Annotated in this window: 200 protein-coding genes, 1 tRNA gene and 3 pseudogenes (1 of these 204 only partly in view); 87 read left to right on the forward strand and 117 right to left on the reverse strand. The window is 65.5% G+C overall.

All coding sequences use genetic code 11. The features are described 5' to 3' along the window. The 13 genes from OEJ36_RS08390 to OEJ36_RS08450 all read right to left on the reverse strand — a co-directional run. On the reverse strand, positions 1-1465 hold the 5' portion of the coding sequence (locus OEJ36_RS08390) for an aldehyde dehydrogenase (protein WP_263401104.1). It extends 20 nt beyond the left edge of the window; only the first 1465 of its 1485 coding nucleotides appear in the window; its start codon is at positions 1463-1465; its stop codon lies off the left edge, out of view. Between the two features lie 10 nt (positions 1466-1475). Next, on the reverse strand, positions 1476-2279 hold the full coding sequence (locus OEJ36_RS08395) for an aspartate dehydrogenase (protein ID WP_263401105.1): 804 nt from the start codon (positions 2277-2279) through the stop codon (positions 1476-1478). Between the two features lie 10 nt (positions 2280-2289). Further along, positions 2290-3972, reverse strand: a complete 1683-nt coding sequence (locus OEJ36_RS08400; RefSeq protein WP_263401106.1) for a thiamine pyrophosphate-binding protein — start codon at positions 3970-3972, stop codon at positions 2290-2292. Further along, positions 3965-4762, reverse strand: coding sequence for an SDR family oxidoreductase (locus tag OEJ36_RS08405; RefSeq protein WP_263401107.1), 798 nt, complete (start codon positions 4760-4762; stop codon positions 3965-3967). Before OEJ36_RS08405 ends, OEJ36_RS08400 begins: the two co-directional genes overlap by 8 nt. Beyond that, on the reverse strand, positions 4749-5582 hold the full coding sequence (locus OEJ36_RS08410) for an IclR family transcriptional regulator (protein WP_263401108.1): 834 nt from the start codon (positions 5580-5582) through the stop codon (positions 4749-4751). The genes OEJ36_RS08405 and OEJ36_RS08410 overlap by 14 nt, the downstream gene beginning before the upstream one ends. Further along, positions 5569-6444, reverse strand: coding sequence for an alpha/beta fold hydrolase (locus tag OEJ36_RS08415; protein ID WP_263401109.1), 876 nt, complete (start codon positions 6442-6444; stop codon positions 5569-5571). The genes OEJ36_RS08410 and OEJ36_RS08415 overlap by 14 nt, the downstream gene beginning before the upstream one ends. 7 nt (positions 6445-6451) lie before the next feature. After that, positions 6452-6982, reverse strand: a complete 531-nt coding sequence (locus OEJ36_RS08420; RefSeq protein WP_263401110.1) for a cupin domain-containing protein — start codon at positions 6980-6982, stop codon at positions 6452-6454. 13 nt (positions 6983-6995) lie between these two features. Next, positions 6996-7757, reverse strand: a complete 762-nt coding sequence (locus OEJ36_RS08425; RefSeq protein WP_263401111.1) for an SDR family oxidoreductase — start codon at positions 7755-7757, stop codon at positions 6996-6998. 5 nt (positions 7758-7762) lie between these two features. Next, entirely contained in the window at positions 7763-8539 is a 777-nt protein-coding gene (locus tag OEJ36_RS08430) for an ABC transporter permease (protein ID WP_263401112.1), read from the reverse strand. 9 nt (positions 8540-8548) lie between these two features. Continuing rightward, positions 8549-9544: an ABC transporter substrate-binding protein gene (locus tag OEJ36_RS08435; RefSeq protein ID WP_263401113.1), complete on the reverse strand. Its 996-nt coding sequence runs from the start codon at positions 9542-9544 to the stop codon at positions 8549-8551. A 31-nt stretch (positions 9545-9575) separates the two neighbouring features. Continuing rightward, on the reverse strand, positions 9576-10427 hold the full coding sequence (locus OEJ36_RS08440) for an ABC transporter ATP-binding protein (protein ID WP_263401114.1): 852 nt from the start codon (positions 10425-10427) through the stop codon (positions 9576-9578). A gap of 532 nt (positions 10428-10959) precedes the next feature. Continuing rightward, positions 10960-11640, reverse strand: coding sequence for an NUDIX hydrolase (locus tag OEJ36_RS08445; protein WP_263401115.1), 681 nt, complete (start codon positions 11638-11640; stop codon positions 10960-10962). Continuing rightward, on the reverse strand, positions 11637-12242 hold the full coding sequence (locus OEJ36_RS08450; protein WP_263401116.1) for an adenylyltransferase/cytidyltransferase family protein: 606 nt from the start codon (positions 12240-12242) through the stop codon (positions 11637-11639). The genes OEJ36_RS08445 and OEJ36_RS08450 overlap by 4 nt, the downstream gene beginning before the upstream one ends. 47 nt (positions 12243-12289) lie before the next feature. On the opposite strand from OEJ36_RS08450, the gene OEJ36_RS08455 reads away from it, so the two are divergent. The 3 genes from OEJ36_RS08455 to nadE are packed head-to-tail and all read left to right on the forward strand — an operon-like array spanning position 12290 to position 15030. Further along, positions 12290-12979: a nicotinamidase gene (locus tag OEJ36_RS08455; RefSeq protein ID WP_411860980.1), complete on the forward strand. Its 690-nt coding sequence runs from the start codon at positions 12290-12292 to the stop codon at positions 12977-12979. A 2-nt stretch (positions 12980-12981) separates the two neighbouring features. After that, on the forward strand, positions 12982-14187 hold the full coding sequence (gene pncB / locus OEJ36_RS08460) for a nicotinate phosphoribosyltransferase (protein ID WP_043242809.1): 1206 nt from the start codon (positions 12982-12984) through the stop codon (positions 14185-14187). 15 nt (positions 14188-14202) lie between these two features. Continuing rightward, a complete protein-coding gene (gene nadE / locus OEJ36_RS08465) occupies positions 14203-15030 on the forward strand; it encodes an ammonia-dependent NAD(+) synthetase (protein WP_263401117.1) in 828 nt (275 codons plus the stop codon). 4 nt (positions 15031-15034) lie between these two features. On the opposite strand, the gene OEJ36_RS08470 is transcribed toward nadE, so the two are convergent. From OEJ36_RS08470 to dcd, 3 genes are all read right to left on the reverse strand, one after another. After that, positions 15035-15238: a hypothetical protein gene (locus tag OEJ36_RS08470; protein WP_021219189.1), complete on the reverse strand. Its 204-nt coding sequence runs from the start codon at positions 15236-15238 to the stop codon at positions 15035-15037. Between the two features lie 124 nt (positions 15239-15362). Next, complete coding sequence (locus OEJ36_RS08475) at positions 15363-15911, reverse strand: hypothetical protein (RefSeq protein WP_263401118.1); 549 nt, start codon at positions 15909-15911, stop codon at positions 15363-15365. A gap of 76 nt (positions 15912-15987) precedes the next feature. Further along, the gene (gene dcd, locus OEJ36_RS08480) at positions 15988-16554 is read right to left on the reverse strand and encodes a dCTP deaminase (protein ID WP_043242812.1); all 567 of its coding nucleotides are present in this window, start codon (positions 16552-16554) and stop codon (positions 15988-15990) included. Between the two features lie 174 nt (positions 16555-16728). Between dcd and OEJ36_RS08485 the strand changes: the two genes are divergently transcribed. Together OEJ36_RS08485 and OEJ36_RS08490 are read left to right on the forward strand one after the other, a co-directional pair. Next, on the forward strand, positions 16729-17478 hold the full coding sequence (locus OEJ36_RS08485) for a glycine-rich domain-containing protein (RefSeq protein WP_263401119.1): 750 nt from the start codon (positions 16729-16731) through the stop codon (positions 17476-17478). A gap of 82 nt (positions 17479-17560) precedes the next feature. Next, positions 17561-18052 carry a rod shape-determining protein gene (locus tag OEJ36_RS08490; protein ID WP_263401120.1) on the forward strand — a complete coding sequence of 164 codons (492 nt, stop codon included), beginning with the start codon at positions 17561-17563 and terminating at the stop codon, positions 18050-18052. A 39-nt stretch (positions 18053-18091) separates the two neighbouring features. Here the strand turns inward: OEJ36_RS08490 and apbC are convergent, their stop codons facing one another. Beyond that, positions 18092-19183: an iron-sulfur cluster carrier protein ApbC gene (gene apbC / locus OEJ36_RS08495; RefSeq protein WP_263401121.1), complete on the reverse strand. Its 1092-nt coding sequence runs from the start codon at positions 19181-19183 to the stop codon at positions 18092-18094. A 132-nt stretch (positions 19184-19315) separates the two neighbouring features. Here apbC and metG point away from each other — a divergent pair, with 132 nt between their 5' ends. The 9 genes from metG (at position 19316) to OEJ36_RS08540 (ending at position 27373) form a co-directional block, all read left to right on the forward strand. Then, complete coding sequence (gene metG / locus OEJ36_RS08500; protein ID WP_263401122.1) at positions 19316-21352, forward strand: methionine--tRNA ligase; 2037 nt, start codon at positions 19316-19318, stop codon at positions 21350-21352. A 101-nt stretch (positions 21353-21453) separates the two neighbouring features. Continuing rightward, complete coding sequence (locus tag OEJ36_RS08505) at positions 21454-22257, forward strand: DUF4349 domain-containing protein (protein ID WP_411860982.1); 804 nt, start codon at positions 21454-21456, stop codon at positions 22255-22257. Between the two features lie 101 nt (positions 22258-22358). Then, the gene (locus tag OEJ36_RS08510) at positions 22359-22910 is read left to right on the forward strand and encodes an Rnf-Nqr domain containing protein (protein WP_043242816.1); all 552 of its coding nucleotides are present in this window, start codon (positions 22359-22361) and stop codon (positions 22908-22910) included. Further along, entirely contained in the window at positions 22907-24292 is a 1386-nt protein-coding gene (gene rsxB / locus OEJ36_RS08515; RefSeq protein WP_263401124.1) for an electron transport complex subunit RsxB, read from the forward strand. The genes OEJ36_RS08510 and rsxB overlap by 4 nt, the downstream gene beginning before the upstream one ends. After that, a complete protein-coding gene (locus OEJ36_RS08520) occupies positions 24289-25290 on the forward strand; it encodes an RnfABCDGE type electron transport complex subunit D (RefSeq protein ID WP_263401125.1) in 1002 nt (333 codons plus the stop codon). The genes rsxB and OEJ36_RS08520 overlap by 4 nt, the downstream gene beginning before the upstream one ends. Further along, entirely contained in the window at positions 25287-25889 is a 603-nt protein-coding gene (locus OEJ36_RS08525) for an RnfABCDGE type electron transport complex subunit G (protein WP_263401126.1), read from the forward strand. The genes OEJ36_RS08520 and OEJ36_RS08525 overlap by 4 nt, the downstream gene beginning before the upstream one ends. Next, positions 25886-26431, forward strand: a complete 546-nt coding sequence (locus tag OEJ36_RS08530) for an Rnf-Nqr domain containing protein (protein WP_263401127.1) — start codon at positions 25886-25888, stop codon at positions 26429-26431. The genes OEJ36_RS08525 and OEJ36_RS08530 overlap by 4 nt, the downstream gene beginning before the upstream one ends. Positions 26432-26447: 16 nt before the next feature. Next, positions 26448-27086: an endonuclease III gene (nth, locus tag OEJ36_RS08535; protein WP_263401128.1), complete on the forward strand. Its 639-nt coding sequence runs from the start codon at positions 26448-26450 to the stop codon at positions 27084-27086. A 107-nt stretch (positions 27087-27193) separates the two neighbouring features. Continuing rightward, a complete protein-coding gene (locus OEJ36_RS08540) occupies positions 27194-27373 on the forward strand; it encodes a PA3496 family putative envelope integrity protein (protein WP_263401129.1) in 180 nt (59 codons plus the stop codon). Positions 27374-27499: 126 nt separating this feature from the next. On the opposite strand, the gene gloA is transcribed toward OEJ36_RS08540, so the two are convergent. The 3 genes from gloA to OEJ36_RS08555 form a co-directional block, all read right to left on the reverse strand. Next, positions 27500-27892, reverse strand: coding sequence for a lactoylglutathione lyase (gene gloA / locus OEJ36_RS08545; RefSeq protein ID WP_263401130.1), 393 nt, complete (start codon positions 27890-27892; stop codon positions 27500-27502). Positions 27893-28014: 122 nt separating this feature from the next. Further along, positions 28015-29232, reverse strand: coding sequence for an argininosuccinate synthase (locus OEJ36_RS08550; RefSeq protein ID WP_263401131.1), 1218 nt, complete (start codon positions 29230-29232; stop codon positions 28015-28017). A gap of 127 nt (positions 29233-29359) precedes the next feature. Then, the gene (locus tag OEJ36_RS08555) at positions 29360-30301 is read right to left on the reverse strand and encodes a flagellar protein MotY (RefSeq protein ID WP_411860983.1); all 942 of its coding nucleotides are present in this window, start codon (positions 30299-30301) and stop codon (positions 29360-29362) included. A 228-nt stretch (positions 30302-30529) separates the two neighbouring features. Between OEJ36_RS08555 and pyrC the strand changes: the two genes are divergently transcribed. The 4 genes from pyrC to bfr all read left to right on the forward strand — a co-directional run bounded on the left by pyrC (position 30530) and on the right by bfr (position 33405). Beyond that, complete coding sequence (gene pyrC / locus OEJ36_RS08560) at positions 30530-31576, forward strand: dihydroorotase (protein WP_263401132.1); 1047 nt, start codon at positions 30530-30532, stop codon at positions 31574-31576. Continuing rightward, entirely contained in the window at positions 31573-32247 is a 675-nt protein-coding gene (gene rnt / locus OEJ36_RS08565) for a ribonuclease T (protein WP_021222780.1), read from the forward strand. The genes pyrC and rnt overlap by 4 nt, the downstream gene beginning before the upstream one ends. Before the next feature lie 270 nt (positions 32248-32517). After that, positions 32518-32736 carry a bacterioferritin-associated ferredoxin gene (locus OEJ36_RS08570; RefSeq protein ID WP_021222781.1) on the forward strand — a complete coding sequence of 73 codons (219 nt, stop codon included), beginning with the start codon at positions 32518-32520 and terminating at the stop codon, positions 32734-32736. A gap of 198 nt (positions 32737-32934) precedes the next feature. Beyond that, entirely contained in the window at positions 32935-33405 is a 471-nt protein-coding gene (bfr, locus tag OEJ36_RS08575; protein ID WP_263401133.1) for a bacterioferritin, read from the forward strand. A gap of 61 nt (positions 33406-33466) precedes the next feature. On the opposite strand, the gene grxD is transcribed toward bfr, so the two are convergent. After that, positions 33467-33799 (reverse strand): Grx4 family monothiol glutaredoxin, encoded by a 333-nt coding sequence (gene grxD / locus OEJ36_RS08580; protein WP_031289067.1) that lies wholly within the window; start codon positions 33797-33799, stop codon positions 33467-33469. A 95-nt stretch (positions 33800-33894) separates the two neighbouring features. Further along, positions 33895-36003: a molybdopterin oxidoreductase family protein gene (locus OEJ36_RS08585; RefSeq protein WP_263401134.1), complete on the reverse strand. Its 2109-nt coding sequence runs from the start codon at positions 36001-36003 to the stop codon at positions 33895-33897. A gap of 429 nt (positions 36004-36432) precedes the next feature. On the opposite strand from OEJ36_RS08585, the gene OEJ36_RS08590 reads away from it, so the two are divergent. Beyond that, positions 36433-37119 (forward strand): SOS response-associated peptidase, encoded by a 687-nt coding sequence (locus OEJ36_RS08590; protein WP_263401135.1) that lies wholly within the window; start codon positions 36433-36435, stop codon positions 37117-37119. Here OEJ36_RS08590 and OEJ36_RS08595 read toward each other — a convergent pair. After that, positions 37116-37352 carry a hypothetical protein gene (locus tag OEJ36_RS08595; RefSeq protein ID WP_263401136.1) on the reverse strand — a complete coding sequence of 79 codons (237 nt, stop codon included), beginning with the start codon at positions 37350-37352 and terminating at the stop codon, positions 37116-37118. The two genes, OEJ36_RS08590 and OEJ36_RS08595, sit on opposite strands and share 4 nt — an antisense overlap. A gap of 135 nt (positions 37353-37487) precedes the next feature. Between OEJ36_RS08595 and OEJ36_RS08600 the strand changes: the two genes are divergently transcribed. Both OEJ36_RS08600 and OEJ36_RS08605 read left to right on the forward strand, forming a co-directional pair. Then, positions 37488-38192 (forward strand): hypothetical protein, encoded by a 705-nt coding sequence (locus OEJ36_RS08600; RefSeq protein ID WP_263401137.1) that lies wholly within the window; start codon positions 37488-37490, stop codon positions 38190-38192. A gap of 76 nt (positions 38193-38268) precedes the next feature. Further along, positions 38269-39120 carry a DUF2971 domain-containing protein gene (locus tag OEJ36_RS08605; RefSeq protein WP_263401138.1) on the forward strand — a complete coding sequence of 284 codons (852 nt, stop codon included), beginning with the start codon at positions 38269-38271 and terminating at the stop codon, positions 39118-39120. 17 nt (positions 39121-39137) lie between these two features. Here the strand turns inward: OEJ36_RS08605 and OEJ36_RS08610 are convergent, their stop codons facing one another. From OEJ36_RS08610 to OEJ36_RS08835, 46 genes are all read right to left on the reverse strand, one after another. Beyond that, positions 39138-39413 (reverse strand): hypothetical protein, encoded by a 276-nt coding sequence (locus OEJ36_RS08610; protein WP_263401139.1) that lies wholly within the window; start codon positions 39411-39413, stop codon positions 39138-39140. Next, complete coding sequence (locus tag OEJ36_RS08615; protein ID WP_263401140.1) at positions 39410-39775, reverse strand: hypothetical protein; 366 nt, start codon at positions 39773-39775, stop codon at positions 39410-39412. Before OEJ36_RS08615 ends, OEJ36_RS08610 begins: the two co-directional genes overlap by 4 nt. Further along, positions 39772-40080 carry a DUF6527 family protein gene (locus OEJ36_RS08620; RefSeq protein WP_263401141.1) on the reverse strand — a complete coding sequence of 103 codons (309 nt, stop codon included), beginning with the start codon at positions 40078-40080 and terminating at the stop codon, positions 39772-39774. The genes OEJ36_RS08615 and OEJ36_RS08620 overlap by 4 nt, the downstream gene beginning before the upstream one ends. Continuing rightward, positions 40077-40724, reverse strand: a complete 648-nt coding sequence (locus tag OEJ36_RS08625) for a glycoside hydrolase family 19 protein (RefSeq protein WP_263401142.1) — start codon at positions 40722-40724, stop codon at positions 40077-40079. Before OEJ36_RS08625 ends, OEJ36_RS08620 begins: the two co-directional genes overlap by 4 nt. Positions 40725-41157: 433 nt before the next feature. After that, positions 41158-41910: a hypothetical protein gene (locus OEJ36_RS08630; protein ID WP_263401143.1), complete on the reverse strand. Its 753-nt coding sequence runs from the start codon at positions 41908-41910 to the stop codon at positions 41158-41160. Continuing rightward, positions 41910-42632, reverse strand: coding sequence for a head decoration protein (locus tag OEJ36_RS08635; RefSeq protein WP_263401144.1), 723 nt, complete (start codon positions 42630-42632; stop codon positions 41910-41912). Before OEJ36_RS08635 ends, OEJ36_RS08630 begins: the two co-directional genes overlap by 1 nt. A gap of 9 nt (positions 42633-42641) precedes the next feature. Continuing rightward, positions 42642-42965, reverse strand: a complete 324-nt coding sequence (locus tag OEJ36_RS08640) for a hypothetical protein (RefSeq protein WP_263401145.1) — start codon at positions 42963-42965, stop codon at positions 42642-42644. Beyond that, positions 42958-43473: a hypothetical protein gene (locus tag OEJ36_RS08645; protein WP_263401146.1), complete on the reverse strand. Its 516-nt coding sequence runs from the start codon at positions 43471-43473 to the stop codon at positions 42958-42960. The genes OEJ36_RS08640 and OEJ36_RS08645 overlap by 8 nt, the downstream gene beginning before the upstream one ends. A 97-nt stretch (positions 43474-43570) precedes the next feature. Continuing rightward, on the reverse strand, positions 43571-44530 hold the full coding sequence (locus OEJ36_RS08650; RefSeq protein ID WP_263401147.1) for a hypothetical protein: 960 nt from the start codon (positions 44528-44530) through the stop codon (positions 43571-43573). Positions 44531-44537: 7 nt separating this feature from the next. Beyond that, on the reverse strand, positions 44538-45749 hold the full coding sequence (locus tag OEJ36_RS08655) for a hypothetical protein (RefSeq protein ID WP_263401148.1): 1212 nt from the start codon (positions 45747-45749) through the stop codon (positions 44538-44540). 185 nt (positions 45750-45934) lie between these two features. Next, positions 45935-46087, reverse strand: a complete 153-nt coding sequence (locus tag OEJ36_RS08660) for a hypothetical protein (protein ID WP_263401149.1) — start codon at positions 46085-46087, stop codon at positions 45935-45937. 360 nt (positions 46088-46447) lie between these two features. Beyond that, entirely contained in the window at positions 46448-48202 is a 1755-nt protein-coding gene (locus tag OEJ36_RS08665) for a hypothetical protein (protein ID WP_263401150.1), read from the reverse strand. Continuing rightward, entirely contained in the window at positions 48202-48711 is a 510-nt protein-coding gene (locus tag OEJ36_RS08670; protein ID WP_263401151.1) for a hypothetical protein, read from the reverse strand. Before OEJ36_RS08670 ends, OEJ36_RS08665 begins: the two co-directional genes overlap by 1 nt. Further along, positions 48711-50774 (reverse strand): hypothetical protein, encoded by a 2064-nt coding sequence (locus OEJ36_RS08675; RefSeq protein ID WP_263401152.1) that lies wholly within the window; start codon positions 50772-50774, stop codon positions 48711-48713. The genes OEJ36_RS08670 and OEJ36_RS08675 overlap by 1 nt, the downstream gene beginning before the upstream one ends. Positions 50775-50949: 175 nt before the next feature. Next, positions 50950-51312, reverse strand: coding sequence for a hypothetical protein (locus OEJ36_RS08680; protein ID WP_263401153.1), 363 nt, complete (start codon positions 51310-51312; stop codon positions 50950-50952). Between the two features lie 53 nt (positions 51313-51365). Further along, positions 51366-51791, reverse strand: coding sequence for a DUF4124 domain-containing protein (locus tag OEJ36_RS08685; RefSeq protein ID WP_263401154.1), 426 nt, complete (start codon positions 51789-51791; stop codon positions 51366-51368). 71 nt (positions 51792-51862) lie between these two features. Continuing rightward, entirely contained in the window at positions 51863-52639 is a 777-nt protein-coding gene (locus tag OEJ36_RS08690; RefSeq protein ID WP_263401155.1) for a hypothetical protein, read from the reverse strand. Between the two features lie 21 nt (positions 52640-52660). Next, on the reverse strand, positions 52661-53098 hold the full coding sequence (locus OEJ36_RS08695; RefSeq protein WP_263401156.1) for a hypothetical protein: 438 nt from the start codon (positions 53096-53098) through the stop codon (positions 52661-52663). Continuing rightward, the gene (locus tag OEJ36_RS08700; RefSeq protein WP_263401157.1) at positions 53095-53700 is read right to left on the reverse strand and encodes a hypothetical protein; all 606 of its coding nucleotides are present in this window, start codon (positions 53698-53700) and stop codon (positions 53095-53097) included. The genes OEJ36_RS08695 and OEJ36_RS08700 overlap by 4 nt, the downstream gene beginning before the upstream one ends. 2 nt (positions 53701-53702) lie before the next feature. After that, positions 53703-54257 (reverse strand): hypothetical protein, encoded by a 555-nt coding sequence (locus OEJ36_RS08705; protein ID WP_263401158.1) that lies wholly within the window; start codon positions 54255-54257, stop codon positions 53703-53705. Then, positions 54254-54562: a head-tail connector protein gene (locus OEJ36_RS08710; RefSeq protein WP_263401159.1), complete on the reverse strand. Its 309-nt coding sequence runs from the start codon at positions 54560-54562 to the stop codon at positions 54254-54256. Before OEJ36_RS08710 ends, OEJ36_RS08705 begins: the two co-directional genes overlap by 4 nt. Positions 54563-54569: 7 nt before the next feature. Then, positions 54570-55184 carry a class I SAM-dependent methyltransferase gene (locus OEJ36_RS08715; RefSeq protein ID WP_263401161.1) on the reverse strand — a complete coding sequence of 205 codons (615 nt, stop codon included), beginning with the start codon at positions 55182-55184 and terminating at the stop codon, positions 54570-54572. Then, positions 55135-55956 carry a hypothetical protein gene (locus tag OEJ36_RS08720; protein WP_411860984.1) on the reverse strand — a complete coding sequence of 274 codons (822 nt, stop codon included), beginning with the start codon at positions 55954-55956 and terminating at the stop codon, positions 55135-55137. The genes OEJ36_RS08715 and OEJ36_RS08720 overlap by 50 nt, the downstream gene beginning before the upstream one ends. Before the next feature lie 8 nt (positions 55957-55964). Continuing rightward, on the reverse strand, positions 55965-56309 hold the full coding sequence (locus OEJ36_RS08725; protein WP_263401163.1) for a hypothetical protein: 345 nt from the start codon (positions 56307-56309) through the stop codon (positions 55965-55967). Positions 56310-56398: 89 nt separating this feature from the next. Beyond that, positions 56399-56674, reverse strand: a complete 276-nt coding sequence (locus tag OEJ36_RS08730) for a hypothetical protein (protein ID WP_263401164.1) — start codon at positions 56672-56674, stop codon at positions 56399-56401. 46 nt (positions 56675-56720) lie between these two features. Further along, positions 56721-57902, reverse strand: a complete 1182-nt coding sequence (locus OEJ36_RS08735; RefSeq protein WP_263401165.1) for a phage major capsid protein — start codon at positions 57900-57902, stop codon at positions 56721-56723. 2 nt (positions 57903-57904) lie between these two features. Next, positions 57905-58789: a head maturation protease, ClpP-related gene (locus OEJ36_RS08740; protein WP_263401166.1), complete on the reverse strand. Its 885-nt coding sequence runs from the start codon at positions 58787-58789 to the stop codon at positions 57905-57907. A gap of 4 nt (positions 58790-58793) precedes the next feature. Then, positions 58794-60107 (reverse strand): phage portal protein, encoded by a 1314-nt coding sequence (locus tag OEJ36_RS08745; RefSeq protein ID WP_263401167.1) that lies wholly within the window; start codon positions 60105-60107, stop codon positions 58794-58796. Further along, positions 60100-60264 carry a hypothetical protein gene (locus tag OEJ36_RS08750; RefSeq protein ID WP_263401168.1) on the reverse strand — a complete coding sequence of 55 codons (165 nt, stop codon included), beginning with the start codon at positions 60262-60264 and terminating at the stop codon, positions 60100-60102. Before OEJ36_RS08750 ends, OEJ36_RS08745 begins: the two co-directional genes overlap by 8 nt. Further along, positions 60261-61994 (reverse strand): terminase large subunit, encoded by a 1734-nt coding sequence (locus OEJ36_RS08755; RefSeq protein WP_263401169.1) that lies wholly within the window; start codon positions 61992-61994, stop codon positions 60261-60263. Before OEJ36_RS08755 ends, OEJ36_RS08750 begins: the two co-directional genes overlap by 4 nt. 12 nt (positions 61995-62006) lie before the next feature. Next, positions 62007-62486, reverse strand: coding sequence for a phage terminase small subunit P27 family (locus OEJ36_RS08760; protein ID WP_263401170.1), 480 nt, complete (start codon positions 62484-62486; stop codon positions 62007-62009). A gap of 133 nt (positions 62487-62619) precedes the next feature. Then, entirely contained in the window at positions 62620-63033 is a 414-nt protein-coding gene (locus OEJ36_RS08765; RefSeq protein ID WP_263401171.1) for an HNH endonuclease signature motif containing protein, read from the reverse strand. Positions 63034-63036: 3 nt separating this feature from the next. Next, positions 63037-63357, reverse strand: coding sequence for a phage holin family protein (locus tag OEJ36_RS08770; RefSeq protein WP_263401172.1), 321 nt, complete (start codon positions 63355-63357; stop codon positions 63037-63039). Further along, entirely contained in the window at positions 63350-63736 is a 387-nt protein-coding gene (locus OEJ36_RS08775) for a phage holin family protein (protein ID WP_263401173.1), read from the reverse strand. Before OEJ36_RS08775 ends, OEJ36_RS08770 begins: the two co-directional genes overlap by 8 nt. Positions 63737-63945: 209 nt before the next feature. Continuing rightward, on the reverse strand, positions 63946-64692 hold the full coding sequence (locus OEJ36_RS08780; RefSeq protein WP_263401174.1) for a hypothetical protein: 747 nt from the start codon (positions 64690-64692) through the stop codon (positions 63946-63948). A 12-nt stretch (positions 64693-64704) separates the two neighbouring features. Continuing rightward, entirely contained in the window at positions 64705-65049 is a 345-nt protein-coding gene (locus tag OEJ36_RS08785; protein ID WP_263401289.1) for an endodeoxyribonuclease RusA, read from the reverse strand. 10 nt (positions 65050-65059) lie between these two features. After that, complete coding sequence (locus OEJ36_RS08790) at positions 65060-65320, reverse strand: hypothetical protein (protein ID WP_263401175.1); 261 nt, start codon at positions 65318-65320, stop codon at positions 65060-65062. Positions 65321-65376: 56 nt separating this feature from the next. Next, positions 65377-66354: a tyrosine-type recombinase/integrase gene (locus tag OEJ36_RS08795; RefSeq protein WP_263401176.1), complete on the reverse strand. Its 978-nt coding sequence runs from the start codon at positions 66352-66354 to the stop codon at positions 65377-65379. Beyond that, the gene (locus OEJ36_RS08800) at positions 66351-66581 is read right to left on the reverse strand and encodes a hypothetical protein (RefSeq protein ID WP_263401177.1); all 231 of its coding nucleotides are present in this window, start codon (positions 66579-66581) and stop codon (positions 66351-66353) included. The genes OEJ36_RS08795 and OEJ36_RS08800 overlap by 4 nt, the downstream gene beginning before the upstream one ends. After that, the gene (locus OEJ36_RS08805) at positions 66578-66796 is read right to left on the reverse strand and encodes a hypothetical protein (protein WP_263401178.1); all 219 of its coding nucleotides are present in this window, start codon (positions 66794-66796) and stop codon (positions 66578-66580) included. Before OEJ36_RS08805 ends, OEJ36_RS08800 begins: the two co-directional genes overlap by 4 nt. Continuing rightward, positions 66793-67314, reverse strand: a complete 522-nt coding sequence (locus tag OEJ36_RS08810) for a hypothetical protein (protein WP_263401179.1) — start codon at positions 67312-67314, stop codon at positions 66793-66795. Before OEJ36_RS08810 ends, OEJ36_RS08805 begins: the two co-directional genes overlap by 4 nt. Next, positions 67311-67982, reverse strand: a complete 672-nt coding sequence (locus OEJ36_RS08815) for a replication protein P (RefSeq protein WP_263401180.1) — start codon at positions 67980-67982, stop codon at positions 67311-67313. Before OEJ36_RS08815 ends, OEJ36_RS08810 begins: the two co-directional genes overlap by 4 nt. Further along, on the reverse strand, positions 67979-68872 hold the full coding sequence (locus OEJ36_RS08820; protein ID WP_263401181.1) for a helix-turn-helix domain-containing protein: 894 nt from the start codon (positions 68870-68872) through the stop codon (positions 67979-67981). The genes OEJ36_RS08815 and OEJ36_RS08820 overlap by 4 nt, the downstream gene beginning before the upstream one ends. Then, positions 68869-69564 carry a phage regulatory protein/antirepressor Ant gene (locus OEJ36_RS08825; RefSeq protein ID WP_263401182.1) on the reverse strand — a complete coding sequence of 232 codons (696 nt, stop codon included), beginning with the start codon at positions 69562-69564 and terminating at the stop codon, positions 68869-68871. Before OEJ36_RS08825 ends, OEJ36_RS08820 begins: the two co-directional genes overlap by 4 nt. Positions 69565-69618: 54 nt before the next feature. Next, the gene (locus tag OEJ36_RS08830) at positions 69619-70041 is read right to left on the reverse strand and encodes a phage regulatory CII family protein (protein ID WP_263401183.1); all 423 of its coding nucleotides are present in this window, start codon (positions 70039-70041) and stop codon (positions 69619-69621) included. Positions 70042-70127: 86 nt separating this feature from the next. Further along, on the reverse strand, positions 70128-70313 hold the full coding sequence (locus tag OEJ36_RS08835) for a helix-turn-helix domain-containing protein (protein ID WP_263401184.1): 186 nt from the start codon (positions 70311-70313) through the stop codon (positions 70128-70130). 11 nt (positions 70314-70324) lie between these two features. On the opposite strand from OEJ36_RS08835, the gene OEJ36_RS08840 reads away from it, so the two are divergent. Next, entirely contained in the window at positions 70325-71257 is a 933-nt protein-coding gene (locus tag OEJ36_RS08840) for an XRE family transcriptional regulator (protein WP_263401185.1), read from the forward strand. A gap of 96 nt (positions 71258-71353) precedes the next feature. Continuing rightward, entirely contained in the window at positions 71354-71764 is a 411-nt protein-coding gene (locus OEJ36_RS30605) for a DUF4124 domain-containing protein (RefSeq protein ID WP_411860985.1), read from the forward strand. An 89-nt stretch (positions 71765-71853) separates the two neighbouring features. On the opposite strand, the gene OEJ36_RS08845 is transcribed toward OEJ36_RS30605, so the two are convergent. Continuing rightward, on the reverse strand, positions 71854-72186 hold the full coding sequence (locus OEJ36_RS08845) for a DUF1654 domain-containing protein (RefSeq protein ID WP_263401186.1): 333 nt from the start codon (positions 72184-72186) through the stop codon (positions 71854-71856). Positions 72187-72898: 712 nt separating this feature from the next. Here OEJ36_RS08845 and OEJ36_RS08850 point away from each other — a divergent pair. The 13 genes and pseudogenes from OEJ36_RS08850 to OEJ36_RS08910 all read left to right on the forward strand — a co-directional run. Further along, a pseudogene (locus OEJ36_RS08850) lies at positions 72899-73693 on the forward strand (TAXI family TRAP transporter solute-binding subunit); the annotation flags it as partial. A 1-nt stretch (position 73694) separates the two neighbouring features. Continuing rightward, on the forward strand, positions 73695-73853 hold the full coding sequence (locus OEJ36_RS08855) for a hypothetical protein (protein WP_263401187.1): 159 nt from the start codon (positions 73695-73697) through the stop codon (positions 73851-73853). Between the two features lie 44 nt (positions 73854-73897). Then, positions 73898-74104 (forward strand): hypothetical protein, encoded by a 207-nt coding sequence (locus tag OEJ36_RS08860; RefSeq protein WP_263401188.1) that lies wholly within the window; start codon positions 73898-73900, stop codon positions 74102-74104. A gap of 90 nt (positions 74105-74194) precedes the next feature. Then, positions 74195-74443, forward strand: coding sequence for a hypothetical protein (locus OEJ36_RS08865; protein WP_263401189.1), 249 nt, complete (start codon positions 74195-74197; stop codon positions 74441-74443). A 207-nt stretch (positions 74444-74650) separates the two neighbouring features. Next, entirely contained in the window at positions 74651-74869 is a 219-nt protein-coding gene (locus OEJ36_RS08870; protein ID WP_263401190.1) for a hypothetical protein, read from the forward strand. Between the two features lie 41 nt (positions 74870-74910). Then, positions 74911-75204, forward strand: coding sequence for a hypothetical protein (locus OEJ36_RS08875; protein WP_263401191.1), 294 nt, complete (start codon positions 74911-74913; stop codon positions 75202-75204). Positions 75205-75536: 332 nt separating this feature from the next. Beyond that, positions 75537-76322 (forward strand): hypothetical protein, encoded by a 786-nt coding sequence (locus OEJ36_RS08880; RefSeq protein ID WP_263401192.1) that lies wholly within the window; start codon positions 75537-75539, stop codon positions 76320-76322. Between the two features lie 125 nt (positions 76323-76447). Further along, the gene (locus OEJ36_RS08885; protein ID WP_263401193.1) at positions 76448-76702 is read left to right on the forward strand and encodes a hypothetical protein; all 255 of its coding nucleotides are present in this window, start codon (positions 76448-76450) and stop codon (positions 76700-76702) included. Next, a complete protein-coding gene (locus OEJ36_RS08890; protein WP_263401194.1) occupies positions 76686-76931 on the forward strand; it encodes a hypothetical protein in 246 nt (81 codons plus the stop codon). The genes OEJ36_RS08885 and OEJ36_RS08890 overlap by 17 nt, the downstream gene beginning before the upstream one ends. Further along, entirely contained in the window at positions 76932-77111 is a 180-nt protein-coding gene (gene csrA, locus OEJ36_RS08895; protein ID WP_263401195.1) for a carbon storage regulator CsrA, read from the forward strand. After that, the gene (locus tag OEJ36_RS08900) at positions 77104-77250 is read left to right on the forward strand and encodes a hypothetical protein (RefSeq protein ID WP_263401196.1); all 147 of its coding nucleotides are present in this window, start codon (positions 77104-77106) and stop codon (positions 77248-77250) included. The genes csrA and OEJ36_RS08900 overlap by 8 nt, the downstream gene beginning before the upstream one ends. Before the next feature lie 2 nt (positions 77251-77252). Then, complete coding sequence (locus tag OEJ36_RS08905) at positions 77253-77768, forward strand: hypothetical protein (protein WP_263401197.1); 516 nt, start codon at positions 77253-77255, stop codon at positions 77766-77768. After that, on the forward strand, positions 77740-78015 hold the full coding sequence (locus OEJ36_RS08910) for a hypothetical protein (protein WP_263401198.1): 276 nt from the start codon (positions 77740-77742) through the stop codon (positions 78013-78015). Before OEJ36_RS08905 ends, OEJ36_RS08910 begins: the two co-directional genes overlap by 29 nt. On the opposite strand, the gene OEJ36_RS08915 is transcribed toward OEJ36_RS08910, so the two are convergent. Beyond that, complete coding sequence (locus OEJ36_RS08915) at positions 77993-78877, reverse strand: hypothetical protein (RefSeq protein ID WP_263401199.1); 885 nt, start codon at positions 78875-78877, stop codon at positions 77993-77995. The genes OEJ36_RS08910 and OEJ36_RS08915 overlap by 23 nt on opposite strands. 90 nt (positions 78878-78967) lie before the next feature. Here OEJ36_RS08915 and OEJ36_RS08920 point away from each other — a divergent pair, with 90 nt between their 5' ends. Together OEJ36_RS08920 and OEJ36_RS08925 are read left to right on the forward strand one after the other, a co-directional pair. Beyond that, on the forward strand, positions 78968-81514 hold the full coding sequence (locus OEJ36_RS08920) for a DNA methyltransferase (RefSeq protein WP_263401200.1): 2547 nt from the start codon (positions 78968-78970) through the stop codon (positions 81512-81514). Continuing rightward, entirely contained in the window at positions 81511-83460 is a 1950-nt protein-coding gene (locus OEJ36_RS08925; protein ID WP_263401201.1) for a DNA cytosine methyltransferase, read from the forward strand. Before OEJ36_RS08920 ends, OEJ36_RS08925 begins: the two co-directional genes overlap by 4 nt. A 65-nt stretch (positions 83461-83525) precedes the next feature. On the opposite strand, the gene OEJ36_RS08930 is transcribed toward OEJ36_RS08925, so the two are convergent. Continuing rightward, positions 83526-83933, reverse strand: coding sequence for a hypothetical protein (locus tag OEJ36_RS08930; RefSeq protein ID WP_263401202.1), 408 nt, complete (start codon positions 83931-83933; stop codon positions 83526-83528). A 137-nt stretch (positions 83934-84070) separates the two neighbouring features. On the opposite strand from OEJ36_RS08930, the gene OEJ36_RS08935 reads away from it, so the two are divergent. Both OEJ36_RS08935 and OEJ36_RS08940 read left to right on the forward strand, forming a co-directional pair. After that, the gene (locus OEJ36_RS08935; RefSeq protein ID WP_263401203.1) at positions 84071-84433 is read left to right on the forward strand and encodes a hypothetical protein; all 363 of its coding nucleotides are present in this window, start codon (positions 84071-84073) and stop codon (positions 84431-84433) included. After that, positions 84430-86190, forward strand: a complete 1761-nt coding sequence (locus OEJ36_RS08940; protein ID WP_263401204.1) for a DEAD/DEAH box helicase — start codon at positions 84430-84432, stop codon at positions 86188-86190. Before OEJ36_RS08935 ends, OEJ36_RS08940 begins: the two co-directional genes overlap by 4 nt. Positions 86191-86195: 5 nt before the next feature. On the opposite strand, the gene OEJ36_RS08945 is transcribed toward OEJ36_RS08940, so the two are convergent. After that, the gene (locus OEJ36_RS08945) at positions 86196-86423 is read right to left on the reverse strand and encodes a hypothetical protein (RefSeq protein ID WP_263401205.1); all 228 of its coding nucleotides are present in this window, start codon (positions 86421-86423) and stop codon (positions 86196-86198) included. Between the two features lie 89 nt (positions 86424-86512). Here OEJ36_RS08945 and OEJ36_RS08950 point away from each other — a divergent pair, with 89 nt between their 5' ends. The 14 genes from OEJ36_RS08950 to OEJ36_RS09015 all read left to right on the forward strand — a co-directional run bounded on the left by OEJ36_RS08950 (position 86513) and on the right by OEJ36_RS09015 (position 95450). Continuing rightward, positions 86513-86839: a hypothetical protein gene (locus OEJ36_RS08950; RefSeq protein WP_263401206.1), complete on the forward strand. Its 327-nt coding sequence runs from the start codon at positions 86513-86515 to the stop codon at positions 86837-86839. A gap of 140 nt (positions 86840-86979) precedes the next feature. Next, positions 86980-87306 (forward strand): DUF4406 domain-containing protein, encoded by a 327-nt coding sequence (locus OEJ36_RS08955; protein WP_263401207.1) that lies wholly within the window; start codon positions 86980-86982, stop codon positions 87304-87306. Next, positions 87303-87554, forward strand: coding sequence for a hypothetical protein (locus OEJ36_RS08960; RefSeq protein ID WP_263401208.1), 252 nt, complete (start codon positions 87303-87305; stop codon positions 87552-87554). Before OEJ36_RS08955 ends, OEJ36_RS08960 begins: the two co-directional genes overlap by 4 nt. Further along, entirely contained in the window at positions 87547-88182 is a 636-nt protein-coding gene (locus OEJ36_RS08965) for a hypothetical protein (RefSeq protein WP_263401209.1), read from the forward strand. The genes OEJ36_RS08960 and OEJ36_RS08965 overlap by 8 nt, the downstream gene beginning before the upstream one ends. Next, positions 88179-88391, forward strand: a complete 213-nt coding sequence (locus tag OEJ36_RS08970) for a hypothetical protein (RefSeq protein ID WP_263401210.1) — start codon at positions 88179-88181, stop codon at positions 88389-88391. The genes OEJ36_RS08965 and OEJ36_RS08970 overlap by 4 nt, the downstream gene beginning before the upstream one ends. Continuing rightward, on the forward strand, positions 88388-89752 hold the full coding sequence (locus tag OEJ36_RS08975; RefSeq protein WP_263401211.1) for a hypothetical protein: 1365 nt from the start codon (positions 88388-88390) through the stop codon (positions 89750-89752). Before OEJ36_RS08970 ends, OEJ36_RS08975 begins: the two co-directional genes overlap by 4 nt. Before the next feature lie 181 nt (positions 89753-89933). Next, a complete protein-coding gene (locus tag OEJ36_RS08980; RefSeq protein ID WP_263401212.1) occupies positions 89934-90728 on the forward strand; it encodes a hypothetical protein in 795 nt (264 codons plus the stop codon). Further along, entirely contained in the window at positions 90728-90928 is a 201-nt protein-coding gene (locus tag OEJ36_RS08985; RefSeq protein WP_263401213.1) for a hypothetical protein, read from the forward strand. Before OEJ36_RS08980 ends, OEJ36_RS08985 begins: the two co-directional genes overlap by 1 nt. Before the next feature lie 50 nt (positions 90929-90978). After that, positions 90979-91311: a DUF4406 domain-containing protein gene (locus tag OEJ36_RS08990; RefSeq protein ID WP_263401214.1), complete on the forward strand. Its 333-nt coding sequence runs from the start codon at positions 90979-90981 to the stop codon at positions 91309-91311. Further along, on the forward strand, positions 91308-91691 hold the full coding sequence (locus tag OEJ36_RS08995) for a hypothetical protein (RefSeq protein WP_263401215.1): 384 nt from the start codon (positions 91308-91310) through the stop codon (positions 91689-91691). The genes OEJ36_RS08990 and OEJ36_RS08995 overlap by 4 nt, the downstream gene beginning before the upstream one ends. Continuing rightward, a complete protein-coding gene (locus OEJ36_RS09000; protein WP_263401216.1) occupies positions 91684-91836 on the forward strand; it encodes a hypothetical protein in 153 nt (50 codons plus the stop codon). Before OEJ36_RS08995 ends, OEJ36_RS09000 begins: the two co-directional genes overlap by 8 nt. Positions 91837-92074: 238 nt before the next feature. After that, positions 92075-93247, forward strand: coding sequence for a site-specific integrase (locus OEJ36_RS09005; protein ID WP_263401217.1), 1173 nt, complete (start codon positions 92075-92077; stop codon positions 93245-93247). Between the two features lie 179 nt (positions 93248-93426). Next, positions 93427-94344 carry an ornithine carbamoyltransferase gene (gene argF, locus OEJ36_RS09010; protein ID WP_263401218.1) on the forward strand — a complete coding sequence of 306 codons (918 nt, stop codon included), beginning with the start codon at positions 93427-93429 and terminating at the stop codon, positions 94342-94344. Next, complete coding sequence (locus OEJ36_RS09015; protein WP_263401219.1) at positions 94341-95450, forward strand: ABC transporter ATP-binding protein; 1110 nt, start codon at positions 94341-94343, stop codon at positions 95448-95450. The genes argF and OEJ36_RS09015 overlap by 4 nt, the downstream gene beginning before the upstream one ends. On the opposite strand, the gene OEJ36_RS09020 is transcribed toward OEJ36_RS09015, so the two are convergent. The 4 genes from OEJ36_RS09020 to ybaK form a co-directional block, all read right to left on the reverse strand. Then, positions 95432-96502, reverse strand: coding sequence for a sensor domain-containing diguanylate cyclase (locus OEJ36_RS09020; protein ID WP_263401220.1), 1071 nt, complete (start codon positions 96500-96502; stop codon positions 95432-95434). The genes OEJ36_RS09015 and OEJ36_RS09020 overlap by 19 nt on opposite strands. 67 nt (positions 96503-96569) lie before the next feature. Beyond that, positions 96570-97361: a substrate-binding periplasmic protein gene (locus tag OEJ36_RS09025; protein WP_263401221.1), complete on the reverse strand. Its 792-nt coding sequence runs from the start codon at positions 97359-97361 to the stop codon at positions 96570-96572. A 39-nt stretch (positions 97362-97400) separates the two neighbouring features. Further along, positions 97401-98897: a glycerol kinase GlpK gene (gene glpK, locus OEJ36_RS09030; protein ID WP_021222790.1), complete on the reverse strand. Its 1497-nt coding sequence runs from the start codon at positions 98895-98897 to the stop codon at positions 97401-97403. 29 nt (positions 98898-98926) lie between these two features. Next, a complete protein-coding gene (gene ybaK, locus OEJ36_RS09035; protein ID WP_021222791.1) occupies positions 98927-99397 on the reverse strand; it encodes a Cys-tRNA(Pro) deacylase in 471 nt (156 codons plus the stop codon). 106 nt (positions 99398-99503) lie between these two features. On the opposite strand from ybaK, the gene OEJ36_RS09040 reads away from it, so the two are divergent. Both OEJ36_RS09040 and glpD read left to right on the forward strand, forming a co-directional pair. Then, positions 99504-100262 carry a DeoR/GlpR family DNA-binding transcription regulator gene (locus tag OEJ36_RS09040; protein ID WP_263401222.1) on the forward strand — a complete coding sequence of 253 codons (759 nt, stop codon included), beginning with the start codon at positions 99504-99506 and terminating at the stop codon, positions 100260-100262. A 138-nt stretch (positions 100263-100400) separates the two neighbouring features. After that, the gene (gene glpD / locus OEJ36_RS09045) at positions 100401-101927 is read left to right on the forward strand and encodes a glycerol-3-phosphate dehydrogenase (protein ID WP_263401223.1); all 1527 of its coding nucleotides are present in this window, start codon (positions 100401-100403) and stop codon (positions 101925-101927) included. Positions 101928-102144: 217 nt separating this feature from the next. Here the strand turns inward: glpD and OEJ36_RS09050 are convergent, their stop codons facing one another. Further along, complete coding sequence (locus tag OEJ36_RS09050) at positions 102145-103137, reverse strand: alpha/beta fold hydrolase (RefSeq protein ID WP_263401224.1); 993 nt, start codon at positions 103135-103137, stop codon at positions 102145-102147. A gap of 374 nt (positions 103138-103511) precedes the next feature. On the opposite strand from OEJ36_RS09050, the gene glyA reads away from it, so the two are divergent. Further along, positions 103512-104768, forward strand: a complete 1257-nt coding sequence (glyA, locus tag OEJ36_RS09055) for a serine hydroxymethyltransferase (protein ID WP_263401225.1) — start codon at positions 103512-103514, stop codon at positions 104766-104768. A 56-nt stretch (positions 104769-104824) separates the two neighbouring features. On the opposite strand, the gene metE is transcribed toward glyA, so the two are convergent. Next, positions 104825-107113: a 5-methyltetrahydropteroyltriglutamate--homocysteine S-methyltransferase gene (metE, locus tag OEJ36_RS09060; protein ID WP_263401226.1), complete on the reverse strand. Its 2289-nt coding sequence runs from the start codon at positions 107111-107113 to the stop codon at positions 104825-104827. A gap of 109 nt (positions 107114-107222) precedes the next feature. On the opposite strand from metE, the gene metR reads away from it, so the two are divergent. Continuing rightward, a complete protein-coding gene (gene metR, locus OEJ36_RS09065) occupies positions 107223-108140 on the forward strand; it encodes a transcriptional regulator MetR (protein WP_263401227.1) in 918 nt (305 codons plus the stop codon). A gap of 126 nt (positions 108141-108266) precedes the next feature. Here the strand turns inward: metR and OEJ36_RS09070 are convergent, their stop codons facing one another. From OEJ36_RS09070 to OEJ36_RS09080, 3 genes are all read right to left on the reverse strand, one after another. Further along, entirely contained in the window at positions 108267-109349 is a 1083-nt protein-coding gene (locus OEJ36_RS09070) for a bifunctional transcriptional activator/DNA repair enzyme AdaA (RefSeq protein WP_263401228.1), read from the reverse strand. Between the two features lie 128 nt (positions 109350-109477). Beyond that, positions 109478-110800 carry an APC family permease gene (locus OEJ36_RS09075; RefSeq protein ID WP_263401229.1) on the reverse strand — a complete coding sequence of 441 codons (1323 nt, stop codon included), beginning with the start codon at positions 110798-110800 and terminating at the stop codon, positions 109478-109480. Positions 110801-110914: 114 nt separating this feature from the next. After that, positions 110915-111730, reverse strand: a complete 816-nt coding sequence (locus OEJ36_RS09080) for a carbon-nitrogen hydrolase family protein (protein WP_263401230.1) — start codon at positions 111728-111730, stop codon at positions 110915-110917. A 151-nt stretch (positions 111731-111881) separates the two neighbouring features. On the opposite strand from OEJ36_RS09080, the gene OEJ36_RS09085 reads away from it, so the two are divergent. Continuing rightward, on the forward strand, positions 111882-112670 hold the full coding sequence (locus tag OEJ36_RS09085; RefSeq protein ID WP_263401231.1) for a helix-turn-helix transcriptional regulator: 789 nt from the start codon (positions 111882-111884) through the stop codon (positions 112668-112670). Positions 112671-112841: 171 nt separating this feature from the next. Here OEJ36_RS09085 and OEJ36_RS09090 read toward each other — a convergent pair whose 3' ends face one another. The 4 genes from OEJ36_RS09090 to OEJ36_RS09110 all read right to left on the reverse strand — a co-directional run bounded on the left by OEJ36_RS09090 (position 112842) and on the right by OEJ36_RS09110 (position 117714). After that, positions 112842-114152 carry an NAD(P)/FAD-dependent oxidoreductase gene (locus OEJ36_RS09090; RefSeq protein WP_263401232.1) on the reverse strand — a complete coding sequence of 437 codons (1311 nt, stop codon included), beginning with the start codon at positions 114150-114152 and terminating at the stop codon, positions 112842-112844. A 110-nt stretch (positions 114153-114262) separates the two neighbouring features. Then, positions 114263-115627, reverse strand: a complete 1365-nt coding sequence (locus OEJ36_RS09095) for a glutamine synthetase family protein (protein WP_263401233.1) — start codon at positions 115625-115627, stop codon at positions 114263-114265. A gap of 589 nt (positions 115628-116216) precedes the next feature. Beyond that, complete coding sequence (locus OEJ36_RS09105) at positions 116217-116753, reverse strand: hypothetical protein (protein ID WP_043246146.1); 537 nt, start codon at positions 116751-116753, stop codon at positions 116217-116219. A gap of 67 nt (positions 116754-116820) precedes the next feature. Then, positions 116821-117714 carry a LysR family transcriptional regulator gene (locus OEJ36_RS09110; RefSeq protein WP_263401235.1) on the reverse strand — a complete coding sequence of 298 codons (894 nt, stop codon included), beginning with the start codon at positions 117712-117714 and terminating at the stop codon, positions 116821-116823. A gap of 88 nt (positions 117715-117802) precedes the next feature. Here OEJ36_RS09110 and OEJ36_RS09115 point away from each other — a divergent pair, with 88 nt between their 5' ends. Continuing rightward, positions 117803-118732: a DMT family transporter gene (locus tag OEJ36_RS09115; protein WP_263401236.1), complete on the forward strand. Its 930-nt coding sequence runs from the start codon at positions 117803-117805 to the stop codon at positions 118730-118732. 115 nt (positions 118733-118847) lie between these two features. Here OEJ36_RS09115 and pcsA read toward each other — a convergent pair whose 3' ends face one another. Continuing rightward, complete coding sequence (gene pcsA / locus OEJ36_RS09120) at positions 118848-119570, reverse strand: phosphatidylcholine synthase (protein WP_021216986.1); 723 nt, start codon at positions 119568-119570, stop codon at positions 118848-118850. A 317-nt stretch (positions 119571-119887) separates the two neighbouring features. Here pcsA and OEJ36_RS09125 point away from each other — a divergent pair, with 317 nt between their 5' ends. From OEJ36_RS09125 to OEJ36_RS09145, 5 genes are all read left to right on the forward strand, one after another. Then, complete coding sequence (locus tag OEJ36_RS09125) at positions 119888-120094, forward strand: cysteine-rich CWC family protein (protein ID WP_263401237.1); 207 nt, start codon at positions 119888-119890, stop codon at positions 120092-120094. After that, positions 120094-120786 carry a pseudouridine synthase gene (locus tag OEJ36_RS09130; protein ID WP_263401238.1) on the forward strand — a complete coding sequence of 231 codons (693 nt, stop codon included), beginning with the start codon at positions 120094-120096 and terminating at the stop codon, positions 120784-120786. Before OEJ36_RS09125 ends, OEJ36_RS09130 begins: the two co-directional genes overlap by 1 nt. A 489-nt stretch (positions 120787-121275) precedes the next feature. Continuing rightward, positions 121276-122160 (forward strand): alpha/beta fold hydrolase, encoded by an 885-nt coding sequence (locus OEJ36_RS09135; protein ID WP_263401239.1) that lies wholly within the window; start codon positions 121276-121278, stop codon positions 122158-122160. Positions 122161-122283: 123 nt separating this feature from the next. After that, a tRNA-Gly gene (locus tag OEJ36_RS09140) sits at positions 122284-122357 on the forward strand. A gap of 193 nt (positions 122358-122550) precedes the next feature. Continuing rightward, entirely contained in the window at positions 122551-122748 is a 198-nt protein-coding gene (locus OEJ36_RS09145) for a hypothetical protein (protein ID WP_263401240.1), read from the forward strand. Positions 122749-122837: 89 nt separating this feature from the next. Here the strand turns inward: OEJ36_RS09145 and OEJ36_RS09150 are convergent, their stop codons facing one another. Together OEJ36_RS09150 and OEJ36_RS09155 are read right to left on the reverse strand one after the other, a co-directional pair. After that, a complete protein-coding gene (locus tag OEJ36_RS09150; protein WP_263401241.1) occupies positions 122838-124562 on the reverse strand; it encodes a diguanylate cyclase domain-containing protein in 1725 nt (574 codons plus the stop codon). A 2-nt stretch (positions 124563-124564) separates the two neighbouring features. Further along, a complete protein-coding gene (locus OEJ36_RS09155) occupies positions 124565-125599 on the reverse strand; it encodes a PotD/PotF family extracellular solute-binding protein (RefSeq protein WP_263401242.1) in 1035 nt (344 codons plus the stop codon). 566 nt (positions 125600-126165) lie between these two features. Here OEJ36_RS09155 and OEJ36_RS09160 point away from each other — a divergent pair. Together OEJ36_RS09160 and OEJ36_RS09165 are read left to right on the forward strand one after the other, a co-directional pair. After that, entirely contained in the window at positions 126166-127875 is a 1710-nt protein-coding gene (locus OEJ36_RS09160; RefSeq protein WP_263401243.1) for an amidase, read from the forward strand. Positions 127876-127998: 123 nt separating this feature from the next. Beyond that, a complete protein-coding gene (locus OEJ36_RS09165) occupies positions 127999-128907 on the forward strand; it encodes an ADP-ribosylglycohydrolase family protein (protein WP_263401244.1) in 909 nt (302 codons plus the stop codon). Here OEJ36_RS09165 and OEJ36_RS09170 read toward each other — a convergent pair. Further along, complete coding sequence (locus OEJ36_RS09170; RefSeq protein WP_263401245.1) at positions 128904-129281, reverse strand: hypothetical protein; 378 nt, start codon at positions 129279-129281, stop codon at positions 128904-128906. The genes OEJ36_RS09165 and OEJ36_RS09170 overlap by 4 nt on opposite strands. Before the next feature lie 35 nt (positions 129282-129316). Continuing rightward, positions 129317-129592: a hypothetical protein gene (locus OEJ36_RS09175; protein WP_263401246.1), complete on the reverse strand. Its 276-nt coding sequence runs from the start codon at positions 129590-129592 to the stop codon at positions 129317-129319. Positions 129593-129818: 226 nt separating this feature from the next. Here OEJ36_RS09175 and OEJ36_RS09180 point away from each other — a divergent pair, with 226 nt between their 5' ends. Next, positions 129819-130232: a hypothetical protein gene (locus tag OEJ36_RS09180; protein WP_263401247.1), complete on the forward strand. Its 414-nt coding sequence runs from the start codon at positions 129819-129821 to the stop codon at positions 130230-130232. Positions 130233-130324: 92 nt separating this feature from the next. Here the strand turns inward: OEJ36_RS09180 and OEJ36_RS09185 are convergent, their stop codons facing one another. The 3 genes from OEJ36_RS09185 to OEJ36_RS09195 form a co-directional block, all read right to left on the reverse strand. Beyond that, positions 130325-130639, reverse strand: coding sequence for a hypothetical protein (locus tag OEJ36_RS09185; RefSeq protein ID WP_263401248.1), 315 nt, complete (start codon positions 130637-130639; stop codon positions 130325-130327). A gap of 201 nt (positions 130640-130840) precedes the next feature. Beyond that, positions 130841-131209, reverse strand: coding sequence for a hypothetical protein (locus tag OEJ36_RS09190; RefSeq protein ID WP_263401249.1), 369 nt, complete (start codon positions 131207-131209; stop codon positions 130841-130843). 35 nt (positions 131210-131244) lie between these two features. Further along, positions 131245-131679 (reverse strand): MerR family transcriptional regulator, encoded by a 435-nt coding sequence (locus OEJ36_RS09195; RefSeq protein ID WP_263401250.1) that lies wholly within the window; start codon positions 131677-131679, stop codon positions 131245-131247. 122 nt (positions 131680-131801) lie between these two features. Between OEJ36_RS09195 and OEJ36_RS09200 the strand changes: the two genes are divergently transcribed. Next, positions 131802-133034, forward strand: a complete 1233-nt coding sequence (locus tag OEJ36_RS09200) for an NADH:flavin oxidoreductase/NADH oxidase family protein (RefSeq protein ID WP_263401251.1) — start codon at positions 131802-131804, stop codon at positions 133032-133034. Between the two features lie 196 nt (positions 133035-133230). Here OEJ36_RS09200 and OEJ36_RS09205 read toward each other — a convergent pair whose 3' ends face one another. From OEJ36_RS09205 to gstA, 9 genes are all read right to left on the reverse strand, one after another. Next, complete coding sequence (locus tag OEJ36_RS09205) at positions 133231-133515, reverse strand: helix-turn-helix domain-containing protein (protein WP_263401252.1); 285 nt, start codon at positions 133513-133515, stop codon at positions 133231-133233. Next, positions 133508-133822, reverse strand: coding sequence for a type II toxin-antitoxin system RelE/ParE family toxin (locus tag OEJ36_RS09210; RefSeq protein WP_263401253.1), 315 nt, complete (start codon positions 133820-133822; stop codon positions 133508-133510). Before OEJ36_RS09210 ends, OEJ36_RS09205 begins: the two co-directional genes overlap by 8 nt. Before the next feature lie 110 nt (positions 133823-133932). Then, the gene (locus tag OEJ36_RS09215; RefSeq protein ID WP_263401254.1) at positions 133933-134493 is read right to left on the reverse strand and encodes a biliverdin-producing heme oxygenase; all 561 of its coding nucleotides are present in this window, start codon (positions 134491-134493) and stop codon (positions 133933-133935) included. Next, positions 134490-136877 (reverse strand): response regulator, encoded by a 2388-nt coding sequence (locus OEJ36_RS09220; RefSeq protein ID WP_263401255.1) that lies wholly within the window; start codon positions 136875-136877, stop codon positions 134490-134492. Before OEJ36_RS09220 ends, OEJ36_RS09215 begins: the two co-directional genes overlap by 4 nt. A 61-nt stretch (positions 136878-136938) precedes the next feature. Further along, the gene (locus OEJ36_RS09225; protein ID WP_021218753.1) at positions 136939-137400 is read right to left on the reverse strand and encodes a response regulator; all 462 of its coding nucleotides are present in this window, start codon (positions 137398-137400) and stop codon (positions 136939-136941) included. A 9-nt stretch (positions 137401-137409) separates the two neighbouring features. Then, positions 137410-139674: an ATP-binding protein gene (locus OEJ36_RS09230; RefSeq protein WP_263401256.1), complete on the reverse strand. Its 2265-nt coding sequence runs from the start codon at positions 139672-139674 to the stop codon at positions 137410-137412. A 235-nt stretch (positions 139675-139909) separates the two neighbouring features. Further along, a complete protein-coding gene (locus OEJ36_RS09235) occupies positions 139910-140269 on the reverse strand; it encodes a DUF3509 domain-containing protein (RefSeq protein WP_263401257.1) in 360 nt (119 codons plus the stop codon). 266 nt (positions 140270-140535) lie between these two features. Continuing rightward, the gene (locus OEJ36_RS09240) at positions 140536-141564 is read right to left on the reverse strand and encodes an AraC family transcriptional regulator (protein ID WP_263401258.1); all 1029 of its coding nucleotides are present in this window, start codon (positions 141562-141564) and stop codon (positions 140536-140538) included. Between the two features lie 72 nt (positions 141565-141636). Continuing rightward, entirely contained in the window at positions 141637-142239 is a 603-nt protein-coding gene (gene gstA / locus OEJ36_RS09245; protein ID WP_263401259.1) for a glutathione transferase GstA, read from the reverse strand. A 123-nt stretch (positions 142240-142362) separates the two neighbouring features. On the opposite strand from gstA, the gene OEJ36_RS09250 reads away from it, so the two are divergent. Next, positions 142363-142725 carry a winged helix-turn-helix transcriptional regulator gene (locus OEJ36_RS09250; RefSeq protein WP_263401260.1) on the forward strand — a complete coding sequence of 121 codons (363 nt, stop codon included), beginning with the start codon at positions 142363-142365 and terminating at the stop codon, positions 142723-142725. Positions 142726-142925: 200 nt separating this feature from the next. Here OEJ36_RS09250 and OEJ36_RS09255 read toward each other — a convergent pair whose 3' ends face one another. Beyond that, positions 142926-143957: an ABC transporter substrate-binding protein gene (locus OEJ36_RS09255; RefSeq protein WP_263401261.1), complete on the reverse strand. Its 1032-nt coding sequence runs from the start codon at positions 143955-143957 to the stop codon at positions 142926-142928. A gap of 367 nt (positions 143958-144324) precedes the next feature. On the opposite strand from OEJ36_RS09255, the gene OEJ36_RS09260 reads away from it, so the two are divergent. Together OEJ36_RS09260 and OEJ36_RS09265 are read left to right on the forward strand one after the other, a co-directional pair. Further along, on the forward strand, positions 144325-145356 hold the full coding sequence (locus OEJ36_RS09260; protein WP_263401262.1) for a pyridoxamine 5'-phosphate oxidase family protein: 1032 nt from the start codon (positions 144325-144327) through the stop codon (positions 145354-145356). Between the two features lie 246 nt (positions 145357-145602). Next, positions 145603-146475 (forward strand): helix-turn-helix transcriptional regulator, encoded by an 873-nt coding sequence (locus tag OEJ36_RS09265; RefSeq protein ID WP_263401290.1) that lies wholly within the window; start codon positions 145603-145605, stop codon positions 146473-146475. A 72-nt stretch (positions 146476-146547) separates the two neighbouring features. On the opposite strand, the gene OEJ36_RS09270 is transcribed toward OEJ36_RS09265, so the two are convergent. The 3 genes and pseudogenes from OEJ36_RS09270 to OEJ36_RS09280 all read right to left on the reverse strand — a co-directional run bounded on the left by OEJ36_RS09270 (position 146548) and on the right by OEJ36_RS09280 (position 151219). Further along, positions 146548-147408 carry a nitrilase family protein gene (locus tag OEJ36_RS09270; RefSeq protein WP_263401263.1) on the reverse strand — a complete coding sequence of 287 codons (861 nt, stop codon included), beginning with the start codon at positions 147406-147408 and terminating at the stop codon, positions 146548-146550. Further along, positions 147405-148833, reverse strand: a pseudogene (locus OEJ36_RS09275) (purine-cytosine permease family protein). The gene OEJ36_RS09270 and the pseudogene OEJ36_RS09275 overlap by 4 nt, the downstream one beginning before the upstream one ends. 274 nt (positions 148834-149107) lie before the next feature. Further along, on the reverse strand, positions 149108-151219 hold the full coding sequence (locus OEJ36_RS09280; RefSeq protein WP_263401264.1) for a hypothetical protein: 2112 nt from the start codon (positions 151217-151219) through the stop codon (positions 149108-149110). A gap of 262 nt (positions 151220-151481) precedes the next feature. Between OEJ36_RS09280 and OEJ36_RS09285 the strand changes: the two genes are divergently transcribed. Then, positions 151482-152072: a hypothetical protein gene (locus tag OEJ36_RS09285; protein ID WP_263401265.1), complete on the forward strand. Its 591-nt coding sequence runs from the start codon at positions 151482-151484 to the stop codon at positions 152070-152072. 60 nt (positions 152073-152132) lie between these two features. Continuing rightward, positions 152133-152479: pseudogene (locus tag OEJ36_RS09290) on the forward strand (DUF1883 domain-containing protein). Between the two features lie 498 nt (positions 152480-152977). Here OEJ36_RS09290 and OEJ36_RS09295 read toward each other — a convergent pair. The 4 genes from OEJ36_RS09295 to OEJ36_RS09310 are packed head-to-tail and all read right to left on the reverse strand — an operon-like array spanning position 152978 to position 157208. After that, positions 152978-154105, reverse strand: coding sequence for an agmatine/peptidylarginine deiminase (locus OEJ36_RS09295; RefSeq protein WP_263401266.1), 1128 nt, complete (start codon positions 154103-154105; stop codon positions 152978-152980). Positions 154106-154142: 37 nt separating this feature from the next. Next, complete coding sequence (locus OEJ36_RS09300) at positions 154143-155237, reverse strand: extracellular solute-binding protein (protein ID WP_263401267.1); 1095 nt, start codon at positions 155235-155237, stop codon at positions 154143-154145. Positions 155238-155239: 2 nt separating this feature from the next. After that, complete coding sequence (gene aguB / locus OEJ36_RS09305; RefSeq protein WP_263401268.1) at positions 155240-156151, reverse strand: N-carbamoylputrescine amidase; 912 nt, start codon at positions 156149-156151, stop codon at positions 155240-155242. 1 nt (position 156152) lies between these two features. Next, positions 156153-157208 (reverse strand): agmatine/peptidylarginine deiminase, encoded by a 1056-nt coding sequence (locus OEJ36_RS09310; RefSeq protein WP_263401269.1) that lies wholly within the window; start codon positions 157206-157208, stop codon positions 156153-156155. Between the two features lie 134 nt (positions 157209-157342). Here OEJ36_RS09310 and OEJ36_RS09315 point away from each other — a divergent pair, with 134 nt between their 5' ends. The 4 genes from OEJ36_RS09315 (at position 157343) to OEJ36_RS09330 (ending at position 160475) form a co-directional block, all read left to right on the forward strand. Further along, a complete protein-coding gene (locus tag OEJ36_RS09315) occupies positions 157343-158218 on the forward strand; it encodes a LysR substrate-binding domain-containing protein (RefSeq protein ID WP_263401270.1) in 876 nt (291 codons plus the stop codon). A gap of 225 nt (positions 158219-158443) precedes the next feature. Then, positions 158444-159622 (forward strand): PepSY-associated TM helix domain-containing protein, encoded by a 1179-nt coding sequence (locus OEJ36_RS09320; protein ID WP_263401271.1) that lies wholly within the window; start codon positions 158444-158446, stop codon positions 159620-159622. After that, a complete protein-coding gene (locus tag OEJ36_RS09325; RefSeq protein ID WP_263401272.1) occupies positions 159619-160158 on the forward strand; it encodes a thiamine pyrophosphate-binding protein in 540 nt (179 codons plus the stop codon). The genes OEJ36_RS09320 and OEJ36_RS09325 overlap by 4 nt, the downstream gene beginning before the upstream one ends. Beyond that, the gene (locus OEJ36_RS09330) at positions 160155-160475 is read left to right on the forward strand and encodes a hypothetical protein (RefSeq protein ID WP_263401273.1); all 321 of its coding nucleotides are present in this window, start codon (positions 160155-160157) and stop codon (positions 160473-160475) included. The genes OEJ36_RS09325 and OEJ36_RS09330 overlap by 4 nt, the downstream gene beginning before the upstream one ends. 276 nt (positions 160476-160751) lie before the next feature. On the opposite strand, the gene OEJ36_RS09335 is transcribed toward OEJ36_RS09330, so the two are convergent. The 3 genes from OEJ36_RS09335 to OEJ36_RS09345 all read right to left on the reverse strand — a co-directional run bounded on the left by OEJ36_RS09335 (position 160752) and on the right by OEJ36_RS09345 (position 164959). Continuing rightward, complete coding sequence (locus OEJ36_RS09335; protein ID WP_263401274.1) at positions 160752-163184, reverse strand: TonB-dependent siderophore receptor; 2433 nt, start codon at positions 163182-163184, stop codon at positions 160752-160754. A gap of 291 nt (positions 163185-163475) precedes the next feature. Continuing rightward, positions 163476-164450, reverse strand: coding sequence for a FecR family protein (locus OEJ36_RS09340; RefSeq protein ID WP_263401275.1), 975 nt, complete (start codon positions 164448-164450; stop codon positions 163476-163478). Beyond that, the gene (locus tag OEJ36_RS09345; RefSeq protein ID WP_263401276.1) at positions 164447-164959 is read right to left on the reverse strand and encodes a sigma-70 family RNA polymerase sigma factor; all 513 of its coding nucleotides are present in this window, start codon (positions 164957-164959) and stop codon (positions 164447-164449) included. Before OEJ36_RS09345 ends, OEJ36_RS09340 begins: the two co-directional genes overlap by 4 nt. 203 nt (positions 164960-165162) lie before the next feature. Between OEJ36_RS09345 and OEJ36_RS09350 the strand changes: the two genes are divergently transcribed. The 5 genes from OEJ36_RS09350 to OEJ36_RS09370 all read left to right on the forward strand — a co-directional run bounded on the left by OEJ36_RS09350 (position 165163) and on the right by OEJ36_RS09370 (position 168037). Next, positions 165163-165912 (forward strand): tetratricopeptide repeat protein, encoded by a 750-nt coding sequence (locus tag OEJ36_RS09350; RefSeq protein ID WP_263401277.1) that lies wholly within the window; start codon positions 165163-165165, stop codon positions 165910-165912. Positions 165913-166021: 109 nt separating this feature from the next. Continuing rightward, positions 166022-166144: a hypothetical protein gene (locus OEJ36_RS09355; protein WP_263401278.1), complete on the forward strand. Its 123-nt coding sequence runs from the start codon at positions 166022-166024 to the stop codon at positions 166142-166144. A 107-nt stretch (positions 166145-166251) separates the two neighbouring features. Beyond that, a complete protein-coding gene (locus OEJ36_RS09360) occupies positions 166252-166608 on the forward strand; it encodes a CidA/LrgA family protein (protein ID WP_263401279.1) in 357 nt (118 codons plus the stop codon). Continuing rightward, positions 166605-167303 carry an LrgB family protein gene (locus OEJ36_RS09365; RefSeq protein WP_263401280.1) on the forward strand — a complete coding sequence of 233 codons (699 nt, stop codon included), beginning with the start codon at positions 166605-166607 and terminating at the stop codon, positions 167301-167303. Before OEJ36_RS09360 ends, OEJ36_RS09365 begins: the two co-directional genes overlap by 4 nt. Positions 167304-167749: 446 nt before the next feature. Then, positions 167750-168037, forward strand: a complete 288-nt coding sequence (locus OEJ36_RS09370; RefSeq protein ID WP_043242556.1) for a HigA family addiction module antitoxin — start codon at positions 167750-167752, stop codon at positions 168035-168037. Positions 168038-168106: 69 nt separating this feature from the next. On the opposite strand, the gene pbpG is transcribed toward OEJ36_RS09370, so the two are convergent. From pbpG to OEJ36_RS09385, 3 genes are all read right to left on the reverse strand, one after another. Further along, positions 168107-169039, reverse strand: a complete 933-nt coding sequence (gene pbpG, locus OEJ36_RS09375; protein ID WP_263401281.1) for a D-alanyl-D-alanine endopeptidase — start codon at positions 169037-169039, stop codon at positions 168107-168109. Positions 169040-169433: 394 nt separating this feature from the next. Beyond that, complete coding sequence (locus OEJ36_RS09380; protein WP_021218035.1) at positions 169434-169778, reverse strand: hypothetical protein; 345 nt, start codon at positions 169776-169778, stop codon at positions 169434-169436. 173 nt (positions 169779-169951) lie between these two features. Beyond that, positions 169952-170602: a TetR/AcrR family transcriptional regulator gene (locus OEJ36_RS09385; RefSeq protein WP_263401282.1), complete on the reverse strand. Its 651-nt coding sequence runs from the start codon at positions 170600-170602 to the stop codon at positions 169952-169954. Positions 170603-170713: 111 nt separating this feature from the next. On the opposite strand from OEJ36_RS09385, the gene OEJ36_RS09390 reads away from it, so the two are divergent. The 4 genes from OEJ36_RS09390 to OEJ36_RS09405 all read left to right on the forward strand — a co-directional run bounded on the left by OEJ36_RS09390 (position 170714) and on the right by OEJ36_RS09405 (position 173304). Then, entirely contained in the window at positions 170714-171607 is an 894-nt protein-coding gene (locus OEJ36_RS09390) for an NAD(P)/FAD-dependent oxidoreductase (RefSeq protein WP_263401283.1), read from the forward strand. A 21-nt stretch (positions 171608-171628) separates the two neighbouring features. Then, positions 171629-172102, forward strand: a complete 474-nt coding sequence (locus OEJ36_RS09395) for a methyltransferase family protein (RefSeq protein WP_263401284.1) — start codon at positions 171629-171631, stop codon at positions 172100-172102. 486 nt (positions 172103-172588) lie between these two features. Further along, positions 172589-173056 carry a Bro-N domain-containing protein gene (locus OEJ36_RS09400; protein WP_263401285.1) on the forward strand — a complete coding sequence of 156 codons (468 nt, stop codon included), beginning with the start codon at positions 172589-172591 and terminating at the stop codon, positions 173054-173056. Beyond that, a complete protein-coding gene (locus tag OEJ36_RS09405; RefSeq protein ID WP_043242540.1) occupies positions 173053-173304 on the forward strand; it encodes a hypothetical protein in 252 nt (83 codons plus the stop codon). The genes OEJ36_RS09400 and OEJ36_RS09405 overlap by 4 nt, the downstream gene beginning before the upstream one ends. Positions 173305-173597 lie beyond the last annotated feature (293 nt).

The following is a 173597-nucleotide window of genomic DNA, read 5'->3' on the forward strand; positions in this document are numbered from 1 at the left end:
CCAGCGGCTGTTCGTTCAGGCCCCAGTAGAGGCTCTTCTGCTCCATGTACTGGAGGATTCCCAGGCGACCCTTCTCGCGGCCCAGGCCACTGTCGCGCCAGCCGCCGAAAGGCGTGGAGATGGAGAACTGCTTGTAGGTGTTGATCCACACGGTGCCGGCCTGCACCGCCCGCCCGAGCCTCCAGGCACGCTGGAAATCGCGTGTCCAGATGCCGGCGGCCAGGGCGTAGCAGCTGTCGTTGGCGTCCTCGATCAACGCGTCCTCGCTGTCGAAGGGCATGGCCACCAGCACCGGGCCGAAGACCTCCTCCTGGCAAAGGCGCGCGGCGTTGCCCAGGCCCTCGATCAGGGTCGGGGGGTAGAAATAGCCGCGCTCGAAGGCCGCGCCCTGGAGGCGCGCGCCGCCGGTGCGCAGGCGACCGCCCTCCTCCAGACCCAGTTGCACGTATCGCTCGACCGACTCGCGATGGCGTGCGGTGATCAGCGGGCCCATCTGGGTTCGCTCGTCCGCCGGGTCGCCCACCCGCAGGGCCGCTGCACCGGCTGTCAGGCGCTCCATGAAGTCCGCGTACAGCTCACGGGCGACGAACAGCCGCGAGCCGGCGATGCAGGACTCGCCGCTGGAGCTGAAGATGCCGTAGAGCACCCCAGCCACGGCGTGGTCCAGATCGGCATCGGCCAGGACCATGGTGGGCGACTTGCCGCCCAGCTCCATGGACACCGGCATCATCTTGTCGGCAGCGATGCGGGCAATGTGCTTGCCGGTGCGGGTGCCGCCGGTGAAGGACACGCGCTTGACCAGCGGATGCCGGGTCAGCGCGTCGCCGATCACCGAGCCCTTGCCCGGCAGCACGCTGACCAGGCCGGGCGGCAGGCCTGCATCGATGCAGATGCGGGCCAGCGCCAGGGCCGCCAGCGGTGTGACCTCCGCCGGCTTGAGCACCACCGCGTTGCCGGCGGCCAGCGCCGGCGCCAGTTTCTGCGCCTCGGAGGCGATGGGCGAGTTCCAGGGGGTGATGGCGGCCACCACGCCCATGGGTTCGTAGACGCTCAGGGTGACGAAGTCGCCCCGGGAGGGGGTGATGGTTTCCTCCAGGGTTTCGCAGGCAGCAGCGAAGAACTGGAAGGTGGCCGCCGCGCTGGCCACCAGGTTGCGTGTTTCCCGAATCGGCTTGCCGTTGTCCAGGCGCTGAAGCTGGGCCAGGGCCTCGCTGCGCTCGCGGATCAGCGCCGCGATGCGGTAGAGCACCGCCGCGCGCTCATGGGGCTTGCGCTGGGCCCAGCCGCTTTCGCAAAAGGCCCGGTCGGCGCCGACGATGGCCGCCTCCACGTCTTCCAGGCTGGCGGCATGGAGCCGGGCGATGGCTTCGCCGGTGGCCGGGTAGAGGCTGTGGTAGAGGTCGCCACCGCCCTGGCGCCAGTGGCCGGCGATGCAGATGGGTTGGATCGGGTCGAGGTCAATCACGGTCGTCGTCCTAGATCGAAATCACATGGGCGTGGTTGCCCAGCGCGCGTACCACGCTGAACACGGTGAGCGCCGAAGTCTTGGGGTTGGCCGCCAGGGGCTTGCCGCGCAGGGTCAGCTCGAAGCCACCGAACGCACCGCTGGCTTCCACCTGGTGCACGTTCTCGCAGCTGTCGGGATCGGCGATCAGGCGAACCTGGGTACGGTCGAGGCCAAGACCGGCCAGAGACAGGGTGGCGGCGACATTGGCGTTTTTCGGGTACAACCGCGCCGCCTCGCGGGCGCTGCCCTCGAAGATCACCCGTGCTGCCTCCAGGCGCTCCAGGTCGCAGACCTCCTCGCCCGCCGTACCGAGCCAGGCACGAGCCGGCTTGCGCCCGGTGTAGCGCACCGACTCCAGGCCGCCGAGCTTGGCGGCCGACAAGGCATCGATGCCGCCGATGGCGCCCGGTAGCAGTTCGATGCGAGTGCGCCCGGCTTCGGCGGCAGCTTCCAGGCGCTCCACCAGGCCCGGCTCGGACAGCGCACCGACCGACACCACCAGGCAGGGAATGCCCCGGGCCAGTGCCGGCAGCACGTGCTCTTCGATGGCCCGGTGCCCTGCGCACTCCACCAGCAGGTCGGGGCGAGCGCCGGCTTGCAGTTCGGTGAGCACCCGGGGCGGTTTGCGCAGGCCTGCCAGGCGCTGGCGAACCAGCCCCTGGGACGCCTGCGGGACTATTACCGCATCGACGCACAGCTGCGGGTCGCTCTCCAGCAGTTCCAGGACACCGACGCCGATGGCGCCGCAACCGATCATGGCGATATGCAACATGGCTTCTGCCTCAGACGGCGGCCTTGATGGCCTTGGCTTGGTTGACCGGCGGGCCGGCGAAGAGGGTCTTGAAGCGCCCCACCGCGAGCATGTCCACCTCGAGCAGGAAGGGGCCGGGCTCGGCCAGGGCGTCGCCCAGCACGCGGCTGAAGTCCTTCAGGTCGCTGACCCTGGCGTGGCGCAGGCCAAGGGAGGCCGACAGCTGGGCGTAGTCCGGCGTGTGCAGGTCGACGTAGCAGCGACGGCCACCGTAGGCGGCATCCTGGATGTTGCGGATCACCCCGTAGCCCTGGTCGTTCATCAGCACGACGACCATGTCGGCACGCTCCTGCACGGCGGTGGCCAGCTCACCCAGGTTGAGGATGAAACCGCCGTCGCCAGCCAGCACGAAGGTCTTGCGCCCCGGTGCCGTCGCCGCTGCACCCACGGCTGCGCCGATGCCCATGGCCAAGCCCTGGCCGATGCCACCGCCGAGAGCATGGACGCCAGCGCGCGGGCTGAAGATCTTCAGGTGGCGGTTGCCCCAGGTGCTGTTGGAAACGGTGACATCGCGGACCCAGTTGAAGTCGCTGCCGGCCAGGGCCTGCAACTGTTCGACCAGCGAGGCGTAGGGGCCCAGGCCATCCACCAGCTGGGCGCGGGCCTGGTTCCGCGCGGCCGCCAGGTCGGCAGCGAAGGCCGGGTCCACCGCCAGGCGACCGTCGAGGCGGTCCGCCAGGCCCTTGAGGACCCGCTCGGCGTCGCCACAGACGAAGAAGTCGCTGGGGTAGCCGCGGCCTTCCGCCGTGGCATCGGCGTCGGCGCGGTAGAGCGGGCGGGGCAGCCCGAGTTCGTACTTGAGGGTTTCGTTGCCACGCAGGCGCGAACCGACCACCAGCATGGCATCGCAGCCTTGGTAGAACTGCTCCACGGCTGGGTTCAGGTTGAAGGCGCCGAGGGATCGCTCGTCATCCTCCGCGACGATGCCGCGCCCCTGGGTGCTGGTGACCACGCCCACACCCAGGTCCAGCAGGCGCCTGACCTGGGCACCGGCATGGCGGGCGCCTCCGCCCAGCCAGAGCATCGGGCGCCTGGCCCTGGCAAAGCGCTTGGCCATCTCATCCAGCGCCTGCTCGGCTGGCTCGACCACCGGCACCGACAGCGGCGAGAGGTCCGCCGGCATGTCGATCAATGCCGACTGGATGTCGATGGGGATTTCTACGCTCACCGGGCCAGCGGGCGCGGCCAGGGCGGTCTGCACGGCCAGTTTGATGGTGCTGATGGCGGTGCCGGCGCTGCGCACGCGGAAGGCTTTCTTGGAGATGGCCCCGAGCATGGTCAACTGGTCCGGCGCCTCATGGATGTAGCCCAGGCCCTGGTCCAGATAGGGTGTTTCGATCTGCCCGGTGAGGTGCAGGAGCGGCGTGCCGGCGGTGAGGGCCTCGACCATCGCTCCGGCAGCGTTGCCGGCGGCGGTGCCGGTGCTGGTCAGGCACACGCCCAAGCTGCCGGTGGTGCGGGCATAGGCGTCGGCCATATTGGCGGCCCCGGCTTCGCCACGGGCCATGACGAAGCGGATGTTCCCCCGGGCGGCGATGGCATCGAGGATCGGCATGTTATGGATGGAAATCACCCCGAACGCGGCCTTGACGTCGCACTGCTCGAGGAAGGCGACGATGGCGGCGCCGACGGTGATCTGGTTTTCATTACGCATGACGGGACAAACCTCCGGAAACATCGATGTGACTGCCCGTCGTGTAGGCCGACAGGGGAGACGCGAGGAAAACGATGGCGCGAGCCGCTTCGATCGGCTTGCCCAGGCGCCCGAGGGGGATCTGCTTGTGTTGCGCCAGCTCGCTGCACCAGTTGGCCCAATCCTGGCCGCGGTTCTCGCGGGCCTCGAAGCGGCGACGCCACTGCCCGGACTCCACCAGGCCGATGAGGATGCCGTTGACCCGGATGCCCGCAGGGGCGAACTCGGCGGCCATGGAACGCACCAGGTTCCGGACCCCGGCGCGAGCGGCGCTGGTCGCCACCATGTGCGGCTCGGGCTGGCTCGCCAGCAGCGAGTTGACGCAGACGATGGCGGCATCCGGCTGGCCCTGCAGCTGCGGCAGGAAGGCGCGCACCGGGTGGATGATGGAGAAGAACTTGAGGTGCAGTTCTTCGGTCCAGGCGGCGTCGGTGGTGTCGGCGAAGGTGGAGACGCGGCCCTGGCCGGCGTTGTTCACCAGGATGCTGGCGGGGCCCAGCGCTCGCTGGCTGGCCTCGGCGAAGACAGCCACCTGAGCGGCGTCGAGCACATCGCAGGGCCGGACGAACAACCGCGCCTCGGGGAAGCGCTGGCGCAGGTCGCTTTCAGCGTTCTGCAGGCGCTCACGGTTACGGCCACAAAAGGCCACGGCGGCGCCGGCTTCCAGCAGCAACTCGACGGTGGCCAGGCCGATACCGGACGAGCCGCCGGTGACTACCGCCACGGCGCTGGAAAGGTCAAACCCGTTCATGCTGCTTGCTCCGGAAGAGGGAGGTCACCTTGTCGTGGCCCTCCGGGGTGTGGTCGAGCAGGTGGGAAAGTTCGTCGGCGTGATGGCGCACGCTGCTCACCAGGCCGTCGAGAAGAGCGGGGTCGATGCGCCCCGAGGGGATGGTCGCGCCGACGGCGGCCATCACCCGGCCGCTGTGGTCGCGCACCGGCGCAGCCACGGTGGAGATGGTCGCCTCGAAGAAACCCTCGCCCTGGACGAAGCCACGCAGGCGGTCGGCCTGCACCAGGTCGAACAGCTCCAGCACGGTCCCTGGAGTGTTCGGCGAGAAGCGCTCCAGTCGCTCTTCCGGGTACAGCTCGTGCAACTCGTCGAAGGACAGGTCCTGCAGCAGGATGCGGCCGAGCACCGTGGCGTGGGCCGGCAGGCGAGTGCCCACGTTGACGGTGCTGGTGAGCAGCGTGGACGGCGAGACCTTGGCCACGTAGACGATGGAGCGGCCATCGCGGACCACCAGGTTGCAGGGATAGCGGACTTCGTCGCAGAGCCGGTTAAGCAGCGGCTGCCCCAGCTCGGTGAGTTCCAGCGAGGCCAGGTACTCGAAGCCCAGGCGCAGCACGGCCATGCCGAGACGGTATTCATTGCCGTTGCGGTTGACGAAGCCCATGGCCTCCAGCGTGGCCAGCAGCCGGAAGAGGGTCGAGCGCGGCAGTTTCAGGCGCCGGGCCAGCTCGGGGGCGGTGAGGATGCGGCTTTTCCGGCTGAACTCGCAGAGCAGCAGCAGGCCGCGCTCCAGGCCGGGCACGATGTACCTGTCGTGCGGGTCGTCAGGCTTTTCCACAGGCGGCTCCTTCAACGATGAGACGATGCGCGTGGCCAATGCGTCCTGCGACCACCTCGGGTTGTTCGATGGCGCAGGCATGGCCGGCCCCGGGAATCAGCGAGAACGGCGCACCCAGTGTCCGGGCAAGGACGCCGCAGGCTTCGGGCGCGGTGATGACGTCGTCTTCGCCGCAATGCACCTCGCAGGGCATCGACGGCAGGCCCTGGCCCAGCAGGTCGTCACCGCAGAGCAACTCCACCGCCTGGCGATAGCCTTCCGGGTTCAGCCGGGCCATGTTCCAGCGCACCCAGGCCTGGGCGTCCTCGCTGGGGTTGCGCCCCAGCAGGCGGCCGGAGCGCTCGCAGGCCATGCCGTCGATGCCGAGCCGTTCGAGGCTGTCCAGGCGCTGCTGCCGCACTTGCCTTCCAGCCTCCCGCAGGGGCTCGGCGCCATAGCCACGGGCCGGGCTGAACAACACCAGCCGGGCCACGCGCCGGGCGCCGCTGCTGGCCGCATAGGCAGTGGCCATCAAGGCTCCGAGGGAGTGCCCCACCAGCAGGCACCGCTGGATATCCAGGGCCTCCAGCAGCCCATCCAGGCGGTTGGCGTAATCCAGCGCCCGTGGCCGTGCCTCGGGCAGTGGCGTGGACCGGCCATAGCCGGGGGCATCCCAGGCGATCACGCGGTGGTCCCCGGCCAGGCGCTGGGCGCAATGCAGCCAGGACGCCGCACCAGAACCGATGCCATGCAGGAGCACCACCACCGGGCCCTGGCCGCACTCGCGGATGGCCACCCGTGCCCCCTCGGCGACGGTCACCAGCCGCTCCGGGAAGCACTGTTGCAAGCGGGTCGTGGGGATGAGTGGCTGCGCCATGTCCATCACGACCTCAGCGCCTGATGCTCGCCAGAGGGTGCTCCGGCGGGTAGGTCGGGGTGATGGGCTTCTTCGCACCGAGCATCACGCACATCAGCGCGTCTTCATCGCCGATGTTGATCTCTTCGCGGTACACGCCCGGCGGCACGGAAATCACGTCGCGGTCGGTGAGGATGGTCTCGAAGCGCTCGCCGTCCTTCTCCAGAACGACCTTGAGCGTGCCGCGCAGGACGAAGAAGACTTCCTCGACATCGATGTGCAGGTGCGGCGGGCCCTCGTGGCCGGCCGGGATCACCATGGTGGAGAAGGTGAAGTGCTCGGACGGGATGGTGTTCGCGTCACGGCCCACCCCGGTGCCGCCGGTGCCGATGTAGCGCATCTGCGCCCGGCGGAACTTGGGGTCGTGATCAGCCTGGAACTTCAGCGCATCCCAGTCGTACTGGCGGGTGGCATAGCGGGCGATACGGCTGCTGCACCACTCCTCGAAGCTGGCGCCTTCGGGGCGGTCCCAGGATTTGGGTGAACGCGGGGTAGGGTCGGTCATGGATGCCTCCTGATCAGGGCATGACGAACCCGCCGTTGACCGGCAGGGTTTGTCCAGTGATGAAGCGGGAAAGGTCGGACAGGGCGAACAGCACGGCACCGCAGACGTCTTCGGGCACCTGGCCGCGCGGGATGGCGCGCTGGTCGCGGTACAGCTGGTGGCGGGCGGCGGGTACGTACTGGGTGGCCTCCACCTCCACCAGCCCGGGAGCGATGGCATTGACGGTGATGCCATCGCCGCCCAGCTCGCGGGCCAGGCTGCGGGTCATGGCGATCACCGCGCCCTTGCTGGCGGTGTAGGCCAGCAGGTTGGGCGCGCCCCAGAGCGGCGTGTCGGAAGCCAGGTTGACCACCGCACCGCAACCGCTCCGGCGCAGGGCCGGCAGGCAGGCGCGGGTCATCAGCCAGGTGCCGCGCACGTTCACCTGCAGCACGCGGTCGAACGTTTCGATCTCCAGCGCCTCGCAGGGCGTGCCGCCGGAGTTGGTGACGGAGGCGTTGTTGACCAGGCCGTCGAGGCCACCCAGGCGCTCCACGGTGGCGGCCACGCAGCGCTCGATGGCCGGCGGATCGGCCAGGTCCAGGGGCAGGCCGTGGACGTCGAACCCCTGGGCCGCCAGCGCCTCGGCCGAACGCTGCACGCGCTCCTCGAGGATGTCGGCGATCACCACCCGGGCACCGGCGCGAGCCACTGCCTCGGCGAAGGCCAGGCCCAGGCCGCGGGCACCGCCGGTGATCAGTACGCGACGCTCTTGCAACAGGGTGTTCAGGCTCATGGCGTTCACACCGTGCTCAGGTTGGCTTTGGGCAGGTAGTGCAACACTCGCTTCTCGGCCCAGACCACCGCGCCATAGGCCAGCACGCCGATCAGGGTGAGCATGACGATGGCGACGAAGACCCCGGCGGTGTTGCCCTGGCCCTCGGAATCCACCAGCAGGAAACCGAGGCCCTTGTTGCCCCCCACCAGTTCCCCGACGGTGACGCCGATGACCGCCAGGGTGGAGGCGATGCGCAGGCCGGAGAACAGCGGGGCCATGGCAGAGGGGAATTCCACGAGGCGGAAGATCTGCCAGCGGCTGGCGCTCATGGAGCGGACCAGGTTGATCATGTCCGGGTCGACGGTGCGGATGGCCGAGAGCACGTTGATCATCACCGGGAAGAACACGATCAGCACGGCGATGAGGATCTTCGGGTACACGGTGTAGCCGAGCCACATCACGAACAGCGGGGCGAAGGCCACCTTCGGCGCGATCTGCAACGCCAGGATGTAGGGCGAGAGCATCGCCTCGGTGGTGGGCGACAGGCCCAGGGAGACGCCGATCGCCACCCCGAGCAAGGCACCCAGGCCGAAGCCGACGATGATCTCCAGGGTGGTGATGGCGGTGTGTTCGAGGAGGCCGGCGTAACGCCACATGGCCACGCCCTCCTCCATCACCCGGCTCAGCCGGGGCAAGACGAACTCGGGCATGCCGAGCAGGCCGGGGCCCCATTGCCAGGCGGCGAGGAACAGGGCCAGCAGCACGACGCTGCCAAGCATGGGTTTGTTCAGGCTGTTCATCGGGGCACCTCAGGGCTGGGTGGCCGGGTCGTCGGATTCGACGAAGCGGTTGGTGTAGAGCGCGTCCAACGGGGTTGCACGGCCGACGATGCCTTCGCTGACGTAGAAGGTGCGCACGCTGTCCATGCGCTGGGGGTCGATGCGCCCGAGGGGCTTCTGGTTGGCGTAGACATGCTCGACGTAGAGGCGCAGGACCTTCTCCAGGCTGGCCTCCCTGCCCCGGTAGCCGGGCACCGCCTCGACGAAGGTGGCGGCGGCCCGCCTGGGGTCATCGATGATGTCGCGCATGCCCATGAGGGTGGCCTTGACCACCCCGGCGACCACGTCCGGCTGCTTCTCGATGGCATCGTCGGAGGCGAGGATGGCCTGGGCCATGCTCTCGAAGACTTCGCCAGCCGGCATCAGCTTGACCGCGAGGCCGGCCTCCTCGGCATTCACCACCCAGTCCGGTACGCCGGCCATGGCCTGGGACCGGCCGGTGGAGAACAGCTGCCAGACACCGGACGGACCGGCCGCCTGGATCTCGACATCGGACTTGGCCAGGCCCGCTTTGCGCATGGAAGCCAGCAGCGCGTAGTAAGTGGTGTCGGAGTAGGACATCACGGTCAGGGTCCGGCCCTTCAGGTCCTTGACGCTATCGATGCCCGCCTGGGCGTTGGTGGCGATCAGGGTCACACCACGGCCCCCCAGCATCGCGACCGCCTTTACCGGCACGCCATTGGCGCGGACGATGATCGGGGTATCACCGATGGCGCCGCCCAACAGGGCATTGCCGGCACCGATCTGCTTGGCCACATCCACACCGCCCTTGCCGGCGACGAAGGTGACCTTGAGGCCCTGCTGGAGGTAGTAGCCCTTGTGCTGGGCGATGATCCAGGGCGCGAAGGCCGGTAAGTTCGGCGGCGCCGGCAGCAGGTAGGTGATCTCCCTGGGCGCGGCCTGCACGAGGAGGCTGGCGCCGAGGGCGGCGTAGAAGAACATGGCACGGGTCAGTTTCCTGAACATCTGCAACTCCACTCGAAGAGATGGAACGGGCTCAGTGCAACTCGGCGCTCTCGCCGACCTTCAACAGCGTCATCAGGCGCCCGACCAGGGGGCCGATCTCCGGGAGCTTGCGGCGTTCGAGGGGGTTTTCCCGCAGGGGCAGGCTCACCTCGATCTCCTCGATGATGGCGCCCGGGCGGGCGCTCATGACCAGGATGCGGTCGGACAGCGCAATGGCTTCAACGAGGTCGTGGGTGATGAGCAGGGCCGTCTTGCGCTGCTCGTGGAGCATCTGCGCCAGGTCCTGCTGGAGGATCATCTTGGTCTGGGCGTCCAGGGCGGAAAAAGGCTCGTCGAGGAACAGCACCTGGGGGTCGGTGACCAGGGTGCGGGCCAGGGCGGCCCGCTGGCGCATGCCCCCTGACAGCTGGAACGGGTAGTGGTCACCGAAACCGTCCAGGTGGCACTTCTGCAGCATCTGTTCGGCAGCAGCGCGGCGCTCACGGGCCGGGCGCCCCTCGATCTCCAGCCCCAGTTCGATGTTGCGACGGATGCTGCGCCAGGGCATCAGCAGGTCTTTCTGCAACATGAAGGAGACACGCCGTACCGGGCCCGTCACCCGCTCGCCACCGACGAACACTTCGCCCTCGGTGGGCATGTACAGGCCGGAGCCCATGTTCAGCAGGGTGCTCTTGCCGCAGCCGGACGGCCCGATGATGGATACGACCTCGCCACGCTTGAGACTGAGATCCAGGCCACTCACGGCGACAGTGGGGTCCGCTTTGCCCTTGCCTGGAAAGTGCTTGGTAACACCTCGGAATTCGATCTCGGCACGGACCTCTGCGGTTTTGGGCGTTGCTGGCAAATATTCAACACTGCGGACATTCAACGCGGTGGCTCTCATTTAATTCTGGCCTCACATCCGTTTCATATAAGAAACATCGTTTCTCCTATGAGACTCTGCAGAAGCCATGCCACTAAACAAGCGCAATAAAATCCGTGAACGTTTCGCTTATTGAACCTTCAAAATCAATTAGTTATAAAAAATCAAACCAGACCGCTAGAAAAACTTCTGATTAACAAGAAGGAACTAGCTGAAATTGCAAAATGAAACTTCCTACAAATATAAAAACCCAATAGAGCGCTTTTGATTGTTACTGCTTCGTTCGGTAACAAGCGTTGCCACCCTACCCACTGAGTAAGTTTCATATATAAAACAGATGCACATATCACTGGTAGTTCAGCTGCGGATAGTTGCTCGTGCCGTTACGACGGCCCCTAACTTCCCCCTTATATAAAGAGGTCGCAGATCGAATCGGCACAGGGTCTTGAATGCTGGGATGAGGATGAGACCTCGAGGGAAGGGAAAGGGAAAAGACACCGCAGCCCCCGGAGAGACAGCAGAGCGTCCCCCGGGAGCCGGGCGAGGCCGGCCGTCAGGACAACACGCTGCGGTCGAAGGTGAACACGCCGCCTTCCGCCGGGCAGTGCTCCAGCACCTTCTGCGGCCGGCCCATCTTCGGGTGGTTCTGCTCGCCGGTATCCAGCACCCAGCCCTGCCCCTTCATTTTCTCCAGGCGCCCGCGCAGGGTGGTGTGCTGCACCGCCTGGCCGAGGCAGGCCTGGAAGGCGCCCAGGGCTTCGGTGACGGTGAAGCGTCGGGGCAGCAGGTGCAGCGGCAGCGAGGTGTAGACCGATTTGCCGGCCAGGCGCTCCCGGGCCTGCTGCACCAACTGGTCGTGGTCGAAGGGCAGCCCGCTGGCTGCCTCCAGCGGCAGGAAGCGCAGGTCGGCGTCACTCAGTTGCGTTTCCGGCTCCAGCAGGGCGAGGTAGAAGGTCGACAGCGACCAGCCGCGCGGGTCCCGCCGGGCATTGCCCACGGTGGCCACCTGCTCCAGATGCTGCGGGCGCACCCGCGCCTTCTCCGCCAGGGCACGGGTGGCGGCGGCGTCCAGGTCGGGGTCGTCGCAGCGGCCGTTGACCAGCACGCCCGGCAGCGCCCACTCCCCCTCGAAGGGCCCCTGGGCCCGGCGGATCAGCAGCAGCTCCAGCCCCTGGGCTTCGTTCAGGCGCAGCGCGACGATGTCGACGCTGGCCAGTACCTGTGCAGAACTCATTGCAGCTCCCTATAGATATCCAGTTCCCCCTGCACTTCCGGCAGGCACCAGGCCGGCGGCAACGCCAGGCCCTCGCGCAGGTGCAGGCGAATGGCCGAACTGTGCAGCAGCAGCGTCTCGTCCGCCACCAGCAGGCCGAAGCGCTCGCGCAGTTCCGCGCCACGATGGAAGCCCGCCACCTGGGGCAGGTTGTCCTCGCCTATGACCAGGGCGATGTCCTCCGGCGCTACACCGTACTCACCCGCCAGTGCCTGCAACAGGTCGTAGCTGTACACCGCCGCCGCGCCCGGGGCCAGCCGCGCCTCGATGGCGTCGCAACGCACCCGCGCCGGGTCGATGCGCGCCGCCAGGCGCTCCAGCCAGGCGCAGCGCAGGGCGAAATCCACCATGCGCTTGCCATGGGCGTGGCGGTGGCTGGGCACCAGCAGCACCTGCTCGGCGCACTCCAGCACGCGACGCAGCACGCTTTCATGGCCCGGATGGGGCGGGTCGAAGGCGCCGCCGTACACCGCCAGGCGGAAGCGCACCGGGGCCGGAGACGCACTGCCCGCCGGGTAGGCCCGCAGGCTGGGATCGGGAAAATCCTGCCGACTGTTTCTCATCGCTGTCCTCCTGCGATCAAAGAGTGCTTGACGACATATTACACGAGATGGAATATGTAGCCAGCCGCAACCGAACGAGGAACGCAGCCATGAAAATCGCCAGCTTCGATGTCGACGCCCAAAAAGGCTTCACCCCCCTCTGCCCCGCCGAACTCCCGGTGCCGGGTGGCGACGAGATCGCGGCGCACCTCAACCTGCTGGCCCGCCGCGCGGAACTGCGCATCGGCAGCAAGGACGCCCACAGCCCGCAAGCCGCCTGGGTCGTGCCCAGCCACGCGGAGATGCTCGCACCGCTGCCCCTGGCCAATGCCGACATCACCTGGGTGAGCCACTGCGTACCGGGCACCCCCGGCTTCGAGCTGCTGGACGAGCTGCCCCAGCCGCTGGACTACGACTACTTCGTGTGGAAGGGCGTGGAGCCCGACCTGCACCCCTATGGCGCCTGCTACCACGACCTGGCGGAACGCCGCAGCACCGGGGTGATCGAATTCCTCCGGCAGAACGCCGTCAGCCATGTACTGGTGGGCGGCCTGGCCCTGGACTACTGCGTGAAGACCACCGCGCTGCAACTGCGCCGCGCCGGCTTTGCGGTTATCGTCTACCTCCCGGCGTGCCGGGCAATCGCCGAAGCCACGGCCGAAGCCGCGCGGCTGCAGATGAACGAACTGGGCATCGCGCTGTGCGCCAGCGAGGCCGAACTGGACGCCTTGCTGAACAGCATCGAGAAGGAGATCTGATCATGGCCGAGAGCGTGTTTTCCGACCGCATCGTGCAGAACCTGCTGGACACCGATTTCTACAAGCTGACCATGATGCAGGCGGTGCTGCACAACTACCCCAACGCCGAGGTGGAGTGGGAATTCCGCTGCCGCAACGCCGAGGACCTGCGCCCCTATCTGGCGGAGATCCGCTACCAGATCGAGCGCCTGTCGGAGATTTCCATCACCGCCGACCAGCTGGCCTTCCTGGAGCGCATCCCCTTCATCAAGCCGGACTTCACCCGTTTCCTCAGCCTGTTCCGCTTCAACATGCGCTACGTCCAGGCCGGCATCGAGGACGACCAGCTGTGCATCCGCCTGCGCGGCCCCTGGTTGCACGTGATCCTCTTCGAGATCCCGCTGCTGGCCATCGTCAGCGAGGTGCGCAACCGTTACCGCTACCGCGAGGTGATCCTCGAACAGGCCAGCGAGCGCCTCTACCAGAAGCTCGACTGGCTCAAGGGCGAGGCCAGCGCCAGCGAGCTGGAAGGCTTCCAGATCGCCGACTTCGGCACCCGCCGACGCTTCTCCTACCGGGTGCAGGAAGAGATGGTGCACATCCTCAAACGCGACTTCCCCGGGCGCTTCGTCGGCACCAGCAACGTGCACCTGGCCCGCGAATTCGACATCAAGCCCATCGGCACCATGGCCCACGAGTGGCTGATGTCCCACCAGCAGCTGGGCCCGCGCCTGATCGACAGCCAGATCGCCGCGCTGGACTGCTGGGTCCGTGAGTACCGCGGCCTGCTGGGTATCGCCCTGACCGACTGCATCACCACCGATGCCTTCCTCAAGGACTTCGACCTGTACTTCGCCAAGCTCTTCGACGGCCTGCGCCACGACTCCGGCGACCCGCTGGAATGGGCCGAGAAGTGCATCCGCCACTATGAAAAGCTTGGTATAGACCCGCAGACCAAGACCCTCGTATTCTCCGACGGCCTCGACCTGGCCAAGGCGCTGAAGCTGTATCGCGCCCTGCACGGTCGTATCCATGTCAGCTTCGGTATCGGTACCAACCTGACCTGCGACATCCCGGGCGTGGAGCCCATGAACATTGTCATCAAGATGACCGCCTGCAACGGCCAGCCGGTGGCGAAGATCTCCGACACCCCGGGCAAGACCCAGTGCCGCGACGAGAACTTCGTCACCTACCTGAAACACGTATTCCGCGTATCAGACGCGCGCTAGCGCCAAGGAACCGCCATGAGCAATCGCCAGAAAGAGATAGCCGCCGCCCTGGATGTGGTACCCCCCTTCGCCGATGAAGCCGCCCTGCAGGCGGAGATCGAGCGGCGCAAGGCCTTCATCAAGACCTGCCTGCGCAACGCGCGGCTCAAGGTGCTGGTCTTGGGCATCAGCGGTGGCGTGGATTCGCTGACCGCCGGCCGCCTGGCCCAGGTGACGGTGGAGGAACTGCGCGCCGAGACCGGTGACCCGGACTACCGCTTCATCGCCGTGCGCCTGCCCCACAACACCCAGCACGACGAACACGACGCCCAGGCGTCACTGAAATTCATCCGCGCGGATGTCGAGGACACGGTGAACATCGCCAGCAGCGTGACCGGCCTCAGCGAGCAGGTGACCCACCTGCAGGCGCTGAGCGACGCCCGCCGCGATTTCGTGGTCGGCAACGTCAAGGCGCGTATCCGCATGGTCGCGCAGTTCGCCATCGCCAACGCCAACAACGGCCTGGTGATCGGCACCGACCACGCAGCCGAGGCGGTGATGGGCTTCTTCACCAAGTTCGGTGACGGCGCCTGCGACCTGGCCCCGCTGAGCGGCCTGGTGAAGAACCAGGTGCGCGCCATCGCCCGCTACCTGGGCGCGCCGGACAACCTGGTGCAGAAGGTGCCGACCGCCGACCTGGAAGAACTGCGCCCCGGCAAGCCCGACGAAGAGGCCCATGGCGTCAGCTACGCCGAGATCGACGCCTTCCTGCACGGTGAAAGCGTGCGCCAGGAGGCCTACGACATCATCGTGCGCACCTACGACGCCACCCAGCACAAGCGCGACCTGCCGCTGGTGCCCTGAGGCGCTACACCACCGGAGCGGGCGGCGGCGGGTCGGGAAGGGTCGGCTCGCCCGGTTCGTGGGGCTGGGTGGGCTCACCCGGCTCCTCGGGGTCGCCCGGCCCTGGCACCTGTTGCAGCACCAGCGACGGGTCGCTATGGGCGAGGATGGCGTCCACCAGTGCACTGGCACTGGGCGTCAGGGCTTCGAGGATGATCTGGGAGCGCATGGCGTTCCTCCGACGTTCACAGTGGCTTCAAGCAGTAGAGCCCCGTACCGACCGAAGAATTCCGCCTATTTCCGCCTCCGCCTCGTAGCCCGGGCTTCAGCCCGGGGCTCTTCCCTAAGCGTTCTCAACGCGGTTCGTTGAAATGCACGGTGATGGAGACCAGCACCGGCTGCTCCTCGTCGCCCTGGCGGTACTCCGGCTCGAAGCCGTAGCCCAGCCAGACCTCGCTGCCGTTCTTGACCACCAGGTCCGAGCGCTCGTCGCCGGTGCCTTCCAGCCCTTGCAGCCACGGGGCGGTCTGCTCGCGCCGCTGGCCCAGGTGCAGCTGGCCATCCAGGCTGAAACGCCAGTTCGCGCCACGCTCGCCAACGCCCTGCATCCAGCCGAGGAACAGGCTGTCGTTGTAGCCGCCCAGCTCCCAGCAGCGCACTTCGCGCAGGCGGTCACCGAGGAACACCAGCATCATCGAATTGCCATACAGCAGCCCGCGCCGCTTGCCGTACATGGGCAGCTCGGCCGTGGGCTTGCCCAGGCGCTCGACGAACTGGGCGCGGGTGGCGCTGGCCGGCAGGCCGAATGCCCCGGTACCGCTGAGCACGGAGAGCTCCGCAGCCTGCAACAACGAGCAAACGCCCAGGCCGAGGGTGAACAGGAGGGATTTGAGCAGGTTCATTCGTCAGGTTCCTTTGACTGGACAGAGCCATGAAAAAGCCGGGCATGGGCCCGGCTTTGGTCGCAACGCAGGTGGATCAGGCCTTGGGCAGGGTCACGCCGGTCTGGCCCTGGTACTTGCCACCGCGGTCGCGATAGGAGACTTCGCAGGCTTCGTCCGATTGCAGGAAGAGCATCTGCGCCACGCCTTCGTGGGCGTAGATCTTCGCCGGCAGGTTGGTGGTGTTGGAGAACTCCAGGGTCACGTGGCCTTCCCACTCGGGTTCCAGCGGGGTGACGTTGACGATGATGCCGCAGCGCGCATAGGTGCTCTTGCCCAGGCAGATGGTCAGCACGTCACGCGGAATACGGAAGTACTCGACCGTGCGGGCCAGGGCGAAGGAGTTCGGCGGAATGATGCAAACGTCGCTGTTGATGTCGACGAAGCTCTTCTCGTCGAAGTTCTTCGGGTCCACCACGGCGGAGTGGATATTGGTGAAGACCTTGAATTCGGCGGCGCAACGGACGTCGTAGCCGTAGCTGGACACCCCGTAGGAAATCACCCGGTTGTCGTCCGCGCCGCGCACCTGGCGCTCGACGAAGGGCTCGATCATCCCGTGTTCCTGGGCCATGCGGCGAATCCACTTGTCCGATTTGATGCTCATGGCGGGGGTCCTGTGAAGGTGAAAAATGATCGCGAATCTTACCGGGCGCGGGCCTTTCGGGCAAAGGGCAGCGACCGGTAGCGTGGCCTGGCGCCCAGCGCCGCCGAGCGGGGCTTGTGGCGGCGACGCCGACTGCGCCACTGTTGGCCCGCCCTTGTGGAGAAAGGACCCACCATGACCCCCTGGCTGATCATCCCCGGCCTGTTCTTCGCCGTCTTTTCCTTCTCGTTCTTCAAACGCCGCCGTGAAGTCGGCCGGGAACGGTTCATCCGCGAGTTCCGCCCGGCACCCTGGCTGTTCGACGAACTGCGCAAGCGCCACCCGCAACTGCGCCTGGAAGACTGCATGCTGGTGAGCGCCGGCCTGCGCCAGTACTTCCTCTGCTACCTGAAGAGCGGCTTCGGCTACGTCTCCATGCCCTCCCAGGTGGTGGACGACCTGTGGCACGCCTTCATCCTCGACACCCGCGAATACAAGCGCTTCTGCCAGAAGGCCTTTGGCCGCTTCCTGCACCACCGCCCGGCACGCACCCTCTCGGGCAACGCCCGCCAGGCCGACGCCGGCCTGCGCCGCTGCTGGTGGTACGCCTGCGAGCAGGAACGCATCGACCCGCGCCAGCCCGGCCGCGTACCGCTGCTGTTCGACCTGGACAGCCGCCTGGGCATCCTCGGCGGCTTCCTCTATGTGGCCGACTGCCAGGGCGTACGCCGCAATGACAGCGGCGACGCGGGCAGTGGCGTCATCTACTGCGGCGGTGATTTCGTCGGCGCCGACTCGGGCTACGGCTCCAGCGACTTCGGCGACGGCAGCGGCACCGGCAGCAGCCACCACGGCGGCAGCGACTCCTCGGGCGGGGACGGCGGCGGCTCGGATGGTGGCGGCGGGGACAGCGGCGGAGGCTGTGGCGGCGGTGGTGGCGACTGAGTCCCAGGTTGCGTGGCAGTCAGTCGACGACAACACGCGCCATCGCTAGGCTAGGCGCCCTTTTCACTCGGACGGAACCGGCATGATCGACGCGTTTTCACCCCTGCTCTACCTCAAGCTCACCTCCGGATACCTGAGCGGCCTCAACGTGAAATCCGGAAAGGTGCTCGAGGAACCGACGGTGCTCGCCATTCAGACCCGTGCGGGTAAACGGGTACCCGTCGCCCTGGGACTGGCGGCGAAACAGCTGGAAGGCCAACCGGGAATAGAGCTGCTCAACGGTTTCGAACACCCTCGCTCCCTGCTGGCTGACTTCTCCGTCGCGGAGAAGACCCTGCAACTGTTCATACGGGAGTTGGCGCCCAGGACCTTCTACAGCGCCGCGCCGGTGCTGGTCCTGCACCCGCAGGAACACCTGGAGGGTGGCCTGACGCAGATCGAGGCACGCGGGCTCTACGAGCTGGGGCGCGGCGCCGCGCGCAAGGTGCAGCTCTGGGTCGGCCGCGAACTGACCCGCGAGGAACTACTGGCCCGGCAGTTCCCCACGGAGGGCGGCACGCTGCTGGCGATCTAGCGGGCCCGGAGGCCCTCAGGCGCGCAGCGGCGTCCTCGGTCAGTCGTCGCTGATGGTGATGGTCGGCATGGCGCCGGCGCCCATGCCGGACAGGGCGATGCGCGCGCCGACGCTGCGGGCCATCTCCTGGTAGATCATGGCGATCTGGCTTTCCGGGTCGGCGATGGTGGTCGGCTTGCCGCCATCGGACTGCATGCGGATGGCCATGGACAGCGGCAGGGAAGCCAGCAGCTCGACGCCGTACTGGGTCGCCAGCTTCTCGCCACCGCCTTCGCCGAACAGGTGCTCGGCATGGCCGCAGTTGGAGCAGATGTGCACCGCCATGTTCTCCACCACGCCCAGCACCGGGATGTTGACCTTGCGGAACATCTCCACGCCCTTCTTGGCGTCCAGCAGGGCCAGGTCCTGCGGGGTGGTGACGATCACGCTGCCGGCCACCGGCACCTTCTGCGCCAGGGTCAGCTGGATGTCGCCGGTACCCGGGGGCATGTCCACCACCAGGTAGTCGAGGTCGTCCCAGGCGGTCTGGGTGATCAGCTGGATCAGCGCGCCGGAGACCATCGGGCCGCGCCACACCACCGGGGTGTTGTCATCGGTGAGGAAGGCCATGGACATGACCTCCACGCCGTGGGACTTGATCGGCACGAAGAACTTCTGGTCGCGCACCTCGGGGCGGGTGCCCTCGGCGATGCCGAACATGATGCCTTGGCTGGGGCCGTAGATATCGGCGTCGAGGATGCCCACGCGGGCACCTTCGCGGGCCAGCGCCAGGGCCAGGTTGGCGGCGGTGGTGGACTTGCCCACACCGCCCTTGCCCGAGGCTACGGCGATCACGTTCTTGACGTTGGCCAGGGCCGGCACCTGGGCCTGGGCCTTGTGCGGCTCGATCACGCAGTCGACCTCGACCTTGGCCGAATCGATGCCGTCCTGGTTCTCCAGGGCCATCTGCAGCATCTGCGCCCAGCCGCTCTTGAACAGCCCGGCGGCATAGCCCAGCTCCAGGCGTACGTGGACCTTGCCGCCCTGGATGTCGACCTCGCGCAGGCAGCCGGCGCTGACCGGGTCCTGGCCAAGGTGGGGATCGGTGAACTGACGAAGCGTGGCTTCCACCACGGCGCGGGTGACAGGCATGGAAGACTCCGGGAAAAAGACCGAGCGAAACAGGCGGGCATCTTAACCCAAAGCCCATGCAACAGATGAAAATGCCCCGCCACGCCTATATAGTTACCGACTTTCCCCGTGTTCCCAGTGCAGCCGATCACCATGACCGAAGCCCGCAAGATCCTCGTTACCAGCGCCCTCCCCTATGCCAACGGTTCCATCCACCTCGGGCATATGGTCGAGTACATCCAGACCGATATCTGGGTGCGCTTCCAGAAGATGCGCGGCAACCAGGCCATCTACGTTTGCGCCGACGACGCCCACGGCTCGGCCATCATGCTGCGCGCCGAGAAGGAGGGCATCACCTCCGAGCAGTTGATCGACAACGTGCGCGCCGAGCACACCACCGATTTCGCCGACTTCCTGGTGGAGTTCGACAACTACCACTCGACCCACTCGGACGAGAACCGCGCGCTGTCCAGCAGCATCTACACCCGGCTGCGCGACGCCGGCCACATCGCCACGCGCCCGGTGACCCAGTATTTCGACCCGGACAAGCAAATGTTCCTGGCCGACCGCTTCATCAAGGGCACCTGCCCGAAATGCGCGGCCGACGACCAGTACGGCGACAACTGCGAAGTCTGCGGCGCCACCTATGCGCCCACCGAGCTGAAGAACCCCAAGTCGGCCATCTCCGGCGCCACCCCGGTGCTCAAGGAATCGCTGCACTACTTCTTCAAGCTGCCGAACTTCGACGCCATGCTGAAGCAGTGGACCCGCAGCGGTGCCCTGCAGGAGTCGGTGGCCAACAAGATCGCCGAATGGCTGGACGCCGGCCTGCAGGAGTGGGACATCAGCCGTGATGCGCCCTACTTCGGCTTCGAGATCCCCGATGCCCCGGGCAAGTACTTCTACGTCTGGCTGGACGCGCCCATCGGCTACATGGCGAGCTTCCAGAACCTCTGCGCGCGCCGCCCAGAGCTGGACTTCGACGCCTTCTGGGCCAAGGACTCCAGCGCCGAGCTGTACCACTTCATCGGCAAGGACATCGTCAACTTCCACGCCCTGTTCTGGCCCGCCATGCTCGAAGGCGCCGGCTACCGCAAGCCGACCGCGCTCAACGTGCACGGCTACCTGACGGTGAACGGGCAGAAGATGTCCAAGTCCCGCGGCACCTTCATCAAGGCGCGCACCTACCTCGACCACCTGAGCCCGGAATACCTGCGCTACTACTACGCGGCCAAGCTGGGCCGCGGCGTGGACGACCTCGACCTGAACCTCGAGGACTTCGTGCAGAAGGTGAACTCCGACCTGGTGGGCAAGGTGGTCAACATCGCCAGCCGCTGCGCCGGTTTCATCCACAAGGGCAACGCCGGCCGCCTGGTGGCCGCCAACGCCGCGCCAGAGCTGTTCGCCGAGTTCAAGGCCGCTGCGCCGAGCATCGCCGACGCCTTCGAGAACCGTGACTTCGCCCGCGCCATGCGCGAAATCATGGCCCTGGCCGACCGCGCCAACGCCTGGATCGCCGACAAGGCGCCCTGGGCCCTGGCCAAGCAGGAAGGCAAGCAGGACGAGGTGCAGGCCGTGTGCGCTGCGGGCGTCAACCTGTTCCGCCAACTGGTGATCTTCCTCAAGCCGGTGCTGCCGAACCTCTCCGCCGCTGCCGAGCAGTTCCTCAACGTCGCCCCGCTGACCTGGGCCGACCACGAGACGCTGCTGGCCGACCACCAGTTGAATGCCTTCACCCCGCTGATGACCCGCATCGAGCCGGCGAAGATCGAAGCCATGGTCGCTGCCTCCAAGGAAGACCTGGCCGCCGCTGCACCGGCCCCTGCCGGCAACGGCGAGCTGACCAAGGACCCGCTGGCCGCCGAGATCGGCTTCGACGCCTTCGCCGCCGTCGACCTGCGCATCGCGCTGATCGAGAAGGCCGAGTTCGTCGAAGGGGCCGACAAGCTGCTGCGCCTGTCCCTGGACATCGGCGACGAGAAACGCAACGTGTTCTCCGGCATCAAGAGCGCCTACCCGGACCCGAGCAAGCTGGAAGGCCGCCTCACCCTGTACGTGGCCAACCTGGCCGCGCGCAAGATGAAGTTCGGCGTCTCCGAAGGCATGGTCCTGGCCGCCGGCCCCGGTGGCGAGGAGATCTACCTGCTCAGCCCCGACAGCGGCGCCAAGCCCGGCCAGCGCGTGAAGTAATACGCGCCGGCCATCACGAAGCGCCTGCCCGCTCACCGGCCAGGCGCTTCGTCGTTTCAGGAACCGATAAACCACGCGACACCACGCAAGGAACGCACATGATCAAGCACTGGACCCTGCCCCTGCTCCTGGCCCTCACCGCCCTGGCCGGCTGCTCCCAATCAGAAGGTGAAGGGAGCGGCGGTGCAGCCGCCTTCAGGGGCGAAGCCTCCAAGCCCGGTGCCTTCCTCGCCTACGAGCACCAGGTCACCATCCACCTCGCCGCCGAAAACGTCGCCCCGCGCCTGGCCGCCGCCCGCGAAGCCTGTGGTGACGGCCGCTTCGGCACCTGCGACCTGCTGGCCATCGAGCAGAGCCAGGGCGGCTACCGTGCCGGCCAGCTGGTGCTGCGCATCGTGCCCGAGGGCGTGGAAAAGATGGTTGCCCTGGCCGCCGAAGGGGGCGAACTGGCAAGCCGCAACACCCGCGCCGAGGACCTGGCCCAGGCCGTGGGCGACAACGCCCGCACCCGCGAGCGCCTGGAGCGCCAGTACAAGACCCTGGAAGCGTTCCAGGGGCGCAAGGACCTGGCCGTCGCCGACCTGCTGGCCCTGGCCCGCGAGATGGCCGAGCTGGAAGTGCAGCTGGCCGCCACCAACCAGGAAGCCGCCCAGCAGCAGCGCCGCATCGCCACCAACCTGCTGACCCTGGACTTCACCACCGACCAGCAACGCCCGAGCCGCCTGTCGCGCATCGGTGACGCCGCCTCCGGCCTGCTGGACAACGCCACCGAAGGCACCGCCCAGGCCCTGGAGATGCTCGGCTACGGCATTCCCTTCGTGATCATCCTCTTCCCCCTGGCGCTGCTGGTGCGCTGGTTGTGGCGCAAGGCCACGCGCCGCAACAAGGCCGCCGCCCAAGGCTGAGCTAGCCTTGCTGACAAGGGCCGCGACCGTGCGGCCCTGTACCGCTCCGGCAGCATCCCGGATAATGCGCGGCCTTTTCGATAGACCCGACGCCCCTGACCATGACCGACTTCATCCTCGCCCTGCTCGGCGCAGCGCTGGTCAATAACCTGATTCTCGTCCTGCCCCTGGGCACCGACGCCCTGCGCCAGTCCCGCAGCCGCAGCCTGGCGCTGGCCGGCGGCCTGCTGCTGGTGCTCGCCACACCGCTGGCCTGGGCCCTGGACCGTCTGCTGGCGCCCCTCGGCCTGGGCTACCTCGGCATCGCCCTGCTGCTCCCCGCCTTGCTGCCGCTGGCCTGGGCGAGCCTGGCCCTGCTCGCCCGCCTCGCACCGCACCTGCCCCGTGACGGCCTGCTGCCCCTGCTGCTGGGCAACGGCGCGGCACTGGGTGCCATGCTGCTGGCCGCTGCCGGTGATTTCGCCAGTGCCCTCGGCCTGGGCATCGGCGGTGGCATCGGCTTCTGGATCGCCCTGCGCCTGTTCGACGACCTGCTGCAACGGGTGGAGGCGGCCGACGTGCCCGCGCCCTTCCGTGGCCTGCCGGTGATGCTGATCTGCGCCGGGCTGATGGGCGTCGCCCTGCTCGGCTTCAACGGCATGGTGGCCTCATGAGCCAGGCGGCGCTGATCCAGCGCATCGACGCCCTGCTGCCCCAGACCCAATGCGGCAAGTGCGGCCACCCCGGCTGCCGGCCCTACGCCGAAGGCATGGCCCGAGGCGAGGCGATCAACAAGTGCCCGCCCGGCGGCAGCGCCACCATCATCGCCCTGGCCGACCTGCTGCAGGTGCCGACACTGCCCCTGGAGGCGCCCGGCGGCCAGGTGCCGCCACAGCTGGCGTTCATCCGTGAGGCCGAGTGCATCGGTTGCACCAAGTGCATCCAGGCCTGCCCGGTGGACGCCATCGTCGGCGCCGCCAAGCAGATGCACACGGTGATCGCCGACGAATGCACCGGCTGCGAGCTGTGCGTGGCGCCCTGTCCGGTGGACTGCATCGACATCCTGCCCCTGGCGGAACCGGCGGCAGGCGAGCAACGCCAGCGCGCCGACCAGTTCCGCCATCGCTACGAACAACGCAACCGCCGCCTCGCCCGCGACGAAGCCCGGCGCCTGGCAGAGCGCGAAGCCCGCGCTGCCAGGGCGTCCCAGGCGCAGGCGCGGCAACCGGTGGCGACGCCCACGCCCAGTGACCCGGTGCAGGCCGCCATCGAACGGGTCAAGGCACAGAAGGCCGCGGCCGGCATCCAGACCGAGCGGCAGAAACGCCTGAAGATCGAGGCCGCGCTGGCCAGGGTCGCCCTGGCCAAGGCCGAGAAGCAGCTGGAGGTCTACGGCACCTCCGATATCGCGGCCGAAGTGGAAGCGCTGCGCGTCGCCAACGCCAAGGCCCAGGCCGCACTGGAGGCGGCCAACGAGAGCACGCCGACCGCCCTGGACCAGGCCGCCTACAAGAAGGCCAAGATCGCCGCCGCCATGGGCCGCACCCAGCTGGCCAAGGCGGAGAAGGCCTTTGGCGATGAGCCGGACGCCGAGCAGCGCAGCCAGCTGGACGCACTGCGCGCCAGCGTGGCCCAGGCCGAAGCCGAGCTGGACCGCCTGCAAGGCGCCCAGCCGGCCGCCGCGCCCACACCGGGCATGGCCGCCCTGAAGCAGGCGAAGATCGCCCTGCTCAGCCGCCGTACCGAACTGCGCAGCGCCGAGGCCCGTGGTGCCGCCGAAGCGGAACTGGCACCTCTGCGCCAGGCCCTCGCCGACGCCGAGCAGGCGCTGCACGCCGCCGAGGACGCCAGTGGCAAGACCCCGCCGGACCTGCAACGCATCGACAAGAACCCCATCGACCCGGCCCTGCGCGCGCTGAAGACCGAGCTGGCCATGGCCCGTGCCGAGGTGAGCAAGCTGGAGCGGCGCCAACCCGTCGACGAACAGGCCCTGGCCCGCGCCCGGGAACGCCTGGCACGGGCCCAGGCGCAGCTCGACGGGCACCCGGGAGCATGACCGCGCAGCCCGGCTTCGACCCGCGCCCAGGCATGCGCCTGGTGCTGCTGGCCTGCCTGCCGGGCCTGCTTGCATTGCTCTGGCAGTACGGCTGCGGCACCCTGGTGCAACTGGCCATCGCCATTCCCACCGCACTGGCCGGCGAGGCTCTGGTGCGGCGCCTGCGCAGCCAGCGCATCGCCCCCACCGAGGCCCTGTTCGGCCTGGCGCCCCTGGCCGAGGGCGGCGCCTTGGTAACCGCCGTGTTGCTGGCCCTGGCGCTGCCGCCCTATGCGCCCTGGTGGCTGGCCCTGTGTGCGAGTGCCTGCGCCATTCTCCTGGGCAAATCGCTGTTCGGTGGCTTCGGCCACAACCCCTTCAACCCGGCGATGCTCGGCTCCGCCCTGGCCCTGCTGGCCTTCCCCGCCCACTTCACCCACTGGCCTGCCGCCGGCCAGGTCCACGGCCCCTGGGGCGCACTGCAACAGGTGTTCGGCGTCGGCAGCGGCCTGGTGGATGGCTGGAGCCAGGCCACGGTGCTGGATACCCTGCGCCACAACGACCGCCTGACCATCGACGAGCTGTTCGCCGGTCACGGCGCCTTCGGTGGCGTCGGCGGGCACGGTGCCGAGTGGGTCAACCTGGCCTTCCTCGCCGGCGGCCTGATCCTGCTGCAACAGAAGGTGATCCGCTGGCACGCACCGGTGGGTATGCTCGCCGCGCTTTTCGTCGCCGCGCTGCTGTGCTGGAACGGCAGCGGCTCGGACTCCAACGGCTCGCCCCTGCTGCACCTGTTTTCCGGCGCCACCATGCTGGGCGCCTTCTTCATCGTCACCGAGCCGGTTTCCGGCCCTGCCAGCGACCGCGCACGCCTGCTGTTCGGCGTGGGCGTCGGCCTGCTGGTCTATGGGATCCGCACCTGGGGCGGCTACCCGGACGGCCTGGCCTTCGCGGTGCTGGCGATGAACCTGCTGGTGCCCACGCTGGAACGGGTCGCCGCACGCGGGGCACGCCCATGAACGGCCGCATGCTGGCGGTGTTGCTGGCGCTGGGCCTTGGCGGCCTGGCGCTGCTGGTCGCCTCGTACCAGGGGCTCGGCCCGCAGATCACCGCGGCCGCCGTGGATGCCGACGAACGCGCGCTGCTCGACCTGTTGCCGCCCGGCAGCTACGACAACCATCCCCTGCGCGAGCCGATCGCCCTGCCGGACGCCGAGGCCCTGGGCCGCCCCGCGCCCACCGCCGCCTGGCTGGCGCGCCGCGAAGGCAAGGTGGTGGCGTTGCTGCTGCCGGTCACGGCCGCCGGCTACGAAGGCCCGATCCGCCTGCTGCTGGCCATCGCCCCGGACGGCCGCCTGTTGCGCAGCAAGGTGCTGGAACACCGCGAGACCGCCGGCATCGGCGACCGCATCGAGCCCGCCCGCAGCCCCTGGCTGGCGAGCCTGGAAGGCGTCTCACTGGGCAACCGCCCGGGCGAGTGGCGGGTGAAAGCCGATGGCGGCGCGTTCGACCAGATCGCCGGCGCCACCATCACTTCCCGCGCCGTGGTCGCCGCGACCCAGCAGGGTTTGCGCTACTTCGACGCCCATCGCGAGCAGCTGCTGGGGGATGCGCCATGAAGCCCGCCACCGCCCTGCCCCTGCTTGGCCTGGCGCCCCTGCTGGGCGCCAGCGACCTGCTGGTCAAGGCGCTGGGCATCGCCCTGGTTGCCCTGCCGCTGCTGACCCTGTTTGGCCTGCTGCTGCCTGCGCTGCGCCGTGCGCTCTCGGGCCACGCCCTGTGGTTCGGCGCCCTGCTGCTGACCGGCGTGCTGGTAGGCCTCGCCCAGTTGCTGATGCAGGCCTTCGCCTTCGAGCTGCATCGGGCCCTGGGCCCCTTCCTCGCCCTGCTGGCGCTGCCCTGCCTGCTGCTGGTGGCGAGCGAACCCGCCGGTCCCGCTGCGGGCCTGCGCCAGGGGTTGCTGTTCGCCGCGTGTGCCCTGCTGCTGGGCGCGCTGCGGGAACTGCTCGGCCACGCCAGCCTGCTGGCCCACGGCGAATGGCTGGGCCTTGGCGCCCTGCACTGGCAGGCGGCTGCCGACGGCCTGCCGCTCTTCGCCTCGGCGCCGGGAGGCCTTATCCTCCTGGGCCTGCTCCTGGCGCTCGCGCGCCTCAAACCATAATCAGAAGCCGTCGACCATGAATGCCGCCAAACGCCTGGAAATCTTCCGCCGCCTGCATGAGGACAACCCCGAGCCCAAGACCGAACTGGCCTATTCCTCGCCCTTCGAGTTGCTGATCGCGGTGATCCTCTCCGCCCAGGCCACCGACGTCGGGGTGAACAAGGCCACGGCCAAGCTGTTCCCGGTGGCCAACACGCCGGAGGCCATTTATGCCCTGGGCGTGGAGGGTCTGTCGGAGTACATCAAGACCATCGGCCTGTACAACAGCAAGGCGAAGAACGTCATCGAGACCTGCCGCATTCTCGTGGAGAAGCACGGCAGCCAGGTGCCGGACGAGCGCGAGGCGCTGGAGGCCCTGCCCGGCGTCGGCCGCAAGACCGCCAACGTGGTGCTCAACACCGCCTTCCGCCAGCTGGCCATGGCGGTGGATACGCACATCTTCCGCGTCAGCAACCGCACCGGCATCGCCCCCGGCAAGAACGTGGTGGAGGTGGAGAAGAAGCTGCTCAAATTCGTACCAAGGGATTACCTGCTCGACGCGCACCATTGGCTGATCCTGCATGGGCGTTATGTCTGCGTGGCCCGCAAGCCGCGCTGTGGCGCCTGCCGGATCGAAGACCTGTGCGAATACAAGGCGAAAACCTCGGACGATTGAGGCTTCATTGAATGGCTCGATGCTTCGATTGAAAAAATCTTTTTTACCGGCCCCTGCTTTGTCGCTATAAGGTGCGCCAATAGCGCCCCGCATCGTGGAGTGACCGTATGAGCACAGCCAAAGAAGAGATCGAGACCGAGGAAGACTTCGTCGCCGAGGACGCTGATGATGGCGAGGCTCCGGCCGAGGTTGCCAAGACCAACCTGACCAAGCGCCGCATCATCGATAACTACCTGGAAGAGCGCCGCCTGCAGAAGCAGTTGTCCGATTACGATTTCGACCTCTGATGTGAAGCCACCCGAAAGCCCCGCCGATGCGGGGCTTTTTGTTTGTCGGGTTTCAGCCGGGCGGCACACCCATCTGCAGACGAAAAAAAGCCCCGCATTGGCGGGGCTTCTTCAGGTGCCTGGCGCTCAGTCGTTGCGCGAGGGCGAGAGCAGCTCGATCTTGTAGCCGTCCGGGTCTTCGACGAAGGCGAGGATGCTGGTGCCGTGCTTCATCGGGCCCGGCTCGCGGGTGATCTTGCCACCACGGGTGCGGATGTCTTCGCAGGCCTTGTAGACATCGGCCACTTCCAGGGCGATGTGGCCGTAGCCGGTGCCCAGCTCGTATTTATCCACACCCCAGTTGTAGGTCAGCTCGATGACGCTGTTCTCGGCTTCGTTGCCGTAGCCGACGAACGCCAGGGTGAACTGGCCGTCCGGGTAGTCCTTGCGACGCAGCAGGGTCATGCCCAGGACTTCGGTGTAGAAGGCGATGGATTTGTCCATGTCGCCGACGCGCAGCATGGTATGCAGCAGTCGCATCTCGGTTTCTCCTCATTGGCTTGAAACGACAAGCCCCGGCTCGTGACCGGGGCTTGGAAGGCAGCTTAAAGCCGGAAGCCTGAAGCGGGAAGTCTTCCAGCTTCAGGCTCTCAGCTTCCAGCTCAGAACAGCTTGCGGCCCTTGCCGGCGGCAATGCGCATGCGCAGGGCGTTGAGCTTGATGAAGCCCGCCGCGTCCGCCTGGTTGTAGGCGCCGCCGTCTTCCTCGAAGGTCGCGATGTTGGCATCGAACAGCGAGTCGTCGGACTTGCGGCCGACCACGACGACGTTGCCCTTGTACAGCTTCAGGCGCACGACACCGTTCACGTTGGTCTGCGAGGCGTCGATCATCTGTTGCAGCATCAGGCGCTCGGGGCTCCACCAGTAGCCGGTGTAGATCAGGCTGGCGTACTTGGGCATCAGCTCGTCTTTCAGGTGGGCCACTTCGCGGTCCAGGGTGATCGACTCGATGGCGCGGTGGGCGCGCAGCATGATGGTGCCGCCGGGGGTCTCGTAGCAGCCACGGGACTTCATGCCGACATAGCGGTTCTCGACGATGTCGAGGCGGCCGATGCCGTTCTCGCCACCGATGCGGTTCAGCTCGGTCAGCACCTGGGCCGGGGACATGTCCTTGCCGTCGATGGCGACGATGTCGCCGGCGCGGTAGGTCAGCTCGATGTAGGTGGGGGTGTCCGGCGCCGCTTCCGGCGACTTGGTCCACTTCCACATGTCTTCTTCGTGCTCGGTCCAGGTGTCTTCCAGCACGCCGCCTTCATAGGAGATGTGCAGCAGGTTGGCGTCCATGGAGTACGGCGACTTCTTCTTGCCGTGGCGCTCGATCGGGATGGCGTGCTTCTCGGCATAGTCCATCAGCTTCTCGCGGGACAGCAGGTCCCACTCACGCCAGGGGGCGATCACTTTCACGCCCGGCTTCAGCGCATAGGCGCCCAGCTCGAAGCGGACCTGGTCGTTGCCCTTGCCGGTGGCGCCGTGGGAGATGGCGTCGGCGCCGGTCTCGTTGGCGATCTCGATCAGGCGCTTGGCGATCAGCGGACGGGCGATGGAAGTACCCAGCAGGTACTCGCCTTCGTAGATGGTGTTGGCGCGGAACATCGGGAACACGAAGTCGCGGACGAATTCTTCGCGCAGGTCGTCGATGTAGATTTCCTTGACGCCCATGGCCTGGGCCTTGGCACGGGCCGGCTCGACCTCTTCGCCCTGACCGAGGTCGGCGGTGAAGGTCACCACTTCGCAGTTATAGGTATCTTGCAGCCACTTGAGGATTACCGAGGTGTCCAGGCCACCGGAATACGCCAGGACAACCTTCTTTACGTCCGCCATGCCATCAACTCCACGGGGTTGTGCGAAAAACCCGTGATTCTACTGACCCTGGCGGCCAAATTACAGTGGCGCGACAGGCAATGACGACCAAGCGACAGATTCTTTCGTCGAATCGACCCGGGCGGGCTCAGGACGCCGCGCCCTGGGTGGCCTTGTCGGCCTCGGGGATGATCGGCGCAGGAGCCGCTGCCGGCGTTTCGGCGGGAGGCGGTGCTTCGGCTTCGCGGGACAGGGCGAGGGTGACGCGACGGTTCTTCGCCCGGTTGGCTTCGTTGCTGTTGGGCACCAGCGGGTAGCGCTCGCCATGGAAGCGCATGACCATGTGCGATTCGGGAATGCCGTTGGCCTTGAAGTAGTCGAACACCGCCAGGGCGCGACGGCGCGAGAGGTCGCGGTTGGTCAGGCGATTGCCGGCGTTGTCGGAGTGACCGTCGATCTCGATGTGGTTCACGCTGGGATCGGCCTTGAGGTAGTCGAGGATGATCTCCAGCCGCGCACGGCCCATTTCGTCCAGCGCCGTGCCACCGCCCGGGAACGAGACCTGGGCGCTCTTGATCTGGTCGAAGTTCACCGGCAGCAGCTTGGTGGTGCAGGCGAGGTAGTCGTTGTAGGCCTTGTTGAAATTCACCGGCAGCAGGCGCACCTCCATGGCTTCGCCGCCCTGCAGGGTGCGGTGGCGTACCAGCGGGCTGCGCCCTTCCAGCAGGCCGGTGAGCAGGCGCCCGCCCTGGAGCTGGCTGCTGTTGAACGGGACTTCGCCATTGCCGACGCTGACGGCGCCGAGGTTGATGTCGCCACGCCCGGGCTGCCAGGGGGCGGCGGCGGCCAGCAGGGTGGCCGAACCTGCGCCCATCCAGCGTTCGCGGGCCTTGAGACGGAAGGTCACCTGCTCGCCGGCACGGCGCACGAACTCACCGCTGCCGAAGTCGGTGATCGGTTGCGACAGGCGGCACTCGAACTTGTCGCCCTCGACCGCCCATTCGGCCTTCTCCAGGCGGGTCTGGAAGGTGATGGCCATGGCCGGAAGGCTGGCGAACAGGCTGAGCAGGGCGACATAGCACTGGCGCACGACGGCGGGCTCCACGGGAAATTTCTGCACTCCCTAGGGCTATCGGTGGCGGCCTGCAAAACTTGAGTGGATTCGCCGCATCCGTTCGTTGCCCGCAGCGCCGCCGCAGGGCCTTCGCTGTCACACCGTGAAAAAACCGCCGACGCCTTGAAACACAAGCCCCGCGTGCCCCGAAAAAGCTTTTCCGGTAGCATGCACGACGAGTTTTGCCCGCCTGGAAGCCCCCCCATGTCCGACCGTTTGACCTTGCTGCGCCCCGACGACTGGCACATCCATCTGCGCGATGGTGCCGTGCTGTCCCACACAGTCGCCGATGCCGCGCGCACCTTTGGCCGCGCCATCATCATGCCCAACCTGGTGCCCCCGGTGCGCAACGCCGAAGAGGCCGACGCCTATCGCCAGCGCATCCTCGCCGCACGCCCGGCCGGCAGCCGCTTCGAGCCGCTGATGGTGCTCTACCTCACCGACCGCACCCGCCCCGAGGACATCCGCGCGGCCAAGGCTTCCGGCTTCGTCCATGCCGCCAAGCTGTACCCGGCCGGCGCGACCACCAACTCGGACTCGGGCGTCACCAGCATCGACACCATCTTCCCGGCCCTGGAAGCCATGGCCGAAGTCGGCATGCTGCTGCTGGTCCACGGTGAAGTGACCCGTGGCGATGTCGACGTGTTCGACCGCGAGAAGATCTTCATCGACGAGCACCTGCGCCGCGTGGTCGAGCGCTTCCCGACCCTGAAGGTGGTCTTCGAGCACATCACCACCCGCGATGCCGTGCAGTTCGTGGAGGCCGCCTCGGCCAACGTCGGCGCGACCATCACCGCCCACCACCTGCTGTACAACCGCAACCACATGCTGGTCGGCGGCATCCGCCCGCACTTCTATTGCCTGCCGATCCTCAAGCGCAACACCCACCAGGAAGCCCTGCTGGATGCGGCCACCAGCGACAGCACGCGCTTCTTCCTCGGCACCGACTCGGCGCCCCACGCCAAGCACGCCAAGGAAGCCGCCTGCGGTTGCGCCGGCTGCTACACCGCCTATGCAGCCATCGAGCTGTACGCCGAGGCCTTCGAGCAACGCAACGCCCTGCACAAGCTGGAAGCCTTCGCCAGCAAGAACGGCCCGGACTTCTACGGCCTGCCGCGCAATACCGACAGCATCACCCTGGTCCGTGAAGAATGGACTGCCCCCGCAAGCCTGCCCCTGGGCGAGCAGACCGTAATCCCGCTGCGCGCTGGCGAGAAGCTGCGCTGGCGCCTGCTGGAGAAAAACGCGTGAGCGAAGACCTGTACGACGACGAGCTCGACGGCAGCCTGCCCCAAGGCCCTCGCCACCCCATGGCCGCCCGCTTCCGCGGCTACCTGCCGGTGGTGGTGGACGTGGAGACCGGCGGTTTCAATGCCGCCACCGACGCCCTGCTGGAGATCGCGGCGACCACCATCGCCATGGACGAACAGGGCTTCCTCTACCCGGACCACACCCACTTCTTCCGCATCGAGCCGTTCGAAGGCGCCAACATCGAACAGGCGGCGCTGGAGTTCACCGGCATCAAGCTCGACCACCCGCTGCGCATGGCGGTGAGCGAAGAGCACGCGCTGAATGAAATCTTCCGGGGCCTGCGCAAGTCGATCAAGGCCAGCGGCTGCAAGCGCGCCATCCTCGTGGGGCACAACAGCAGCTTCGACCTGGGCTTCCTCAATGCGGCCGTGAACCGCACCGGGCTCAAGCGCAACCCCTTCCACCCCTTCTCCAGCTTCGACACCGCCACCCTCGCCGGCCTCGCCTATGGGCAGACCGTCCTGGCCAAGGCCTGCCAGGTGGCCGGCATCGAGTTCGACGGCCGCGAAGCCCACTCCGCGCGCTACGACACCGAGAAGACCGCCGAGCTGTTCTGCGGCATCGTCAACCGCTGGAAGGAAATGGGCGGCTGGATGGAAGACGACGACTGAGGTCGCGTTATCCACAGCCTCTCTATAAGGAAGCCCGGCCAATGCCGGGCTTTCTTTTGCCTGGGCCATTCCCGCCCCGGTAGGTTGGCGCCGAGCCTGCGAGGCCCAACGCCGCGGAGCCCGGAACCGCATCAGCCGGGGTTGGTAACTCAACCAAATTGCGCTCAGGGCCGCTCTGGAAAGGAGCCTGACGGACGGACTTTGACAATCATTCTCATTCTGATTAGTATCGCTTTCCATCAAGCCCACTACCGAGCGTTGAGCCCACCCATGTACGTCTGTCTCTGCCAAGGTGTCACTGACGGCCACATTCGTGATGCGATCTATGAAGGCTGCTGCAGCTACCGCGAGGTCCGCGAGACCCTCGGTGTCGGCACCCAATGCGGCAAATGCGCCTGCCTCGCCAAGCAGGTGGTGCGTGAAACCCTCACCGAAGTACAGAGCAGCCAGGCCGCCCTCGCCTATCCCGCGACCTTCGTGCCTGCCTGATACAAAATAGTTTTGAAGAACCGGACCTAGCGTCCGGTTTTTTTATGCCCGTAATTCAAGCAGTTAGCGCCAAGACGCGGAATCTAAACATTCTTATTCACATTCAAATTCTCTTACTAATCAATAACTTACGTTGACTTTGCCGGGAAACTGGATAAAATTCGATCACTTCCACCCCTTTGCACGGCAGGACTCCACATGAAAGGCGACAAGAAAGTCATCCAGCATCTCAACAAGATCCTTGGCAACGAACTTGTGGCCATCAACCAGTACTTCCTGCATGCCCGCATGTACGAGGACTGGGGCCTGGAGAAACTCGGCAAGCACGAGTACCACGAGTCCATCGACGAGATGAAACACGCCGACAAGCTCATCAAGCGCATCCTCTTCCTGGAAGGCATCCCCAACCTGCAGGATCTGGGCAAGCTGATGATCGGCGAGAACACCAAGGAAATGCTCGCCAGCGACCTGAAGCTGGAACAGACCGCCGTACCGGACCTGAAAGCCGCCATCGCCTACTGCGAGAGCGTCGGTGACTACGGCACCCGCGAACTGCTCGAAGACATCCTCGAATCCGAGGAAGAGCACATCGACTGGCTGGAAACCCAGCTGGGCCTGATCGACAAGGTCGGCCTGGAGAACTACCTGCAGTCGCAGATGGACGAGTAAAACGTCCGGACATGAAAAAGCCCCGCATCTGCGGGGCTTTTCTTTTGGAGCGGGAGCGGTATCAGGCGCTGGCGCCGGACTTGCTCACTGCGTCCTTGATCAGTTGCTGCAGCTCGCCCTTGTCGAACATCTCGGCAAGGATGTCGCTACCGCCGACCAGCTCACCGCCCACCCAGAGTTGGGGGAAGGTCGGCCAGTTGGCGTAGGTGGGCAGGTTGGCGCGGATTTCCGGGTTCTGCAGGATGTCGACATAGGCGAACTTCTCGCCACAGCCCATGACCACCTGCGCGGCACGCGCGGAGAAGCCGCACTGCGGGGCATTCGGCGAGCCCTTCATGTACAGCAGTACGGTGTTGTTGGCGATCTGCTCTTTGATGGTTTCGATGATATCCATGGCTACCTCGGCTGAACGTTCCGACTCGTCGGTCGGCAGGATGGCGGCATTGTAACGGAAGTCCGAGCTCAACGCTCGGACTTGCCCTGCGACATTCAGGCCGCCACCACCTCCACTGGAACCCCGTTCAGCGCGGCATTGCCGGAAACCGCATCCAGCTGCCGCTCGTCGGTCAGGTCGTTGGCGCTGGCCCCGGGTTGCTCGCTGGCGATTCCCATCATCACCCCGGGTCGTGCATGGCCCCAGCCATGGGGCAGGCTGACGACGCCGGGCATCATCTCTTCGCTGGCCGCCACCTCCACCTCGATCATCCCCACCCGCGAACGCACCCGTACCCGCTGCCCGTCCACCAGCCCGCGACGCTCCAGGTCGCCCGGGTTCATCAGCAGCTGATGACGCGGCTTGCCCTTCACCAGGCGGTGGTAGTTGTGCATCCAGGAGTTGTTGCTACGCACGTGGCGGCGGCCGATGAGCACCAGTTCGCCTTCCGCCGGCAGTTGCTGGGCGGCGAAACGGCCCAGGTCGTCGAGGAAGATCGACGGTGCGCCAACCACGCGCTTGTCAGCCGTTTTCAGGCGCCCCGCCAGGTTGGGCTTGAGCGGCCCCAGGTCCAGCCCATGGGGGAAATCGCCCAGGCGCTGCACCGAGAGCTTGTGCTCGGAACGATCGCCATAAGGGCCGAAGCGCAGGCCCATGTCGATCATCTGCTTCGGCTCCAGGGTCGGCTTCAGCTCGACGCCGGTGCGCGTGGCGAAGGCCTGGGCCAGGCCGACGAAGATCTCCCAGTCGTGCAGGGCACCCTGGGGCTTGGCCAGCACCGGCTCGTTGAAGCGGGTGACGTTGCGCACCGCGAAGACGTTGAAGGTGGTGTCGTAGTGATCGTGCTCCAGCGGCGCGGTGGGCGGCAGGATCAGGTCGGCGTAGCGCGTCGTTTCGTTGATGTAGAGGTCGATGCTGAGCATGAAGTCCAGGCCGTCCAGGGCCTGCTCCAGGCGCCGCCCGTTGGGGGTGGACAGCACCGGGTTGCCGGCCACCGTCACCAGCGCACGGATCTGCCCATCGCCCGGGGTCAGCATCTCTTCGGCCAGGGCCGAGACGGGCAGCTCGCCACCGTATTCCGGCAACCCGGAGACGCGGCTCTGCCAGCGGTTGAAATGCCCGCCGCCAGTGGTCGCCACCAGGTCCACCGCCGGCTCGGTGCAGAGCACGCCGCCGACGCTGTCGACGTTGCCGGTGACCAGGTTGATCAACTGGATCAGCCACTGGCAGAGGCTGCCGAAGGCCTGGGTGGAAACCCCCATGCGCCCGTAGCAGACGGCGCTCTCGGCGGCGGCGAAGTCTCGCGCCAGCTGGCGGATGGCCGCGGCGTCGATGCCGCAACGGGGGCCCATGCTCTCGGCGGTGAAGCCGCTGATGGCACGGCGCACGTCATCCAGCCCGTCGACGGCCAGGTGGGTGCCGCGGCCCAGGTTCTCCTCGAACAGGGTGTTGAGCAGTGCCAGCAGTAACGCGGCATCCTGGCCGGGGCGCACGAACAGATGCTGGTCGGCGATGGCCGCCGTCTCGCTGCGACGCGGGTCCACCACCACCAGGCGGCCGCCCCGGGCCTTGAGGGCCTTCAGGCGCTTCTCCACATCGGGCACGGTCATGATGCTGCCGTTGGACGCCAGCGGGTTGCCGCCGAGGATCAGCATGAAGCCGGTGTGGTCGATGTCCGGGATGGGGATCAGCAGGCCATGGCCGTACATCTGCTGGCTCACCAGGTGATGGGGCAACTGGTCCACCGAGGTCGCGGAGAAGCGGCTGCGGGTCTTCAGCAGGCCAAGGAAGTAGTTGCTGTGGGTCATCAGCCCGTAGTTGTGCACGCTGGGGTTGCCCTGGTACACCGCCACCGCGTTGTTGCCGTGGCGGGCCTGGATCTCGGCCAGGCGCTCGGCCACCATGGCGAAGGCTTCATCCCAGCCGATGGGCTGCCATTCGCTGCCAGCGCGGCGCATGGGCTGGCGCAGGCGATCGGGGTCGTTCTGGATGTCCTGCAGGGCCACCGCCTTGGGGCAGATATGGCCACGACTGAAGCTGTCCTGGGCATCGCCCTTGATGGAGAGGATGTGACGGGAGCCGTCGTCCCGGTCCTCGGTTTCGATGGTCAGCCCGCAGATGGCTTCGCAGAGATGGCATGCACGGTGGTGAACGGACTTGGTCATGGCCTTGCCTCATGTTCTTGTTCGAGACGACCGGTCGGGTCGCAAGAGCAGAACTATGGAAGCAAGCCGCCCAGTTCGCCAGCAGCGTTCGCCCCGTGAATCGGCCGCCATCATGGTGGCGCATCAGCGCTTCGGGGCAACCATCACGAGGCCTGGAGCGCAGCGGCAGCGACCGCCGGGAGGGCCGCCGGGCGGCAATTTGCGCCAATGCGTAATTTCCTTATGAAGCCCCGAGGGGTGTATAGGGGCTTGCAGGGCGCATTCCTTCGTTTCGGACCGCTGTATACATATCCAGAAATCCCCCTCCTTTCCCCTCGATTGGTACAAAAAGTGGTACAGGAATCCAATCGATTCTTGCCCGTTCTGGGCTCCCGTTCTTCCCCCTGATCTACCCTTCCACCTACACCCATCACCAGCAGGGCGCCGACCATGTGCGGCCGTGTCGTCCAGGCCATGACCTGGCAGGAAATCGTCGAGACGCTGCAGTACCCGCCGTCACAACCACAGCTCGACCTGGGCCCTGTCGAGCTGTGGCCGCGCTACAACGTCTACCCACACGGCTCTATCGCCGTCCTCTCGTCTGCCGGCGACACCCTGGTGGCCGGTACCGCGCCCTGGGGCTGGCGGCCACACTGGGCAACCGATGGCCGGTTGCCGAGCAACGCCCGGTCGGAGAAGGTGGCCCACTCCAACTACTGGCGCGCCATCTGGCCGCACAGGCGCCTGATCCCTATCAACGGCTGGTTCGAGTGGACGCCGAGCGGCAAGGAACGGTTGCCCTGGTACATCCGGCGCCGAGATGGGCGCCCCACCCTCTGCGCCGCCGTCGGCCAGATCCACCAGCCGGAGCTCCAGAAGGGCGACGGCGTGGTCCTCATCACCGCCGACAGCCTGGGCGGCATGGTCGACGTGCACGACCGCCGACCGATCGCGCTCACGCCCGAGCGCGCCCGGGAATGGCTGGACCCGGCCACACCGAAGGAGCGCGCCGAGCAGATGCTGCTGGAGGGCGAGCCCCCGGAAGTGTTCGAGTGGTTCCGGGTCAGCCAGGAGGTGAACAAGCCAGCAAACGAGGGGGCGCAGCTATTGGAGCCGCTGCAAGAGGACCTGCTCTAGCGATAGACCTCGCGCTCAACCATCGTGCGGTACTGGTCAGGCTGCAGGGCAGCAATCTCCTCCTGAGCCCAGGCCGACCACTTCCCTTTCCTGCGCTCCTTCTCGCCCTTGATGCGGGCAGCCTCGCCTTTTGCGCGGTCCAGGTTCGACTGCCAGAACTGGAAGGATCTGGCCTTCTCCTCCTCGATGGCGTTGCGCTCGTCAGGGTGGAGCTCGGTGAGGTTGCGGATCATGGCGGCACCTACTGCGGGAAGGGGCGGCCATTGTAGGGCCCTCGCACCGAACAGGGGGCGCACTTCGTCCGCCAGAGTTGGCAGAGCGAGCTGGCCGATAAATACTGTACGCATAAACAGTATTTGTGAGCCACTATGTTCCGCGCCCCCACCGACCGCGACCGCTTCAGGTTCGCCCTGGAATACCACCAGCACATCTACGGGATGACCGATCAGTGGGCCAAGGAACAGTTCCGCCTGGCTGGTGAGGCGCTCGCCGCCGGCCTGGTTGATGAGATGGAATTTTTCGAGATGCGGGACCTGGTCATCAGCATGGCCACGCATGCGCGGGAGCGCGTTGCCGGTGATCGGGTGCATACCCTTGGGGTCTATCACGTCATCGATGAGGCGAATGGCGCAGTGGTAGGAGTGCTGGAACGGCGCCATCTCGCCGCGAGCCAGCACCCGCAGGTCGACGGCGTGCGGGCTGGGCATGACGCGAACGGGCAGCTACGGATGATCGAGGACCGAATCCTCGATCGCGGGGCGATTGACGGCCTCACCTGGACCGACAGCAAGAGCGGCGTCGCGTACCGCTTCCACTTGGTTGGCCACCTGCAGAACGGCCAGCGTACGCCCCGGATCATCGACCAGGACCACTACCGCCTGGTGCGGGACCTGGCCCGCGAAGCGCTGGCCGTCGGCGACCAGCCCCGCGCGGATCTGCTGCAGGCCCGCCTGCACTGGGCCGCCTGGATGCCGTGCCCAACCTGCCGGGAGCGGTTCGCCCTGGTGGACGACTGCGAGACCTGCGGTGGCCAGGGCCTGGTGTCTGCACCAGTTCCTGGCCCTGATTGGTGATTATGTATCTAGAGCTTGAAGTGAGACCCGTGCAGAATAAACAGAACTCCACCGCTTGCACCGAAGGAAAATAGGGATGTTTGAAGTCCAAGCCGAAGCAGCTTCGCTGTACAAATTTTACTCGTTCAACGCGAGAAACTTGGAAGCTCTATCAGAGCCATATGTCTGGTTCTCCAAACTAGATAGCTTCAATGACCCATTTGAAGGCGTTGTCCGGGAAGTTGAAATCAAAGGAGAACAAATGCTCCTGCCAATGATGAAAAAATACTTAAAGTATAAGCATAAAATGCCGGCTATCGAAGCTGAGAAAGCACTCCTTCAACATCTATTAAGAGCACCTGAAGAAGCGGCCGCAGAGTACCAGCAAATAGCGGAGGACATAACGAATGCGACGAGAGCAGATATAGAAAAACTAAGTTTTTTCTGCTTATTCAGAGAGAACCCAGAGCGTTCGCCGCACGAAAAGCTGCTCATGTGGAGTCATTATAGCGATGGCCTAAGGGGTATGAGATTAGAGTTCGACACTGGTGCTCTCCTAGACTCCCTTGAAGTTCCAAGCGGGGCCGTAATAGCGCATCCCGTAAAATATGTGTCGGAACCGCCAACTGTCTCAGTAATGGACTACCTCTCATTGCTGTCAGACAAAATCAGCTTTAAAGATTGTGCGGAGATAGTATTTAATCGAGTAGCATTTAAGAATACAGCCTGGGAGTATGAACAAGAGTATCGAATTATCAGCCATCAGGCCGGGATGGCGCGCTATTCGCCAGACGCAATAAAGGAGGTGGTTTTTGGCGAAAAAATGCCAGATCGACAGAAGAGAATCGCGTACAAGCTTCTGAGGGCGCACGGATCTAATACAAAATTTAAGGTAGCCAAAATCAGCAGATGGAATTACGAAATAGTCTTTGAAGAATATGTAAATTAGCGATTAGTTTATTCAGACTAAGGATGTAGCGACTGGCAGGCTGTAACGGCCGCCAGCAGCTCCCGCTCGTAGCCGATCCGCTGCCGGCGCTCGGCGAGCAGCGCACGCACCTTCATCTCCAGCGAGTCGCCCGCGCGCAGCGTCGATGCTGCCCAGGGCGGCACAGCCACCTCCGGCACCCGGCAAGGCACCGCCACCGGCACCTCCACGCGCACCAGGCGCGGCTCGGCCTCCTGCCGGCCGGCGCACCCCGCCAGCGCAATCACTCCCACCACCACGATTCCCAGCCTCATAGCCCCAGCTCCTGGTCGATCACTGTCGCGGCCGCGGCGCACTGGTCGCCGCCGATCCGCTCCTGCTGCAGGCGTTGGGCGGCCGCGTAGTCGCCGGCGGCGGCCTTCCGCGCCTCCTGCTGGGCCTGGGCGGCGACCTGCTGTCGTTGCTCAGCCTCGGCGCGCAGCTGGGCCACGCGCGCGTTCTGCTCGCCGACGGCACTCTCCAGTGCGCCCCGGGCGAGACGGCACTTGGCGGCCAGGTCCTGGGCCTCGTCCAGTTGGGGGCGGTAGTGCCCAGCCGCCAGCCAGGCACCGAGGGCGCCGGCGGCCAGCAGCGCCAGCCCGGCCAGCACAACGCGAATCGGAATGGACGACATCATGACTCGAGCTCCGGCAGGTCGACGGTCTGCCCCGCAAGCGCGTGCGTGCAGTCATCCAGGAACTGGATACGGCCATCGGTGACGAAAGAGTGGCAGGTCATTTCGGTTCGCTGCTGGCCCCACTCATAGCGGACCAGAATCGACGGCTGAAAGGTCGGCCGGTCCACATCGCCGTTCCAGGTCCAGCGCGGGCAGCCATCGCTTTCGACGTTGAGGCCGTGCAGCATTCGGCACCCTGGGCATTCGAAGAAGACCTTGTCACCGGCCCTCTCCAGTACCGGTGACAGCCTGACGAAGCCACTCACGACAGCACCGCCTTCGCCCGCTCCCAGAGCACGCGGCGCTCGGCCAGGCCGGTGAGGCCACCATTGATTCTGCGGGTGATGCCCTCGAAGTCGCCCTGGTCGGCCAGCTCATTGAGCCCACGCGAGGCCCAGAACCTGGCTGCGGCCATGGCGGCATGCTCCGGCTGTTCGAGCAGTTCCGGGTGCGCCACCAGGTCGACGCCGAGATCCACGCTAGCCGCTGCGTGGTTGGCCTTTCCGGTCAACTGGATCAGGCCCCGCCCTCGGTAGCGCCAGCCGTCTCCGGAGGCTTCGGGGCCATTACCCATGCGGTTCGCATAGGCGCGATTCGCCAGCGCCTCCGGCCTGCCGACGTAGCGCTGGGCGTCTCGCACCTCCTCAGGGTCCACCCGGGCATTACGGTTGGCGTCGAAGCCCCACCGAAATATCTGGGCGATGCGCGTGGCGTCCCTGTAATTCAGGTTCTCCACCAGGCGCGTCAGCTCCCCGCTCTCGTGCCCGACTTGGGCCAGGAAGGCCGCCAGGCGCACCCGCGATGTGATGTTGAACCGAGCGGCGGCGCGGTTGATGGCAGAAACGAAAACGCCCGCGCGGCGGCGGGCGTTCGGGAGGATCTGCAGCAGTTGCTGCTCCGTGATCTGCATTGAGGTCTCCAGAAACGAAAAGCCCCGCACTGGGCGGGGCTCTCAGGTAGGTTCGGCCCTTGGCGGCCAGTTCATCGGCGGGAGCATAGCGAGCAGTTCAGCCTCGGTAGGGACGGCCCTACCGGCCTTCACTTCGGCTACCAACTGATAGCAAAGCGCCCAGCAGGCATCCCTCCACTCGACGCCGGCCTGGCCCTCCGCGCGGAACTGGTCGTTCGTACTGGTGGCGTAGGTGCACAGACTGAGGACGTGGTCGTAGCCACGCTGCCGGGCGACGCTATCCATATACGCATGAACCGCTGCAGTGAGACGCTCCTGGGCTGGATCAACCTCCCACGACAACCTCGCCAGGTCGCGACCGCTGAACTCTGCCAGCTCCGCGAGCGACTGCGACCACTCGGCAAACCACTCGCCATCACATAGAACTCTCATGTCAGGCACTCAGCTCGTTGATAGTGGCCAGGGGCGCGGTGTGCATACCCACGTCGACGACGCCGCCAAACACGCCCATGCACCCGATATCGATTAGGCCACCCGACACGCCGCAGATGTTTGGCCAGGCGTTGGCATAGCCCACGCTGGTCTGCGCGGACATGCGTATGTGCACCCAGCCGTCAGCGGGCGTAATGGGCGTGTTCGCAGGCAGCGCGACGCCGTTCTTGATGCAATCAAACTGGAAATGGAATGGCGCCGTCCGAGCACGAAACCACCCAACCAGCGTCGCCCAGGAGTTTGCCTGGAACAGCGCCCGGGTGCCGTTGGTGGTGGCCAGGTAGCGCGTGACCGAGTCCGTCCCCACTGATGGATTCGCGGTGCCGCTGCCAAAACTGTAGGTAGCCACGAAAAACTCGATGCCGTACCGAGCGGCCGAGCCACTGCGCCCCATGGCCCCAATCAGTGATTTGACCGGCTCGGTCAGCGCACCGGCGGAGCCGCCGAAATCGTTGTTATCATGGATGAACTTCCCACCGTTCGCGTGGCTGCCGCCGTTGTAGGCCGCCAGGAATGGCGAGCTGACAAACGAGGTGACGCTGGGGTTGAGCGGGTTGATCCGGCCAGCGAACCGGCCAGAATCAGGCATGAGGCTGATGAACGGCATCGCCGAGAATGAAGCGCCGGCGGCAGACCCGAGCTGTTCCTGCCTGACGAAGTCCTTGGGATCGGTGATTCGTCCGAGGTACTTCATCAGCCGATCACCGTTGCCCGGTACTGACCACTGGTAGGCGCGATGCCGAAGGTCAGCTGCACGGTGTTCAAGCCGTTGGCCACCCAGTCCACGATAACTCCAGCGTTAGAACTCGCCTCACGCACGCTGACGGCCACATCCTGGGTATTCAGGTTGTGGGTCACAGTGATAGTGGTCGCGGTGCCGTCGCCGATGGTAGCGCTGGCCTTGCGCGCGACAACACCAGTGTCGACGGCGATTGCGTTGCCAACGATGGTGATGCCGTTGCCCGCTGTGTAACTGGTGCCTGCTCCAGTCTGGGTCCAGACCAATGCGGTAGTACCGATGGTAATGGGCGCATCGGTGGTCATCAGCCAGACCTGGTTGCCCTGGGCGGTGCCCTCGCTCACGAACACGGCGGCGCCCAGCGCCTCGGCGGCGGTGTCCATGTCGGTGGAGCGGGTCCAGGAGCCAGCAGCGGCGACGTAGATGCCGTTGCCCGAGCCAGCGGTCTGGTTTTTCACCAGCACCCGGTCGCCAGCGATGATGCTGACACCATCGATCGTCTGGGCGCCGGACAGCGTGATGTTCGCCGTGGTGGCGGCGCGCACGGGGCTCTTCCAGGAGTAGCCCTGGACCGCAGCGTCAAGCTGAGCCTTGGTGACAGCGTCCTGGGGGGCGGTGCCGTCAGCCAGCGCGGTGAGTCGGAATCCGCCCGCGTCGAGCGTGTTGGTCAATTTCATGGATTTCTCCTAGTTGAAGTAGGCCCTGCCGGTCTCCGGCCGCCCGTGGGTGATCTGGACGATGTTCTGGTCGATGTACTCGACGTCTGGCTCTACTCGGCGGCCGCCGGCATCGACGACGGTGACGCTGGGGTAGCGTTCCAGGTTGTGCGGGACAGTCCACACCGCCAGGGCTATGGACTGCTCCCACTGGAAGGTCTCGCCGCCTGGCGCGCCGTCTCGGCCACTGGGGCCTTGCGGGCCGGTGGCAACGACAACCGCCGGCGCTCGCCGGGGCTGGGTGACGATCACCACCGGCGTCGCCACGACTACGGTGGCCACTTCGTCAGCCATGGCAGCACCCTCCCCCTTCGGTGACGACGACCTCGCCGTGCAACCAGCGCTCCACGCGGCCATCGGTGTAGGTGAGCTCCAGTTCCCACTCGCCGCGTGTCCAGCCGATGGCGGCGGTCTGCTCGGGGGTCAGTTCCAGCAGCAGCTGGCCGAGGCCGACCACGGTCAGCCCCGCGCCCAGCGTCAGCACGATCGGGTCAGCACCCTCGCCACGGATCACGGCGCGAATGCCCATGCCCGTCAGGTCGACCGGGAGTTGGTAGACGAGGTCGCCGCCGGTAGCGCGCAACGAGCGCCCATTGATGTCGTTGAACTCGACGGTGTCGGCGTCGATCACCAGGGTCATGCGGCCCACAGAGGTGAGCTTGTCCAAGTTGAGGTTGCCGCCCTGGATGCCCTCGGCCCAGGTCATCCACTCGCCCGGCAGCCCGTGGTCAGGAACCGTCATCAGCAGGGGGGCGGTTTGCTGGATGGCCGTGATCGGCTTGTAGGTGTAGGTCTTCTGCATCAGCAGGAGCGGCTGCTGAAGCGTTGCGCCCGGAATGATGTCCAGGACTAGGCGGCCCGGCTGCATGGCTGGCTGCTCCTTGTGTCAGGTGTAGGGGTTAAACCTCGGCGCGGCGCATCCGCAGGACCGGGACAGCCCCGGAAACCAGGTCGCTGTCGCTGTAGGTCCAGGTGGCGGGCAGGCCGCCGGAGAACGGCTGGCTCTGCTGCAGCATGTTGTAGCGCGTCAGGGCGGCACTGCCCTGGCCCAGAGATGGCATGCCTTCTCGCAGCGCCTCGACGGTGGCACCGACGCTGCTGTGGAACGCGATCCAGTACACACGGTCCGCGCGCAGGGTGTACGGGGTGATGGAGATCCATTTGTCCCCGGAGGTGCTGACCAGGATCTGGCCAAACGTCACCAGCAGCTCATTGGGCCAGCCCATCTCATCAGCCGAGTACAGGCCCACCCGGATGTAGCCGCCGGAGGAGCCCGTCTGTACGCGGATGCGCAGCTCATCGATCACGACGTCGCGCAGCGGCGACCACGGCGCGGCCTTCACCTGGTCAGGGATGAACGCGTTGTTGGTGGGCGAACTCCAGAGGAAGCCGTTGTCGAGGTAGTTGCCCACCTGCGGCAGCGGCGTCAGCCTGGCCAGCATGCTGTCGAGCGGGCGCCAGGCGCCGGCGGCGCGGAGGTTGAGGGCGGTTCCGGTGGGCTCAGGGATTCCGCCGTCCCCACCGCCGCCTCCGTCATGTGCAGCCGTCCACAGCTCCGCCATGTCGCCTGCAGTGATGCGAGCCTCCACGACCGAACCCACCGGCCAGGTGTTGGCCACGGTGCCCTCCTGTCCGCGCACAATAGTCAGCACGCCAGCGGAGCGCCCGGTGACCTTCACGATCTCCCAGGCGGTTTCCACTCCTGCGGGGTCGCGCGCCACGAGCGTCAGCAGGTAGTAGTCGGTCCCGATGGTGCCCAGGCGCTCGGCCGCGCCGGCATCAATGCTCATGCTCAGGCCAGCAGGTGCCAGTTCCGCCGTCAGGGCGGCGCTCCAGTTGTTGATGAATCGTCGGGCCATGTGGACCTCAAATGAAGGTGACGAAGGTGGCTTGCGGCCCCGCCACCTCACCGGTGTACGGGTTGAATGCGCCCCACAGCAGCGGGCCGTTGGGGTGAGCGTTGGTGTTGCCCTCGGCGTAGGTGGCGGCAGCCACTGGCCCCGCCGGGGTCATGGCACCCAGGTAGTGCAGCCAGAAATTCCCCAGCGGAGCGAGGCTGCGCGCCTCGTCGGCCACGAACATCACCATGTTGTTGCTGAACAACCGCCAGCGACCGCCAGCCATGGCGCGGCCGTAGCCATCCAGGGCCGCCGGGCACGGCGCCACGCCATCGACCAGTTCGAAGGCAATTCCCTGGCCGCCGCTCTCCTCCACCGTCGACGAGATCTCCCCACCGCCGGTGTAGGTGATGGTGCGGTTGGCAGTGATCGGCGTGCGCAGCCGGTCGACCTGGTCGTTGGTGTCCACCAGGTCGTAGACGATGGGAAGCTCCCCGGGCAGGTTCAGCTCACAGTGCTCGGATACCACCGTGTAGGAGCTGATCAGCCAGCTGCCCTCATCCGGTACCGCCTCCGGCACGCTGGTGTCATAGCGGTGCAGGTAGTCCACCGTGCACTCCACCGGCTCGCCGTCATCGGGCGAGAACCACATGGCCAGGATGCGTCCGGTTACCCCGGCCTCGGCATAGCCACTGCTGGTCCAGTACTCGGTCGGCGGCGAGGTCGGCAGGAAGTGCTGCGCCTGTGTGATCGCGAAATCGTGCACCGGAGTGCCCAGCGTCTGCTCCCGCGTGCGCAGCACCTCGGTGCTGATGCTGATGGCGCCGGCGTTGCCGGATACGGTCACCAGCAAAAACCCTGTCGGTACCGGGCGGACGTCCACCGCCCAGCGCTCGTCGCTCACGTAGAGCATGAAGATGGCCCGGTGGCCGGCCGGCGATACGTCGATGGCGCTGTTCCAGCGGCGCACGAAACCATCCAGGTGCGGGCTGGACTGGCCGAGGTCGGACGGCCAGGTCACCGACAGGGCCTGAACATACGGTGCGCCGCCCAGCACACCGAAGCGTTTCGCCTGGGCGTTGTCCAGGTCGATGATCCAGCGCGTACCGTCCGGGGCGCAGTAGATCCAGCCGCCAAGCTCGCGGCCATGCAGCTGGAACGGGCGCCCGAGCATGATCCCCTCGTTGCGCCACTCGCGACCCAGCGCGTAGTCGGCGGCCAGTTCGTCAGGGGTTCGCACCACCGCAGGCACCCCGGGCACCTTCAGTCGGTAGGTGTAGTTTCCGTTCTCGACCGGCCCAGGGTGCACCCTGGTCGTGCCGTTGTTCAGCGTGAGAACCAACGGGCTGAACGGCGTCGCCCGCGTGGCGCGCCCATGCCATGGCCACCCCCAGGGCGGCAGGTTCGGTGGGTTCATCGGGGTTCCTACGGCGAGGGGTTGGCGTACTCGAAGATCACCTCGGCGTCGTTGGCGTCCTTCATGACGACCCGCTTCGGCGCAGGCAGCACGAACAGGCCGTCGCTGGTGGTGAAGCCATCCGCCCAGAATTCTCGCGCCGAGAACAACGGCTCGGTCACCGGGCTGGCGATGCCTCCTGCAGCTGCTGCTGGGGTTGATGGCTGCCACGTGCCAACGCCGCGCGTTGACGCCCTGCCACCCGTTGCCTCTCGCGCGGATAGCGTTGAAGGCTTTCGTGCATCAGGCGTCAGCGAGTTGAGGTCGGTCTGCAGGGTCTTACCGCGGCGCTGCTCCTCGAGGTTCCGACCAACAGCCCGCCGCGCAGCTTCGGAAGTCTGAGCCCTCCCCGCCGCTATGGCCTGTCGTGAGGAGTTCCTGGAGGCCTCCGAGGTTGCTGCCCGGGAGGCTTCCGACGTTGATGCACGCGCAGCCGCCATTTCGTCTGCAATCGCTCGACGATCATCCGCAAGGGTCATGAGTTAAAGCTCCAGGTGATCGGTGGGGACACTCACGCGAAAGGTGCTTCTGTCCTCAACCGGGTACTCGTCCATGTGGTCGGCGGGAATATCTTGGACATGGATCTTGAAGTCCCGAGGGAAGACGGGTTGCGAAGGAAGGCTGTTCGTGTAGTTGCCGCTGAAACCATCAAGCTCTTCGTCATAATCGGGACTTTCCTCACGACCACCGAGTTGAGTCTGTAACACCAAATCGGGCCAGCCCACGCCAGGTGGTGTGCTGTATGGCGTTGCCGGCGGATTTAGGGGGTCTGTTTCACTGCTCCCGCCCTGGCTTACCGCCAACTGGAAATTGGTGTAGCAGCGGCCGCTCCGCAGGTCCCACTCGTCGATGATGTTCACCACCTTGGCCTGGCAACTGATCGGATGACCGAGCACCTGGTCCTCGATGCGCACGGTGTGCTCCAGGCGGATGTCCAACGCTTCAGCCGTCGGCAGGGTGAAGGCAAACCGATTGCCACGGTGAGCGCCGAGAATCGAAACCCTTGCCATAGCCATGATGGTGCTTAGGCCGAGTTGCCGCCGATCCTCATTGCGGATGTCGATGACGAAGTCGCCAAGGTCATCCTGAACAGCGCCGGGTGCGGGCGCGGAGTACGTGGCATTAAGGAAGGTCTGCTCCTGGTCGCTTTCCGTGTCCATGGCCATTCGGTCCCGGCTGATAACTTCGCCGGCTTGAGCGACGCTGGCAGGAGCTTCTAGGCGCAATTTGTACTGTTCGGTGACTCGCTGAGCCCACCGCAGACTACTGGACCAGCTTGCACGCAGAATCAGGTCGGGATAGCTGTTGATCCAAGGAACCGGGGGCGTACACCAGGCTCCTGTTTCTGGAACTCGTAGCCAGAAAGCGCCTTCAAGAATTGAATCAAATCCAGCACCTTCACTCGCTTGCTGCACCATCCCTACGGTGGGCAGTTCAGTGTCATCCCGCCGCCAAACACAGAAGCCTGTGTCGAGGGAGTCGCCCTCAATATCGGGGTGCTTCCAGTCAAATTTTTGGTGCCGCTCCCGAAGCCTGATGAAGCGGAAGTCGGCCTCCACCTCGACGACGTTGATGCGCTCGCTGAGCTCTACCGGCAGGTAGTCGATGCTCTGGAAGATGGCCGTGTCGGGCTGAATCAGCCAGTGGGGAACCGTAGTCGCTGCCCATTCGGTGACCTGCAGCTGCCCCTCAACCGAACGCTGGATGCTCACAGGCCGGGTGCTGAGCCGCTCCTTGGCATACGTCCAACGAGAGCGACCCTCGGTAGGCTCGAAGACATCGGGAGACCACAGGCCGCCAGCCAGGGCATCCACCTGCTCGATCGTCAGAGGCTCCACCACCTCATTGAGCTGGTCGCTGCACTCGCAGGACAAGACGCGGGTCTGCAGGTTGAAGCGTGGGCGCTCCAGCTTTCCGCGAAAGCGCAGAGCCTGCACATCGGCATCAGCCCTATGGTGGACGAAGTGAATCTCCACATCCTGACCGATGTAACTGTCGGGGTTCACCGAGCCAGCGTCGAGCAACAGGTTGAAGTCCGCGATGCAGCGGGCGAACTCCTCGCGCTCGATGCGGATGGTCCCGGTCAGATACTGGGTGGTATCCACCCCATTGAGCAGCAGTTGCACGCTCCAGAGAATGGAGAAGTCCGGGGTCACCTCACGGGTGACAATTCCCGGGACGAGGGTGGCCCCGCCGTTCAGGATTGCCCCGTTCAGCGTAGTTGCGTTGAGTTGCATCAGACCTCCCTGGCGTCGAACGACCAGGAATAGGGGAATTGGCCAGCGCGCAGCGCCTCCTCGGGCGGCTCGCAGCTGACCATGAATCGAGGCAACCAGCCGACCTTGTAGCTGGTGGCGCCAGCCTTGGGCGTGATCTCGAAGTTGTTGCCGGTCATCGTGATTGGGGTAGGCAGTTCACGGTTACCAACACGAGCCAGCGCCCAAGGCCCCACGTCAGGCCGGATCTGCCCCGGGATGACCCCCTCCAGCGTCAGCGGGATCAGGTAGCGCGGTTTCGTGCAGAGCAGCTCCAGCGGCTGATCGAAGTCGAGGCCGTCGAAGCCGAGGCCCATCAGGCCGGTACCGCTGATGGTGATGATGGTCTTGCGGAAGTGCACCATCTTCACCAGGGTGCCACCGGTGCGGCGGTCCTCCGTGACGCCGTCGCCGGCCGACTGGTAGCTCTGCTCCGGGAAGCCGCCGCTGGCGAGCGGAGTGACGGCCAGGCCGCCGAGTTTGACTTCCATCAGCTGACCACCCCTCTATCCCCGAATTTGCGTGCTTCGTTGCGGGCACCGAGCCCTTCGATGGTTGGTTGATCGCCGTACAGGGTGTGACGGGTACCGTCTGGGAACTGGATGATCACGGTTCCCAGGCTTCCAATCCCTCCCGCTCCACCGCTCACAGCCGCAGCAGTGCCGACCAGGCCGCCCGTGGCAAAACGCGGCAGCTGCATTCCGTTCAGCGCGGACAGCATCCCGACGCCGTACTTCTGCACCGCCGCTGCCTTGACAACAAACTCGCCGTTAGAGAGCCACGACAGGATGCTGTCGCTTGTTCCGGTACCAGCGCCACGGATAGGGCCACCCCTGGCGTTCGCCTGGATGGGAACCGATGTGCCGCCGGCTGTGGTCGGGGCATTGATCGTCGGGGTAACGGTCAGGCTCTGGCCGATGCTCTCGCCCAGCTTCTTGAACTTCTCCATGATCGCGTTCACCTCCTCGTCAGGGAGGTTGATGGTCACCTTCACGTTGGTGACATCGGCGATCTCGGCCTTCAGCTCCTTGACCGATGCCTTAGCCTCGTCGACGGACTTCTGGGCCTTGTCCAGCTTGATCTTGTCCGCCGACTCCTCGATCGCCTGGAGCTCCTTGATGATCCCGGCGAAGCCATAGGTGTTACCGCCCTCCTCCTGGATCTTCTCCAGCACGTCGAGCGCGGCCTGCGCCTTGGTCTTCGCACCTTCCAAATCGTTGGATGACAGCGCATCGCGCGCCGCGACCTTCAGCGCGTTAGCCTGGCTGAAGCTGGCCTCGCCGGCAGGCCCGGCGTTGACCTTGGCCAGAGCGTCCTTGTAGCGCTTGGCAGTATCGAGCTGGGCTTTCTTCGCCTTCTCCAGATCACCGGTGGCCTTGCTCTCTAGCTTCACCTGCTCGGCCAGATACGCCTTGGAGTCGTTGAGCAGTTGCTTCTGGATGGCGGTCAGGTCGTCAGCATGCTGCTGCGCCTCGCCAGCGGACTCACCCATGCCGGACACAGCAGCGTCGAACTGATCGGCTGCGGTCTTGGCACGGTCAGCCATAGCCTGCTCGCCATACTCACCGTTCCACAGCTTGGTCAGGTCCTCCTTGGTCTCGCCAAGGTTGTCGCCGATGTCGGCGACGCCATCCTTGATGATGTTGGCGGCGCCTTCGAAATTGCCTTGCAAGGCCTGGACGGCGGCGGCGAACACCGCCCCTATTACTCCACCGGCCTGCTTGAAGGTGCTGCCGATGACGATGGCCGCGCTGGTCAGCAGCTTCAGGCCTGCCCCCAGCACACCAGCGGACTCAGCGGCTTTTTGGCTGTCCTTGGAGAAGGTGAGCAGATAGCCGGCAACGTCGTTCAGAGCAGGCAGCAAGTTGACCGCCACCTGCTGGCCGGCGGCCTCGGATGAAGCGCCCAGCACGTCGAGCGTGTCGTTGAACTGGCCGGCGTCGGCGTAGGCTTGGTCGTCCAGCACCAGGCCCAACTCCTTGGCCTCGTCGACCAGAGCCTGGATACCGGAGGCACCGCGGTTGAGCAGTGGCAGCAGCTTGGCACCGGACTTTCCGAACACGTCCATGGCCAGGGCAGACTTCTGGGCGCCGTTGGGCAGCTGTGCCAGTTTGTCGGCGACCTCGAGCAGCAGCTGACTTGTGCCCTTCAGGCTGCCGTCCTGGTTGCGCAGGCCGACGCCCAGTTGGTCGAAGGCGGCCGCCTGCTTCTTGGAGCCATTGGCGGCGGCCACTATGTTGGCGTTGAACTTCGACAGCGTGGCCGACAGTGCCTCGCCCTCGATCGAGGCAAACTTCGCGGCGTACTGCAGGCCCGCGAACTCGCCGGCCGCCATGTTGGCGCGCTCGGCCAGTTCACCGGTGATGTCCACGGCGTCGATGCTGCTACGCACGTAGTCGACAATCGCAGCACTCGCGATGGCGCCGGCCAGTGCAGCGCCTGCAGCTTTCGCGGCCTTGGTCAGGCTCTTGACTTGGCCCTCAGCCTCGTCGAATGCCTTCTTCGAGTTGTTCTTGCCGTCGATGACAAGCTGGGTGGTGATCTTGCCGGTCATGACTTGAGTTCCTTGAGTACCGCCTCGAAGCCCTTGCGGTCGGCCTGGGCGACCCGGGCGACTATCAGATTCAGGTGCGCGGCCTGGCGGTCATCGGTGGCGATGGCCGTGCAGAAGGCTTCGATTTGCGGGAGGGTGTAGTCCTGGATGCTGGCCCAGGGGTGGCCGGCACCGATCAGCTGCTGGGCGACGTCTGCCCAACCACGAACTGCTGTGCCTTCACCAGGGCCCGTCCGAAAAAACTGGAGTTCGCCATGACGACGTGGATCATCAACTCGACGGCCACAGCAGCAGGTAGGCGCGACAGACGCCACCGGCTGAGGGTGGTGCAGTGCAGCAGGATGACCTTCAGCCCACCGGTCTTCTTGGCGTAGCTGTAGATTTCCTCATTGGTGAACTTGCCCAGCATCACGAACAGGTCGGAGGCTGCCTGGCCAAACGCCTCGAAGTGGCGCATGCGCACCGGCAGGATGCGAACCTTCTTGCGCCCGACCGTCACCGGCACCGGCTCCGGGAAAAGAATCTGGATGTCGCTCATGCGATCTCCCATAAAAAAACCCGCCGAAGCGGGTCTTGATGAATTCTGATGCGCTAACTCGAACTACAGGGAACCTGGACCTTACGTGTACCCGCGACGCCTCTGCGCTTTCCATCCTTTCCAACCTGGGAATAGCTGTATGGAACATCGACGGTTTTCACGCAGGGCTTGATGTAAACAGGCGTCGGAACTGCAACAGGCACCTCCTTGACGATCACCTCGGGGGCAACCTTCTGCCGGCGCTCAGGTTTCGGCTTGGGCGCCACGTAGGTCTTGCTCGGGTCGGCCAGTTGCACTGCAGGCCCCTCGCCGCTCGGGCGGGCTGCCGCTTTCACATCGACCTCGGCACCCTTGGTGTCGCCGGGGCACGCGTTCTGCGCAAAGGTCACCTTGCCAGCGGCATCGGTGCACTTCACGACGGTGGCGGCCTGGGCCGCGGTGCTGCATACCAGGGCTGCAGCGATGATCCAGAGACGCACGGTGGCTCCCTCCTTGGGTTGTAGATGGCTGGGAATGTATCCCCTTGGACACACTCCCGCCACCGACCACCTTAGGCGACGTCCTTGTTCTCGACCTCCCACTGCCACATAGAAGCCTCGTCAGCGTCGAAGATCGCCGGGTCGGACAGAAGCGTGATGGTCACCGGGATGGTGCCGAACTCTGCGCCCTGGTTGAGTGCAATGGCGCCGCCCAGGGCGATCTTCACGTAGAAGCACTGGATGCGGCGAAGCTCGCCGCTCGAGCCTTCGTTGCGCTGACCAGTCATGCAGCGGTAGAACTTCTGGCTCTGGGTGAACGGCTTGATCACATCCACCGTCGGGTAGCTGTAGGTGACCAGCACCGGCAGCTTCTTGTCGGGGCCAGAAACTGCGGCAATGGCCGTGGCCAGCGGGCCACCCGGCAGGATGCGGATGCCGCCCGGCAGCACCGAATAGTCGATGTTCCGGGTGTAGGTCGTGGAGCCATCCTCGCTGGTGACCTCAGTCACGTCCAGGGTGAGGTGCTGCAGCATGATGACGCGGTCGATACGGGCGTCATGCTCCTCATCAGTCGCGGTTCCGCTGGGCACGCGCTCCATGCTGCCGTACATGGCGATCGCAGCGGCTCGCGGGCTGAAGGCCACGGCCTCGCCGTTGATGACGATGCGACTGGTGGCGGTCACCCCATCGAGATCGGGCAGGCCCAGCTTTCGCGGGTCGGGAATGGTGATCTCGGTGGTGGTCGGTTCACCGTTCACGTTCTGGAGGATGAAGACCTCCTCGAATTCCCAAGAGGGATACGGCGCGATGAAGAACGAGCCGCGGAACAGCTGGGTGTTGAGTTGCATGTGGGTCTCCTGGCCAGCGGCCTAGTTGTAGTCTTCGACGTAGGTAACGCCGACGGTGATAAACAGGGAGCGGGTGGTGATGCCTTTTCCTGCGGGGTTCATGAAGACCATCTGGTCCTCGTCCTCGATGAGGCCCGGCACCCTGTGTTCGGCGTCGAGCCGGCCGATGCCCATGGCGCGCAGCACGTCGACGCCGGCAGCGTTCAACTCGGCGCGCGGGGTGCGGTGCGAGAAGACCGCCTCGATCTGATAGGTCCGTACCCGGGTTGCCTGGGTGATGGCGTTGCTGGTACGTCGGTCGGTGTCGACTCGCGCCACCAGATAGGGCAAGGCCTGCTTGTCAGGGATGGGATCGTCTTCTTCGAAAACCTTGCGGAACTCGGTTACAAAGCCGTTTGAGGGCGTGATCCGCTCAAGGCAGTCCCTCAGCTTCTGGTCCAACTCGCTGGCTTTGCTCATTTCGCCCCCCGGGCTGCGCGCTCGATTTCGCGCCGGATGCGGCGCTCCACCTCCTGCTGCAGGAATGCGTTCACCCAACGGATGGTCCCGTCATAGGTGAGTTGCTTGAACCAGTAGGCGACGCTCACCGCCTGGGCATTGGCCAGGGCTCGCGCGTATTCGTAGGAGGTGATCTGTGGATTTCTGGTCTTCGGCCCGATTTTCCGGGCCTTGCTGCTGCGCGTGGACAGCGGCTGCTTGCTGCTGCTCGACGGGTTGACAAAGCCAGCGGCGATTTTCTTGCCGTTCAGCCCAGCAACCCATACACGCGCCCGGGTTTCGTCGATGACGTCGAAGCCCCAGGACTTGTAGCGGATAACTTCCACGCCGGAACTGGAAGGGATGATCCTGGCATTCAGCCGACGACTGTTGGCTCGCTTGATGGCCAGCCGCTGGCGGACCTCAGCGTCTTCAATAATCGCGGCGATCGGCTTGAGGTACCTGTCGCGGCGGGTCCTGGTGGCGGTTGTGTTCAAGGCGCCACGGATCACTGGCTCGACGGCCTTGCCGATCGCCGCCAGCCTGGCCCGGGCCATCTCTTCGCCGACCAGCGAGACGGACATTCTCATTCCCGTCGCTCCAGCCAAAGGCCTCGCACTACGCCGTCATCGGTGTTGGCTGCCAGCCACAGGACGTTGTAGGCCTGGCCGTCGACCTCGATCAGGTCGTCGGCCTCAACAGCGCCGGCCTCGATCAGCGCGACCTCAGCGTATGTGCGCAGCGACGGCCCCTGGTCGTTCTCGATGTTCACGTAGGGCATGTCGAATGCCAGGAAGACGCGACAGCAGCGAGGCACTTGCCGCTGGCGGATCACTCGCCCGGGGAAGCCAACCAACTCGCTCGCCGTGATGGCGAGCTCCTGGCGCTTGCCGGTGAAATCGCGCACGTCGTCCAGCAGGAAGAGTCGGTCCTCGGTGCGCAGGTAGCGACCCTTTACCAGGCGCTCGTCCCACCAAGCGCGGATGGTGATCTTGGCCGGGGCGCGCAGACCGGTTGCCGGCGGCGGCTCGGCGTTCTCCTTGGTCTGGATGCCGCACCACAGCCAGTCGATCTCGCACGGCTGCAGATCCGGGCCCAGGTGCAGGAGGGTCGCCGGAGTATTCAGGCGCCCGGTTCTCATACACCCAACCCCTTGCGATGGAAGTGCAGCAGGTTCTCCACGGTGGGCATCTGCACGTAGGAAACGCCCACCAGCCCCTGCTCGCGGTTCGCGTAGAACTCGGCGGCCAAGAGCAGGATGGCGGCGCGCACGCTCGCCGGTACCGCAACCTCGTCGCCGGCGTCGTCCTTCCAGGGCAGGTCGCGGCCCAGGAACTGGCTGGCATACTCGATGGCCGCGTCCAGCTTCTCCTGCAGGTCAGCATTCTCCTGGTCGTGCCGGATCTTCATGTGCCGCTTCAGGTCATCCAGCGTTGGAAGTGACATGGCGGCCTCACTTGAACCGGCGGAACGCGAAGGACGTGATGCCTTCGCGGCCGATATCGGATTCGATCTCGTTGACCTCGACGCAGCCAAAGCCCTGCTCAGCGAACCAGCGGATGAGGCCCGGCTGCGTCCAGTAGTAGAGGTGCTCGCCCGGCTTGAAGTGCTTGCTGCGCAGGCAGTCCCACTGACTCAGGTACACCGGCATCGAGACGAAGACCCACTCGGTAGCCTGTGCTACCAGGGCGGCAGGATCGGGGATGTGCTCGAGGCTGTCCCAGCAGGTGATCGCCTCCACCTGGCCAGCGTACACATCCTGGAAACGCTGCTGGGAGTTCAGCCACTTGACCGCTTCGGGGTTGATGTCGAAACCCCAGGTGTCCGCCTCAAGAACGAAGCGCCCGCCGCCAATGCCGATGTCGACCGGGCTGCCGGCGAAGTGTCGCTTCACGAAGGACACGCGAGCAGCCGTCAGCTCCGCGCCCATCTCGGTAGCGTCCAGGGCCTGGTACTTGCGGAAGTAGTGACCGGCATAAGCGATCGGCGAGCGGGGGTGAAAGCCCATGCCAAGCTCATCAGACCAGAGCAGGCAGTCGGTCAGCCCAAGCGGCAAAGCGTTGGTCATGATTCGAAATTCTCTTGTTGCATGGGTGATCGCGTTCCGTGCAGAGACAGAACTCGTCCGGTACCGCGAATTCGATGAGCGACAGATCGGTGGTGCGGTCGGTCAGCAGCCGCGGGTGGTTGAAGCCGCCCTGCCCTCCGCAGACGATCCAGGCCGGAACGCGAGCCGCGATCGCCGCCGGCAGGATCCAGCCGATACCGCCGATCACGGCGGCGGCGTGCGGCAGCAGCGCGAGCAGCTGCTCCACGGGCAGCTCGCCCCGGTGGAAGCTGATGTCGGCCGGCGGCAGCGGCTCGACCGCCCACTCCCGGCCCGGCTCAAGGTCAGCAACCGAGACCACCTGGTACCCACGCCTCCGCATCTCTGCCGCCGCTTGAGCGACGTACAGAGGATCAGGGTTGCGCGACTCGGCCACCCACTCAGAACGCACCGTCACCGGGCGCACCACAACGTAGTGGCCTGATACCGGCGAGGGGCCGAAGTCGGGCAGATCCATCTGCCCGGGCTGGAAGCCGAAGCAACTGCGCATGCCGTTGAAGATGCCGGCGCCGCCGTAGCGCACCACCACCTGATCCTGAGCCGGCGGCGGCCGGCGCCATCGGGTGCAGCGCTCGATGTTCTTCGCCTGGGTTCGCAGTTGCGTCGCAGGGCGTACCACCTGCACGTGCCGCATGTCCTGGTAAAGCTCGGGCCAGGGCGTTTCGAGGAACACCCGGCCCGAGTACTTCCTGATGAAGGCTCGCTGGTAGATGCAGTCGCCTAGGCCGTTCATGCCGCGAATCAGCACAAGGCCTCCTTGAGGGTCATTCGGGGGAAACAGCGCAGAGCGGTCTCGCGGCTGCAGTTGATGATCTCGACGCCAGGATGGTCCCGGGCCAAAGCCTCGAACTCTGCTGGCCATTCGCCGACCTTCCCGGCATTGCCGAGCCGGTCTGGGTGGTCGCCGTGCCAATGGGCGCGGCCGCCGGTGTATTGCATGTCGTAGCCGAGCAGGACCACGCGCTTCGCGCCGCGCGCGATCGCCAGTGCTACGGCACCGCCACCGGAGTTCCTGTAGTGATGAACTCGCGCAGGGCGGGCTCCGTGACCATTGAGCGTGACAGCCAGCAACTCGCCTCGGAACACACGCCGTACCTCGGCGGCGTATACGTCCCACCAGACCCCATCCATCGCGTACAGGACGTCAGCCCAGGGCGCGATGCGGAAGCTGGTGTTTACGCAGACGACCCCTTTGGCTTGCGGCCCTTCTTCGGCACGCCAGCGGCGGGCGGTGTCACAGTCGGCGGCGGTGAGACTGGGGCCGCTGGCGATGCAGACGACGGTGTCCCAGCCGGCGGCTTTGGGGGTTCGTCCGCCGCCAGTTGCACCAGCTTCCGAGCCTTCAACTGTTCGAACTCGGACTCCCGGATGGGGAACGGCTCCGACTTTCTGGACTTGATCACGCCGCCGTACTCGAAGGAGCGCAGGGCCTGCACCAGTACATGGGTCATGGCTATCTCCGGATGGAGGGGGCTGGTTGCCCAGCCCCCGAGCTCATCAGCTCTGGGTCAGCGAACCGGTCACGAAGGCTTCCGGACGAGTCACGGTGAAGGCCAGGCGCTCTTCAGCGCGGATGCTCACCATGTTCTTCTCGAAGTCCTTGTCGTTCTCGGTGGAGATCAGAACCTCGATCAGCATGCGATCGAAGATCTGGGCGCCGAGGCTGAAGGCACCGGTCAGGAACTCGTCCTGGGTGATGGCCTGGGTGGAGACCACCGGACGATTCCACAGACGCGCATCGGTACCGTCTTGCGGAGCGCCGATGATGTAGCGGCCCTCGCCATCCTTGGTCAGCTCGATCGCCGCCCAGTCGATGGGGTTGAGCACGATGCCGGTGGCCGGGAACTCAGCCAGTTCCGCCTGCAGCAGCGCCAGGCGCATACGGTCGATGCGCTGCTCACCGGTGACAACGACGCCCGAGGGTGCCGAGTAGACCTGCGCCTGCGGGATGATGCCGTGCAGATGAATGCCGGTGCCGTTGCCGTAAAGCATCTCGACTTCTTCAGCCATCATCAGGCCGTAGCGTGCACGGGCGTCGATGAAGCTCTGCAGCGCCGGAGCATCGTCCAGCATCTGACGGCTGCCTTTGAACAGGTGCGCAATGGTCCGCACCGCTGCGTTGTCCAGCTCGAAGGTGATGTCGGAGTACGGCTTCTGACCGCCTTCCGAAACGATCTTCGCGTTGTTCACGAAGCCGGTCTCGCGCACGTACTCGATGGAGTTGCTGTTGGTGCGACCCGGGGCGACGAGGTCACGGATGGTCAGTCGCTTGTCCGGCAGGGCAATAACGCCAGGGCGGCGGTCAGGCGCCACCAGGTCACCACCGGAGCCCGGTACCGACATGATGGCGGCGCGCGGGACTTCGAAGCGCCGGGCGCCGCGGAACGAAGAGTTCATGCCTTCGAACTGCTCGCTCTCGACCACGAGTTGACCGGCGGTCTTCACGCCAGCGGGGTCGCCCTTCTCGATGCTGGCGACCAGCTTCTGCTCGGCCTCCTGCAGACGAGCTTGCAGCTCGCCCTGCTTGTTCAGCAACTCGTCGACCTTGGCACGGGTCTCGGCCTGCATTTCGCCGGTGCGCTTGATTTCCTTCTCGGTGTTTTCGGCCGAGGATTTGATCTGATCGCCAATCTGCTTGAGGCTGGCGTTCAGCTCGATGACTTGTTTTTCGAAGTCCATCGCTATGCTCCTTTCAGGGAGTTGAGAATTTCTTGAGCCCCGTTCAGCGAGGCAGTGAGGTCAGGGGCGATAGCGCTGGGCGTATCGGGCGGGACAGCGCCAGGCTTGTCCCCGCCGGCAGCGCTGGGCGTGCCGGACTTGATGTCTTGGATGAGGGAGCGACGCTCGCTACGGGGCATGCCCTGCTTGGCGAGAATCACGTCGAGCCGGTGGGCGGCGATCTGGGCGGCGGTGCCGGCCTTGGCGGATTCCTTCACGGAGTCGGAGGGCAGCAGCGAGTCGGCGAAGCCCTGCTCAACCGCAGCGCTGCCACCGATCCAACTCTCGGCGTCCATCAGCTCCGCCATCTTCTCGATGGGGTCACCGGTGCGGGCCGCGTAGATGTCGGCCATGGCCTGGTCGAAGGGCTCTAGGGTGTCCGCGAATTCGCGGAACGCATGGCGGTTTCCCACCGCCCAGGACCAGCAGTTGTGGATCATCAGGAAGCCCGAGCGGGCAACCTGCACCTGGTCGCCCGCCATTGCGATCACGCTGGCGGCCGAGGCGGCGATGCCCAGGACCTTGATGGTCACGCTGCCCTTGTATTCGCGGAGCAGGTTGTAGATGGCCAGGCCCTCGAACATGTCGCCGCCTGGCGAGTTCACGTTCACCGTGACGTCGGCGCCGCCCATGCCACGGAGGATTCCGCTGATGCGCTTGGCGGTGACACCCTCCCCGGTCCAGGGGTCGTAGCCGATCGGGTCGAGGATCGAGATGGTGTTCGGTTCGTCCTCAGCGGCGGCGCGAATCGCAGGGTTCCAGCGCTCGAGGGCTTGCGGCAGGACATCGAACGAAGCGGCCGCGCGCGGCCGATCCGCCGGCGCTGCCGGAATCGCTTTGATGGTCATTGGGTTACTCCTGAGGCTTGCTTTCTGGCTCCATCAGCCAGCTCAACAGGGCAGCCCTTGCAGCTTGCCCATCGGTGGTTTGCCCCAACGAGTCGATGGGGGCGAGGTTGCTCTGGACGGTGAGCACGTCAGCGTTGCCGCCGTGCCGCTTCAGGTTCTCGCGAACCCTGCATTCGTCGCGGGTGTAGATGCCGTTCTGCACCATGGAGCTGTAGAAGGACGCCCGGGCAGCGCTGTCCGCGCGCAGCAGCCCCTCGATGGAGTACTCGACGTACATGCGGCGGCGCTCAACCGGCGTAAGCAAGCACTTGGCGATCGCTTCTTCGATGCGCCGCTGAAGCGGGCGGAGGGTGAAGATCAGAAGCCGCAGTTGCTTCTGCTCCAGGCCCGTCCCCCAGTTCGATGCTTTGTCGCCGTAGCCCACTACGGTGGGGTCGATCAGGAAGAACCGGCAGATGTCCTCAGCGCTGTAGGTCCGCGACTCCAACAACTGGGCGTCAACGGGGTTGATGCCGATGGTCTTGGCGGTGACGCCGGCCTCCAGCACCGGGGACAGCCCGGCGTTCATGGCGCCGGAGATGCGCTTCACGTAGTCGCGGAACTCGTCACGCTGCTCGGGCTTCAGCGTCCGGTCAACCTCGAAGGCCACGGTCTGGTGCAGGCCGTTCTGGAACGTCGAACCCGCAACACTTTCGGCCGACATGGCCGAGCCGAACACATCGGCACCGTAGGCGATCGGCGAAAGCCCGATGAGGCCATCCAGCGAAAACGCCGGGATGTGCATCATGTTCTCGGCCGGAATCTTCCGGCGGGCCGTCTTCGGCGCGGTGTAGAAGTACTCCAGGTTCCCAGCGTCATCGACGTCGAGTTCCATGCGCCCCGGCAGCAGGAAGTCCAGAGCGACGACCCGGCCGCCAATGCGCCTGATCTCGATGTACGCGTTGCCCTTCAGCAGCATCGAGGCGACGACCGCTTCCCAGAATGCGACAGCCGTCATCTTGCTGTTCGGGCTGTGCCGGAGGATCCAGTACAGGTCGTGATCATCCGCGCTCTGGCGGCTGCCGTCAGGCATCTTCAGGTAGAGGCCAATCGGCAGCGTGGAGATGGTCTCCGCGATGACACGAACGCACGCCCATACGGCAGTCAGCCGCATGGCGCTGTTGACCGTTACCGTCTTTCCGCTGGCTGACTGGGCGCCCAAGAACTGCCCCCAGAAAGCGCCATCGGTGAGGCGAATGGTCTTGCCCATCCACTCACCCAGCGAAGCGCGCGGCGCGGAGGCAGCTCGGGTCAGAACCGAGGACAGGGATCTATTCACCGGTCAGCCCCTTTCTGAGGAACTCGAAGACGCAGAAGCACGAGGTCGCGGCGGCGATAAGGGACCAGCCAGGGCCGGCCAGGACGAACACGCCGCCAATGAACAGGCCAAGGCCCAGCAGCCCGGCAATGATCTGCAGGATGATTGCGGTGCTCATACGTACATGGGGTCTCGGAGGGCGGCCATGAAGGCGTCGTCATTGCCGCTGTTGTCGTTGATGACCTGCGCCATCGCTCGCCCGATCGCCATGATCAGTGCGACTGCGCCGTCGATTTTGTTGTCATCGCCCTGCTTGATCGGCCTCACGACGTCGTCGTTGCCAGGCAGGTACTTGGCGATCACGTTGCCCACGCACCAGGTCATGATCGGGTTGCCGTCATGGTGGAACCGGCCGGATGCGATCGCCGCTTCCAGCTCCTTCATGGGCGTGCTCATGTTGGTGTAGTTCTGGGTGATGACCACCGGCGTCAGCCCCTCGTCCTCGAGCTCGTGCTGCAGGCCAGTGGCGCCGTGCGGGTCGATCGGGGTCTCGCGTACCGAGTAGAGCTTCGCCGACTCCTTGGCCTCCGCGAGGATCTCGCGGTAGTCGACCTCGGCGCCGGCTGTCTCACGCAGATGTGCCGTATTCACCCAGGCCTGGAAACGCTCAGTCATGCGCTTGTTGGTGCTGTAGCGGACCGTGTCTTCAGGGACCCAAAAGCACGGGGCGATGCAGTAGTAATGGGTCTTCCCGTCGATCACCCGCCAGAACAGGCGTGCCATGCTGTTCATGTCCAGCTTGCGGGCCAGGTCGAAGCCCAGCACCGCTTCGTGCCCCTCGAACTCCTCGGAGGCGAGGCTCTTGTCCTCGCAGTTGCGCCAGGACTCCATGTTGAAGAACCCGGTCTTGGCCGATACCCAGACATTGAGGTGCTTCGTCTTGAAGGTGTTGGTGAAGCGCGCGGACCTGATGCCCCGCTGCTGCATGCTTTCCAGGTACTCCCGGAAAACCGACACACCGATGTTCGGGTTGGCCTTGGCCAGGACCTTCGGGTCGGTCCAGTCATCGCCCGGGTCGATCGTCCATATCCAGCCGAAGAGCTCGTCGTCTGGGACGATGCCCTCCAGCATCTCGATGACCTGGCGGCGCTTGTCGTAGCAGGGCCCCTCGATGTTGTCGCCGGCCGTAGTGATGATGAACATCAGCGCTTGGCGGCGCGCGCCCATGCCGGTGAGCATGGTGTCGTAGAGCGCCGAACTGTCGTGCTCGTGGTACTCGTCGACGATGGAGCAACTGGGCGATGCGCCATCACCGGGGTTACCAATGATGGGCTCGAACCGGCTACCGTCGTTCGGGATGTTCATGTTCGAGGCGTTGACCTCGATCCCGGCAGCCTCCATGAGCATCGGCGAGCGCAGAACCATGAGCCGCGCTGGCCGGAACACCTCCCAGGCCTGGTGTTCAGTTGTGGCGCCGGCATAGACCTCGGCGCCGAATTCGTTGTCGCCGGTGAACATCGAAATGCCCACACCACCGGCGACAACGCTCTTCCCGTTCTTCCTGGGGATTTCCCAGTAGCTCTCACGAAAACGCCGGAAACCCGAGTGCTTGCGCACCCAGCCGAAGGTGACCGCGAGCCCAAAGAGCTGCCAACCCTCCAGGGTTATCAGCTGGCGCTTGAACGCCCACTCCCCCTTCGTGTGGGGTAGGAGTTGAATCAGCCGCAGCTTCTTCTCGGCTTTAGCCGCGTTGAACTTGTACTTGAACTTGGCCGATCGCGAGGCGGCGACATCGTTGAAGTGCCGCTGCACGGCCAGCTTCACGTAGCTACAGCATTCGATCTTTCCGGCCAGCACCCGCCGCCCCCAACGCATCGCCGCGTCTACGTTGGGGTGTTTGGTGGCCATGGGTATCTCTTGTTATTCGTTCAGCAACTCCATGAAGGGGTTGCCGACCTTCGACTTCTTCCCACCGGTCAGCCGCGATCGGCTCGAGGGGTCGAGCCCCAGGATCGCGCCGAAGGTGACCATCTGGGACATAGCCTCCTTCGCAGCGGTGAGCGCGGGGTTCTTCATTGGGCTGCCCATCGCGGATGTAACGACGGGGCCATCTTGGACGACGAGCTCCTGCGCCGCGCGCCAGTTGGCATACGCAGTGCAGAAGCCCTCGACGTTGTGCAGGTCGGTGATGCAGACGATCTTCTGAGCGAGCAGCTCAGGCATCACCGTCTCCCACATCCGGATCGCCAGCGGCTGCATCCAGTCGGGCGGATCGACGTGTGTGATCTGGGTGAACTGAGGTTCGGCCTTGTTCAGGGCCCGCTTGCCAGGATTGCCTGCCACCACCTTCTGTTGGGTGGGCTTGGGGCGGCGCCCCGAACGCCCCTTGACCCCTGGCATCGGCGCAACTCCCTAATTCTATTTTTCGCGGGTACGTAAATCCGGCTCCCCCCGTCGTTCGGGCCTCGAAGGATTCCAAGGTTTTGACCCACCCCTCCCCCCTTGGCCATCGAACCCAGGCCGCCTGGGAGCTTCAGGGCGATTCGTTCGTCTCCGAGCTGCCCAACAGACCGACCCTGACACCGATGATGTTGTGGCAGGGCCAGCAGAGGGCTTGCAGGTTCTCCCAGTCCAATGCGAGTTCGGGGTGGGTCTTGACCGGCTGTTTGTGGTCAACCATCCGGCTCGGCGTCACCCTGTTGTGCTTCTCGCAGTTCTCGCAGAGTGGGTGCAGCTTCCGGTATCGGAGACTCAGCCGCTTCCACCGCTCGGTTTTGTAGAAGCCGTCCGACTCATCGCGCCGGGCGTTGTATTGTTGGTTGGTGCGCTTGACCTGGGCCGTCCGCTGCTCATCAGCCAGTGGCTGGTGCTTCGGGCAGTAGCTTGCCCCTCGAATCAGCACCGTGCAGCTCGGCCAGGCGCATGGGCGTGCAGGTCGAACGGGCATGGGTTAACTCCGGCGGCGGTCGATGCCATTCCATGGCCCAAGGTGAAGCTGCAGGATCCGGGCGACGTTGCCTTTGGCCTGAACAACCAGACCCGCAAGCCATACCAGGATCAGCGCCACCCAGGGCGACACGGGCTCGACCGGCTTGCCAGCCAGGACCTTCAGCCCGACGGTCAGCACGTAGCACCCAGTGAATAGCGCCAGGGCATACGCACCCAAGCTCATGCCCAACCTGAAGCGCTCGCCCCTCGGCGTCCAGCTGACGATCCGCGCAAACGCTACAGCGCACGCCAGAAAGGCCAACAGGGTCCAGTAATCAGCCATTGCCATTGCTTCCGCCTCCTCGGCGGTCGAGGAACCACCGGAGCCAGCCCGGCATCTTCCCGCCGCTCAACCATTCGAGGATGGTGATCGAGATGGTCACCACCAGGGCAGCAGCAACGAACGATGCCGCCCCGCTGGTTCGGGCAGTCCAGAACGCCGCCAGTTCCGCAGAGAAGTAGTAGCCACCCACCCAACTCACCAGGAAGTAGCCGAAGCGGCGGGTGGCGCTGAGGTCCCGAGCGAACACCACGAACATCAGCGCGCCGGCGAATGCACCGACGATGGCATTGATGTCCAAGCCCGGCAGGACAGCAGTAGCTGCAACGCCGGTGGCAGTCGATACAACGACGCCGAGCGCGCCTACTCCGGGCTCTGCCATGTGGGTTCTCCATGAATAAAAACGCCCGGCAGTGTCCGGGCAAAGGCGCCGCCAGCGAGGGTGGAGCTGGGGACGGCGCAGAGCAGTCGCGGCGCACCAGGCGCCAGAAACGAGAAAGCCCCGGCAGGTGCCAGGGCTTTTGAGAGTCGGTCATCGCAACGCGCAAGATCGACAGGATGGAAATAATGTCGGCAATTCGGCAAAGGAGATCAAGCCACCTCCGCACCAACGGCGCTCTCCAACATGTCGTGCGGCAGAGGATCGCCGATCACCAGGTCGTGGATCACTCCCTCCCTGTCCAGCACCTCGCTCGCGAGCATCAGCGCTTCGGTCACCATCTCCTCGAGGCCTTTGTTCAACTGCGACCGCCACCAGCGCCTGGTCCTATCGGGCGCCGCAGTCGTATCCCAGCTGTTCATGTCGTAGAAGGAGGCCGGCAGCACCATCACATCGGTCGAGCGCTTCACGTATTGCTCGCGCGGCGCGTCCGGTGGCGCCTTCCCCTTCTTTCCCTGGGCCTTGTGCCGCGCCTGCTTGGCACGGGCTTCTGCTTGGGCAGCCTGCCGCGCAGCACGGCTGGCCACCTCGGCCCCCACCGCGGCCTGGACGCCCTTCATGGGCGGGATGGCCCAGGCAGTAATCGCCTTCTGCCGGAACAGGGCGGGAGCCGGCGACTGCACCACCGGGAACAGCGCGCCGATCGCCTGAACCTTGCGGGCCTTGTGCGTGCTGTACTTGGCCACCAGCACATTCCAGAGCTTGGGCGGAAGCTGGCTGTGAAGCCGGGAGAACACCCAGCAGTCCACCTCCATTCGAGAGGCATCGGAGAAGGCCGGCCGGCGGCCCGATGCCAGAGAGGCGTTGATCAGCTTCTGCCAGGACTGCTTGCTGGTGTTGTCGATGCATTCAGCGGCCAGCGCGGACACGACCGCTGCCAAAACGTTGGTGTAAACCATGGCTGTTCCCCCTCAGTCACCGGTCCAGTTCGAGATCGTGGCGCGCACGGCGCCGTTCGGGTGTACCTCACTGCTCAACCTGACCTGGCTGACGAACAGGCTGTCATCGATCCCCATCGCATCGGCCAGGCCATCACGGCCCGACTTGAAAGCGGCCAGCAGGTTGTCGTCGTCGCGGCGCGCCTTGTTGGGCGGCAGGAACTCCAGGCTGAGCAGTACTCGCCCTGCCGGGGCCACCAGCTTCGCTTTCAGGCCAAGCACCCAGCACTGCCAGCGGTATCCCTTCGCGGCTCGGCTTCGGGCTGCCCAGTGCGCCCGTGCGTTCGGGCTCAGCACCCGGGGCGGCCAGGGCAGCATTACGGTCTGATCAGCCACGAGGCTTCTCCCTCTCCTCGAGCGCGGTGGTGATCGCTTCTACCTCCACCACACCAACGACCCTGGCGCGCCCCTGCAGCAGGTTGCGGACCCGGTTGATCGCCTCCTCGGATGCCTGCTTGTAGACCTGATCAATCAGGCAGTCCGGGCCCCAGGTACCGACCGGGACGTCGAGCGTCAGTCGCACGCGGGCCTTGGTGATGGTGCGCACACGAGGTAACTGCCTTCCTTGGCTGCTCGTTTTCTCGCTCATTTCATCTACCTCCTATGGAAACTCTGAATTCATCTGAAGCCCGTGCCGTTGCTGGCTTAGGCGTCAACTTCGGAAAAGCTGGTTTCGGTGCTTTTTGCGCTGTGTGCGGCAGAGAAACCACGCTCGTCGAGCCATGCGTGCCACTGCCCGAGGGCTGTCAGCCGCGCCGCGTCGACGGTGGTCTTGATGTAGGTAGAGGCCAGCTTGCCCATGCTGTGGTTGAGCATCAGCTCGCCCACCAGGTAGTCGATGCCGATCTCGGTCCAGGTAGTCCGGGCGAGCTTGCGCAGGTCGTGGCTGGTCCACCTCCGATCACTGATGCGGCGGAACATCGCCGAGGCCTGGGAATCGGAGAGCCGCTCACCGTTGGCCATCGCCAGCACCCATGGGCTGGAGCGTCTGGCCGGGTGCTGCAGGTCGCGGTACCGGCTGAGCAGTGCGATGTACTGGTCGGTCAGCGGCACCACCAGAGGCTCGCCGTTCTTGGTGTTCTGCCCAGGGATGGTCCAGGTCCGGTCAGGGAGGCTGATCTCGTCCCAGCGCTGCAGGCAGGTCTCACCGATCCGGGTGCCGTGGGCCAACATCGTCAGCGCCAACAGGCCCGCCACCGGATCCTCCTGAAACACTTCGCAGAGGTGCGGTACCAGCGTCCAGGCATCGGACGGTTTCAACTTGGCAGGGCGCGGCGGCAGCTTGCCGGTCCAGTAGTCCTTCCAGCTCGAGGTGGCGAGGGGGTTGCTGTCGATGCGTCTCTGCCGCTCAGCCAACACCAGCGCCTGGAGCAAGCACTGGAGAGCCTTGTGCACGGTATGGGGTGACAGCACCTGCTGCATGGGCCACACCAGCTTGTCGTCGATGGTGGCCTTGCTGAGCCGCTTGATCTTCTCGGCGCCGATGCGTGGCTTGAGTTGACGATCAACCAGGCTGGCGACGGTGGCCCGGTAGCGTGGGGACTTGGACCGGTTCTGCGACAGGCGGGAGCTCCACCAGTCGAGCACCTGGCCGACGGTGGTGAACCGCCCGCGCGAGGTCATAGCGTGGCTCCCGGGCTGGCCACCACATCCGGCACCAGCAGTTCCGGCAGGAAATCGAACTCGCCGCGATCGTACGACTGGATGCGCCCACAGCGGCTGCAGAGCACCTTGTCGTAACCGCCGCCGCGCCAGTACAGCTCGGCCACGCCGCTGGAGAGCCTGAACCGGGGAGAGTCGTTGAAGCGAACAGACCAATCGTGCCGGCCGAGCCAGCACCAGAGGCTCATGCCGGCACCGACAGCACTTCCTTGTGCGCGACGATCAGCCTGGGCACGTCCGTGGCCTTGTCGGTGTATGCGAAGGGAGCATCGGCGCCAGGGGCCGTGATGGTGTAGCGGCATTCCTGCAACCTGCAGATCGCAACCACGAATCCGCACGGCGTTTTCCAGCTTCCGGTTATGCCTGGCACCGGGGTGAAGCGCATCATCTGGGCCGGGCTCATACCTTCAGGTCCTTCAGCAGGTCCTTGAGCTGGCGCATCTTCTCAGCGGCCTCGCGTTCCTCGCCGACCTCCAAGGCCACTTCCTCGATCCGGGCAGACAGCTGCTTGAGATCTTCCGCCATTTTCGAAGCGGACCTGGCGAGTGTTGCCAGCAGATCCATTGGGGTAGGCCTGACAGTCATATCAAGGATCTCGGCATGCCTGATTGTCGGCGTGACCGCCGTTGGCGGTGTTCCGATGCGCACTTGTGACATCTTCGGTTCCTCGGGCTTGGGTTTCTGCTGGACCGGCACTCGCTGGTACTGGTCACGGGAGACGCGCTTGACCAGGCCGCAATCCACCAGCCTGGTGAGGCATCCAGAGACGATCTGGGTGTCTGGGGTGCTGCCGGTCAGGCTGCGCATGGCACCCATCACCTGGAACGATGTCCAGGCCTCAACGATCGGCACGCAGTCGTAGACCTTCTTCGCGACGCCGTTCAGGCCTTGCATCCGGGCTGCACACTTGGCTGGTGTCATTGCTTGCGTCCTATGCGTTTGCGGAGTTCGGCCAGAGCATCGTTGCCGACCTCTGGGGTGCTGGGAGCCCTGGGCGCCGGCAAAGGCGCCACGGGGGCGGGATCAAGTACTTCACCGCGGGCGATCTTCATCCGCTGCTCCAGGTACTTCTGCTCGAAGCGCTTCAGGCCGACCTCACGGTCCATCCGCTGCAGGGCGTAGAAGCCGGTCTCCACGGCTGCGTGGAAGACTGCCGCGTGGGTCCAGATGGGGTACTCGGAGTGCCCGGGGTGGGTGTTCTTCACAGCCTGGGCGTAGGCCAGTTCCAGCGAGGGCAACTGGAACGCTTCCGGCGAGTAGCACCACTTCACGAACAGGCCAGGCGACGGCACGAAGTCCCTGCCCTGCCGGGCGGCGATGCGCATGCCCCACTGGATTTGCTCCAGGGTGCGGATGCCGGAGCGCATGAACTCCGCCACCCATTCCCGTTTCGAGGCGCCTTCGGCGGCATCGTCGGGCCAGGCGGTGCGCCACGCCGGGAAGACACCCTTCAGCCTCACGAACAACTGGTCGACGACCTCCTTCGTGGCTGGGTCGACCTTCATCGTGCGAGGCTTCAGCGCAGCTGCGGCGCGGGCTGATGGACCGTGCTGGGCGACCTGTTTGGCGATCTCGTCGACCCGGTTCATACCTGCAGGTCCTCGTCTGCCCAGTCGCCCATCGAGGGCGTCGAAGCCGCCAGGGCTCTCTCCTTCGCGAACCAGCGCACCAGCCGCTGGCACCACTTCGCCGGGTTCTCAACGGTGGGCAGGGTCAAGAAGTGCCCCTTGAACCCGGCCAGCACCTCCTCCGGGATCTGCTTGCCGGCCAGGCCGGCGACGTACAACTGGTCCTCGAGGCTCTTCGCGTCGGGCAGCCAGTCGGCAGTCATCCGGTGGCGACCCCAGCCGTCCGCCTCGACGCCCTCGCGCATGCATGCATGCTGCTCTTCGGTTAAAGGACGGTTAAAGGACGGTTTGGGTGCAGCTGGTGCACCCCGTTCGGTCGTCATTTGCACCCCGTCCTGTTGTGAGCTGCACCCCGTTCCCTCTTGCGGGGTGCAGCTGGTGCACCCCGTGGTGGGTTTTTCGGGGTTTTGCGCTCGGGGTGCATCTGGTGCACCTCGGTCAGCAGCCTCAAGGACACCTTCCTGAGGCGATTGCAGAGACGGATCTCCAGCACCAGCGCCAGTTTCGAGCACTTCTTCAGGGGCTTCTTGCGAGGCTGAGCGGGGTGCATCTGGTGCACCCCGGGACATATTCAGGTCGTAACAGACCGGAGTCCGGTCCGGCTGAGAAAAATAGGCCAGCGCGACACGCTGATTGCCCAGGGTGATCACCCCAGACTCCTTGAGGGCGGCCAGCTTGTAGCGCACCGTGCGTTCGGAAAGTCCTGTATCGGCCGACAGGGTGCTGACGGCCGGGAAAGCGTTGCGTCCTTGCTTGTCGGCGTAGTTGGCCAGGCAGAGCAACACGTGGCGGCAGGTCGGGTCCTGCACCAACGTCTGCGCCAATGCCCAGGTCATGGCTTGGACGCTCACAGCGACCCTCCCGCGACTTTCTCCGCCAGGGCCGTCAAACCCTTTGGCGTGACGCGTACCTGTGACGCGAGTCGCTGGTCCCCGTTCTCCTCCGTGCCGATGACCGAGACCTTGTGGTCCAGCAGACCGGCAGCAAGGCGGGGCTGGTAGGCGACCCAGCGCGCGGAGTTCTCACGCCGGTAGATCCACCGGTTGGCCTTCAGCCACTCGAGCAGCCGCTTGCGCTGCACCTTCAGGTGCTTGGCCGCATCGGTGAGGCACATGGTGCCGGTGGCGGAGGAAATGAGTGCCAGCGCCTCAATCTTCGGGGCCAGGTCCTGCACCACCAACCGCAGTTGGCTGTTCTGTTCGGCGAGGTCGGCTGCGAGGCGCAATGCTTCGGGTAGGGTCTGTGGGATCTGCTGCGGCTGCTGCTCCAGCTCGTGGAGACGCTGGATCACCCGGCGCCGAAGGACGACGCTGTAACCGGTGATGAGTGTCTCCGTCAGTTCCCTATCCAGGTGGATACTGGCGATGTAGCCGCGCCCATCGCGCTCCTCTCGAACATGGCCCAGAACTGGACCATCCTTCTGGAGCTCGTCGAGCATGTTCTTGATGTCGCGGATAACGTGCTTGTGCTGCTTGCCAGTGAGCGCAGCGATGTCGACGCTGCTCATGGTGATGATGTTGAGGGGGTGCGGGATTGGCTGCATACTCACCTCGCGCGTGATGTGATGAAGCCGGGTGGCAGCCCGGCTTTGTTGCGTCTACAGGCGGCCGATCTTCGATCGAGCGGTGGCAACCACCACATCGATCTTCTGCTTGGCCTCCTCGGCCTCACGCTCCAGGCGCGCCACTTCCATGCGCGTCACCACCCCATCTTCCAGCGCCTCAATCGCCGCCTTGGTCACGTCTGCGGCTTCGGATGCTGCACCCAGGGTCGCCTGCATAAGGCAGTCGGCCGGCGCGACTTCGCGTTGCACGAGGTCGAAACCGAACTCCTCAGCCAGCGCCTTGAGCGGGCGCATGTCTTTGGTGTGCAGCAGGATCTGGAAGAGGTGGTTGATGGTTAGCTTGTGGGCGTCGTTGTCGGGGTTGGCGCGCTGCAGGAGACTGACCTGGGACAGGCCCATCATCGGAGCCAGGCGCGCCGAGTCGTTGTCCTTCACGGTGTCGTGGCACGACCGCATGAAACGTTCCATACGTAAAACCTCGCTTGATGTTTCTGTGGCAGCGCGCTACGTGGCGCGCCATCCTGTAATCGTTGAAGCGACACTCAAGCGACCGGGGGCAGAACCTCCTGCTTGTAGAGGTCCTCGATTGCTTTTCCTGTCTCGTAACCGATGCCAGATCCTTTGGCAGCTCGGTGAATCGTCGGCTGCGTGGTTCCAACCCTCTCCGCGACCGCCTTCTGAGAGAGTCCTTTCGCAAAGAGGGCGGACAGCATCATTTGAATGGTCATGGAGACCTCCAATGCGTGTTCGTATCATTGATAATACGCACTCGTATTGCTCCGAGCAATACACTCGACCAATACGTTTTCTTATTGGTCACAGTATGAAAGTTGGCGAACGGATTGACGCAGAGATGCGGCGGCGGGAGTGGAGCGAGGGGGAATTGGCGCGGCGCGCTGCTATCCCTCAACCCACAGTGCATCGCATAGTTTGCGGAGAATCGAAAAGCCCACGGCAGGAGAACATCCAGGCCATCGCACGCGCGTTCTCGTGTTCGGCCGAGTGGCTATGGACGGGCGTTGGTAAGGCTCCCAGTGGCGTTGAATCGTCAACGCAGACAGATCTGACTTTGCCCGATCAGAGTGCTTCAGATTTCGTGAGAGCCATGCTTGCCACCAAGGCTGGCAAAGCGCTGTCGAAGGAGGCCCGGGAGCGTCTGCTGGGAGCCGCCGAAGAGGCTACGGATGGGTTGGCGGAATCGAATGGCAACGTCATTCGCGCCGTTTTCCCCAAGCGCACCATCCAAGGCGACGAGATCAGCATCGCCCACTACGACGTTCGCGGCGCCATGGGCAGCGGCAAGCTGGTGCGTGAATACCCGGAGATGCTTCGCGACGTCATCGTCAGCCAGGAACACCTGCGCGAGCTTGGAGTGAAGTACCGGGACCCCACGCATCTCAAGATGATCACCGGCGATGGGGAGTCGATGGCGCCCACTATCAAGCACCTTGACCCACTCATAGTCGACGCAAGCATCCGCGAATTCACGGGTGACGGCATATATGCCTTCACTTACCAGGGCCTGTTCTATATCAAGCGCCTCCAGCTGCGGGGCGCCGAGCATTTCAAGATGCTCTCCGACAACCCGCTGCATCCTCCGGAGGACATCCGGGTAGAAGAGACCTACATTCAGGCTCGAGTGCTGTTGGTGTGGAACGCCCGCCGCGTGTAGGTGCGGTGTGCAAATCGATGTTGAAGCTGATCTAGGGGCTGAAGACAAGGAGGTCGAATGAGGCTACAGCTAGCGTTGACTGCGTCCCTGCTACTCATGACTGCTAATGCTGCGCAGGCGGCCATGTATAAGTGCTCCGGGCCGAACGGGCAGGTGCAATTTACCGATCGGCCCTGCAATGGCGCAGCCGAGAGTCCCGAAAATGCCATAGAGGTAACTCCGCCCACCCCATCCGTACAGCCCCGCAGTGTGAAAAGCGACGCGGAACTGGACAAGGAATGGGAGGACGCTCGGCGCTTCTACTACGTGGAACTGCCTGATGCTGAAAGAAAGGCGGCCGAGCTCATGGCATCCCCAGACCCAAAGGCGCAGGAGCTGGGCCGTAAGCTCGCATGGGAAGTACAGAAGGGGCGGGAGGCGTTCGAGGAACTGAAGAGAGCCCACGAGCAGCGAGGCGAAACCAAAGAGCGCTATAGAAACGCTCTCCGCAAGCTTGGCGGTCCGTAGCTCGGCGAGCCGCTTGAGCCGCACTACAGCGCCTCACCCAATGATGCGCTAAGGGGCGCGAGACTGTTCTCGCGCCAGGTCAACCATGATCAGAAGGGAGCCGGCATCTCCGCCGACTCCTTCCACAGCACCTTGAATTCCTCCTCCCCCTCGGCCTCCTGGTCGCCCTCCTCTTGCTGCGCCCACTGCAGCGTGACAGTGCCGTCATCGTTGAAGGTCATATCCAGACCATCCGTTTCGCTAAGCAACTCCAATACCTCCTCCCACGCCTGATCCTCGTCAGTGTCCAGGCGGTGGATCGTCACACGACGGTTCAGCTGCGACATCGGCGAATTGATCATCTCCGACACCCTCAAGCCCAAGCGCTCACGGCTGTTCATCACACGGCGTTCGGGTTGCTTCTGGTTCTTCTGCTTGGCCATTGGCTTACTCCTCGATACTGGACATTCATACAGTATTAATTAATGCACGGAGCCGCAACGTGAAAATTAATGCGTTAACGTATTGACCAGCTCAATACGCAATCGTATTGTTTGATCACGCCAGCAGAACACCGCCGGCCAGCCCAACTGGGCTCGCTCTTTTACAACCAGACGTAACCAGCGACGTACCGGCTCCCTCCGGTGGTGAACAAGCTCAACCGTCGCCCACGCAGCCTCTGGATAGCTGCCGGACTCCCCACATTGGGAGGACGCCAAACCATGCGAGCCAGCCAGGGCGAGCCAGTAGCACCCGGGCCAGAGATACGAATCGGGCAACGCAAGACGCATGGAATGGAACAAACGACAGAGGAGGAACCAGCCAATGCAGATGTGAGACCAGCCGGCATTTCGGGCCGGCTACCCGCGATGAACTGCCACCTGAAACCGGCCGTCGAGCTGCAGGTAATCGCGAGGGAAACACTGGACCAGATGACCGACGCGCCAAATGCCGAATAGGGCGCGCTGCGATGGAAGCTCAAGGCCAACACGTACACGGCGCCCGGCTATCGGCAGCAGGGGCGCCATACACCCCCCAGACGTCACCGAGGACAACCGCATGAAACGACTGAACCTGTTGCTTGCAGCGCTTATGGTGCTGGCGAGCACTGCTTTCGCGGCCTAGCCGCCCACCCAGCTCAACTTCTGTACCGGTGGCGAGGGCGGCTTCTACGAGAGCCTGGGCACCGAGATCGGCAAAGCCATCGTCAAGGGCACCGACATCAAGTCCAACGTGATCAACACCGGCGGCTCGGTCGAGAACGCCGAGCTGCTGAAGGATGGCGACTGCGACATCGCGATCATCCAGGCCGACGCGGTGGTGACACAGGGCCTGCCGTCGGACCTCAAGGTCGTCGACGCGCACGAGGAGACGGTGTACTGGCTCCACGGCAAGAGCGGTGTCGATGACTTCGGCAAGATGGAAGACGACAAGGTCGCGAAGAAGTACGCCTTCGCAGCAGTATCCGGCTCCGGCGCCCTGGTGACGGTGAAGCACTGGATCGAGACTGACGACGACTACAAGGGCGCCGTCGTGGTTGAGTTCGACGACTGGTACGCCGCCGCCGAGGCGGTGGCCCAGGGCTACGTGAAGAAGGCCGGCGTGACAGTGGAGATCGCCGGCATGCTGTACATCGGCCGGCCCGGCAAGATCACCAGCGACATCACCGAGGATTTTGCGAGCCAGATCCTGATCGGCGAAGTGAACGACGACTCCTTCGCCAGCGCCAAGGACGCCAACGGCAACCCGCTGTATCGCCATTGCACGGTGGACAACAAAGCGACCTCGGGGCTGAAGACCAGCACCACCCTGTCGCCGGACACCTACTGCCTGCGCGCCCAGGTCGTCTACAACAACGACTGGCACAAAGGCGCAGGCGCCAAGGATGGCAAGAAGCTCCGACGCGCGGTCGACAAGGGCATCAACAGCGTCGTGAAGACGGTCCGTTGAAATGCTCCGCTTGATCCTGGCCCTGCTCCTGGCGGGCCTGCTGATCGCAACTTCCTCCCTGCTGCACCTCATCTCCATCAGCTACCTGGCCGGCGTCCTCTCGGGGCTCCTGCTCGGCGGCGTGATGTGGCTGAGAGTGCGCCGGAGGAAAACCGGATAGACCCAGGGCCGAGAGGCCCTGGATGCATAACCGGAGCATGAGCAATGGCACGTTCGAGCAGCGTTAACAGTGAAGGTATCGGGGTCGTGGGGCTGTTGGGTGTGGCCTTCGTGATCCTGAAGCTCTTCGGTGTGATTGATTGGAGCTGGTGGTGGGTGACAGCACCGTTCTGGATCGGTCCCGCGATCGCCGCATCCATCGGCGCCGTGATCCTGTTTTTCCTCGGCATCGCCTGGTTGCTTGACCACTAGGGCGAATCACTTCTGCCCCTTGGCGACAGGGTGCAGTGGGATGCAACCACACCAAAGCCCGACCGGGCGCTACCCAAACGGAGAATCAAAATGATCGAACTCGGAAAGTTGGCCAAGGACAAGGTGACGGGATTCCAAGGTGTCGTCACTGGGCGCGCCCAGTACTTGACCGGATGCACCCAGTACGTGGTCGTCCCGCCAGTCGCGGTAGGCGGCGGGTTCCAGCACGGCGAATGGTTCGATGAAGGCCGCCTGGAAGTTATCGGTGACGGCGTCAGTGTCGACGATGTTGCCGGTCCAACCGCCGGCGGCCCGCAACGGGATGCCCCGCGCCGCTGATGGATTGCCAGGGCACACGCCCTGGCTGCATCGGTGGGCGATCTGAAGCGCGGCGCTGTTCGCGCACAACTGGAAGTGGTCAGCGCAGGGACGAGAGTCGGCGTGGCACCAGCGGTTACCGGTAGAGCCGAACCGAAAGAATGACCGCCGGTTGGCAGCCGGCCAGATCACCCAACCCATGCAGCCACACCAACCAGGAGGTTGGCCATGTTCGAAAGCATCGTGCACATCGGCGCCAACTACGGAATGACCTCTGCCTGCTACGTCGATGGCGACGTGATTGGCGAGGTGATTTTTGGCAGCGAACCACCCCGTGTCTTGATCTTCAGCAGGATCGGCCTGATCGATAGCACCCGTGAGTGCCTGGCCATCTACCGCGCCAACGGCAGGCTGATCGTGAAGGACGAGGTCAACAGCTACGCGTAGCAGCCACACCACGGCCCGATAGGCCAGAGCGGAGGAAGGAGATGAACGAGCAACTAACGCTAGACGGTGAGCCAGTGATCAAGCGGCTGAACCTCAAGGTCTTCTGCGTCGAAGAACACGATTACTACGCGGCCGAGACCGCAGAGCAGGCAATCGCCTTTCATGTCGAAATGGTGGGTGGCGATCCTGAGGTGGAAAGTGACTGCGACTGCGAGGAGGTCACCGGCGAGTTGCTGGACAAGCAGTGGGTCGATGAAGACAAAGCGCCGCTGGGAACCCTGCGCGAATGGCTGGCAGAAGCCAAAGGCGTTGAGTGGTTGACCGGCACTGAATAGCCCACCGACCAGCCGGCAGTTGGGCGAAAGGCGGCATCGGAATGTCGGCGGGGCATGAAAAAAGCATCTCCCTGGGCAGCATCGGTGGCGAATCCCCGGACGCCGCTGCCAGAAACGGGTGTGGCCCGACATTCCAATGCCGCTTCGTATCCCCTCCCCTAACCCACATCCAGGCCGCCTATGGCCTGGCTGCATCCGTGGGTGATCTGAATCCTGCCGCCAAGCAGCACAGCTTCCATGCAGCGAGGGCCGAGCAATGAACAGGCCTGATGCCGGGTTTGGCTCCGGCCAGATCACCCAACTGATGTAGCCCATCCCAACGAGACCAAAACATGACCGAGCAGACCCTTTCCCAGCTCCTGCAGGAGCGTGTTGCCGTTTACGCGGGCAGTGACCGCCCGCGCGAACTCATCGACCAGGGCATCGACGAGATGTTCAAGAACCTGGTCAAGGACATGTGCCGCTCCTACGGCGACCTGAGCAAGGCCATCGAGGGCGCTATCAAAGCAGCGCTCCCGGCCAACGTCGGCGACGTATTCGAGCTCACCAAGTACAACGCGATGATCGCGGCGCAGCTGAAAGAGCGCTGGGAGCAGTCGGCTTTCGCTGAGCACCTGCTCAAGCAAGCAGACGCATCTATCGCCGAAGTGCTCAGCGGTGAAGGCCTCATCACGGGCGAGGTGTCGTTGCGTGCGTTGCTTGAGGAGTTCACCAAGGCCAACAAGGAAAAGGCCGCAGAAGAACGCTGGGAGGCGCCTGAAATCCGGTTCGAGGAGGAAGGGAGGTATGGCAGCAATTACTTCTCAGTCTTCTTCGATCCGAAGCCTGAGAGCAGCTATCGCAGCGACGCCTTCTCTAGCAGCGGCACATCGGCTTACAGCCTTAAGCACAATATCCACGTCATGCTGGACAAGGAAACGCGCCCCGCGGGGAACGACCATGACGATCCGATCAGGATTGGCGAGGTCTACTGCGCGCGGATCGACAACGAAAAGATCGCGCTGAGCATGAACCTTCGCACGAAGTGGGAACGGATGCTGGCCAGCCTGTACTTTGGCAAAGCCAAGCTCCTGGTGGACTGCGATCCGCAGGACATCACCTACGGCTTCGACTACTGATCCGCCTCCCCTTCCCCGAACCGACACGGGGCGCCACCGCGCTACGCATGACGCTGCGCGCGGCAACGACCGGCTGGCCACCGGGGCATTCGGCCATCCCCTAATCCAACCGCAAGGAGAGCGAGATGCTGACCGCCACCTCCATCATGAATCCGACCTTCCTGGCCAAGGTGCGCGCCGCCATGGCCCAGGCATTCCGCAGCCGGGCGCCGGTCCGCGTACGCAACCGCTTCGGCCTGACGGTGCTCTGCATCGAGTGGGTCGAGGGCAAATGGAAGGCCTGGGCTGACTTCGGCCGCGAGGTCACCCACTCGTTGCGCAAGGCATTCCAGTTCAGCAACGACGCTCACCCGGGAGGCCGCCATGCAGTACCCGACTAAGCGCTACGTGATCACGTACCGAGGAAAGATCAAGGACGTGACCCTGGTCAGGGCCGTCGGTAGCCGGTTCGAGGCCGAGAGCGGCCGCCTGTACGCGCCGCCTGAGCTGTTCATGACCAAGGAAGCCGCCAAGAAGCAAGGCGCATATCGACTCAAGGCAGCGATCGACCGCACCCGCGAAGTCGTGAAGCGGCTGCAGAGAAAACTTCAAGTTCTGGAGGAACAGTAGATGCTCATTCTGACCCGCCGCATCGGCGAAACCATCGAGATTGGCGACGACATCGAAGTCACCGTGGTTGGCATCACGGGTGGCCAGGTGAAGCTGTCCATCAGGGCCCCGAAAGAGGTTCCCGTCCACCGCAAGGAGATCGGCGACCGCATCCGCCGTGGGGAGGTGCAGCATGGCTAGCCGACGAGTCCTGATCATCCCCAAGGGCCGCAACTTCTTCCACCTGAAGGACGCCGGGACCGGCAAGGTCGTGGGGTTCAGCACCAGCAGCGTCCTGGCACACGTACGCGCCGGGGAGCTGGAACGCGGAGGGGCCTGAGCATGCTCTCCTCCTCCGTGATCCGAAATCACTCGGACCAGGTGGCGCTGCTAGGCAGCGCCACCACCATCGACCCCATCAAGTTCCCGCGTCGCTACGAGCTGGCCATGCAGCGGCAGAAATTCGACTCCGAGCGGAAGAAGCCCAAGAAGGTCACGACCCTGGAGCGCCAGCGCCATGACCGGATGGGGCTGCTGAAGGAAGCGCGCCTGCTGTCACGCGACCACACGCTCACTCAGGCCGCCGAGGTCATGGGCGTCCAGCGCTGTCGCCTGGCTCGGATTGCGGAGGACTACAACCTCCAGTTCCTGCCAGGGCGAAACGAAGTCAGGGCAGAGCGCTTTGCCGCTGCTGCTGAACGAATCCGCGCATTCCTGGCGATCGGCATCACGCGCCGGCAAGCCATCATGCGCCTGGGCCTTGGCTACCGAACCTTCGGCCGAGTCTGCAAAGCGCATGACATCGACTATCCCGATACGGAGGCCAGCCATGGCGGCGAAGACAGCGGCCCAGCGTAAGGCCGAGCAGCGCGAGCGGGACAAGATGACCGAGGAGCAGCGCCTGGCGCGGCTCCTGTCCCGCCGCATCACCACCGACCTCTTCAAGGGTACCGACGCGATCCTGATCCGAGACATGGCCCGCGTCGGTATTGAGGAAGAGCAGGATTACATAACCCGGCTCATTCACGGCGCATCAAATCTTACCGACTCTGACTTAGAAGCCTTTCTTAATCAGATTCATACTAGCCAAGCTGAGAAGACCTAAGTGAAACTTGATAAAAGGTAACTCCAGCCTTACTAGCAATCTTAGCAAAATCACCTTCATTCAAAGGAGCCCTACTCATTACACTTATACTTTTCCTATCGGCAGCCGCAATATTCCTTCTTCTCACGGAACTGACCGATGGCAACGAAAGAATCCCCTGATGAAACAACTTTTCATCCTCAAAGTTACCGCCATAAGTTACAGTGTACTGATAATAAAGCAGACCACCAGTAACGTCATCGGTGATAGCTGGAGAGAGTCGCTCTGCCTTAAGCTCCAAAAGGGAAGACTCAATAAAGTCCATCTTTTCCATCAGGAGTGTTTGCGCATCATCTGTGCCAACTGCCTCCCTCAGAACTTTGTGCTCAGTAACCCTGTATACCGGATTATCCGGTTTCTCAGCTGCCATAGCCGACTGAATGGCTTCTGCGAGTCGAGGCTGCAAATCGACAACACCATGCATATCGTTGTCATAGAAGATTGTTCTTTCGTCTGAAATATCAAACGGAAGCCGGGTTCCTGAGACAGCCAGGACTACAACTGGACGACCTACACAATGCCTGACTGCGAGTTCATACATCACATTCGGGTTGAGCTCAGAAAGATTCGCCACAACCAATTCATCATCAAGGATATGTTCAATAACCTGACGCGTTATTGAGCCTTGAACAGATATTTCATGTGCAACATAGGTATCGAATCCTAACCCGGCTAGTACGGGTTTAATCACTGCCGATATCAGCCCATCAGCAGCCCGACGAGTCGGAGTGTTGTCTCCGCCAATCGGCGTTACAACAAAACACCTCTTGTTCGTATCTTCCACAGATTCCGCGGCTGCTTCTTTATTGGTTTTCCTACTCATTTCCGGCTCCTTCCGAACCATCCAAGCTCGCAACGAAGTGTATTCGGGGTGCCCCGCGCCATCAACTTGATATCAATACAGAGGGATTCGATGGAGTACTCCGACTTCCTGAAGCGCAAGGTATGCGTTGCGCCGTCGCTCGGCTTCGAGGTCGACCAGGCCCTGGTCAACCCTCGCATGAAGCCGCACTGCCAGGCGATCGTCCCCTGGCTGCTGGCCGGCGGGCGACGTGCTCTGTTCGCCTCCTTCGGCCTGCACAAGACGGTCATCCAGCTGGAAGCGGTCCGCCTGGCGGCAGAGCACGCCGGTGGCCGAGGCCTCATCACCATCCCGCTCGGTGTGCGCCAGGAGTTTCGCCGCGACGCCGTCGAACGCCTGGGCTGGAAGGAGCCGCCGCGCTTCATCCGCAGCATTGAGGAGGCCGACGCCACAGGCGTCTACCTGACCAACTACGAAACCGTGCGCGACGGGAAGTTGGACCCGCGCCACTTCGTGGCCACGAGCCTGGATGAGGCGGATTGCCTGCGAGGCTTCGGCAGCAAGACGTTCCGCGAGTTCATGCGGCTCTTCGCTGGCGACGATCGCCAGGCAGGCGTTCGCACTGAGGGCGTCCGGTACCGGTTCGTGGCCACCGCCACACCGTCTCCCAACGACTACATCGAACTGCTTGCCTATGCCGCCTACCTGGGGGTCATGGACGTGGGCGCCGCCAAGACCCGCTTCTTCAAGCGCAACAGCGAGAAGGCCGATCAGCTCAGCATCCACCCGCACAAGGAGGAGGAGTTCTGGCTGTGGGTCGCCAGTTGGGCCCTGTTCATCCAGAAGCCCAGCGACCTTGGCTTCAGCGATGACGGGTACCAGTTGCCCGAACTGGACCTGCACTGGCACGAGCTGCCCAGCGACCACAGCCAGGCCGGTACCGAAAAGGACGGCCAGGGTCGCCTGTTCCGCAACGCCGCGATCGGTGTGCAAGACGCCTCGAAGGTGAAACGCGACAGCCTGCCGGACCGTATCGAACGCCTGCAGCAGATCCGCGCAGAGGATCCGGACGCCCACCGGATCATCTGGCACGACCTCGAGGCCGAGCGTCACGCGATCGAGGCCGCAATTCCCGATGTGATCAGCGTCTACGGCTCCCAGATCCTGGACGAGCGGGAGCAACTGATCGTCGACTTCAGCGACGGCAAGTTCCCGGAGCTGGCCGCCAAGCCCGTTATCGCAGGCGCTGGCTGCAACTTCCAACGGCACTGCCACCAGGCCGTCTTCCTCGGTATCGGCTTCAAATTCCGTGACTTCATCCAGGCCGTCCACCGCATCCAGCGGTTCGGCCAGCTGCACCGCGTGCGCATCGACCTCATCTACACGGAGGCCGAGCGCGACATCCGCCGCCAACTGGAGCGGAAGTGGCAGCAGCACAACCTGCAGGCAGATCGAATGACCAAGATCATCCGCGACTTTGGCCTGGCACACGCTGCCATGGCCCAGCAGTTGGCGCGCTCCCTCGGCGTCGAGCGTGTCGAGGCGAAGGGCGAGCACTACACCGTGGTGAACAACGACTGCGTGCTGGAAACCCAGCGCATGCAGAGCGACAGCGTGCACCTGGTGGTGACCAGCATCCCCTTCGGCAACCAGTACGAGTACTCGCCAAGCTACAACGACTTCGGCCACACCGACGACAGCCAGCACTTCTGGGCCCAGATGGACTACCTGATCCCCGAACTGTACCGAGTACTTCAGCCCGGGCGCGTCGCCGCGATCCACGTGAAGGACCGGATCACGCCCAGCGGCATATCCGGCATGGGCTTCCAGGTGGTGCAGCCCTTCAGCGACGAATGCGTCGCCGCGTTCCGCAAGCACGGCTTTGGCTTTCTGGCTCGCAAGACCATCGTCACCGACGTGGTTCGCGAGAATGCTCAGACCTACCGCCTGGGCTGGACCGAGCAGTGCAAGGACGGCAGCCGCCAAGGCGCCGGCATGCCGGAATACATGCTGCTCTTCCGCAAGCCGCCGACCGATCGAAGCAACGGCTACGCCGACGTGCCGGTGGTGAAGAGCAAGGAGGAGTACACCCGCCCGCGCTGGCAGTTCGACGCCCACGGCTTCACCCGTTCCAGCGGCAACCGACCGCTGGCGCCACAGGATCTGGACGGGCTCGACCAGGCCGCCATCTTCCAGCGGTTCAAGGCGCACAGCCTCGAGCAGGTCTACGACTTCCGCCACGACGTGACGATCGCCGAGCACGTCGCCGAATCCGGCTGGCTGCCCAGCAGCTTCATGCTTCTCCAGCCGCAGAGCTGGCACCCGGACGTCTGGTCCGACATAACCCGCATGCTCACGCTGAACAGCACCCAGGCCGCCAAGGGCCGGGAGCAGCACATCTGCCCGCTGCAGTTCGACATCGTCGACCGCTGCATCGAACAGTTCAGCCAGAGAGGCGAGGTGGTCTACGACCCCTTCGGCGGCATCGGAACTACCCCCTACCGGGCCATCAAGCTCGGCCGCTTCGGTCGAGCCTGCGAGTTGTCCCCGCCCTACTTCCTGGACATGGCCGCCTATTGCGCCGCGATCTCGCGGGAGATGGCCATGCCTGACCTGTTCTCATTCCTCGACGCCGAGCAGAAGGAGTCCGCCGCATGACCTCCATGCAGAAGTCTGCCAATTTGGATTTCAAAACCCAGTACGGCCTGCCGCTGGACGAGGCCGACGACGCCATCATCGTCGACCTGTTCGCCGGCGGCGGTGGCGCCAGCACCGGCCTGGAGCTTGGCCTGGGCCGCCAGGTCGCGCTCGCGATCAACCACAACCCGGCGGCCATCAGCATGCACGAGGCCAACCACCCGCATGCCGACCACAAGCCGACCGATGTTTGGGGCATCGATCCCATTGAAAGCTCGCGCGGCAGGACGGTGGCCTGGCTGCACGCCTCGCCCGACTGCCGCCACCATAGCCAGGCCGCCGGCGGGCAACCGCGCAAGAAGGAAATCCGCGACCTGTCGTGGGTTGTCGTCAAGTGGGCTGGCAAGCTGCAGAAGTCCGGCCAGGGCCCTTGGGTGATCAGCCTGGAGAACGTCAAGCAGATCCTCCAATGGGGCCCCCTCATCGCCAAGCGCGATAAGGCCACCGGGCGCGTGGTCAAGGTCGACAAGAGTGTGGCCGCGCCCGGCGAACACGTTCCGCGCCATGAACAGTTTCTGGTGCCGGACCCGAAGCGCAAAGGGCGCACCTGGCGCCAGTTCGTCCAAACCCTGCGCGGCTTCGGCTACCAGGTCGAGTTCTGGGTGGAGCGCAACTGTGATTATGGCGATCCGACCACCCGCCAGCGGCTGTACATGATCGCGACCGCCGACGGCGTCATGCCGGAAGCGGCCGTAAAGACCCATGCGGCGAAACCTGCCAAGGGCCAGAAGTACCACCGCACTGCCGCTGAATGCATCGACTGGAGCGACCTGGGCCAGTCCATCCGCACCAGGAAGAAGCCGCTGGCCGAAGCGACGATGCGCCGCATCGCGAAGGGCATCGAGAAGGAGGTGCTGCAGCGCGCCCAGCCATTCATCGTCCCACTTACTCACCAGGGCGGCGACCGCTTGCACAGCCTCAGTGAGCCTTTCCGCACCATCACCGCAGCGAACCGGGGCGAGCTGGCACTGGCGGCTCCTGCCTTGGTCCAGGTGTGCTATGGCGAGCGCGAGGGCCAGGCACCGCGCGTGCTGAGCCTGGACAAGCCGCTGGGTACGGTCGTCGCCGGCGGCGTGAAGCACGCCATCGCCACCGCGTTCCTGGCCCAGGCGAACGGCGGCTACAACACCACCCACAGCAAAGCGGCAGACGCCCCGATCAGCACCATCACCAACAAGGGCAGCCAGCAGCAGTTGGTGACCGCCAACCTGGTGACCCTCCGCAAGGGCTCGCACAGCGCGCCAGCAGATGAACCGCTTGGAACGCAGACCACCAGCGACCACCACGGCCTGGTGGCCGCTCACCTGCTGCACCTGCGCGGCAACTGCGATTCGCGCGCCGCCGACGATCCCCTGCAGACGATCAGCGCCGGCGGCCAACACCACGGCCTGGTCAGTGCGCTGCTGGTGACGAACACCACTGGTCACGGCAGCACGCCAGCAGACCAGCCGTTGCCCACCGTCGCAACCGGCGGCCACCACATGCTGGTCTCGCCGGAGATGATCGCGGGCAGCCTCAGCCCCGAACAGCTCGACGGCGCAGTGTGGGTGGCAGCGTTCCTGATGAAGTACCACGGCATGGGCGAGAACATCCGCCCCTTGGACGAGCCGGCCAGCACGGTAACCACCAAGGACCGCCTGGCCCTGGTGACGGTCTGGATCAGCGGCGACCCCTACGTGATCGTGGATATCCGCCTGCGCATGCTGAAGCCGCGCGAGCTGTACCGCGCTCAAGGTTTTCCCGACACCTACATCATCGATCGCGGGCACGACGGCAAGCCGTTCACCCTGACGCAGCAGGTGCACATGTGCGGCAACAGCGTCAGCCCTGGAACGATGGCGGCTTTTGCCCGGGCCAACGATCCATGGAAGCGACGCCCACGCCCGCTCCAGGCAGCGGCTGCATGACCTGGTACAACCGCAGCTGGCAGCACATGCACCAGGTGCACCAGCAGGCCAAGGCCAGCGGCGGCTCAGTTCCCAGCAACGAAGAGGGCTATCACTGAAACGATGAGACTGAAAATGGAGATTGGAACCGCCAGCCCCTGGTTGGCGTTGAAGAACCGGAGGCTGCGCTTCAGCCAGCCCATATCAGCTTCTTCATAGCCTTCGGCCGTCAAGTAGTAGTTGACGCCCTCGTCATAGAAAATTAAGCCGTCGGCTCTAAGTTCCTTCATCACGTCAAGAAACAGGCTTCGGCGCACGTTGTCCTGAGACTCCATAAGCTCAGGCATCTTCTCGTGATAGGACTCCTGTGCCGTAATCAGCACCGGGAACTGCCGCAGGTTCCTGACACCGTGCCCGAACTCATCCACGTACTTCTCATAGATGAGCCTCAGCAGCTTCTGCTTCATGCCCTTCCCGATCTTCTTGGTGATCATCGTCCCTCTCCGTCGGCGTTGATGACCTTCGAAACTAACCCACCTGATTCCAGTTCGCCACCACGGCGAGAGGTCTCCCTATGCCCACAAATCAGCGGCCCGCGAACCTGAAAACGGGCGCACCATCCGAGTACCACATGCAGCTTTCGGCCCTGGCGCGCACGGTCGGTTCCTTCAACTACCGGTACGGCAGCGAAGTGCAGTTGCATGAGGCGCTGGCCGAAGTACTCGGCCTCGCCGGCTACAGCTTCGAACGCGAGCACGTGCTTGACGCGAAGAACCGTGCCGACTTCTGGCTGGATGGCCTGGTGATCGAGGTGAAGGTGGACGGCACACTGAGCGAGGCGCTGCGCCAGGTGGATCGCTACATCTCGTTGTCGCAGGTGAGAGGCGTCCTCCTGGCCAGCACCCAGCGCTGGGCATCCCAGCCACTGACGGATCGCCCCGCATGGCAGGGAAAGCCGTTCCAGATGGTGCGACTGGGGAGGCAGTCCCTATGACCGCCAAGAGCTACGGTGCGGTGGAGTTCAACGGCCGTGACTGGCGAGTGACTTGCGAGCCGCAGGTCAGGGCCAGGATGAAGCGCGTCTTTGCCCGGGTTTCCCAGGCGGCCGGCGACCACGTGATGCTGCTGGGAAGCCCGGAGAACAGCCGGGAGCTGCTCTGGTTCCTAGAGCGCTACCCGATGGACATGGAGGAGGATGTCGAGCAGGCGCTGCGCCACCTGGCCACCAAGCATGTCGAGATGGAGAACAGCCTGGCCGAGTTGCTGGCCGGCCGCCTGCCGATTCCGCCATTCGACCTGGCCAAGCCGCCACGGGATTACCAGAGGTTCGCCGGCGCGCAGCTGGAGATCCGGGGAGGCCTGCTGGTCGCCGACGACCTGGGCCTGGGCAAAACGGTGACGGGCATCTGCCCAATGTCGGTACCGGGCAATCTGCCGGCGGTGGTGGTCTACCCGGCGGCCCTGCCCAATCACTGGCCAGAGAAGCTTGCGGAGTTCGCGCCCAACCTGCGCGTGCATCACATTCGGAAGGGACAGCCCTACCCGCTGGTGAAGCAGCCGCGCCAACGCGTCACGGACCTCTGGGACAGGCTGCCCGACGTGATTCTGGTCAGCTACCACAAGCTGCGGGGGTGGGCAGAATCGCTTGGCGAGATCGTCCAGTACGCCGTGTTTGAGGAGTGCCAGCAGCTGCGCAACCCTGACTCGGAAATCCATCGCGCCTGCTGCTTCCTGGCCAGCCGGGCGCGACTGCGCATGGGACTCACGGCGACCCCGATCTACAACTACGGCGCAGAGTTCTTCCATGTGGTGAACCCTCTGCTGCCGGACGCCCTGGGCGGATATGACGAGTTCCTTCGGGAGTGGTGCATCGCTTCGAATGGCGACAAGCCCAGGCTGAAGGACGCCGAGCTCTTCGGGGCCTACCTCCGGCGTGAGGGGATCATGCTGCGACGCACCAGGAAGGAGGTCGGCCGGGAGCTGCCGGCGCTGTCGAAGATCCCGCACGAGATCGAATCCGACACTGCGGTGCTGTCCAAGATCACCGGCGACGCCGTAGCTCTCGCGCGTACCATCCTGGCGGAGAACGAACGGCACCGCGGCGAGAAAATGCGCGCCGCCGGCGAGTTCGACCAGCTCGTGCGCCAGGCGACTGGCGTCGCGAAGGCACCGTATGTGGCTGAGTTCGTGCGCCTCCTCCTGGAGAGCGGTCAGCAGGTGCTGCTCTTCGGGTGGCACCGTGAGGTCTATGGGATATGGAGAGAGAAGCTGGCTCAGTTCAACCCGGTGATGTACACGGGAACCGAGTCCCCCCGCGAGAAACAAGCGTCGAAGGACGCCTTCATGTCGGGGGCCAGCAAGCTGATGCTCATCAGTCTCCGCGCTGGCGCCGGCATCGACGGCCTGCAGCACGTCTGCAGCACCGTGGTGTTCGGGGAGCTGGACTGGTCACCAGGTGTTCACGAGCAGTGCATCGGCCGTGTACACCGGGACGGCCAAGGCGAGCCCGTCATGGCGTACTTCCTGATCGCCGACGAGGGTAGCGACCCGATCGTCTCCGACGTGCTGGGCGTGAAGCGCGAGCAGATCGAAGGCGTTCGCAATCCCGGGGAGCACCTGGTGGAGCGCCGAGACATCGGGGAGAACCAGTTGCGGATGTTGGCCCAGAGATTCCTCAGGGAGCAGGGCCAGCAGGTACCTGTCGCAACCAAGCCCACGCCGATCGGCCAGCAGCTGTTCGAACTGACCTGATCAAGCTAGCGGCGCTTCCCTTGCTCAAAGCATCCAGGAACGCACCACACGCCTCGCTTTTTGCCTTTGCCTTTCTTGGCTGTCTTGGCCTTGCGCTTCCGGCCCTCCCCCTTCCGATAGAAGCCCGCCAGGGCTTCCTCCGGAGTGACGGCAAATTCCGCTGATACGCCGGGAATCTGGGGGCGCTTGATGCGCTCCATCACTTCGCGCTGCTTCTGCAGTTTCGACTTCATTGCTGGCTCCCTCCGTGGACGACCAGCCAAACCTACCCCACACCGACACAGACCGCCACCTGCCAGGTGGGGATGAAGGAGAGCACACAATGAAAATGGCTCGGGCCAGCGAACAGGACCTGCAAGTCGCCAACGAGGTGGCGCAGTTCATTGAGGATCTGCTCAAGGGCTACATGCCCGAGTGCATTTCAAAGGGTGAAGACGGGTACGAGTACTTCATGATCGAGGAGCCCGATGACTGTCAGCGGGCCCTGCGGAAGCTGCTGGAGATCGCGGATCGGGGCTCGCTGTTCAGGGTTACGTTCGGGATGTCGGTGCTACTCGGGGCTGACCGGCTCCTCGATCCCAACGACGATTGCTTGGCGCTCCACCCCCAGATCGCCAGTCTGCTCAACAATCTGGCGCCAACACCGTGATGGTCACGATCTACTGCCGCACCAGCGGCCAGCCAGTTTCTCTGTGCACGTGCCTCCGCTGTAGGCCGGCGCTGAATCCCCAACACCAGTAACCCACTCCACATCAATCAACTCTGCGCACCGCGCCGGAGGGACACACCATGCGCCGAATCTACCTGGCAGGCCCGATGACTGGGCTCCCCGAGCTGAATTTCCCCGCCTTCCACGCAGAGGCTGCACGCTTGCGCGCCCTTGGCTTCGACGTGGTCAACCCGGCCGAGATCAACCCCGAACCGAACGCCTGCTGGCGCGCCTGCATGAAGGCTGACATCCGGGAGCTCGTGACCTGCGACACCATCGCCCTGCTGCCGAACTGGAGCAAATCGCGCGGCGCAAAGCTCGAGCACCACATCGCCTGCGAACTCGGAATCATCCGCGTCAACGCTGAAGACATCCGGGAACGTGCCCGGGAGGCGGTACCTGCATGAGCGCTTTCCGCGTAGGGGGCTTGGCGCTGACTCTGGTCGAGGATGTGATCCCTACAGGGTCAGTCGTGACCCTGGCAAAACGCATCGAGACTGGTGATCGGGTCGACCGTGACTTCATCGCCCCGAGCCCGGGCTGGTTCGTGATCCACGAAACGCTGGTCAAGCCCATTGCGTACGCGGACCCCGAGCTGATGCCACTTCGGGGTGACGCTCAGCCGGAGCAGCAGAAGGAGATGCACGATGCGTGAGCTACCAGCGTTATTCAAAGGCCAGATGGTCCGCGGACTCCTCGATGACAGCAAAGGCGTTACGCGTCGCGTGATGGGGCCTCCGCCAGTTCTTGAGGAACGGTTCTGGAGGTTCGGCGGCGCCGGCTGGCCCGATCGCATCACCTCCGTCACTCCGGTGGCAGGCCACACCCTGGCGGAGGCCTGCCCCTACGGACGGCCCGGCGATCGCTTGTGGGTGCGCGAAGCCTGGGCGGCAGACGCGCAGCTTGATTCGATCGCACCGCGAGACCTGAGCCAGGGTGAACCGATCTTCTATCCAGCTGATGGCGTGGTACGGCAGGCCGGGTGCGCCATGATCAATCGGGGGAGGCTACGCCCCTCGATCCACATGCCGCGCTGGGTCTCACGCATCTTGCTGGAGGTAACCGCCGTACGCGTGGAGCGCCTGCAAGACATCACCGAAGCACAGGCCATAGCCGAAGGCATTCTCCGCGATGGCGAGGGCTGGAGAGGCTACGAGGGTGGCCCCTGGTTAGCCTGCCCCATCGCAGCATTCCGCAGTCTGTGGGAACACATCAACGGTGCTGGCAGCTGGGACGCCAACCCTTGGGTCTGGGTCGTCGAGTTTCGCCGGGTGACGCCATGAGCGGCCTGATGAAGTCCGCCTTCCAGATCCGCACCGACGCCCTGTGCCCTCCCCCGCGCACCCGGTACCGCAACCGCTTCACCAGACGTTTCTACCTGCTCATCGCCGACGACGGAGCCCAGTGCGAGCTGCAGGGCATAGACCGACGATCCACCTACGCCAGCCGCGACGCGCTGGCCAACCATGAGATATGGGAGCGGATTCCATGAGTGAAATCACCCGCGGCATCATGGAGATGCCCTACGAAATGGCCATGCAGTCAGAGGTATCCCGCCTCCAGTTCTGGAACTGCGCTCGGGAAATCTGGCAGAAAATCCAGGCCACCATCCCTCCAGCTGCGCAGGTGCATGTGGAGCAGCCGGAGGTGGTTGGCGTCCGTTATCAAGCCCATGGCGCGGGCTGGGAGTTGATGGATGAAAGCCCGTTTGCGGATGGACGACAGAACTGGAAGCAAGGCGGCGAAGAGCTTCAAGCTCTGATGACCGTCGCCCAGCACGAGCGCATCGTGGCAGCGCTGAGCGCCAACAATCAGCGCGTGGTCCCGCTTGAGCCGCTTCTGGCAAAGCGGCATCCGCTGGAGAGCCAAGAAGCATTCGAGGCCTGGTTTGCACAGTCTGGTTTGACCAAGTTCAAGGACACTGCCCTTGCTGGATGGCAAGCACGCGCCGCACTCTCCGCCCCGCCTGCTGCTGGGGTGCCGCTCGATGATCCACGCGGCGAGTTCCGAGGATGGTTTGAGGGCTGGGTGCTGGAGAACGAACACCCGGGGTATGGCTGGCTCGGCGAAGGCTCGCTCGACCAGGGGGATACCCCGAACAGCTACGCAGATCAGTACGTCCACGGCGCCTGGGTGATGGCGATGCACCTGTCCGTGGAGATCAAGCGGGCGCAGTTCCACAGCCACCTCCATCTGCAGCGCGCCAAGCTCGCAGAGTCTGCCACCCCCACCCCACCTGCTGCTGGGGTGCCGGAGGATTGTGTTGAGCCGTATGGATGGGTTGCGGCCGGCCGCTTCTTCCTCGACCGGGATCAAGCGGTCGAGGCGGCGGAGAAGACTCCCTGCGTCGAGGTCTACTCTCGCCCCCAAATGCTCGCCACGTCCCCCACCCCGCCTGCATCCGAACCGTGGCGCTGCCAACACTGCAACAGCGAGACCGCCCAGGCTTGCCGAGACGGCGGGTGCTTCGGCGTTGACGCAGAGCCTGCATCCGAACAGCAGCAGGCATGGCCGAAGGACCAGGATGTCGGCCGCTTCGGCGATATGAGCCAGTCAGCACACCTCCGCGTCGGGCTCGATGCTGACAATGACGTCTATGTCAGCGTCTACGACGAGGACGGAGGAGCGGCCGTAGAGTTCTGCGTTCCAGGCAGCGGCGGCGGGAGGTCAGGAGAGACCCGCAGAGCTCTGATTGCCCTGATGGTCGCCATGGCCAAGGACAACGAGTCCGCGCCGGACCGAGACTGGTGGGCGAATCGTGGCGGCCCGGCATCGACGAGCCAGGGCGACGACCCGCACCTGGCAGGTGTAAACCAGGGGGTAACTGAGGCGGGGAATGGGGGTGATGTGTGAATGAATTGCTCAAGCCGTGCCATTGCGGACACGACGGCAAGCTGATGGGCATGTGCCACAAAGAAGGCTTTCTAAGCCTGACCTGCCCGATCTGCAACCGCACAGTAGAGGCCTTATCCACAACAGGACTCATCGCTGAATGGCAGAAGCCAACATCCACCCCGCCCCAGGAGAACGACCGATGAGCGATGTGAAAAAAGCCGAACTGCGGCGTGCTGCTGAAGCCGCTCCAAAAGGTGAGTGGACATTTGATTGCGCTGTTCCAGATCGGCACTTTTGCGCCCAGGTATGGGATTCGGAAGGCAAGGACTTGGCTGTTCTTGCCGCAACAGAGGCGGGAAGTTACGCAGCTCAGCACATCGCTGCAGCCAACCCATCCGCCGTCCTGTCCCTTCTCGACGACTACGACGCCCTGCTTGCCAAGTTCGATCAAGCATGGAAGTCCGCCAGCAGTGAGTCGCACGCCTGGGCGCGAGAGTATGAGGCGCGCATGCTGGTCATGGCAGAGCGCGACCAGCTCCGCGCCGAGCTCGCCGCGATCAGGGGGCAGGAGGCCGAGGACAGCGAAACGGTCCGGCGCATCTGTGATCTGTTCGGCATCGGATCAAAGGCGCGCACTCAGGCTGCGATCATGGTCTGCGTGGAGAATACCCACAAGTTCGCCGAGATGCTGGACGCAATCGAGGCGGAGTTTTTCATGGTGCCTGGCGAGATCGACCCTGACTACCCGGACGACCAGCCCTACGATTGCCTAGTGAATCGCTGGGCCAGCACGAAGGCGCAGTACGTCGAGCAGTTCCGGGATGCACTCCGCGCCCTCCCACCCCAGCAGCCCGACGCGGTCAGCGTGCCGAGGGAGTTGCTGGAACGCCTAACCTGGCCCGTTCTCACCGGAAGCGACTGGCAGACTTTCATAGAGGCGCAGAAGGAACTCCGCGCCCTCCTCTCCACCCGCCAGGCTGAGGAGGGGGAGTGATGGATACCACGAAGCAGATCGCTGTGGACGAATACGCAACGGCACGAATGGCAAGGCGCGCCATTCTTGCTGAAGTGGTTGCGTCAGCGGCACGGCATGCCGGTCAATCACTCTTCAGCACAAACGATAGAAGCTCGCGCAAGAAAGACCGCAAGGCCCGCATGCGCGAACTCCAGCGCAAAGCCTTCCTCGGCAAGTAACCCCCTACCCCACCACAGCCTGCCGGCATATCCGGCGGGGAGGATCTCCTATGCACAAAATCTACGTGTGCGGGCCGCTGAGCGGGCTGCCCAACGAACAGCGTCCGGCCCTCACCGAGGAAGCGGAAAGGCTGGCAGGCCTCGGCTACCAGCCTTTCGACCCCAACGACCTCTGCATCGATCGCATCAGCGCGGGTCTTCGCTTCCGCGGGCGCTTCCAGGCCTTGTCGGACTGCGACACCCTGGCGCTGTTGCAGGGATGGTCCGAGTGCGCCCTGGCGTTACTCGAGCGCGCCAACGCCATCCGTCTCGGGTTGCGAGTCATCGCGGCCAAGGCCATCACCGAGCCCTACCAGGAATCGCTCGAATCGGGTGCAGCATGAGCCGCACCCTGGGAGAGATCGTCGAGGCCTGCCGGGCGGGCGAGCGGCCTGAGTACGACGACCTGCGCCTGGCCGTGTGCTGCCTGGACATCATGGGCACGTTCGACCGCCAGGCCATGGACAAGCTCGCCGAGGCCGAGCGGGAAGCGAAGCGGCCGTTCATGCTGACCAGCGCCGTGTGGCAGCAGGAAGAGCGCCACAGCAGGTTGAAACGGATGCTCGCCAAGACGCCGTGCGAGGTACTTGGCGCCAGCTACAACCCGGATGACCCGGAGGTGCAGAAGCGCCGGGCGGCAAGCGCTCGCATCCTGCAGGCGGCGCTGGAAGGGAAGCTCCCCACCCAGCGCGGCACGGCCGCCAAGGGGGCTCAGGATGCGTGAGCATTTCTGGCACCACCTGATCCTGGTCCTCTTCATGGCCGCCATCTTCAGCTTCTGGCTGATGGTGAAGGGTCAATGCGAGGACTTCGGCGGGACCCTGGTCCGCGGCTTCGGCACCTGGGAGTGCATCATCCCTCGCCGCTAACCCCACTCATCACCCGCCGGCGGCGCCGGCCGGGAGGGCTTATGTCTGCTCACAACCTCAACCCAGTTCCGGCCTCTGCCGACCAGGACGTCGACAAGGTCTTGGAGAGCAAGCTCGCCGAGCTGGTCGGCACCACCGCGAAAGCCCTGGCCCGCAAGCGCGAGAAGGGCGTCATTCCCGTCGGCGTCTGGCAGAAGGTCGATGGCCGGATCATGTACAGCAAAAGGAGATATGACGAATGGCTCGAAAGCCTGTGGCGCTCCCCGAGGGCGTCGAGATCGTCGGCAGCACCATCCGAATCCGATTCACCTGGGGAACCCGTCGCTGCGAAACGCTCGATCTCCCCGCGACGGCCACGGGGATCGCCGCGGCCTCAAATCTTCGTTCTCGTGTAAAGCAGCTCATCAAGCTGAATGGGATGACCGACGAGAAGTACCTGGAGTTCTTCCCCAAGACCAGCTACCTGCTGCCGAAGTTGGTGCCGCTGTTTGGCGAGTACGCCCAGACCTGGCTCAACAGCCTGGACATCGTCGACAGCACCCGTCGCAACTACCGCAGCACGCTCAACAACTACTGGATGCCGCACCTGGGAGGAACACGCATCGACGAGATTTCGGCCACGGACATACGCAACATCGTGGCCAAGACGAAGTGGAGGTCACCAGGGGTTCGCCGGGCGGCGCGCGACATCCTGGCGAGTGTGTTCGAGACAGCCATGATCGACGGGCTGCTGAAGGTCAACCCCGTCAAGGCCATCAAGCGCCAGCGCCTGCAGCAGAGGATCGTCGACCCGCTGACGCGCGAAGAGGCCGAGCGACTGGTCAGCCACCTCTACGAGACCCTGGTGGGATCGCTGAGGATCTACGCTGCCTATTTCGAGTTCGCGTTGTTCACGGGGATGCGCCCGGGGGAGATCATGGGCTTGAGGTGGGATGAGGTAGACGAGGTGGCCGGCACGGTGCACGTGTGCCGCCTGGTGGTGGACGGGGAGATTGTCGTGAGGGTCAAGACGAAGAAGAACCGCTTCGTCCTGCTGAACGATCGGGCGCGCAATGCGCTTCGGGAGGCGGCGGTGCTGACCAGGCATCGCAGCCGGCATGTCTTCGCACCGACGGTGATGAATGGCGATTCCGACTGGATCAGGTCGGAGAGCACGCCGAAGGAGTATTTCCTACCGGCGCTGGCGGCGCTGGGAATACGCCGGCGGCGGCAGTACGACTGCCGGCATACCTACGCCACGATGTGCATCATGTCGGGCATGAACGTGGCTTTCATTGCTAACCAGCTTGGCCACAGTGTACAAATGCTGCTCACCACGTACGCCAAGTGGATCAACTCCGGCATGGACGTGGCTGAAATGCAGAAGCTCAATGCGCAGCCGATTGGTACAGAATTGGTACGAGCAATTTAGCGAAAACCCTGCAAGCCCCGCAGTATCTGGCACAGGTTGGCAGACTGCGACATTTCCTTATAAGATCGCGCCTCCCCCTATTTCGTCGCCCCGTGCGGCTTAGCCCGCCGGTCCCTCCGCTTTTCCCTGAAAAAACCGACCAGGACCCGCGGCCAGAGGCAATAAAAAGGTAGTCAGCAATGAGCGCAAGGCATTTTCTCTCCCTGATGGATTGCACCCCCCAGGAGCTGAGCAGCCTGATCCGTCGAGCCATCGAGCTGAAGGACCTGCGTCACCGAGGCGTACCCTACGAGCCCCTGAAAAGCCGCGTGCTGGGCATGATCTTCGAGAAGGCCTCCACCCGTACCCGCCTCTCCTTCGAGGCCGGGATGATCCAGCTCGGCGGCCAGGCGATCTTCCTCTCGCCCCGCGACACCCAACTGGGCCGTGGCGAGCCGATCAGCGATTGCGCCATCGTCATGTCGCGCATGCTCGATGCGGTGATGATCCGTACCTTCGCCCACAGCAAGCTGGTGGAGTTCGCCGAGAATTCCCGCGTGCCGGTGATCAACGGTCTCTCCGACGACCTGCACCCCTGCCAGCTGCTGGCCGATATGCAGACCTTCCAGGAACACCGCGGCGCCATCCAGGGCAAGACCGTGGCCTGGATCGGCGACGGCAACAACATGTGCAACACCTATATAGAAGCGGCGATCCAGTTCGACTTCCGCCTCAACGTCGCCTGCCCGGAAGGCTTCGAGCCCAACCCGGCGTTCCTCGCCCAGGCCGGCGACCGCGTGCAGGTACTGCGTGACCCGCGCGAAGCGGTACGTGGCGCCCACCTGGTAAGCACCGACGTGTGGACTTCCATGGGCCAGGAAGAAGAGACCGCGCGGCGCCTGGCGCTGTTCAAGCCCTACCAGGTGAACCAGGCGCTGCTTGCGCTGGCCGATGAAGCGGTTATCTTCATGCACTGCCTGCCGGCGCACCGGGGCGAGGAAATCAGCATGGACCTGCTCGACGACCCCCGTTCCGTGGCCTGGGACCAGGCAGAAAACCGCCTGCATGCGCAAAAGGCGCTGCTGGAATTCCTCGTCGAACACGCGTCCCGAGCATGAGCCACGAACTGCTTCTAAACCTGCGCAACCTGAGCTGCGGCTACCAGGACCAGCGCGTCGTACAGAACCTCAACCTGCACCTCAACGCCGGCGACATCGGTTGCCTGCTGGGGCCGTCGGGTTGCGGCAAGACCACCACCCTGCGCGCCATCGCCGGTTTCGAGCCGGTGTTCGAAGGCGAAATCGAGCTGGCGGGCGAAGTGATCTCCAAGGCCGGCTTCACCCTGGCCCCGGAAAAACGCCGCATCGGCATGGTGTTCCAGGACTACGCGCTGTTCCCCCACCTCACCGTGGAAGAGAACGTCGCCTTCGGCATCCGCAAGCACCCCGAGCGTGAGCGCATCACCGGTGAGCTGCTGGAGCTGGTCAAGCTCGGCCAACTGGCCAAGCGCTACCCCAACGAACTCTCCGGCGGCCAGCAGCAACGCGTCTCCCTGGCCCGCGCCCTGGCCCCCGAGCCGGCGCTGCTGCTGCTCGACGAGCCCTTCTCCAACCTCGATGGCGAGCTGCGCCGTCGCCTCAGCCTCGAGGTGCGCGACATCCTCAAGGCCCGTGGCACCAGCGCCGTGCTGGTCACCCACGACCAGGAAGAAGCCTTTGCGGTAAGCGACCAGGTCGGCGTGTTCAACAACGGCAACCTGGAGCAGTGGGACACCCCCTACAACCTCTACCACGAGCCGGCGACCCCCTTCGTCGCCAGCTTCGTCGGCCAGGGCTACTTCATCCGTGGCCAGCAGGTGTGCCCGGACACGGTGCAGACCGAGCTCGGCGTGATCCGTGGCAACCGCGCCTACGCCTGGCCGGAAGGCAGTGCGGTGGACGTGCTGCTGCGCCCCGACGACATCGTCCCGGCGCCCGAGGGTGAGCTCAAGGCCCTGGTGACCGGCAAGACCTTCCTCGGTGCCGCCACCCTGTACCGCCTGCAACTGCCCACCGGCACCCAGCTGGAAGCCATCTTCCCCAGCCACGCCGACCACCAGCCCGGCCAGCACGTGGGCATCCGCGTGGCCGCCGATCACCTGGTGGTGTTCCCCGCCCATGGCAGCGTCGCCACTCAGGCCGCGATGCAGGACGAGGGCGTGCGCCGCTACAGCACCGCGAGCTGATCGCGGCCGCTGTGCTTGGCCTCGTACAGCGCCATATCGACCCGTAGCAGGCTCTCCTCCCAGGATTCGCCGGGCCGATAGGCGCTGACCCCCAGGGACAGCGTCAGCTTCAACCCCGGGCATTCGTCCCAGTGCGCCGCACGCACCTTGGCCTGCAAGCGCTCCAGCATCACCTCGGCCCCCGCCTCGTTGGTGCGCGAGAGCACCAGCAGGAACTCCTCGCCCCCCAGCCGCGCGACGAAGTCCACATCCCGCACCGACTCCTGCAGCATCTTCGACAGCTGGCGCAGCACCGCGTCGCCACAGCCGTGGCCATAGCGATCGTTGACGTTCTTGAAGTAGTCCAGGTCCACCAGGCACAACACGAAGCCGTAGTCGCCACGATCGGCCAGGGCTTTCTGCTGGGCGAGGATCTCCTTGGTGAAGCGACGGTTGTAGAGGCCCGTGAGCTCGTCGGTGATGGCCAGCTTCTGGATGCTCTCCAGGGCCAGGCGCAAGTCGTTGTTGCGCTGCATCAGGCTGCGCCGCAAGCCGTTCATCTCCAGGGAGAGCAGGCCAACGCCGGTCAGCAGCACGAAGAACTCCACCGCCTGGATCGCCTCGCTGTGCAGGTCCAGCTCCCGGCCCGAGGCGACCAGCGAGCTGATCAGCAACGCGTAACACACGGCGGTCAGCAGGATCACCAGCAGGAAGCCGCGCAACAGCAGGCGGAAGGTGCCGAACATCAGCACCAGCAGCACCGTCATCAGGAACAGCAGGCGCAGCTCGCCGGCATGGTAGGCGGTGGCGAAGATCACGCAGATGGCCCAGCCCATCAGCGGCAGCGTCAGGCTGGGGTCGTGAAAGCGCAGGTTGAGGTTACTGCGCACCAGCCCGAGGAAGGCCAGGCAACTGAACCCCACCAGGCCCGTGAGCAGCAGCATGCCGCCCAGTTCCAGGCCCAGGTAGCCGGCGGCATAGGCCGACCAGCACAACAGCAGGTACAGCAGCGATGCACCGCTGGCCAGCAAGATCCTTCGCAGGCGCAGCAGCTGATGTCGGGAGGGCTGCATGGGCTCCCCTTCTATAACGATGAATGGCCGGGAGTATAGACAGGCGTCAGCAACTCGCCGCCAGAACTCAGGGCACCGTCACGCCGTAGCTGCGCATCAGCGCTTCCAGGCGGCCCGAGGCGCGGTAGCGCTGCAGCCCGGCCTCGAACAGCGCGTTATAGCGGGCGCTGGTCTCGATGGCCGGCGAGAAGGCCAGGTAGATGGGCACGTCCGGGGCGCGGCAGCCCGCCGACTGCAGGCGGTCCTGCTGGCGGGTGCGGGCCAGCAGGTTCTCCATCACCCAGCTGTTCTCCACCGTGGCGTCGAGGCGGTCGAAGCGCACCTTCTCCACGTTCATCTCCAGCGCCTGCTCGCCGGAAACCACCTGCACCCGGTCACCCTTGGCGCGGTGCATGCGGATGTAGGCGTCGATTTCCTGGCCATAGCTGTAGCTGTTGATGGTGCCCAGGCGCACCTGCGCCAGCGATTCCAGCCCCTGGTAGCGCCAGGGCGCGCCCTGGGCGACGTAGAAGCACATGCGCGAGATGCCCGGCGCAGTGGGCGTGTAGAGGAAGTCAGGGGCATCCTGGATGCCGGCGCCTATCACCGCGTTGAGCTTGCCGGTGCGCGCGTCGCTGATGGCCCGCGCCCAGTTGATCACCCGGTACTCAACCTGGATGCCGGCCTCGGCAAAGATATCCCGCGCTAGCTCGACGAAGATGCCGGGCTTGGCCGACTCGGGCGCGCAATTGATGGGGCACCAGATATCCCCGGCAATGACCAGGGTCTCGGCCCGCACGGGGCCGATGGCGAGAAGGGCGAACAGGCCGAGAACCAGCCTGCGCCATGGTCGATGAACACGTGCATCCCTGACAGCCACGTCGAACTCCCTGTGTTGCTTACAGCTCCAGTGTGCAGCTTACGCCTCGGAGGCCTCGCTGCGTACCCGCTGGACGGCATCCAGCCATCCGTCGTAAAGCTTGGTCCGATGCGCAGTCGCCATGTGCGGGGTGAAGCGCTGCTGGCGGTGCCAGTGCCGGGCGATCTCGTCGAGGTCGCGGTACAGCCCCGCCTTCAGGCCCGCCAGGTAGGCCGCGCCCAGGGCCGTGGTTTCGGTCACCTCGGGGCGTTCCACCGCCACGCCGAGGATATCGGCGAGGAACTGCATCACCCAGTTGTTCTCCACCATGCCGCCGTCCACCCGCAGCGCGCTGGGTGCGGCAGCGCCGTCCTGGCTCATGGCCTCCAGCAGGTCGCGGGTCTGGTAGCAGACCGATTGCAGGCCGGCGGTGACGATCTCCTTGATCCCGGTGTCGCGGGTCAGGCCGAAGATGGCGCCACGGGCGCGCGGATCCCAGTAGGGGGCACCCAGGCCGGTGAAGGCCGGTACCAGGTACACGCCGCAGGCATCGCCGGTCTGCTCGGCCAGGGCCTCGGTGTCGCGGGCATGGCTGATCAGCTTGATGCCGTCACGCAACCACTGCACCGCTGCGCCGGCGACGAAGATGCTGCCTTCCACCGCGTAGGTGACCTTGCCGTCCAGGCGATAGCCAACGGTGGTGAGCAGGCGGTTGCGCGAGGTCACGGGCGTCTCGCCGGTGTTCTGGATCAGGAAGCAGCCGGTGCCGTAAGTGCTCTTGACCATGCCCGGCTGGAAGCAGGCCTGGCCGATCAGCGCGGCCTGCTGGTCACCGGCCATGCCCAGCACCGGGATGGCCGCGCCCAGCAGCGGCGCCTCGGTGGTGCCGAAGTCGGCGGCGCTGTCGAGCACCTCCGGCAGCAGGCTGGCGGGGATCTCGAACAGCTTGAGCAGCTCCTCGTCCCACTGCTGGGTGTGGATGTTGAAGAGCATGGTCCGCGAGGCGTTGGTGGCATCGGTGCGGTGCGCCTTGCCGCCGGTCAGGCGCCAGAGCAGGAAGCAGTCCACGGTGCCGAAGCGCAGCTCGCCCTGTTCCGCGCGGGCGCGGGCGCCCGGTACGTTCTCGAGAATCCAGCGCAGCTTGGTGGCGGAGAAATAGGGGTCGATCAGCAGGCCGGTGCGACGGGCGACTTCGTCTTCGTGGCCGGCCTCCTTCATGGTCGAGCAGTAGTCGGCGGTGCGGCGGTCCTGCCAGACGATGGCCGGGTGGATCGGCGTGCCGGTGGCGGCGTCCCACACCAGGGTGGTCTCGCGCTGGTTGGTGATGCCGATGGCCGCGATATCCGCAGCCGGCATGCCGCTCTTCTGGATCGCCTCGCGGCAGACCTTGAGGGTGGTCAGCCAGATTTCCTCACCGTCGTGCTCGACCCAGCCGTCCTTGGGGAAGTACTGCTTGAACTCCTGCTGGGCGCGGGCCACGGGCAGACCCTGGGCGCTGAAGACGATGGCGCGACTGCTGGTCGTGCCCTGATCGATGGCAAGTAGGTACTGGGCCATATGCAGGCTTCCTTGTTGTTATGGGGGCGTCACTCGCGGCCGATCGCCGCGAACTGCGCCTGGGTGTGCTGGGCCAGGGTGTCCGCACTCAGTTCCACTTCCAGGCCGCGCCGCCCGGCGCTGACGTGGATGCTCGGGTGCGCCCGGGCCGATTCGTCGATGAAGGTGCGCAGGCGCTTCTTCTGCCCCAGCGGGCTGATGCCGCCCACCAGGTAGCCAGTGGCGCGCTGGGCCGCATCCGCCGCCGCCATGTCCACCTTCTTGGCCCCGGCCGCATGGGCCAGCGCCTTGAGGTCGAGGGTGCCAGCCACCGGCACCACGGCCACCAGCAGCTCACCCTTCTCGGTGGCCGCCAGCAGCGTCTTGAACACCCGCGCCGGGTCCAGGCCAAGCTTCTCCGCCGCTTCCAGGCCATAGGAAGGCGCCTTGGGATCGTGGGTGTAGCTGAGCACCTTGTGCTCGGCCTTGGCTTTCTTCAGCAGATCGATGGCAGGGGTCATGTTCGATTGTGAAAACAGGAGGGCGAATTGGGCGTACCTTAGCTGAAAAGTCGCCGTTCGGCAGCACGTCGCTATAATGCGCGACAAAAATCCGGAAGCCGTTCCCATGACCTTGGCTCCTCGCCAGCAGGAAATCCTCGACCTCGCCCGCGACCGTGGCTACGTCAGCATCGACGAGCTGGCCCAGGCCTTCGCCGTGACCCCGCAAACCATCCGCCGCGACATCAACCAGCTGGCCGAACAGGGCCTGCTGCGGCGCACCCACGGTGGCGCCGCCAGCGAGTCGTCGAGCATCCAGAACACCGCCTACGCCATGCGCGCCGGGCAGATGCGCGACGAGAAGCAGCGCATCGCCGAAACCGTGGCGGCGCTGATCCCCGACCACGCCTCGCTGTTCATCAACATCGGCACCACCACCGAAGCCATCGCCCGCGAACTCATGGGCCACAAGGGCCTGAAGGTCATCACCAACAACCTGCACGTGGCCGCGCAACTGGCCGACCGCGCGGATTTCGAGGTGCTGGTGGCCGGCGGCACGGTGCGCAGCGACGGCGGCATCGTCGGTCCCTCGGCGGTGGACTTCATCCAGCAATTCAAGGTGGACTACGCCATCGTCGGCATCAGTGGCATCGACGATGACGGCAGCCTGCTGGACTTCGACTACCAGGAAGTCCGCGTCTCCCAGGCCATCATCGACAACGCCCGCCAGGTGCTGCTCGCCGCCGACTCCAGCAAGTTCGGCCGCAACGCCGTGGTGCGCCTGGGCTCCATCGCCCTGGTGGACCGCGTGATCACCGACCACGCGCCCTCCCCCGCCCTGGCCCGCCTGATGGCCGAGCACAAGGTCCACCTCGACCTGGTCTGAGCCGCGCCAGCACGCCCCTCCTTTCGTCGCCCACCCGCTCGCAGCCGCGCATGCGGGCTGGCGGTTTCATGCGTATTCGACTAGCATTTTTCGGAAACGAACATTCAAAGTTCACTTTCGACTTACGGTGCCGCCTGCATGAACCCTCCGATGAGCCGCCAATCGCCCATTTCCGAAGTCTATGACCTGGCCGTCGTCGGTGGCGGCATCAATGGCGTGGGCATCGCCGCCGATGCGGCCGGGCGTGGGCTGTCGGTTTTCCTTTGCGAAAAGGACGACCTCGCCCAGCACACCTCCTCCGCCAGCAGCAAGCTGATCCATGGTGGCCTGCGCTACCTCGAGCACTACGAGTTCCGCCTGGTGCGCGAAGCCCTGGCCGAGCGCGAAGTGCTGCTGGCCAAGGCCCCGCACATCGTCCGCCCCATGCGCTTCGTCCTGCCCCACCGCCCGCACCTGCGCCCGGCCTGGATGATCCGCGCCGGCCTGTTCCTCTATGACCACCTCGGCAAGCGCGAGAAGCTGCCGGGCTCCCGTGGCCTGAAGTTCGGCGCCGGCAGCCCGCTGAAGGCGGATATCGCCCGCGGCTTCGAATACTCCGACTGCTGGGTCGACGACGCCCGCCTGGTGGTGCTCAACGCCATGGCCGCCCGCGAGAACGGCGCGCACATCCACACCCGCACCCGCTGTGTCAGCGCCCGCCGCAGCAAGGGCCTGTGGCACATCCACCTGGAACGCGCCGACGGCACCCTGCTGTCGATCCGCGCCCGCGCCCTGGTCAACGCCGCCGGCCCCTGGGTGGCGAAGTTCATCAAGGACGACCTCAAGCAGAAGTCGCCCTACGGCATCCGCCTGATCCAGGGCAGCCACATCATCGTGCCCAGGCTGCACGACGGCGAGCACGCCTACATCCTGCAGAACGAGGACCGCCGCATCGTCTTCGCCATCCCCTACCTGGAACGCTTCACCCTGATCGGCACCACCGACCGCGAATACCAGGGCGACCCGGCCAAGGTGGCGATCAGTGCCGAGGAAACCACCTACCTGCTGGACGTGGTCAACCGCCACTTCAAGCAGCAGATCAGCGAGAAGGACATCCTGCGCACCTATTCCGGCGTGCGCCCGCTGTGCGATGACGAGTCCGACGACCCTTCGGCCGTCACCCGCGACTACACCCTGTCGCTGGAAGCCCACCCGGGCGAAGCGCCGCTGCTCTCGGTGTTCGGCGGCAAGCTCACCACCTACCGCAAGCTCGCCGAGTCCACCCTGGCCCAGCTGGCGCCGTTCTTCCCCAACGCCAAGCCGAGCTGGACCGCCAGCCAGCCGCTGCCCGGTGGCGAGCAGATGAGCAGCCAGGCCGAGCTGGCCGAAGCCCTCTGCGCCCGCTTCGGCTGGCTGCCCGACAGCCTGGCGCGGCGCTGGGCCGGCACCTATGGCAGCCGTACCTGGAAGATGCTGGAAGGCGTGCAGAACCTCACCGACCTGGGCGATCACCTGGGCAGTGGCCTGTACGCTCGTGAAGTGGATTACCTGTGCCGCGAAGAATGGGCCACCGGCCTGGACGACATCCTTTGGCGCCGCACCAAGCTCGGCCTGTTCATGACCCCCGGCCAGCAGGAACGCCTCGCCCAATACCTGCTCAACCGCCCCAAGGCCGACGCCGCCTGATCCTGAAGGCCAGCCACACCATCACGCCGTAGGGTGGGCCGGGCGGCGTTCCGCTTCAGCCCAGCAACAACGACGCGATAAACGGACCCGGGAAGAAATGGTCATTCCGCAGGTAGCCCGGGCTTCAGCCCGGGGAGCCTGGCACGAAATGGGAGATGACCGTGGGACGCCTATTGGTGGGCTGAAGCCCACCCTACTCCCCCCTCCAGCGATGAGCTCACAGCTGCGCCACGTGCCCATCCACCTGCCGATGGGCCAACAGGTGCGGCAGCACTGCCGCCAGCAGGGGCTCCTTGAAGGCCTCCTGGAAGCGATGGGCCAGCCCCGGGATCAGCTTCAATTCCGAACCCTTGATATGCGCCGCCACGTGCACGCCATGCATCACTGGCAGCAGCGGGTCGGCGGTGCCGTGCACCACCAGGGTCGGCACGCTCAGGCGGTTGAGCATCTCCACGCGGCTCGGTTCGGCGAGTATCGCCAGCATCTGCCGCTGCACGCCCTCGGGGTTGAAGGCACGGTCATAGGCCCGCGCGGCCTGCTCCAGCAACTGCGTGCGATCGTCCGCCACATCCGGGCTGCCCAGGGCGGCCAGCAGGTCGGCCTGCTGCTCCAGCGCCACCTCGCGGCTCGGCGCCTCACGACGGGCCAGCAGGGCGATCAGCGCATGGCTCGGCGCCGGTAGCCCCTGGGCGCCGGAGCTGGTCATCACCAGGGTCAGGCTCAGCACCCGCTCCGGGGCGATATCGGCCACATGCTGGGCGATCATCCCGCCCATGCTCGCGCCCAGCACATGGGCCTGGCGGATATGCAGGGCGTCCATCAGGCTCAGCGTGTCACCGGCCATGTCACGCAGGCTGTAAGGCGCCTGCACGGGGAAGCCCAGGCGGTAGCGCAACGCTTCGTAGGTCAGGTTGGCGGCCGGCTCCGGGTGGCTCCAGGCAGACAGGCCGACGTCGCGATTGTCATAGCGGATCACCCGGAAACCCTGCTCGCAAAGGGCCGCCACCACCTCGTCGGGCCAATGGATGAGCTGGCCGCCCAGCCCCATGATCAGCAGCAGCGCCGGGTCCTTTTCATCGCCGATGCTCTGGTAGGCCAGCCGCACTTCGCCCAGGTGCACGGTCTCCGTCGGTACCTGCGTATCGCAGCGCGCGGAGGCAAAAGCGGGCAGGCCGCAGAGCAAGGCGGCGAGAAAAATGAAAAGACGCATGATGAAAATCCAGAACGCAAAACCCCAGTGAAACGCGATTCTGATGAATCTCTTTCGTGCGCACTGCCACAGAACCGTGACAGTTTCATGAAGGGCGCCCAACGGTCGTTGCGGGCCTCTGCAATGGCCTTCCCAGAAGCCTTGTAGCGCTTCCGTTACGGCGTAACGGCAACGCTACAGGCGCTGCAGGCCCGGGCTGACGGGAGTCAGACTGCAGCGGGCGCGGCCGGGTTCGCCCTGTTGTAGCGAAATCCCTACAGCCGCTTCGCCGCATCCCACCCCGAATATCTCCAACCCGTTGATAACCCTGTATTTATTGCCCCTGGCACCGCCCTTGCTATCCCTTGTTCCAGGACCATGACCGAGGATTTCCCATGTTCAGCAAGCACGACCAGATCCAGGGCTACGACGACGAACTCTTCAGTGCGATGCAGGAAGAAGAACAGCGCCAGGAAGACCACATCGAGCTGATCGCCTCCGAGAACTACACCAGCCAGCGGGTGATGGAAGCCCAGGGCAGCGGCCTGACCAACAAGTACGCCGAGGGCTACCCGGGCAAGCGCTACTACGGTGGCTGTGAATACGTCGACAAGGTCGAGCAATTGGCCATCGACCGCGCCAAGGAGCTGTTCGGCGCCGACTACGCCAACGTCCAGCCGCACTCCGGCTCCTCCGCCAACTCCGCCGTCTACCTGGCCCTGCTCAATGCCGGCGACACCATCCTCGGCATGAGCCTGGCCCACGGTGGCCACCTCACCCACGGCGCCAAGGTGTCGTCTTCCGGCAAGCTGTACAACGCCGTACAGTACGGCCTCGACACCCGCACCGGGCTGATCGACTACGACGAGGTCGAACGCCTGGCCGTGGAGCACAAGCCGAAGATGATCGTCGCCGGCTTCTCCGCCTATTCGAAGACCCTCGACTTCCCGCGCTTCCGCGCCATCGCCGACAAGGTCGGGGCGCTGCTGTTCGTCGACATGGCCCACGTCGCCGGCCTGGTCGCTGCCGGTCTGTACCCCAGCCCGCTGCCCTACGCCGACGTGGTCACCACCACCACCCACAAGACCCTGCGCGGCCCGCGCGGCGGCCTGATCCTCGCCCGCAAGAACGAGGAGATCGAGAAGAAGCTCAACTCCGCCGTGTTCCCCGGCGCCCAGGGCGGCCCGCTGATGCACGTGATCGCCGGCAAGGCGGTGTGCTTCAAGGAAGCGCTGGAGCCCGGCTTCAAGACCTACCAGGCCCAGGTGATCAAGAACGCCCAGGCCATGGCCCAGGTGTTCATCGAGCGCGGCTTCGACGTGGTGTCCGGCGGCACCGACAACCACCTGTTCCTGCTGTCACTGATCAAGCAGGGCCTGACCGGCAAGGACGCCGACGCCGCCCTCGGCCGCGCCGGCATCACCGTGAACAAGAACGCCGTGCCCAACGACCCGCAATCGCCCTTCGTCACCTCGGGCGTGCGCATCGGCACCCCGGCCATCACCACCCGTGGCTTCAAGGAGCCGCAGAGCATCGAACTGGCCGGCTGGATCTGCGACATCCTCGACCACCTCGGTGATGCCGACGTCGAGGCCCAGGTGGCCAAACAGGTCGCGGCCCTCTGCGCGGACTTCCCCGTCTACCGCGGCTGATCCCCGCCCATGAAAAAGGCGGCCCGAGGGCCGCCTTTTTCGTTACCACGCCCTGCTCAGGCGAACTGCGCGCGCAGCTGCCGCGCCGCCGCCACCATGTTCACCAGCGCCGCTTCGGTCTCCGGCCAGGCGCGGGTCTTCAGGCCGCAATCCGGGTTGACCCACAGGCGCTCGGCAGGGATGCGCTCGGCCGCCTTGCGCAGCAGGCCGGCCATCTCGGCGCTGTCCGGCACGCGGGGCGAGTGGATGTCGTAGACGCCCGGGCCGATCTCGTTGGGGTAGGCGAAGGCCTTGAAGGCCTCCAGCAGCTCCATGTCCGAGCGCGAGGTCTCGATGGTGATCACGTCGGCATCCATGGCAGCGATGGACTCGATCACATCGTTGAATTCGCTGTAGCACATGTGGGTGTGGATCTGGGTCTGGTCCGCCACGCCTGAGGCGCACAGGCGGAAGGCCTCGGTGGCCCAGTCCAGGTAGCCCTGCCACTGGCTGCGGCGCAGCGGCAGGCCCTCGCGGAAGGCCGCCTCGTCGATCTGCACGACGCGGATGCCCGCCGCCTCCAAGTCCACCACCTCGTCGCGGATGGCCAGCGCCAGCTGCCGGGCCTGCTCCTCGCGGGTCAGGTCCTCGCGGGGGAAGGACCACATCAGCATGGTCACCGGGCCGGTGAGCATGCCCTTCATCACCTTGTTGGTCAGGCCCTGAGCGTAGCGGATCCAGTCCAGGGTCATGGCTTTCGGGCGGCTCAGGTCACCGAAGATCACCGCCGGCTTCACGCAACGCGAACCGTAGCTCTGCACCCAGCCGAAGCGGGTGAACAGGTAGCCGTCCAGCTGCTCGGCGAAGTACTCCACCATGTCGTTGCGCTCCGCCTCGCCGTGCACCAGCACATCCAGGCCGAGCTGCTCCTGCACCTCCACCGCGTGGCGAATCTCGCTGTGCATGGCCTCGGTGTATTCGGCCGCCGACAGCTTGCCCTGCTTGAAAGCCTGGCGCGCCAGGCGGATCGACGCCGTCTGCGGGAAGGAGCCGATGGTGGTGGTGGGGAACAGCGGCAGGTCAAGGTGCGCACGCTGCTGGCGGATGCGTTCGGCGAAGGGCGAGCGGCGCTGGCTGTGGGCCGGCTCGATGGCTGCCAGGCGTGCCTGCACCGCCGGTTTGTGGATACGCGGCGAGCGCGCACGGTCGGCCTGCACGGTGCGGCTGTGGGCCAGGGCGGCCAGCACCTCGGGAGCTTCCGGCTCGTTCAGGGCACGGCCGAGGATGGCGACCTCGGCGCACTTCTGCACGGCGAAGGCGAGCCAGTCCTTGAGTTCGCCATCGAGCTTGTCCTCACGGCCCAGGTCCACCGGGCTGTGCAGCAGCGAGCAGGACGGCGCCACCCACAGGCGCTCGCCCAGGCGTTCATGGGCGTGCCGGAGCACATCCAGGGCCTTGTCCAGGTCGCAGCGCCAAACGTTGCGGCCATTGACCAGGCCCAGGGACAGCACCTTGTAGGCCGGCAGGCGGTCGAGGATGGTCGGGTACTGCTCCGGGGCGCGCACCAGGTCGATGTGCAGGCCGTCCAGCGGCAGGCTCGCGGCCAGGCCGAGGTTGTCTTCCAGGCCGCCGAAATAGGTGGCGATCAGCTTCTTCAGCGGCTCGCGCTGCAGCAGGTTGTAGGCCCGCTCGAAGGCGCTCTTCCACTCCTGGGGCAGGTCCAGCACCAGGATCGGCTCATCAATCTGCACCCACTCCACGCCCTGGGCGGCCAGGCGCTGGAAGATCTCCCCGTACACCGGCAACAGGCGATCCAGCAGGTCGAGGCGGTCGAACTCAACGCCCTTGGCCTTGCCCAGCCACAGGTAGGTCAGCGGGCCGATCAGCACCGGCTTCACCGGGTGGCCCAGGGCATGGGCCTCGTCCACCTCCTCGAACAGCTGCTCCCAGCTCAGCTGGAACTGCTGGTCAGCGGTGAACTCCGGCACCAGGTAGTGGTAGTTGGTATCGAACCACTTGGTCATCTCCTGGGCATGGGCGCCGCCGCAGCAACCACCGGAAACGCCACGGGCCATGGCGAACAGGGTATCCAGGCCGGGCTTGCCGCTGTGGGGGCGGAAGCGCTCGGGAATCACCCCGAAGCTCAGCGAGTGGGTCAGCACCTGGTCATACCAGGCGAAGTCGCCCACCGGCAGCAGCTCGATGCCGGCGTCCTTCTGCAGTTGCCAATGGGTGGCACGCAGGTCACGGCCAACAGCGCGCAGCCCGGCTTCGTCGAGTTCACCTTTCCAGAAGGCTTCGAGGGCTTTCTTCAGTTCGCGGTCGCGACCGATGCGGGGGAATCCAAGACTGTGGGCCAGGGCCATGGCATGAAGCTCCATTGAGGTTGATGGCGCCATTGTCGACAGCCAGGCCTCCATGAGACAAACTCAACATTTTCTCGTTCGTCACAAATTCTGTTCATAGAGAATCGCCATGCTCGAGTTCCGCCACCTCAAGACCCTGCACGCCCTGCGCGAGGCCGACAGCCTGGTGGAGGCGGCGGAACGCCTGCACCTCACCCAGTCGGCCCTCTCCCACCAGTTCAAGGAACTGGAGGAACGCCTCGGCATGCAGCTGTTCGTGCGCAAGACGAAGCCGGTGCGCTTCACCAGTGCCGGCCTGCGCCTGCTGCAACTGGCCGACTCGCTGCTGCCGCAACTGCGCAACGCCGAGCGCGACATCGCGCGGCTGGCCGGCGGCACCGCCGGGCGCCTGCACATGGCCATCGAATGCCACAGCTGCTTCCAGTGGCTGATGCCGACCATCGACCAGTTCCGCGATGCCTGGCCGGAAGTGGAGCTGGACCTGGCCTCGGGCTTCTCCTTCGCCCCGCTGCCGGCCCTGGCCCGCGGCGACCTCGACCTGGTGGTGACCGCCGACCCCATCGACCTGCCCGGCATCACCTACGTGCCGCTGTTCACCTACGAAGCGCTGCTGGCGGTGGCCAACCAGCACCCACTGGCGGGCAAGCCCTACATGGTCCCCGAGGACCTGGAAACGGAAACCCTGATCACCTACCCGGTGGAACGCGACCGCCTGGACATCTTCACCCGCTTCCTCGAACCCGCCGACGTCGAACCGGCCCAGGTGCGCACCTCGGAACTCACGGTGATGATGATGCAGCTGGTGGCCAGCGGCCGCGGCGTCTGCTGCCTGCCCAACTGGGCACTGTACGAGTACAGCTCGCGGGGCTACGTCACGGCCAAGAAGCTCGGCGAGAAATCCCTCTACGCCACCCTCCACGCCGCCATCCGCTCGGACATGCTCGACGCCCCCTTCATGCGCGACTTCCTGCTCACCGCCAAGGACACCTCCTTCGCCACCCTTGAAGGCGTCAGCGCCGCGCGTTGACCCGCAGGCATGTGCCCACCCCGTAGGAGCGAATTCACTCGCCAAGCAGTGCGCAGCTCCGCCAGCAGCTTCGCGAGCAGAGCTCGCTCCTACAAGGAAAAATGTGCCAGCCACGTAGCCCGGGCTTCAGCCCGGGACCGCGCGCCCCATCCGCCGCTCATGCTCGATCAGCCAGCGTTTGCGCCACAGCCCGCCGCCGTAGCCGGTGAGGGAGCCGTCGGAGCCGATGATGCGGTGGCAGGGAATGACGATGGCGATCTGGTTGGTGCCATTGGCGCGGGCCACGGCGCGCACCGATGAGGGCGAGCCGATGGCGCGGGCCAGGTCGGCGTAGCTGCAGGTGATGCCGAAGGGGATCTCGCGCAGGGCCTGCCACACGCTGCGGGTGAAGGCCGAGGCGCCCATGGCCAGCGGCGTGGCGAAGACCACCGGCTCGCCGGCGAAGTAACGCGAAAGCTCCGCCTCGATCTGGTCGATGGGGGCGAAGCGGCCGAAGCCGATGCTGGTGCCGGTGCCGGTGAGCTTCTGCAGGTTCTTCAGTTCGTTGGCCAGGGCCGGCCGGTCGAAGAACTCCAGCAGGTGCAGGGATTGCGCATCCGCCACCGCCAGCATCACGCCCAAGGGCGTTTCCAGCCAGTCGGCCTTGAGCAGCTCGCGCCCGCGCAGCTGCGACGGCGGCTCGCCCAGCAGACGGGTGAAGGCGCTGCGGAAGCCGCTGTCGGAATCGAAGCTGGCAGTCACCTGGGCGTCCACCACCCGCGCCCCGGCGGAGAGCTGGGCCAGGCCCTGGCCGATGCGGCGCAGGCGGGCCATCTCGAGGAAGGTCACGCCGAAGTGGCGCTTGAAGGCACGGCGTACCGTGGACGGGTCATGGCCGAGGGCGACCAGGTCGCCTTCCAGCCAGCGCCGCTCCTGATCCTGCTCCAGCAGCGCGATCAGTTCCTTGACCAGCGGCTCCTGGGCGCCCACTTGGTCCAGCGGGCGGCAGCGCAGGCAGGGGCGGAAGCCCGCCTCGACACAGGCCTTGATGCTGCCAAAGAACACCGAGTTCTCCCGCTTGGGCTTGCGCGCGGCGCAGGTCAGGCGGCAGAACACCCCGGTGCTCTTGACCCCGACGAAGGCGAAGCCCTCATAGGCCGGGTCGCGCTCCAGCAGCGCCTGGTACAGGGTCTCGTCATCGGGTAGCGAATCGAACAGCGGGGCATCCATGGCCGGCTCCGGAACCGTGGGAAAAAGAGCGCCCACTTTATGCCAGGAAACCGACCTTTGCCGCCTCGGATCGGGCGTCTATTCCGCCGAGCGGGCGAGCACGGTGCCCGCCCTCCCCGGCGCGGCCGTCAGGCCTCTTCGAAGTGCAGTTCCGGCGGCTGGCGACGGAAGCCGCCGGTGAGCCAGGCGAGGTAGATCACGCCCAGGGCCAGCCACGACAGGCCGAGGATGATGGCCAGGTGGTCAAGGCTGATCATCAGCCACAGGGTGGAAACCATGCCGATCAGCGGGCAGACCACGAACAGCAGCGCCTCGCGCGGGCCGCGTTTATCGCTGCGCAGCCAGTAGTGGAAGATCACCGACAGGTTCACCAGGCTGAAGGCCAGGAAGGCGCCGAAGTTGATGAAGGAGGTGGAGGTGGTCACGTCCATCTCCAGCGCCAGCAGGGCCACCACACCGCACAGCACGATGCTGCCCACCGGGGTGCCGAAGCGCTCGCTGAGGCGACCGAACAGGGATTGCGGCAGCACGCCGTCGCGGCCCATGGCGAACAGCAGGCGCGAGGCGCTGGCCTGGGCGGAGAGGCCCGAGGTGAACTGGCCGACGATCAGGCCGATGAGGAAGACCGACACGAACACATCACCACCGATGTTGCGGGCGATCTCATAGGCCGCCGAATCCGCGCTCTGGAACTCGATGGACGGGTGCGCCAGCTGCACGAAGTAGGAGGTGAGGATGAAGATCAGGCCGCCGACCAGGGTGATCAACAGGATCGCCTTGGGGATGGTGCGGCTCGGGTCGCGGGTCTCTTCGGTGAGGGTGCTCACCGCGTCGAAGCCGAGGAAGGAGTAGCAGGCGATGGCCGCGCCGCTCATCACCAACGGCAGGTTGAGCCCCTCGCCGACGAAGGGCGCCAGGGACCACAGCGGCTTGCTGGCATCGCCCAGCACGTAGTGCGCGCAGAGCGCGACGAAGGCCAGCAGCACCAGGAACTGCACCAGCATCAGCGCGCCGTTGATGTTCTTCGCCAGCTTCAGGCCGACCACGTTGATGGCCGTGGTGACGCCGATGAAGGCCAGCACCCAGATGGCCTGGGGCACAGCGGGGAAGGCCGAATGCAGGTAGGCCGCGCCGATCAGCCAGATGGCCATGGGCAGGAACAGGTAGTCCAGCAGCACCGCCCAACCGGCGAGGAAGCCCAGCTTGGGGCTGATGGATTTGCGCACGTAGGTGTAGGCCGAGCCGGCCACCGGGAAGGCTGCGGCCATCCGTGCATAGCTAAGCGCGGTGAACAGCATGGCCAGTGAAGCGGCCACATAGGCGGCGGGAACCAGGCCCTGGGTGACGTCGGCGAGGATGCCGAAGGTGCCGAGGACGATGATCGGGGTCATGTACGCGATGCCGAACAGCACCACGGACCCCAGCGACAGGGTGCGCTGAAGACGAGCCATTACTGCTACTCCGAATTGTTGGTTGTTATGGCAGAGCCGAAGTCGGCGAAGGTGGAGCGACCGCCCAATGCAGGCGGCAATGCGGGCGCCTCGGGGGCGCCCGTCAAATCAGGGTCAGGGAATCAGCAGCTCGCGGCGGCCGTCGGCGTGCTCGCACATCTCGCCCGGCAGCACCATGCGGCGGTCGTCGAGGTAGCGGTAGTCGCTGCGCGCGGCGGCGATCTGGCCGAGGTCCAGCTCGATGATCTGCCGGCACTCCTCGCGCCCGGCTTCCAGCAGCAGGCGGCCGAAGGGGTCGACCACGGCGCTGCCACCGGCGAACACCAGGTCGCCATCGCCCTCGCCCACGCGGTTCACCATCACTGCGAAGGCCTGGTTCTCCATGGCACGGCCCATGATCGCGGTGCGGTGGGTGGGGCCGTAGGGGTCCATGTTGCCGTTGGTGACGATGATCAGCTCCGCGCCTAGCTGGCCGAGGGCGCGGGCGCTCTCGGGGAATTCGATGTCGAAGCAGATCAGCAGGCCCACGCGCACGCCCTTGAACAGGCAGGTGGCGTAGCGGTCACCGGGGGTGAAGATGCCGCGGTCCGAGGCCCAGAGGTGGGTCTTGCGGTATTTGAGGGCGATGCCTTCGGGGGTGATCAGCAGCGTGGTGTTGTAGTAGGTGCCGGCGTCGTTCTCGGCCACGCCTATGGCCACGGCGACGTCGCGCTCGCGGGCGGCGCGCTGCACGGCCTGGACGGTGGGGCCATCCAGCGGCTCGGCGACGGCGGCGATGTTCTCGCGGGTGGGGAAGCCCATCAGGTGGGTTTCCGGGAACACCACCAGATCGGTGCCGGCGGCGCAGGCGGCGATGGCTTCCAGGGCGCGGGCGAGGTTGTGGGCGGTATCGCCGTCACGACCGGCCAGCTGGACGAGTTCGACCTTCATGGGGACTCCTGATTCTTGTCTTGGCACGAGACCTGATTGCGCAAACCGGTCAGAATGCGCGCTGCGTCGGTCCCGGGTGTTCCCGAAGTATGGAACCGCCGACGCTTCCGGTGAAATTACGCCCGCGTGGTAACCCATCAGGGGTAGAAGCATGACGTTGAGCCTTCAGGACATCGCCTGGCACCGCTCGGTGGGGCAACTGATCGAAGCCCTGGACGCCCCGGGCTTCTGGGTCGCCCTGGTGCGCACCCTCGGCCAGTACGTGCCCCACGACAGCTGGGTGGCGCTGCTGTTCAGCGAGGGCCGGCCCCAGGTGTTCGCCGAATGCCCGGGCGAGGACGGTGAGCCGGACCTGCTGTTCCAGGACTACCTGGACGGCCTCTACCTGCTCGACCCCTTCTATATCCACAGCCGCGAGAGCACCCGGGGCGGCCTGCTGCGCCTGGCCGACGTGGCGCCGGAATGCTTCGAGCAGACGGACTACTACCAGCGCTACCACCGCCTCAATGTGGTGGCCGACGAACTGCAGTTCAACGTGACGCTGGAGGGCGGGCGCACCCTGTGCCTGTCCCTCGGCTCCCGCCAGGGCTTCACCCCGGAGCAGATCGCCCTGCTGAGCCTGGTGGAACCCTGGGTGACGGCACTGATGCGCCAGCGCCTGGCCTTCGAGCGCGAGCTGCTGACCCGCGCGCCGCAACCGGCGCCGAACTGGGAAGTGCAACTGGAACAGGTGGGCCAGCAGGTGGAAAGCGCCCTCACCGCCCGCGAACTGGAAGTGGCCCGGCTGATGCTCAGCGGCTGCTCCAGCAAGGAAGTGGCGCGCAAGCTGGCCATCTCGGCGGAGACGGTGAAGGTCCACCGCAAGCACATCTACGCCAAGCTCGGGATCAAGTCGCAGTCGGAGCTGTTCTCGCTGTTCCTCAAGGCGCAGCGGGGGTAGAGCGCGGCGAAATCCATGCTGCGCAATGGCGCTCCCGGGCGAATGAATTCGCCCCTACAGGTGCGCCATGAAGCACCGTAGGTTGGCGCCGAGCGCAGCGAGGCCCAACGTGCCCTGGTTCAGTCTCGTACCGTTGGGCTTCGTGACCTCAGCCCAACCTACCGATGCAACTCAGCGCAGCTTCTCCAGCATCTGGTAGTACCACATGCCCACGGCGAGCATGGGGTTGCCGAAGACGTCGCCCATGGGAACCTTGATGTGCGAACAGTCGGCGAAGGTGTCGTAGTGGCCGAGGCTGCCGGTCATGGCCTGGGCCATGATCTCGCCCATGATGTGGGTGGTGGCGATGCCGTGACCGGAGTAGCCCTGGCAGTACCAGACGTTGGGCGAGAGCTTGCCCAGTTGCGGGATGCGGTTGATGACGATGCCCATCGCGCAGCTCCACTGGTAGTCGATCTCGATGCCCTTGAGCGCCGGGAAGGTGCGTTCGATGGCCGGGCGCAGCTCGCCGGCGATGTCCCGCGAGTCACGCCCCGAGTAGTTGGCGCCGCCACCCAGCAGCAGGCGCTTGTCGGCGGTGAGGCGGTAGTAGTCGAGCACGAAGCGGCAGTCGTAGACGGCCAGGTCCTGGGGGTTGATGCGGTCGGCCAGCTCGCCCAGCGGGCGGGTGGTGACGATGCCGCCCATGGCCGGGAAGATCATGCCCTTGAGCTTCTTCGGCTCCAGCTTGTGGTACACGTCGCCGGCCAGCAGCACCTGGCGGGCGTTGATGCGGCCCTGGGCGGTGACCACCGCCGGGCGCTCGCCGTGGACGATCTCCAGCACCTCGGAATGCTCGAAGATCATCGCCCCCAAACTCTCCGCCGCACGGGCTTCGCCGATGCACAGGTTGAGCGGGTGCAGGTGCATGTTGCGGGTGTTCTTCAGCGCGCCCAGGTACAGGTCGCTCTCTAGGTGCTGGCGCACGCCGGCGGCGTCGAGCAGGGTCACCTCGTCCCCCATGCCGCGGCGCTGGGCCTCCTCGAAGGATTCGCTCAGCTCGTCCATATGGGCCGGCTTCATCGCCGCGTGCAGGTGGCCGTGCTTGAGGTCGCAGGCGATGCCGTATTTCTCCACCCGGCTCTTGATGATCGCGTGGCCGCGCCAGCGCAGGTGCCAGATGAAGTCGTCCACCTCCTCACCCAGGCGCTTGCGCATCTGCTTGCGCATGGCGGCGTCGCCCGAGAGGCTGCCGGTGACCTGGCCGCCGTTGCGCCCGGTGGCGCCCCAGCCGATCTTCTTCGCTTCCACCAGGGCGACCTTGAGGCCGCGCTCGGCCAGCTCGACGGCGGTGGCGACGCCGGTGAAGCCGCCGCCGATGATCACCACGTCAGCCTCCACCGTGCCCTGCAGGGTGGGGTAGTCGGTCTCGGAATTGAGGGTGGCGGTGTAGTAGGAGGCGCAGCGCTCGGCGCTGGGCGTGGTCTTCAATGCGACATTCATTTCGGTTCCTGCAAGGCCCTCGGGGGCCTTCTCTGTACGAATTCGGTTTTCCTGCTGGATGCAGCAGAACAGCCGCCGCCCCGCACACGCGGAGGCGGCTTGGCCGGGCATCAGGCCTGGTTGAGGTACCAGCGCCAGTCCTGCTCGCCCACTTCGGCCATGAACTGGCGGTACTCGGCGCGCTTCACCGCGAGGTAGACGCCGAGGAACTCCGGCCCCAGGGCCTCGCGCGCCCAGCTGGAGTTCTCCAGGGCCTGCAACGCGGTGAGCCAATCGGTGGGCAGCAGCTCCTTGGCCTGTGCATAACCATTGCCCTCCACCGGCTCGCCCGGGTCGATCTCGTCGCGGATGCCGCGGTGAATGGCGGCGAGGATGGCGGCCGCCGCGAGGTAGGGGTTGGCGTCGGCGCCGCAGATACGGTGCTCGATGTGGCGGGTGTAGGCCGGACCTCCGGGCACGCGCAGGCTGACGGTGCGGTTATCCACACCCCAGGTGGGCGCCAGGGGCGCGTAGCTGTTGGCCTGGAAGCGGCGGTAGGAGTTGGCGTTGGGGCAGAACAGCAGCAGCGAATCCAGCAGGGAGGCGAGCATGCCGCCGACGGCCAGGCGCAGTTGCGGGGTGCCGGCCGGGTCTTCGCTGGCGAACAGGTTGCGGCCTTGCGCATCGGCCAGGCTGACGTGCATGTGCATGCCGGTGCCGGCCAGATGATCGAAGGGCTTGGCCATGAAGCAGGCCTGCATGCCGTGGGCGTTAGCCACGCCCTTGACCAGGCGCTTGTAGCGCACGGCCTGGTCCATGGCCTCCAGCGCGTCGCCGTGTTCCAGGGTGATTTCAACCTGGCCCGGCGCGTATTCGGAAATGGCGGTACGGGCGGGAATGCCCTGGGCCTTGCAGGCCGCATAGAGGTCGGCGAGGAAGGGCTCGATCTGCTCCAGCTCGCGCAGACCGTAGACCTGGGTGGTGCGCGGGCGGCGGCCGTCGCCATCCAGCGCCGGTTGTGGGCGGCCCTGGGCATCGGGCTTCTGGTCCAGCAGGTAGAACTCCAGCTCGCAGGCCATCACCGGGTGGAAGCCATCGGCCTTGAGGCGCTCGATCACTTCGATCAGCACGTGGCGCGGGTCGGCGATGGCGGCGGGCATGCCTTCGCTCGGGTGCATGCTGACCTGCACGGCGGCGGTGGGCATGCGGCGCCAGGGCATGCGCACCAGGCTGCCGGCCAGCGGGTAGGCGCGGCAGTCGATGTCGCCCACGTCCCAGACCAGGCCGGAGTTCTCCACGTCGTCGCCATTGAGGGTGAGGCCGAGGATGGTGCTCGGCAGCGGCCGGCCACTCTGGTACACGGCGAGCAGCTCATCGCGGTGCAGCAGCTTGCCCCGTGGCACGCCGTTGGCATCGAGGATGAACAGCTCGAAGGCGTCGATATCGAGGTTCTGGTCGAGAAAGTCTCGGGCTTCCTGCTCTGTGGCGAATTTCATCTGGCTCTCTTCAGCGCCACGACGGGCGCAGGTGATGATCCCGGGCAAGGCCATGCAAACAATGTGCAGCCGTGCGTTCGGGAACGGATCGTCATCAAGGTAGGCCAGTTTCCGCAGTGGGAACCGGCCGGCGATCAGAAGGGAGCAGCGTCCGGCGGGCGCGCGTGGCGGCAGTGCCAGAGGGCCCAGAAGGCCAGTTCGAGGGGAAGGGAGACGCTGGGTTGCCCCGGCCACCGGCGCTCGCACCGCAGACCGCGCCCTGCCGGTGCGGCGAGGGGCTCGGGTGGTGCAATCAGTGGCGGGGGAAAACCCATTGTGGAACGCCTGGATATGGAATGGCACGAGCCTCGCACGCCGCCAAGGGTGCTTAAAATCCAGTTTTTCCTATCTATTGTTCAGCTGGCGCTAAACAAAGAGCGAAGAGGGTGCGCACGACCTGCAGGGGCGAATTCATTCGCCCGGGGGCCGTAGAGCGGCCCTTTCCACAGCCTGGGCTCGCCCTGCTGTTGTGGGAGCGGTTTCAACCGCGATGGCACTAGGCACAGGCCCGATCGCGAATGAATTCGCTCCTACAGGCGAGCATCCAGCCTCAGTCGTCGTCCTGCGCGCCTTTCATGGACTCATAGACTTCCACGGCATCGATCTGCAGCTCATCGGCCAGTTCCAGCACACGGGCCACGTCCTGCTTGTAGACCAGCACGGCCTGGAGGATGTCGTCTTCCATCGGGTCGCTGAAGCCCACCAGCACATAGCCACCCTTTTCCGGGTAGAGGGCGCTGAGCTGCACCTGGATGCGGTGCATGGCGCGCAGCGGGTCGACCTTCTTCAGCTGCTTGGGCTGGATGTTGAAGGTCACCTCCGGGCCGAAGGAGTCGATGATCTGCTGCAGCAGGTCCGGGTAGTCGTCGGCGTGGAAGAGCACGGTTTCCGGCAGGCTGCCGACCACCACCCACTCGCCCAGGGGAATGGTGAAGCTGTCGTCGTAGTTGATGTCCGGGTTGGCGGCGAGGAAGGCTTCGGGATCGGCGAAGGCTTGGCTGGCTTCGTCGGCGATCGTGTCGATTTCTTCTGCCGACATGCAGCCCGAGCTGATTTTGGTGATGAGTTCGATCAGCTGCGTTTTCATCTGGAAAGGGTCCTGCGGGTGGGAAAGGCGTGAAGGATATAGGCAAGTCGCCCGGCCGGCCATTTGATCAGCCCAGCGCGCCCTGGCGTTGCAGGCGGCGGGCGTTGGCGAGGAAGGCCTGCGCCGCCGGGGAGGCCACGCGCTGGTCCGGCAGCGCCAGGCCGACGCGGCGACGCACCGGCGGCTCCAGCGGCAAGGCCACGTAGCCCCGCGCCTGCCCCGGGCGTGGCGGCGGCAGGGCCAGCTCGGCGACCAGGGTGATGGCCCTGCCCGCCTCCACCTGCGCCAGGGTGCTGATCAACTGGGCACTGCGGTAGCGGATGCGCGGCTGCAGGCGGGCGGCGTTGAACAGCCGGGTGACCAGGGGCGCGGAGCCGGCCTCGGTCATGATGAAGGGGTCGTCGCAGAGCGCCTCCAGGGCCACGCTGTCACGCTCGGCCAGGGCATGGCCGGCGGGCAGCAGAGCGACGAGCTGGTCCGCCACCAGCTCCAGGGTGTCGAAGCGCTCCTCGGGCAGCACCACGAAGCCCAGGTCGATGCGCCGGTCCTGCAGCCACTGGATCACCTGCAGGTCCGGCCCCTCGTCGATGTGCACCTCGATGCCGGGATGCTCCTCGGCGAAGGCCGCCAGCAGCGGCGGCAACAGGCGCAGGGACGAGGTGGGACCGAAGGAGCCGATGCGCAGGGTGCCACGGCGCAGGCCCCGGGCGTCGCTGGCCTCCTGGGCCATGGTTTCCGCCAAGCCGAGGATCTGCCGCGCCCGCACCAGCAGCGACTGGCCGATATCGGTGAGTTCGAAGCCGGCCTGGTGGCGCTGCACCAGCTCCACGCCCAGCTCCTGCTCCAGCGCCTTGATGGCGTGGGACACAGCGGACTGGCTGATGGACAGGCGCAGCGCGGCGGCAGTGAAGCCACGCAGTTCGGCGACCAGGGCGAAGATTTCCAGCTGGGTGAAGGTCAAGGCCGGCTCCATGAGCGATCCCTCATTTCCCTATGAATGAGGATTAGCAAAATCATATGCACTCACCCTTGCCGCCGAAAGCACTCCAATGAAACCCGACGCTCCCGCCACGCCTACCCCGGCCAGCGCCGCCAACCCGCTGGTCTACCTCAAGCTCACCGCCGTCGCCTTGCTCTGGGGCGGCACCTTCATCGCCGGGAAGCTAGCGGCCCAGGCCGTCCCGCCGCTCAGCGCGGCCACCGGGCGCTTCGCCGTGGCGGTGGCCCTGCTGCTGGTGCTGGCCTGGAAGGTGGAGGGTGGGCTGCCGCGCCTGGACCGGCGCCAGCTGGCGATCACCTTCTGCCTGGGGCTGACGGGGATTTTCCTCTACAACCTGTTCTTCCTCGGTGCGCTGTCGCGCATCCCCGCCGGCCGCTCGGCACTGTTCGTCGCCCTCAACCCCATCGTCACCGCGCTGGCCCTGGCGGCGCTGTTCGGCGAACGCCTGGGTGCGCTGCGTTGGGCCGGCATCGCCATCGCCCTGGCCGGGGCCGTGGTGGTCATCACCCGCGGCGCGCCGCTGGAGGCCCTGCACGACATCGGCCGCTCCCTGGGCACGGGCGAGCTGATGATGTTCGGCGCCATCAGCAGCTGGGCGGCCTACACCATCATCGGCCGCTTCGCCCTGCGCGGCCTCACGCCCCTGGCGGCCACCACCTGGGCGGCGCTCTGGGGCCTGGGCCTGCTGTTGTGCGGTGCGGCCTTCGAGCTACCGGGCCTGGACTGGAACCGCGTCACCTGGCCGGTGCTGGGCGCCATCGCCTACCTGGGCGCCTTCGGCACGGTGATCGGCTTCGTCTGGTACTACGAGGGCGTGCACGCCATCGGCCCGGCGCGCACGGCGGTGTTCAACAACCTGGTGCCGGTGTTCGGCATGCTGCTGGCCGCCGGCCTGCTGGGCGAACCCATACTCGCCTCGATGCTGGTCGGCGGCGCATTGGTGATCGCCGGGGTGAGCCTGACCAACCGGGTGCGCTAGCAGAGGCGCCACGTACCACCCAGCGCATGCACCCGCCCCTCTCGCCCGGCCGACCGAGCGCCCATGAAAAAGCCCGTCGCCTTGCGGGGACGGGCTCTTGTGCAGCCGGGGCGGGTCAGGCGCGTAGCTTGCCGCTCCAGTCCATCAGGCTGCGCCACAGGCAGACACCGACGAAGTAGGCCGAGGACAGGCCCCAGAGCGCGACCATCATGGACTTCAGGTCGGGGTACTGGATGATCAGGAACATGCTGCTGAGCATCCACACGAAGGTCACGGTGATGTTCAGCGGCATCAGCTTGCGCACGCGGAAGGGGTGCAGGAACTTCAGCTTGGTCAGGGTCAGCGCGGCCAGCACGCAGATGATGGCGAAGCTCGCCACCGGCGGCAGGTCGATGAGGTAGAGGTACAGCGCGACCACGTTCCAGGCGGCGGGGAAGCCGACGAAGTAGTTGTCGCTGCTCTTCATGTTCAGGTTGCAGAAGCAGAACAGCGACGACACCAGGATCAGGCTCACGGTGGGCAGCACGGTGTAGTCCGGCAGCGGCACGTAGCGGTAGATGAAGAGCGCGGGGATGAACACGTAGGTCAGGTAGTCGATGACCAGGTCGAGGGTCGAGCCATCGAAGTTCGGCAGCATGGTGCTGGTCTGGACCTTGCGCGCGAAGCTGCCGTCCAGGCCGTCCACCAGCAGGGCCGCGCCGAGCCAGAGCAGGCAGTCGCGGGGCTGGTTGTCGAACAGGGCGAGGATGGCCATCAGGGCCAGCACCACTCCGGTGGCGGTGACGCCATGTGCAGACCAGGCCTTGGCTTTGTTGACCGTATTGATTTGTGTGGACACGTGGGTCTCTGTTCCGCTGAGTAGGTGGCGATAGTCCGTAGACAACTGGAATTTCTTACGCGTTCATCGGGCGATGCCGACGAAGATGCGCACAATGCCGAAAATCTTACTCTCTACGCTACTAATTCGCTGCTAGGTCATTCACAGGGGCCCACAAATTCTTCCGACCGGCGCCCTGCTCCACCCATTCGGGAGGCTCTGCCACGGGCCCTGCACCCGGTGCCACCGCTTATCGGTCCACGCCCCTCCCGCGCGGCTTGCATCGGCTGCCGGCACGCTGCACCCTAGCGACCTTTTCCACAGCTCCCGCTACCGGCATGAACCAGGCCCCCGATCCTTCGCGCTGCCCGCTCTGTGGCCTGGCCAACGACTGTGCCGAGGAAGCTGCCAGCGGCCAGCCCTGCTGGTGCTTCAGCACGCCGATCGACCCCGAAGCCCTGCGCCGTATCCCGCTGGATGCCCAGGGCAAGGCCTGCCTCTGCCCCCGCTGCGCCCGCCTGCTGCCCCCCGAAGAACCCACCTGATGCGCCTCGACCGCCTGCTCGGCAACCTCCCCGACCTCAACCGCCAGGCCGCGCGCCTGCAACTGGCCACGGGGCGCGTGCGGGTCAACGGTGCCGTGGTCACCGACGGCAGCCTCGAAGTGCGGGTGTTCGACCGCGTCACCCTCGACGAGCGCGAAGTACAGCCCGGCAAGCCGGCGCGCTATTTCATGCTGCACAAGCCGGCCGGCTGGGTCAGCGCCACCGAGCACCACGAACACCCCACGGTGCTCGACCTGCTGGACGAGCCCGACAAGCACGAGCTGCACCTGGCCGGGCGCCTCGACCTGACGACCACCGGCCTGTTGCTGATCACCAACGATGGCCTCTGGTCGCGCCGCCTCACCCTGCCGCAGACCAAGCAGCCCAAGGTCTACACCGTGGAAACCGAGCAGGTGATCGACCCGGCCTGCATCGAGACCTTCGCCCGTGGCCTCTACTTCGCCTACGAGGACCTCACCACCCTCCCCGCGCAGCTGGAGATACTCGCCCCCCGCACCGCCCGACTGACCCTGCACGAAGGCCGCTACCACCAGGTCAAGCGCATGTTCGGCCACTTCCAGAACAAGGTGCTGCGCCTGCACCGCGAAAGCATGGGCGAGCTGCACCTCGACCCGGCCCTGCAGCCCGGCCAGTACCGCGCCCTGAGCGCGGACGAGATCGCGCTCTTCTAAGGGACCGACGGCCGGCGCCCAATCGATTGCAACTTCCCCCCTCCCCTCCCCTCTCCTCTGAGAGACATCGGAGATGACCATCCGGTGGCAAGGCGCGAAACAGAGCGGCAGCCTTTTCTTCATGACCCGACGGGCTGCACCGAAAAAGTGCTGATTCGCGCTTGCGGGGGTAACCGACCTCTGCTTGAATCCAAACCGAAGGTCAGAGTGTGACCCATGAGTCACTACAACCTTCCAAGCGATCCGCAACACCCCGGCGCTCACCCGCCGACATAGGTTTCCTGCCTGGTCAAAGCGCACATCCGACCCCTCGAAAGGGCGCTGGATGCCCTGCTCTTTTTCGACCTAAGTTACTGAAAAATAAATAAATTCCAATAAAAACCGCCTGACATTCTCTTGTCATCTCCAGGCGTTTATCTGACTGCCCGAATGCTCCGCGAACGAGGTCCGCCTCGTCCGCACGACCCACTTGCGCCAGGAGGAAACGACATGAGGCCACAGACCCAGGTCGTCACGATCGACAGGAAGTACAAGGTACACACGGAGTTCTACGGCAACCCTCAAGCCAGCCGCACCATCATTCTGGTCAACGGCTCGCTGGCTACCACGGCCTCGTTCGCGCAGACGGTGAAATACCTGCAACCGCAGTTCAACGTGGTGCTCTACGACCAGCCCTATGCCGGCCGGTCCAAGCCCCACAACGACCACAGCCGGCCGATCACCAAGGAAACCGAGGCGGAAATCCTCCTCGAGCTCATCGAGCACTACCAGGCGGACTACCTCTCGTCCTTCTCCTGGGGGGGCGTCGCCGCCCTGCTCGCCCTCGGCCAGAGCCCGGCGCGCATCAGGAAGGCGGTGATCAACTCCTTCTCGCCGATCCTCAACGAGCCGATGCTCGACTACATGAAGAACGGCATGAACTACCTGCAGGCGGTGGACCGCGAGAACGTCGGCATGCTGGTCAACGACACCATCGGCCGCTACCTGCCGGCGCTGTTCAAGCGCTTCAACCACAAGCACGTCGCCAGCCTCGACGAGCACGAGTACCGGCAGATGCACTTTCACATCCGCCAGGTGCTGTCCCTGGACGCCAACTGCTACGTGGACTGCCTCAAGGCCGTGGACATTCCGCTGCTGTTCGTCAACGGCGAGCACGACGTCTACACATCCCCCAAGGATGCCCAGCTGTTCGCCGAGCACGTGCGCGACTGCCAGTTCGCCACCATCCGCAACGCCGGCCACTTCATCGACATCGAGCACAAGGCCGGCTGGCTGCAGACCCAGCAAGTGATGCTCGGTTTCCTCGATACCCCCACCAGCACCCAGCAACCGCGCCACCTGCAGCCACTGCCCACCCAGGCAATGGCCGTCTGACCACCCGACGCAGGCCCCCGCAACGGGGGCTTCCACACCCCGCCACCGAGTAGCAGGCGTGCATTAAGTGCATGATCGGGCTTCATTTTGGCCAAGGCTTCTGGTAAAAAGGCGGCCTTGAAAGCGGGCGTCGTATAATGGCATTACCTGAGCTTCCCAAGCTCATGACGAGGGTTCGATTCCCTTCGCCCGCTCCAGACATAGAAAGGCCCGCAGTCTCATCGAGATGCGGGCCTTTTGCTTTTGGGGGCCGTTTTGGGGGCCGTTTGCCAATCCCCCAGCCTGCACTCTCCCGTAGGTTGGCGCCGAGCGCAGCGAGGCCCAACGGCTCAGTGGCACAACCAGCCAGCCCGCATACAGTGGCCCACTCCCCTTCTTGGAGTCGATGCCATGTCTGAACGAAACATCGAGCCCAGCCACCACCCACGCGCGCAGGAAGCCACCAAGCTCGATGCGCTATTGCAGGCTGTACGCGTAGGTTGGAATGACGTTGCAGCTGGGCGCTATACAGATGTCGAAGACGCCCAACTGGAAGACTTTATCGACCAGCTTGGTCAGCAAGCCTCAAGGCGCAAATGGGACGATTGATGGCTTATCAGCCTTCCACGTAAACCTGTGCCCTCATCACGTTGGGCTTCGCACGCTCAGCACCAACCTACGCCCCCGCAGCCCGCACTTCACTCCGGCGCCGCTCCCGCCCTGACCTTCCGCCCCTCCAGCTTGGTCCGGTACATCGCGTTGTCCGCGTGCAGCATCAGCGCCTCGGCGGTGGTGCCGTCCTGGGGGTAGATGCTCAGGCCGATGCTGGCGCCGATGTCGAGGGGGCGGCCCTGGACGGTGATGGGGTCGGCCAGGGCGGTGAGGATCTTGTGCACGATGGCGTTGGCGGCGGCGGCGATTTCCTCGCCCTGGATCAGCACCACGAATTCGTCGCCACCGAGCCGGGCCACCAGGTCGCCGCTGCGCACAGCCCCCCGCAGGCGGCGGGCGACGACGATAAGCACTTCGTCGCCCACCGAGTGGCCCATGTCGTCGTTGATCTTCTTGAAGTCGTCGAGGTCGAGGAACAGCACCGCCAGCTGTTCGCCGCTGTCGACCACCGTGCAGATGGAGCGCTGCATCTGCTGGAAGAACTGCCGCCGGTTGGGCAGGTCGGTCAGCGAGTCGTGGTCGGCCAGGTGGCGCAGCTCCTGCTGGTTACGGCTCATCATTTCCATGTGCGACTTGAGCTCGCGACGCATCAGGTCGAAGCCCCGGGCGAGCACGCCGATCTCGTCCTTGCGGGCGATGGGCAGCGCGACGTCGTGCATGTGCTCGGTCTGGAAGCTGCGCGCGGCGTGGCTGAGCATCTGCAGCGGCCGGGTCAGGGCGCGGGAGAAGAGCACCGCCAGCACCACAGCCAGCACGCTGAACACCAGCACCATCTGGATGATGCTGCGCCCCAGGGAGCGGCCACTGCCGAGCACGTCTTCCAACGGCCGCGAGAGGCCGAGCACCACGAACTGGTCATCCCCCTTGAGGCCGAAGGGCTTGCGCACGAAGGCCATGATCTTGCCCTCGGCCCGGGTCGGTGCGTCCAGGCCGTTGATCAGGATGCTCGGTTCCTGGCGGCTGAGCAGGCGCTGGGTGTCGGCGAAGCTGTCCTGGATGAGGATGCGCCGCCCCTTGTCGAAGCCGAAGGCCATCGCCGGCTCCGGGTGCACCAGAAAGTCGCCCCACTGGTTGGCCAGGTACAGCTGGTGCCCCTGCGGCAGGTCCGCCTCCAGCAGGTCGAGGAAGCGCTTGAGGTCGACATTGATCACCACCAGCCCCTGCACCACGCCATCCTCCCCCGCCACCGGCGTGGCCACGCGCAGGGTCGGCGCGCCGTCGGCGGAGTGGGCGCCGCGCTCATGGTTGACGGTGATGGGCGGCAGGTACACCTGCCCGGGCTTGAGCTGCAGCGTCTCGAACACATAGGGGAAGTGGCCCTTCTCCTGCAGCAGCAGGCCGTCCACCTCGACCATGCGCTGGCCGTCGCGATCGAAGCGGATCACCTCGATGCCATGGCGCTGGCGGCTGATCAGGCGCACCTGGGAATACTGCGGGTGCAGGCGCATCACCGTGGCGAAAACGCCGGCCAGGCGCTGCTTGGCGCTGTCGGTGCCAGAACCGGCGCCGAGGCTGGCGACCAGCGCGCTGGAGGGCATGCCGGCCAGGGTCAGGGCGTCGGCGTCGATGTCGCTCAGCAACGACGACAGGCGCTGGCTCAGCAGCTCGGTGGAGGTGAGCAGGTTGCCTTCGGCCTCCTTCACCAGCAGCGCCTGGTTGGCCGAATAGGAGAAGTAGCCGGTGATCCCCGACGAGAGAATGCCGATGCAGGCGAGCAGGATCGACAGCTTGACGGTCAGCCCCATGCGCATGGCTAGAACCTCTCCTCCCGGTCACCAGAGACGATGCGGCTCCACAGCGTCTCGCGCCGGCCGACGTCCTCCACCGGTTGCAGCCAGATGAGCCGCGCATCCCCCGCCGGCTCCAGCGGGGCCTCCAGGGTATTGGCCAGGCCCTGGCGCTCGCTCAGCAGCTTGCCGATGCGGGGTTCGAGCATGTAGTCGATCCACGCCAGCGCCAGCTCGGGGTTGGACGCGGTGCGCGTCATGGCCCAGCAGTCCAGCCAGGCGATGGCCCCCTCGTCGGGGATGACGTAGCCCACGTCGGCACCGGCCTGGCGCAGCTGGGTCACCTGCTGCATGCCGTAGTTGGCGAACAGCAGTGCCGCCTTATGCCGCAGGAACAGGTCGGTCGCCTCCTCCGGCAGGCTGTAGTACGCCAGCAGGTTGCGCCGCAGGGCGACCAGCCGCTGGGTCACCTGGCGCATCTCGGCATCGCGCAGGTGGAAGGGATCGGGCAACCCCAGGGTCAGCGCGGTGAAGGAGAAGTTGTGTTGCGCGCTATTGAAGGCCAGCACCTTGCCTTGGTAAGCCGGGTTCCACATCTCGGCCATGGAGCGTGGCGGCACCGGCACCTGCTGGCGGTCGTAGATGAGCCCCATGGCCGCGTAGGTGAAGGGAATGGCATACACCTGGCCGTCCCGCGTCAGCCCCTCGATCGACTCGCGATCCTGGAAGCGCGGCAACTGGAAGCGGGTGTTGGGCAGGCGCGAGACATCCAGCGGCTGAAGCATGCCGTTCTGGTAGTAGCGCTGGATCTCGGCGGTGTTGGCGGCGAGCACGTCGAACAGCTCGCCGTCCTGGGCGTGCAGCTTGTCCCAGAGGGATTCGTCGGAATCCACCAGGGTCACCACCACCTTGACCTGGTGCTGCTGCTCGAACGCCTTCACCACATCGGCGTCGGCGTAACCGGGCCAGGCCAATACATGCAGCACGCCGTCATCAGCCGCCAGGGCCGGCACGGAGATGCACCAGGCAACCAAAGCCCAGATCGAACACAGTCTGCGCATATCCCCGCCCTGGACGGAATTAGGCTGATTGAACGATTCCGAAGCATGAACCAACCGCACCCGCCCAGGCCTCCAAGCACTGACCGGGAATGCACCTCGAATCTGAAATAACCGGGCGACCAGCCTGCTTGCCCTGGCCGGAATGGAGCGGTCGCGACGGATTCCCCACAGCATAGCGATGACGCAACCCGTTTTGGTCGTCGATATGGCCAAAAGCCGCCATCCGCGTGGAGGATCGGACAAACGGAGCGCAACGGCAGCCCAGCGCCCCCTTGTCGGCGGCCCTTTACCCGGGCGCACAGCGGAATGGACACGAGAATCGGGCAAGAATGGTACGTCCGTACCGCTATGGACGAGCGGGCGCACGGGCGATTCCTCTGCTCGGCACTTGGTGGCTAAATAGGCCCTCTGGGAACGCCACCGGCCAGGCCGCGCGTCCGCCCCACCGCACACGCATAAGAAACGAGGACCGTCATGAAAACCGGTTTTGCCAGCATCACCTCCCCCCACGTCCGGGCGCCGCGCCATGTCGCCGGCCAGCCCCAGCAACGCCAGGCGGTGAACGCATGATCGAAGTCACCGAAGTCTCCATCGCCGAGCTGCGCGCCGCGCTCGAATCCGGCCGTACCAGCTCCGTCGAACTGGTCGAGGCCTACCTCGCCCGCATCGACGCCTATGACGGCAAAGACACCGCCACCGCCCTCAACGCCGTGGTCGTGCGCAACCCCGAGGCCCTCGCAGAAGCCCGCGCCGCCGACGCCCGCCGCGCCCGGGGCGAAACCCTCGGCCCGCTGGACGGCATCCCCTACACCGCCAAGGACAGCTACCTGGTCAAGGGCCTCACCGCCGCCTCCGGCAGCCCGGCCTTCGCCGAGCTGGTGGCCCAGCGCGACGCCTTCACCATCGAGCGGCTGCGCGCCGCCGGCGCCATCTGCCTGGGCAAGACCAACATGCCGCCCATGGCCAACGGCGGCATGCAGCGTGGCGTCTATGGCCGTGCGGAAAGCCCCTATAACGCCGCCTACCTCACCGCGCCCTTCGCCTCCGGCTCCTCCAACGGTGCCGGCACCGCCACCGCGGCCAGCTTCTCGGCCTTCGGCCTGGCCGAGGAAACCTGGTCCAGCGGCCGCGGCCCCGCCTCCAACAATGGCCTGTGCGCCTACACGCCCTCGCGCGGGGTGATCTCGGTGCGCGGCAACTGGCCGCTGACGCCGACCATGGACGTGGTCGTGCCCTACGCCCGCACCATGGCGGACCTGCTCGAAGTGCTCGACGTGGTGGTCGCCGACGACGCCGACACCCGCGGCGACCTGTGGCGCCTGCAGCCCTGGGTGCCGATCCCGGCCGCCTCCAGCGTGCGCCCCGCCTCCTACCTGGAGCTGGCAGTGAAGGCCGAGGCCCTGGCCGGCAAGCGCCTCGGCGTGCCGCGCATGTTCATCAACGCCGACCCGGAGGCCGGCACCAGTGAAGCCCCCGGCATCGGCGGCCCGACCGGCCAGCGGATCAACACCCGCGCCTCGGTGATCGACCTGTGGCAGGAGGCCCGCAAGGCCCTCGAAGCCGCCGGTGCCGAAGTGGTCGAGGTCGATTTCCCGCTGGTGTCCAACTGCGAGGGCGACCGCCCCGGCGCCCCCACCGTGTTCAACCGCGGGCTGGTGTCCAAGGAATTCCTCCACCACGAGCTCTGGGACCTTTCCGCCTGGGCCTTCGACGACTTCCTCCGCGCCAACGGCGACCCCAGGCTCAACCGCCTGGTGGACGTCGACGGGCCGAAGATCTTCCCCCACGACCCGGGCACCCTGCCCAACCGCGAGGGCGACCTGGCGGCAGGCATGGACGAGTACGTGCGGATGGCCGAGCGCGGCATCACGCCCTGGGACCAGATCCCCACTCTGCCCGACGGCCTGCGCGGCCTGGAGCAGACCCGCCGCATCGACCTCGAAGAGTGGATGGACCGCCTGGGCCTCGACGCCGTGCTCTTCCCCACCGTCGCCGACGTGGGCCCGGCCGACGCCGACGTGAACCCCGAGTCCGCCGATATCGCCTGGAGCAACGGCATCTGGGTCGCCAACGGCAACCTCGCCATCCGCCACCTGGGCGTGCCCACGGTCACCGTGCCCATGGGCGTGATGGCCGACATCGGCATGCCCGTCGGCCTCACCTTCGCCGGCCGCGCCTACGACGACTCCACGCTGCTGCGCCTCGCCTCGGCCTACGAGGCCACCGGCAGCAAACGCCGGGTGCCGCCGCGCACCCCGCCGTTGGCGCGCAGCTGATAGCCCGGCGGGATCGGGCGCCGATCCCGCCGGAACTCACCCACGCCTCCCCCCTCATCGAGAAGGTGCTTGCCCCCGGCCCGAGCCTGGAGTACCAATCAGGTCCGCCCTGGGGATACGCACATGGAACTACTGGATCGCTACAAGGGATGCCTGCTCGGCCTGGCCAGCGGTGACGCCGTCGGCACCACCCTCGAATTCTTCCCGCCCGGCACCTTCAAGCCCATCGACGACATGAACGGCGGCGGGCCCTTCGCCCTCGCGCCGGGCCAATGGACCGACGACACCTCGATGGCCCTGTGCCTCGCCGAAAGCCTGCTGGAGAAGAACGGCTTCGACGCCGCCGACCAGATGACGCGCTATCTCAACTGGTGGCAATGGGGCTACTGGAGCTCCACCGGGCAGTGCTTCGACATCGGCACCACCATCCGCGAGGCGCTGACCCGCTACCAGGAAACCGGCGAGCCCTTCGCCGGCTCCAGCGAACCGGATACCGCCGGCAACGGCTCGCTGATGCGCCTCGCACCGGTGGTCATGTACTACTTCCCCCACCAGGAAGACGTCACCCGTTTCGCCCAGCAGAGCTCGCGCACCACCCACGGCGCGGCCGAAGCGGTCGAGGCCTGCAAGCTGCTGGCCCAGGTCATCGCCAACGCCCTGGCCGGCAAATCCCGCGACCAGTTGCTCGACTCCTCCCCCGCCCTCTACCTGCAACCCACCATCCGCGAACTGGCCGGCGGCAGCTTCATCGGCAAGCCCCGCGCGCAGATACGCGGCACGGGCTACTGCGTCGCCTCCCTCGAAGCCGCGCTCTGGTGCTTCTGGGCCACCGACTCCTTCGAAACCGCCGTGCTCGAAGCCGCCAACCTGGGCGACGACGCCGACACCACCGCCGCCATCGTCGGCCAGGTCGCCGGCGCCTATTACGGCAAGCCCGGCATCCCGGCCAGATGGCTCGGCAAGCTGCACCAGGGGGATGAGATCGAGAAGATCGCGGAAGGGTTGTATCAGGCGGCGATCAGCCGCACTTAGGAGCGCTCAGCGTCCAGCCGGCCATGACTGTGGTAGTTGATGAAGTCATACATGGCCGGGCTGAGTTCTTCCTGCGCGACGACACGCCAGAACCGCTTCTCTCCCAGTACCGGCTCTAGTCGCTTGATGAGCTCCTGCGCCCCGTTGTGGTTACCGTGGCGTAACCAGTGCACGAGAAGGCTTTCGCTTTCCTGCCTGGACAGCCTCGCCCCCTGAACGAGCAGGAGCGTAAAACGGAAATTCAACGGCCAAAGCTGTTTGAGGAATTCGAGTTTTTCCGTACTGGGCAGCTCCGCCAACCAGCGACGGACATGCTTATCCGTCGCGGCATTTCTTTTCGCCACCTGTTCCGGTGTGTAAAGCGGCTCGTCCACATGCATCTCCTTGGGCACAACGGAGTGAAGCTGTCCTATTTCCTGGGCTCAGGGCAAGCCGTTGAATCCCCCGGCTTGAGCACGAACGTCGGATAGGCCTCGAAATCATCGCCATTGCTGAAGGTGGTGGTCTGGGTCGCGTAGCCCCGGCTCTTCACGCACCAGTTCCAGAAGAACTCCTGCGCCCCGTGGATCACGAAGAACTCGAGGCGGAAATCCTTCACCTTGTAGAAGGTCGCGACACCTGCCGGATCGGTCATCGCCGTCGCCCTGAACTGCTCCCAGCCATAGGGATAGGCGCTACTGATCAACACCACCTCCGCCGACTCCAACGGCTGGCCCTGCTCGCTTGCGCACCTGAGCCTCGGCATAGGGCTGGAGGGTCTTGTAGACGGGGACGCAGGCGCAGAGGGCGGTGCAGACGGCGAGTGTCAGCAGGCCCTTTATCAACTTAAGATCCATTCGAAATCCTTCCCTTGCAGCTGACACGGCATTCTCGAGCAACCCCACTCATCCGACGATAAAAATGAGCGAGCGATGTACTTAGTCGAAATCAACCAGCACCGCCCCGACTTCAGAGCCTTCATCGACCTGCTCTACGGCGCAGGCCGTAATGTCGATACGGACGGCGACGCCAACCCCGTCTACAGCCGAACCTGGACCTACCTCTACATCGCCGATCGTGAGAGCGACGACCCTGCTGTGGATATCTATGAGCTGGAAGAGCAGCCGGGCGTCTATGCGGTGGAGTCGGAGTCCGAGCGCCTTATGCAGCTATCGGCGCTCTACCTGTTCATGACATGCGGGAGCTCGCTGGCACATCACTCATGTGCGCTGACGGCTGATGCCATCGCGGTGCTCCAGGCTCGGTACAGCTTGGAACTATCCCGGGCGGAGGCCGCAGTGTGGCATGGCTCATCTGCCGATCTTCCATACCCGAACAGCAGATGACCGTGCGCGGGTTCAAGTCTCCAGCTTCGCTACTGGTTATCCACTGGGATGAGTCCTTCCACCGGGCGGCGGTGGGCTGAAGCCCACCCTACTCAGTTCCGCTCCGGGCAATGCCATATCACGCTATGCCACATGCTGCCTGCCACGGTGAACTGCACCATCAGCATCTGGGACTCTCTGTAGTCCGGGGCCTTCGTGTAGTTGAAAACAAGGTTGGAGCAGATGTCTTCTCCAAACCCCAAGGCTCTATCGGTGGGGGCACCGAACCGCGAAAGCCCAGCCACCAATGAATGCCATTTCCCCTCCGATACGGACTTCAAACCTTTTCTCCACTCTTTGTATTCGTTGTAGAGAAACAAGTCGTGGATGAAGGTGCTTAGCTCTTCATTTACTTGTTTGGATGGCACGACGATCCTCAGCTGCAATTACGAGAGGGTTTCTGGCATCACGGATACCAAACGAACACTGCGTCCAAACATTGTCGAATAGCGTCATTCGGAACACTTCGACCGCACCTTCGAACGGAGCCTGGACGTGCTGGTGGCGGGGTTGGGGATTGAGTAGGCAGACGGCTTGAGGACACCCCTTCGCTGCTGCCTGGCAGTTTTTCAGAGGCCAGAATCGTCCTCATCCCAGAACGTCCCTGGCTCCGCATACTCGCCATCCCTGATCACGGCGCACCAGCCAAAGCGGGTGTAGAACATCTCGAGATCGACGATCCGGTATGTCCTCTCTCCGATCATCTCCAGCGTGATCAGCCCCTGGCTGTAGTGGGTGTATTCCCCTCCCGCCCCTGCAACCGCCCTCAACTCCAGTTCACGGCGATCCCACCCGGAAACCATCCCTTCCGAGGAAGGGACGGTTACCGCAAACGCAATGACGAAGTCCGCTGCCACCTTGCACAGGCACGGAATTCGTACTTGCTGGAGCATCGCTTCGGTTCGCAGGTCCTGAGGAAAATCGATAGTCAGCATCATGTTCAACGCCCCTCAGTCCCCGCGTCGGTCATCCATCACGACGCCACATCCTTGGTGCCCTTCGCATTGCGCTCCCGCCATTCGGACAGCACGCGCTGGGCGTTCTCGGCGCAGTCCATGCCGTCGGGCTTGCCTTCGATGCTGGCGATGGTCTGCAGCAGGCGCTCGCGGCTTTGCGCCAGGCGCTGCTGGACGATCTCGATCTCGGCGACCTTGGCGTGCAGGCCAGCCAGCAGGCGATCGTGATCGCCGATGCGCAGGTCGGCACCGGGCATCAGGCTGCGCATTTCCTCCAGGCTGAAGCCGGCCTGCTGCCCGCAGCCGATGATTTCCAGCACATGCAGGGTTTCCTCGGGGTAGTCGCGGTAGCCGTTGCCCAGGCGCTGGGCGCGGATCAGGCCGCTGGCCTCGTAGAAGCGGATGCGCGAGGCGGCCAGGCCGCTGCGCTTGGCGAGTTCGCCGATCTTCATTTATTTGCTGCTCCCCTATTGACCTTGAAGTTGACTTTAACCTTAGCCTTTGCGACGTCACAGCCCCCGCCGCGTTGCGCTCACCCTCGAGCCGACGACCGGCAATTACCCCGGAGAGCTCCATGTCGCCTTTCCAGCCCCTGCTACTGCCCAACGGCGCCGTCATCCCCAACCGCATCGCCAAGGCGGCGATGGAAGAGAACCTCGCCAACCCGGACCAGACCCCTTCCGACGAACTGCTGCGCCTCTACCGCGCCTGGGCCGAGGGCGGCACCGGGCTGCTGCTGACCGGCAACGTGATGGTGGACGCCCGCGCCATGACCGGCCCCGGCGGCGTGGTGCTGGAGGAAGGCCAGAAGCTGGAGCGCTTCCGCGAATGGGCGCGCATCGGCCGTGCCCAGGGCGCGCAGTTCTGGATGCAGATCAACCACCCCGGCCGGCAGATGCAGGCTAACCTCGGCCAGCCCACCGTGGCGCCCTCCGCCGTGGCCCTGGACCTGGGCGGCCTGTCGAAGATGTTCCCGGTGCCCAAGCCCCTGGACGAGGCCGAGATCACCGCGCTGATCCAGCGCTTCGCCCGCACCGCCGCCCTGGCCGAGCAGGCCGGCTTCACCGGGGTGCAGGTGCACGCTGCCCACGGCTACCTGCTGAGCCAGTTCCTCTCGCCCCTGAGCAACCGCCGCGACGACCGCTGGGGCGGCTCGCTGGAGAACCGCGCACGCTTCCTGCTGGAAGCGGTAAAGGCGGTGCGCGCCCAGGTCTCGCCCGGCTTCTGCGTGGCGGTGAAGCTCAACTCGGCCGACTTCCAGCGCGGCGGCTTCGAAACCAGCGACGCGCGCCAGGTGGTGCTCTGGCTCAACGAATTGGACGTGGACCTGGTGGAGCTTTCCGGTGGCAGCTACGAGGCGCCGGCCATGCAGGGCGACGCCCGTGACGGCCGCACCCTGGCCCGCGAAGCCTACTTCCTGGAATTCGCCCAGGAGATCGCCGCCATCGCGCGCATGCCGGTGATGGTCACCGGTGGCATCCGCCGCCTGCCAGTGGTGGAGCAGGTGCTCGCCGGCGGCGTGGCCATGGCCGGCATCGCCACCGCCCTGGCCGTGGACCCCGCCCTGCCCCGCCGCTGGCGCAACGGCGAATCGAAGGCCAGCGCCGAGCTGCCGCCGATCCGCTGGAAGCGCAAGGCCCTGGCCGCGCTGGCCTACATGGCCCTGGTGAAATTCCAGATGCGCCGCCTCGCCACCGGCAACCAGCCGGACCCCAGCGCTTCGCCGCTGAAAGCGCTGCTGAACGAGCAGTGGAAGACCCTGGGCCGCACACGGCAGTACAAGAAGCAGATGAGCAGCCGGGGCTGATTGCGGCCAGCCTGCTTCCCGGGCTGAAGCCCGGGCTACGGGGTTGGCTCGTGTGGGTGGAGGTCGCTTTTTACCTCCACCAGCAGTGCCACAACGGGCCGCGAATGGTGGACCGATGGAGCGGGGTCCACCCTACATAAGCCTGCAACTGCGGTGTGGAGGCTCCCGGGCTGAAGTCCGGGCTACAGGGTGTGAATCACCCCTGATGCAACTCCCTCAATACCTCGGGATGCAGGCCGGCGACACGCAGCAGCGTGCGGGCGGCGCCGGACGGGTTGCGGCGGCCCTGCTCCCAGTCCTGAAGGATGCGAACGCTGACGCCCAGCAGCTCAGCGAAGTCGGATTGGTTGAGCCCAACCCGGGCACGGATCTCGGCAACAGGGGACAGCTGCACCTGGGTGGTCCGCGCGGCCTTGCCAGCCTTCATCGCTTTTACCGAGGCCAGCAGATCAGCCTGGAACCGCTCCATCTCGTCATCCATGCTTGATCACCTCTCTGAGTTGGGCGAGGAAGGCCATGGGCAGGTTGTCGAACTTCGCCTTGGTATAGACGATCAGCAACCAGATGGTTTCCGCGCTTTGAGCGTTGTAGTAGATCACCCGCGCCCCACCCCGCTTGCCGATGCCCGGGCGTGTCCAACGAACCTTGCGCAGGCCACTGCCACCGGGGATCACATCACCCGCCAGGGGGTTGGCTGCGATCCATGCAATGAACTCGTCGCGTTCATCCTCCTGCCAAATGGCAGAGGCATGGCGCTGGAAGATTTCCGTTTCTATCACCGTACGCATGGCGGCCTACCATACGGCAATGCCGTAGGCATGACAAAAGGCATATGGCTTATGCGTGTGTGGGTGGGTGGAGGTCGCTTTACCTCCACCGGCGGTGTCGCAATGGGCGGCTACGCGTGAGCCACTGTGCCGGCGTGCTCGGTGGCGGTGAGAAAGGTGCGGAAGCCAAGCTCGACGCCTGCACGCAGGGCGGCGGGGTCGAGCTGCCCGTCTTGCTCTTCCAGGCGTTTCAGGAAGCCGGGCCAGAGCGGCTGGCCTTCGCCGTGGCCGAGGTAGCCGAGGGCGCTATCGGCGCCGGACCAGTTGGCCTGGCGTACGCGGCCGGCGAGCAGGCGGGAGCCGAGGCGAGAGCCTTCCAGCACATAGGCGAGGCCCCAGAGGGAGCCGGTGTCGGTTGGGAGTGCCGTGGCGAGCGCATCGGGGATGGGCAGTTGCAGGGTTTGCAGGTCGCGGCACAGGGCTTCGCGGCGGCGGCGTTGCGGCCAGTCGTCCAGCAGCCGTTCGATGCCGGCGGTTTCCAGGGCCGGTTCCAGCGCCAGCAGTGCGCGGGCGTGGGCCTGGAGGAAGGCACCGTAGCCGGCGCGGCTTTCCAGCGAATAGGTCGAGTAGGCCTGGTCGACTCGCGCGTGCCAGTGTTCCCCCGACTCGCGCAGGAACTGCCGCAGGCTCATGCCGCCGCCCCTTTCAGTGCAGCGCTGAGCTTGGTGGCCAGCTCTTCATCGCGGAAGGGCTTCTGCACGATCACGCTGTCGCCCACATCCAGCTCATCGAGCTCGGCATAGCCGGTGATGAACAGCACCGGCAGCTGCGGATAGCGTTGCCGCGCCACGCGTGCGAACTCGGCGCCGTTCATGGCGGGCATGGCGAAATCGGTGAGCAACAGGTCGACGCCGTCATCGAGCTTTTCCAGGCCCCGTGCCGCACTCTCGGCCTCGCGTACCTGGTAGCCAAGGGCGTGCAGCAGCGCCGCAGTCACCTCACGCACGTTGTCGTCGTCGTCCACCAGCAGGATGGTGCGCTTCGGCCCGCCCAATGGGGGGTCGGCGGGCAGGTGCAATTCCGGTTGTTCTTCGCTGGCATCCGATTGGATGCAGGGCAGGAAGACCTTCACCGTGGTGCCCCGCCCTTCCTGTGTCTCGATGCGGACGCCACCGCCGGACTGCTTGGCGAAACCGAACACCTGGGCCAGCCCCAGACCGGAGCCCTTGCCCACTTCCTTGGTGGTGAAGAAGGGTTCGAAGGCCTTGGCCAGCACCTCGGCGCTCATGCCGCTGCCCGAGTCGGTGATCGCCAGCACTACGTAGGGGCCGGGCTCCGGGTCTTCGGGTCGCTGCGCGGGCTCGCTGATCACCTGGTTGGAGGTGCTCAGGCGCAGGGAACCGCCGGCGGGCATGGCATCGCGGGCGTTGATGGCCAGGTTGAGGATGATCATTTCCGTCTGGGTCGGGTCCACCAGTGCGCCCCACAGGCCGGGAGCGGTGTCGGTCTCGATCCAGATGGCGCCGCCCAGGGTGCGCTGGAGCATGTCCAGCAGCCCTTGCACCGTGTCGTTGAGGTTGACCGCTACCGGTTCCAGGCGCTGGCGCCGGGCGAAGGCGAGCAACTGGCCGGTGAGCTTGGCGCCACGCTCGCCGGCTTCCTTGATGTTCTGCAGGCGGCCCTGGGTGCGCTCGAAGGTGCCCCGGGCCAGGTCGCGCTCGATGAAGGTGGTGCTGGCGAGGATCACCGTCAGCAGGTTGTTGAAGTCGTGGGCCACGCCCGCCGTGAGCTGGCCAACCGCCTCCAGGCGCTGCATCTGGTGCAGGGCCGCTTCGGCGCGCTGGCGCTCGAGGATCTCTTCGCGCAGTTGCTGGTTGGTGGTGGCCAGTTCGTCCATCACCGCACGCTCGGAGCTGATGTCGCGCACGGCGGCGTACATCAACCCCTCGTCGGGGACCACCGTCCAGGACAGCCAGCGGTACTCGCCATCCTTATGGCGCATGCGATTGACGAAGCGGGTGGAGACATTGCCATTGGCGATGTTCTCGGCCTCTTGCAAGGTGGCGTCGATGTCGTCCGGATGGATCAATTGCCAGAGCTGCACACGGGTCAGCTGCTGGCGGGTGAGGCCGAGGGTCTCTTCCCAGGCGGGGTTGAGGGCGATGGGCGTCATGTCGAAGCGCAGCACCGCCAGCAGCTCGCGGGAGAGTTCCCAGGTGCGGTCGCGCTCGCGGGTGCGGCGCTCCACGCGCTCGCCCAGCATCTCGTTGAGGCGCTGCAGGGCTTCGGTGGCGTACTTCTGCTCGCTGATGTCCTGCAATACGCCGATGAAGCGCACGCAGCGGCCGTCTTCGAAAAAGGCCCGGCCACTGGTCTGTACCCAGCGCTCGCGGCCGCCGGGCAGTTGCAGGCGGTACTCGACCTGGTATTCGTTGCCGCTGTCCTGGGACAGCGCCTCGTTCATCTTGCGCTCGAGGTAGGGGCGGTCCTTCGGGTGACAGCGGTCGAGGAAGGTACGCAGGTTGATCTCGGCGTCCTGGGGCAGCTCGTAGAGCGCCTTGCAGCGCTCGTCCCAGATGACCCGGTCGCCCTCGGGCTGGTAGTCCCACATGCCCATGCGCGCCGAGTCGATGGCCAGGCGTGCGCGTACCTCCACTTCCATCAGCGCTTCTTCGGCCATCCGCCGGCGACGACGCTCGTGCACCTCGGAGAGCGCGCGGGTCACCGCCTTGGGCAGCAGGCTGAGGTTCTGCTTGAGCACGTAGTCGATGGCGCCCTGGCGCATCATCTCCACCGCGTGCTCCTCGCCGAACACGCCGGAGAGGAAGATGAACGGGGTCTTGGGTGCGAGGCGTCGCGCCACTTCCAGGGCCTGGGCACCGGAGGAGCCGGGCAGGATGAAGTCGCAGAGGATCAGGTCGTACTGCCCGCGCAGCAAGGCTTCTTCCACGGCCCGGTGGTGGTAGACCAGGGTGGACTCCACCGACAGGCCGCTGCGTTCGAGCGTCAGCAGGGCCAGCTCGGCATCACGGGAGCTGTCTTCGACTAACAGCAGGTTCAAAGGCTTCGGCGGCATGGACGGTCGTCGTGGCTTCCTGTTTCCCGGCATGGGGCCGAGGTATGGCGGGTGTCGCGGCTCAGGTGACCGGGCGGCGCTGGAGGCGCAAGGAACCGGGTGGCGGCTCGTTGAGCACGGCCCAGAAGATGCCCAGGTCGGAGATGGCCGCGACGAATTCCTTGAATTCGACCGGCTTCACCACATAGGCGTTCACCCCCAGCGCATAGGCACGCTCCAGGTCGGGCTCTTCCCGCGAGGAGGTGAGCATGACCACGGGGATGCTGCGCAGCTCGGCGCTCTCGCGCACGGTCTTGAGCACCTCGAGGCCGTCGATCTTGGGCAGCTTGAGGTCCAGCAGCATCACCGCCGGATTGCCGTCGTCGCGCCCGGCGTAGGCATTGCGGCGGAACAGGTAGTCAAGCGCCTCGGCGCCATCACGCAAGACGATCACATCGTTGGCGAGCTGGCTGCGCTCCAGGGCCACGAGTGTCAGTTCGAGGTCGTGCGGGTTGTCTTCAATCAGAAGGATGGGTTTGAGCATCGTCGATCCTCATGGTTGCTGTTGCGGTGTTTCCTGCCCACGCAGGGGCAGTGCGAAATAGAAAGTCGCGCCTTCGTCCAACCGGCCCTCGGCCCAGACCCGGCCATCGTGGCGCTCGATGATGCGGCGCACGCTGGCCAGGCCGATGCCGGTGCCTTCGAACTCTTCCATGCGGTGCAGGCGCTGGAACACGCCGAACAGCTTGCCGGCGTACTCCATGTCGAAACCCACGCCGTTGTCGCTCACGGCCACCACCACCTCGTTGCCTTCGACACGAGCGCTGACCTCGATGATCGACGGGCTGCGATCGCGGCTGTACTTGATGGCGTTGGACAGCAGGTTGCGCATCGCCAGGTGGAGGAAAGCGGCATCGGCGGTGACCACCGGCAGCCCCTCGATGCGCCACTCGACGCGACGCCCTTCGAAGTCCGGCGCCATCTCGGTGCGGATGGCCTCCACCTGCGCCTGCAGGTCGACATCGGAGAGGCGCAGGGCGGCACGGCCCATCTGCGAGAAGCTCAGCAGGTTGTCCACCAGGGTGCCGGCGAAACGCGCCGACTCGCCGATATGCTCGAGGAAGCGCAAGCCCCGCTCGGACAGGCGCTCGCCCTCGAACTCCCCCAGCAACTCGGCGTAGCCGGCGATGTGCCGCAGGGGCGCGCGCAGGTCATGGGAAACGCTGTAGGAGAAGGCTTCCAGCTCCTTGTTGGATCGTTTCAGCTCGCCGGCCAGTTGGGCCAGCTCCTCGGCCTTGCGCAACACGATGCCGAGCACCGCCGTACGCAGTTCGGCGACCCCTTCCACCTCCAGCGGGTCCCAGGGCGTGCAGTAGCCCTTCACCGTCTCCTGCCAGCTCTCGAAGCTGCTGCGCGGGTTGAGCGCGCCACCCGGGCCGATGCTCTTCTCCGGCCGGCCGGCCCACTCGACGGTGCGCACCTGCTCCGGGCGGAACCACAGCAGGTAGTGGGAGTGGATCTGCGAAATGGCCACCGCCAGCACGCCACCAACGTGGCGGGCCAGCTCGGGCAGCTCGGTGATGTCACGGCCGATGTTGTCGGTGTGGAACACCTCGCCGTCGCGCCGTGCCAGCCAATGCACCAGGGCGTTGACCTGGGCCTCGGGCGGTGTCTGCCCCACAAGGTCGCAACGCGCGGCGGAGATGATCGCGGCGCCACTGGCGCGAGCGAACCCCAGGAAGGTGTCCGGCAAGGCCAACAGGCCGGCGGCGACGCTGTCGCGGTCAGCCATGGACGAGAGCATGTGCACGATGTGCTGGCGCAGGCCGAGCAGGCGCCGGGTCTGGCCGTGGGCTTCGCGGCTTTCGATCTGCAGCGACAACACGCTGCCCATCAGTTCGCAGGCGATGCGGGTCTGGAAGCCCACCGTGCGTGGCTGCTCGTCATGGCAGGAGATGAGCCCCCAGAGCCGGCCACGGACGACGATGGAAATGGACATCGAAGCCATGGTGCCCATGTTGCGCATGTACTGCAGGTGCACCGGGGAAACGCTGCGCAGGGCGGCGAAACTCAGGTCCAGCGGCTGCCCGGTGAGCGGGTTGTCCACCGGCTGCAGGGGCGAAGGCTGGTAGTTGGCGTCCTCGATCACGCGGATGCGGTTGGCGCAGTAGAGCGCGCGGGCCTGCTGGGGGATGTCGGAGGCCGGGAAGCACAGGCCCAGGTAGCGCGGGTAGCCGGCGTCGGCCTCCTCGGCCAGCACCAAGCCGTTGCCTTCGGCGTCGAAGCTGTAGGCCTTGACCCGGCCGAAGCCAGTGACGCGCTTGAGCTCGGCCACCGCGAAGCGGCAGAGCGCCTCGATGCTCTCGGCCTCCTGCAGGCGGCCGATGAACCCACGCAACAGGGTGTAGATGCCGCCATCCGCAGCGCCCCCCTCGGCGGCGGGCTCGAACTCGGCGATCAGCACCCGGTCGTGGCGGTGCACCATCATCGCGATCGGCTGCCCGGCGCGGGTGCCGCAGGTGAACAGCACATCGCCGATGTGGAAGGGCTTGTGCTCGCCGTCCTCCAACTGCGCCAGGTGCTTGTGCAGCACCTCGCTGTCCTGCAGGAGTTCGTCGAACCGGCAGCCGAGCAGTTCCTCGACGGGAAGGCCGAGCCAGTCGACAACGTTGGCGCTGGCCTGCACCACGCGCCCATCGGCCTCGTCGAACACCAGCATGAAGCCGTGTGGCTGGATGCTGCCGGGTATGCGAATGGCTTCCCGCGCGCAGTTCTCGCTTGCGGTGGCCAGTGCCGCGACACTGTCGCTGGGTGTCAAAACGCGATCTCCTTCGATGCCCCACTGCCGCCCCCCCGGTTCACCGAAGGGGTCAGCGACCGTTGCCGGCCGTTCTGGAGCCGCGCATTCCATTGATTCAAGGGCGACAAACTAACAGAAAGCGGCGCCACAATCGTGACGATCGACCCGGTTTATCGCCGTGGATTTCATGATGGATTGAGCGCAAGGATCGCGAAAAATTCCCTAACAGTTGCTGCGCGCGTTGCCCCGGAACTCAGCTCACCATGGCGCGGCGGTTGCTCTGGCGCTCCAGTTTGCGGCGCTCCACCAGGGTCTTGGCGGCGGTCATCTGGATCGGCCCGCCGGTGAAGGTGGGCAGCTCACGGGAGAGCCAGATATTGCCCTCGCCTTTCCAGGTGACCTCGCCAGAGGCCAGCTTCATCTCGCGCATCACGTCACGGATCAGGCCACGCACACGTTCCTTGCAGAACACCGCATCGCTCTGGATGGCCTTGCTCATGGCGGCCTCGCCCTGCTTGCCCAGGGTGAGCAGCAGCATGCCGTCGGGGCGGGGCTTGATGGACACCTCGAAGCCGGGGAATGCGTCGAATAATTCTTTGATGGCGATCTGCATTGTCATTGCTCCCTTATTTTTTTCTTTGAGCTCAAACCACTGCACCCGCTGTGCCAGTTGAGCCGAATGAAAAAAACCAGACAATTCAATGACCTGGATATCTTTGACATCAATGTGCCAGTTGCAATTTGCACGATACCCCCGGGCGGGCCATGCAAACTGCACTGAACTTTCGGACGGGTCGCCACGCTGCGCTCGAACCCGATGGCGAAAAAACGGTCGTCCGATGCGCCAGCCCTGTTTCGCCACCGCGGATGAGCGCCTCGCTAGGGCGCCGACCCGCCCTGCCGTGCCGTGCCCGGCGAATGGCCGAACCAGCGACGGAACGCGCGGTAGAAGGTGCTCACATCCTTGAACCCCAGCGCCTCGCTGATCGCCTGCAACGGGTCACCCCGGCGCACCCGCTGCAGGGCCAGCTGGCTACGCTCCTGCTCCAGCAGCTCGGTGAAGCTGGTGCCCTGCTCGCGCAAACGCCGGTAAAGGGTCGGCCGGCTGAGGTGCAGGGCCTCGCAGAGAGACTCGATGCCCGGCCCACCGGCGAGATCGGCGCGGATCATCAGGCGCACCCGCTCGGCCAGGTCGCTCTCGGCCCTCACCTGCTCCAGGGCTGCCCGCGCCCGCTCCGCGAGCAAGGCCTTGAGGTAAGGGTTGGCGCTGTGGATGGGGCGGGCGAGCTGCCCATGGGCGAGGTACAGGCGGTTGGCGGCGCAGCCAAACTGCACCTCGGTGCCGAACGCCTCGGCAAAATATTCCGCATAGGCTGGGCGCGGGCCGGCGAACTCGACCCGCTCGGGCACGAAGCCCTCCCCCGCCAGCTCCCGCCCCCACCGCACCAGCGCCACCAGGCTGCGCTCCACCGCCGCCTGTGGATAACCCCGCCCGGCGGCGAACGCCAGTTCGAGGCACAGGCAGCCATCGGTGTCGCGGGAGGTCCAGTGTTCGGAGGGGTTCATCAGCGCGCCGTGCTGCAGGAAGGTCGACAGCGCCTCCCCCACCGATGCGCACTGGAACAACAGGCTGGCCAGCAGGCCGCGCTTCTCCGGGTTGAACGCCTGGCCGATCAGCACGCCGATGTGCGGCAACGCCGGGTTGCCCGCCGCCAGTTGCCAGAGCCCCAGCAGCAGGCGCTCGTCCAGGCGCTGCTCCTGCAACGGCAGCGCCGGGTCGCACGACGCCAGCAGCCGATCACGGGACAGCCCCACGGCCTGCAACTGCGCCGCCTCGACGGCACCCAGTTGCAGCAGCAGGTCATGCAGGTCGAGCACCGCAAGGGCGGAGACACGGGTAGGGCTCATGGCAGGCATTCCTTGTTCCTGCGCGGACAGTACCGCCTGGCAGGCATCGCCGCCAGCGCAGAGAGGCTCGCCTCAGGCCGCCTCGGCGCGCATCGCGGCCTGCACCTGCGGCCGCGCCCCGATGCGTGCCCGGAACGCCGCCAACGCCGGCCAGGGCGCCAGCTCGATGGCGAAGAAATCCACCCAGCCGAGCACGGTGAACAGGTAGGCATCGGCCACGCCGAAGCGCCCGTCCAGCAGGTAGTCGGCCTGGCCCAGCACGCTTTCCAGGTAGTCGAAGCGCTTGAACAGGCGGGTGCGGAAGATCGCCTTCACCTCCTCCGGGATCGCCGTGTTGAACAGCGGGCTCATGCCGGCGTGGATCTCCCCGGAGATGAAGTTCAGCCACTCCTGCAGGCGCACCCGCTGCAGGGTGCCGTTGGCCGGCGCGAGCCCGGCTTCCGGCCGCAGGTCGGCCAGGTACTGGACGATGGCCGTGCCCTCGGTCAGCACCTCGCCATTGTCCAGCTCCAGCGCGGCGACGTAGCCCTTGGGGTTGATGACGAGGAAATCGTCGCCGTGCTCGGTGAGCTTGCTGCGGTTATCCACACGGACCGCCTCGAACGGCAGGCCCAGCTCCAGCAGCACGATATGCGGTGACAGCGAACAGGTACGGGGGGCGTAGTACAGCTTCATGGCGACTCCTTGCACGGGCCACCCCCGGAATGGGGGCGCGGCGGGAGTATCGACGCAGCGGTTCTCTTTTTGAAGAAGGGAGAAATCTGTAGCTTAGGTACAAAATATATACTTGGAACCCCCATGAAGAAGAACGTATCCGGCTGTTCGGTGGAGGAAGCCATGCACCTGCTCGGCGGCCGCTGGCGCCTGCTGCTGGTGTCCTACCTGCTCGACGGCACCAAGCGCTTCAACGACCTGCGCCGCGACATCCCGCACATCTCCCAGCGCATGCTCACCCTCGATCTACGCGCCCTGGAAGAGGCCGGCATGGTGCAGCGCACCGTCTACCCGGAAGTGCCGGTGCGGGTGGAGTACCAGCTCACCGAAGACGGCCAGCGCCTGCGCAAGGTGGTGGAAGTGGTCAAGGAATTCGGCCTCTGGCTCAAGGCAAGACCGCCCCACGAAGAAGCCGAAGCCCCCACGCCGAAGCACCCGCAACGGTAGACGACGCTTCACCCGTCCACCATTCGCGTCCACATGCAGCACCAGTTGTAGCCCGGGCTTCAGCCCGGGGATGCAGGCAACTCCGCTCCCGGGCTGAAGCCCGGGCTACGCAGCTACAACCATTCGTACCCCATCGAAGCACCGCCGGTGGAGGTGAAGAGCGACCTCCACCCTGCACACCGGTCAGCTCCGCGCGGGGATCAGTTCTTCACCCAGTTCTCGAAGCGCTGCTCCAGCTCGCCGTGGGCGGCCCAGAACTTCACGCTCATCGGCAGGGCGCCGCTGATGTTCTGCGGGGCGGTGGGCAGGGTGGCGGCGATGGCGGGGTCGATCATGGCGATCGCCTTGTTGTTCACCGGGCTGTAGGAGATGCCTTCGGCGAAGGCCTTCTGGCGTTCCGGCTGGCTGGCGAAGGCGACGAAGGACTTGGCCAGGTCGCCCTTCCACGAGCCCTTGGGCAGGGCCCAGTAGTCGAAGTCGTAGATGCTGCCGGTCCAGACCATGGCCAGGGAACGGGTTTCCTTCTGCGCGGTGGCGATGCGGCCGTTGTAGGCGGCGCTCATGGCCACCTTGCCGTCCTGCAGGGCGCGCACCGGTTCGGCACCGGCCTTCCACCAGACGATGCTGGACTTGATCTCGTCGAGCTTGCGGAAGGCGCGCTCGACGCCGGCCGGGGTGTCCAGCACCTGGTAGACGTCCTTCGCCGCGACGCCATCGGCCATCAGGGCGAACTCGAGGTTGTACTTGGCGCCGTGGCGCAGGCCGCGCTTGCCGGGGTACTTGCGCAGGTCCCAGAAATCGCTCCAGCCGCTGGGTGCGTTCTTGATCTTCGCCGAGTCATAGGCGAGCACCGTGGACCAGACGAAGATGCCGATGCCGCAGGGCTGGATGGTGCCGGGCACAAAATCGCCGGGATTGCCGAGGAAGGCCGGATCGAGCTTCTCGAACAGCCCCTCCTCGCAACCACGCGCCAGTTCCGGCGCCTCCATCTCCACCACGTCCCAGGTCACGTGGCTGAGTTCGACCATGTGCTTGAGCTTGTCCAGGTCGCCGTTGTACGAGCCGTGCACCACGGCGTTGCCGGTGCTCGCCTTGAAGGGCTTGAAGAAGGCTTCCTTCTGCACGTCCTTGTTGGCGCCACCGAAGGTGATCACCGTGACGAATTCCGCCGAGGCGGGCAGGCTGGCGCAGGCCAGGAGGAAACCGAGGGCACGTCGTACAGCAACATCCATGGAGCATTCCTTATTGTCGATTGGCGGTGTGGCCGCGGGTCGACCGCGGCGCTGCCCGGATTCTCACAGTGCCCCTTGGTTGCCAGGTGCGCGACAGCGACATGCCGCTGCCTCCCACCGCCCCTGGCGGGCACCGGGTCCGGATCTGCCGCACAGTCTGAACGCAACGCCCGTCACACATATTGCTTTCCGTCACAGTGGCGAGTGCTGCACAGGCTCTGGCACGGGCGTTTCAGGTTGCCGTGATCAGCTAGGCAACCCTCGCAAGGCGATTGCAACCGAACGCCATGTGGATTGAAACCGCGCGCCATGCCGCTGCGGGCGGCGCAGCCCTAGCATCGGGGCATCTGCCATCAGGAGCCGCGCCATGCCCAGCCACCGCATCGAATCCCTCAGCGCCCTGCGCCAGCTGATCAGCGAACCGCCCGCGCTGATGAAGAAACGCCTGCAGCCGGTGATCGACGCCCACTGCCTGACCATCATCCGCAACGCCAGCGTCTGCGCCGTCGGCCTGGCCGGCGCCGACAGCGACATCGCCTTCCTCGACCTGCACGCCACGCCGGTGATCCTCGCCGAGGGCAACCACATCCGCCTCGCCTGGCCGGCCGGCCTGGCCCTGCCCAGGATGGACGGCCAGACGCCCAGGCCCTGCAGCCTGCTCTTCATCATGCCGGGCATCGGTTTCGCCCTGCGCGCCAATGGCCACTGCCATCCACGGGGTGTGGAAGCAGGCGTGGTGCTGGAGTTCCAGGCTGATGCACTGTTCCTGCATTGCTCGCGGGCCATGGTGCGGGCGGATTTCTGGACGCCACGCGAACACCTCGACGGGTGGCCGGCCGAGCGGGGCGAAGGCGTGCTCTCCGACGCCGCGCAGGCTTTCATCGCCCGTTCGTCCTACCTGCTGATGCTGACGCGCAATGCCGAGGGCGACACCGAGATTTCGCCACGCGGCGACCCGGAAGGCTTCATCGGCGTCATCGATGGGCGACGGCTGCTGATCCCCGAGCGGCCGGGCAACAAGGTGGCGGTGTCGCTGAGCAATATCCTCGCCTGCGACGAACTGAAGCTGGCCTTCCTGCTGCCGGGCTCGGCGAACGTACTCAGCGTCACCGGCCGCGCCCATGTGAGCGCCGACCCGCAGCTGCTGGGCCCGCTCTCGGTGAACGGCAAGGCCCCGGTGCTGGGTACCCTGATGGAGGTTGAGCGCTTCGCCTTCGTCGAGGCACCCGAGCTGGTCGAAGCCGGCCTGTGGCGCCCGGAAACCCACCTGGCACCGAGCGACATCCCCTCCTTCCCGAAAATGCTGGCCGAACACATGAACGGCACCGGCCTGCTGGGCAAGGCCACCACCCTGGTGGTGGACGCGGTGGTGCGGCACGACCTCAAGCACCTGTATTGAGGGGCAACATCGATAAGCACTACACCCGCCCGCAGGGCACCTCTAAAAACGTAGGCGAGGCAGTCAGTGCAAGGCAAAAACAGGCGAAAAAGCGCAGTTTACGCAGTGTAAATGAGCATTTTGAGCCTGTTTTTAACGCAGCAATGGCAACGCAGGTAGTTTTTAGAGATGCCCGCAGCGACATGTCGCCTGAATGGACATATCCACGCACCTGGCCTATACCCAAGGCTCCTTCCCGCCAGGTGCATCGCCATGAAGCGCTCCATCGACCACGTCCGCTGGGACCTCGCCCAGCGCTACCGGCTCATCGAAACCGTGGCCTGGTGGGAAGGCCGGCTGACCACCAACCACCTGATGCAGAGCTTCGGCATCAGCCGCCAGCAGGCCTCCAAGGACATCAACGCCTACCTCAACGAGCACGCGCCGAAGAACCTCGTCTACGACAAGCACCTCAAGGGCTACAAACCCGGCAAGGGCTTCAAGCCGCTGTTCATCGACGGCAGCGCCAGCGCCTACCTGCACCTGCTGGACCAGAACCGCGAACGCTCGCCGCACATCGAAGGCCTGGCCCTGGCCTATGCCCACACCGAGGTGCTACAGGTGCCGGACCGCAGCATCCGCCCCGAGGTATTGCGCCCCATCCTCCAGGCCTGCCGTGAAGGCCTGCGCCTGGAGACCGAGTACGTGTCCCTGGCCCACCCGGAATCGGAAACCCGCGTCATCGCCCCGCACACCCTGATCTTCACCGGCATGCGCTGGCATGTACGCGCCTATTGCGAGAAGAACCGCGACTACCGCGACTTCGTGCTCAGCCGCTTCCGTGGCGAGCCGGACCTGATGGACGAATCCGAGCAGGGCCGCGACGGCGACGAAGGCTGGATGACGGCGGTGGAGGTGATCCTCACCCCCGATGCGCGGCTCAAGCCGGCGCAGCAGGCGATCATCGAGGCGGACTACGGCATGCAGGGCGGCCAGCTGGTTATCCACAGCCGCGGCGCCCTGGTGCAGTACGTGCTGCAGCGCTACCAGATCGACCCGAACAAGGTGCAGGCCAAGCCGGTGGCGCAGCAGATCGTGGTCGCCAACCTGGAAGAACTCGGGCGCTGGCTCTACAGCTGAGCCCCTCATGTAGCAACCTCAACGCTCCCGGGCTGAAGCCCGGGCTACGCCGGTCACCCTGTAGCCTGGGCTTCAGCCCAGGGCCTTCCCCTGCACAGCCAACACCCCGGTATAAAGCTCCGGCCGCCGATCACCCTGCACATCGTTATGCCCACTGATGCGCTTGTCCCGCGCTGCCCCCAGGTCCAGCGAGGCCAGCAGCAACTGCTCGCCGCCCTCGCCCGCCGGCCCGGCCAGGGGATAGCCGTCGGCATCCACCAGCACCGAGCCTTCGACCCAATCCACGCCCCGCTCGTGGCCGTGGCGGTCACAGGCGGCGATGGTCATCCGGTTCACCGCCGCATTGGCCTGCACCCGCACCACTTCGGCGGGGCGCTCGCCCGCCGGGCGCGGGCCTCGCGGCCAGTTGACCGGGGCGCAGAGCAACTCGGCGCCGGCCAGTGCCGGCAAGCGCACCCACTCGGGGAATTCGAGGTCGTAGCAGATCATCACCGCGATGCGCCCGAAGGCCGTGTCCACCACCGGCGGCGCGGCATCGCCCGGGCTGAAGATCGCCTTCTCGCCATCCCACAGGTGCGCCTTGCGGTACAGGGCGCGCAAGCCGCCGGCATCCACCACGGCCGCGCTGTTGGCCAGCGTGCCGTCGTCGCGCAGCTCACAGAAACCCGCCACCAGCACGATATCCAGCTCGGCGGCCAGGCTTATCCACAGGCGCAGGCTGGGGCCATCCGGCGTCTCGGCCAGGGCCTGTGCCTCAGCGCGGTCGCGGAACAGGTAGCCGCTCTGCACCAACTCCGGCAGCACCACCACCCGGGCACCGCGCTGCGCCGCCTGGCGCACCACACGCTCGACCAAGGCGCGGTTGTAGTCCAGCTCGCCGATGCGCGGGGCGACCTGGCAGCAGGCCACCGTGACTTTCTTCTGCGTGCTCATGGCTGTTCTCCTGCGTTCTCAAGGCGTTGCTTGTCCGCCTCGGCCAGCTGGCGTTCGGCGGCAAGGTCCAGGCGCCGGCTCAGCAGCCAGTAGCTGCGGCAAGCCCACGGCGAAGGCGATATCCGCGCCGCCCAGGGCTGCTGTGAAGGGGCCGGTCCAGAAGCTCAGGGCCATGAAGGGCACCATCGCCAACAGGCCAAGCCCGTAGGCGGTGAGGCCGGCGACCGACCAGCCGCGATAGAGGCCATGGCGGTTGAAGATCTCGCCGATGGCGTAGTGCCCGCGTCGCACCAGGTAGAAGTCCACCAGGTTGACCGCCGTCCAGGGCACCAGGAAATACAGCATCAGCAGCACGAAGGTGTTGAAGCTGCCCAAGTAGCTCTCGGGGATCAGCCGCGCCACGGCGAGGATAATCGCCGCGATCACCAGGATGCCGATCACCCGCAGGCGCAGCGTCGGCTTCACCTTGGTGAAGGCATCGATGGCGCTGACGCTGGTGAGCATGGCGCCGTAGCAGTTCACCGCCATGATGCCCACCAGCGAGGGCACGGCGATCAGCACGACGAAGGTGCCGAAGCCGTCGAACAGGCGGTTGCCCACCTCGCGGATGCTGCCGATGGCGTCCGGTGCCGGCAGCGCCGAGGCGAGGAAGGCCCCAAGGGACATCAACCACAGCGCCGAGCCGCCGGCGCCCAGGTAGGTCCAGAAGATCACCTTGCCGGGCGGCGTGTCCTCGGGCAGGTAGCGCGAGTAGTCGGAGACATACACCGAGTAGCTGATCTGGTAGCCCGCCGCCGCCGACAGCTGGACCAGGAAGGCGCTCCAGGAGAAGGGCCCGGCGGCCAGCGCGGCATCGGCCCGCAGCTCGCGGATGGCCAGCAGGGTCAGCACGCCGAACACCGCGATCATCAGCCAGGTCAGCCAGCGCTGCACCCGGTGCAGCAGGTCGTGCCCGACTATCGCCAGCAACACCGCCAGGCCCACCAGCAGCAGGTACAAGGGCGTACGCGCCCCGGGCAGCACGGTGTTGATGGCATCGGTGGCGAGGATGACGTTGAACACGTTGAAGCCGATGTACACCCCCACCACCGCGATGAAGGGCACCACCGCGCCCCGAAAGCCGAACTGCGCCCGTGACTGGATCATCTGCGGCAGGCCCATGCGCGGCCCCTGGTTGGCGTGGAAGGCCATGAAGAAGGTGCCGATGGCCACGCCTATCAGAATCGCCAGCATCGACGGCAACGCCCCCAGCCCCAGGGCGGGCCCGGTGAAACCGGTGACCAGGGTGGTAAGCACGAAGTTGCCGGTGAACCAGAACGGGCCCTGGTGCCAGACCTTGCCGTGGCGCTCGCTGCGCGGCACGTAGTCGATGGAGCGCACCTCGATCTTCGGGCGCGGGGCTTGGGTGGGCTGGGTTTGATACATGGGAATTCCTCATCCAGAACGTGAAGGCGCGGCCAGGGTTGGCGCGCATGAGCGGTCACGGGGGCGGGATCAGGCAGGCGGAGTGTCGCAGCAGGCAGGCAGCAGGTCGTCCATGGGTGTCTCGGCTTGTTCTAGTCGTTGTGCGGCCGACTCTAGCCAAGGGGGACGCGGGGAAACATCGGATAAATCAAATACTTGGTTCAGGGATATGACAACTGATCCGGCAACGCCGGCAAGCCCCGGAGCGCCAGGCATCGGCGCCCCGGGCCTCGGTTCAGCCCTGCTGGCTTTCCATGTAGCGGATCAGCAGTGCCTCCAGCGCCTCGTCCATCTGCTGCCTGTACGCGTCGAAGCCTTCACGGGCGAAGTCATCCAGCTTGCGGTTCAACCCGATGGCTTCTTCCTGGCTGGGGAACTGCGACTCCACGGCCCGGTAGATGGCGAAGGTGAAGTTGCCGGCGAGGTCTTCCAGGTCGCCGTTGGCGATGTTCATGCCCATGCGCCGACAGCTGAGCTGGAAGTCCTTCATCAGCTCGGATTCGGCGATCTGCTCCATGGGTTTGGCCACGCTGCGCAGCGTCTTGCGACCACCGTCGACGTTCTGCTGGGCGTAAGGGACGATCAGTGCGCTGAGCAGCGGGTAGAACAGCTCGGCGATCTGGTCCTCGTCGAAGCCGGCCTGCTCGCGCAGCATGTGGCCCATGGAGGCGATGGCGTAACCCAGCCCCAACAGGGTGGTTTCATCGCTGGCCAGGGCCGCCTGCTCGTTGGCACTCAGCGGTGCCTGCTGGGCGCGGGCCACGAAGCGCGGCACCTGCATCGCACCGGTCAATACGCCCATGCCGAACTGGATGGTGTGGAACTGCTCCAGCCCCTGCTGGAACTCCTCGGTATCGCGCTGCCGGGCGCTGGCGCCACGGGCATGGGCCTCGAACTGCTCGAGGTATTGCTGCCCCTCCTCCTGCTTGCGGCGGAACAGCGACGGCCGCTGCGCCACGGCCGGCTCGGCGCGCTTGGCGAAGCTGGCCAGGCCCTTGCTCGGTGCAGGGCTCGCCGGCTCCGGCGCCTCCAGCAGCTCGCCTTCCAGCTCAGGGCCGATGATGCGGTCGATGATCTTGTCGCGGTTGCTGATCATGAACTGCACGAACACCTGCTCCCTCAGCGCCAGGCGTACCACGCTCGGCAGGAAGGCATAGAGGTACACCGCGAACTTCTCGATGTTCTCGTCATTGCGCAGGGCCGCGAGGGAGGCTTCGCCGGTCTTCTCCTTGAGCAGCGGGATGATCTTCGACTTGTTCTGCTCGATGGCGTTGGCGATGAAGCCGAACAGCTTCTCGCTGGCCTTGGAGTCCTTGCCCTTGGCGTCCACCGCCACGACCTCCGGCTGCGACTCGGCCAGGGCCTGCACCGCCGGCACCGACATGCTCTGCTCCACCTCGCTGGACAGCTGCGCCTGCTGCTCGACGGCGGGCGCGGCGACGCTCACCGGTGCCGCAACCGCCTCGGCCACCGGCGCGGGCTGATCGGCAAGCTGGCCCTGCAGGTCCTGCAGGCAGTCGTTGATGGTGTCGAAGAAGTCCCCCAGTTCGGCCTCGCCGAGCTGGGTCAATTGTGCGATCTCGCGCTGGTTGACGAAGACCTTGCGCTTGCTGATGGCGATGCCGGTGAGGAACTTCCAGAAGAACAGGCGGGGTGAATCCATCATCATCTTCATGGCGATCCGCGTGTCGCCGATCAGCATCCCCTCCTTGGCGCCCCCGAACAGGGTGTCGTCGACCAGCACGATCACCTCGTCCGCCGTCATGCTGTTGCCATAGGACGCCAGGGCCGCCTGCAGCTTCTTCGGCGGAATGTTCGGCGCCACGAAGACCTTGTCGGACTCGATGCGCAAGGCGCACTCGCGCACGTAACCGATCAGCACCGCCAGCTGCTCGGCCGGCAATTCCCCGGTGGCCTTCGGCGCCGCCTCCACCGGCGCGGCAACCGGTTTGCCGGGCGCATCGGCCTGGCCGCCCAGCCACTCGGCCAGTACCTCGAAGCAAGCGGTCAGGTCACGCTTGTCGGGCATGTTGAATTTCATCACGTCGCGGCCATTGATGAAGGCGCGCTGGTCATGGGACTGGACCTGCCTGATCTCGATGAACAGGTATTCGGTGGGCTCCGCAAAGGGCTCGCGGAAGAGAATGCGGTCGCTGCAGATCAGGCAGCCATCCTTGCCGCTGCCGAACATGGTGTTGTCGATCAGGGCCACGATCTCACGTGCATCCCCCTTGAACTTGAACGCCTCCATGGCGTTGCTCAGCAGCTTGGGGGGAATTCCCGGGGCCAGGTGGATGCGGCTGCAGCTGCTGAAATTCTTCTGCCGGTAAAACTCGACCAACGACATACAACGTCTCCTTCAGGTCCTTGAAGCCCACGTTTCCCGTGGGCATCGACAACGCCCGCCAGGCACTCGCCACCCCGTAAAGCCCGAGATAGAGCGCCCCCTGACGTCGTTCACGAATGCAAAGGAGCGTCAGACTGCCTGGAGAGCCATCATTGCGACATTATCCGTTAGTCCGGTTACCGGTAAAGCAACGCCGGCAGCGGTGATGCCCCGTCATAGCCCGACGCCGCATCCACACTCACCCAACACAAAGGGAATTGTCATGAGCGTGATCATCGAAAGCCCGCCGCTGCAGCCCCTGGAGCCGGTGCTCCGCACCTGGGTCGAATGCGTAAGGCAGTACGTCTCCGTCTGGGGCGGCGAAGACCTGCCCTACTGGTACAACGAGCAATCCAACGTCAGCGTGCTGTGCGGTGCAGCCTGGCGCGCGGGCTGGACCGCCCTGGAGGAATACCAGGTGGGCAGGATCGGTGACGAAGCCGAGTACGGCGCGGGTCGCAACGACCTCTATATCGCCAATGACGAGCACGGCTTCTGCATCGAAGCCAAGGTGGCCTACCTGGAGATCACCGACCTGGCCGCTGCGGGCACAGTGCTGGCGGCCCGCTGCGCACTGGCCACGGCCGATGCGCGCTCGGCGGATATCGAGGGCCACAAGGTCGGTGCGGTTTTCGCCATCCCCTATCGCCAGGGCGCGCAGGCGTCGGCGGAAGAACAATTGGCCTTCATCGACTGGTTGCAGGACAAGCACTTCGGTGCCGTGGCCTGGGTGGCGCCGGCCACCGTTCCGAACCTGCGCAGCCACGACGACAGGCACTACCCACTGGCGGCCCTGGTGCTGCTGAACGCCTGACGCAGCCCGTCGGCACGCACGCCATCCGGCCTTGCGGCCCGAGCGGGCCAGGGGGGTGGCGTGATATCGTTGCGCCTTTCGCTTTACCAGCTCCGGAGCGGTACATGAAGTTCATCCACCAGCGCGAACACCTCAACGAAGGCGACATCGTGGTCATCGAGTGTTCGCAGGTCTGCAACATCCGCCTGATGAACGATGCGAACTTTCGCAGCTTCAAGAACGGTGGCCGCCACACCTACCACGGTGGGGCCTTCGACAAGTTCCCGGCACGCATCACCGTGCCCAGCACCGGCTACTGGAACATCACCCTCGACGCGGTGACCCGCCGGGCCATCAGCGTGACGCGCAAGCCGACCTTCACCCACAAGATCAAGTTCGTCCGCCGCTCGCCTTCCGACCTGGCCTGACGCACGCCTCAGCCGCGCAAGCCTCGCTCCGCCGGGCCGTAGGCCAGCCAGGCGAGGCCGAGCATGCAGCCCAGCACCAGGGCGCTGCTGGCGAGGTTTTCCACAATCAGTTCGATCGACAACATGTCCGGGCTCCCCAGAAGTTGATTCAGCATCTGGGGAGTCACGCTATGTCGTGTTTGTTTACATGTCCATGTGTCAACTTTTCGCACGTAAACAAATGGAGCGGGTGTGACGCGAACCGGGCGGAAAAGCGGGCGAATGAATTCGCCCCAACAGGCCCCGCACACGAACCGTAGGATGGCGTAGAGCGCAGCGAAACCCATCACCGGCCTTGCACCCTACCTACAAGCCCGCACGCTCCCTGTAGGGGCGACTTCAGTCGCCAAGCAGCCCGCAGGGCTGCCACCACGGTGTTCCCGGCGGCCTCGCATGGTGGATGAAAAGAGCGTCATCCACCCTACAAACCGGGAGCCCATCAAGACCGGGACCGCCGATCTACACCTTCGGCTGATGGCAGGTGACGCAGTGGATGCCGCCACCGCCCGCGGCGACCGCGTCGATGTTGATCTGCACCACCTTGCGCCCGGGGTAGAGCCGGGTGAGCAGGTCGCGGCAGAAGGCGTCGGCGCTGGCGTCGCCGAACTGCGGGGCGATCACCGCGCCGTTGACCGGGAAGTAGTTGATGTAGCCGGGAGCGAAGTCCGGGTTGTTGCGGGTGAAGCGGTTGTTGCGCAGGGTGCGGGGCGGCGGCAGCGTGTGCACCTGCAGCTTGCGGCCGTCAGCGTCGGTGGCCTTGTTGAGGATTTCCAGGTGCTTGCGGGTCACCGCGTAGTCGTAGGACTGCGGGTCGTTGTCGAGGTTGGCGACCACCACCCCGGGCTTGACGAAGCGCGCATAGAAGTCGACGTGGGCATCGGTGATGTCCTTGTTCTTGATGCCGGGCAACCAGATGATCTTGCGCAGGCCGAGGTTGCTCATCAGTTCGGCTTCCACCTGGGCCTTGCTCATGCCGGGGTTGCGGTTGCTGTTGATCCAGCAGCTCTCGGTCATGATGCCGGTGCCGGCGCCGTCCACCTCGATGCCACCGCCTTCACCGGTGAGCTGGCTGGCGATGTAGCTGGCGTCGGCGTCGTAGCTGACCTCCCCGGCCACCTCGCCATCCTTGCTGTGCTGCTGCTTGTTGCCCCAGCCGTTGAAGTTGAAGTCCACCAGGCCGAGGCCGCCCTGCCCGTCCACCACGAAGGTGCCGCCGATGTCGCGCATCCACACGTCGTCCAGGGGCATCTCGACGAAGCGGGTGTTGCGCGTGCCGCACTTCTGCTTGGCCAGGCTCAACTGGCCGGGGCGATGCAGCACCACCACCGGCTCGTAGGTGGCGATGGTGCGGGCGATCAGGCCGATGCATTCCTGCACGTCGGCGGTGAAGTCCTCCCAGATCGCCGCCTGGGCGCCGAAGCTGACGTAGCTGCAGGCGTGCACGCCGTTCTCGTCCGGCATGCGCCAGGCGCCGCCACGCAGGGCGGCCTGGGCCCGGGCGGGCGAGATGCCGAGCCCGAGGCTGGCGACCGCGCCGAGGCCAGCGACGGCGGTGAGGTGCTTGATGAAGTCACGACGCGAAGGCATGGCAGTTCTCCAGGGCGCAGGGGCGCCGGCGGTCATTTCAGTGGGTGGAGGTCTTGAACTTGGTCCAGGCACGCATGCGGGCTCGCATGTCGCGCTGGGGGATGTCGCGCCCGGGGATCAGCCGTGCATAGGCGGCATCGTCGACGTAGATGTCCGGATTGCCGCGCATGTCGGCGTCCACCATCGGCCGCGCCTTGGCGCTGGAGGTGGGGTAGCCGGTGAAGTTGCTGATGGCGGCCATGTTTTCCGGGCGCATCACGAAGTTGATGAAGGCATAGGCGTATTCCGGGTTCCGCGCATCGACGGGGATGGCCATGGTGTCCATCCACACCGTGGTGCCCTCGCGGGGGATGCGGTACTGGAAGTCCACCGGCTTGCCCGCTGCTGCCGCCGCGCGTTGCGACTGGGTGACGTCGCCGCTGTAACCCAGGGACAGGCAGAGGTTGCCGTTGACCAGGTCGGTGACCGGCTGCGACTGGAACTTGCGGATGTAGGGCTTGATCGCGCTGAGCAGCACGGTGGCCGCGGCCAGGTCCTCGGCCTTGGCGCTGCGCGGGTCGCGGCCCAGGTAGTTGAGCACCACCGCGAGCACCTCGTCGGGGGAGTCGATCACCGAGATGCCGCAGTCGGCGAAGCGCGCGGCCAGCTCCGGCTTGAACAGCAGGTCGAGGCTGTTCACCGGCGCGTCGGCCTGGCGCTGGGCGATCATCGCGGCGTTGTAGGTGATGCCGATGGTGCCCCAGGTGTAGGGCACCACGGCGTGGCGCGAGTAGGGATAGCGGGTCTGCAGGCGCTTGAGGCCGGGCTCGATGTCGTCCAGGCCGGTGAGCTTGCTCTCGTCGAGCTTCTGCAGGGCGCCGGCACGCATCAGCCGCTCGGCCACGGTGTCGCCGGGGAAGACCAGGTCATAGCCGCTGTTGCCGGCCATCAGCTTGGCTTCCAGGGTTTCGCTGCCATCCATCACGTCGTAGACGACCTGGATGCCGGTCTCGGCGGTGAAGCGGCTGAGGGTGTCTTCGGCGAAGTAATCCGCCCAGTTGTACAGGCGCAGGATTTTCTCCTCCGCCTGGGCGCTGCCGGCCAGGCAGGCCAGGGCGGCGGCGGTGACGAACAGCGATCGGAAGGCACGCATGCTCAGGCTCCTCGGGTGTTCTGCCAGGTGACATGGGTGCGCTGGCCATCGAGGCCGAGCATCGGGCCGTACATCTCCGGGCGGCGATCGCGGTAGATGCCCCAGGCCAGGCGCTCCTCGGCCATGGTGTCGAGGTCCAGCTCCTGCAGCAGCACCGTGGAGCCCTCGCGATCGGCCTCGGCCAGCAACTTGCCCTTGTGGTCGCAGATGAAGGAGGAGCCGTAGAAGCTCATCTGCAGCTCCGGGTCGGTGGTCGCCACCTCGCGGCCGACGCGGTTGGCCGCCACCACCGGGAGGATGTTGGCGGCGGCGTGCCCGCGCATGGTCATCTGCCAGTGGTCGCGGGAATCCAGGCCCTGGGCGCTGGGCTCGGAGCCGATGGCGGTGGGGAACAACAGCACCTCGGCACCCTGCAAGGCCAGGCAGCGCGCGGTCTCGGGGAACCACTGATCCCAGCATATACCCACGCCGAGGCGGCCGTGGGCGGTGTCCCAGACGCGGAAGCCGGTGTCGCCCGGGCTGAAGTATTCCTTCTCCTGGTAGCCGATGGCGTTGGGGATGTGGGTCTTGCGGTACACGCCCAGCAGGCGGCCATCGGCGTCGGCCATGGCCAGGGAGTTGAAGAAGGCGTTGCCGGCACGCTCGAACCAGCTCAGCGGCAACACCACGCCCAGTTCCCCGGCGAGGTCGGCGAAGCGCGCCAGCACCTGGCTCTGGGCGTATTCCTCGGCCAGCGCCAGGTGGCGGTGGTTCTGCTCGATGCAGAAATAGGGGGTGGCGAACAGCTCCTGCAGCAGGATCACCTGGGCACCCCGGGCGGCCGCCTCACGGACCAGGCGCTCGGCCTGGTCGAGGTTGCGTGCGAGGTTCCAGCTGCAGGCCATCTGGGTGGTGGCGACGGTCAGCTTGGCCATCTCACATCCCCTTCAGCAGCCAGGACGGCTGCTGCTGGGTGATGCAATGCACCCCGCCGCCGCCGTGGGCCAGCTGGTTGATGCGCACCGGCACCACCTCGCGGCCGGGGAAGGCCAGGCGCAGGGTGGAGGCGGCTTCGTCGTCGGCGTCGATGCCATAGGCCGGCATGATGATGGCGCCGTTGGCGATGTAGAAGTTGGTGTAGGAGGCGCAGAACACCTCCGCCTCGGTGTCCACCGCGTCGCTGGCCTCGAACAGCTCGAGCATCTCGAAATGGCGGCCACGGGCGTCGGTGGCCAGCTCCAGGGCACGGCGGTTCTCCCGCGCCACCTGGGCGTAGACCGAGGAGACGTCACGGGTGGCATCCACCAGCAGCGCGCCGGCGCGGGCGAAGGCGCAGACGCCGTCGACGTGGCCGTCGGTCATGTCGCCGGTCACGTGGTCCGGGTCGCCCGGCAGCCAGATGGTCTTCTTCACCCCCAGCAGGCGGGCGAAGATCTCCTCCACCTCGGCCTTGCTGATGCCCGCGTTGCGGTTGGCGTTGAGCAGCACCGACTCGGTGGTGATCAGGGTGCCGTCGCCGTCGACGTGGATGGCGCCGCCCTCGTTGCTCAGCGCGGTGCCGAAGCAGTCCAGCCCCAGGCCGTTGAGCACGCGACGGGCCAGGCCCTCGTCGAGGTCGTGTGCCGACTTGCCGCCCCAGGCATTGAAGCGCCAGCTGACGCCGGCCACGCCCAGTTGCGGGTGGCAGACGAAGCTGGGGCCGGAGTCACGGCACCAGCTGTCGTTGACCGCCAGCGGCAGCAGCTCGATGCCCGGGCCGCAGAGGGCGCGGGCACGCTCCACGGCGCTCGGGTCCACCACCATCTTCACCGGCTCGAAGCGGGCGATGGCGTTGGCGACGCGGGCGAAGTCCTCCTGCACCGCAGCCAGGGTCACGCCCCAGCCCGCTTCCCACAGCGGCTGGTTGTGCGGCCAGACCATCCAGGTGGCGGCGTGGTGGGACCATTCGGCGGGCATGACCCAGCCGCTCTGCTGCGCGTGTTGCTGCTGCATGACGATTGCCTTCAGTTAAGTTTTAGTTATCACTGAAAACCGCGATTGCGGTAATGGATGCCATGCTAGGCCTGTGAATTCGGCGCAACAAACGATAGATTTTCCACATTTATGATCAGACAGGCTTATCAGAGATGCTCAAGCACTGGCCCCCGCTGAACGCCCTGCGCGGCTTCGAAGCCGCCGCCCGCCTCGGCAGCTTCCACAAGGCCGCCGAGGAGCTGCACCTCACCCAATCGGCCATCAGCCAGCAGATCCGCAGCCTCGAAGGCTTCCTCGAACAGCCGCTGTTCCACCGCAATGGCCGCAGCGTCGCCCTCACCGATGCCGGGCACGACCTGCTCGGCACCACCCAGGCGCTGCTGCAGCAACTGGCCGTGGGCATCCGCCGGCTGGAGCAGTACCGCAAGCCCAACCAACTGGTGGTCAACACCAGCCCGGCCTTCGCCCGCCACTGGCTGGTGCCGCGCCTGGGCGGCTTCCGCCAGCAGCACCCGGAAGTGGACCTGTGGCTGTTCACCACCGACGAGCCGCCGGACATGGCCACCCAGACCATCGACATCGCCGTGCGCGACGACATCACCGCCCAGACCGAATGCAGCTTCCGCGTGCTCCACGCCGACCGCCTCTACCCCGCCTGCCACCCGTCCCTGCTGGCCACGCCGCCGGCGCAGCGCACCACCCTGCACGGCGAACGGGAAATGGACTGGAGCCACTGGGCGCTGGAAGCCGGCATCGACGTCGGCCAGCAGAGCAGCGGCCTCAACTTCTCCGACCCCGGCCTGCTGCTGGACGCCGCCTGCGACGGCCTCGGCATCGCCCTGGTCAGCCAGCTGCTGGCGCAGAAGGCCCGCGCCGAGAACCGCCTGCAACCGCTGGTGGAACAGACCATCCGCGGCCCCAAGTGGGCCTGGCTGATCCACCGCGACAGCGAGCTCAGCCCGCTGACGCGCAGCTTCAGCGCGTGGTTGCTGGAGCAACTGGAGGCAAGCGAGAGTTCGACCGTCTAACCCACCGCCAGTCGGACGGAAACATTTTCTTGCATCTGCAGTTGCGGGTTTTACCCCTCTCGTCCGTCCTGAATGTAACGCCCCCTCGACTTCGAGATGTCGTTCCTTTGGTTTTCACCCGCCAGCTCACTGGGGCCGGCGGGTGCTTTTCCATTGGTCGGGCGTAACCGAACCCGTGACCGGCCGAGGCCGGTGGCCCTGATTCCGCTACCAAGATCGTTGCCCATGTCGAAGAAGTCCCGTTCGAAAATCTGGTTCCTGGTCCACAGCTGGCTGGCATTGCCCATCTGGTTCTTCGTGTTCCTGGTGTGCATCACCGGCACCCTGGCAGTGCTCAGCGAGGAGATCATCTGGCTCGCCAACCCCGACGTGCGCGCCACCGCGCCCTCGGACGACGCCGAGCTGATGAGCTTCGACCAGATACTCGCCGCCATCGAGAAGCAGGACCCCACCGCCGATGTGGAGTGGCTGGCCAAGCCCGAGGAAAGCCACTTCGCCCTGACCGCCTCGGTGACCTACCCCGACACGCGCTCCGCGACCCTGTACGTGAACCCCTACACCGGACAGATCCAGGGCAGCAGCCCGCTGTTCGACTTCCGTCAGTTCACCCGTGCCCTGCACGGCTGGTGGCTGGTGCCCTTCACCAACGGCTACAGCTGGGGCTGGTACCTGGTGTCGCTGCTGGGCCTGCCGATGCTGGCCTCCCTGATCACCGGGCTGGTGGTGTACAAGCGCTTCTGGCGCGGCTTCCTGCGGCCGACCCTGCGCATCCGCCAGGGCGCGCGCATCTTCTGGGGCGACTTCCACCGCCTCTCGGGCATCTGGTCGATCTGGTTCATCGCGGTGATCTCCATCACCGGCATCTGGTTCCTGATCCGCGCCATCCTCGCCGACGCGCACATTTCCATCTCCAGCGAGGGCCTGCCGACCCTGATCCCGCGTGACCAGATCCCCCTGGTGCAACCCGGCCAGCCGGTGCCGCGCGTGACCATGGACCAGGCGGTCGCCACCGCCACCGAGACCATTCCCGGCTTCGACGTGAGCTTCGTGATGTTCGCCCCCGACGCCTACACGCCGATGGAAGTGGGCGGCCGTGGCTGGTACCCGCTGATGTTCCAGACCGCCGAGCTCAACCCCTACACGGGCGAGCTGGTGGGGTCGCGCCTGCTCGCCGACCGCACGCCCCTGGAGTTCGTCACCGAGTCCATGCGCCCGCTGCACACCGGTGACTTCGGTGGCATCTGGGTGAAGATGATCTGGTTCTTCTTCGGCCTGCTGCTGAGCATGATGGTGCTCAGCGGCCTGCTCATCTGGAGCAAGCGCACGGTGATCGCCACCGCCAAGGCGCTCAAGCGCAAGCCCCGCCCGACACCCGCCGCCACCGCCGTGGAGGCGACCGAATGAGCAACGCAGCCCTGATTCCCGAATCCCGCTTCAAACGCCTGTGGCTCAAGTGGCGCTTCCACCTCAGCGCGCTGCTGGTGCTGATCCCGCTGGGCTTCATGCCCGCCTACTTCCATGACGTCAGCCTCGACCGCGGCCTGCAGGGCCTGGGCGAACGGGTGATCGGCGAATACCCGGTCGGCCCCTGGACCGCACGCATCGCCGAATGGGAGCTGCACGAGCCGCAACGGGACGGCAAGGCCGGCTACATGAAGGAAATCACCCTGGCCTTCTGCGCCGAGTGCATCGGCCAGGTGAAGGCCGCCTACCTGCGCATCGGCAAGCCACGCAGCCTGCGCGCCGCCGGCTCGCTGCTGTCCGGCAGCCCCTACCGGCTGTTCGCCGAAGTGCGCATCCCGCCGGGCACCACCGTCGACGACGCCCTGTGGCTGACCGTGGAAGGCTGGGACGGCAGCGTGCACCAGGCGTCCATCCCCCTGAAGGAAGTCTCGCCGTCGATGATCGAATGGCTGGCCCGCAACGGAGACAAGCTGTGAAGCCCCTTTACCCCACCCTGCTGGCGAGCGCCCTGCTGCTCGCCGCCCCCGCCGCCTTCGCCCACAACGCCTTCGTCGAGTGCGAAGCCATCGCCGAAGGGCAGATCCGCTGCACCGGCGGCCTCTCCAACGGCAGCGCCGCCCCGGACGTGACCCTGGACGTGATCGGTTACGACGAAAATGTACTGGTCGCCGGCAAGCTCGGCGCGGATTCGCGCTTCACCTTCCCCCGCCCGGATGGCGAGTTCTACGTGCTGCTCGACCTCGGCGCCGGCCACACGGCCGAATTGGACTACAAGCAGATCAAGGGGCTCTGAGCGCGCACCATCGGCAATCGGCGGGCTGAAGCGGAGCGCCGCCCGGCCCACCCTACGCAAGAGACCCGCTCTGTGCGCGTCGGCGGTACCGCTGGTGGATGAAAAAAGCGTCATCCACCCACCGACCAACTCCGCGCGCGCCAACCGTGGACGACGCTCCACCCGTCCACCAAGCGAACTCACCGGCTGCAACGCTGGTGGAAGTAAAAAGCGACCTCCACCCGCACAGCGTCACGCCGTAGCCCGGGCTTCAGCCCGGGGCCTGGTCGGCTGCGATCAATACTCCCAGCGCAGCGAAGCGGTCAGGCTGCGCGGTTCGCCGTAGAGGTCGCTGTAGATGCTGGTGCTGGCGTAGTACTCCTTGTCGAACAGGTTGTTGACGTTGAGCGTGCCGGTGAAGTGCTCGTCGAAGCGGTAGCGCGCCAGCACGTCCACCAGGGCGTAGCTGCCTTGGGTGGCCAAGGCCTTCAGGTCCCTGTTCTCGTAGCTGGTCGCGCTTTCCCAACGCACGCCACCGCCGAGGGTGAGACGGTTCAGGTCCCCCGTCAGGTCGTAGGTGGTGAAGAGCTTGACGTTGTTCCGTGGGAAACCGACGTTCACATCGACGCCTTGCGGGTAGTAGGTGTTCACGTGGCTGTAGGCCGCCTGCACTTGCCAGCCCGGCATGAGTTCACCGGCGACCTCGAGCTCCAGGCCTTTGATCTTGATCTTCGCGGGCGCCACCATCTCGTTGTCGAAGGCGTCGTACAGCCCGGTGCCGACCGCGTAGTTGCTAAGCTTGGACTCGAACAGCGCAGCGGTGAGGTTGAGCCGGCCGTCGTAGTACTCGCCCTTCGCCCCCACTTCGTAGCTGTCGCCTTCGGTGGGGTCCATGAATTTCCCTTCGACGGTCCTGCTCGACTGCGGTTTGTAGATGCTGGTGTAGCTGGCGTAGACCGAGTGGTTGTCATCCAGGTCGTAGACGATGCCGGCGTATGGCGTGAGCTCGCCGTTCTCGCGCTTCTTCAGGGAGGTCGGGTCGTAGCCGTAATACGCGGACGTCTGGTCGACCTTGAAGTAGCTCAGGCGGCTGCCGAGGATCAGCGACAGGTCATCGGTGAGCTTGAAGCGGGCCGTGCTATAGGCCGCGTACTGGCGCTGGCTGTACTCCAGGTCGCCAATGCGGTTGAACGGCGGCTTGGAGATGTCGCCGCCCCATTCGAAGACGTTGGGAATGCTCGGATCCCAACCGCTGCCGCTGCGATCCACCCACAGCGGGTAGGCACCGGTGTTGCTGCGGTAGCGCATGGCGCTGGCGCCCACCACCAGCTCGTGCTCGCGGCCGAACAGGTTGAAGGGGCCGGAGGCATAGGCATCCACCGAGTTCTGCTCGGGCTTGCTCGGCCACTTGGCGAAATACAGGCTGGTGCCGGCACCGGTCTGCGGGTCGGGGTAACCGTAACTACTGAACCAGCCGTACTCGACGTCGTTGTCGTCACGCACGTTGGTGACGGCGACCTTGGCCATCCAGTCGTTGTCGAAGCGGTGCTCGTAGGTGCCGAAGATCGAGGTGCGCTGGCGATCCGCGTAGCTCCAGTCGGCAGCCGAGTTGAAGGAGCGCTTGAAGTCGGTGCGCTGGCCATTGCTGTAGAAGGCCGGGAAGCCGAAATAGCCGCAGGCATCGCAGTTGCGCACCTGGTAGTCGATGCCGAAGCTGACGGTGTCGCGCTCGCTCAGGTCCGCCTCGATCACGCCATAGGCCACCTGGCGCTCGGTGCTGAGGCGGTCGGTGAAGGAGTTGGCGGTCTGGTAGGCGCCCACCAGGCGGCCGCGCAGGGTGCCTTGCTCGTTCATGGGGCCGGAGACATCCACCTCGGTGCGGTAGTTGTCCCAGGAGCCGGCGCTGCCCTGGACGGACGCGGTGAACTCGCGGGTCGGGCGCTTGCGCACCATGTTGATGGTGGCGGAAGGCTGGCCGATGCCACTGAGCAGGCCGGTGGCGCCGCGCACGATCTCGACCCGGTCATACACCGCCATGTCGTTGGACTGGCTACTCATGGAGGGTTCGAAAACGGTGGGGATGCCGTCGACCTGGAAGTTCTCGATCTTCATGCCGCGGGAAAAGATGCCCACTTCCTCGTCCGAGGAGTTGCTCTTCTTCTTGTAGAGCACGCCGGGGGCCTGGGTCAGCACGTCTTCCAGGCTGACCATTTCCTGGTCGCGGATGCGCTGGCTAGTGATCACGCTGACCGATTGCGGCGTCTCGCGGATGGACAGCGGCAACTTGGTGGCGGTACGGGTCGAACCCGTGGTGTAGGAACCGGTGCCCTCGGTGGTATCGCCCAGCAGCGAGCTGGTGATGGTCGTTGCGCCCAGCTCCAGCCCCTCACCCTTTGCCATGGGCACCAGCGACAGCGTGCCGCCGCCCGTCACGATCAGCGCCAGCCCGCTACCTGCCAGCGCCTGCTGCATCGCCTGCTCGGCCGAGAACTGGCCGCGCACCGCCGGTGCCCGCTTGCCGTGTACCAGCGACGGGTCGGCGGAGAGGGTGCGGCCGCTCTCGCGGGAGATGCGTGCCAGGGTTTCGCCCAGCGGGCCGGCGGGGATGTCATAGCTGCGCACGGCAGCCTGGCTGGTGCTGGACTCGGCCAGGGCCACGAGCGGCTGGCCGGCGCTGGCGAGAGCGATTGCCAGGGCCAGCAGGCCAGGGCGCAGAAGGGGGGACGACATGAAGGGCTCCTTGTTCTGTGTGTCGGGTTTGCCCTATCCATGTCCAACGAGGCGAATAAACCCCTCATCGTTTTTGCGAATTTTTTGCATTTGTTCGACGGTCGCGCTTTCGAGCCCGTCTTTGCCGCCCTTTGGTAGATGAAAAAAGCGACCTCCACCCCGACCAACCCCGCGCACCAGCCGTAGGGTGGACGACGCTTCACCCGTCCACCATTTCGTGCTCGCAGGCAACACCGCTGGTGGATGAAAAGAGCGTCATCCACCCTACGCACGGAGCCACTCCATGCGCGATCAGGCGCGATCGACCAGGGTCAGCCAGGGGCCGTAGCGGCGCACGCGCACTGGCATGGTTTCGGCCAGGGATTGCAGGGCAGCGCCGCTGTCGTCCAGGGGGAACACGCCGAACACCCGCACCTGCGCGGCTTCCGGGCTGATGCGCAGCAGGCCGCGATGGTAGGGGCGCAGGGCCTCGACCAGATGGCCCAGGGGCTCGTCATTGACCTCCACGCGCCCATCCACCCAGGCCGCGCGGGTCAGCAGGCTGGCAGGGGCCGGCTGGATGCCCGAGTCGCCGAACCAGGCCGCCTGGCCTTCGCCCAGCTCGCCGTGCTGCCCGCCATGGCAGTCGATGCGCACGCGGTGTTCCTGCACGCAGACCAGGCTGCGCGCTTCCTCCTGGCGCACCAGGAAGCGCGTGCCCAGCGCGCGGACTTCGCCCTGGTCGGTGGCGATGATGAAGGGCCGAGCAGCATCGGCCGCCACGCTGGCCAACAGCTCGCCCTCGCGCAGGCGCACCAGGCGGCGCGTGCCGCCGAAACGGATATCCACCGAGCTGCGGGCGTTGAGCACCAGGCGGCTGCCGTCCTCCAGCTGCAGCGTGCGGCGCTCGCCGGTGGCGGTGTGCACATCGGCAGTGAGGCCCGCCAAGGGGGTCACGCGGTTGACCAGCGCACCGCTGCCGGCGCCCAGCACCAGCAGGGCCAGGCCGCCGCGCAGCAGCTTGCGCCGCTGCGGCGAATCGGGGGCGGAGAGTGCCCGGCTGGCGGCACGCAGTTGCCCGGGGCTACGCCCTTCGGCGCCCTGCAGGTCGGCCAGGGGTTGTTGCAGCAGGCCGCTGACCCGTTGCCAGGCCACCAGGTGGGCCGGGTCGTCGGCCAGCCAGCGCTTGAAGTCCTGGCGGTCGTGGTTGGTCACCCGGCCCGGGTCCAGGCGCAGCATCCAGTCGATGGCGGTGCGGGTGTGCAGGTCGAGTTCGGCGTGGCTCATGGCAGCTCCGGGTTCGCGCTCAGGCAGTGCACGAAGGCACGGCGCAGGTCGCGCTCGACGGTGGCCAGGGAAACCCCCAGGTGATCGGCGATGGCCTGCTGCGGCATGCCGTCGAGGCGGTTGAGCAGGAAGGCGCGGCGCACCCGTTGCGGCAGGCCGTCGAGCAGCCGGTCGATGGCGTCGATGGCTTCGCTGACCAGGGCGATGTCCTCTTCGGAAGGCGCGAACTGCTCGGGCAGTTCGGTCAGCGCCTGCAGATAGGCCTGCTCCACCTTGCGACGACGCCAGAAGCTGCACAGCAGGCGTCGGGCCAGGGTATTGAGGAAGGCGCGCGGCTCTTCCAGCTGCCCCAGCTGGCGCGAGGTCAGGGCGCGCATGAAGGTGTCCTGGGTCAGGTCGGCGGCATCCTGCGGGCAGCGCAACTGGCGATAGAGCCAGGCGCGCAACCAGCGATGGTTCTCGTGATAGAGCGTCGCCAGGGAAGCATTGAGATCAGGAGAGGTGGCCACGTGGGGTAGACCCAGGAGTCAAATAAGAATAAGTCGCATTATTGTTGATTCCCGTTCCCGCTGGCAATGCCCGCGTTCATGCTCTCGCCATCTTTCGAGTGATGAGAATCAGGTCACCTGACAGGTATCGAGCGGCGTGATTTCATAGGCGCCCGCCCTTTCCGGGCGGCGCCCATCGACTCTCCAAGGGACTGGAAACCGCCATGCCACTGCTCGCCCTGCTCGTCATCGCCTGCCAGGTCACCTGCGGCCTTCACGTCGTCCGCAGCGGGCAGGAACGCTATTGGCTGTACCTGATCATCGCGCTGCCGGGCCTCGGCTGCCTGATCTACTTCCTCGGCATCATGCTCCCCGACCTGCTCGGCAGCCGCACCGGCCGGCGCACCGTCAACCGCCTGCACGACACCCTCGACCCCGAGCGCCACCTGCGCGCCCTGCGTGACGAGCTGGACCTGCGCGACACCCGCGAAACCCGTGTGCAACTGGCCGAAGAGCTGCTGCGCCTGGGCCGGGCCGACGAAGCCGCCAGCCACTACCAGGCCGCCCTGCGCGGCATCCACGCGCAAGCGCCGGACATCCTCCTCGGCCTCGCCCAGGCGCAGTTCGCCAAGGGCGATGCGCAAGGCTGCCGCGACACCCTCGACCGGCTGATCCAGCACAACCCCGACTACCGCTCCGCCGACGGCCACCTGCTCTACGCCCGCGCCCTGGAAAGCCTCGGCGACACCACGAAAGCGGAAGAGGAATACCGCGCCCTCTCGGGCTACTACACCGGCCCCGAAGCCAACTACCGCTACGCCCTGATGCTCCGCCAGCTGGGCCGCCAGCGCGAAGCCCGCGAGTTGCTGGAGCAGATCCAGCACTACGCCCGCCGCTCCCCCAAGCACTACCGCAACCTGCACGGCGAATGGATCAGCCTCAGCCGCGACGCCCTGCGCGAGATGCAGCCCTGAGGCCTCGCCGCCCCTGACTGCTCCGCCCAGGGCGGAGGCGACTGCACCTGTTCAACGCCCGCCCGGGCAGATAGCGTTGCAGCAGTCGCCTCACTGCCCTGGGGAACTCATGGATTCGGAGTCGCTGCACATCCTGCTGGTGGTCACGGCCGCCGTCGGGGCCCACCTCGCCGTGCGCTGGTACCTCATCCACGGGCTCGCGCCCGACGACAAGGACGACTGGCTGGCCTGAGGCGCTTCGTCTGCACCGCCTTTTCGCCCGGCAACTGGCGCTGTTATCCGGCGCCACGCCACTCCCATAGTGACGCTCCCTCGACTCGTCATTCGGAAAGCGTCGCCATGCTGCGCGGGATGTTCCTGCTGTTGTCGTTCCTGCTCCTGGGCTCGGCCCTCAACCACTTCCTCGTCCCGCTGCTGCCGGGGCCGGTGCTCGGCCTGCTCCTGCTGCTGGCCTTCCTCGTGCTGCGCGGCGGGGTGCCGGCGACGCTGGGGGATGCCAGCGGCCAGCTGCTGAAATACCTGCCCCTGCTGCTGGTGCCGCCGGCGGTGGGGATCATGCTGCACGTGGAAACCATCGGCCGGGACTTCTGGGCCATCGCCGCCGCGCTGCTGGGCTCCCTGCTGGTGGGCATCCCGCTCACCGGCTGGCTGATGCAGGCGCTGATCCGCCGCAGCCGCCCGGAGCACCACCCATGAGCGCCCCGCTGCTGCCTGGCGTCAGCGACCACCCGCTGTTCCACCTCGCCCTGACCCTGGGCGCCTACCAGCTGGCGCTGCTGCTGTTCGAAAAGACCCGCTCGGTGCTGGCGCAACCGGTGCTGGTGGGCACCCTGCTGGTGGTCGCCGCCCTGCTCGCCTGCGGCATCGACTACGCCACCTACCGCAGCGCCTCGAGCATGCTCTGGCTGCTGCTGGGCCCGGCCACCGTGGCCCTGGCGGTGCCGCTATACCTGAACCTGCCGCGCATCCGCCAGCTGTTCTGGCCGGTGCTCATCGCCCTGGCCGTGGGCGGCACGGTGACCCTGGCGCTCACCCTGCTGCTGGCCCACCTGCTGGGCGCCGGCCACGCCATGCTGATGACCCTGGCGCCGAAATCGGTGACCTCGCCCATCGCCATCCTGGTCGCCGAGCAACTGGGCGGCAGCGCCTCGCTGGCGGCGGTGTTCGTGATGATCACCGGCGTGCTCGGCGCCGCCCTCGGCCCGGCCCTGCTGCGCATGGCACGGGTCACCCACCCCGCCGCGCGCGGCCTCGCCCTGGGCCTCACCGCCCACGCCGTCGGCACCGCCCAGGCGCTGCAGGAAAACAGCGAGACAGGCGCCTTCGCCGCCCTGGCCATGAGCCTGGCGGGCGTGGCGACGGCGGTGCTGTTGCCGGTGTTGTTGGGGTGAGGTGCCGGGCTGCACAGGCCAGGATCAATAGGCGCAGAAATCCGCGTTCGTAGAACGTGGATCTACTTTTGGTCCATGGGAAGGGGAGCACAACCAGGCCTCGGAGCATGCAGCCGCGGCTCACTCCACACGTAGGGTGTGCTGCGCGCACCTCTGCTTCACCGGCGGCACCGAGCTGATGTGCGCACCAACCCAGCCGGTACGTAGCGGCTTTCGTAGGATGGGTCGGGCGGCGTTCCGCGAGCGGAGCGAAACCCATGCGGAGGAGGTGGCAGAAGTCCATAGATGCCCAGAAACCACTGTGCTTGAGCGCTTGCTTTAAAACCACAACAGCTAACGCAGACAGAGCCGCTTGCAAAGCCTGTATCGATGACGTGTGATCGTTCGCTTCATCGACAACGACGTCGAACTGCTCGATTACCTGGACTACCACTGAGGAGGCCGACATGACCCAGCACAACCCTCCCCACCCGGGCGAAATCCTCCTCGAGGACGTGCTGCCCACGCTGGGCATCAGCATCGCGGAGATGGCCCGGCGCCTCAGCATCGCCCGCGAAACCCTGTCGCGGATCATGCACGGCCACGCGCCGATCAGCCCGGACCTGGCGGTACGGCTCGAACGCGCCGGCATCAGCACCGCGCGCATGTGGCTGGCCATGCAGGGCAGCTACGACCTCTGGCAGGCCGAACAACGCGAGCAGCCACCCATCGAGCGCTTCGCCGAAATCGCCTGAGCACGACAAGGCCGGCAGGGTTGAACCCCGCCGGCCTGGATCATTGGACGTGAAGAGCGACGCGCCGGATCAGTTCGGCGTGGCGATCATCTGCTGCTTGCGCGCCGAGTCCTTCTGCTGGCGGTAGGCCTTGGCGGCAACCGGGATGGGGCCGCTCTTGCCGGTTTCCACCCAGCGGCGCATGCGCGTGGCGTCGGCGAAGTGGGTGTACTTGCCGAAGGCGTCGAGCAGCACCATGGCCACCTGCTGGTTGCCCATGCGGGTGCGCATCACCAGGCAGTGGCCGGCCTCGTCGGTGAAGCCGGTCTTGGTCAGCTCGATGTTCCAGTCAGCCTTGCGGGTGAGGTGGTTGGTGTTGCTGAAGCCCAGGCTGTAGCGCGGCTTGACGAAGGTGATGGTCTTTTCCTTGGTGGTGCTGAGCTCGCTGAGCAGCGGGTACTTGTTGCTCGCCACCAGCAGCTGCACCAGGTCATGGGCGGTGGAGACGTTGTTCAGCGACAGGCCGGTGGGCTCGACGAAGCGGGTGTGCTTCATGCCCAGGGCACGGGCCTTGGCGTTCATCGCGGCGATGAAGGCCGGGTAGCCGCCCGGGTAGTGGTGGGCCAGGGTCGCGGCGGCGCGGTTCTCGGACGACATCAACGCCATCAGCAGCATGTCGTGGCGGGTGGCCTGGCTGCCCAGGCGCACGCGCGAGTACACGCCCTTCATTTCCTTGGTCTGGCTGATGTCGATGGCGATGACTTCGCTCATCGACTGCTTGGCTTCGAGCACCACCAGGGCGGTCATCAGCTTGGTGACCGAGGCGATGGGCACCACCAGGTCGGGGTTGTTGGAATAGATGATCTTGTTGGTCTTCAGGTCCAGCAGCATGGCGCTGCCGGAGGCGAGTTGCAGTTGCGCCGGGTCGCGCAGGGGCGCGGGGGTCTGGGCGTTGGCAGGGCTGGCCAGCGCAAGGCTGGTGCAGAGGAACAGGGCCTTGAAGAGCGAGGTTCGGATTTTCACGTGACGGGCTACCAGATGCAGATTGGGATGAAGATCGCCGTTGCGAACTGGTCGACATTATAGAGAACAAAAAGCCCGTGGATTCAGCCCCCGTCGGTCGCCGGCAGGCTTTTTTTCGCAGCACGTTCGCAGCGGGAGGGCCAAGCGAAGCGGGAGATCGGCGCAGAGGTGCCTTCGGGAAAAACCGATCGCGAATGAATTCGCGCCCACAGGAGAGGCGGCAATCCACAGGCAGGGACATGACCGCTGCGTAGGGTGGATGGCGCTTTATTCATCCACCAGGCGGAGTCGAATGCGGCGCGGGGTTATACCGGTGACTCCGCATTGATGGGTTTCGCGGAGCTCGCGGAACGCCGCCCGCCCCATCCTACGGAACTCGCGCCGGGCGGCACGATCACTCGCGGCGGTAATACTGCGTGGTGCCCTGCCCCGGTACCCGCTCGATGATCAGGCCGTTGGGGTATTCGGTGGTCTGGCGGATGCCGCCGCGCTGCTGGATGTCCTGGCTGCTGTAGCCGGAGCTGCTGCGGGTGGAGTTGATGTCGCTGGGCACGCGCTGCCCACCGTAGACGTCGTAGCGCTGGCTGCTTTCGTAGGTGTCGACGCTGCCGCTGGCGCCGGGGCTGACATAGGTCTTGGGGATGACGCGAATGGTCTGCTGCCCGTTCGGTTCGGCGGCCAGGGCGGGAATCGCGCCGCTCGCCACCAGGGCCAGCAGCGCACAACGGAAGAGCTTCATGGCCGTACCTCGCTGAGGGTTGTGTGCCGATGATACGTCCGTTGGGCAACCGCCCCATGGCCGGGTTCGGGGCATGGGGCGGGTTTCTGATCAGTGGTGGGAAAAGGGCGTTGGTCGGAGCACAGCCCTTCCCGGGCTGAAGCCCGGGCTACGCCACTGGAGTAATTAAATGCTTATCCACTCGCGCGGTCGCTGCAACCGTGCGCGGCGATGAACATGGCGACGGCCGACCGGCAGTAGGATTCGATTTCGTTTTCGTCCTCTGCTCTCGCCTGATCGAAGCGGGCGATCATCAGTAGATCGGACCCTTTGAAGAGCGCAGCAAACAAGCGGGCGGCTTGGAGGGGATCGGGCACGTTGAGAAGCGCCTTCGCGTGAAGTTGGCGCAACAGGGCCTCGATGTCGGTGATGACATGCTTGGCGCCGGCTTCGTAGTGGCGCTTGCTCAGGGCGTTTTGACTCGTTTTATCGGCCATGACCATGGCTTCAATACTGCTGACGTCTGGTCTCAACAGCGTGCGCAGCAGTGATGTTCCCACCGCCATAAGTTGGTTTTCGACCGAACTTTCGGCACCTTCAAGCAGGGCCTGTGGTGCAAACGACTGCTGGCAGCCGGCCGCGATGGCTGCGCTGAACAGCGCCTCCTTGTTCTCGAAGCGCCTATAGATGCTGAGCTTGGATATCTTCGCCCGCTGGGCGACCTTGTCCAACGTCGTCGCTTGAAAACCCAATTCCACAAAAAGTTCGCTCGCGGCGTCGAGTATCGTTTGGGCAAGCGCCTCGTTGGTGGGCCGGCCGCGCCGGACCGGTATGGTTTCGGTCATGATATTAGTACTTTACAGTATCTTAATTACAGATATACGATACCATTCAGTTTCTTAAATTTGCAATCCAAAGGCTAGGTTACAACCTGCCCTCCAGCGGAACCCATCACCATGAATGACGTCATCATCATCGGCGGAAGTTTTGCCGGTCTCGCCGCAGCTCTGCAGCTCGGCCGTGCCCGTCGCAAGGTCATTGTTCTCGATACCAGCCGGCCGCGTAACCGCTTTGCCGGCCATTCGCATGGTCTGCTCGGTCACGATCACACGCCGCCGCTGGACATCCTGGCCGCGGCGCGGCAGCAGTTGACGCGCTATCCAACGGTCAGGCTGGTCAATGCCCGGGCGGAGGAAATTTCTGGCGCAATCGACGATTTCTGCGTTGTCACTGACGATCACGAAAGCCTAATGGCCCGCCGCGTTATCCTGAGCTATGGCGTCGCCGACCAAATGCCTGATATTCCGGGCTTTGCCGAGAGTTGGGGCACGTCCATCGTCCCCTGCCCCTATTGCGACGGCTTTGAAGCCGCAGGCCAGCATTGGGGCCTCGTGTGGTCCGGCCCGCAATCGCACAACCAGGTCAGGCTGTTCCTCGATTGGACCGACAGGTTGACTGTCTTTGCCGATGGTCACGACATTGCGCCTGATATCCAGGCCGATCTGGCGCACCGCAACATACCTGTCGTCGACGGGCGTATCGTCGAGATCGCCCATCACCAGGGGGATATCGCTACCGTCAATCTCGACACTGGCTCCACTGTCGCGGTCGACATCCTGTTTGCTCATCCGCGCAACAAGCCGTCCGCAAACCTGCATGAATCGCTGGGCCTTGCTACGATGGATACGCCTACCGGCGTCGTGCTCAAGGTCGACGAGCGCCGCCAAACCAGCACGCCCGGCATCTACGCCGCCGGCGATCTCACCACGCCCATATTGCCCTCGGTCACCCAGGCCTCTTCGCAGGGCGCGATGGCGGGTATTTTCGCCCAGCAGTCGATGCTGGCTTGAGCGCATAGAGAGGAGATGAACATGGCCGTCGAACCGGACAGCGCGGGGGTGCGCTTCCCTCCGCCCTTCATCTATCTGGGAGCACTGCTGTTAGGGCTGGCGGCGGAGCAGTTCGTTGCCCTGCGCTCTTTCGGCATCAACCAGTGGTTGCTGGTCGCGACGGGCGCGCTGCTGTTCGCTGTCGGCGCGGCGACGATGCTTGCGGCGGCGGGGCTGTTCCGGCGCCTGGGCACCCACATTCCGCCGTCGCGACCAACGATCCTCATCGCAACGACCGGCCCTTATCGGTGGACCCGCAATCCCATGTATCTTGGCATGGCGCTTGTCTATGCCGGCATTGCGGTCGGCCTCGACGGAGCGATCGCCTTGGCTTTGCTTCCGTTGGTGCTGATCGTGATCCAGAGGCAAGTGATCGCTCGCGAGGAGCGCTATCTTGAAGCGAAGTTCGGTGACGACTACCGCCGCTACAAGGCCGAGGTTCGCCGCTGGCTCTGATTATTCCTGCGGGATTTTCTCTGATAACCAACACCGGCTTTCTTACCACGGCTACTGAATGGATCCTGATTTCGTAGATAACCAAGGGCCGCTTTTGGCCGATAGCTGCCAGTCACAAGCAGCAGAGTCATTAGATAGCCGTTAGTTTTTACCCCCGCAATCCATCCGGCGAACTACTGCCACACCCTTGCCCTCCCATTCCCTCCTCCCTATCCTCCCCCAGCCACGGTAAATCCCGTGGCCGGGTTTGACAGCCCGATGACAAGGCGCGGTGCGCCACAAGGTGCATGCGAAAAACAGCGAATGTTTTTTGCAGGTACGAGCACGCATGCAGTTTTCAACTGCACTGCTTTATGGCGGATCGCGCGGGGAGACCCTCGTGGTCTGCCGGTTTCTTGTCCCGGTCTGTCAACCCCGTGCGATTCGCCACCCTTCGAATGACAGCGAAGGATGGCGAGGTGGTCCACCTGACAAGGAACCAATGCCATGAAAAACGCATTCACCCCCCTCGTTTTCTATCACCACCAAAAACGCCTGCGCGCCGTGATGGTCGACAACCAGCCCTGGTTCGTTGCCCATGACTTCGCGCAGTTGATCGGCCTGGCCGATGCCCTCCCCTTGCTCCCTTCCTTGCAGCCCCACGAGCAGCACACCCTCTCCCTCCGCTACACCGACGACTTCCATGAAGAGGTGGTGGTGATCAGCGATATCGGCGCCTACCGGGCACTGTTCCAGTTCGGCACGTCCAAGCACGGCGATGTGGGCCGCTGGGTGAACGAAGTGCTGGTGCCGACGCTGTATGACTATCACCGCACGCCCGATGCAGCCCCGACGCGTGAAACGCTGACCTACGAGGGCCGGCAGCTGGGTGTGGTGCGCTGGCAGGGAGAGCTGTGGGTGGCCTGGCGGGACTTGCCGCTGTTCATGGCCAGCGGCAAGGAGGTGTCGGCATGAGCACGGATATGCAGCAGCAACGCCTGCACGACCTGCTGGAGCGCCTGGATTCACGGTTGAACGCGGTGCACATGATCGCGGCGATCATCCAGGACAACGCGGGCCGGCGCGAAGGTACTCCCGGCCCCTTTCTCAACGAAGTCCGCGAGGGTGCGCTGATGGATGTGATGGTGGATCTGTGCCACAGCAACCAGCAGGACTTCTGGCAGCTGATGAAGATGGGCGCGCTGCCTCTCTGGACCAACTGACCCAAGCCCGGCCCCTCTTGGAACAGGGAGGGGCTTTTGGGGCAACGGCGTTGCCCTTGGGCGATTGAAATGGCTCTGTCGGCGTTAGCTGTTGTGGTTTTAATGCAAGCCCTCAAGCCCGGCCCTTTCCGGGCGCCCAAGGGTTCGTGCCACCTCCACCGCATGGGTTTCGCTTCGCTCTACACCATCCTACGAAAGCCCGTGCGCACCACGTGGCGATGCGCTGGACGAAGAAAGTTGGAGCAGCCGCCAACGCCCCTCCAGGAGGCCGAACGCAGTCGTTGCGCAGGGGG

The sequence above is a fragment of the Pseudomonas sp. PDM13 genome, assembly GCF_025685765.1.
Lineage (GTDB): Bacteria > Pseudomonadota > Gammaproteobacteria > Pseudomonadales > Pseudomonadaceae > Metapseudomonas > Metapseudomonas solani.

Coding starts and splice junctions, on each gene's coding strand:
- OEJ36_RS08395 (WP_263401105.1), bottom strand. CDS start 2,279: ATGTTGCATATCGCCATGATCGGTTGCGGCGCCATCGGCGTCGGTGTC.
- OEJ36_RS08400 (WP_263401106.1), bottom strand. CDS start 3,972: ATGCGTAATGAAAACCAGATCACCGTCGGCGCCGCCATCGTCGCCTTC.
- OEJ36_RS08405 (WP_263401107.1), bottom strand. CDS start 4,762: ATGAACGGGTTTGACCTTTCCAGCGCCGTGGCGGTAGTCACCGGCGGC.
- OEJ36_RS08415 (WP_263401109.1), bottom strand. CDS start 6,444: ATGGACATGGCGCAGCCACTCATCCCCACGACCCGCTTGCAACAGTGC.
- OEJ36_RS08420 (WP_263401110.1), bottom strand. CDS start 6,982: ATGACCGACCCTACCCCGCGTTCACCCAAATCCTGGGACCGCCCCGAA.
- OEJ36_RS08425 (WP_263401111.1), bottom strand. CDS start 7,757: ATGAGCCTGAACACCCTGTTGCAAGAGCGTCGCGTACTGATCACCGGC.
- OEJ36_RS08430 (WP_263401112.1), bottom strand. CDS start 8,539: ATGAACAGCCTGAACAAACCCATGCTTGGCAGCGTCGTGCTGCTGGCC.
- OEJ36_RS08435 (WP_263401113.1), bottom strand. CDS start 9,544: ATGTTCAGGAAACTGACCCGTGCCATGTTCTTCTACGCCGCCCTCGGC.
- OEJ36_RS08440 (WP_263401114.1), bottom strand. CDS start 10,427: ATGAGAGCCACCGCGTTGAATGTCCGCAGTGTTGAATATTTGCCAGCA.
- OEJ36_RS08445 (WP_263401115.1), bottom strand. CDS start 11,640: ATGAGTTCTGCACAGGTACTGGCCAGCGTCGACATCGTCGCGCTGCGC.
- OEJ36_RS08450 (WP_263401116.1), bottom strand. CDS start 12,242: ATGAGAAACAGTCGGCAGGATTTTCCCGATCCCAGCCTGCGGGCCTAC.
- OEJ36_RS08455 (WP_411860980.1), top strand. CDS start 12,290: ATGGAATATGTAGCCAGCCGCAACCGAACGAGGAACGCAGCCATGAAA.
- pncB (WP_043242809.1), top strand. CDS start 12,982: ATGGCCGAGAGCGTGTTTTCCGACCGCATCGTGCAGAACCTGCTGGAC.
- nadE (WP_263401117.1), top strand. CDS start 14,203: ATGAGCAATCGCCAGAAAGAGATAGCCGCCGCCCTGGATGTGGTACCC.
- OEJ36_RS08470 (WP_021219189.1), bottom strand. CDS start 15,238: ATGCGCTCCCAGATCATCCTCGAAGCCCTGACGCCCAGTGCCAGTGCA.
- OEJ36_RS08475 (WP_263401118.1), bottom strand. CDS start 15,911: ATGAACCTGCTCAAATCCCTCCTGTTCACCCTCGGCCTGGGCGTTTGC.
- dcd (WP_043242812.1), bottom strand. CDS start 16,554: ATGAGCATCAAATCGGACAAGTGGATTCGCCGCATGGCCCAGGAACAC.
- OEJ36_RS08485 (WP_263401119.1), top strand. CDS start 16,729: ATGACCCCCTGGCTGATCATCCCCGGCCTGTTCTTCGCCGTCTTTTCC.
- OEJ36_RS08490 (WP_263401120.1), top strand. CDS start 17,561: ATGATCGACGCGTTTTCACCCCTGCTCTACCTCAAGCTCACCTCCGGA.
- apbC (WP_263401121.1), bottom strand. CDS start 19,183: ATGCCTGTCACCCGCGCCGTGGTGGAAGCCACGCTTCGTCAGTTCACC.
- metG (WP_263401122.1), top strand. CDS start 19,316: ATGACCGAAGCCCGCAAGATCCTCGTTACCAGCGCCCTCCCCTATGCC.
- OEJ36_RS08510 (WP_043242816.1), top strand. CDS start 22,359: ATGACCGACTTCATCCTCGCCCTGCTCGGCGCAGCGCTGGTCAATAAC.
- rsxB (WP_263401124.1), top strand. CDS start 22,907: ATGAGCCAGGCGGCGCTGATCCAGCGCATCGACGCCCTGCTGCCCCAG.
- OEJ36_RS08520 (WP_263401125.1), top strand. CDS start 24,289: ATGACCGCGCAGCCCGGCTTCGACCCGCGCCCAGGCATGCGCCTGGTG.
- OEJ36_RS08525 (WP_263401126.1), top strand. CDS start 25,287: ATGAACGGCCGCATGCTGGCGGTGTTGCTGGCGCTGGGCCTTGGCGGC.
- OEJ36_RS08530 (WP_263401127.1), top strand. CDS start 25,886: ATGAAGCCCGCCACCGCCCTGCCCCTGCTTGGCCTGGCGCCCCTGCTG.
- nth (WP_263401128.1), top strand. CDS start 26,448: ATGAATGCCGCCAAACGCCTGGAAATCTTCCGCCGCCTGCATGAGGAC.
- OEJ36_RS08540 (WP_263401129.1), top strand. CDS start 27,194: ATGAGCACAGCCAAAGAAGAGATCGAGACCGAGGAAGACTTCGTCGCC.
- gloA (WP_263401130.1), bottom strand. CDS start 27,892: ATGCGACTGCTGCATACCATGCTGCGCGTCGGCGACATGGACAAATCC.
- OEJ36_RS08550 (WP_263401131.1), bottom strand. CDS start 29,232: ATGGCGGACGTAAAGAAGGTTGTCCTGGCGTATTCCGGTGGCCTGGAC.
- pyrC (WP_263401132.1), top strand. CDS start 30,530: ATGTCCGACCGTTTGACCTTGCTGCGCCCCGACGACTGGCACATCCAT.
- OEJ36_RS08570 (WP_021222781.1), top strand. CDS start 32,518: ATGTACGTCTGTCTCTGCCAAGGTGTCACTGACGGCCACATTCGTGAT.
- bfr (WP_263401133.1), top strand. CDS start 32,935: ATGAAAGGCGACAAGAAAGTCATCCAGCATCTCAACAAGATCCTTGGC.
- grxD (WP_031289067.1), bottom strand. CDS start 33,799: ATGGATATCATCGAAACCATCAAAGAGCAGATCGCCAACAACACCGTA.
- OEJ36_RS08585 (WP_263401134.1), bottom strand. CDS start 36,003: ATGACCAAGTCCGTTCACCACCGTGCATGCCATCTCTGCGAAGCCATC.
- OEJ36_RS08590 (WP_263401135.1), top strand. CDS start 36,433: ATGTGCGGCCGTGTCGTCCAGGCCATGACCTGGCAGGAAATCGTCGAG.
- OEJ36_RS08595 (WP_263401136.1), bottom strand. CDS start 37,352: ATGATCCGCAACCTCACCGAGCTCCACCCTGACGAGCGCAACGCCATC.
- OEJ36_RS08600 (WP_263401137.1), top strand. CDS start 37,488: ATGTTCCGCGCCCCCACCGACCGCGACCGCTTCAGGTTCGCCCTGGAA.
- OEJ36_RS08605 (WP_263401138.1), top strand. CDS start 38,269: ATGTTTGAAGTCCAAGCCGAAGCAGCTTCGCTGTACAAATTTTACTCG.
- OEJ36_RS08610 (WP_263401139.1), bottom strand. CDS start 39,413: ATGAGGCTGGGAATCGTGGTGGTGGGAGTGATTGCGCTGGCGGGGTGC.
- OEJ36_RS08615 (WP_263401140.1), bottom strand. CDS start 39,775: ATGATGTCGTCCATTCCGATTCGCGTTGTGCTGGCCGGGCTGGCGCTG.
- OEJ36_RS08625 (WP_263401142.1), bottom strand. CDS start 40,724: ATGCAGATCACGGAGCAGCAACTGCTGCAGATCCTCCCGAACGCCCGC.
- OEJ36_RS08630 (WP_263401143.1), bottom strand. CDS start 41,910: ATGAAGTACCTCGGACGAATCACCGATCCCAAGGACTTCGTCAGGCAG.
- OEJ36_RS08635 (WP_263401144.1), bottom strand. CDS start 42,632: ATGAAATTGACCAACACGCTCGACGCGGGCGGATTCCGACTCACCGCG.
- OEJ36_RS08640 (WP_263401145.1), bottom strand. CDS start 42,965: ATGGCTGACGAAGTGGCCACCGTAGTCGTGGCGACGCCGGTGGTGATC.
- OEJ36_RS08645 (WP_263401146.1), bottom strand. CDS start 43,473: ATGCAGAAGACCTACACCTACAAGCCGATCACGGCCATCCAGCAAACC.
- OEJ36_RS08650 (WP_263401147.1), bottom strand. CDS start 44,530: ATGGCCCGACGATTCATCAACAACTGGAGCGCCGCCCTGACGGCGGAA.
- OEJ36_RS08665 (WP_263401150.1), bottom strand. CDS start 48,202: ATGCAACTCAACGCAACTACGCTGAACGGGGCAATCCTGAACGGCGGG.
- OEJ36_RS08670 (WP_263401151.1), bottom strand. CDS start 48,711: ATGGAAGTCAAACTCGGCGGCCTGGCCGTCACTCCGCTCGCCAGCGGC.
- OEJ36_RS08675 (WP_263401152.1), bottom strand. CDS start 50,774: ATGACCGGCAAGATCACCACCCAGCTTGTCATCGACGGCAAGAACAAC.
- OEJ36_RS08680 (WP_263401153.1), bottom strand. CDS start 51,312: ATGAGCGACATCCAGATTCTTTTCCCGGAGCCGGTGCCGGTGACGGTC.
- OEJ36_RS08690 (WP_263401155.1), bottom strand. CDS start 52,639: ATGCAACTCAACACCCAGCTGTTCCGCGGCTCGTTCTTCATCGCGCCG.
- OEJ36_RS08695 (WP_263401156.1), bottom strand. CDS start 53,098: ATGAGCAAAGCCAGCGAGTTGGACCAGAAGCTGAGGGACTGCCTTGAG.
- OEJ36_RS08700 (WP_263401157.1), bottom strand. CDS start 53,700: ATGTCCGTCTCGCTGGTCGGCGAAGAGATGGCCCGGGCCAGGCTGGCG.
- OEJ36_RS08705 (WP_263401158.1), bottom strand. CDS start 54,257: ATGAGAACCGGGCGCCTGAATACTCCGGCGACCCTCCTGCACCTGGGC.
- OEJ36_RS08710 (WP_263401159.1), bottom strand. CDS start 54,562: ATGTCACTTCCAACGCTGGATGACCTGAAGCGGCACATGAAGATCCGG.
- OEJ36_RS08715 (WP_263401161.1), bottom strand. CDS start 55,184: ATGACCAACGCTTTGCCGCTTGGGCTGACCGACTGCCTGCTCTGGTCT.
- OEJ36_RS08720 (WP_411860984.1), bottom strand. CDS start 55,956: ATGAACGGCCTAGGCGACTGCATCTACCAGCGAGCCTTCATCAGGAAG.
- OEJ36_RS08730 (WP_263401164.1), bottom strand. CDS start 56,674: ATGACCCATGTACTGGTGCAGGCCCTGCGCTCCTTCGAGTACGGCGGC.
- OEJ36_RS08735 (WP_263401165.1), bottom strand. CDS start 57,902: ATGGACTTCGAAAAACAAGTCATCGAGCTGAACGCCAGCCTCAAGCAG.
- OEJ36_RS08740 (WP_263401166.1), bottom strand. CDS start 58,789: ATGACCATCAAAGCGATTCCGGCAGCGCCGGCGGATCGGCCGCGCGCG.
- OEJ36_RS08750 (WP_263401168.1), bottom strand. CDS start 60,264: ATGAGCACCGCAATCATCCTGCAGATCATTGCCGGGCTGCTGGGCCTT.
- OEJ36_RS08755 (WP_263401169.1), bottom strand. CDS start 61,994: ATGGCCACCAAACACCCCAACGTAGACGCGGCGATGCGTTGGGGGCGG.
- OEJ36_RS08760 (WP_263401170.1), bottom strand. CDS start 62,486: ATGCCAGGGGTCAAGGGGCGTTCGGGGCGCCGCCCCAAGCCCACCCAA.
- OEJ36_RS08765 (WP_263401171.1), bottom strand. CDS start 63,033: ATGCCCGTTCGACCTGCACGCCCATGCGCCTGGCCGAGCTGCACGGTG.
- OEJ36_RS08770 (WP_263401172.1), bottom strand. CDS start 63,357: ATGGCTGATTACTGGACCCTGTTGGCCTTTCTGGCGTGCGCTGTAGCG.
- OEJ36_RS08775 (WP_263401173.1), bottom strand. CDS start 63,736: ATGGCAGAGCCCGGAGTAGGCGCGCTCGGCGTCGTTGTATCGACTGCC.
- OEJ36_RS08780 (WP_263401174.1), bottom strand. CDS start 64,692: ATGGTTTACACCAACGTTTTGGCAGCGGTCGTGTCCGCGCTGGCCGCT.
- OEJ36_RS08785 (WP_263401289.1), bottom strand. CDS start 65,049: ATGCTGCCCTGGCCGCCCCGGGTGCTGAGCCCGAACGCACGGGCGCAC.
- OEJ36_RS08790 (WP_263401175.1), bottom strand. CDS start 65,320: ATGAGCGAGAAAACGAGCAGCCAAGGAAGGCAGTTACCTCGTGTGCGC.
- OEJ36_RS08795 (WP_263401176.1), bottom strand. CDS start 66,354: ATGACCTCGCGCGGGCGGTTCACCACCGTCGGCCAGGTGCTCGACTGG.
- OEJ36_RS08800 (WP_263401177.1), bottom strand. CDS start 66,581: ATGAGCCTCTGGTGCTGGCTCGGCCGGCACGATTGGTCTGTTCGCTTC.
- OEJ36_RS08805 (WP_263401178.1), bottom strand. CDS start 66,796: ATGAGCCCGGCCCAGATGATGCGCTTCACCCCGGTGCCAGGCATAACC.
- OEJ36_RS08810 (WP_263401179.1), bottom strand. CDS start 67,314: ATGACACCAGCCAAGTGTGCAGCCCGGATGCAAGGCCTGAACGGCGTC.
- OEJ36_RS08815 (WP_263401180.1), bottom strand. CDS start 67,982: ATGAACCGGGTCGACGAGATCGCCAAACAGGTCGCCCAGCACGGTCCA.
- OEJ36_RS08825 (WP_263401182.1), bottom strand. CDS start 69,564: ATGCAGCCAATCCCGCACCCCCTCAACATCATCACCATGAGCAGCGTC.
- OEJ36_RS08830 (WP_263401183.1), bottom strand. CDS start 70,041: ATGCGGTCGTGCCACGACACCGTGAAGGACAACGACTCGGCGCGCCTG.
- OEJ36_RS08835 (WP_263401184.1), bottom strand. CDS start 70,313: ATGACCATTCAAATGATGCTGTCCGCCCTCTTTGCGAAAGGACTCTCT.
- OEJ36_RS08840 (WP_263401185.1), top strand. CDS start 70,325: ATGCGTGTTCGTATCATTGATAATACGCACTCGTATTGCTCCGAGCAA.
- OEJ36_RS30605 (WP_411860985.1), top strand. CDS start 71,354: ATGACTGCTAATGCTGCGCAGGCGGCCATGTATAAGTGCTCCGGGCCG.
- OEJ36_RS08845 (WP_263401186.1), bottom strand. CDS start 72,186: ATGGCCAAGCAGAAGAACCAGAAGCAACCCGAACGCCGTGTGATGAAC.
- OEJ36_RS08855 (WP_263401187.1), top strand. CDS start 73,695: ATGCTCCGCTTGATCCTGGCCCTGCTCCTGGCGGGCCTGCTGATCGCA.
- OEJ36_RS08860 (WP_263401188.1), top strand. CDS start 73,898: ATGGCACGTTCGAGCAGCGTTAACAGTGAAGGTATCGGGGTCGTGGGG.
- OEJ36_RS08865 (WP_263401189.1), top strand. CDS start 74,195: ATGATCGAACTCGGAAAGTTGGCCAAGGACAAGGTGACGGGATTCCAA.
- OEJ36_RS08870 (WP_263401190.1), top strand. CDS start 74,651: ATGTTCGAAAGCATCGTGCACATCGGCGCCAACTACGGAATGACCTCT.
- OEJ36_RS08875 (WP_263401191.1), top strand. CDS start 74,911: ATGAACGAGCAACTAACGCTAGACGGTGAGCCAGTGATCAAGCGGCTG.
- OEJ36_RS08880 (WP_263401192.1), top strand. CDS start 75,537: ATGACCGAGCAGACCCTTTCCCAGCTCCTGCAGGAGCGTGTTGCCGTT.
- OEJ36_RS08885 (WP_263401193.1), top strand. CDS start 76,448: ATGCTGACCGCCACCTCCATCATGAATCCGACCTTCCTGGCCAAGGTG.
- OEJ36_RS08890 (WP_263401194.1), top strand. CDS start 76,686: ATGCAGTACCCGACTAAGCGCTACGTGATCACGTACCGAGGAAAGATC.
- csrA (WP_263401195.1), top strand. CDS start 76,932: ATGCTCATTCTGACCCGCCGCATCGGCGAAACCATCGAGATTGGCGAC.
- OEJ36_RS08900 (WP_263401196.1), top strand. CDS start 77,104: ATGGCTAGCCGACGAGTCCTGATCATCCCCAAGGGCCGCAACTTCTTC.
- OEJ36_RS08905 (WP_263401197.1), top strand. CDS start 77,253: ATGCTCTCCTCCTCCGTGATCCGAAATCACTCGGACCAGGTGGCGCTG.
- OEJ36_RS08910 (WP_263401198.1), top strand. CDS start 77,740: ATGGCGGCGAAGACAGCGGCCCAGCGTAAGGCCGAGCAGCGCGAGCGG.
- OEJ36_RS08915 (WP_263401199.1), bottom strand. CDS start 78,877: ATGAGTAGGAAAACCAATAAAGAAGCAGCCGCGGAATCTGTGGAAGAT.
- OEJ36_RS08920 (WP_263401200.1), top strand. CDS start 78,968: ATGGAGTACTCCGACTTCCTGAAGCGCAAGGTATGCGTTGCGCCGTCG.
- OEJ36_RS08925 (WP_263401201.1), top strand. CDS start 81,511: ATGACCTCCATGCAGAAGTCTGCCAATTTGGATTTCAAAACCCAGTAC.
- OEJ36_RS08930 (WP_263401202.1), bottom strand. CDS start 83,933: ATGATCACCAAGAAGATCGGGAAGGGCATGAAGCAGAAGCTGCTGAGG.
- OEJ36_RS08935 (WP_263401203.1), top strand. CDS start 84,071: ATGCAGCTTTCGGCCCTGGCGCGCACGGTCGGTTCCTTCAACTACCGG.
- OEJ36_RS08940 (WP_263401204.1), top strand. CDS start 84,430: ATGACCGCCAAGAGCTACGGTGCGGTGGAGTTCAACGGCCGTGACTGG.
- OEJ36_RS08945 (WP_263401205.1), bottom strand. CDS start 86,423: ATGAAGTCGAAACTGCAGAAGCAGCGCGAAGTGATGGAGCGCATCAAG.
- OEJ36_RS08950 (WP_263401206.1), top strand. CDS start 86,513: ATGAAAATGGCTCGGGCCAGCGAACAGGACCTGCAAGTCGCCAACGAG.
- OEJ36_RS08955 (WP_263401207.1), top strand. CDS start 86,980: ATGCGCCGAATCTACCTGGCAGGCCCGATGACTGGGCTCCCCGAGCTG.
- OEJ36_RS08960 (WP_263401208.1), top strand. CDS start 87,303: ATGAGCGCTTTCCGCGTAGGGGGCTTGGCGCTGACTCTGGTCGAGGAT.
- OEJ36_RS08965 (WP_263401209.1), top strand. CDS start 87,547: ATGCGTGAGCTACCAGCGTTATTCAAAGGCCAGATGGTCCGCGGACTC.
- OEJ36_RS08970 (WP_263401210.1), top strand. CDS start 88,179: ATGAGCGGCCTGATGAAGTCCGCCTTCCAGATCCGCACCGACGCCCTG.
- OEJ36_RS08975 (WP_263401211.1), top strand. CDS start 88,388: ATGAGTGAAATCACCCGCGGCATCATGGAGATGCCCTACGAAATGGCC.
- OEJ36_RS08980 (WP_263401212.1), top strand. CDS start 89,934: ATGAGCGATGTGAAAAAAGCCGAACTGCGGCGTGCTGCTGAAGCCGCT.
- OEJ36_RS08985 (WP_263401213.1), top strand. CDS start 90,728: ATGGATACCACGAAGCAGATCGCTGTGGACGAATACGCAACGGCACGA.
- OEJ36_RS08990 (WP_263401214.1), top strand. CDS start 90,979: ATGCACAAAATCTACGTGTGCGGGCCGCTGAGCGGGCTGCCCAACGAA.
- OEJ36_RS08995 (WP_263401215.1), top strand. CDS start 91,308: ATGAGCCGCACCCTGGGAGAGATCGTCGAGGCCTGCCGGGCGGGCGAG.
- OEJ36_RS09000 (WP_263401216.1), top strand. CDS start 91,684: ATGCGTGAGCATTTCTGGCACCACCTGATCCTGGTCCTCTTCATGGCC.
- OEJ36_RS09005 (WP_263401217.1), top strand. CDS start 92,075: ATGGCTCGAAAGCCTGTGGCGCTCCCCGAGGGCGTCGAGATCGTCGGC.
- argF (WP_263401218.1), top strand. CDS start 93,427: ATGAGCGCAAGGCATTTTCTCTCCCTGATGGATTGCACCCCCCAGGAG.
- OEJ36_RS09015 (WP_263401219.1), top strand. CDS start 94,341: ATGAGCCACGAACTGCTTCTAAACCTGCGCAACCTGAGCTGCGGCTAC.
- OEJ36_RS09020 (WP_263401220.1), bottom strand. CDS start 96,502: ATGCAGCCCTCCCGACATCAGCTGCTGCGCCTGCGAAGGATCTTGCTG.
- glpK (WP_021222790.1), bottom strand. CDS start 98,897: ATGGCCCAGTACCTACTTGCCATCGATCAGGGCACGACCAGCAGTCGC.
- ybaK (WP_021222791.1), bottom strand. CDS start 99,397: ATGACCCCTGCCATCGATCTGCTGAAGAAAGCCAAGGCCGAGCACAAG.
- OEJ36_RS09040 (WP_263401222.1), top strand. CDS start 99,504: ATGACCTTGGCTCCTCGCCAGCAGGAAATCCTCGACCTCGCCCGCGAC.
- glpD (WP_263401223.1), top strand. CDS start 100,401: ATGAACCCTCCGATGAGCCGCCAATCGCCCATTTCCGAAGTCTATGAC.
- OEJ36_RS09050 (WP_263401224.1), bottom strand. CDS start 103,137: ATGCGTCTTTTCATTTTTCTCGCCGCCTTGCTCTGCGGCCTGCCCGCT.
- glyA (WP_263401225.1), top strand. CDS start 103,512: ATGTTCAGCAAGCACGACCAGATCCAGGGCTACGACGACGAACTCTTC.
- metE (WP_263401226.1), bottom strand. CDS start 107,113: ATGGCCCTGGCCCACAGTCTTGGATTCCCCCGCATCGGTCGCGACCGC.
- metR (WP_263401227.1), top strand. CDS start 107,223: ATGCTCGAGTTCCGCCACCTCAAGACCCTGCACGCCCTGCGCGAGGCC.
- OEJ36_RS09070 (WP_263401228.1), bottom strand. CDS start 109,349: ATGGATGCCCCGCTGTTCGATTCGCTACCCGATGACGAGACCCTGTAC.
- OEJ36_RS09075 (WP_263401229.1), bottom strand. CDS start 110,800: ATGGCTCGTCTTCAGCGCACCCTGTCGCTGGGGTCCGTGGTGCTGTTC.
- OEJ36_RS09080 (WP_263401230.1), bottom strand. CDS start 111,730: ATGAAGGTCGAACTCGTCCAGCTGGCCGGTCGTGACGGCGATACCGCC.
- OEJ36_RS09085 (WP_263401231.1), top strand. CDS start 111,882: ATGACGTTGAGCCTTCAGGACATCGCCTGGCACCGCTCGGTGGGGCAA.
- OEJ36_RS09090 (WP_263401232.1), bottom strand. CDS start 114,152: ATGAATGTCGCATTGAAGACCACGCCCAGCGCCGAGCGCTGCGCCTCC.
- OEJ36_RS09095 (WP_263401233.1), bottom strand. CDS start 115,627: ATGAAATTCGCCACAGAGCAGGAAGCCCGAGACTTTCTCGACCAGAAC.
- OEJ36_RS09105 (WP_043246146.1), bottom strand. CDS start 116,753: ATGAAAACGCAGCTGATCGAACTCATCACCAAAATCAGCTCGGGCTGC.
- OEJ36_RS09115 (WP_263401236.1), top strand. CDS start 117,803: ATGAAACCCGACGCTCCCGCCACGCCTACCCCGGCCAGCGCCGCCAAC.
- OEJ36_RS09125 (WP_263401237.1), top strand. CDS start 119,888: ATGAACCAGGCCCCCGATCCTTCGCGCTGCCCGCTCTGTGGCCTGGCC.
- OEJ36_RS09130 (WP_263401238.1), top strand. CDS start 120,094: ATGCGCCTCGACCGCCTGCTCGGCAACCTCCCCGACCTCAACCGCCAG.
- OEJ36_RS09135 (WP_263401239.1), top strand. CDS start 121,276: ATGAGGCCACAGACCCAGGTCGTCACGATCGACAGGAAGTACAAGGTA.
- OEJ36_RS09145 (WP_263401240.1), top strand. CDS start 122,551: ATGTCTGAACGAAACATCGAGCCCAGCCACCACCCACGCGCGCAGGAA.
- OEJ36_RS09150 (WP_263401241.1), bottom strand. CDS start 124,562: ATGCGCATGGGGCTGACCGTCAAGCTGTCGATCCTGCTCGCCTGCATC.
- OEJ36_RS09155 (WP_263401242.1), bottom strand. CDS start 125,599: ATGCGCAGACTGTGTTCGATCTGGGCTTTGGTTGCCTGGTGCATCTCC.
- OEJ36_RS09160 (WP_263401243.1), top strand. CDS start 126,166: ATGATCGAAGTCACCGAAGTCTCCATCGCCGAGCTGCGCGCCGCGCTC.
- OEJ36_RS09165 (WP_263401244.1), top strand. CDS start 127,999: ATGGAACTACTGGATCGCTACAAGGGATGCCTGCTCGGCCTGGCCAGC.
- OEJ36_RS09180 (WP_263401247.1), top strand. CDS start 129,819: ATGTACTTAGTCGAAATCAACCAGCACCGCCCCGACTTCAGAGCCTTC.
- OEJ36_RS09190 (WP_263401249.1), bottom strand. CDS start 131,209: ATGATGCTGACTATCGATTTTCCTCAGGACCTGCGAACCGAAGCGATG.
- OEJ36_RS09195 (WP_263401250.1), bottom strand. CDS start 131,679: ATGAAGATCGGCGAACTCGCCAAGCGCAGCGGCCTGGCCGCCTCGCGC.
- OEJ36_RS09200 (WP_263401251.1), top strand. CDS start 131,802: ATGTCGCCTTTCCAGCCCCTGCTACTGCCCAACGGCGCCGTCATCCCC.
- OEJ36_RS09205 (WP_263401252.1), bottom strand. CDS start 133,515: ATGGATGACGAGATGGAGCGGTTCCAGGCTGATCTGCTGGCCTCGGTA.
- OEJ36_RS09210 (WP_263401253.1), bottom strand. CDS start 133,822: ATGCGTACGGTGATAGAAACGGAAATCTTCCAGCGCCATGCCTCTGCC.
- OEJ36_RS09215 (WP_263401254.1), bottom strand. CDS start 134,493: ATGAGCCTGCGGCAGTTCCTGCGCGAGTCGGGGGAACACTGGCACGCG.
- OEJ36_RS09220 (WP_263401255.1), bottom strand. CDS start 136,877: ATGCCGCCGAAGCCTTTGAACCTGCTGTTAGTCGAAGACAGCTCCCGT.
- OEJ36_RS09225 (WP_021218753.1), bottom strand. CDS start 137,400: ATGCTCAAACCCATCCTTCTGATTGAAGACAACCCGCACGACCTCGAA.
- OEJ36_RS09235 (WP_263401257.1), bottom strand. CDS start 140,269: ATGCAGATCGCCATCAAAGAATTATTCGACGCATTCCCCGGCTTCGAG.
- OEJ36_RS09240 (WP_263401258.1), bottom strand. CDS start 141,564: ATGAGCCCTACCCGTGTCTCCGCCCTTGCGGTGCTCGACCTGCATGAC.
- gstA (WP_263401259.1), bottom strand. CDS start 142,239: ATGAAGCTGTACTACGCCCCCCGTACCTGTTCGCTGTCACCGCATATC.
- OEJ36_RS09250 (WP_263401260.1), top strand. CDS start 142,363: ATGAAGAAGAACGTATCCGGCTGTTCGGTGGAGGAAGCCATGCACCTG.
- OEJ36_RS09255 (WP_263401261.1), bottom strand. CDS start 143,957: ATGGATGTTGCTGTACGACGTGCCCTCGGTTTCCTCCTGGCCTGCGCC.
- OEJ36_RS09260 (WP_263401262.1), top strand. CDS start 144,325: ATGCCCAGCCACCGCATCGAATCCCTCAGCGCCCTGCGCCAGCTGATC.
- OEJ36_RS09270 (WP_263401263.1), bottom strand. CDS start 147,408: ATGAGCACGCAGAAGAAAGTCACGGTGGCCTGCTGCCAGGTCGCCCCG.
- OEJ36_RS09280 (WP_263401264.1), bottom strand. CDS start 151,219: ATGTCGTTGGTCGAGTTTTACCGGCAGAAGAATTTCAGCAGCTGCAGC.
- OEJ36_RS09285 (WP_263401265.1), top strand. CDS start 151,482: ATGAGCGTGATCATCGAAAGCCCGCCGCTGCAGCCCCTGGAGCCGGTG.
- OEJ36_RS09295 (WP_263401266.1), bottom strand. CDS start 154,105: ATGCCTTCGCGTCGTGACTTCATCAAGCACCTCACCGCCGTCGCTGGC.
- OEJ36_RS09300 (WP_263401267.1), bottom strand. CDS start 155,237: ATGCGTGCCTTCCGATCGCTGTTCGTCACCGCCGCCGCCCTGGCCTGC.
- aguB (WP_263401268.1), bottom strand. CDS start 156,151: ATGGCCAAGCTGACCGTCGCCACCACCCAGATGGCCTGCAGCTGGAAC.
- OEJ36_RS09310 (WP_263401269.1), bottom strand. CDS start 157,208: ATGCAGCAGCAACACGCGCAGCAGAGCGGCTGGGTCATGCCCGCCGAA.
- OEJ36_RS09315 (WP_263401270.1), top strand. CDS start 157,343: ATGCTCAAGCACTGGCCCCCGCTGAACGCCCTGCGCGGCTTCGAAGCC.
- OEJ36_RS09320 (WP_263401271.1), top strand. CDS start 158,444: ATGTCGAAGAAGTCCCGTTCGAAAATCTGGTTCCTGGTCCACAGCTGG.
- OEJ36_RS09325 (WP_263401272.1), top strand. CDS start 159,619: ATGAGCAACGCAGCCCTGATTCCCGAATCCCGCTTCAAACGCCTGTGG.
- OEJ36_RS09335 (WP_263401274.1), bottom strand. CDS start 163,184: ATGTCGTCCCCCCTTCTGCGCCCTGGCCTGCTGGCCCTGGCAATCGCT.
- OEJ36_RS09340 (WP_263401275.1), bottom strand. CDS start 164,450: ATGAGCCACGCCGAACTCGACCTGCACACCCGCACCGCCATCGACTGG.
- OEJ36_RS09350 (WP_263401277.1), top strand. CDS start 165,163: ATGCCACTGCTCGCCCTGCTCGTCATCGCCTGCCAGGTCACCTGCGGC.
- OEJ36_RS09355 (WP_263401278.1), top strand. CDS start 166,022: ATGGATTCGGAGTCGCTGCACATCCTGCTGGTGGTCACGGCCGCCGTC.
- OEJ36_RS09360 (WP_263401279.1), top strand. CDS start 166,252: ATGCTGCGCGGGATGTTCCTGCTGTTGTCGTTCCTGCTCCTGGGCTCG.
- OEJ36_RS09365 (WP_263401280.1), top strand. CDS start 166,605: ATGAGCGCCCCGCTGCTGCCTGGCGTCAGCGACCACCCGCTGTTCCAC.
- OEJ36_RS09370 (WP_043242556.1), top strand. CDS start 167,750: ATGACCCAGCACAACCCTCCCCACCCGGGCGAAATCCTCCTCGAGGAC.
- OEJ36_RS09380 (WP_021218035.1), bottom strand. CDS start 169,778: ATGAAGCTCTTCCGTTGTGCGCTGCTGGCCCTGGTGGCGAGCGGCGCG.
- OEJ36_RS09385 (WP_263401282.1), bottom strand. CDS start 170,602: ATGACCGAAACCATACCGGTCCGGCGCGGCCGGCCCACCAACGAGGCG.
- OEJ36_RS09390 (WP_263401283.1), top strand. CDS start 170,714: ATGAATGACGTCATCATCATCGGCGGAAGTTTTGCCGGTCTCGCCGCA.
- OEJ36_RS09395 (WP_263401284.1), top strand. CDS start 171,629: ATGGCCGTCGAACCGGACAGCGCGGGGGTGCGCTTCCCTCCGCCCTTC.
- OEJ36_RS09400 (WP_263401285.1), top strand. CDS start 172,589: ATGAAAAACGCATTCACCCCCCTCGTTTTCTATCACCACCAAAAACGC.
- OEJ36_RS09405 (WP_043242540.1), top strand. CDS start 173,053: ATGAGCACGGATATGCAGCAGCAACGCCTGCACGACCTGCTGGAGCGC.